Source organism: Streptomyces sp. NPDC046977 (genome assembly GCF_040644455.1).
Lineage (GTDB): Bacteria > Actinomycetota > Actinomycetes > Streptomycetales > Streptomycetaceae > Actinacidiphila.
Map to the genome: position 1 here is coordinate 285263 of NZ_JBEYWO010000001.1, position 230686 is coordinate 515948.

Consider the following 230686-nt stretch of genomic DNA (forward strand, 5'->3'; position numbering starts at 1 on the left):
GCGTCCAGGTAGGCCGTGGTCAGGCCGTCCGGGGCGCCGATCCGGGTGAAGAGGTTGCAGAAGCCGCAGCGCACTTCGCAGAAGGGGATGTGGAAGTAGAGGGAGAGCGCGTCCTTGGGCTCGTCCGCCCACAGCTCGCGCAGCCGGGCGCTCCCGCGGGGCAGCGGACGGTAGGCCGTCTTGTGCGGGTACGCGTAGACGTAGTGCTGGTACGGACGCTCGGGCGCGGGCGCTGTCGCCGCCGCTGCCTCGGGGACGGTCGTGTCGGTGCGGGTCATCGGGCCTCGTCGAGGAAGAAGTGGGCATAGGGCACGGTCCAGACGACCTCGTGGCCGATGCGGTGGCCGGTGTGCCCGTCCTCCCCGTAGGCCGTGCCGTGGTCGGAGCAGACGACCGCGAAGCAGCGCCCGCGGCTCGCGGCGGCGGTGAACAGCCGCTCGATGTGCCGGTCGACGTACTCCAGCGCCGCCGCGTGCGAGGCACGGGTGTCGCCGGACTCGCGGGTGGCGCCGGGCAGATGGAACCAGTTGGGCTGGTGCAGCGCCGAGACGTTCACGAACAGGAAGAGCCGCTGCTCGCGCGGCAGCCCGGCCACCACCTTCTCCACGCGGGCCACCTGCGCCTCGAAGGAGGTGGGGGAGGGCACCCCGAACTCCGGCTCCCAGTGGCTCTCCTGGAACATGCCGGGCAGCACCGAGCCCAGCGGTCCCTGCTTGTTGAAGAAGCCCACCCCGCCGACGCACACCGTCCGGTACCCGGCCGCGGCCAGCCCGGACACGAGGTCGGGCGTGTCGTACACGAAGGTGCCGTCCGCGGTGCTCTCGCTGCCCGCGAACCGCGCGGCGAACAGCCGCGGGTGCGGGCCCGGCTCGGCGGGCGTGGGCAGGAAGCCCGCGAACATCGCCTGGTGGGAGGCGTAGGTGAAGCTGCCGGGCGCGTGCCGGCGCTCCCACCGGCCACCGGGCAGATGGCGGGCCAGGTGCGGGATACGGCCGGCCGCGGCCAACTCCTCGGCCACGTCGTAGCGGAGGGTGTCGAGGGTGACCAGCAGGATGTCGTGGCTGCCCACGACCTCGTTCATGTCAGGCTTCGGCGGTGCCGGCCGGGTTCTCACGGTCTCGCTCCTTGCGTCGTGCTCGCTCGCGCTCCATCACGGCCGGTACGGCGGCGACCTGCGCGGCGTAGGTGTCCAGGCCCTCGGCTGCGCTGCCGGGCAGTCCGGTCAGCCGCGGCAGCAGGTCCCCGAAGGCGTTGACCTCGCCGACGGCGAAACGCCGCCAGCCCGTCGCGGGCAGGACGTCGACGCCGACGCAGAGGGTGCCCGGGAAACAGGCCGCCGCGCGCTCGGCGAGGCGCAGCGCGTCGTCCAGGGCGCCTCCGGCGGCCCGGATGGCCGCACGGGCGGCGCCGAGGTCACCGCGGGTCCCGCCGAGGTGAAGGTTGGTCATCGGGTGCCGGCTCGTGCGGACGACGGCATGCGTGGCCCGGCCCGCGACGACCACCACGCGCAGGTCGGCCGCGCGGCCGCCGAGGGAGGCCTTCGGCAGCCAGCGCTCGACGTGCAGGCCGTCGGGGGCCAGGGCGTCGACCAGGGCGGCGACCTGCGGCTCAGTCGTGTAGTGCCGCACCCGCAGGGAGTTGAACAGCCGCCCGTCGTCGGTGGTCTCCACCGAGGTGGTGGCCCGGACCCGGCCGGGGCCGGCGACGGCGAGCGCCACGACTCCGGAGGCGGACGAGCCGTGCGCGGCCTTGACGAAGGCCCGCCGGACCCCCGCCTCCCGCAAGCCGTCCCGCAGGTCCTCCCAGCCGCCGACCGGGCCGGTCAGGGCGGGCGGCACCGGGACCCCCACGGCGGCGAGGCGGGCGTGGCAGCGCCGCTTGTCGAACATGACGGCGACGTCCTCCGGGTCCGCGGACGGCACCGCGCCGGCCCGGCGCGCCGCGTCCGCGACCTCCCGGACCGCCGCGGTGAAGCGGCGGTACCACCGCGCGGAGCCCTCGACCCGGGCCGGGTCGCCGGCGCCGCGCAGCAGACGGTCCACGTCGGCGTTCTCGCCGGGGGAGTCGATCCGCACGAACTCGCCCGGCTCGAACCCGTACCCGCCGTCCAGCACCTCGCGCCAGGCCAGCACCCGCGGTGCGGGGTGTCCCGCGGCGCGTACGGCATCGGCGAAGAGCGACGTGCGGCGGTTCTCGGGATTGCCGACGACGGCGAAGCGGACCGCCTCCGCGGCCGGCCCGCTCCGTGCGGGCTCATTCGGAGACGGCGACATAGCGCCACTCCTCGTCCCGCCACCGGCGCGCCGTCTGGGCCTCGGAGAGGTCGACCTCGGTCCCCGTGGCCCCGAAGGCGGCGCGCACCCGCTCGGCAACGGCCTGGCTCAGGAAGTGGTGGTGCAGGTCGAGCCGCTTGAGGTGGGTGAGGGGCTGCCCGTTCAGCAGTGCCTCGGCGCCCGTGTCGGTGAGGGTGCCCATGGACAGGCTCAGCGACTCCAGCTGCGCCACCACCGGCGCCGACGCCACGGCGGCGGCGATCTCGTCCTGCAACTCGCTGTCCTGGAGACCGAGGTGACGCAGCGCCGGATACCGACCGCCCGCCAGCAGCGGCGCCAGGTCGGCGACCGTCGCGTCGCCGCCGTAGTTCGACACCCCGAGCCACAGCTCCAGGCGCTCCAGGGCGGGCAGTTCACTGGCGCCGACGGCCCGGACGACCTGCCCCGGCAGTCCGCCGGACTCGAAGCGCAGCACGCGCAGCGCCTCGTGCAGCACCGGGCGCAGGGTCAGGGCCTCCTCGCCCACGCCGTTCGGGTCCCCGCCGCGCACACCCAGCTCCTCCAGCAGCGGGAAGCGTTCCAGGACCGGCGTGACGTCCGTCATCTGCAGCCAGGAGATCTCGCACTCCTCGCCGGTGACGTCGGCGAGGAACAGGGCGCGCAGGGCGGGGAAGCGCGCCGCGTCGGCCAGTATCAGCTCCAGGGCCGGGCGCAGTTCGGCGTACTCGTCGTCCCACCACGGGCCGAGGACGAGGGCGCGCACCTGCCGGGTGTCGACGGCCTGCGTGAAGCCCCGCCACAGTTCGTCGAAGGGCATCTCGTCGGCCGCGAAGCAGTCCAGCCGCCAGGCCACGTCGCCGGCCGCTGGCAGACCGGCCGCGTCGGTCCCGGTCAGGGTGTGCACGGGCAGCCCGTGCAGGGTCCGAAGGTGTTCGGCGAAGGTCATGGCCGCCTCACTCCGCCACGGCGGTGTAGCGGAAGACGGAGCCGTCCTCGTCCTCGTCCTCGTCACCGGGCTCGGACAGGTCGACCTCGACGCCGGAGGGCTCCAGAGCCGCGCGCACCCGTTCGGCGACCGGGTCGCTCACGAAGTTGTGGTGCAGGTCCAGCCAGGACAGATGGGTGAGAGGCTGACCGGCCAGGAGGGCGGCGACGCCCTCGTCAGTGAGCACGCCCAGCGACAGGTCCAGCGACTTGAGCTGGGCCACGACCGGTGCGGAGGCGACGGCGGCGGCGATCTCGTCCTGTATCTCGCTGTTGCGCAGACCGAGGTGGCGCAGCGCCGGCAGGCGGCCCCCGGAGAGGACCGGGGCGAGGTCCGCGACCGTCGCGTCGCCGCCGTACTCGTCGACGCCGAGCCACAGCTCCAGGTACTCCAGCGAGGGCAGTTCGCTCGCCGCGACACCGCGCACCACCTCGCCGGGCAGGCCGCCGGCCTCGAAGCAGAGCGTGCGCAGGCGCTTGTGGCTGACCGCGGGGAAGCGCAGGCCCGTGCCGCCGCGGACGCCGAACTCCTCCAGCAGCGGATAGGCGTCGAGGACCGGGGTGACGTCGGACTGCTCGATCCAGGAGATCTCGGCCTCCTCCATCTCCAGGTCGCCGATGAACACGGCCTGCAGGGCGGTCAGCCGGTCCCGGGCGTCGACGAGCCGCTGCACGACGACCCCGGAGTCGTTGTCGTAGGGCTCGCCCCACTGGCCGATCACGAGGGCGCGGACCGACGCCGTGTCCACCGTGTCGAGGAACCGGTCCCACAACGCCTCGAACGTCTCCGGGGCGTTGTTGCGGTAGGGGTCGACGGCCAGCCGCCAGGCCACGGCCCCGGCCTCCGGCAGTTCCCGCCGGGCGTCGGGTCCGGGGAATGCGAAGGCCGGCAGGCCGTGCAGTTCCTGCAGGTGTTCGACGTGGGACATGTCGCTGGTCTCCTGACGTGACGGGCCGGTGCTCTGCGCTCGCGAAGAGTTGTACCAAGCCCCTCCGACAGCGGTACGCGCGGGCTGTGGACGGCGAAGCCGCGCGGGGCCGTTGTCGGACCCCCCGCGTAGCGTCGTGGACATCGGGTCGGCGAGGCGCGCCGACGGCGAAGGGAGACACGCATGTACCGGCAGGGGGACGTCCTGATCGTGCCCGTCGCGGAGGCCGCCGTGCCACCGGGCACGGACCGGCTGCCGCGGCAGCCGAGGGACGGGCGGGGCAGGCTCGTGCTGGCGCTCGGCGAGGTGACCGGCCACGCCCACGCGGTCGTCGGGCCGGGCACGCTGGTGCGCGAGGCGGGGCCGTTCGGTGTCGCGTACCTCCATCTCCCCGACGGGGGACGGGTGGTGCACGAGGAGCACGCGGCCATACCCCTGCCGAAGGGCTGGTACCGGGTGGTGCGGCAGCGCGAGTACGTGCCCGGCGCGGTGCGCGTCGTGGCGGACTGAGAAGGACCGGGGAGCGGGAGCGATGACGGTGGCAGGGGCAGCAGGGGCAGCGGGGGCAGTGGCGGTGGAAGCGGCGACCGGGGCGGCGGCGACCCCGATGGAGACGGCCGCGGTGTGGCGGGAGGTCGCCGCGGAGACGGGCCCGGCCGACCGCGCGGTGGCCGAGGAGGGGGTGCGGCAGGCCTACCGGCTGGCGGGTCTGCCCGTGCCGGAGCGCATCGTGTGGGCCGGTTCGCCCCGGGAGGGCGTGGCCCTCGCGGCCGGCCTGACGCGGGAGGGGTCCGCGGGCCCGAGCGTCCGCGAGCGGGTGCGCACCCTGCCGTGGGCGGCGGCACGGGAGCGGGTCGCCGAGCGGATGGGCCCGGCCGGATGGGCGGCCCACTGGGCCGTGACCGGGGCCCCGTTGTGGGACGGCACCGTGCTGCTCGCCGAGCGGATACGGACCGGGGTGGCCGAGTCCGCCGCGGACGTGCCCGGCGGGGAGCGGGCGGTCCGCTCGGCCCTGCTCGACGCGGTCCTCGGCCAGCACGACGCGGCCTGGCTCGCCGCGTTCGACGGTCAGGACGGCACCGATGACCTGGCGGGGCTGGCCGCGGTCGCCCGGTCCGCGGGCTGGTGGTGGCCGTACGAGCGGATCGCGGTCGTCGCCGAACGCCCCCTGGAGCTGCACCGGGACGAGGCCGGCCGCCTCGACCGGGGCGACGGCCCCGCGCTCGCCTTCCCCGACGGCTTCGCCCTGCACGCTTGGCGCGGCATGCCGGTGCCGGCCGCGTTCCTCGACGGGCTGTCGGAACTGACCCCGGCCCGGATACGCGAGGAGGAGAACGCGGAGCTGCGCCGGGTGATGCTGGAGTTCTACGGCTACGACCGCTACTTGGAGGAGTCCGGGGCGCAGCCGGTGCAGCGCGACGCGGCCGGTGTGCTGTGGCGGATCGAACTGGCGGGGGACGAACCGCTCGTGATGGTCGAGGTCGTCAACTCCACGCCGGAGCCGGACGGCACCCACCGCACGTACTGGCTGCGGGTGCCGCCGCGGACGCGGACCGCGCGGGAGGGCGTCGCCTGGACCTTCGGTCTGGAGGAGGCGGACTACATACCGGAACGGGAGACCTGAGCGTCCAGGGTCTCCGCGTCGACGAGGGCGGCATTGCCCTCCGTGGCGCAGGCGTGCGCGCCGGCGACCGCGCCGAGCCGGGCACTCTCGGCGAAGTCCAGGCCGCGCGCCCTGCCGTACAGGAAGCCGCAGACGAAGGCGTCGCCGGCGCCGTTGGAGTCCCTGACGGGGCCGGGCGGAGGCACGGCGGGGATGTGCCGCGGGGTCCGTCCGCCGTCGCGTGCCAGGAGGTAGGCGCCCCCGGCGCCGGCGGTGGCGACGACCGCCGTGGCGCGACCGTCGCGCAGGATGCCGCGCATGACGTCCGCGATGCGCTCGCCCGAGCCCGCCGCGCTGAGGAACACCAGGTCGGAGCGGCGGGCGAACTCCCGCTGGTGCCCGGAGAGTCCGTCCCAGTCGTGCAGATCGGTGGAGACGGGCAGGCCCAGCTCCTCGATGTCGTCGTACAGGAAGCGGGTGAAGTGCGAGATCGACAGATGCACGTGCCGGGCGCGTCGCAGGTGCGGGAGGTAGAAGTCGCGGGGCATCCGCAGGTCCGCGGGGTCACGGCCGTCGTAGAAGGACATGCGGCGCCCGGTGGTGTCCACCAGGTTCACCGCCCGGCGGGTGCCTGCCGGGGAGATCAGTGCCTCGAAGTCCACGTCGCCCTTGGTGAGGCGCTCGCGGACCAGGCCGCCGAGCCAGTCGTCGCCGGTGAAGTCGAGGAACTTCACCGTCATCCCGAGCGCGCGGCAGCCGAGCGCCACATTGCCACCGGTCTGCCCCGGCCACTCCAGGATCGGCGGCACACCGAGGGAGTCCGCGGCCGGCACGGGCAGGCTGTCGACCCGCACCACCGTGTCCACTCCGGAACCGCCGACGACGAGGATGTCGTACGGCGCCTCATCCGTGGTCATGTGCACCTCCAATAGACCGCCCGGGGCGCCATGTTACGGCTGTGGCGGCCGTTCGGTCGTGCGCTCGGCGATACGTTCGGACGCCCATTGGGCCCACTCCTCCTGCATGCGGGTGAAGCGCAGTCCCCATTCCAGGGCGAGCCGGCCGTAGAAGGAGAGGTCGCCCTCGTCCCAGTCGACGGAGCGTTCCAGTTCGGCCAGCTCCTGGTGGTACTCGACCGCGGTCGTACCCTCGCGCTCCATGTAGGTCCTGGCCTGCTCCGGGGCGACCTGGTTGAGGAAGAACACGCGCAGCAGTCCGTCGCTGCGGCGGACGCGCTGCGGTTCCACCTCGACGAGCCAGTGCAGCAGTTCCCGGCGGCCCTCGTCGGTGAGGGTGTACTCCTTGCGGCCACGCGGGCCCTCGGCGCTGACGGCGACCAGCCCGGCGTCGGCGAGCCGGTTCAGCTCGGTGTACAGCTGGCTCTGGGTCGCGGGCCAGACGTTGACCAGGGACGTCTGGAACCTTCCGAGCAGGTCGTACCCGCTGGCCGGGCGCTCGGCGAGCAGCCCGAGGACGGCATGGCGAAGGCTCATGCGGCGGATCGTAACAGGTCACCTTTGACAGGTGACGGATGGAAAGTCCATGGCGGACATGTCAGGCGTGGGGTGTCCCCTGCCGTACGGGACGACCACGGGACGACCACGGGACGACCACGGGCCGACCGCGGGCCGACCGCGGGACGGGCGATCGCCCGCCCCGCGGCCCGGCCGCTCAACGTGCCGCGGAGCCGGTGAGCAACTCGGTCCACGCGGCACGGACCTTGTCCAGGCCGAAGGACTCCCGGAGCCAGCCGCGCGCATGCCCGGCCTCGGCCGCCCAGCCGTCCTCGGCCAGGGTGTGGATCGCGTCCGCCATCGCCTCGGGGGATTCATGGATCCACCGGCGGTCGTAGATCGTGTCCGCGCCCGGCCAGGGCAGCAGCGCCGGAACGGCGCCGGAGGCCATTCCCTCGGCCGGGGCCAGGTGGAAGCTCTCGTCGTCGCTCGTGGAGAGCACGAAGCCGATCCGCCGCAGCCAACTGGCCACGTCGGCGCCGAAGCTGTCGAAGACGACCGCGTCCTCCAGCAGCGGAGCGGACTGGACCCGGCGCAGGATCGCGTCGTAGTGCGTGCGCTCCTCCGGCTTGTTCCAGATCCACCAGTAGTCCCACGGCATCTTGGACTTCACCGACAGCTGCCAGCGCGGGTCCCGCGCGCGCAGCGCCTCCAGCACGTCCAGCCCCAGGTCCAGCCGCTTGCGGGCGGGGGCGATGCCGATCATGCCCAGGCGGTAGCGGGCGTCGGCGGACTTGGGGCGGTCGAGCTGGCGGTCGTCGACCCAGTTGGGGATCGTCACGATCTTGTCGGCCGGCCAGCCGGTGCGCTCGCGGGTCAGGTCGCTGTAGTGCGGGCTGACGCAGACGATCCGGTCGACGGCGTCGATGTCGACCTTGTCGGGGTAGCCCGCGTACAGCTCGAAGCGGTGCAGCCGGACCACCAGCCGGGAGCCGCGCCGCTTGTTGTGGCTGTACCAGATGGCCGCCGGGCCGCACCATTCCACGACCACCACATCGGCCCAGGCGGCCAGTTCACGGCTGACCGCCACATCGTGCTTGGCCAGCGCGGGCCACGCGTCGATGCGCACCTCGACCCCGGGCAGTGCCTGGATGTGGTCGAGCAGCCGGGTGAAGAACTTCAGGTCGTGGCTGGCCACCACCACGCGCAGCGGCCGGCTGCGCTTCACGAGTCCCTCCGGCTCCGGGGGGAAGGCCCGGTCGAGGTGACCGCGCAGCCGCTCGGCGGCCCGTTCCAGCGAGAAGTGCGCCGCGGCCTCCTGGCAGCGCTTTGCCGCCAGCCGGTAGGCCTCCTTGGAGCCGGCGGCGAGGGCGACCGCCTCCGCCGCGTCCTCCAGGGTCCCGCGGCCGGGGACGAAGAGCGGGTAGTCGGCACCGAGCAGCGCCTCGTGCGCGGGCGTGCGGTTGAGCACCACCGGCAGCCCCAGGGTGCCGAACTCCAGCACCTTCGTGGACAGTTCGAGGCTCGCATCCAGATCCGGATGGCGCCAGCCGAGCCCCACGTCGCAGCCCGCCGCGATCCGCATCGCCTCCTGGCGGGGCATGCCGCCGTGGTGCACCACACCCGAGGTGGTGCCGAGCGCGCGCTCCATGCGGTCGTGGAACTCCGGGTGCAGCGGGTCCTCGTGGATCTTGTCGCCCACCGTGTGGAGCTCGGCCCGCACACCGCGCGCGGCGAGCGTGCGCGGCAGTTCCGTCATCTCCAGGGTGTTCCAGCGCGGCGCGAACTTGCCCGTGTAGACCATGCGTACGGGTTCCCCCGCCGCCTGGTGCTCCTGGACGTCGAAGTCGGGCAGCGGCACGCTCGGCGGGTAGAGCACGCACTTGCCGCAGGCCTCGGGCACCCACGCCTCGATGAAGCAGCGCAGTTCCTCGGTCTGGCACAGCAACTGCTGCGAGGCCTCGGCGATCCGGGCCAGGTCCTGGGCGGCTTCGGCGGTCATCTCCGCCGCCGACTGCGGGATGTCGGTCAGGTACGCCCAGATCCTCCCGTCGAATTCGCCGTCCGCCACGATCTGCGTGACGGCCCGGCGGCCGCGCAGCACCAGCAGGTCGCAGGGCTGCTCCTCGTCCAGGGCACGCAGCTTCCGCGAGGCCTGGACGGGGGACAGCACCCGGTCGGTCGTCACGACGGTGACACCCGGCAGCGCCGCGAGCGGGTCGACCAGCCGCCCGGTGCGCACCGGCGCCTTGAGGACCAGCCGGACCTCGCACCCCGCCAGCGACAGGGCCTGCACCATCGACTGCGCCCAGACCGCGGAGCCGTCGATGAGATTGAGGTCCACGTCCCCGTAGACCATCGCGCGAATCGTGCGCGGCGCCGTCATCGTGCGTCCTCCTGGCGGATCGTGAACAGCCGAGCCGCGCCCTCCGGGGCGCGCCACAGTGACTTGCGGACGAGTGCGGGCCGGAACCCGTTGACGTGCGGCACGAACCCCGCGCCGTCGGCGCTGTAGCCCACCGCGTCGGCGCCGGAGCACTCCTGGGCGCACATCAGGTCGAGAAGGTGGGCCGCCTCGCGCTCCTCGCCGAGGTCGGTCCAGTCGGCGACCCAGGGCGTGCTCGGCCCGTCGCCGGAGGCCCGTACGGTGACACCGCCGGCGGTGAGTTCCGCCAGCTCCGTGCCGGGCGTGGGGACCAGCACCTCGGCCGGCCGGTGGAGCTGCGCCAGCACCTGCCCGATGAGCCGGGAGATCTCCTCGCCGTCGCGCGGGTCGGCGAGCACGGCGACACGCCGGCCGTCCAGCGGGTCGACGGCGCCGGCGATCCGGGCGAGCTGCGACAGCCGGACCCGGGTGGCCCGGGAGGTGAAGATCTCCCGCAGGTCCGCCCGCTCCGTGCTCGCCGGGTCCAGCCGGGCCGGCTGCACGCCGGTGTCGCCGTCGATGACGGCGTCCCAGGGGAAGCGGGACAGCCCCGGGGCGGCCGACGCGGGAGCGTCGCGCCACAGGACGGTCGGGCGGCCCGCGGCGCGCGCGGTCGAGAGCAGCTCGGCGAGCCGCCGGTCGAGGTCGGGCGCGAGCCCGGTGCCGGTGTGCGTCCACGGGCCGGGGCCCGTGCAGGCGCTGAGCTGCACGACCAGCACGTCGGGGTCGGTGCGCTCCGCGACGAGTGTGGCGTCGTGCGGCAGCGCGCGGTTGACGACCGCGTCGTGGGCGAAGTCGGCCGCCGTCGCCGCGTTGAGCACACCCGCGACGACCAGGCGGTCCCGGGGACCCGCGGAGAAGGCGCGGTGCGCGAGGTGCAGCCGGTCGCCGTCGGCGGCGGCGGCCTCGGCCAGGGCGGAGGCGCCGGCCTTCGGCCGGGCCGCGACCGGCCGGCCGCCCTTGCTGCGCCCGCGCCACATGCCGTACAGCTCGCGCGGCAGCCGTGCCGAGCCGCGCAGCGGGGAGCGGGCCGCCGAGATCAGCACCTGGCCGACCCGCAGCGAGGTGGAGCCCTGGAGCATGGCGACCCGGGCCTCCAGCACGCCGACCCGGTCCCGGGCCTGGCGCAGCGCCGCGGCGATCTGGTCGCGTTCGCGGACCGCGGCGGCCGCCCGGTCCGCGCCGCTCTCGTCGCGCAGCGTCTCCAGGGCCCGGCTGTCCTCCTCGTGGCGCCGTTCCAGGTCAAGCAGCCGGTCCCGCTGGGCGCGGGAGACGAAGTCGGTCAGGACGTACTCGCCGGCGATGCGCAGCGCGGTGGCGTTGGGGTCGCCGTCGCCGGGCACCGGGCGGCCCGCACCGTCGTGGAGCGGCAGCAGGTGGTCGGTGCACGCGAAGACGGCGCCGCCGTGCAGGTGGACGTAGCCCAGCCCGGCGGCGCGCAGCACCTGGCAGCGGTGGGCGACCAGCCCGTCCAGCAGCCGGTGGTAGGGCAGTTCGTTCGTGACGTGGCCGAGGACGACGAGCCCGCGGCCGCCGGGCCGCATCCGGCCGAGTGCGGCCGTGAACGCCGCCTCGTCGCCGTGCCGCGCCGGATCCGGGCCGTACGACAGCAGGAGGAGTTGCCCCTCGCCGACCGGTTCCTTGTCCTCCGGGCCGGAGCGGGTGAGGCCGATGCCCTCGGGCAGGTGCAGATACGGCTCGAGGGGGATGCCGCCGCCGGTCGCGTCGACGATCTCGGTCACGCCGTCCAGGTGCGGGTGGAGCAGATCGAGCAGGCGCATCAGGAGGTCCTCGTGAAGACGTGGAAACCGACCCGGTTCTCCCGGAAACCGTACGGCGTGAAACCCGTGTGGCGCAGGCCGAGTGGTTCCACGACGGCCCGGTAGTCGGCCGTGGGGCGGTGCAGGATGTAGTCCCCCCGGGGCGTGGGGACCGGCGCGTCCTCGTCGGAGACGATGAGACGGCCGGTCAGGCGCACCAGGGAGGCGAGGTTGATCATGGACGACTCCCAGAGCGCGTCGTCCATGACGTGGAAGAGCACGTCGACGCCGAGCACCACGTCGTACAGCCACGGGCTGCGCCACGCGTCGAGCCGTGAGACCGCGTAGCGCGGGCCGCCGCCGAGTTCGCGGGCCTGCCCGACGGCCTCGGGGCTGGCGTCGAAGGCGTCGACGCGGTGGCCGCAGCGGGCCAGGGCACGGGCGAACCACCCCTTGCCGCAGCCGGCGTCGAGCACGAACAGGGGGTCGGTGCCGTTGCCGGCGTCGCCGGTGTGGCGCAGCAGTTCGGCCAGGCGGACGGCGTAGAAGACCTCGTTGGCGGCGCGTTCCAGGCCGATGTGCCCGCTGGAGGCCAACTCGTCGTGGCGCCGGTGGCGGTTCTCCCAGTAGTCCCGGGTCTTCTGCCCCGACGGATCAGACATGGTGCTCCAGCCATTCGGTCATGATCCTGGCGATGCGCTCGCCCGAGCGGCCGTCCCACAGGGGCGGCCCCTCGGGGGCCGCCGACCCGCCGTTCAGCACCTTGAGCAGCGCGGGCACCAGGCTGTCGGGGTCCACCAGCCGGTTGGTGCCGTGGGTGACCGTCACCGGGCGCTCGGTGTTGGGGCGCAGCGTCAGGCACGGCACGCCGAGTACGGTCGTCTCCTCCTGCACGCCGCCGGAGTCGGTGATGACGGCGGCGGCGCCGCGCAGCAGGCCCATGAAATCGAGGTATCCGAGCGGTTCGACGATGCGCACGCCGGGCGCCCCGGCCAGGCCCGCCGCCTCCAGGGCGGCGCGCCCGCGCGGGTGCAGCGGGATCACCAGTTCCAGCTGTTCGGCGGCGCCGCGCAGTGCCCGTACGGCGGCGGCCGCCGCGGCCGGGTCGTCGACGTTGGCCGGACGGTGCAGGGTCACCACGCCGTAGTGCTCGGACAGTCCGTGCGCGGCGCGGGCCGCCGCGGGATCGAAGCGCGGCAGGTGGGACATGAGGGTGTCGATCATGGGGTTGCCCACGAAGTGCACCCGCGCCGGGTCCACACCCTCGTTGGCGAGATGGCCGACGCCCTCGGGACTGGTGACGAAGAGCAGGTCGGACAGCTGGTCGGTCACCCGCCGGTTGACCTCCTCCGGCATGGTCATGTCGAAGCTGCGGAGCCCCGACTCGACGTGGGCGACCGGCAGTCCCAGCTTGGACGCGACGAGCGCCGCGGCGAGCGTGGAGTTGACGTCGCCGTAGACGGTGACGAGCGCGGGGGAGCGGGCTGACAGCTCGTCCTCCAGTGCGACGAGCAGCGCGGCGGTCTGCCGTGCGTGGCTGCCGGAGCCCACACCGAGGTCCACGTCCGGCTCGGGCAGGCCGAGTTCCCGGAAGAAGATGTCCGACATGCGCTCGTCGTAGTGCTGCCCTGTGTGCACGACGGACTGCGGCTGACCCGCCGCCCGCAACGCGGCGACCACGGGGGCGGCCTTGACGAAGTTCGGCCTCGCGCCGACGACATGGACTACCGAGCCGAGCACGGTGACTCCTGATGGGTGGAGGTGCGTAGGGTGGTCGTGTGCGACGTCGTACTGTGCGTGCCTTGATTCTGGCCGCTTCCGTAGCGGCCCGTCATCTTCGTACCGATCCGGTGCGGGCTGCCGGTCTCGCCCTGCGCCTCGCGCCGGGCCCGGCCCGCCGTCCCGCCGGCTGGGCCCTGGCCCGGCTCCCGGCCCGTGATCCGCACCGGGTCCGCGGTACGGGGGGTGACGCCTACGGACCGAGTGCGGTGCCCGCGCCGCGCGGCACTCCGGGGACCCCCGTACCGGGGCGTGTGCTGCACGTGGTCACCAACTCGCTGCCGTACCGGAACGCCGGTTACACCGTACGCACTCACGCGATCGCGCGCGCCCAGCGACAGGCCGGGCTCGACCCGCAGGTGGTCACCCGGCTGGGCTTCCCGGTGGCGCAGGGGGTGTGGGACGGCCGGCCGACGCAGGTGGTGGACGGGGTGCCGTACCACCGGCTGCTGCCCGTGACCATGCCGGCGGCACCCGGTGCGGTCCTGGCCCGCAACGCGGAGCTCGCCGCCCGTCTGGTCGAACAGCTGCGCCCGTCGGTGCTCCACGCGGCCACCGATCACCCGAACGGCCGAGTGGCGCTTGCGTTGCGCGAGTCGTTCGGGCTCCCCGTGGTGTACGAGGTGCGCGGCTTCCTGGAGGAGACCTGGCTGACGCAGGGGCCCGGCCGCAGCCCGGACTCCCCGTCCTTCCGCGAGCGGCGGGCGCTGGAGACGCACTGCATGCGCGAGGCCGACATGGTGTTCACCCTCGGCGAGGCCATGAAGGAGGAGATCGTCTCGCGCGGCGTTCCCGAGGAGCGGGTCCTGGTCGTGCCGAACGCCGTGGACGACGTCTTCCTGGAACCGCTGCCGGACGCGGGCCCGCTGCGTGCGCGGCTGGGCATCGCCCCGGACGAATTCGTCGTCGGCACGGTCTCCACGCTCACCCCGCACGAGGGCATCGGCACCCTGCTGGCGGCGGGAGCCGAACTGCGGGGCCGGGGCGTACCCCTGCGCCTGCTCATCGTCGGTGACGGACCGTTGCGTCCGGCGCTCGAGCGGCAGGCGGCCGCGTTGGGGCTCGGCGACAGTGCGGTGTTCACCGGTCGTGTGCCGTACTCGGAGGTGCGGTCGTATCACGCGGTATTGGACGTTTTCGCTGTTCCGCGGACCCCCGATCGGGTATGTCAATTGGTGACCCCGCTGAAACCGGTCGAGGCGATGGCGAGTGGCATTCCTGTTGCTGCGAGTGATCTCAAGGCCATAGGCGAACTCGTCGATGATGAGGTGAACGGAAAACTAATTTCATCGGACGATCCTCGCGCGTGGGCGGAAACGCTCGAAGTATTGCTCTATAGTGCGAAACTACGACGGATCATGGGTGAAGCTGCCCGCACCCGAGTGGCTCGCGATCGTACCTGGGCACACATCGCCGGGCGGACGCGCGATGCCTACCGGAGGCTGGGGGCCTCATAGCACTCAGGACGGTGCGGCAATGACGGTGGACCTCGCAGTCGTAGGCCTCGGATACGTGGGACTTCCTCTCGCCCGCGAAGCCGCGGCAGTGGGCCTGAGCGTCGTGGGGCACGACCTCGATCCCCGGGTGGTGGCCGGTCTCAACGCCGGCCGTTCCCACGTGGACGACGTCTCCGACCTCGATCTGGAACGGATGCTGTCCGCGGGCTTCACCGCCAGCACCGCGCAGGAGTGCCTGTCGGAGGCCCAGACGGTCATCATCTGCGTGCCGACCCCGCTGTCCGCCGACGGCGGGCCCGACCTCACCGCCGTCACCGGCGCCGCCGAGGCCATCGCGGCCCGCCTGCGTCCCGGGGTGCTGGTCGTCCTGGAGTCAACGACCTACCCGGGGACCACGGACGAGGTCGTGCGGCCCATCCTGGAACGCTCGGGACTGCGCGCGGGACAGGACTTCTCACTCGCCTTCTCCCCCGAGCGGATCGACCCGGGCAACAAGAAGTACGGCCTGCGCGACACCCCCAAGATCGTGGGCGGGCACACCCCGGAGTGCGCGGCGCGCGCGGTCGCCTTCTACAGCAAGGTCGTCGACACCGTCGTCCAGGCCAAGGGCACCCGCGAGGCCGAGATGGCCAAGCTGCTGGAGAACACCTATCGGCACGTCAACATCGCGCTGGTCAACGAGCTGGCCGTGCTCTGCCGCGAACTCGACGTCGACATCTGGAACGCCATCGACTGCGCGGCGACCAAGCCCTTCGGCTTCCAGGCCTTCCGGCCGGGCGCCGGGGTCGGCGGCCACTGCATCCCCATCGACCCGAACTACCTCTCCTACAAGGTCCGCACCCTCGGCTACGAGTTCCGCTTCGTCGAGCTCGCCCGGGAGATCAACCACCGCATGCCCGAGTACGTGGTGCGCCGCGCGCAGGACCTGCTCAACGAGGCGGGCAAGCCCGTGAACGGCTCACGGGTGCTGCTGCTCGGCGTCACCTACAAACCCGATGTCGCCGACCAGCGGGAGACCCCGGCGGTCCCCGTCGCACGGCTGCTGCGCAAGCTCGGCGCCCAGGTGAGTTATGACGACCCGTTCGTGGACAGCTGGACCGTCGACGGCGAGCCGGTGGCGCCGGCCGGGGACCTGCCCACGGCCCTGGGCGAGCACGACCTGACCATCCTTCTCCAGGACCACAGCGCGTACGACCTGCAGGACGTCTCGGATCGGGCGCGCCTGCTGTTCGACACGCGCGGACGCCTGAACCGGCCCGATGTCGAGGTGCTGTGATGCACGTGCTCGTGGTGACCATCGTCCACCACCCCGAGGACGCCCGGATATTGCACCGGCAGATCGCCGCGCTCCTCGACCGCGGGCACACCGTCACGTACGCGGCGCCCTTCAGCGCGCGGGGCGTGACGCCGCGGCCCGACGTGGAGGCGGTTGATCTGCCGCGCGCCATGGGGCGCGACCGGCGCGCCGCGGTCCGGGCCGCGCGCCGGATGCTCGACGCGCGCGGGCCCGCGGCGGACGTCGTCCTGCTGCACGACCCGGAGCTGCTGCTCGCCGTGTCCGGCGCGCTGCGGCACTGGCGGCGCATCGGCGCCCGGCGGCCCGCCGTGGTCTGGGACGTGCACGAGGACACGGCGGCGGCGATCGCGATGAAGGGCTGGGTGCCGAAGCCGCTGCGCCCGCCGGTGCGGCTCGCGGTGCGCGCCGCGGAGCGGATCGCCGAACGCCATCTGCACCTGCTGCTCGCCGAGGACGCCTACCAGGAGAGGTTCCGGCGCATCCACCCCGTCGTACCCAATCTGGTGACGGTGCCGCCGGGCAACCCGGTGCCCCCGGGCGGCGACCGGGTGGTCTACCTCGGACAGCTGTCCCGTGCCCGGGGCACCGAGGAACTCATCGCCATGGCACGGCTGCTGGCCCCCGAGGTCACGGTGGAGGTGATCGGCGCCGCCGACGGCGACGTTCGTGCCTCACTGTCCGCCGCCGACCGCGACGGCGTGCTGCGCTGGCACGGCTTCCTGCCCAACGACGAGGCGCTCGGCCGGCTGCGCGGAGCGCTCGCCGGGATGTCCCTGCTGCGCGACGAGGCCAACTACCGCCATTCCCGGCCGACCAAGGTCGTGGAGTACATGGCGTACGGCATCCCCGTCGTCAGCACCCCCAACCCGCTCGCCGCCGATCTGGTGAAGGAGCACGACTGCGGGATCCTCGTGCCCTACGAGGACCCCGCCGCGGCGGCGGAGGCCGTGCGCCGGCTGCGTACCGACGCGGAGCTGCGCGGCCTGATGGGCGCTCGGGGGCACGCGGCGGCACTGTCGGTCCTCAACTGGCCCGACCGGGCGGGGGAGTTCGTCGCGGGTCTGGAGGACTGGGCGGCGGCGGCCGCTGCCGCCGCCGCCCAGCCGGGTGCCGCGGCGATCACCTCACGGTGAGCGCGGTGTCGTCGATGACGAAGGACGTCGGGATCTGCGAGCCCTCGGTCCCGGTGAACTTGAGCGTCACCGTCCGGCCCGCGAAGCCGGCCAGGCTGAAGCTCTTGAGCGCCCAGCCGGAGCCGGCGTCCAGGTTGGACCAGGTGCCCAGGGTGGTGGAGCCGGCGGCCGCGGTCAGCTTGTCGTAGGCCGTGGTCGTGGTGGTCTCGTCGGTGTCCACGTGCAGGTAGAAGCTGAACGTGGCGGAGGTGCAGGCCGCGGGGATCGTCACCGTCTGGGCGAGGGTGTCGGTGTGCGCGGACCCGTAGCCGTCGAGCCACGCCTTGTAGGAGCCGGTGCGAGCGGCCTGGTCCGCCGAGTTGGTGATGACGCCACTGGACGCCGTCCAGGCGGTGGCGCCCGACTCGAAGCCGGGGTTGCCGAGCAGCTGGGCGGCGGTGCAGGTGCCGCCGCCCCCACCGCCGCCGCCCCCGCTGCCGGTCGCGCCCGAGAGCCACTCGGTGGCGTTCAGGGCGAGCGCGGCGTTGGTGGCGCCGGAGTCGTTCCAGCCGTCGTAGAGGGTGTTGCCGGAGGCGCCGGTGCCGTCGTCGATGGGGGAGCTGTCGCCCCAGAAGGCGACCCGGCCGCTGCCGAAGGTGCTGGTGGCGAAGAAGGCGCCGGTGTTGCCGGAGTAGCCGGTGCGGTACAGCAGACCCTTGACGGAGGAGTTGTCGGCGGGCTTCAGGGTGGCGGTGGTCCCGCTGGCGATCAGGCTCTTGGTGACGGTGCCGAAAGAACCGCGCAGCACGGGGTTGGTGCTGTCGCTGACAGCCTTCGGGTAGTCCGAGCCGATGCTGAGCGTGTCGACGGAGAAGCCGAACGGGTCGGTGCTGTCGACGGAGTTGTTGCTCATCAGGTCGTTGATGACCTCGACCGCGTCCTCGCCGTCGTTGTTGCGGTCGGCGCCGGTGTGGTCGGAGACGAGGAAGAGTCCGCCGCCGGCCTGCACGAACTTCATCACGGCGGTCTTCTCGGCCGTGGTCAGCAGCACGTTCGGCTCGGGCAGCACGAAGGCGTCGAAGTTCTTCAGGTCCGTGGCGCCGGACGTGCCGTAGGTGATGGTGCCGCCCGACGGCAGCGTCTTCAGGGAGTAGGTGCCGGTCCGCTGCAGGGCCACGCCCCAGGAGGACAGGGCGCCGGTCCAATCGGTTTCCGCCGAGGGGGTGGCGTCCTGGCCGAGCGGGTCGGGCTGGCTGGTGCTGATGACCCAGTCGGCGTTGCCGGCCGTCTCGGCGTGGGCGTTGTCGAACAGGACGCGGTGCGGGGTGGCCGCGTGGACGGCGGTGGGGGCGGCCGCCTGTAGGGCGGTGGCCGTGAGCAGCGCGCCGAGGGCCGCGGCGGACGCGGTGAGCCGGCGGGTGCGGGCAGATCGGGGCATCCTGCAGAACCTCCTGTGTGGGGGTGTTCAGAGAGGCGGTGCGGACTGATTCTGCGCGCGTAGATCAAGGGGGGACGTGCGTCGCACATGGCGAACTATTGAACGGTACATGGCAAGTTCCTCGTCCGGGCGGCGGACGACAGGACGTTCGCCCGGCGGCGGAACCGGCGGTTCTTCAGCCGACACGCGGCCCGTTGCGCCGCACACCGTCCAGTTCCAGGACGAAATCGGCGCCCAGGGCGGAGGACGGGGTGTGCGTGCCGCGCGGCAGATCCGGCAGCCGCGGCACGATCCGCAGCACCGAATCCACCGTCAGGGCGTAGCCGTTGGGCGTGGACAGCGCCGCCTGGGCCTCGCCGCCGCGCGGATCGCGGGCGCGCGCCCACACCTGGGACCGGGTACGGGTCAGGGCCCGCTCGCCCGGGCCGCGCACGAAGCGGTCGATCCCCGCGCGGGCGGCACGCCGCACCGGCGCGACGGCCAGCAGCCGGTCCACGAGCGGAGCGGCCGGCAGCCAGGTGTAGGTCGAGATGTTCGGGATGCCCGTCGAGTGGTACGCCGTGCTCACGTCACCCCACGCGACGCTCGCCACCCGGCGGTCGCCGGTGCGGAAGGAGGCTGTGACGCGGTGCCGGCCCAGCGGTACGTCGCGGATCACGCCGTCGATCCTGGCGCGTCCGCCCGCCCCGTTGTCGAGCGCCTCCAGCGCGGAGCGGGCGGTGCCGGGACTGGCCCCGCCCCCGGCGAGGAATGCCAGGTCCAGGTGGGTCGCGCCGGGCAGTGCGGCCGCCACGGTCGCCGCCAGGCAGTCGGTGGGCACCACGTCGAAGCCCGCGCCGGGCAGCAGCGTCACCCCGGCCGCCCGGGCGCGCCCGCCGAGGGCGTGCAGCCGCTCCAGCACGTCGATCTCGCCCGTGATGTCGAGATAGTGGGTCCCGGTGTCGAGGCATGCCTCCACCATCGGCAGCGCCGTCGCCGAGAAGGGGCCGGCGCAGTGCGCGACCGACGTCATCCCGGTCAGGGCCTCGCGCAGACCGGCGGCGTCGCCGAGGCCCACCACCCGGTGCGGCAGCCCGAGTTCCGACGCCAGGGGCTCCAGTGCGGTGGCGTCGCGACCGGCCAGCACGGGGCGTTCCCCTCGGGCCACGGCCTCCCGCGCGATCAGGCGTCCGGTGTACCCGGTGGCTCCGTACAGCATCCACGTCACGCGTGCGGCTCCCCTCGAAACGGCGGTCCGGAGCCGATGTTACCCGCCGGTCACCACGGGGCGCAGCGAGTGGCGCGGGGCCGGGGGAGGAGGGGGAAGGGAGATCATCCGACCAGCCGCTGAAACGACAATGACACGCCCTCGAACGAGGGGGGCGTGCTCACCCGATCCAGTGGCGCGGCGGGGCTGGGACGTACCACCGGCGTATTCGCTGCGTTGCATGGGGACATGGAGAGCACATCCATCGCTGCCCGCGGGTGCCTGATCGCCGGCCACGCCGACCATCACCTCACCTACGCCGAACTCACCGGCGCGTACTGGCTGGACCCGCCGATCTACTCCGAACTCGTCGCCGACTGGCGGGGCGCGGGGCGGACGGTCCCGCGCCGCACGGGCGCGGACGAGCCGGAGCCGGACCCGCTCAGCGGTGGCAGTCGGCCGCGACCGCAGCCTGGAACAGAGCCAGTTCCACCACGGTAGGGGTGTGCAGCGTCCCGTTGCCGTCCGGTGGCACGAGCCACCGCAGCGCCCCCGCCCCCGCCGCGCGGTACGGCGGCGGGACCGCGATCCACGCGCCCGCGCCGGCGTACCGGATGCCCGAGCCCACCCATCTGCTCACCGGATCCGGGGGCAGGAAGAAGCCCACCCGATGGGACGCCGCGTCCGCGAGCGTCGGGCCCGGCTCCGCCCCCGGCATGCGCAAGAGGGCGTCGAGGGCGAGCAGTCCGAGATCCTCGGGGACGCTCAGCACGTCCCAGAACCGTCCCGCGGGCAGCAGTGCGGTGCCGCTCTCCCCGTGCTCCCACTCCCGTTTGCACGCCCGCGGATCCGCCGCGGCGGCCGCCAGCCATTCCGTTGCCTGCTTCGGTGCCGTATTCCTCATGGGCCTTACCTTGGTAGATATTTCTACCTGGCGGAAGGGGTGGCGGGGCATGGCGTTTGAGGGTCGAAAACACTTGTTTTTCGTATACGTGTGCGCCCCCGTGAGCTGCGGCGCAGGGAACACCCGCCCTTCCCACGGGTGATTTCTCGCCAGCAATTCCGAATGGCCCCGACAGGCCCCGACGGCTTTTGTCTCCAGATTTGCGGAGGGCCGCCGGGGCCGGGATCAGAGGGCGGCGGGTGGGGCTCCCTCGAAGGCGGCGGTGAGGACCGCGCGGACGTCGTCCGCGAGGGCGGGGCGGGGGTTGGCGTACGGAGCGGCGGTGGCGATCTCCGCGGCGCGGTTGATGTCCGCCCGGCCGAGGCCGAGTTCGGCCAGGGAGCGGGGGGCGCCGAGCCGGCCGCCGAGGGAGTGCAGGGCGGCGGCCGGGTCGTCGGTGGCCAGGGCGCGACCGAGCGCCGCCGAAGCCGCGGGCGCGGCGGGGGCGTTGAAGGCCAGCACGTACGGCAGCAGCACGGTGTGGGTCTCCGAGTGCGGGAGGCCGAAGGTGCCGCCGAGCACGTGGGCCAGCTTGTGGTGCAGGCCCATGGTCGTCGCGCCGAGGCACGCGCCGCACAGCCACGCCCCGTACAGGGCGTCGCCGCGGGCCCCGGGGCCGGCCGGGTCGGCGACGACACGGGGGAGCGCGGCGGCCAGCGCCCGTACCCCCTCCTCGGCCATGAGCGAGACGATGGGCGTGGCATCGGGCGCGTACAGCGCCTCGACCGCGTGGGCCATCGCGTTGACGCCGCTGGTGACCGAGAGCGCGGGCGGCATCGACACCGTCAGCTCCGGGTCGTAGACGACGCTGCGCGGCAGGACACGGGGGTCGCGGCCGGTGCGCTTGACGGCATCCTCGGTCAGTCCCCACACCGAGGTCATCTCCGAGCCGGAGTACGTCGTCGGCACGGCGATCAGCGGCAGTCCGGTACGCAGCGCGACCGCCTTGCCGAGGCCGACCGCCGAGCCGCCGCCGACCGCGACCAGGCCGTCCGCGTCCACGTCCCGGGCCGCCTCGACGGCCTCGTCGGCCACCTTCACCGGGACGTGCATCACCGCGCCCGGGTGGACGCCCGCGCAGGCCGCGCCGAGCGAGTCGGCGACGGCCCGCGCGGTGTCCAGGCCGTGCCGCCCGGACACCACCAGCACACGGGTCAGCCCGAGCCGGTCGGCCTCGCCGGCGACGGCGGTGGTGGCGGCCCCGGTGCGGAAGACGACCCGCATCGGCAGCGACTCGTGGACGAAGTCCAAGCTTTCAGTGTTCATGACGGCCTTCATGACGGCCGCAGCACGATGTCGAAGCCGGCCAGCCGGAACGGGGCCTTCACCCCGTACTCCGCCGCGAGTGCGGCGTCGTCGACCTCGGTGAACGTCTGCACCAGGCTCTTCTTCACCGCGAACACCGCGTCCGAGTCCAGGTACGCGCTGTCCTCGACGAAGATGTGCGTGGTCACCGGCTGGAAGCCGGTGTGCCCCGCGATGAAGTGGATGTGCGCCGGCCGGTACGGATGGCGCTCGGTGGCGCCGAGCAGTTCGCCGACCGGGCCGTCCGTCGGGATCGGGTAGTGCGCCGGGACGACCGTGCTGAAGCGGAAGCGCCCCTCCTCGTCGGTGGTGAACAGCCCGCGCCCGTTGCCCTGCGGCTGCGCCCCCGGCTGCTGCACGTCGTAGAAGCCGTTGTCGTCGGCCTGCCACACGTCCACCATCGCGCCCGCCAGCGGGGTGCCGTCCACCGACAGCACCCGCCCGGTCACCACGCACGGCTGCCCGGTGCCCATCATGTCGATCGAGTCGCCGAAGGCGCGCTCGGGCGAGTCGACCATGTGGAACGGGCCGAGCACGGTGGAGTCGGTGACCGGCTCACCGGCCGTCCCCGCGGCCTTGCGCTGGTTGATCGTCTCGACCAGCATCGACACGCCGAGGACATCGGAGAGCAGGATGAACTCCTGCCGCGTGTCGTCGCACTTCTGCCCGGTACGGGTCAGGAAGTCGACACCCCACTCCCACTCCTCCATCGTGGGCTCGACCTCGCGGATGAAGTCGTGCAGATGGCGTGTCAGGCTGCCCAGGATCTCGCGCAGCCGCGGATCGGGCGTGCCGGCGAAGCTCTCCACGACCGCCGGGGTCGCGCTCTCTTCGGTGAAGTCCATCGTGGCTCCTTGTCAGTCCCGTCCCAGGATGCGCCGCAGCGCCCCGCCGAGCACGGACCGTGCCTCGGCCTCGTCGCCCGCCCCGCCCGTCTGCCGGAAGGCGACGTACAGGTCGGGGCGGACCAGCAGCACGCCGGTGTCGCCGGTCTCGCGCAGCCGCGCCCAGTCGCCGTAGGGGTCCTCGTAGTCCCGTCCCGGGCCGATCACGGCGGTCCCGATGTCCAGCCCCAGCTCGGCGCCGACGGTGCGGGCGGCCGCCACCCAGGCCTCGCCGCCGATGCCCGTGAGCAGCGTGAAGCGTCCGCCGCCGCCCAGGTCCAGGGTGGACAGGGTGCGGGTGCCCGCGGTCAGCCAGGCGTGCGGCAGCTTGGCGCCGGGGCGGCTGCTGGGCTGGTGGTGGAGTTCGGGGTCCCGGTCGAAACCGGGGTCCGCGGTGCCGTCGGGGACGACCGCCGCCGAGGAGTAGCGCTGGTTGAGCTCGACGCCGTGGGCGTTGAACTCGTAGCGCTTGAAGTCGATCGCCTCGCGCAGCCGCTGCCGGCGCTTCTCGCCGGCCGGCGAGGCCTCCTTGCGCGACTCCATGTTGGCGACGAGCTGCTCAGGGCTCTGCGGGGCGAGCAGGTCCAGCGCCTCGAAGACCGGGGCGGTCTCGCCGATGGACTTGTTGGCGCGGGTGACGATCTGCCGGCCGACCGGGGCGCGTTCGGCGGTGTAGCTGTCGAGCAGCGACGGCGCCGCGGCGCCCTCGAGCACCAGCTTCAGCTTCCACGCCAGGTTGTAGGAGTCCTGGACGGAGGTGTTGGAACCCAGTCCGTTGGACGGCGGGTGCCGGTGCGTGGCGTCGCCCGCGCAGAAGACCCGGCCGCTGGAGTACGTCGTGGCGTACATCTCGTTGACCGTCCAGGACGAGCTGGAGCGGATCGTCACCGGCAGGTCGTCGTCGCCGATCAGCCGGCGGACCACCGACAGGGCGTACTCCTCGGTGAGGTCCGGCGGGGCGGCCTCGACGTCGTAGCCCCACACGATCAGCCACTCGTTCCACGGCTTGACGTTGCGCACCAGGCCCGCGCCGATGCCGCCGACCGTCGCTCCCGGGGTCAGGACCCAGTAGAGGGTGCCGGGCCGGTGGGCGGTCCAGCGGGACAGGTCGGCGTCGAAGAGGATGTTGATGCTGCCCGCCACCCCCATCCTGCCGTCCATCGGCAGGCCCGCGTCCTCGGCGACCTGGCTGCGGCCGCCGTCGGCGCCGATGAGGTACTTGGCGCGGATGGTGTACTCGTCGCCGCGCAGGATGTCCTGCACGGTCACGGTCACGCCGTCCGCGTCCTGCACGAAGGACTTGTAGACGGTGCCGTAGCGCAGCTTGGTCCCGCGGGCGACGGCGGCGTCGACGAGCACCGGCTCCATGAGGTGCTGCGGCATGTCGCACATGCGGGTCGGGCTGGCGAGCTCGTGCGCGGCCTGGACCAGCGGGTCGTTGCCCCAGGAGCGCAGGCGGCCCAGCTCCTCGCCCGCGATGCTGGTGCAGAAGACCGTGTTGTCCATCAGCGGCTGAGGGGTGGCCTTGGCGATCACCTCCTGCTCGACGCCCAGGTCGCGCAGGACCTCCATGGTGCGCTGGTTGGTGATGTGCGCCCGGGGGGTCGCCGACAGGCGGTGGTACCGGGTCACGACGACGTTGGGGACTCCGTACGTGCTGAGGGCGAGCGCGGCGGTCGCCCCAGCGGGCCCGCTCCCCACGATCAGCACATCGGTTTCGATGCTCTCCATCAAAGCGGCTCCCTGACGGATAATTGAAATGGCAACGAAACGAATGGTGATCCCGCGGGAGGTTTCCGGCGTGTCTCAATCCGATACACCGCACGAGGCACTGCTGCTCGGTGCCTACCTGCGCGAGCGGCCGGAGGCGCGTGCGGTCGTCGCCGCCGACGGCAGGTCGCGGCTCGTGAGTGCCGAGGCCGCCAGAAGGCTCTCCGAAGAGGCCCTGGACCTGCTGGAACGGCGGGCCGGCGGCATGGTGAGGGACGGCCGTGCGGAGGGCTGTGAGCTGCCCCTGCCGGGCGGCGGCTGGTCCGCCCGGCTGCGCGCCGTGCAGGACGCCGGCGAGGTCATCGGCGCCGTGGCGGTCCTCACCCCCACCGGCGACGCGGGCACCCCGCAGCCCGTCGTGCCGGACCCGCGGCTGCCGGGGCTCGTCGGCGCCTCGCGGTCCTGGCGCTCCGCGGCGGCCCGTGCCGTGCAGCTCGGGCACTCACCCGGCACGCTGCTGATCGCGGGCGAGCCCGGCACCGGCAAGACCGGCGTGGCGCGCGCCGTGCGCCCGGACGCCGTCGAGCTCGACGCGGCGCAGGCCACCGCGGGGGCCGCGCACGAGTGGGTGGAGCGGCTGGCCGCCATGGACGCCCAGGTGCCGGTGCTCGTCCGGCACCTGGAAGCGCTGGACGCGGGCGCCGCCGCGCTGCTGGTGGCACTGCTGGACCGCTTCCCCCGGATGCCGCTGACCGCCACCTCCACGCCGGGGGACCCGGTCGGCGGCGCCTGTGTGGACCGGCTCCTGGGACGGCTGGCGGCACGCTCCGTGACGCTGCCGCCGCTGCGTGAGCGCCCCGAGGACCTGCCGGGCCTGCTGGCCGCGCTGAGCCCGCGCCCCGCGCCCGGGTACCCGCCGCTGACCTGGACCGTGGAGGCCAGGCGGGTCCTGGAACGGCACAGCTGGCCGGGGAACGTGGCGGAGCTGCGGCTGGTCGTGCGCGAGCTGGCCGACCGGCGCCGGCTGACGGCACCGGTCCGCCCCGACGAACTGCCGGACGCCGTGCGCGGCGCGGCCGGCGGGCGGCGGCTGGGCAGTCTGGAGCGGGCCGAGCGCGACGCGATCCTGGACGCGCTGCGCACCCACGGCGGCAACAAGGCGCGCGCGGCACAGGCGCTCGGTATCGCCCGGGCGACGGTCTACCGCAAACTGCGGAGCTACGGTATCCAGGGAATATAGTTTAGAATTCAACATGTTAGCCCGGTCGTACGCACGCCCCCCGCAGGAGGAGACCCCCATGACCACCCAGCTGGATGTCCGCCGCGCAGGACAGCGGTTCCACACCCGTGCGGGCTGGCTCGACTCGCACCACTGCTTCTCCTTCAGCCACCACTACGACCCGAAGAACACCCACTTCGGCCTGCTGCTGGTCTCCAACGACGACGTCGTCGCGCCCGGCACCGGCTTCGACACCCACCCGCACCGCGACATGGAGATCGTCACCTGGGTGCTCGACGGCGGCCTCGTCCACCAGGACTCCGAGGGCCACAACGGCGTGATCTACCCGGGCCTCGCCCAGCGCATGAGCGCCGGCACCGGCATCCTGCACAGCGAGAAGAACGACTCGTGGAAGATCACCGGCGGCGCCGAGCACAAGGACCCCGTCCACTTCGTGCAGATGTGGGTCTTCCCCGACGAGCAGGGCATCAAGCCCGGCTACGAGCAGCTGGACATCAACGACGAACTCGCCCGCGGCGGCTGGGTCACCGTCGCCTCCGGCATGGACCGCGACCGCGACCAGCGCGCCATCTCCATCGCGCAGAAGCACGCCGCCCTGCGGGCCTCCCGCATGACCGCGGACCAGACCCTCGCGCTGCCGACCGCGCCCTTCGTCCACGTGTACGTCGCCAAGGGCGAGGTCGCACTGGAAGGCGCCGGCCTGCTGTCGAAGGGCGACGCCGTGCGCGTCACCGGGTCCGAGGGCCAGCGGCTGACCGCCGGCGCCGAGGGCGCGGAAGTCCTGGTGTGGGAAATGGACGGCGCCGTCACCTTCGGGTGACGACGTGGTAGACCTGAGGGCCATGACCCGCACTCTCGCCCATGCGCCGATCATGGTCCTCAACGGTCCCAACCTCAACCTGCTCGGGCAGCGGCAGCCGGAGATCTACGGCCCCGAGACGCTCGCCGACGTCGAGGCGCTCTGCGCGGCGACGGCGGCGCGCCACGGCGGCTCCGTCGACTGCCGCCAGAGCAACCACGAGGGGCAGCTCGTGGACTGGATCCACGAGGCGCGCGAAGGGCACTGCGGGATCGTCATCAACGGGGCCGCCTACACGCACACCTCGATCGCGCTGCTCGACGCGCTGAACGTGTGCGAAGGACTGCCCGTGGTGGAGGTGCACATCTCCAACATCCACCAGCGCGAGTCCTTCCGGCACCACAGCTACCTCTCCCAGCGCGCCGACGGCGTCATCGTCGGCTGCGGCATCCAGGGCTACGCCTTCGCCGTGGAACGCGTCGTGTCGCTCCTCGCGGCCGGCTGAGCCGTCGGCGGCTCAGGCCTCGCCCGGCCGCCAGTCCGGCCACTCGCCGGGATGGTCGGCCCAGTGCACCTGCTGGGGATCGGACACATCGATGTCCGGGAACGCGTCGCGCACCCGCAGCTCGAACTCCTCGCGCTCCAGCTGCTGCCAGCCACGGCCGCGCAGGTGCACCCGCCGGTAGCGGTGGTCCTCCGCGAGCGGGGCGACGTCCACCTTGTGGGTTGTCTCCATGCCTCCAGGGTGCACCTGAGCGCGGGGTGCCGCAGGTCTGGCCACCACCACCTCGGCCGGACGCAGCAGATGCCCGCCGACCCGGTAACCCGGGCGCACGACCTCCGCGCACACCGGACCCTCCCCCTCCGCCCCGCCCGCGGTGCCCACCGCCTCGTGCCGCACCGGGTCGAAGGGGTCGCCCGGCGTGCCGAAGGACCGCAGGCCCAGCTCACCGAGCCGGGTCTCCAGTACCTCCACGACCGCACCGAACCCCTGGGTCACCTCGCCCAGTTCCCTGGCCCGGTCCACCGCGTCCAGGACCGGCAGCAGGCCGCGCAGCACATTGGCGACGGCGATCTCGCGCACCGCCAGGCGGTCCCGGTGCACGCGCTTGCGGTAGTTGTCGTACTCCGCCTTCAGCCGCTTGAGGTCCGCCGTGCGCTCGGCCAGGCGCGCGCGCAGCTCACCCGTCCCTTCCGGCGGGGCGGCGCCGTTCATCCCGTGCCTCCCTCCCGCTTGTCGTCGTCGACGATCTCGGCGTCCACCACGTCGCCGTCGCCGTCGTCACCCGCGGCGGACGGCGGCGGTTCGGCCCCCTGGCCGGCGCCCGCGGACTCGGCCTGGGCCCGGGCGTACATCGCCGTGCCGATCTTCTGCGCCGTCGCGCTCAGCCGCTCGGTCGAGGTGCGGATGGCCGCCGTGTCGTCGCCCTCGGCCGCGAGCTTCTCCTTCAGGTCCGCGACCGCCGCCTCCGTCTCGGACCGCAGATCGGCCGGGACCTTGTCGGGGTTGTCGCGCAGCAGCTTCTCGGTCGAGTAGACCAGGCCCTCCGCGGTGTTGCGGGTCTCGGCGGCCTCGCGGCGCCTGTGGTCCTCCTCCGCGTACTGCTCGGCCTCGCGCATCATGCGGTCGATGTCGGTCTTCGGCAGCCCGGAGCCGCCCGTGACGGTCATCTTCTGCGTGGTGCCGGTCCCCAGGTCCTTCGCCGCCACGTGCATGATGCCGTTGGCGTCGATGTCGAAGGTGACCTCGACCTGCGGCACCCCGCGCGGCGCGGGGGGCAGCCCGGTCAGCTCGAACACGCCCAGCTTCTTGTTGTACGCCGCGATCTCCCGCTCACCCTGGAACACCTGGATCTGCACCGACGGCTGGTTGTCCTCGGCCGTGGTGAAGATCTCCGAACGCTTCGTCGGGATCGTGGTGTTGCGCTCGATCAGCTTGGTCATGATGCCGCCCTTGGTCTCGATGCCCAGGGACAGCGGGGTGACGTCGAGCAGCAGCACGTCCTTGACCTCGCCCTTGAGCACACCGGCCTGGAGACTCGCCCCGATGGCCACGACCTCGTCCGGGTTCACACCCTTGTGCGGGTCCTTGCCCGTCAGCGACTTGACCAGGTCCGTCACCGCCGGCATCCGGGTGGAGCCGCCGACGAGGATCACGTGGTCCACGTCGGAGACGTCGATCCGGGCGTCCTGCACCGCCTGGTGGAAGGGCGACTTGCAGCGCTCCAGCAGATCCGCGGTCAGCTGCTGGAACTGGGCGCGGGTCAGCTTCTCGTCCAGGTGCAGCGGGCCCTCGGCGGACGCGGTGATGTAGGGCAGGTTGACGGTCGTCTCGGTCGACGACGACAGCTCGATCTTCGCCCGCTCGGCGGCCTCGCGCAGCCGCTGCAACGCCATCTTGTCCTGGGACAGGTCCAGCCCGTAGCCGTTCTTGAAGCGCTCGACGAGATGGTCCACGATGCGCTGGTCCCAGTCGTCGCCGCCCAGCTGCGTGTCGCCGTTGGTGGCCTTGACCTCCACCACGCCCTCGCCGATGTCGAGCAGGGACACGTCGAAGGTGCCGCCGCCCAGGTCGAAGACGAGGATCGTCTGGTCGTTCTCCTTGTCCAGACCGTAGGCCAGCGCCGCGGCGGTGGGCTCGTTGATGATGCGCAGGACGTTGAGCCCGGCGATCTCGCCGGCCTCCTTGGTCGCGGTGCGCTGCACGTCGTCGAAGTACGCCGGGACGGTGATCACCGCGTCCGTCACGTCCTCGCCGAGGTACGACTCCGCGTCCCGCTTCAGCTTCTGCAGCACCCGCGCCGAGATCTCCTGCGCGGTGAAGCGCTTGCCGTCGATGTCGCCGGAGTCGGGGAACCGCCAGTCGGGGTCACCCATGTGCCGCTTGGCCGAGCGCGCCGTGCGCTCCACATTGGTCACGGCCTGGCGCTTGGCGATCTCGCCGACGAGGACCTCGCCGCCCTTGCCGAAAGCCACCACGGAAGGCGTGGTCCGCGCTCCCTCGGTGTTGGTGATGACGGTGGGCTCACCGCCCTCCAGCGCGCAGACCACCGAATTGGTGGTGCCGAGGTCAATACCGACCGGACGTGTCATGTCAGTCGCCTCCTCCCCTCCAGGGTGCGACGACGCGGGGCCGATCACCAGACGGCGGGGGCCGGGCGGACGAGGCCGCCCCCTTCCGGAATATTCGCGCTGTCGGTGACGGCGGGCGCTGCTAGCGTCGGCCAGATGTCCTCACTGCATGCAGGAGTGATCCTCTTCCACGACCAACACCTCGCCGTGCACGACGACTTGACCCTGCCCCTGGCCCCCGTTCCGCCGCGCGGCAACCCCGCGGAGGCAGCCCGGGAGGCGGCCCGCAGCGCCCTCGGCGTGGACGTGCGCGTCGACGCCTCACCCTGCCTGGAGGTGCGCGCGACCGCGGGCACCGAGCTGTACTTCCGCGCCGCGGCACCGCTCCCGCCCACCCCCGCCCCGCCCCGGTTGCTCACCCGGCAGGAGGCCCTGCACCTGCCGCTCGCACCGTGGACCGCGTGGGAGGCCATCCTGCGCTCCTGGGACGGGCCGCCCTGGTGGCGGGGCCGGCTCGTCCTGGAGGAGCCCGTCGGCCGCCCGCCCAAGCGGACCCGCGCCGGCGCGGTGATCATCCGCGACGGGCACATGCTGCTGATCCGTTACCGGCACCGCCGCGGCGACTACTACGAGATACCCGGCGGCGGCGTCGAGCCCGGGGAGACCCCGCAGGCCGCGGTCGTGCGCGAGCTCGCCGAGGAGACCGGGCTCACCGGCACCGTCGGCCGCGAGATCGCCCGTGTCGACCGGGTCCACCGCGGCTCGCACCCGGGCCACTACTTCCTCGTCGAGGCCAGTGGCACCATCGGCCCGCGGTCCTCCCTCGACCTGGAGAAGGGCGCCGCCCCGGTCTGGGTGCCCGTCGCGGACCTGCGGCACCTGCCCCTGTGGCCCAAACGGCTCGGCTGGCGCATCGCCCACTGGCACGACACGGGCTGGCCGCAGCGTCCCGCCGAGTTCTGCGACTCGCTGCTGGACCTCGAGGTGCCCTGCGACTGGTGATCCGCGCGGCGGAAAACGCGGGGCGCGGGGCTGCGCACGGTGGCAGGATCACCGGCATGACACACATCGTCCTGGTCCAGGGGGACATCACCGAACAGGCCGTGGACGCCGTCGTCAACGCCGCCAACTCCTCCCTCCTGGGCGGTGGCGGCGTCGACGGCGCGATCCACCGCCGCGGCGGCCCGCAGATCCTGGAGGAGTGCCGCGCACTGCGCGCCTCCCACTACGGCCGCGGACTGCCGACCGGGCAGGCCGTCGCCACGACCGCGGGGCGGCTGCCCGCCCGCTGGGTCATCCACACTGTCGGCCCCGTGTGGTCGGCCACGGAGGACCGCTCGGCGCAGCTGGCCTCGTGCTACCGGGAGTCGCTGCGCGTCGCGGACGAGCTGGGCGCCCGCACGGTGGCGTTCCCGGCGGTCTCCACGGGGGTGTACGGCTGGCCGCTGGAGGGTGGGGCGCGGATTGCGCTGGACACGGTGAGGGGGGTGCGGGGGGCGCGGGGCGCCCTGGAGGAGGTGCGGTTCGTGCTCTTCGACGAGCGTGCCTACGCGGTCTTCGAGGCCGCCCTCGCCGCGGGCTGATCCTGCCTGGTTTTTCCCCCGCCCTCCCTCCCGTGTGCCCTGTGAAGTCACGCGCCCCGACGCCAGTTGTTGGGGGGCCGGGTGCGGGCCCTCCGGGGCTGCCATTCTGGACAGCACATTTAGGTGCCTCAGGTACTCGGATTGATCGCTCCGGGTTGTGCACCCAAATATGCTCCACAGTCCAGAACGCCACCCCTACGAGCCCGCCCCCTCCGTGAGCTCTCGCGCCTGATCCCCGGTGGGTGGGTGAAGGGGCGCGGTCCGGGGTTGCCGCAAGTGCTCTCTGAACCCCCACCGGCCGTAAGTCGCCCCAACGAGCCCGGGAGGGGGTGTGGCGGGGTGCGCCCGGAAGCGACGAGCGGTGACGGCGTGGTCGATGCCGAACGATGTGGGGGTAACCCGCGAGCGCTGAGGACGTACCCCGGCGCGGCACCGACCCCACAACGCACGCAGCGGGGCCCGCACTTACCGTGCCGGGCACACGGGCGGGAGGGCGGGGAAAGAACCTGGGCCGGAGAGCGCGCGGCGGAGCCGTGCTACCGGAGGGCCAGGACGGAGTCCACCGTGTCCGCCTCCGCGGCAGACTTGTCCTCGCGATAGCGCAGCACACGGGCGAACCGCAGCGTGACCCCCGCGGGATAGCGGGAGGACCGCTGCAGCCCGTCGAAGGCGATCTCGACGACGAGTTCGGGACGGACGCGGACGAGCCAGCCGTCGTCGCTGACGGCGAGCTCCTGGAGGCGTTCGGTCTGCCACGCGAGCATCGCGTCCGTGAGGCCCTTGAAGGTTTTGCCGAGCATCGCGAACGTCCCGTTGGGGCGACGGGCGCCGAGGTGGAGGTTGGAGAGCTTGCCGGTGCGGCGGCCGTGGCCCCATTCGGCGGCGAGGACCACCAGGTCCAAGGTGTGCACGGGCTTCACCTTGAGCCACGCGGCGCCCCGCCGCCCCGCGCTGTAGGGGGCGTCGAGGGCTTTGACGACGACGCCTTCGTGGCCGCGTTCCAGGACCTGCGTGGCGAACTCCCGTGCCGCCTCGCGCGTGGCGGGGTCGGCCGGGTCGGCGGCGACCAGGCGCCGGACGCGGCGCGGTCCGGGGGCGATGCGGGCCAGTTCGGCGTGTCGTTCCGCGGTGGTCAGGTCCAGCAGGTCGCGGCCGTCGACCGACAGGAGGTCGAAGAAGACCGGCGCCACCGGCAGGGCGGCCCGGGCGGTGGCGACGTCGAGGCGTGAGCCGACGCGGGAGGAGGTCTCCTGGAAGGGGCGCGGGCGGCCGTCGTCGCCGAAGGAGATGACCTCGCCGTCGAGGACGGCCTCCTCCACCGCCAACTCCAGCGCGGCGGTGACGACTTCGGGCAGCCGGTCGGTGATCTCGTCCAGGGTGCGGGTGTAGACGCGGACGCCGCGGCCGGTGCGGTGCACCTGGACGCGGATTCCGTCGAGTTTCTCCTCCAGCGCGCAGGGGCCGAGGCGGTCCAGGGCCTCGTCCACGTCCTTGGCGGTCTGGGCGAGCATCGGCTGCACCGGGCGTCCGACCTCCAGCCCGAACGCGGCGAGGGACTCCGGCCCGTCCGCCAGGAGCGAGCGCGCGACCGCGCCGAGCGAGCCGCCGAGCATGACCGCCCGGCGTACGTCCTCCGCGGGTGCTCCGGCGGCCGCCGCGAGCCCTTCGACGGCCAGGGCGTCGAGTGCGCCCTGCCGCAGTTCGCCGCCGATCAGCCCGAGCAGGAACGCCTGTTCCTCCCGCGTGGCCGCGGCCATCAGCTCCGCGACGAGCCGTTTGCGTTCCGCGGTGGCGCCCTTGCCGGCCACTGCGGCAATCCGGTCCAGGGTGCCGTGCACCTCGGCGACGGTCAGCCGGGGCTCGGCGGCCGGCTCGTGGCGTTCGCGCAGGGTGCTCCAGCCCACGCCTGTACGGCGCTGCGGGAGCCGTCCCGCGATGTACGTGATGACCACGGGCGCCTCGTCGGGCTCGGCGGCCGTCAGCAGGCGGGCGAGCGCCGCGACCTTCTCCGACCGGGCGGACGTGGCCGCGATCTCCTGGGACGTACGCGCGATCTCCGCGAGCAGCATGGCTCCATCGTCGCCCAGAGGCGGCCCCGGCGCAGCGGTCCCCGCGGTTCCCGGTCGGTCACGCGGCCCGGCTGCCGCTCGCCATCTGCCGGCGCTGCACCAGCCGTGTGATGTCGCCGCCGGTGACGATGCCGACCGGGCGGCCGCCGTCCACGACCACCACGCGTACGCCCGCGGCGCCGGACCGCAGGTGCTCCAGCGCGTCGCTGACGAGCTCGTCCGGGGAGCCGGTGGTGACCTGGGACAGCGGGACCGCGACGTCGCGCACCCGTACCTCGGCGCGGCGCTCGGCCGGTACGGAGGTCAGGCGGCGCACCGAGACCAGGCCGGACAGCCGGCCGTCGAAGTCGAGCAGCGGCAGCACCGAGTGCCGGGAGCGCAGCGCGACCTCGTCGATGAAGCGGTCCACGGCCAGCCAGTCGGAGCCGGTGGCCACCGGGGAGGACATCGCGTCCCCGAGGCGTACGCCGCGCAGCGCGGAGCCGATGACGGCGCGCTGCCGCTCGGCGCCCGCGGTGAGGGCCATGAACAGCCCGACGAGCGCCAGCCACAGGCCGCCGGGGACGCCGCGGGCGAACGCCAGCCAGCCGCCGAGGACCAGCAGCACCCCGACGACCTGCCCGCCGCGGCCCGCGGCGCGGTCGGCGCGGTCGCGGTCCCCGGTCCGCCACCACAGCAGCGCCTGGAACACCCGTCCGCCGTCCAGCGGCGCCGCGGGCAGCAGGTTGAAGACGCCGAGGAGCAGGTTGGCCCAGCCCAGCCAGACCAGCAGCGCTCCGGGGACGGAGCGGTGGGCCGCCTCCGCCACGCCGATGCCCGCGCCGAGCGCGACGCCTCCGATGACGAGACTGGCCAGCGGCCCGCTGACCGCGACCAGGAAGGCCGTGCCGGCCGAGGTGGGCCGGTCCATGCGCGTCATGCCGCCCATCGCCCACAAGGTGACGTCCTGCACGGACATGTGCTTGCGCAGGGCCGTCCTCGCGTGGGCGATCTCGTGCACGAGCAGGCTCGCCATCAGCAGGACCGCGCCCACGGCGGCCGCCAGGGTGTAGACGCCGGCGGACAGCCCGGGGATCCACGCGGGCAGGGTGTCACGGCCGAGCCCGTACGCGAGCAGCACGACGAGTACAGGGACGCTCCAGTGCATCCGCAGCGGTACCCCGTAGACCTGTCCCATCCGGATCGAGCCGTTCATGACACATGACCCCTTCGGGAGCCCCTTCCAGTGTCACTCCGTACGGGCCGCGGTGGCGCGGTGTTCCTGGGGGCTGATGCCGCGCACCCGTTTGAAGGCCGCGCTCAGTGCGAAGGGGCTGCCGTAGCCGACCCGGCGGGCGACCGCGCCGAGGGTGGCGTCCGGTTCGCGCAGCAGGTCCGCGGCGAGCGTGAGACGCCAGCCGGTCAGATAGGCCATCGGGGGTTCGCCGACGAGTTCGCCGAAGCGGCGGGCGAGTGCCGCCCGGGACACACCGGCCTCGGCGGCCAGCCCGGCCACCGTCCACGGGTGCGCGGGGTTGTTCTGCAGCAGGCGCAGCGCCCGGCCCACCACGGGGTCGGCGAAGGCCCGGTACCAGGCGGGGGCCGACGGCCCGCGCCGGGCGAACCAGGTGCGCAGCACCGAGATCAGCAGCAGGTCCAGCAGCCGGTCCAGGACCGCTTCCTGCCCCGGCTCCTCCTTGACGATCTCCTCGGACAGCAGCGCCGGCAGCGGGCTCTCCCAGTCCCCGGCGGGAAGCACGAGCAGCGGGGGCAGGGCGTCGAGCAGGCGGCGGCCGACCTCACCGCGCAACTGGTACGTGCCGACGAGCATGACGTCCGCACCGTCGGCCCGGTTGCCCCAGGTCCTGACGCCCAGCGCCATGGCGTCGGCCAGGTCGTGCCCGTCCGCGGTGCGGCACACCTCACCGGGCAGGATCCACGCCAGCGGTTCGGTCGTGGGCCGGTCGGCGACGGTGTACGGGGCCGGGCCGCGGACGACGGCGACATCGCCGGGGCCGAGCCGCACCGGCTCGCCCTGCTCGGGCACGACCCACGCCCCGCCGCGTGCCACCGTCATGACGCACAGCGGGGTGCGGTCCTCGATCCGTACCGACCACGGCGGTTCCATGACCATGCGCAGCAGGAACGCGCCCCGTGCGCGAGGTCCGTCCAGCAGGCCCGTCAGTGCGTCCATACGGGTCAGCGTAGACGCTCGCGTATGGCATGGAGTGGATCAGCCATGGTGCGTCTCACCGGGTGGCGGCTTCACTGAGGACATGACGAAGAATTCCGTATCGGACCCCGCACCCACCGCGCTCGTCCTCGGCGGCGCGGGCAAGACCGGCCGCCACGTCGCCCGGGCGCTCGCCGACCGCGGCCTCGCGGTGCGCACCGCCTCCCGCTCCGGCGAACCGCCCTTCGACTGGGCGGACCGCGCCGGCTGGGAGGCCGTGCTCGACGGCGCGAGCCTTGCCTACTTCGCCTACCACCCCGACATCGGCGACCCGCGAGCCGCCGCCGCGCTCGGCGACTTCGCGGCGCTCGCCGCCGCGAGCGGCGTGCGCCGGATCGTCCTCCTGTCCGCCCGTGGCGAGGACCTCGCCCGGCCGGCCGAGGACGCCGTGCGCGGCGGCGGCGTCGACTGCACGGTGATCCGCGCCAGTTGGTTCTCCCAGAACTTCACGGAGGGCCCGTTCCTCGACGGTGTCCTCGGCGGCGAGATCGCCTTCCCGGCCGGCACAGTCGGCGAACCCTTCGTCGACGCACGGGACATCGCCGACGTTGCGGTGGCCGCGCTCACCGGCGACGGGCATGCCGGCCGCACCTACGAGGTGACCGGCCCGCGCCTGCTCACCTTCGCCGAAGCCGCGGCGGAGATCGGTGCCGCCACCGGCCGCCCCGTCCGCTACACCGCCGTTCCGCTCGGCGCGTACGGTCCGCGACTCGCCGCCCTCGGGCTGCCGGATGAGACCGTCGGCTTCCTCACCGAGCTCTTCGGTGAACTGCTCGACGGGCGCAACGCCCACCTCACCGACGACGTCGCACGGGTACTCGGCCGCGCACCGCGCGACTTCGGGGACTTCGCCCGCGAGGCCGCCGCCGCGGGGGCGTGGGACCGCTGACGTCACGGGGTCGTCCACCGGTCAGGGCCGTACCGCCGCGCCTGGCGTGAAGCGCGCGGCCCGCCCGCCGGCGGGGGAGGGGGCAGGGGCCGGCCCGTGCGGGCGAGTGGTACCGCTTGCTGCGCGGCCGGCCTGGTGCGGTCGTGGCGCGGGGGAGCAGTGGGGCGGCCGTGAACCCGCCCAGAGCCGGGGCGAGTTCCGGCCGCCGGGGCCCGGCTGGATGCGGACGTGTTCCTTCCGGCCAGAGGCACGGGGGCTCGGCCATTCCTGTGGGAATTCCATGGGGATTCTGTACGCGTCCTGTGACGCATGGTGTCGTGTACGCGACACCGGACGGGGAGCAGGACCCGGTGTCGGCCATCCTTCGACGACCGGAAGGAAACCCCTCAATGACGTTACGTGCGATCACCCTCAGCGGTGTCGCCGCCGCATCGCTTCTCAGCCCCCTGGCCTGGGAGCCGGACGGTGCGACACCGCCCCCGCCCGACCGCATCGTCATCGACGTCGCCACCGTGAACGGCTCGGGATGCCCCGCCGGCACGGCCGCCGTGGCCGTCTCGCCGGACAACGAGGCGTTCACCGTCACGTACAGCCAGTACGTGGCCCAGGTGGGCGTCGGCTCCAAGCCGACCGACTTCCGCAAGAACTGCCAGCTCAACCTGAACGTGCACGTACCGCAGGGCTTCACCTACGCGATCGCCTCGGCCGACTACCGGGGCTTCGCACACCTGGAACGGGGCGCCTCCGGAGTGGAGAAGGCCAGCTACTACTTCCAGGGTTCGCCCGACACCAGCGCCATCAGCCACACCTTCCGCGGCTCCCTGGACGACAACTGGCAGGCCACCGACAGCGTCGACGTCGCGGCCCTGGTCTGGGCGCCCTGCGGCGAACTCCGCAACTTCAACATCAACACCGAACTGCGGGTCGCCGCCGGCACGTCCGACCCGTCCCGCACCACGAGCTTCATGACCATGGACTCGACGGACGGCAGCATCAGGACCACCTACCACCTCGCGTGGAAGGAGTGCCCCACCGGCTGACGAACCGGGCCCCGGCGCACTCCCGGCCGGGGCCCGACCCGGCTGCCCGGCTGCCCGGCAGCCGGGTCAGCTCCCGCGGCCCCGGCGGGCCTTGGCCACGAGCGGCGGGGGCAACTCCGGCCCCGCGCACGCGTAGTCGATCAGCAGGTGCCGGTAGGCGGTGTTCGCGAGCTCCGGCGCCAGGGCGATCAGGGTCCTCAGGTCGTCGGACGAGCCGGACAGACGCGTGCGGTAGGCGGCGCCCGCCGCACGCAGGGAGATTTCGTGGGGCGCGTGTTCCAGGCCCCGTTCGACGAGGGCCGCGGCCGCGGCGAAGTCGCCCTGCTCGGCGCGCACGTCCGCCAGGTCGAGGTGGAGCGACCAGTTGGCGGAGTCAAGTGCCAAGGCGCTCTCGAAGGCGGCCGCGGCCCGGTCCAGGTCGCCCATCGCGCGCCAGGTGGCCGCCCGGGCGACCGCGGTCCACATGACCCGCTCGACGGCATCGGCGCGGTCGCACAGGGCGAAGGCCAGGTCGTGGCGGCCGCAGGCCCGGGGCAGCCGGGCCATGGCCGCCAGTGCCTCCGGGACGGGATGCCGTTCGGACACCACGTCGACGGCGTGGAACCAGGGCGCGAACCGCTCCCGCATCGCGTCGGTGTCCAGGTCGGGGCCGTGGTCCAGCGTGCGCAGGCACGCCTCGGCCAGCGCCTCGGCGCTCACCGCGCCGAGGAAACGCGCGTCGCCGAACCAGGGTGCGGCGCCCCAGGCCACGTCGGGCCGCACACCCGTGACCGAGCCGAGGGCCATCACCGCGTCGTCCGTCTCCCCGTCGAGGAAGAAGAAGTACGCCCGCGCCGGCATGGTGCGCAGGGAACTGTCCCTTTCGAGGCGTTCCTTCAACTCCGGGCGCCGGTCCCGCCACAACTCCGCGAGGGCCGCATAGGGCTCCGGCGCCGCCGGTGCCGAGGCCATGGCCCCCACCAGAAGCGCCACGGCGGCGACCGGGTTTCCGCCGCAGTGCGCCATCACACCGGCGAGACCCACTCCCGCCGCCACTGACCGTTCCGACATCGCCCGAGAATATCCATGGCCAAGGCCCCGCGACCCGGGTGGGTGCCCTCCCGGCGCACTCTCGCGGGTGCGGGCTCTGTAGGGCCGGTTGGTGAGTCGGCGAGCCCCGATCCGGAGGCGCAGGGATGAATGTGGTGTGGGCGGCAACGGCGTGGGAATCACGGCGGTTCGACGCGGTGGAGAGGGAATCGCATCCGGCCGATCTGGAGGACCGGTTCGACGCCCTGCGTTCCCGTGGCGAGGGGTACCTCGAAGTCCGCCGTCCGGGCAGCGGATATCCCTTGCTGGCCCTGGGTTTTCGGGGTGGCGACGCGGTCGTTCATCTGTTCCGTGGCGCCGAGGAGACGTTCCTGCTCACCGGGGACGGCACGGTGGGGGCCGATACCGTGGTGGAGGTCCCCGTCATGGACGACCTGGCCGCCTTCGGCGGCGCATTCGTCCTCGCCGTCGATCGCGCGTGGGCCGTCGTGCGTGACTTCGTGCGGACCGGGGCGACGGGTGATCCTGGCGAGTGGCGCGAGCTGTGAGAAGTTCCTTTCAGGCCGCCGTGATCGCTCCCGCCACCAGGGCCGGTTCGTCGATCTGGACGTAGTGGCCGGCCCGCAGGAGGAGCCGCAGTTCGCTGTGCGGGAAGAGGACGGCGAACTGGCGGGCCACGCGCGCGTTCAGCCAGCGGTCCCGGGCGCCGAAGACGACGCGGACGCGCGGCTGGAAGTCCTGGAGTTCGGGGATGCGCCGGCGGCGGCTCAGCACCGCCCGCGGCAGTTCGTCGTTCAGGCGCCAGAAGGCCGGTCGGGCGGCCGGGAACTCCTCGTACAGGAGCGCCACGCTGGCCTCGCGCACCACCGGGTCGCGGATGAACGAGCCGATCTGCCAGGCGAACAGGCGCCGGTCCAGGTCGGGGCGGCGCCGGGCGACGGCGCGGGCCCCGGCGCGCAGCAGCGGCGTCGAGTAGAGCGCGATCGCCGGCGGCCGGCGCAGGGAGGGTGTCCAGTGGTAGTACGTGTTGAGCAGGACGAGCCGGGCGACGCGGCCGGGGTGCGCGAGCGCCCAGTCGATCGCGGGCGGGCCCGAGGCGTCGTGCGCCACGAGAATCAGCCGGCGGTCGCGGAGCCCGGTGGCCGCGGAGTCCGCGACGGCGGCGAGGTCGGCCTCCTGCTCGGCGACGCAGTAGGGGTGGCCGGGCGGCTTGTCGGAGCGTCCCCAGCCGAGGAAGTCGAAGCGGACGACGGGTGCGTGGCCCCGGAGGTGCGGCATGAGCCGGTCGTAGAGACGGCAGTTGTCGGGGAAGCCGTGCATCAGGACGACGGGGGTGCCCGCGCCGCGGGAGACCTCGGCGAACAGCCGGTGGGGGCCGCGGGGGACGGCGGGTGTCTCGGTGCCAGGGGCCATGGCGATCTCCCCTCGGCCGCGTCGGTGGGCCCTGTGTTCAGCCTAGCGCTCCGCGCCGAAGGGGTTGTGGGAGCGCTCCCAAAGGGTCATGATGCCCGCATGACCTCACCGGTGGCCATCCGCCCCTACCGCCCGGAGGACCGGGACGACCTCTACGACATCTGCGTGCGCACCGGCCATGAGGGCGGCGACGCCCGCGCCCTGTACGCGGACCAGGACCTGCTGCCCGACATCTTCGCCGGCCCGTACGCGCACCTGGAGGCGGACCTCGCCTTCGTCGTGGACGACGGGACGCGGGTGGTCGGCTACATCGTCGGCACCGCCGACACCGTGGCCTTCGTACGGCGCTTCCGCGACGCATGGCTGCCCGTCGTCGCCGACCGCCACCCGCGGCCGAAGGGCGTGCCGGTGACCGCGGACGAGGAGATGGCCCGGCTGCTGCACTGGCCCGAGCGGATGGTCGTGCCCGAACTCTCCGAGTACCCGGCGCACCTGCACATCGACCTGCTGCCGGAGTACCAGCGGGCGGGTTTCGGCAGGAAGCTGATGGCGCGTCTGCTCGCCGCGCTCGCGGCACGTGGCGCGGGCGCCGTGCACCTGGGCATGGTCACGGCGAACACCCCGGCGCGCGCCTTCTACGACCGCCTCGGCTTCCACGAGATCCCCGTCGTGGACCCGGGGCCGCTCACCTACCTGGGGCGGAGGACGGACGTCCCGGTGTGCTGAGGTGCGGGGACGTTCCGTACGCGGTCTAGAAAGCGCTTGCACCCGCGGGTAGGGTCCACGACGGCCCCACCAGCGGCCGGAGAGGAGCCACCCCCGTGACGCGTTCCGCGCCCCCGCACCCCTTCGTCCTGCCGCCCGAGGACCGGGACCTGAGCCCGTGCACCGGATGGACCCGGGCCCACTGGGAGGCCGTCGCCGACGGGCTGCTCGCGGCCGTCGCCCCGTACGCCACCCCTGGACGCGCGCTGTACCACCTGCCCGGCGGCCGCCCCAGCAGCTCCGGCGTGCGCTCGGACGGACTGGAGGGCTACGCCCGGACCTTCCTGCTCGCCGCGATCCGCGTCGCGGGAGCCGGCGGCGCCGACCCCGACGGGCTCCTGGACCGCTACGCCGACGGCCTGGCCTCGGGCACCGCCCACCCCGGCGGGGACGGACCCGAGGACTGGCCGGTCGTCACCGACCGCAGCCAGCCCCTGGTCGAGGCCGCGTCGATCGCCCTCGCCCTGCGCCTCACCCGCGGCCTGCTGTGGGACCGCCTCGACGACGCGGTGCGCGAGCGCGCCACCGCGTGGCTGTCCCGCGCGGTCACCGCCGAACCCTGGGCCTGCAACTGGGAGCTGTTCCCCGTCACCGTCGCCGGATTCCTCGGCGACAAGGACGCCGTCACCCGCGGCCTGGACGGCATCGAGCGCTGGTACGTCGGCGACGGCTGGTACACCGACGGCGACCGCAGCGCTTTTGACTACTACAACGGCTGGGCGCTGCACCTGTACCCCGTGCTGGAGGCCTGGCTCTCCGGCGACGCCGACCGCCTCGACCGCTACGGCGAGCGGCTGCGCGTCCACCTCGCCGACTACGCCCGGCTCTTCGGCGCCGACGGCTCGCCCGTGCACCAGGGCCGCTCCCTCACCTACCGCATGGCCACCGCCTGCCCCCTGTGGCTCGGCGCCCTCACCGGCCACACCCCGCTCGCCCCCGGGACCACGCGGCGGCTGGCGTCCGGCGCCCTGCGCCACTTCCTCGACCGCGGCGCGGCCGGACCCGACGGGCTGCTGTCGCTGGGCTGGCACGGCCCGTACACGCCCGTGCTCCAGGGCTACTCCGGCCCGGCGTCCCCGTACTGGGCGAGCAAGGGCTTCCTCGGGCTGCTGCTGCCCGCGGACCACGAGGTGTGGACGGCCGGCGAGGAGCCCGCGCCCGCCGAGCGCTCCGACGCCCTGACCGCGCTGCCCGCGCCCAACTGGCTGCTGCAGTCCACCGTCGCGGACGGCGTCGTGCGCCTGCACAACCACGGCAGCGAGGACGTCCGCTGGGACCCGCACTACACCCGCCTCGCGTACTCCAGCGCCACGGCCCCGGTGTCCTCCGCCGACCCGCCCGACAACCACTTCGGCCTCCTCCGCGCCGACGGCTCGGTCACCGCGCGGACGGGGATCGTCCCGCTCGGCGCGGGCGAGGGCTGGGCCGCCTCGCGCTCCGTCGCCGGTGAGGAGGGCGACGCGCACGGGCGGGTCGTCGCCGTCGTCCTGGCGCGCGGCGCCGCCGAGGTCCGCGTCCACCTGGTCACCGGTGCCGGTCCGGGCACGGCCGTACGGCAGACCGGCTGGGCGGCGGGGGAGGGGCTGCGCTCGGAGCTGATGCCGCTGCACGGTCTCACCGACGCCCCCGCGCTGCCGCCCGCCGCCACCGCGTGCACCCCGCACGCCGTCGTCCCGGCCGCCGCCGGGGTCACCACCGCGGCCGGACGGTCGCGCGGCGACCTGTTCGTGTGCGCCGCGCGGCTGACCGGTGCGCCGGAGCCGGAACCGCTGTCCGCGCTGGTGCGGGCCGAGGTGCGCGCCGGATCCGCGGGGCACGAGGTGGCCGTCGTCTGGGCGGACGGGGCGACCCACCGCGCGCGCCTCACCCCGGACGGCGCGGTCGTGGAATCCTCGCTCCCGGACGGTCGTTGAGGCGGGCATGACCGATACGGAACTGCTGCGACTGCTCTCCGAGACCAACGGGGGCGTCCTGGTGACGATCAAGCGGGACGGCCGCCCCCAGCTGTCCAACGTCAACCACCACTACGACCCGGCCACCCGCGTCCTGCGGGTGTCCCTCACCGACGACCGGGCCAAGACCCGCAACCTGCGGCGCGACGCCCGGGCGAGCTACCACGTGACCACCCCCGACCGCTGGGCGTGGACCGTCGCCGAGGGCACCGCCGAACTCACCCCCGTCGCCGCGGACCGGAATGACGCGACCGTCGAGGAACTCATCGACCTCTTCCGGGCCGTGCAGGGCGAGCACCCCGACTGGGACGACTACCGCCGCGCCATGGTCGAGGACAAACGCCTGGTCCTGAAGCTGCACGTGGAGCGCGCCTACGGCCAGCCGCGCGCCGCGGGATAGCCACACCGGGTCCGCGCCCCGTGACAGGACGTGCACGCAACGGAGAACGGGGCGCGGAACTGGAATGACCGATGTAGGAGTTGTCGCTGTACATACTGGTGCTGCCGGGACCCCCACGGTCACGGCGCGACCGTGACCGCCGACTACAGGGAGGTGCCGTGACCGGCTCCAGTCCGAAGCGTTCTCCGCTCGCCCGTCTCATCCCCGCTTTCGGAGACAATCCCTACGGGGAAAGGATGGAGCGCATCCAGCGGTCGCCCCACTTCGCCGACGGCGTCTTCACGAACCCGGTGAGCGCCAGGACGGCGCCCTCGGGTTCCATGCTGCGTTTCGCCCGTTCGTACTTCCGCAAGGAGGACCGGGTGCGCCGGGCCCCGGCCGGCGACATCCCGCTGTACGGGTCCACCCTGGCGGACCTGGCGGCACCGCCGGCGTCCGGCCTGCGGCTCACCTGGATGGGCCACTCCACGGTCTGGACCGAGATCGACGGGCACCGCGTCCTCTTCGACCCCGTCTGGGGCGAGCGCTGCTCCCCCTTCTCCTTCATCGGGCCGAAGCGCCTGCACCGGCCCCCGGTCGCGCTGCGGGAACTGGGCGAGGCCGACGCCATCGTGATCTCGCACGACCACTACGACCACCTCGACATGCCCACGATCAAAGCACTGGCCGGTACGGGCACGCGCTTCGTGGTCCCGCTCGGCGTCGGGGCGCACCTGGAGCGCTGGGGCGTCCCCGCGGACCGGATGACGGAGCTGGACTGGCACGAGTCCACGCAGGTCGGCGGCCTCACCCTGACCGCGACGCCCGCCCGGCACTTCTGCGGCCGGGCCATCCGCAACACCCAGCACACCCTGTGGGCCTCCTGGGTCGTGGCCGGACCCGAGCACCGGGTCTACCACAGCGGCGACACCGGCTACTTCCCCGGATTCGCCGAGATCGGCGCCTCCTACGGCCCCTTCGACGCCACGATGGTCCAGATCGGCGCGTACAGCGAGTTCTGGCCCGACATCCACATGACGCCGGAGGAGGGGATCCGCGCCCACGGCGATCTGCGCGGCGAGCTCATGCTGCCGATCCACTGGGGCACCTTCAACCTGGCGCCGCACCCGTGGGAGGCGCCCGCGGAGGGCACGGTCGCCGCTGCTCGCGCCGCCGGTGCCCGGGTCGCGGTGCCCCGCCCCGGCGAGCCCTTCGAGCCCGTCGCCGGCCTGCCCCTCGACCCCTGGTGGCGGGCGGTCGCCACGGGCGGCGCGGGCCGTGCCTGGCCCGTGCTCACCGAAGGGTCCGGGACGGCGGCTCCGCACGCGGACACCGCCACGGCGTAGCCGGGGGCGCCTCGACGGCCGCCGTGTCAGTCGTCGAGGCCCCAGAACGGCCCGCGCAGACCCACCTCCGCGAAGTAGGACGCGGCCGCGGCGGGGTCGCGCCGGACGTACCCCGGCTCCATGCGGCCGGCGTACCAGCCGCGGGCGAGCCGCCACAAGGTGGGCAGGTCCATGAGGTAACCGGGTGTCAGCCCGGTGTCCTCCAGCCAGTCGTGGACGCACGCGGCGGAGCAGAAGAGGCGCTGGTGGGCGCAGGCGTGCACCACGTCGTCCCAGATGTGCCGCACCGGCGTGAGGAAGTGGGCCACCTGGTCGCCCGGGGGCGGGGCCTGCCGCCCGACCACCCAGGCGTGCGGAGCGTCGCACGCCGGGCAGCGGGTGGCGACCAGGACGTCCGGCTCGTCGGTGAGCAGGTGCGGGACGGCGAAGGAGTCCCAGGCGCAGCCGCCCCACCACAGCGTGCCGCGGCCCATGACCGAGAAGCCGAGCGGTACGGACGCGAAGGGGTGCGCCATGACGATCCGTTCGGCTTCCCGCGGGTCGAGGACCAGGTCGCGGTGCTCGTGCAGGGCGTGCAGCGCGCTCCGCACGCCGGAGGACGGCAGGCCGGTCCGGGCCGCGAGGTCCGCCACCGTGGGGGCGCCGCCCGTGACGGCGAAATGGGCGTAGACCGCCGTGCGGACGCTCTCGGTCCGTGCCACCTGGGATGCGGTGGCGGGTGCGTTCATCGCTGCTCCTGACGTCGACGGGGCCGGCCCGTCCAGCCTGCACCCGCCGGGGCGCCGCCGGACGGCCCTTCGGTCGTCCGGCGGCGCCCCGGGGCCTTCAGTGGCCGCCGGTGAGCGAGGAGAAGGTGAACGAGAACGACGCGGGGGCGGCGTCCAGGCGGTACCGCGGGAGCACGCCGGGACCGCATGACTGGCTGCCGATGCCCTGCTGGCCGTGGTCGAGGTTGACCCACAAGGTGTCGCCCGGCACGAGGTCGGTCGTGTGCGAGGCGGCGTCCAGCTGCTCGGTCGTCCAGTGCCGGGCGGTGAACCAGAAGGGCGGCGCGCCCTCGACGGCCAGCCCCGTGCCGTCCTCGCGGCGCAACCGCAGCCACCGTACGTCGGCGCGGGCGCCGTTCTCCTGCGGGCGGACGTAGGGCGTCTGCAGTGCGTGGACCGACGCCGTGTGGCGGCCGATGCGGGACGCGGCGCGCGTGTCGGGGTAGGCCTCGCCGGGGCCGCCGCCGTACCACTCGGCCGACGTCAGGGTGGAGCAGAGGCCGAGGCGCACGCCGAGCCGGGGCAGCGGCAGCGGCCACACGCCCTCGGGCGTGACGTCGACCTCCAGGCGCAGCCGGTCGCCGTCGGCGGTCCAGCGGTAGACGGTGCGCAGCGCGAACGCCTTGGCGGCCGGGGCGACCCGGGTCCGCACCGTCAGTCCGCCGTCCTCCACGGCGACCTCGTCCACGCGGTGCCGCATGCGGTGCAGTCCGGCCTCGCGCCACAACTGCCCGTAGCGCTCGTCGGGCTGCCAGGGGGCGCCCTCGTCGTTGTCGGTCGGGGCCCGCCACACGTCGAGCCGGGGACCGGAGACCGCGTAGCCGTCGATCAACCGCAGCTCCCCGTCCGCCGCGTCGAACGTGCCGGGACCGAGCAGTACGACGCCTCCCTCCGCGGCCCGCGGCGCGTGCGGCGCGGAGGGCCGCGCGGCGGCGGGCGCGGTGGACGGGACGAGCGCGGGCCACTGGCCCCAGGCCACCTCGTGCCCGGCCGGCGCCCACGGCATGTCCCGGTCCAGGACCGCCCGTACCTGCCAGAACGCCTCCCCGGCCAGATCGGACGCCGCGGGCTCGGGCAGCTTCAGCTCGGTCGACTCGCCGGGCGCCAGGGGCGGCACGGTCAGGCAGTCCTGCGCGGCGGTGACCCCGTCGACCTCGTACGTCCAGGTGAAGCGGAGATGCGAAAGGTCCGCGACGTCATGGGTGTTGGTGACACGCACGGTGCCCGCGGCGGCGTCGCCCTCGATGCGGACCGGTTCGATCACCTTCTTGTACTCGACGAGGCCGGGGGAGGGCGTGCGGTCGGGGAAGAGCAGCCCGTCGCACACGAAGTTGCCGTCGTGCATCTCCTCGCCGAAGTCGCCCCCGTACGCGTACCACCGGCGGCCGTCGGCGGTGCGGCGGGCGATGCCGTGGTCGATCCACTCCCACACGAAGCCGCCCTGGAGGCGCTCGTGGCTCTCGAACAGCCGCTGGTAGTCGGCGAGTCCGCCCGGTCCGTTGCCCATCGCGTGCGCGTACTCGCACAGGACGAAGGGCATCGCGCGGCGCCTGGCGTCCAGGGCCGGGTCGCCCCAGGGGAGTTCCTCGCGCCGGCCGATCAGCTCGACCTCGGCGTGGTCGGCGTACATCCGCGAGTACAGGTCGGTGTCGGCGCAGGACAGGTCGCCCTCGTAGTGGATCGGCCGGTCCGGGTCGCGCTCGCGGATCCGGCGGGCCATGGCGGACAGGCCCCGGCCGGTGCCGCACTCGTTGCCGAGCGACCAGATCACCACGGAGGGATGGTTCTTGTCGCGCTCGACCATGCGGTCGGCGCGGTCCAGCAGCGCCGGCGTCCAGCGTTCGTCGTCCACGGGGTTGCCGGCCCAGCCGACCTCGCCGAAGCCGTGGGTCTCCAGGTCGCACTCGTCGACGACCCACAGGCCCAGCTCGTCGCACATCTCCAGGAAGGCGGGGTGCGGCGGGTAGTGGCTGGTGCGGACGGCGTTGATGTTGTGACGCTTCATCAGGAGCACGTCCTCGCGCATCGTCGCGAGGTCCAGGGCCCGCCCCTGCGAGGGATGGAACTCGTGCCGGTTGACGCCCCGGAAGAGCACGCGCCGGCCGTTGACCGTGAGCACGCCGTCCTCGACGGCGACGGTGCGGAAGCCGATCCGGAACGGCACGCGCTCGCCCTCGCCGTCCAGTTCGGCCGCGTACAGGCGCGGGACCTCCGCGCTCCACGGCTCGACGGGCAGCGTGACGGACTCGCCGGCGGCGATGTCGACGCCGAGTTCGGGCACGGTGACCCGGCACCCGGACGGGGCGTCGACCCGCAGCGTTCCCGCGCCGCGGGTGTGGTCGTACGCGGCGTGCACGAAGAAGTCGGGCACGCAGCCCTCCGGCCGGTGCAGCAGTGTGACATCACGGAACACGCCCGGCAGCCACCACATGTCCTGGTCCTCCAGGTAACTGCCGGAGGACCACTGGTGGACGCGGACGGCCAGCACATTGCCGACCGGGCGCAGCAGGTGCCCCACCGCGTACTCGGCGGGCAGCCGGCTGCCCTTGAAGACGCCCAGTTCCTCGCCGTTGAGCCAGATCCGCGCGCAGGACTCGATGCCCTCGAAGCGCAGCACGCACTCACCGTCCGCGGGCCAGGTGTCCGGCAGCGCGAAGGCGAGGCGGTGGTCGCCGGTCGGGTTCTCGGTGGGGACGTGCGGCGGGTCGACGGGGAAGGGGTAACGGGCGTTGGTGTACCAGGGCGCGCCGTGGCCGTGCAGCGGCCAGTGCGAGGGCACCGGCAGCGCGTCCCAGCGCGAGGCGTCGAAGTCCTGGCGGGTGAAGGCGGTGTCCTCCGCCTCCGCGGCGGGGGAGAGCCGGAAGCGCCATCTGCCGTTCAGGCTCAGCCGGGCGGCGTCGGATGCGGGCGTCCAGGCGCGCGGCGGCAGGGCGCCGCGGCCGGGGGAGAAGTCCTCGTAGTACGGGAGTTCCTGCGCCCCGGACGTCCGGGCGGACGCCTGCCGGGGCTGGGGCATGCTCATACGGCTCCTCGGTCGGCCCGGCGCGCCGGCCGGCGCACCGGACTCGTGGACGGTGAGGGTGCGGGCCACCCGCTGGTGAAGGTGATCATGGGGAGGGGTGCGGCGCCAGGAGGCGCCCCGGTGTGCCGGGAGGGACGACGCCGTACGCCGTACGCTCGCGGCGCGTGCCGGGGCAGGCCGGAGCGGGCGGGGGCGGGTCGGGAATTCGGCCGGGACGGCACCGGCGGACCCCGAAGACGATGGTGTGCGATGACGGGCGGTGGCGGTCCGCCGTGCGGACGCCCCGGTACGTGCCCTTCATCGCGGCCCGCGGCGCCCCCTCGCGGACCGGCCTTCGCACGGGAAGGCTACGGTGGCGCGCCGCCCTCGCGCAGCCCCTTGCGTCAACCCGGCGGGAACCCGCGGGGCGCGCGGGCGCGTGCCCGCGGCCCTCACGCGCCGGTGATCGCGCGGGCCAGCGCCGGCACGTCCACCGGGCGCGTGGTGTCCACCCGGTGCACCCTGCCGAGAGCCAGTGGCCGCGCGTCCGCCGCCCACGACCGCCAGTCCTCCTCGGAGAAACCCGCCCCGTCGATGTGCACCGGGTGCCGCAGCGACGCCCGTTCACGGAACCTGCGCCGCGCGGTCTCCTCGGGCACCGCGCACCACACTTCGTGCACCTCGCCGATCCCGGCACGGGCGAGGCCGGCGGCCACCAACGGCCGTGTGCGCGCCGGCCACGGGCTCTCCAGGACCGCCCCCGCCGGTGACTCCGCCAGCAGCGTCCACAACGTCTCGGCCGCCGCGGCCCCGAGCGACCGGCTCCACTCGCGCGCCGGCCACTCCGCCGGGCGCAGCGCCCCGAGGTGGTCGGTCAGGGTCTCCTTGACGGAGTCCTTGCTCAGCAGGGGGAGGTGCAGTTCGCGGGCGAGCGCTCGCGCGAGTGTCGTCTTCCCGGCGCCGGGCAGACCGTTGACCAACACGGCTGGCATGCCGCGACCTTAGCCGTGTCCCGTGGACGGTGCCGTGCGACAGGCGGTGCGTGCGCCCGGACTTCGGCCGGACGCCGCCCGCAATTTGGTGTCACGTCGATTGACACGAAATCACGCCGGTGGTCCACTGGAAGCCGTATGGACAACAAGCGGACCTATGAGATGAAGGCCCGGGCCGAGACCACGGCGCAGACGCGCCGCCGGATCATGCGGTCGGCCTTCGAGCTGGCGAACGAGACCAAGTCGCTCGAGATCGTCGTCGCCGACGTCGCGGCCCGCGCCGGCGTCAGCGTGCGCACCGTGCTACGGCACTTCGGCAGCCGGGACGGGCTGTTCGAAGCCGTCACGGCGTATGTCAAGGACGAGGTCCGCGAGGAGCGGGCGGCGCCCGTGGGGGACGTCGCGACCGCGGTCGAGGTCCTCTTCGACCACTACGAGGCGCGCGGGGAGATGGTGCTGCGGCTGCTCGGCGAGGAGGCGGCGGATCCACGGGTCCGGTCGGTGACCGACCAGGGCCGCCTGCTCCACCGGGCCTGGGTGGAGCAGGTCTTCGCCCCCCAGCTCGCCGGCCGCGGCGACGCGGACCGCGAACTGGTGACGGACCTGCTGGCCGTCGCCACCGATGTCTACACATGGAAGCTGCTGTTCCGCGACCGGGGACTGGACCGGCAACAGGCGCAGCAGCGGGTCAGGTTCATGATCGACGCGGTCCTGGGGACCGTGGGGGAGGAGCGTTGAGATGGCCCGCATCCTGTTCGTCACCTGGGAGGGCGGGGGCAATGTCCCGCCGGCCCTGGGCATCGCCGCCGAGCTCGCCCGGCGCGGCGACACCGTCCGTTTCCTCGGCCACCCGCAGCAGCGGGAGCAGATCGAGGCGGCGGGGTTCCGCTTCGAGGCCTTCACCTCGGCCCGGCCCTGGTCGGCCACGGCGCGCACCGGCCCCGTGGGGTACCTGGCCATGTTCACCGACGCCGGACCCGGCCGGGACCTGACCGCGTCCGTGGCGCGTGAGCCGGTCGACCTGGCGGTGATCGACTGCCTGAGCCTCTCCCCGCTGCGGGCCGCCCAGGAGGCCGGTCTCCGTCGTGTGGTGCTGGCGCACACCTTCTACGCGTACCTGGTCAGATGCTGGAGCCGCGGACCGCTCGCCCTGGCCGCCGCGTTCAGGGGGTACCGCCCGGTGCGCCTGTGGGAGTCCGCGGAGGAGGTGCTCGTGACCACCCTGCCCGAACTCGACCCGGCCCGGCAGCGCCCGCTGCCGCCGAACGTCCACTGGACCGGGCCGGTCCTCCCCACCGGGGCGCGGCCCGCCTCGCCCGAGGAGCCGCGGATCCTGGTGAGTCTGAGCACCATCCACTACCCGCCGCAGGCCCGCGCCCTCCAGGCGATCCTGGACGCCGTCGCCGAGCTGCCCGTCCATGCCGTGGTGGCCACCGGTCACGCCGTCGATCCGGCGACGCTGCGCGCACCGGGCAACGCCGAACTCCACCGGTTCCTCCCGCACGCCGAGGTGATGCCCGGGGTCTCGCTCGTGGTCGGCCACGGCGGGCACGGCACCACCCTGCAGGCGCTCGCCCACGACCTGCCGCTGGTGGTCATGCCGATGCACCCCATGCTCGACCAGCCGGTGATCGGGAAGGTGGTCGAGGAGCGGGGCGCCGCCCGCGTCGTCCGGGCGAACGCCTCGCCCGGGACGATCCGCGCCGCCGTCACGGATCTGCTCACCTCCGCGTCGCACCGGGAGGCCGCCGCGAAGCTCGGCGACCGCATCCGGTCCGGCAACGGAGCCGAGGCCGCCGCCGACCGGATCGTGGCGCTCGCCGCGACGCCGGTCTGACGAACCCTCCGCCCGGCCGCCGCACCGCGGGCGGCCGGGCGGTCGGCGGCCGGTTGTCAGCAGTCGGTTGTCAGGCCGGCGGTGCCACCAGCGTCGCCGACTGCCCCGCGGCACGCAGCGCTTCGGCGACAAAGCCGCCGGCCTTCAGCTCCTCCACCACCTCGCGCAGGAACCTGACCGTCTCCGGCCGCCGGGTTCTGGTCGTGCCCACCGCCTGGCGGATCTCCATGAAGCGCTCGTCGACCAGCCGTATGCCGGGACGGTCCGCCACGAACGCGGTCATCGGCTGCCGGATGCCCGCCGCGACCTCCAGCTCCTGGGCCAGGAACACCTCCACGCCCTCGTCACCGGGAACCACGGTCGCGTGGCGCAGGGTGCGGGAGAGGAACAGGTCGTACGCGGAGCCGCGCTTGACGCCGACGCGCACACCCGGGCGGTCCACGTCGGCGGGTGCGGCGATCGTGGAGTCCCGCGGTACCGCGTAGACGCCCTCGATCACCACGTACGGAGCGGTGAACGCCACGTCGGCCTCGCGCGCCGGCTCGACGGCCAGGAAGCACAGGTCGGCCCGGCCGGTCGCCATCGCCTCGTAGGACTTGCGCGCCGCGTCGAAGCACAGGAGCTCCACCGGCACGCCCAGCCGTGCCGCGACCTCCCGCGCGATGTCCACCGTCACACCGCCCGGCTCGCGCCCGGTGCCGTGCGCCAGCACGGGATTGCCCAGGTTGATCGAGGCCCGCAGGACTCCGCCGGGGGCCAGGTCCTCGATGACGGAGGCTGTCGCGATGGTCATGTGACGGAGTCTAGGGGGGCCCACCGACAGCCCGCCCGGCAATCGCCTGTGCGGTGCACATACTCCGGGAGGGCGCTGGCCGGCCCGCACGGCAGCGGTCCGCGCGGGCCCGATTCCCGCTGTCCACAGCGTTGCGAGGGCGTTGTCAGTGGCCCCGCCTACAGTTCCGGTCACTTGATCAACCCGGTGCAGGGAGGCACACGATGGGGTGGGTGACGGCGGGCGACTACGAGGTCTCCCTCGACGACGGAAAGGTCGTGTGCCGCAACGCGGCGGGCCGCCGGCTGAAGTCCGTGCCGGGAAAACTGGCCGACGACCCGGTGGTGGTGGGGCTGCGTCAGCTCACCGAGTGGCTGGAGCGGCACGAACGGCAGTGCCTGGCCGACGTGGAGCGGTGGATGGTGCGCTCACTGCCGGTGCCGATCGCGGTCGTCGCGGCCGTGTGGCCGGACCCGGCCTGGCAGGCGGCCCTGCGGGACGTCGTCGTGACCGGCGCCGACGGGGAGGTCGCCGGCTTCCTGCGGGACGCCGGGGAGGAGCGCGGGCTCGGCCTGGTCGACCTGGACGGGGACACGGTGCGCATCGCCCCCGAGCTCGTCCGCATCCCGCACCCCGTCCTGCTGGACGACCTGGAGGACCTGCGCGAGTTCGCGGTCGAACTGGGCGTGGAGCAGCGGGCGCAGCAGCTCTTCCGCGAGGTCTGGCACCGCCCCGCGGACCTGGACCCCGAAGGCACCGCCGTCCAGGACTACGCGGGCGGCACGTTCAAGGAGCTGCGCTTCCTGCACGGCCGTGCCACCTCGCTCGGCTACCGCGTCCGCGGAGGACACGCGGTCTGCCCGGTCCTCGAGGACGGACGGGCCGTCGAGGCCCGGATCTGGATCGGCGACTACGACGGCTGGAGCGAGACCGAGACCGGCCCCCTGTCCTGGACCGACGGTGCGGGACGCGCCCTGAGGCTCGGTCAGGTCGGCCCCGTCGCCTGGTCGGAGGGCATGCGCATGGCGGCCGCGCTGTACGCGGGCCGCGACATCGAGGACGAGGAGCAGGCGGCATGAGCACCGACAACCGGAACACCGTCACCGCGCTGCTGGACGCCGGCGCGATCCTGCCCCTCGGCAGCACCGCGGGCGAGGACGCCGACACCCTCACCGTGCGCGGCTACACGCATCCCGTGCTCGATGGACGCCTCGTCGTCCGCCTCGTCCCGGGCACCCTCGGCGCGGCGGAGGACCTGGCGCTGGACTTCCTCGGCCTGACCCGCGAGCCGGAGACGCCGGAGGTCGGCCAGGTGCGCCGCGAGACGCTCGGCTTCCCCGCCTGGGCCCTGGTCAACGACCCGGCCAACGGCCACCACGCGCTGGCCCTGGTCAAGGACATCGAAAGGCTCGCCCGGACGGCCAAGTCCCGTGCCGGCGCCGCCAAGGACGGCTTCGAGGCCCTGGCCGAACGCCTCGGCCGCGCCGTGCCGCACTTCCTGCCCACCTTCTACGAGCAGGCCGCGCGGGTCTTCCTCCAGCACGAGAACACCACCTATGCCGCGGCCTTCTTCGGCAAGGCCCGTGCGGCCGAGCGCGTCCACGGCCTCGCCGTCGACGAGGACCGCCAGCGCGCCGTGTTCCTGGAGTTCGCCTTCGCGGGCGCCCTCACCGTCAAGGCGCTCAAGGAGCACGTCAAGGACCTCGCGCGGCGACTCGACCCGGCCGAGGCCTGGCGGCAGTTCCGCCAGCTCACCGTCGAGCGCTGCGCGGCCGGGATGCCACCGTACGCCTCACTGCCGCAGGACGCCCGCGGACTGCTCAAGGCGGCCGGGCTCAACCGGGTCACCGAGGAGTGCGCCCTCGTCGCCGACCTCCTGGCCTCGCCCGCCGTCGTCCGCGCGCCCGGCTCCTTCTGGACCGCCTACCGGCCCACCCTCGTCGTGCTCGCCGAACGGCAACCGTCCGTACGGGCACGGCTGCTGGAGATCATGCCGACCGGGCTCGGCCGCGACCCCGAGCACGACGAGTTCTGGCTCGCGCTGCTCGCCGAGACCGGTGCCGACACCCTGCTGACCGGTGAGGCGGGTAGGGCGGGTGAGACCGGTGATGCCGCAGCGGACGTCGACGCGGCCGACTGGCTGACCCGCTGGGCCACGCACCGCAAGCACGGCTCGCCCAGCTCCGAACGCTCCGCGTCCACCCTCGCCCTCGTCGCCCGGATGGCACCGAGGCTGCGCGCCGACGGCCGTCCCGTCGACCTCTTCGCGGCGCGCTGGCGCGCCGGCGCCGAACTCGACCTGCTGGACCTGTGCGTGGCGGAGGGCGTCCCGCTGACCGTCCCCGGCGACCCGGCCGACGTCCACCTGCCGCTCGGCCCGTGGCTGCTCGACCGCGGAACCGGACGCCGCGACCTCGTGGCCACCGGCGCCGACCCGCGCCTGCGGCTCCTGCTGCACCACGGGATCGGCCAACTCGGCAACAACCGCACGCAGACAGCGGTGCTGGAGGCCCTGGCCGCGCACCCCGTGCTCAGCACCGTCCTGCACGACTGGCTGGACGAGGCGGCCGAGCAGTTCACCCGCGCCCCCGGCCTGCCCGCCTCCCGGACCGCCCTCACCCGCATGCGGCCCTTCCGTTCCGTCGCGGAACGCGTCAACCCCGGCGCCGTCGCCCGCGTCGCCGGTCACGACATCGCGCCGCTGCTCGGCCGCACCCTGCGCGAGGGCGTCCTCGACGAACTGGGCTGGCCCGCCATGGAGGAGGCCATGGCACTCCTCGACGCCGCTGCCGCCAAGTCCCCCGGCGAGCACTCCCTCTCGATCACCGAGGCCTGGCCCGCCCTCGTCCTCGCCCGCAAGCACAAGGTCGTGGTGGTCGGACCCGAGAAGATCCTCCTCGAACACGACCTGCGGATCCCCGTCCGGCTCGACCGCTGGCAGAAGCCGTCCTTCCGCTACACCGACGGCGAACTCCTCGTCATGTGGCGGGAGGGCGAACAGCAGCGCGGCTACTGGTCCGCCCGGCCGGCCGACGTCCTCGTCCTGGGCGGGGACACCGCTGCGACGTGGGGGGACGCGAGCGTCGGCGCACCCTCGATCCCCCTCCCCGGCGGCGGCCGCGCCACCGGCGGCCGGACCCTGCGCGCCGGTGACACGGTGGTGCCGGCGAGCCGGCCCGTCCTCGGTGACGGCACCTCCTTCTGGCGCCAGGGCAAGCAGGGCCGCGAGCAGGTCTGGGTGGAGTACGACCCGGCCACCGGCACCCACGGCCGTGCCTCCCTGCCCGCCTTCCTGCGCTCCGGCATCCGCGAGGACGCCCGGCTGCGGCAGGAGGAATGCGAGGTGCTGCCGCTTCAACCCGGCCTGGAGAACACGCCGTTCGGCACCGACGGCACCGTCCTCGGCCGATGGGTCCGCGTCGAGGGCACCGGCACGGAGGCACGCTGCACCGCCGGCACGCCCGACGGACGCACTGTCGGTTTCCCCGTGCGGAAGACGAACAGCTGGTCCCGGACCGTCCCGCTCGGCGCGCTGCGGCTTCCCGGCGGAGCCGAGCCGATCGTGGCGCTGACCCACCAGACGGTGTCGCTCCACGCGGCCGGCGACACGACCGGCACCGACGAACTCGCCGGCTTCTCGGTCTGCGGCAACGGCGCCGAGTTCGCCGCCGGCACCCGCCTCGTCCCACCGCTCCCTTTCTGGCACGCCCTGCGCCCGCGCGACGAGAAGGGCTCGCTCGCGCTGCGCGCCTTCACCGACGAGCGGGCCGCCGAGGTGCTGACGGCCACCGCGACCGCGCTGGCCGAACGGCGCGCGGCGGCGGCCCGCACCAAGGAGTACACCGGCCCCTCCGCGACCGCCGTGGCCCGCGCCGCCGTGGCACAGGCCCTTCCGGCTCTCACCGACGGCCCGCTCCTCACCGGCGTGACCGCACTCGTGCAGAACGTCGTGCGCCACCTGGAGGGGGTGGTCGGCTTCGTCACCCCGCAGGAGAAACCGACGCCGCGGTCCCGCAACCGCACGGAGGGCATGTTCGCCGACCACAGCCCCGAGCACGGCGACGAACAGACCCTGCGCGGCGCCCTCGCCGGCATCGCCGACCAGGCCTACTCCTGGTGGTCCGGCGAGGTGCAGTGGAGCACGCTCCGGCAGATCCGCTCCGTCAACCACGTCCTGTCCGGCAAGCCGGCCGACGGCAAGCCGCTGCCCGGCCGGGACAGGATCGGCACACCCGGCGGCGGCTGGGTCAGCGACGAGTACACCGTCCCCGCCATGGGTCTGGCGTGGCCGGCCGTTCTCGGCGCTCTGCGCCCGCTGGCCCTCCGCGCGGCGTCCCCCGCCGTCCCGGCGACGGAGCGCGAGGCGCTGTGCCTGCTGTTCGACGCGATCGGCGAGGGACGGCTGGCCGCGCCCGGCGGCGGGCTGCGCGAGGTCGTCCTCGGCGAGAAGCACGACAAGCAGCAGCGAGCGGGACAGGTCCTGCGCCGCGGCGACCGCACCGTGGTGATTCTGGCCTGCAAGAACGTCGACGGCCAGCGCAAGCACGTCCGTTGGCTCGCCCTGGACCACGACCCCTCCGGAGCGTTCGGAGCCGTCGCCCACTTCACCCTGGAGGAGGAGACCGGCCGCGTCCCGGACCTCCCCGCCGGGCGCCTGGACCAACTCACCCGGCTCCTGCGGGACAAGGGCGCGGCGCCCTGGCGCGAGGACGGCCCGGAGGCGCTCGTCGCGGCGACCGGCGGCGGCCTCGGCCCCGCGCAGGCGGCGATGCTGCTCGCCGGACTGCCGAAGGACCCGGACGGCGCGGCGCTCGCCGCCATCGGGCTGAAGCCGCGTCAGGGGGACTTCGCCGAGGCGCTGCTGTCCTCCCTCGCCCGGGACGACCGGGCGGCCCTGACCGCTGCCCTGCTGCCGGAGGACCCGGCCGCACTGTGGACCACCGGGCCCGACGCCGCGGCGGCCGGCCGCGTCTGGGCGGAACGGCTCGGCCACGTCGTCCGACTGCCGGAAGAGGTGGCGGGCGAGCTCACCGGCGTTCCCACCCCGGCGGCCGAGGCGGTCCTCAACCCCGCGCGGACCCCGTGGCTCAGCCGCACCACCGTGCAACGGCCCGACAAGGACGGCGACATCGTTCCCGAGGACCCCTCCGCGCTGCCCCGGCGGCACGACATCGCGCACTCCGTCGCCGCGCTGGCGGGGCTCGCCTACGGCCTGCCGTACGGGCATCCGCTGCGCGCCGCCCTCCCCGGCGGCCTGGCCGCGCTGCGCCGCCGGCTCACCGACCCCGGACTGCTCATCGACGCCGACATCGAGTGGACGGACAAGGGCGGCCCCACCGCCGTGCCGCTCCGCAAGGCGTACGGACTGCCCGCCACCGGCGGCGCCGACGCCCATGGGACGACCCGCGTCGGCGAGGCCCTGGTGCTGCGCCCCTGGTACGGCGACACCGAGACCGTGCTCGTCCGACCGGCCGGGCTGACGGGCCCCGACGACTCCGTCTTCGGCCTCGTCGAGGGTCTGGTCGGACCGCGGCACGGCGGCATGAGCGGCCTGCGTGCCGTGCTCGGGGACGGACTGGAGCGCGCGCTCGCCGCGGGCGCCGGCCCGGACGCCCCGGCCGGTTACGCCCAGGACCCCGCCCTCAGCGTGCCGGACCTCGTCGCCGAGGTCGCCGCCGCCCACGGCCTCGGCGAGGACGCCGCCGCGCTCTACCTGCAACTGCTCGCCCTGCCCGATCCCACGGACCGCAACTGCGCCCGCTGGACCGGCTGGAAGCCCGCCCGCACGAAGAAGGCCCGCACCGAACTCGCCGCGAGCGGCCTGGTCGTCGAGGCCCGCCGCCCGCGCGCCGGGCGCACCCTCTTCCTGCCGTGCGGCTGGCGCGACCTCAAGGCACCCGCCCTGCCGGTGGAGACCTGGAAGGAACGCCTCTACCCCGTCCGCGACCAGGTCCGCACCGTGCCCCTGGTCCCGGTGCCCGAACTGTTCACCGCCGCCTGGGAGCGTGTCCGCGACGGCGACGCCCCCGCCTTCGAAGAACTCACCACCCGCGCCACCCGGAAGGGCCGCCGCCGATGACCACCACCGCCCCCCTCGCCGCCTCCACCGCACCCGCGGCCGCCCGGCGGCAGATCACCCCGCCCGAGGACCGGTACGCCACCGAGCTGGCCTTCCTCGCCGCCCACGACACCGGCCCCCGGCCGCCTGCCTGGCGGCTCACCCCGCGGGCCGTCGTCACCTTCGTCATGGGCAGCGACGGACAGCCGCTGAAGCTGCCGGAGGACACCGACGCCCCCGAGGACGTCCCGCGCCGACTCGTCGTCGAGGGGAAGTTCGTCGGCGACCGCGCCCTGGTCGAACGCTGCGTCGTGACGCTCGCCGGGGAACGGGGCCTGCTGCTGGTCGGCGAGCCCGGCACTGCCAAGTCCATGCTCTCCGAGCTGCTGTCCGCCGCCGTCTGCGGCACCAGCGGGCTGGTCGTCCAGGGCACCGCCGGCACGACGGAGGACCAGCTCAAGTACGGCTGGAACTACGCCCTGCTGCTCGCCCAGGGCCCCAGCCGGCAGGCGCTCGTGCCCTCGCCGGTCCTCACCGCCATGTCGCGCGGCGCCGTCGCCCGCGTCGAGGAGGTCACGCGCTGCCTGCCCGAGGTGCAGGACTCCCTGGTCTCGCTGCTGTCCGAGCGGCGCATCGCCATCCCCGAACTCGCGGGCGGCGAGGACGCCTTGGCGCACGCCGCACCCGGCTTCACCCTCATCGCCACCGCCAACCTCCGCGACAAGGGCGTCTCCGAGATGTCCGCCGCCCTCAAGCGCCGCTTCAACTTCGAGACCGTCGGCCCCATCGGCGACCTCGACGCCGAGACCGCGCTCGTGCGCAGCCAGTCCCGTGCCGCCGTGGAACGCGCGGGGGCGCCCTACCAGGTCGACGACGCCGTCCTGGAAGCCCTCGTCACCGCCTTCCGCGACCTGCGCGAGGGGCGTTCGGCGGAGGGCTGGGAGGTCGAGCGCCCCTCCACGGTCATGAGCACCGCCGAGGCCGTCTCGGTGGCGGGCGCGCTCGCCCTCGCGGCCGCGTACTTCCCCGGCGACCGCGACGTGCTCGGCCTGCTGCCCGGGCATCTGCTCGGCGTCGTGCGCAAGGACGACCCGGCCGACGCGGCACGGCTGCTCGGCTACTGGGACGGACCCGTCCGGCGCCGTGCCGAGCAGGGCTCCCCGACCTGGCGCACCCTCTGGGAACTGCGCACCGTGCTGGAGGGCTGACGACCGTGTCCCGCACCCCCGACGCCGCTCTCGCGGCGCTCACGGACGCGGCGGCGCCGTACCTCATCGGCGTGCGCCACCACGCGCCGTCGCTCGCCGCCGCCCTGCCCGCCCTGCTGGACGCCGCCGAGCCGGACGTCGTGCTCGTCGAACTCCCCGGCGAGATGCAGGAATGGCTGCCGTGGCTCGCCCACGAGGAGACCCGGGCCCCCGTCGCCCTCGCCGCCGCCCCCGGCGACGCGGCGGGCGGCGGCCCCGCCTTCTACCCGTTCGCCGACTTCTCGCCCGAACTCGCCGCCGTACGCTGGGCGTCCCGGCACGGCGTCCCGGCCCTCGCCTGCGACCTGCCACTGGCGGACCGCGCGTGGGCCGAGGGCAGGCAGGCGCCGGCATCGGCGACGGGCGAGCGGGGGCCCGGCCTCCACGCGGCCCTGCGCGACCGCGTCACCGGACGTCCCGGCGACGACCTGTGGGACCGCCTCGTCGAGGCCACCGCCCCCGGGTCGCCGCCCGAGGCCCTGCGGCGCGCCGCGCTGCTGACGGGATGGGCCCTGCGCGAGGACGCGGCCGCCTCGGGCGGTGTTCCCGCACTCGACCTGCGGCGCGAGGCGTGGATGCGGTCACGCATCGCCGACGCCACGGCCGGCGGGGCCCGCGCGGCCGTGGTCGTCGGCGCCTTCCACGCCCCGGCGCTGGTGCCGGGCGCGGCACCCGACGTCGTGTCCGCGGCGGGTGAGGACACCGGGACCGCGGCCCGCGAGGACGCCCGCCCCTGGACGACCTCCCTCATCCCGTACACCTATGCGCTGCTGGACGAGCGGTCCGGCTATCCCGCGGGCATCCGCGACCCGGAGTGGCAGCACCTCGTCCTCGACGCGGCGGGCGACCCCGACGTGCTCGAGGCCGCGCTGATCCGCACCGCCGTCCGCGTGTGCGCCGAACTGCGGGCGCTGGGCCACCCGTCGGGCCCGGCCGACGCCCGGGAGATCAGCCGTCTCGCGGGCGACCTCGCCCGGCTCCGCGGACTGCCGGCCGCCGGACGGGGCGAACTCGTCGAGGCCGTGCAGACCGTGCTCGCCCAGGGCGAGCCGTACGGGCGGGGCCGGGCGGTCGCGCGGGCCATGGAACACGTCCTCGTAGGGACCCGGAGCGGGCGGCCCGCCCCAGGGGCCCCGCGCAGCGGCCTCGCCCCCGCGGTGGAGGCCGAGACCGCCGCGCTCGGACTGCCGGGGCCGGAGCCGGGAACGGCGACGACCGACGCCCGGGACCTGCGGCTCGACCCGCTGCGCTCGGACCTCGACCGCCGCCGCGAACTGCTCCTGCGGCGGCTGGCGGTGTGCGGTGTGCCGTACGCCGAGCCGAGGGACGTCACCGGCGCAGGAGGGGCCGACGCCCTCACCACCCGCTGGGAGGTGCGCTGGACACCCGCGACCGCCGCGATGCTCACCGCCGCGGGCACCCGCGGGGTCACCGCCGCCCAGGCCGCCGAGGGCGTGCTCCGTGAACGCCGCAGGTCGGAGACGGACGACGGCGGTCCCACCGCGGCCCAGACGCTGCGCGGGCTCGCCGAGGCCGCCGAGTGCGGTCTGCCCGCGCTCGCCGACGAACGCCTCGCCGAAACGGCGGACGTGCTGCCCGGCAGCGGCTCCCTGCCCGAACTCCTGGGCGGCTTGGCGCTGCTGGACCGCGTACGGGCCGGTCACATCGCCGGCCTCGGGGCGGACGACGACCGCACGGCCCGCGCGGAGGCCGTCGCCGGGCTGCTGACGTCGGCCGCCGTGCGCCAGGTCGACGGACTCACCGGCTCCGAGGACCCCGCCGACGCCCACGCCCTGCTCGAACTCACCCACCGCGCCGACCGGTTCGGCGGCATCCGGCTCGCCGACGCCCTCACCCGCCTCGCGGCCGACGGGTCGCCGCTGATGCGCGGCGCCGCCGGTGCCGTCCGCGTCCTGCTGGGCCACGAGCCCGCGCAGGACCTCGGCGCCCGCGTCGCCTCCTGGGTCGACGCCGCGACCGACCCGCCCTCGCGCGCCGCCCTCGGCGCCCGCCTCACCGGCCTGCTCACCGCGGCGGGCCCGCTCCTCGAAGCCGCCGCCCCGGCGCTGGAACCCCTGCTCGACCGGGTCGCCGGCCTCTCCGACCGCGCTTTCCTCGACCGGCTCCCCGCGCTCCGCGGCGGCTTCGACACCCTGAGCCCCGCCGCGCGGGACCGGCTCCTCACAACGGTCGAGGAACGTCTCGACGTCAGCGGCATCGCCGACACCGCGGGAGCCGACCCCCTGGCCCTCGCGGCGTGGACCCGCGCCGACCTCACCGCGCGCACCGCGCTCCACCGGCTCGGTCTGCTGCTCCCGGACCACACGTCGGCGCCGGAGGAGGCGCACGACGCGGTGCCGGACGAACACTGGTCCCCGCCCCGCGCGGCGGACGGCCCGCCCGGTCGCACCCTGGCTGCCGCGGACCGCTGGCGGCTCGTGCTCGGCCGCCGAACGGAGCAACTGCCGCGTTCCGCCACGGCCTTGGCCGCCGCGCTCGACGAGCTGTACGGCCGCGGCCGCGGCGAGGGCAGCCGCGGCGACATGGCGGGTGGCAACGGCGGGGGCCGCGAGGCGGCGTACCCCGGGGTGCGCGAGTGGTCGGAGGAACTGGCGGCGCTGTTCGGGCCCGGCATCCGCGAGGAAGTCCTCGCCGCGGCGGCCGCCTCGGGCCGCGACGACGCCCTCACGGAACTCGACCCGGACAGCGTCCGCCCCTCGGTCGACCTGCTGCGCACGGTGCTCGCGCACGCCGGAGGCCTGCCCGAGGCACGGTTGGCGGCCCTCCGGCCCCTGGTACGCCGCCTCGTCGAAGCCCTGACGCGACAGCTCGCCACCCGCCTGCGCCCCGCGCTGCACGGCAGCGTCGTCCCCCGCCCCAGCCGGCGGCCCGGTGGTGGCCTCGACCTGCCGCGCACGCTCCGGGCGAACCTCGCCACCGCCCGCCGCACTCCCGACGGCACCGTCCAGGTCGTCCCCGAGCGCCCGGTGTTCCGCACCCGCGCGCAACGCGCCGCCGACTGGCGGCTGATCCTCGTCACCGACGTGTCCGGCTCAATGGAGGCGTCCACGATCTGGGCGGCGCTGACGGCGTCCGTGCTGGCCGGGGTGCGAACCCTGTCGACGTACTTCCTGGCGTTCTCCACCGAGGTCATCGACCTCACCGACCACGTCACCGACCCGCTGTCGCTGCTCCTGGAGGTCAGCGTCGGCGGCGGCACCCACATCGCGGCCGGCCTGCGCCACGCGCGCGAGCTCGTGACCGTCCCGTCGCGCACGCTCGTCGTGGTCGTCAGCGACTTCGAGGAGGGCTACCCGGTGGGCGGACTCCTCGCCGAGGTCCGCGCGCTCGTCGGCGCCGGCTGCCATGTCCTGGGCTGCGCCAGCCTCGACGACGCCGGACGCCCCCGCTACTCCACCGGCGTGGCCGGACAGCTCGTCGCCGCGGGCATGCCCGTGGCCGCCCTCAGCCCCCTCGAACTCGCCCGCTGGGTGGGGGAGAAGATCGCATGAACACGAACCTGCCCCCGGTCGCGCCCGCCGTCACCGCCGAACTGGTCGCGGCCCTCTCGCCCCGGCTGCGCAAACGTCTCGACGCGGGCGCCGCCAAGCTGGCCGGCCGCCCGGTCGTCCGCGACGGCGACGGCGACACACTGCGCATCGCGATCGACGACGACACCGACCTCGAACTGCACGCCCCCGGCGGCACGGTGACGAGCGCCGAGGCGATCCGCTGCGGATGCCTGCTCGCCCCGGACTGCCTCCACCGCGCCGCCGCGGCCTCGGCCGCGCCGGTCGCCGAACCCGGAGCCGGCGACACGCGGCCGGAGGATGCGGCGGTGGCCGGGGACGCCACTCCGCCGGAGGCACCGGACACCGCCACGCCGGAGCAGTGCGCCGCCGCCGACGCCGTGCGCGGCGCGGCCGCCGCCGTCCTGGAGGCGGGCATCGACGGCGCCGGCGCCGTGCCCCAGGCGGAACTGCTGCGCGCGGCACATACCGCCCGCATCGCCGGACTGCCCCGGATCGCCGCGGCCGCCGTCTCCGTCGTCACCAGGTTGCGCGCCGCCCGCTCAGGCGACCCGGCCCACCGTCTGGCCGAACTCGTGGAGGCGTTGCGCGACCTGCTCGGCCCCGCGCACCGCGTGCCGCACGCCACGGGCCCCGAACTGGCTGCCGTGCGCGGCACCGCACGGCAGCCCTACACCCCGGACGGCTCGCTGCGGCTCTACGGCCTGTTCTCCGAACCCGTGCTCACCGCGAGCGGCCACGCGGGCGCCGTCACGTGGACCGCCGACGCCGAGGGCCGTCTGTACACGGTCTCCGACGTCCTCCCGGGCGGTCCCGGAAGAGCCATCGGCGCCGCCGACCGCAGCGTCCGCATCGGCGACACCGCGCTGACCCACCGCGAGCTGTCCCGCGCGGGGCTCGCCGTCTCCGGTGCCACCGTCTCGCCCACCGGCCGGCTCGGCGCGGGCGCGGGGGTCCGGGCGGTACGGGCCTCCGGCGCATCCTGGACCGCCGAGCCCCTGGCACGCCTGTGGGCCGTGCCACCGGCCGAGCAGGCCGCCCGCGCCCTGGCCACGGGCGACGGGCTGCTCTTCCTCGACGTCACCCTCACCGGCACCGTGCGCGAGACCGGCGGCGACTGCCTGCTCGCCGACTGCGGCGGCCTGACGCTCCGTCTGACCTCCGCCCACGACCACCCGGCCCTCCCGTACCGGGACAACCTGCGGCTCCTCGCGGCCGCCCCCGGCCTGCGCCTGCGGGTCGTCGCCCGCCTCGACCCGGCGCCGCACGCCCGCGCCCGGCTCCTCGCCCTGAGCCATCCCTCGGACCCCGGGGCACGGCTCGACGCCGGACTCGACCGCCTCCAACGGGCCGACCTCCCCGCGTCGTCCACCGCTCCGGCCCCGGTCGTCGCCGCGGCCCTCGACGACGCGCCCCTCCACCTGCTGCAGCGTCGTGTCCACCAGGCCGTGTCCGGCGGCCGCCGCGTTCTCGCCCTTCCCTCCACCGCCCCGACCGACGCCCAGCGCCTGCGCCGTGCCGGCCTGGCCACCGGAGCCGGCCTGCTCACCCACCTCCACGACCGCGCGGCGACCCGCGACCGCGACGCCTTCGGCCGCCTCCTCCCCACCGACCCCACGCACTTCGCCGACGCCTGGCTCGCCGCCGCCACCTACACCGCCGAAGTCGACCGCGCCCTCTGCGCCGCGGCGTGGGGTGCCGATCCCGCGGAGCTCTCCGCGGGAGTCGCCGGTTGATCGGCGCCCGCACGTCGCGGGCACCTGGGCAAGGCCCCTTCCGTCGAGTGGCCTTCCGCAGCTACGTGCCGGGCCGGCCGCCCGGTGCTGCCTCCGGACCCCTGACGGCCGCGGCAGTCGGCCTTCCGCGCCGGGCCGTACCGCCCCCTATCGCCCCGCGCATTCCGGCCGTCTTCTCCGCCGCGCGTGGGCGGGGCGGCCCCCAGCGCCGGCGTGGGCGGACGGGGCAGTTCCGCGGCCGTCGCCGTGTGCCGGTGCGGACCGTCCGGGCGTCCACGGGCCGTACCGCCGACCCTCCGTGCCTGCCCCGGGTCCGCGCACAGCACTCCTCCGCGGTCACGGAACCCCGTTTGGCGCGATCCGTTCGCCCGCACGTGTGGTTCACGTGAGCATCGGGGGCTCGGCGTTGACAGGTATTCAGGCGAGGCGTTTCACTCATGCCCGCTGGCAACGTTGTCAGGATCCGGACAACGTTGTCGTGCGGTAGTGCGACGCACGTTCAGTCATCCGTGAAGGCGATCCGGTTGTGGAGGCACGTGATGGCAAGACCCTGGCGCGACCTGTTGACTCGCAGGCCTCACCTTCCCCAGCTCCCTCAGCTTCCCCATCTCCCGCGCGCACGGCGCCTGCGCGTCCCGCTGGCGGCGGTCGCCGTCCTGAGTCTCGCGGCCGGACCGCTGCAGGCGGCCGCCGCGGCGCCCGCCGCCGACGTCCCCTGGGTCGACGACCCGGCCTCGTTGGTCAATCCGATCATCGGAACGTCAGGTGCTGTGGACACCTTCCCCGGCCCCGACGTGCCGTTCGGGATGCTCCAGTGGGGACCCGACACCACCCCCAACCGCCCCTCCGGCGGCGGTTACGAGTACAACGACAAGAAGATCTCGGGCTACAGCCTCACGCACATCTCGGGCCCCGGCTGCCCCGCCGCCGGCGATGTGCCCGTGCTGCCCGTCGCCGGATCCCTCACCGGAGACCTGAGCGCCACCTCGACCGGCTTCAGCCACGCCAACGAGCGGTCGGAGGCGGGCTACTACCGGCTGACCGACGACGCGGGCATCACCACGGAGCTGACCAGCACCACCCGTGCCGGTCTCGCCACCTTCACCTTCCCGGGCAGCACCGACTCGCACCTGCTGCTCAAACTCAGCGGCGGCGCCACGCAGATCGACAACACCCGCGCCCAGGTCGTCAACGACCACGAGGTGTCGGGCGCGGTGACCAGCGGCCACTTCTGCGGCGCCGACAACACCTACACGCTGCACTTCCGCATGACCTTCGACCGCCCCTTCACCAGCAGCGGCACCTGGGTCGGCGGCACGGTCAACCCCCAGGCGAAGTCGCTGCGCCTCGGCGCCCCGGAGCAGTCGCCGACCTCCCCGGCGACGCGCGGCCCGCAGAAGGAGCGGCACTTCACCGTGCCGGCCCGCCCCGGCCCCCGCGCCGGCCACGGCCCCGCCGCCTCGGCCGCGAAGGGCTCGGAGAGCGCCGCCCCGAGTGCCGCCCCCGGCTCCGGCACCCGTGCGAAGCCGCCCGTCACCGGCGCCAACGGCATGTACCTGACCTTCGACACCACCACGCGGAAGGCCGTGACGGCCAAGGTCGCCATCTCGTACACCAGTGACGCTAACGCCGCCAAGAACCTGACCTCCGAGATCCCGGGCTGGAACTTCGCGAAGGTCCGGCAGGCCGGTCACGACGCATGGAACAAGGTCCTGGGCCGCGTGCGGATCGGCGGCGGCAGCCACGACCAGCAGGTGCAGTTCTACACCGCGCTGTACCACTCCCTGCTGCACCCCAACGTCTTCTCGGACGCCAACGGCGAGTACGCCGGCATGGACGGCGAGATCCACACCGTCCGCAAGGGCCACGCCCAGTACGCCAACTACTCCGGCTGGGACACCTACCGCTCCCAGACGCAGCTGATGGCCGTGGTCGCGCCCGACGTCACCAGCGATGTCGTCACCTCCATGGTCAACGGCTTCGACCAGACCGGCCTGTTCCCCAAGTGGGCGCAGAACAACGGCGAGAGCTACGTCATGGTCGGCGACCCGGCGGCCGGGATCATCGCGGGCGCGTACGCCTTCGGGGCCCGCGACTTCGACGCCAAGGACGCGCTGGACGACCTCGTCCACCAGGCCACCACCCCCAACAACGACCGGCCGGGCCAGGCGGTCCGCGACGCCAAGGGCTACCTGCCGATCGACGGCGCGAACTGGGGCTGCTGCAACTTCTACGGCCCGGTGTCGACGCAGCTGGAGTACGACAGCGCCGACTACGCCATCGCCGCGCTCGCCAAGTCCCTCGGCAAGGACGGCGTCCACCGCACCTTCGCCACCCGCGCCCAGGACTGGCAGAACGTCTTCAACGTGCGCACCGGCTACGTCCAGGCCCGCAACGCCTCCGGCGCCTACGCCACCGGCTTCTCGCCGGGCACCTCCAACGGCTTCGTCGAGGGCACCTCGGCGCAGTACACCCCGATGATCCCGTTCAACCTCAAGGCGCTGATCGCCGCCCGCGGCGGCGCGGACGCCTACGACGCCTACCTCGACAGCCTCCTGTCGGACATCGCCCACCCCGGCGGCACCAACGCCGACCTCAGCAACGAGCCGAGCGTGGAGATCCCCTGGGAGTACTCCTACCTCGGCAAGCCCTGGAAGACGCAGGCCGCCGTCCGCGAGGCCCAGCAGAAGTTGTACTTCAACGCTCCCGTCGGGCAGTTCGGCAATGACGACCTGGGTGCCATGAGCTCCTGGTACGTCTGGTCCGAGCTGGGGATGTACCCGCAGACGCCGGGCACCGACACCCTGGTGCTGGGCAGCCCGGTCTTCCCCAAGGCCCAGATCCGCCTCGGTGGTGGCAGGACGGTGCGGATCAACGCGCCGCAGGCCGCCACGGACGCGCCGTACGTGCAGTCGCTGCGTGTCGACGGCAGCGCGCACGACGACGCCTGGCTGCCCTTCTCCGACCTGAGCGACGGGGCGACCCTGGACTTCACCCTGGGCACCAGCCCCAACACCGCGTGGGCCTCGGCGCCCTCGGCTGCCCCGCCGTCCGACGCGACCGGTCAGCGCACCGTGCTCGCGGGCTCCGGCCCGTCCGGCGCGGGACTGGTGCTCGCTCCCGGCGGCAGCGGCAGCGGCACGCTCGACCTGGTGAACATCGGTGCCAAGGAGGAGGTCGTGCGCTGGACCGCCCAGGTCCCGTCCGGGGTCTCCATGGACACCACGTCCGGCTCGCTCACCCTGGGCGCGGGCGCGAAGACGGCCCACCCGGTGACGGTGACCGGCGGCGGTGCGGAGGGCACGTACGACATCGTCTTCTCGCTGAGCACCGCGTCCGGCACCGACCTGGGCACCACCGTGCTGCACGTCGCCGTCGCGGAACCGGGCGCCCTGTGGCCGTACTACACCAACGAGGGCGTCCACCCCGACGGCAGCCAGTACAACGGCGGCTTCGACGGCGGCGGCTGGGCGTACTCGAAGGAGGCGCTGGCCGCGGCCGGGGTCCAGGGCGGCAGCACGGTGACCGCAGACGGCATCACGTACACCTGGCCGCGCACCACGGCCGGGCAGCCGGACAACATCGAGACCTCGGGGCAGACCGTCCCGCTGGCCGCGCCCGCGGGGACGGCGTCCGTCGGCCTCCTGGGTTCGGCGACCAACGCCTCGTCGGCCGGCGCGACCGGCACCTTCACCGTCACCTACGCCGACGGCAGCACGGCGCAGATCCGCTCCGGCTTCTCCGACTGGACGCTGGGCGGTGGCGGAGGCAAGCCCATCCCGGGCAACACCACGGCCGTCACGACGGCCTACCGCAACACCGGGAGCGGCAAGCAGGACAAGGTGGCCACCTATGTGTTCGCCGTGAAGCTGCCCGTGGACGCCGCCAAGCGCGTCGCGAGCATCACCCTGCCGGCGACGGCCGACGGCACGGCGCACGTGTTCGCCTTCGGGTACGGGAGCTGACGCCGCGGCCGGGTGGCGGCGCCTCGCACGGCGCCGCCACCCGGCCGCGTGTCCCGGACGCGGACGCTCAGGACACGATGTCCTTGCCCCGGAACCCCCGGTAGGCCAGGGCGCAGAAGACCACCGCGAACGACACCGACACCGACACTCCCTTGACCATCCCGGCCCACTCCAGCCGGGGCTGCAGCGCGTCGAACCAGGCGTACTGCCAGTGCGTCGGCAGGACGCTGCGCAGCGAGCCCAGGGCCGTGATGGCGTCCAGGATGTTCGACAGGATCGCGACCCCGACCGCCCCGCCGACCGCCCCCAGCGGGGCGTCGGTGACCGTGGACAGCCAGAAGGCGAAGCCCGCGACGGCCAGTTGGCAGGCGAAGACGTACAGCGCCGCGATCGCCAGCCGTCCGGCCGCGGTGCCCGGCGGCAGCGAGCCGGCCGAGGTGAGCTCCATGTCGTGCCAGCCGTAGGCGAGGGTGCCCACGCCCAGCGAGACCGCCGGCAGGGAGAGCACCGCGACCGCGCTGAAGACCAGTGAGACCAGCAGCTTGCTGGTGAGCAGCCGGGCCCGCGGCACGGGCGCCGCCAGCAGGTAGCGCAGCGAGGACCAGCTCGCCTCGGAGGCGATGGTGTCCCCGAAGAAGAGCGCGACGGGGATCGTCACCAGGAAGCCGGACGAGACGAAGAGCACCGCCAGCGCGAAGTTGACGCCGGAGGCCGTGGCGACGTCGATCATCGTCGGCACCGAGTCCCGGCCGCTGGGCGTGCCGCCGATGGCGAACGCGGCCCACACGACGACGGGCAGGCCCAGGACGACGGCGAGCGCGACGAGCGTGCGCCGCCGCAGGAGCTGCCGCACCGCCTCGACCCGGAAGGGCAGGGTGCGGCCCGGCCGGTACCCCGGCGCGACCTCCGCCGGGGCCTCCGTGTTCGTGGTGTCCACAGTCTCCAAGGGGCCGGTCATGCGGACTCTCCGATCAGGGTCAGGAACGCGTCCTCCAGGCGCCGGTGCGGCCCGACCCGCTCCACCGGCACGTCCAGCCGCAGCAGTTCGGTCAGCAGCTCGGGCACCGTCATCGTGCCGGGCCGCACCAGCAGCCCGTCCTCCGCGGACTCGGCCGCCGCGATCCCCGGCAGCGCCGCCAGCTTCGCGGCGACGGCCTCGCGCGCGTCGTCCGGCATCCCGGGGGCGCCGACGAGCAGTGCCTCCCCGCCGCCGGAGATCTCGCCGACCGGGCCGGCCGCGATCAGCCGTCCCTTGTCCATCACGACGAGGTGCGTGCAGCTCTGCTCGACCTCCGACAGCAGGTGGCTGGAGACGATGACGGTGCGCCCGGCGGCCGCGTAGCGCCGGACGACATCGCGCATCTCGCGGATCTGCGGCGGGTCCAGGCCGTTGGTCGGTTCGTCGAGGATCAGCAGGTCGGGCAGGCCCAGCATGGCCTGCGCGATGGCGAGCCGCTGCCGCATGCCCTGCGAGTACGTCCGTACGGCGCGCTCCAGTGCCTCGCCGAGGCCGGCGATCTCCAGCGCCTCCTCCACGTGGGCGTCGGCGGCCGGGCGGCCGGTGGCCCGCCAGTACAGCTCCAGGTTGGCCCGCCCGGTCAGGTGCGGCAGGAAGCCCGCGCCCTCCACGAACGCGCCGACCCGCGACAGGACCGGCGCGCCGGGCCGGACCGCCTGCCCGAAGACGCGGATGCCGCCCTCGTCGGGCCGGATCAGGCCCATCATCATGCGCATCGTGGTGGTCTTGCCCGCGCCGTTGGGGCCGAGCAGGCCCAGCACCTGGCCGCGCTCCACGCGGAACGACAGCTCGCGCACCGCGTAGCGGTCCGCCGCGCCCTTGTACCGCTTGGACAGCCCGGAGATCTCCAACGGCACGTCCGCGAGCGCGGGTTCGGGGGCCTGCCGCACGGTGCCCGCCCGCCGCCGCCCGGTCAGCAGCAGGGCCGCGGCCAGCGCGGCCGCCGCCAGGGGCAGCACCCACACCCAGGCCGGCAGCCCGCCCTGGTCGGTGGTCAGCGCGGGGTCCACGGGCACGGTGAGCGCCGCGCCCGCGGGCAGCGACACGCGGTAGGTGGCGGGCGGGGCGGGGGAGGAGTAGCCGAGGTCGGTGCTGGACAGGACGAGCCGCAGCCGGTGCCCCGAGGCGAACTCGTGGTCCACGGCGGGCAGCGTGACCGGCACGGTGCCCTTCCCGTCCGCGCGCAGCGGCGCGACGAGCTGGTGTGGCAGCGACTCCGATCCGCCCGGCGCCACGTCGTACAGCTTCGCGAAGAGCACCGCGCCGTCCGGGGCGTCGGTGCGCACGTCCACCCGTACGCGCGCCGCGCCGGTCAGCCGCAGCGGTGAGCGCAGTGGCGCGGAGTCGAACGCGGCGCGCTGGCCGGGGAAGTCCAGCGACAGGGACAGCCCCTGGCCGAGGTCGGAGAGCTGCGACAGCGCGCCGACACCGGGCACCGCCGAGATGGCGGGCGGGTTGCCGCCGGCCGGGTTGGCCACCGGCTGGGCGCCCCCGGTCAGGGCGATCTCGCGCGTCCCCGTGCCGCCGAGCCCGGGATAGGCGGGCGCGTCGGCGCCGCGCTTGATCGCCCGGCCGTCGGTGGTGTCGACGCCTCCGGCGCGGGTGACGCGGAAGGCCGGGCCGGTGTCGGCGCCCTTGTCCTTCTTCAGGTAGCGGTCGAACCAGGCCGTGATCCGGCCCTGCACCCGGTCGGTCTCCTGGTCGCCGCCGTCGTGTCCGCCGGAGAACCAGTCGACGGCGACGGGCGCGCCGCCCGACTGGACCGCGCGGGCGATGGCGTCGCCCTGGTCGAGCGGGAAGAGGGAGTCGTTCTGGCCCTGGACGACCAGGGTGGGCACCTTGATGCGCGCGGCGACCGACGAGGGGCTGGAGCGCTCCAGCAGCTGCCGGGTCGCGGCGTCCTCGCGCCCCGAGACCGCCGAACGGTCGTACATCGCGCACAGTTGGGCCGTGAAGCCGCACGACGCCCCGTCAGCGCCCGTGGAGAAGAAGATCCCGGCCCACAGCTTCTTGAACACGCCGCCCGGGAACAGGGCGTCGGACAGGTTCCACCAGGTGATGGCGGGCGCGATCGCGTCGACCCGCCGGTCGTGGCCCGCGGCGAGCAGCGAGATCGCACCGCCGTACGAGGCGCCGGTGACGCCGACCCGCGGGTCGTCGGGACCGTCGCGCAGCACCTCCGGCCGCTTGCCCAGCCAGTCGATCAGCCGGGAGACGTCGGCGACCTCCGCGTCCGGGGAGTTGAGCCCGATCCGGCCGCCGGACCGGCCGAAGCCGCGCGCCGACCAGGTCAGCACCGCGTAGCCGTGCCGGGCCAGGTCCTCGGCCTGCGGCCGGACGTCGGCCTTGCTGCCGCCGAAGCCGTGCGCGAGCAGCACGGCGGGCCGCGGCGCGCCGCTCCCGGAGGTGAAGTACGACGCGTCGATCCGCACCGTCCGGGTGCTGCCGGGGGACTCCGGCACGGAGAAGACCCGGTCCTGGCGGTGGACGGACGCCGGACCGTCCGCCGCAGCCAGGGTCACCGCCCCTCCGCCGGCCAGCAGGGCGAGCGCGGCCACCCCGGCGGCGAGACGCCGCCGGGTACGCAGGGGCCTGGGCAGGGCCAATCGCATGCGGTGATCCTCGGGTGGGAAGGGCACGTGCGCCGGCGGAGTTCCGGTGCCTCCCACTATGCATTCCGGTGATCACTCACGACGTCCGTCTCAGGCACCGGATCGCCGTACTGCACCGGGAGTACGGTGGCGACCGTGCCCTTCGACCGCCTCGCCGCCGCCCCCTTGCCCCGCCTCGGACTCGGCCTCGCCGCCGTCGGCCGCCCCGGCTACATCAACCTGCACCGGGACGCCGACCTGCCCGCCGACCGCACCGTCGACGCGATGCGCGACCGGGCCCACCATGTGCTCGACACCGCGTACGCCGCCGGGATGCGCTACTTCGACGCGGCCCGCTCCTACGGCCGCGCGGAGGAGTTCCTCGCCGGGTGGCTGGCCGCCCGACCCGCGGCCACCGACGTCGTGATCGGCAGCAAGTGGGGCTACACCTACACCGCCGACTGGCGCGCCGACGCGAAGGTGCACGAGGTCAAGGACCACACAGCGGCCACCTACGACCGGCAGATCGGCGAGACCCGGGCCCTGCTCGGCGACCGGCTCGGCCTCTACCAGATCCACTCCGTCACCCCGGACAGCCCGGCGCTCACCGACCGCGCCCTGCACGCGCGCCTGGCCGCCCTCGCCGCCGAGGGCGTCGCCGTCGGCTTCTCGACCAGCGGCGCGCTGCAGGCGGAGGCCATCCGCGCCGCCATGGGGGTGACGGTCGACGGGCAGCGCCTGTTCACCGCCGTCCAGGCGACGTACAACCTCCTCGAACCCTCCGCGGGGGCCGCCCTCGCCGAGGCCCATGCCGCGGGGATGGCCGTCATCGTCAAGGAGGGCATGGCCAACGGGCGTCTGGCGCAGGCCGCGCCCGGCTCGGTCCTCGCCGAGATCGCCGCCGCGACGGGCGCCGCCCCGGACGCCGTCGCCCTCGCCGCGATCCTGCACCGGCCCTGGGCCGGCGTCGTCCTGTCAGGTGCCGCGACCACCGCCCAGGTGGAGGCCAACGCGGCCGCCGCCGGCCTCCACCTGAGCGCGGAACGCCTCGCCCGCCTCACCGCCCTTGCCGAACCGGCCCCGCTCTACTGGCGGGAGCGTTCCGCCCTGCCCTGGACCTGATCCCGCCGGGGGCCGCTCAGCGCACCCCGGCCGTCGCGGCGCCCGTCCGCGCCGCCGCGAGGAAGGACCCGATGCGGCGCCGCAGGCCCGCCGCGTCCAGGCCGTGCGCCCGCGCGTGCTCACGCGAGGTGCCGTAGCGGCGCAGTTCCTCCCTGGCGGTGCCCAGTGCCAGGACGCGGTGCGGCAGATCCATGAGCGCGTCGTTCGCGAACGGCGCGGAGGTGCCGGTCAGATACGGCTCGACCAGGACGACGTCCGCGCGTTCCGCGGCCCCGGCGGCTGCGCGCAGCCCGGCCGCGTCGAACGGCCGCACCGTCGAGGCGTACAGCACGGTGACGTCGAGACCGGCCACCGCCTCCAGCGTTGCGTCCAGCAGCGGTCCCACGGCCACCACGACCCCGGAGCGGCCCTGCCGGACGGTGCGGAACCGCCCTGGCGGGACGGGCAGCGGGGCGCGGTTGGACTGCTCGCTGAGCCGGACGTACACCCGGTGGTCCCCGTCGGCGGCCGCGTGCCGGACCAGCGCCTCGGCCTCGTCGGGGTGGCCGGGGACGTGGACGGTCCACCCCGGGAGGGTGTCGAGCAGCGCCACGTCGCCGGGCGACTGGTGGGTACGCCCGCCGGCCGAGATGTCGTAGGAAGCGCCGGCAGTGACCAGCACCGCTCCCACCTCCTGGTGCACCAGGTCCAGCTTGACCTGCTCGAACGGCCGCTCCACCAGGAAGCTGCCGAAGGTGTGAACGATGGGCCGCAGCCCGGTCAGCGCCAGCCCGCCCGCCGCCCCGACGAGCAACTGCTCGCGGATGCCGACGTCGATCACGCGGTCGGGATGGGCCCGGGCCGCGTCCGTGAAGCGGTCGGCGGAGATGACGGCCAGCACCACGGCCAGCCGCGGGTCCTCGTCGAGCAGGGCGGTGGCGACGGCGGTGAAGCGCTCGCGCATGGTGTCCATCGTGGGGAGACTCCTCGGTCCGTGCGGTCTTCGGTGACGGGCGGTCTTCGGTGACGTGGGGACGGCGGTCAGTACTTGGACTCGACGCGTGCGACGACCGCGCGCGGCACACCCGGGTGCGGCGCGGTGAACGCCTCGTACAGCGCCTCGTGGTCGCGGCCGTCGACGGTCTCCGCGAACCAGCCCTCGGCGGCGAAGCGCGAGGCGAGCCCGCCCCGCCAGCCGTACGTGGCGGAGGAGTTGTCGATCGCCACGACGTGCAGGGACTCCAGGCCGATCGCGCCGGCGAAGGCGATCGCCTCGTGGTTGCTGCCCTCGTCCATCTCGGCGTCGCCGACCAGTGCCCACACCTTGGCGCGGGTCAGCCCCTGGGCCCGCAGCCCCAGGGCGCTGCCCACCGCGAGCGCCAGCCCGTGCCCGAGGGATCCGGAGCCGATCTCCACGCCGGGCACCAGCGTCCGGTCCGGGTGGTGGCCGAGCCGTGAGTCCCAGGAACCGAAGGACGGCAGCCACTCCTCCGGGATGAAGCCCTTCGCCGCGAGCACGGCGTAGTACGCCATCGGGCCGTGCCCCTTGGACAGCAGGAAGCGGTCGCGGTCCTCGTCGTCCGCGGTGTCCCGGCGCACGCGCAGCACGCGGTCGTAGAGCACCCAGAGCACGTCGAGGGTGGAGGTGGCGGCCGGCCCGTGCTTCTCGTCGCCCGTCATCAGCGACATCAGGCGCGGCAGGTCCCGGTAGCCGTACGCGGGGGTGATGCTTGTCGGGGTCATGAATCGAGGGTGCAACTTCAAGCCGACTTGAGGTCAAGCGTAGGCTCGGAGGACATGAGCCCGCATGTACCGCAGCCCCCGAACCCGGTCCGTCGCGCGCCCCAGGACCGCATCGCCATCGGCGAGCTCGCCGCCCGCAGCGGCCTGGCCGCCTCGTGCCTGCGCTACTACGAGGAGATCGGCCTCATCCGCTCCGAACGCACCGCCGGCGGCCAACGCCGCTACCCCAGGTCCACGCTGCGCCGTGTCGCCTTCATCCGCGCCGCGCAGCGCGTCGGCCTCTCTCTCGACGAGGCGCGCGGCGCCCTGGACCGGCTGCCCGCGGACCGTGCGCCCAGCGCCACCGAATGGAACCGCGTCGCCCGGACCTGGACCCGCCGAATCGACGAGCAGATCGCCGAGCTGGAACGCCTCAAGCGCCGGCTCACCAGCTGCATCGGCTGCGGCTGCCTGTCCCTGCGCAAATGCGGTCTGTACAACCCCGGCGACACCGCGGCCTCCGGCGGCGCGGGCGCCCGCTACCTGCTCGGCGACGCGCCCGCGGGCCAGGAGGCCGGTGCCGCAGTCACAGACCGTCGACCTTGAACGGATCGTGTTCGGCCAGGAGCTTGTCCAGCCGTGCCTGGTCCACCCGGCTGGTGACTTGGCCCTCTTCCTGCCGGTCCCGTACGACCTTGGCCAGGGTGAACGCCGAGGTCACCACGTAGAGCAGTCCCACCGCCAGGAAGCCCCGCACCCACGGGCCCACGGGCAGGTAGGCGATGCCCACCACCATCGCCGTCAGGGCGAGGGCGAACGAGAGCGCGGCCTGCGCGGAGTAGGCCGCCGTCGTCTGCTGTTTTATCGGATTCGCCATGGCAGCAGTGTCGGTCCCGTGTGACGCCGGCCACATGAGTACGGCTACTCATCTCCGCCCGGCGGCCGGCACCCGCTCCGGGGGCGGCGCGGCGGGCCGGGACATACCTGCGAGCGAGCACCGGTCGACGTGCGGTATTGTTCTCGTGCGCGGTCAGCCCGGGAATCCCCGGGGGATCCGGCACCGGGACGTGGCGCAGCTTGGTAGCGCACTTGACTGGGGGTCAAGGGGTCGCAGGTTCAAATCCTGTCGTCCCGACGGTGTGGAAGGGCTCGTTGGACTGGACTTTTTCCAGTTCCGCGGGCCCTTTTGCGTGCGCGAGGACCGCGTTCGCCCGGTGCGGCCGGACTCCGCCCCGGCCGCGGGTGGTTGGGGGCCGGCGCCCCGGTGGGGCGTCAGCGCGGGTCCGGGAGTCCGTCCGCCGTGCGCCGCCACTCGCTCGGGCTCATCCCGTACGCAGCCCGGAAGGCGCGGCTGAAATGGGCCGCGGTCCCGAACCCCCAGCGGTGGGAGATCGCGTCGATCGTCACGTACCGGCTCGCCGGGGTGGCGAGCTCCCGCTTGCACTCCTCCAGCCGCTCGGTCTTGATCCACTCGCCGAGCGAGATGCCGGCGCGGGACAGCGTCAGGTAGAGGTGGCGCACCGAAACGTGGTGCGCGGCGGCGATGCGCGCGGCGCTCAGGTCGTGCTCGGCCAGGTGGAGGCGCGCGTACGCCAGAACGCGCTGCGGGAGGGTGAGGTGCAACGGCTCCCTGGCCAGGTCCTCGCGTCCGAGGCCGGTCGTGACCAGGGCCCGGACGAGTTCGACGGAGGGCTGTGCCAGGAGGTCGGCCTCGTCGGCACCCAGGGCCTCCTGCCCGCGGATCAGCCGGGAGAAGAACGCCGTCACGGCGTCCACGACCGGCAGGTCGGGGCGGAGCGGCACGGCGGTGACTCGGTCGAGCAGCGGGGAGGGGAGCCCGAGCGTCCGGGTGGGGATCCGCACCGCGGCGGTGCGGATCGAGCCGTGGAAGGAGATGGAGTACGACTTCGCGGTCTCCAGCAGGACGAGCCCGCCCGGTCGCAGTTCCGCCTCCCGGCTCCCCTGGCTGACGCGCGACACCCCTGACTCCTGGATCGCGAGGAACACCTGCGGCTCGACGTCGTCGGTCAGCGGGCCGGTCGAGCGCCGCAGGCCGGTCAGGTTCCAGCTGATGTCGGCCACCTCGACCGAGCGCAGCGCCGTCGTCACGGCGACGGCCCTGAGCTGCGCGGGGTCCGGTGGAAGGTCCACCTCGATGTGGCCGTTCAGCGATCGTGACTGTTCACGTATGGCGTCCGCACGATCACCCGGAGCGAACGACCTGAGGTCGAATCGATGGGGCACGGGGTCCTCCTGCGGCGGCGTCGAGCGCCGCGAGCACGTTCGGGTTGTGCGACGAGTATCCCTCGGCGGGTGTGGCACAGGAGGACAAGGATGCGGCGCCTCGTAGCACTGCCGGACAAGCCGGCACCCGGGACCTTGCATACGGTCGCTTTCGGGGCGGCCCGGTCACCGCCTGTGTGCGGGACCGGGCCTCATTCCGGATGTCCGGACGTGCCCCGTGAAGTCCTCGTTCAATCGACAGGTGGAATGCAGCAATGAAGATCGGCGTAATACTCGGCAGTACGCGTCCCGGGCGTCTGGGGGCCTCCGTCGCCTCCTGGGTCATGGAGCATGCCGAGAAGAGGACGGACGCGGAGTTCGGACTCGTGGATGTCGACGCGTACCGGCTCCCCCTCCTGGACGAGCCCCTGCCCCCCATACTGCAGCAGGTCACCCACCAGCACACGAAGGACTGGGCTGCCGCGATCGCCGGGTACGACGCGTTCGTCTTCATCGTGGCCGAATACAATCGCTCGGTGCCGGGTGCGCTGAAGAACGCCCTCGACTATCTCTTCCACGAGTGGCACAACAAGGCCGCCGGAATCGTCAGTTACGGCGGCGTGGTGGGCGGCGCCCGGGCCGCCGAGAGCCTCCGTCTGGTGCTGGGCGAGCTCAAGGTGGCCACCACGCGTGAGGGCGTTTTCATCAACACCCGCACGGATTTCGAGAACTGGACCGTCTTCACCCCCACGGACCAGCACGTGGCCGCGCTGAACACGGTGTTCGACGAGGTCGTCGCCTGGGGGAGCGCGCTGAAGCCGCTCCGCGAGGCCTGAGCGGGGGAGTTCGGCCCGGCAGCGCTCCGATAAGGTGATGATCTCCGGTCAACTTGCTGCTGTGGAAGGTCTGTTATGGCGATGTTCGGTAACGCGCACGCGGTCGATGTGACGGCAGCGCAGGAGGAGTTCGCGCGACTGCTGGGGGAGGACGAGCAGCTGCACGCCGCGTTCGAGCTGGTGCGCGACAGCATCCTCTTCACCGACCGCCGGCTGATCTTCGTGGACAAGGAGGGGGTGACCGGCAAGAAGGTCGAGTACCTCTCCGTGCTCTACAGGAGCATCACGCGCTTCTCGGTCGAGACCGCGGGCCCCTTCGACCTGGACGCCGACCTCAAGATCTGGATCTCCGGCAGCGACGAGCCGATCGAGAAGAGCTTCACCCGGGGTGTCAACGTCTACGAGATGCAGGGCATCCTCGCGAAGTTCGCGGCGCGGTAGCCGCCTCTCCCCCTTCGGGATCCACCGGGGGGTCACGGCTACGCGTACGACACGACGTGCAGGAAGGTACCAGCGGATGAACGACATGGTCGGGGAGATCCTCGAGGAAGTCGTCGAGGGTGTGGTGGAAGAGCTCGCCGAGGAGATCGGCGGCGACGCTCTGGAGGATGTCGTGGAGAAACTCATCGACTGACCGGGTTTTGCCGGCCGTCGGTCGGCCCGCCCGGGCCGGTCCACCGGCGACACCGCAGGCGGAAGGCCGTTCCCCCGTGACGGGGGAGCGGCCTTTCGCGTGCCCGGGGCACCGGGGCCGGATTCCACCACGGACGCCGCCGGGCTGCGGGGCGGAGCTCGCCGGGCTCCGGCCCGCGCCGGGTGTCCGTTTCACCCGGTCGGGCAGTGCTCAGGGAGCTTGGGTGACGTGCACCGTTCCGGCGTCCGTGCGGACCGCGTAGGCCCAGGTGGACGTGGTGCCCGCGGTGTAGGTGAACGCGGTGGGGTCGGTGGCCGAGACTTCGGCTCCGGCCTGCGTCGATGCCTGCCAGGTGCTGTAGGTCCCTCGCGTGGATTCGTGAGTGTGGCGGATGGTGCCGTCCGCCGCGCGGGCCACGACCTGGGTGTAGCCAGTGGCGCTGTCGAGTACGGCCGAAGGGGCGCCTGTGGCGGTCAGGTCGGCGACCTGCGTCCAGGCGGGGAAGGCGGAGCCCTCGGCGGTCTGGACCGTGGACACGACGTGGCCATCGGTCCCGCGGGCGAACACGCCGAGCCTGCGGTCCGGGTGGACGACGACGGACGGTGCGCCGGTGATCTTCTGAGTGCCGATGGTGGTCCAGGCGGTGAGAGTGCCCGCCTGGAACGTGGCGGTCCGCAGTTGTCCGTCGGCGCCGGTGCCGAAGAGCTGGATGCCGTTGCGGACGGTGACCGCGGTGAGCGGGCCGGCGAAGCCGTTGCCCGGCAGTTGGATCCAGCCGAGGTAGTCGACGTTGGCCCGGGCCTGGAGGGCGTACCAGGGGGTGCCGTCGCTGTCGATGACGAACTGTCCGAAGAGCCCGTCGGGGGTCTTGCTGACGGCCGGGTGTCCCTTCATGGCGCCGGCGAGGTCTGTCCAGGCTCCCCAGGCCGGGCTGGTGGCGGTGTGACGGCGCCACCACATGCTCCCCGTGGTGGTCTGGGCGGCCACGGCCACCTTGCCGTCGGGCTGTTCGGCGATCTGGGGCTGTCCGGCGAACAGTTCGGTGTCCGGGCCGGTGGTCCACTGGAGCGTGGAGAAGTCGGCCGGGTTGGGCTGCAGGCCGTACAGCAGCCGTCCGTTCGAGTCGGTCGTGGCGTACTCGATCGCGCCGGTCGAGGTCTGCAGGACGTCGGGCCCGCTGCTCCGGTCGATGTCGACGGCCGGAAGGGCGGGGGTGTGGTCGGCCCGCAGGCGGCAGTTGTCGGGGGCAGCGGTGATGCTGGTGTACAGGGGCCAGTTGGTACCGGAGCCGATGAGCTTGTTCCAGCTGTCGAAGACGCCGGTCGCCTCGTTGTAGCGGTAGTGCCGGATCTCGCCGCCGGTCTTGATACGGACGATGGTGTCACCGCCGAACGAGGTGATTTCCTTGGTGTCCCGCCAGTCGGCGGTGTTCACGGTCGCCTGGTGCTGGATCCAGCGCTGGCTGGTGAAGTCGTAGCGTGAGCGCACCAGGTGGCCGTTGGACGGGTCGATGGCGTAGAGGACGCCGTTGTCGGCGCCGAAGATGTGGGTGTAGGCGCCCCAGCCGGTGTCGACGATCTTCGTACCCAGCCAGGTGCCGGTGGCCTGGTCGTACTGCGACCAGCGCAGGCCGCCGGTGTCGTCGATGTACCAGAGGTGCCCGCCCCGGTCCGTCGTGATCCTGTTGTGGTTCGCCGGCGTGTTGTACGTGGTGTAGGAACTGCTGATCTTCCGGTGGTGGATGTCCCACGTGGCGGTGGCGGCAACCCGGTGGCTGAGGTACATGCCGTCGGACTTGATGCCGTAGAACGTGGCCGAGGTCCCCGCCAGTACCCGGCCGTAGTCCTGCCAGCCGGTGTCGATGACGGAGGACGCCGGCACCGTTCCTGTGCCGTTCATGGGGTCGTCGACGTTGCGGCGCAAGAGGGATCCGTCGCCCACCATGGAGTACAGGGCGCCCTGGCTGTTGCAGACGGGCCCGGCGTTCGAGGTGATCCAGGTACGGAGTGTGTCGATACGGGTGTCGATCGCACCGGTGCGGGTTTCGGTGCTGTCCACCCCGAAGCATCCTCCCTGCCAGGAACGGCTGTTCACGCCGACCAGCTGGGGTGTCCCGGTCACATCGCTCAGGAGGGGGCCGCCGGTGTCACCCGCGCAGACGGCCACGCCGTCCTTGCCGGTGACGGCGACGTCCGTGGCGTTCACCGTGTTCACCGTGAAGGCTCCGGTGTGCAGCTTCAGCGGGGCCCACTCGTCCTTGGTGCGACCGTAGCCGGCGACCCGCAGCTCCTCCCCGGCTGCGGGCGGCGACGCGCTGAGGCCGACGGGGGTGATGCCGGTGACCGGGCTCGCGAGCTTGGCGAGCACCAGATCCTGGTCGGGGTGGGGAATGAGCTCGACGACGGTGCGGACCTGGCCGGTCGTAGCCGTCAGGTCAGTGCGGCCGATGGTGGCGGTTGTCGCCCATGCCGGTGGGCCGGAAGGCACCGCAAGGCTCACGGCAGGGTCCGCGGCGAAGCAACTGGCCGCCGTCAGGAGCCAGTCGGTGTAGATCAGGGTCGCCGAGCAGGCTCGCTCGGTGTCGCCGTCGCCGATGTCCAGCTTCGCGGTGAACGCGTAGGCGCTGTCAGCGGCGGCGGTACCGGTGACCGAGTGGGCGGGGGTGGTGAGTGCCAGTGGCGCCGCTATCAGGGCCACGGCCAGCGCGGAGACGCGCAGGGGTCCGATGTGTGGCATGACCTTGGTTTCCTGGGCGGGTTCTGCGTCCGGTGGTCACCGAAGCGCTGAACGACGGATACAGGGACACTGATGGTGCGTGAGTGGGCGCGTCCGGGCTCGGCTGACCTCGCGCCGCGTGATCCGCGTCGACCGGTCGCCCGGCGCGGCCGTTCCACCAGGGGTGCCGGCGAGCCGCCGGCCCGCACGGACGCGCGGACTGGTCGCCTCGTGGGTGCGAGACCGGGGAGGCGGTGGAGGCATGGTCAATTTCTCGAGCGCGCTGTGTTACCGCGATGCCCGTGTTCTGGTCTGCTTGCCGCACGCTGCACGGAGGTGCCCCTCCTGAGGCGTGAGGACGGTCGACCGTATATCGGTTCGGAAATTCCGGGCAATCGGTCCACGAGAAAAATCCTGAACGGCGTCCTGCTCACGGCGAATTTGAGTCACGGTCGGCGATGCCGGCGCGAAGAGGGGGCGAAAACAGGTGGGACGGTTGCCTTCACCGTTCGCGGAAGAAGGTTTGAACGAGCGACGACCGTGAGCGCCGGGCCGCTGCTGCGCAATGACGCTGACAAAGTGTTCATCCTCCCGATCGACCATAAGGGATTCGGCCGGTAAACACGGACATGCCCGTCAACTCTCTGTGTCAGAGGGGAGTTGGGAGCACGCCGGACGACGATACGGATGACTCTTTGTCGCGTCAACGTCAAAAAATCTCCACTCCGCGACCCCCTGAAACCACCGGGCACAGCGTGGCAAATTACGGCGCAACACCCCAAATCGAAGGTGCTTCCTTTTCTGAACGTTTACGATTCGTGCTACAACCATTCTTCTTGTGGTGTGGGTCACAGGCCTTCTGTCGGGTCTGACCAGATTGCGAGATTCTTACCCGTGGACAAGCCGCGGTGGATTCGGGTTGCATGCCTGAGGCTGCGGATGTGAACAGGGGGTGATTCCGTCGGCATGCACATTTCGCGTTGTGCTGAAAATCCCTGAAATGATCGCGGAACCCCTGGTCCGCCGCAGCTTTCACGCCCGTTTCTGAACGCGCTCCGGCCTTCGGCCGGAACGGACGACAAGGACTGTGATGAAGGCACTTGGCACCACTGCGTCAAGAACCCGACGGTTCCTGGTGCGCACCCTGACCGCCTGCGCGGCCGCGGGTGCCCTGGCGTGGCTCGTGACGGCGGGGGCTCAGGCAGGAACGCCTGCCGGCAAGGGCGCCGCCCCGGTCGAGGCCGCCGCTGACGAGGCCCCGGGCTACGCGGTCGAGGACTTCGACTACCCGCAGGCCGACAAGATCCTCGCGGAGGAGGGCATCACCCTCAAGCGGGGCGACGGACACATCGTCCTCGCGGACTGCGGCAGCCAGAGCGGGCTGCTGGAGATCTACTCCCGCAGTACGGACAAGGTCTGCTTCCGCGTCACCGGCACCAGCGGCCGGCTGACTCTGGAGATCCCCGCGGTGTTCGGCGTCAAGGGCAACGACTACGCGACCGAGGTCGACATGACCACCGGTGACGAGCAGAAGTCGTTCGACGTCGACCCGAACACCTTCACCGCGGTGGGCGAGAGCGCGGACGACGAGGGCCGCGACTTCATGCTCGTGGAGATCAGCAGCTCCAAGTAGTCCTCAGGCTCCGAACAGCACCCTTCCTGCGGCTCTCCTCGCCAATCCGCCGTCCTGCCGGACCTGCGGAACTCGCCCCAAGGGGATCATGTTCATGAGACACCCGAAATCCGCGTGGCTCGTCACGCTGAGCGCCACGCTGCTCACCGCATCCCTCGCCTCGACCGCCACGCCGGCGCGTGCCGTCAGCGGCAGCGCCGTGAACGACACCAGCTACGGCTACACCGCGCGCCTGGACATCGGCGACGGCACGCGCGCCTGCTCCGGCACGCTCGTCGCCGCGGAATGGCTGCTCACGGCAGCCAGTTGCTTCGTCGACAACCCGGCCGCCGGCCTCACCGTGCCCGGCGGCGCCCCGCGGCTGAAGACGACCGCCACCATCGGCCGCAGCGACCTGACCACCACCGCCGGTCAGGTCGTCAACGTCGTCGAACTGGTCCCGCGTACCGACCGGGACCTGGTTCTGGCCCGTCTGTCCCGGCCGGTCACCGCCACGCCCGCGACGCTCGCCTCCGGCGCACCCACCGCCGGCGAGCATGTGACCGTCGCCGGGTACGGCCGGACGAAGGACGAATGGGCCCCGCTGGAACTGCACAGCGGCGCCTTCTCCGCGGACTCCTCCGACGGGACCACCGTGACGGTCGCCGGCACGGACGGCGCGGCGATCTGCGCGGGCGACGCCGGTGGCCCGGTGGTCCGGGTGACGAACGGGCAGGGCGCCGTCGCGGCGATCAGCAGCCGCTCCTGGCAGGCCGGCTGCTTCGGATCGGATGCCACGGAGACCCGCACCGGAGGCGTTGCGACCCGTGTCGACGACCTGGGCGACTGGGTCGCCGCCAAGACCGCGGCCGCACCGGTGACCGACTTCAACTGCGACGCCGCGGAGGACATCGCGGTCGGTGACCCGACGGCGTCCGTGAACGGGCAGTCGGGCGCCGGCCTGGTGCGCGTCGTCTACGGGGCCGGCAGGGGGAGCCTGGCACTCCATCAGGACCTGGACTACGTACCGGGCACGGCGGCTGCGGGTGACGGGTACGGCACCGAGCTGGCCGTGGTCGACTACGACGAGGACGGATGTACCGACCTCGTGGTGGGCGCTCCCTCCCAGGACGTCGGCACAGAGGCGGACGCCGGCGTGGTGAACGTCGTCTACGGCTCCCCGGACGGTCTGGGCCAGGGGAAGGCGGCACTCAACCTTCAGCAGGGCACGGGCACGGGTGCCATCAAGGAGCGGGCCTCGGAAGCCGGCGACCGGATGGGTGCCGCGCTGGCGGCCGGCCGGACCGCCACCGGCGAGCCGTACTTGCTGATCGGTGTGCCCGGCAAGAACCTCAAGGGTTCCGTGCACGCCGGACTCGCCTACTATCTGCGCGGGTCCGTCAGCGTCTCGATCCACCAGGACTCCCCGGGGGTCGTGGGCGTCATCAGTTCTGGTGACGAGTTCGGAGCCGCCGTCGCGGGTTCGCCGAACCACATCGCCATCGGCTCGCCCGGCGAGACCGTCGGCACCAGTGCCGACGCAGGCATGGTGTCGATCATGAAGCACGAGCTGAGCGCGGACGGCATCCCCACTCCGGTGGCCGGCGTGAACCAGGACAGCACCGGCATCAGCGACGCGGCCGAGGGCGGGGACCGGTTCGGTGCGTCGCTCTCCCTCATCCCCTACCGCCCGTCCGGTGCGGCCGCCGCGACCGACTCGATCCTCGCCGTCGGCACGCCCGGGGAGACGCTCTGGGTCGGTACGAACTCCTTCCCGCAGGCCGGACAGGTGACCACGGTCCGGGTGAGCGCGGCCGGCACGATCAGCGAACTGGCCACCGTCCACCAGGGTGTCGCCGGTGTCAACGGCGCCTCCGCCGCCGGTGACGGCTTCGGCACGCAGGTGGCCGCGGTGAACACCGCCCCCAAGGAGGTGGGCACCGCCTCGACCCTGCTGCTGGCGGTGGGCGTCCCCGGCAAGGACATCGGAACGGCCACGGACGCGGGCGTCGTCCAGACCTTCTCGCTGCTGGGCGCGCCGGGGGATTCCGACCACTGGATCGAGGCGGGCAACGAGCGCGGTCTGCCCGGTACCCCGGGCGCCTCGCAGTTCGTGGGCAAGTATCTGAACGCCACGGCCACCCACTTGTGGATCGGCATGCCGTACGGCCCCGCGGAGCGCGGTGCTGTCCACGGCCTGCCGTGGACGAACGCCATGGGCGGGACGGGCGCGCCGGTGACGACCTATCAGCCCGGCCTCAACGGACTCGCCCTGACGGGCAAGGCCTTCGGCATGGCGATCCGCTGAACCACCGGCCCGGCCTCATCGGCCGGGCCTGTCCGGACCAGTTGATCCGCCGATCTCAGGGACCCCGAGGCCCCGCTCATGCGGGGCCCGACTCCGGCAAAGCGACATCGACCTCCCGACGCGCCCCCACGGCCGGCGTGCGACCGCTCCCGTCCGTACGGGGGCGCGCCCGGGTGTCACCTCACCATGCCCTGCGACCGTGCCATCCCCGCCGGGCACCGATCACCAAGGAGCTGTGTGAACACCGACCATTGGAGCAGGCGTCGCGTCCTGACCGCCGCCGCGGCCACCACCGTGGCCGCAGCGCTGCCTCTCACCGCGACCGCCCGGGTCTTCGCCGCCACCGCTGACAACGGCGACGTTCCCGACCTCCCCTCCCTCCCGGACACCGCCCGGGGCAGAACCATCTCCGCGTGGAAGGCGGGCGGCTCGGCCGTGCGCAAGGCGGCCGCCGCCGCGCTCGTCGGCAGTGAAGCGGACGCCCAGACATTCATAGCCGCCGGGCTTCCCGCCGGGATCGCCGAGGACAACCGTGTCGCCCTCTACAAGGCTCTCGCCGGCTCGGGCAAGGGGACCGCTGCCGAGATCTCCCGCGTGCTGGGCGCGGGGGACGGCGACGTGGCGGCCTTCCTCGCCGGCGGCTACCAGGCGGCGCAGACGGAGGACCTCCAGGTCCTCAGTTTCACCCTGCTGAACCAGGGCGACAAGAGCGTGCGGGCCGCCGCGAACACCGCACTCGCCGACGGTTCGAGCGACGCGCTGATGAAGTTCGTCACGGACACCCAGTTCACCGCGCGGTTCCGGGACGAGCAGGCCGAGGTGTTCAAGATCCTCGCCGGTGCCTCGCCCGAGGTGAACACGTACGCTCAACGTGCCCTGGACGACGGCAGCGCGGGCGCCATCCACTGGTTCCTGGAGATCGGGCAGCACATCGCCCGGGCGCGCGACCAGGAGACCGCCACGATCGACCAACTCGTCGCCATCGTCGAACGCCAGGGCAAGCGCGCGCAGTTGACGACGGAGCAGGCGAAGGCGGAGTCGGACAAGGCGAAGGCCGCGGCCGCCGCGGCCAAGAAGGCGGCAGAGGAGGCCGCCGCCGAGGCGCAGGCGGCGAAGGACGACGTCGCCAAGTCCGCGGCCGCCGCCCGAAAGGCGGCCGGCGCGGCCACGGGCGCGGCGAAGGCCGCGTCCACCGCCATCTCGGCGTCCAACGCGGCCCAGTCCGCGGCCCGTCGCGCGGCCTGGGCCGCCCACGCGGCAGCGGCCTCCGCCGCCACCGCGGCGCGCGCGTCGTCCGCCGCTTATCAGGCCGCCATCGACGCCTCCAAGGACGCGTCCAAGACGAAGGCGGCGAAGGACGCGGCGGTCGGCGCCCGCAACGCCGCCAAGAAGGCGCGCACGGCGGCCGCCGCCGCGGATTTCGCGGCGACCGCCGCCGCGCAGGCTTCCTCGGCCGGTGTCTCGGCCGCTGCCGCCGCCCGGGACGCCGCCGCGGCGGCGAACTCGGCGGCCACCGCGGCGGGTGCCGCCGGCGCCGCGCAGTCGGAGGCCGCCGCCGCCCGCGCGGCCGCCGTCGAAGCCGACGCGCAGGCCGCCCGTGCCACGCGTGCCGCCGACGCGGCGCAGTCCCTCGCCAACACCGCGGCAACCGCCGCAAGGGCGGCGAGGGACGCCGCGAACTCCGCTGCCGACCACGCCGACAATGCGGCCGCCGCGGCCGACGAAGCGGTGAAGTACGCGGGGCAGGCCATCGACTTCGCCAACAAGTCGACCCAGTACGCCGGCGAGGCCCAGAAGGCCGCCGACGCCGCGGTGAAGGCCGTCCAGGACGCGCAGGCCGTGGAGCAGCAGGCACGGGACGCGGAACAGGCGAAGATCGACGAGCACACCGAGCAGGGTCGCGACGAGGCCCGCCGCCTGGCCGCCATCGAGGCGCAGGACGTGGAGGCGGCGCGCTACCAGCTCACCGAGAAGCAGTCCGAGGACTCGGCCACCCGCGACCTGATCGCCGCGGCGGAGAACGCGCTCGGGACGGGCGACACGGCCGCCGCCGTCGACAACGGCCGCAAGGCCTGCGTCAGACTGCTCTCGTCGCACGGTACGTGGACCCGCGAAGCCGCGGAGTACGCCCTCGCCGCCGATGACGAGGCGATCCTGGCGTGGGTCGACACCGACCGGGTCATCGCGCAGAACCAGGACGACCGCGAGACCGTTCTCTACATCGGCCAGGTCTCCACCCCCGATGTCGCGGACGCCGCACGCCGGGCCCTGGAGTCCACGGACGAGAGCTCCCCCGGAGCCTTTCTCAGCGGCGGCATGATCGAAGCGGCCAGGACCGACAACACGGCCGCGATCTTCCGTGTTCTCGGGCAGAACCCCGGCAGGGCGGTCGAAGAGGCCGCCGGCGCGGCCCTCGACGACGGTTCGGCCAAGGCCGTCCACGAGTTCTTCACCACCGGGTTCGCACCGGCGCAGTCGGAGGACGACAACGAGGCGATCTTCGAGATCCTCAACACCGCGGGCCCGTACACGAAGATGGCGGCCAACCTGGCGCTGGAGGGCCCCGGCTGGATGCGCCGGGACTTCATTGCCACGGTCCACCCCAACGTGGTGCAGCTCGACGCGGATGCCGCCGCTCACATCGCGGCCGTCCGCGCCACCCTCTCGCACGCCGCGAAGATCGCACAGGACGCGCAGACGGACGCGGCGTACGCGAACAAGGTGGCGGCGGAGGCCCGGAAGGCGGCGGACGAGGCGAAGAAGTGGGCCGACGCCGCGACGAAATCCGCGGCACAGGCCGAGACCTACAAGCAGGAGGCGGATGCGAACGCCGACTCCGCGGAGCAGTACGCCCAGGACGCCGCGGCCTCCGCCGTGACGGCCAAGAACGCCGCACTGGCCGCCCGCGGCGCCGCCCGGCGCGCCAACTACTCGGCCAACCAGGCGACGGCATCCGCGAGCGCGGCGGTGAGGTCCGCCACCAGCGCGCAGGTGTCGGCGACCGCCGCCCGTGCTTCGGCCGCACAGGCGGGCCTGGACGCCAAGGAGGCGGCGCAGGCCGCCTCGGACGCGCGCAGGATCGCCGTCGAGAAGCGCAAGCAGGAGCTGGCGGCCGCTGCCAAGGCGGCGGCGGAGGCGGCGCTCAAGAACAAGCAGGACGGCATTGACCCCTCGGACAATGCGGAAAACGACAAAGCGAACCATCCCGGGGGTGAATTCCTCGGCGGTGACACCGAGGACTGGCAGCAGATCGCCCAGCTCCTGTCCGCGGTGTCCACCGTCTCGGGTACCGTGGCGGCTCTTTCGCTGCTGATTCCCCCGCCCGTGGGGGAGGCCATATCAGGAGTGGCCGGCTCGGTCTCCCTCGTCACGGGTGTCGCGGGTGCGGCCATCACCCTCTTCACCGACGGCTGGAAATCCTCCGCCTTCCTGACCTCCACCCTCGGTGTCGCCCTGAGCGTCGCCACGGGCGGCATTCCGTTCACCAAGTTCGGTGGCGTCTCCGGTCTCATCAAGACTTCCTTCGAGGAGGCCTACGAGGCGGGCGTGCGTTCCGCTCCCGTCATCGCGGCCCGTCTGCAGCAGGAAGTCATCTCGCCCGCCCTCGGTGCCTTCACCACAGGATGGAAGGACGCCTCCGACGCGGCAGAGAGCGCTGTCAGTGACACCTGGCACGCGCTGACGCCCTGGTAGGAACGGCGGGTGATACCCTCCGGGGCGGAATTCCTGCATTTCACGAACGCAGTAGTCCCGCCCCGGAAGGGCCGCCGATGTTTTTGAACCTGTCCGTGTATGCCTGGGTTGTCATAGCCGTCGTGGTCACTGCTTTTCATGTGGTGATGATGCGCTGGTCCATGCCGACGCCGAGGGCGAAGAAAAGCGTCTCCTTCATTCCTGTGGCCGCGGTACCCGTCGTGTTGATACGGGCGATATTCGCCAGTGCTCCGCTCTCTGTCACGCTCTACTTGTACAGTGCGACCATGCTCATATTCGTCATCGTGATCGCACCGGTGAGAAAGAGGGTCGCGGCTGACATTCTCAAGCAGGAGCAGAACCCGGGTGTCAAGGTGAAGGCGGACACGCTGTCCCTGGTGTGGATCACCTTTTCCCTGGTCGTTTCCGTTGTCGTCGTCGCGGCTGTGTGGGTGTCCCAGGCGTAGGGGACAGCGGTGGTCCGGGGCGCGATGTCAGTGGCGGTGTCTACGGTAGGTCCATGCCCGACTCCCAAGACGTCCGCCGTATCGCCCTCTCGCTGCCGGAGACGGCCGAGAAGGAAGCCTGGAGCATGCCCACGTTCCGGGTCGCGGGGAAGATGTTCGTGACGGTCCCGGACGACGAGACCTCGTTCGCCGTGCGCTGCCCGATGCACGAGCGGGAGGAGTTGATCGCGGCGGAGCCGGAGAAGTTCTGGGTCCCGCCGCACGAGGTCGGCTCGCACTGGGTGCGGGTACGGCTGTCCGCGCTGGAGGATCTGGACGAACTGCGGGACATCCTGCTGGACTCCTGGCGGCAGGCCGCGCCGCCCGCGCTCCTGGAGTCGCAGGACCCCGCCGGTCCCTGAGCCCGCCACGGCCCCTTCCCCCACGAACCGCCGCCAGCCCGACCGGAGCCCCGCCGCGTGACCACCGCACCCTTGAAGACCGACGTCACCTTCACCGGACCGATCGAGCGGGCCGCCGCCGCGGCGGAACGGGCCGAGGCACGCGGCGCCGACGGCTTCCTGGTGAACGAGCTCAAGCACGACGCCTTCCTGCAACTGGCCGTGGCCGCCGGCGGCACCCGGCGGATCGAACTGGCCACCGGGGTCGCCATCGCCTTCGCCCGCAGCCCGATGACCGTGGCGACGGCCGCCTGGGACGTCCAGCGGCTGTCCGGCGGCCGGGCCGTCGTCGGACTCGGCTCGCAGGTCAAGCCGCACATCACCCGCCGCCACAGCATGCCGTGGACCCAACCGGCCGCCCGCATGCGCGAGTTCACCCAGGCGCTGCGCGCCGTCTGGCACAGCTGGCAGACCGGCGGCCGGCTCGCCTTCCGCGGCGACTTCTACACCCACACCCTCATGACCCCGATGTTCGACCCGGGGCCGCTGCCGTCCGGGCCGCCCCCGGTGTGGCTGGCCGCCGTCGGCCCGCGCATGACGGCCGTCGCGGGCGAGGTGGCCGACGGGCTGATCTGCCATCCCCTCACCTCCCCCGAGTACCTGCGCCGGGTGAGCCTCCCGGCCGTGCACGCCGCCCGGGAGTCGGCAGGGCGGGCCGCGCTGCCCTTCGACGTCGCCGGGACCGTGCTGGCCGCCACCGGCCGCACCGAGGAGGAGTACGCCGCCGCGCTGACCGCCACGCGTGAGCGGATCGCGTTCTACGCCTCCACCCCCGCCTACCTCCCCGTCCTCGAACTGCACGGCTGGGGCGAGCTCCACCGGGAGTTGCACCGGCTGTCCCTGCGCGGCCGCTGGCAGGAGATGGGACGCCTGGTGGACGACAGCGTCCTGGACGCCTTCGCCCTGCACGGCGAACCCCGGGCGGTGGGCCGGGCGGTGCGCGAGCGCTTCGGCGGCCTGTACACCCGCGTCGGCGTCTCCTTCTCCCACGACGCGGACGACACCCTCGCGCTCGACGTGCTCGACGCCGTCAAGCAGTGAGTCCGGCCCCCGCGGGGGGCGGGTCGGGAACGATGCTGCGGTGTCGGGCCCTTGCCACCGCAGGGGCCTGGCTGGCGCGCCGACGCGATGTCCCGCCGACCGCGATCCATGCCGCGCCGCCTAGCCCGGCACCGTGACCGAGCGGCGTGCCCGGCTGGCCTGTTGGCGGCGCTGCCGTGAGCGGGCGCTGGGGACTTGGGCCCGAGGCTGTGCCTGAACAGAAGCTCGACCATCGGGTAGCCGCACACCTGCGAAGCTTGGCCCATGCTCAGAAGCCTGGAGATCACCGCGTCGGTTTCAGGGGTGCGACCGGACCACCTGCTCTATTGGGTACCTCGCATGGACCTCAACCTCGACTGCTTCATATGCGAGCGCTCAGACCGGACGACCGTCCTTTCGCGTGGTGCGGAGCGGGCCGGCTGCACCGGCGATCGTGACCGTGAGCACTTCACGGCGGCTCGCATTTCGGCGTTCGACAGCACGGGTCCGGCCCTGCGCAGCATCGTCGACTTCTGGTGGGCCCCGTTTCGCGACACCAAGCGGGACGTGGCAGCCGAGGCGCCTGCCCGGCATCCCTGGGTCCGCCTCTATCTGGGCTATTGGTGCCCAACTCCAGAAGCGGCGGCAGAAACAACGACGCAGACGAATCTCGTGCGTCCGCACATCGGCAGGTGCAAGCACTGCGAGACGGAGCTGTACGAAGACAGCAGCTCACCAGCTATCCGGCTCCTGGGCTGACGGGCGTTGGGGGCCTTCCAAGCGACCGGGGCCGTCTTCGGGCGAGCCGCACCGAGCACGAGGCCCCGAGGTGTACTCGGTGCGGTCCCGGCAGCGGAGTTCGCTCCGGCAACGAGCATCGGGTGCGGCTCGTCGCTTCGCGCCTACATCACACCGTCTCTCAGAACACGATCGAGGGCTGCCCGGCCTGCGGGTCCCCATGCCGGCTTGCCGCCGGGAAGGCCCCGGTCTCCGTTCTGACCCATAAGCATGAGGAACAGGCTTTTCAGAGCAGCCAGTCCCCGGGCGCGCCGGATCGTCGCCCCGTCCGCCTGCGCGTACACGTCGAAGAAGCGTGAGGCGGCGTCGGCGGGAAGGACGACCCATGCGGCCGCGAGGTCCCACGCCGGATCGCCGGCGAACATGGCATCGAAGTCGATCACGCCCGAGAGCGTCCCGTCCGAGACGACGACGTTCGCGGGATGAAGGTCGCCGTGCACCCAGAGCGGTGGGCCCTCCCACTCGGGCGCCGCGACGGCGTCGTCCCAGACGGTCCGGACATCGTCGGCGAGGTCGTCGGGGACGACGGCGTGAAAGAAGTGGTCGAATCCGTCCGTGCACTTCTTGGGGTGGTCGCCGCGGTCATCACTGATCGGCGCGTCTTCGGGCGCCTCCACGTGGAGTGCCTTGAGGAAGCCCGCCAGAGTGTCGGCCGCGTGGTCGCCGCGGCTGATGGAGGTGTAGTCAAGTGGCTCGCCGGGGACCCACGTCATGATGGTCCAGGGCTTCGGGAAGCGCGCAGACGGTTCACCGACCCGCACAGGGTTCGGGACCGGAAGCGGCAGGCTGGGAGCCAGGACGGGCAGCCACCGGCACTCCTTGCGCAGGAAATCCGGGGCACCTTCTTTACGCGGCATGCGCACAGCCAGGTCGTCCCCAAGGCGCCACATGTGGTTGCCCCACCCGCCCGGTACCTCGCGGATGGCCAGGCCTGCAAGGTCCGGATGCTGCTCCTGCAGCAGGTCATGGACCAGGTCTGCGGTGATCTCGATCTCGGAATCGGTCATACGAAGCCACGCTACTGGGGCGGGCGCATCCCCTCTCGCGCGCGCTCCTGCCTTCGTCCCGCTCCGGCCCGGCCGCCGGCCGCCCGCCAAACGGCGAAGGGGTGCTGAGGAGAAACCCGCTATGGCTGGGGCGGTCGGCTCCGTGGCTTTACGCAGCTACCATGGGGCGAGCCTCGAAGATCGGGGCCCACATCGGGCTATTGCGGGCAGATCTCTGAGGGCACTGAGCCGCCGATTCTGGCATCTGCACGCGACATCAACGACGGTGGACAGCGGTAACTGCCACCGCCTCCAGGCAGCCTCATGTCTTGGGTGTTCCGGGACCACCAGACGCCCTGCCTCGAACTTACAAGGCTGTGTTCCGCGTGGTGGCCGTCGAAGGCTCCGCGCTCGCCGTCACCACGGCTCCTGCGACCGCAGGAGTGCCGGGGCGTTGAGCTGTTCCGGCACGGTCGGCCATGGCCTCGCCCCGTGCGGGCGGTCTTCCCGTTGCCGGGCCCTTGGCGGTCGGGACGGCGGACCGAGAAGCGGGCCGCGCCGCGGCAGTTGGCACCGTACTGTCGCCCGCTGGGGCAACACCCGGACCGGCGTGTCCGGTTCGGGCTGCGGGGTGCGTCACCGTGAACGCTTGCCCTGGACGCGTGCCGGCGGCCGTGCCCGGACGAGGCCGGGTCTGCCCGGCCGGGGCGCTGACCTGCGAAGGCCTCTATACCCCTCCGCCTCGAATCGCGCAAGCTTACGAACGAGCCATCGCCCGCGCGGACCTGGGAGGGGATCATTGGCGACATGAGATCGCGCCCGTATGTACTGCTGTCGGTCGCCTCCTCGTTGGACGGGTGCCTGGACGACACGAGCACGACCCGCCTCCTGCTCTCCAACGACGAGGACTTCGACCGCATCGACCAGGTCAGGGCCGGGGTGGACGCCATCCTGGTGGGGGCCAACACCATCCGTTCGGACGATCCCCGGCTGCTGGTGTGCCCGGAGCGGCAGAACGAGCGGCTGCGGGCGGGACGGCCGGCGACGCCGGTCAAGGTCACGCTGACCGAGAGCGGCAAACTGGACCCGGAGGCGCGGTTCTTCACGACCGGCGACTGCGCCAAGCTCGTCTACACGACGACCGGCGTCGCGCCCGCGCTGGGCGAGCGGCTGGACGGGCTGGCCACGGTGGTCGGCGCGGGCGACCCGCTGGACGTCCGCGAGGTGCTGGAGGACCTTGCCGGGCGCGGGGTGGAGCGTCTGATGGTCGAGGGCGGGGGCGTGGTCCACACGCTCTTCCTGTCGGCCGGGCTCGTCGACGAGCTGCAGCTCGTGTACGCCCCGTTCTTCGTGGGCCAGGCCGACGCGCCGCGCCTGGTCCAGCCGGCCGACTTCCCTCAGGGGCCGGGCCACCGCATGCGGCTCGCGGAGACCCGGCAGATCGGGGACGTTGTGCTGCTGCGCTATCACCCCCGCCAGGACGACTGACCGGAGCCCGATGCCACGGGCGCCACCGGCGCCGGCAGCGCCTCGTGGTCGCCCCCCGGCGCCGCGACCGGCCGGGTCCGCCACAGCCAGGCGATGTCGCGGCCGAAGGACCACACCAGCGCGCCCAGCGCGAGCGCGGCCACCCCGGCGGCGGCCGCCCCCGGGAGGATCCCCGAGCAGGCCGCGACGAGCGCGATCCCCTGGCACGCCGCCACCGTCTTGCGGGCGAAGCTCGGCGGGAGCGGCGCGTTCAGCCAGGGCAGCACCCACGACGCCGCGACGAACGCGTACCGCATGGCGCCGATCGCCAGCACCCACGGCCCCTGCACCATGGCCAGCTGCACGCTGAGCACCATGATGAGGAAGGCGTCGACCTCCATGTCGAAACGGGCGCCCAGCCGCGAGCAGGTCCCGGTGCGCCGGGCGACCTTGCCGTCGACCGCGTCCAGCACCAGCGCCACCGACGCCACGAGGGTGAAGACCGGGCCGTGGGCGGCGCCCACCACCGCCAGCGCCGTGACCCCGCCGACCAGCACCGCCCGCCCCAGGGTCACCCGGTCGGCGGGACCCAGGGCGGTGACCCCCGAACGCCGCAGCGCGCCCGCCAGCAGCGCCCACATGGCGGCTCCGTAGGCGGTCCCCGCGATCCAGCCCGCCTCGCGCAGGCCCACCGAGGCCCAGAGCGCGACGAGCAGCCCGAACTGGGCCAGCGCGGCGACGGCTTGTTCCCGTCCCGCCGACCCCTTGTCGAGCCGGGTTCCCACGGTCATCACGGTCATCTTTGTTCCCCCGGTTACGGGATTCGCGGGAGCGCCGCGTACGGTACGGCCTCATCTGTCGTGGAGGGATACGGAGAAAACCCATGAAGCGTTCGGCACGGGCCTTCTGGCTTCGCACACCAGGCGAGGGCGAGATCCGCGCCGCGACCCTGCCGGAGCCGGCTCCGGACGACGTGGTCGTGCGCACGCTCCACTCCGGCATCAGCCGCGGCACGGAGACCCTGGTCTTCCGCGGCGGTGTGCCGGACAGCCAGCGCACGATCATGCGGGCGCCCTTCCAGGAGGGCGACTTCCCGGGCCCGGTGAAGTACGGCTACCTGAACGTCGGCGTGGTGGAGCACGGGCCGCGGGAGCTGCTGGACCGCACCGTCTTCTGCCTGTACCCGCACCAGACCCGCTATGTCGTCCCGGCCACGGCGGTCACCCCCGTCCCCGACGACGTGCCCGCCGCGCGGGCCGTTCTCGCCGGCACGGTCGAGACCGCCGTGAACGCCCTGTGGGACGCCGCGCCCCTGGTCGGCGACCGGATCGCCGTCATCGGCGCCGGCATGGTCGGGTGCAGTGTCGCGGCGGTCGCCGCCGGCATCCCCGGGGCGCGGGTGCAGCTCGTCGACGTCGACCCGGCGCGGGCCGCGGTCGCCGCGGCCCTCGGTGTCGGATTCGCCCTGCCCGGCGAGGCCGAGGGGGGCTGCGACCTCGTCGTCCACGCCAGCGCCACCGAGTCCGGGCTCGCCCGCGGCCTGGAACTGCTGGAGCCGGAGGGCACCTTGCTGGAGATGAGCTGGTACGGCGACCGGAAGGTCTCGCTGCCGCTCGGCGAGGCCTTCCACTCCCGCCGCCTGGTCGTCCGCAGCAGCCAGGTCGGCACGGTGTCGCCCAACCGCCGCACCCGGCGCGGTTACGCCGACCGGATGGCGGTGGCCCTGCGTCTGCTGGCCGATCCCGCCTTCGACACACTGATCACCGGACAGAGCCCGTTCGACCAGCTGCCCGAGGTGATGAACCGTGTCGCCGGCGGTGAACGATCCGTGCTCTGCCACCGTATTGACTACCGACCGGCATAGCTCAGCCCTGGAAGGTTCCACCGTGTTCAGTATCACCGTTCGCGACCACATCATGATCGCCCACAGCTTCCGCGGCGAGGTCTTCGGACCCGCGCAGCGGCTGCACGGCGCGACGTTCCTGGTGGACGCCACCTTCCGCCGTCCCGAGCTCGACGACGACAACATCGTCGTCGACATCGGCCTGGCCACCCAGGAGCTCGGCAAGGTCGTCGCCGGCCTCAACTACCGCAACCTGGACGACGAGCCCGAGTTCGCCGGAATCAACACCTCGACGGAGTTCCTGGCCCGGTACATCGCCGACCGGCTCGCCGACCGGGTGGCCGAGGGCGCCCTCGGCGAGGGCGCGCGCGGACTCACCGGCATCGGCGTCTCCCTGCACGAGTCCCACGTCGCCTGGGCGAGCTACGAGCGGACCCTGTGAGCGCCGCGGGCGCCGTCGCACCGGACGTGCGCACCGTCCACGTCGTCCTGCCGGGCGACGTGGACGACACGGCCGTGCCGAGCGGCGGCAACGTCTACGACCGCCGGCTGAACCAGTCACTGGCGGCGGGCGGGCGCACCGTCCACGAGATCGCCGTGCCGGGGGACTGGCCGCGGCCCGACGACGCCGCCCGCGAACGCCTGGCCCGGTCGCTCGCGGACCTGCCCGACGGCGCCTGCGTCCTCCTCGACGGCCTGGTGGCCTGCGGCGTGCCCGACATCGTCGTCCCGCAGTCGGGCCGGCTGCGGCTGGCGGTCCTGGTCCACCTGCCGCTCGCCGACGAGACGGGGCTGCCGCCCGAGGTCGCCGCAGAACTCGACTCCCGGGAACGGGAGACCCTGCACGGCGCGGGCGCGGTCGTCGCCACCAGCCCCTGGGCCGGACGGCGGCTCGTGGAGCACCACGAACTGCCCGCGAGCCGCGTGCACGTCGTGCCCCCGGGCACGGACGCGGCGCCCCTCGCGCCGGGCACCGACGGGTCGTCACATCTGCTGTGCGTCGCGTCCGTGACACCCCGCAAGGGGCAGGACGTACTCATCGAGGCGCTGGCGGACCTCGCCGACCTGCCCTGGAGCTGCGAGCTCGTCGGGCCCCTCGATCGCGACGGCGCGTACACCGAGCTCATGCGCGAACTCCTCACGGCCACCGGCCTCACCGGCCGGGTCCGGCTCACCGGCCCGCTCACCGGCCCGGATCTGGCCGGCGCGTACGCCGCCGCCGACCTGCTGGTCCTGCCGTCCCGCGCCGAGACGTTCGGGATGGTCGTGACCGAGGCGCTGATGCGCGGCATCCCCGTGCTCGCCTCGGACGTCGGCGGCGTGCCGGACGCCCTCGGGCAGGCCCCCGACGGCAGCCTCCCCGGCATCCTCGTGCCCCCCGGCGACCGGGCGGCGCTGGCCGCCGGACTGCGCCGCTGGTTCGCCGAGGACGCGCTGCGACGCCGCCTGCGGACGTCGGCACGGGACCGGCGCGACACCCTGCGGGGCTGGGAGGAGACATCGCGGCGCATGGACGCGGTGCTCCGGAAGATGGTGCGGGAGGGGTCATGACGAACAGTTCCGGGTCCGGGACAACGGCGGGCGCGGCGGAGGCGGCCGCCTTCACCCCGCAGTGGCTGTCGCTGCGCGAGGGCGCCGACGCCGCCGCGCGCTCGGCCGCGCTGATCCCGCCGCTGCTGGACCGGCTGGCCGCGGCGCCGCCCCCGGACGGCACGCTCGTCGTGCGTGACCTGGGCTGCGGCACCGGGTCGCTGGGCCGCTGGCTGGCCGACCGGCTGCCCGGCCCCCAGCACTGGATGCTCCACGACCGCGACCCGAGGCTGCTCGCCCTCGCCCGGGCGAGCCTGGACGGCCGGACCACCCCGGCAGGCGCCGCCGTCACCGCCGCGGTCCACGAGGGCGACCTGACCCGGCTGCGCGCCGCCGACCTCGCCGGCACCTCGCTCGTCACCGCTTCCGCCCTGCTCGACCTGCTCACCGCCGCCGAGCTGGACGCCCTCGCCGCCGCCTGCACCGGCGCGGGCTGCCCCGCGCTGCTGACCCTGTCCGTCGTCGGCCGTGTGACGCTCGACCCCGCCGATCCCCTCGACCACGAGATCGCCGAGGCCTTCGACGAGCACCAGCGGCGCGAGAGCGACGGCCGGAGCCTGCTCGGGCCCGACGCCGTCGCCGCCGCCACCGAGGCCTTCGAACGGCACGGCGCCACCGTGCTCAGCCGCCCGAGCCCCTGGCGCCTGGGCCCCGACGAGTCCGCCCTGACCGCGGAATGGCTGCGCGGCTGGGTCGGCGCGGCGGTCGAGCAGCGCCCCGGGCTCACCGCCCGCGCCGACGGCTACCTCCGCCGCCGGCTCGACACCTGCGCGGCCGGCGGACTGCGGGCCGAGATCGGCCACACCGATCTGCTCGTGCTCCCCGGGGCACCGGGCGGTGACGTGCGATGACGCTCCTGAAGCGCGCATGGCCCTGGCTCCGGCTGCTCCTCGGCGCCGGCATCCTGGCGGCCCTGGTGGCCCGGCTCGGCACGAGCGCGTTCCTCGACGGGCTGCACATGGTCAACGGCGTGTCCGTACTCGCCGCGCTCGGCATCGGCCTGCTCACCACCGTCTTCAGCGCCTGGCGCTGGTGCATCGTGGCCCGCCGCCTCGGCCTGCGGCTGCGCATCGGGCGGGCCGTCGCCGACTACTACCGCGCGCTACTGCTCAACGCGGTGCTCCCGGCGGGCGTGCTCGGGGACGTCCACCGGGCGGTCCAGCACGGGCGCACCGAGGGCGACGTCGGCCGCGGAGTGCGGGCGGTCGTCCTGGAACGGACCGGCGGACAGATCGTCGTCCTCGCGCTCGGCGCGGCCGTGCTGCTCAGCCGGCCCGCGCTGCTGGCCGACATGACACGCGAACTCCTCCCGGGCGGCGGCGCCCTGGCACTCACCGCGGCGGTCCTCGGCACGGCCGCGGTCGCCGGACTGCTCACGGTGTGGGCGCTGCGGCGCCGCCGCCGGGCCGGCAAGGGGGCCGGCGCCCTCGCGGGCGGTCTCGCCGACCTGCGCCGCGGCCTGCTGGCCCGGTCCACCTGGCCGGGCGTGGTCCTGCTCTCCGCGGCGGGCCTGGTCGGGCACGTCGCCCTCTTCGTTGTCGCCGCCCGCGCCGCCGGGTCGGCCGCCCCGGTCGTCCAGCTCGTCCCGCCGCTCACCCTCGCCCTGCTCGTGATGGGCCTGCCGGTCAACATCGGCGGCTGGGGCCCCCGCGAGGCCGTCTCCACACTCGCCTTCGGCGCGGCCGGCCTCGGCGCCGCCCAAGGCCTGTCCACCGCCGTCGTCTACGGCGTCCTCACCCTCGTCGCGAGCCTGCCGGGCGTCGCCGTCCTCCTCCTCTCCCGCCCCGGCACCGCGCCGGCCCGCCCCGCCCTCGCCGCCCGCATCCGCGGCCTGCGCCGCGACCACGGGCCCGTCGCGGTGGCCGTCGCACCGGAGAGCTGATCCGCTGCGCGGCAGCAGGCCGGGCGGTTGTGCCGCGCGGGGTCCTATCGTTCGGTGAGTTGGGCGGCCGGGGCGGGCCGCGGTCGCCCCTGGTCGTAGCCGCGGGGACGGCGTGGACCGCCGTCGTGCACGGGGTCCGCCCTGGTCGCAGGCGTGCCGGTTCCGCCTTTGGCGCCCGTATGCGTGGCATGGGCCGTGAGGGCGGGCCGGAGGGCTGATCCGCTGCGCGGCGGCAGGCCACGCGGTTGTGCCGCGCGGGGTCCTACCGTTCGGTGCGGACAGCGGTTGCGGCGTTGGGCTCCGGCCCGTTCCGCCCGCGGCGCCCGTGTCCGCGGCGCACCCCCTCCCGGGGTCGTTGGGGCGGCTTACGGCCGGTGGGGGTGACTGTTGGGCGGCCTCAGGCACGGTGCGGCTTCAGACCACCCACTGGGGATCAGGCGCGGGACGAGACCTGAGGGGGCGGGGTCGTAGGGGTGGCGTTCTGGACTGTGGAGCATATTTGGGTGCATGACCCGGCGCGCTCAAACCGGGTACCTGAGGCACCTAAATGTGCTGTCCAGAATGGCAGCCCCGGAGGCCCCGAACCCGGCCCCACACAACGCGCGTCGGGGCGCCCAGACTTCACGGGGCACACGGGCGGGAGGGCGGGTGAAAAGCCAGGGCCGCGACGGCGGGCCCGTCGTGGGTCGGCGGGAACCGCCGTCACGCGGGAGGCGGCAGCGGCTGTTCCGTCCAGATGGTCTTGCCGCGCGGGGTGTGGCGGGTGCCCCACCGCTCCGTGAGCTGCGCGACCAGCAGCAGGCCGCGGCCGCCCTCGTCGTACACGCGGGCGCGGCGCAGATGGGGAGCGGTGCTGCTGGCGTCGGAGACCTCGCAGATGAGGCTCGTGTCGTTGATCAGCCGCAGCTGGATGGGCGCGCGGGCGTAGCGGATGGCGTTGGTGACGAGCTCGCTCACCACGAGTTCGGTGACGAACGCCATCTCCTCCAGCCCCCACCCCGCGAGCTGTTCCGTGGTGAGCCTGCGCGCATGGGCCACCATGGCCGGGTCGGGCGGCAGGTCCCAGGTCGACACGCGGGACGCGTCGAGGCCGTTGGCGTGGGCGAGGAGCAGCGCGACGTCGTCGGCCGGGGTGTCGGGCAGCAGGGTGCGCATCACGTGGTCGCACATGTCGTCCAGGGACGCCGACGGGCCGTCGGCGATCGCCGCGGCCAGCCGTGCGGCGCCCGCGGCGAGGCCCGCCTCGGGCACGCGGTCGCGCCTGCCGGCGCCGATGAGCCCGTCGGTGAACAGGGCGATCATGCTGCCGTCGGGCAGATCGAGCTCGGTGGACTCGAAGGGCAGACCGCCGAGGCCCAGCGGCGGCCCGGCGCGGACCTCGGGCACCTCGACGGCGCCGTCCGGACGCATGACGACGGGTGCCGGGTGCCCGGCGCGGGCGACGGTGCAGTGCTGGGTGACCGGGTCGTACACGGCGTAGACGCAGGTGGCACCGATGTTCCCGGCATCGACGTGCTCGGCGTGCCCGACGTGCTCGGCGTTCTCGGCGTTCTCGGCGTGCTCGCCGGTCTCGCCGGGCCCGTCCGGGTGCTCCTCGCGGTTGAGCCGCAGGACGAGGTCGTCCAGGTGCGTGAGCAGTTCGTCGGGCGGCATGTCGACATCGGCGAGGGTGCGCACCGCCGTCCGCAGCCGGCCCATGGTGGCGGACGCCTGGATGCCGTGCCCGACCACGTCGCCCACCACCAGAGCGACGCGCGTCCCGGACAGCGGGATCACGTCGAACCAGTCGCCGCCGACGCCCACCCGCGCGTCGGCCGGCAGGTAGCGGGAGGCGACGGTGACCGCGGCCTGCCGGGGTGTGCGCTGCGGCAGCATGGTGCGCTGGAGGGTCAGCGCGGTGTTGCGCTCACGGGTGTAGCGCAGCGCGTTGTCGATGGACAGCGCCGCCCGGGCGGTGATCTCCTCGGCCAGGATCAGGTCGTCGGGGTCGAAAGGGTCGGGCGTGCGGTGCCGGACGAACTGGGCGATGCCCAGCGTCGTGCCGCGGGCGCGCAGCGGGACGACGATGAGCGAGTGGATGCCGAAGGCGTGCGCGGTACGCGCGTGGAGCGGGTCCGCGCGCAGCCAGTCCTGGGCGTCCTGGTCCTCGATCCACAGGTGCGACGCCTTCCCGGTGACCAGCGCCCGCACCATGGGCGACTCCTCGGGATAGCGGTCCGGCTCCCCGGGGCGCACGGAGGTCTCCGGCGCCCCGGCCAGTACGGAACTCTGGGCCGCCCGGCGCAGGACCACCGGACCCGGCGCCCGCGGGCCGCCGTCGTCGGCCGCCTCGTCGAGGACCGCGTCCAGCAGGTCCACGCTGGCGAAGTCGGCGAACTGCCCGAGGACGACCTCGGTCAGCTCCTCGGCCGTCCGTACGACGTCGAGGGTGGTCCCGATCCGCACGCTGGTCGTGTTGACCAGGCTCAGCCGCTTGCGCGCCTTGTACTGCGACGTCGTGTCGAGCGCCGCCACGGACACGCCGCGCACCTGGCCGTCCGGGTCCTTGAGCGGGTAGAGGTAGACCGACCACGCGTGGGCGCGGCTCTCGCCGGGGGCCTGGGTGAACGTCTCGGCGGTCATCCGCTCGCCGGTCTCCATGACCCGGTCCATCAGTTCCTCGAGCTTCTCCGACCGGCGGCCGGGGGAGAACTCGACCACCCGCAGCCCGATGACCTCCTGCTCCGGGACCCCCATCACCCGGCGGCCCTCCGCGCTGCTGCCGATCAGCCGCTTCTCGTGGTCGTACACCCCGAAGACCGCGGGCATCTGGTCCAGGGCCCACTCCGCGAGCGGTGTCCCGGGCTCCTCCGCCCGCACCGCCCACCCGCCGCCCATCGGCGCCGCCTCGACCTTCGCCCCCACGTCGTGGCCCTGGCGGTGGCGGAGCAGCAGCCATCCGCGCCACTCCTCCTGGTGCCTCAGGCTCCGCAGCGCGGAACCGGGGAGCCGGCCGGCGAGCAGCGTCCGCGCCTCCCGCCCGACCACCTCGTCCCGCCGGTACCCCAGCAGCCGCGCGGCACCGGGCGTCCAGCCGGTGACGACGCCGTCGGTGCCCACGGCGGCCATCGCGGCCCCGGCAACGGACTGCCCGTCGTCCATCGGATCGTGTACCGGCATCGCCGATGTCCTCGCCTGGTCGGTTCCGAGGCCCGGACCCCGCGCCATCCACCCCAGCATCCCACCCGGGCCAGAACGTCTCAAACAGACGCCGCGGCCGGGGACCGTCAGGACGACGCGGGTGTCGCCGCCTCCGCGGGGCCGGGCCGGGCGGGCCGCTCCGCGTCGAACCGTTCCACCCCGAGGGCGTCCTGGTCGGAGACGAACAGGGCGGCGGCGGCGGAGATCAGCGCGAGGCCTGCGCACAGGACGAAGCCCGCGTGATAGGCGGTCAGGTTGGCGGCCGTCGTGCCGTCGGCGGTCAGCGCGGTCGTGCCGACGGCCGCGAGCAGGGTGGCGATCACGGCGGTGCCGAAGGCGCCGCCGAGCTGCCGCTGCATGTTGAAGACGGTGGCGGCCCGCCCGGTCGAGGGGGCCGGGACGGTCGCGAACGCGGCGTTCTGCGCGGACATCATCACGTGCCCGATGCAGTAGCCCAGGACGAACAGCACGCCCCGCAGCGTCCACGCCGACGTGGTGGTGGTGAAGCCCGCCATGACGGCCACGCAGACGGCCATGCCCGCCGAGCCGCCCACCATCAGCCAGCGCGGCCCGATCCGCCGGTACAGGCGGGGCGCCACCTGCGCGGCCGCCATCACGCCCAGGGCCTCGGGGAAGGTGGCCATCCCGCTCTGCAGGGCGTTGAAGCCCAGCGCCTCCTGGAGGAACAGCGGGTAGAGCCAGACCGTGCCGAGGAACACCGCGCTCAGCGGGAACATCACGATCGTGTTGGCCCGGAACAGCCGGTCCCGGAAGAGCTCCAGGTCCAGCATCGGCTTCGGGATCCGCCGTTCCACCGCCACCATGGCGAGCAGCGCGGCGATGCCGGCCACGAGCGGCACGACGATGCCGGCCGTGCCCCAGCCCCGGTCGGGGCCCTCGGTCAGTGCGTAGAGCGTCAGCGACAGACCGCCGCCCGCCAGCAGGAACCCGGTGAGGTCGAAGCGGCCCGGGGACTCCACCCGGTAGTCCGGCAGGAACAGCAGGCCGAAGACGACGGCCGCGGCGCCGATGGGCAGGTTGACCAGGAACACCCAGTGCCAGGACACCGCGTCGGACAGCCAGCCGCCGAGCACCGGGCCCACGGCCGGCGCGACCGCGGTGGGCACCATCAGCGCCCGCTGCGCCTTGATCCGCTTGGCCGGGGGATAGGCCCGGAACAGCATCGTCTGGCCGACCGGCACGAGCAGACCGCCGCCCGCGCCCTGCAGGATCCGGTACGCGGTGAGCTGGTCCATGGTGGTGGCCGTGGCGCACAGCGCGGACGCGCCGGTGAAGACGACCAGCGCCGCCAGGAAGGTCCGCCGGGTGCCGTAGCGGTCGCCGAGCCAGCCGGCGACCGGGATGAAGACCGCGAGGCTGACCAGGTAGCCGATGTTGATGGCGCCGAGGCCGGAGGCCGGGACGCCGAAGTCGTGGCCGATCGCGGGGACCGCCACATTGACGATGGTCGTGTCCATGATCGCCATGAAGAGCGCGGAGACGAACACGACGGCGACCGCGATCGTCGGCGGAATCCTGCGGGCCACGGGGGATCTCCTCGCTCTCGCCGCCGTCCCCGCGCGGTCGCCCGCGCCCGGACGGCGCCTGCCGGCGGAGCCGCCCTCACGGACGGTGCCCGGCCGGTCACAGCCTCCAGCTAAACCCGTGCCGCCGCCGTCCGCACCCCGGGGGCACCCGGATGCGCGTCCTTGCGCCGTGACGCACTGGTACAAAAGAACAGGCGACACGAACCCCGTCCGAGGAGGCCGTCTTGGAAGCGACGCACGACGGCCCGGGCGGCGGCGCGGCCCGATGGGTGGAACTGGCCGAGGTCGACAACATCCGCGACCTCGGCGGGCTGCCCGTCCTCGGCGGCGGCAGGACCCGGCACGGCGTGGTGTTCCGGGCGAGCACGCTCCAGGACGCCACGGCCGGCGACGTCGAACTGCTGCTGGGGCGCTACCGGCTGCGGACCGTGGTCGACCTGCGCGGCCCCGACGAGGCGGCCCGCGAGGGGCACGGCCTGCTCGCCGACACCGCCGTACGCCGGGTCAGCCTGCCCGTGCGCCGCGTGCAGGCGCTCGTGACCGACGCCGTGCCGGCGGTGCGCGGCGAAGGCGGGGAAGCCGGGGAAGCCGGGGACGCCGGGGAAGCTGCCGACGACACGGCGGGCTTCTACGAGGGCCTGCTCGACGGCAGCGGCGCGTCCCTGGTCGACGCGGCGCGGATCGTCGCGGACACCGAGCAGCACGCCGTGGTATTCCACTGCGCCGTCGGCAAGGACCGCACCGGTGTCCTGGCGGCCCTGCTGCTCGACGCGGTCGGGGTGCCGGCCGACGCCATCGCCGCCGACTACGCCCTGACCGCCCAGCGCGTCGTCCGGATCCGCGAGCGCCTCGCCCGGCTCCCCTCGTACCGCGACCTGCCCGCCGTCGAGCACCACTACATGGCCTCGAAGCCCCAGGTCATGCACCACTTCCTCGACACCCTGCGCACGCGGCACGGCGGCGCCGGCCGGTGGCTGCGCGAACGCGGCCTGACCGGCGCCGAACTCGGCCGTCTCAAGGACGTGCTGGTGGCCGGGCCCGAGAGCTGAGGCCGCCCGCGCGGGCCGCCGTCATCCGAGACCCTTCAGGGCCGCGGCCTCCTTCTCGGGCGGCAGCCCCACCGCCGGACGGTCCGGGCGCTGCGGCGCGACTCCGCCCAGGGAGAGCAGCCACGACCAGGTGTCGGCGACCGTCTCGGCGACCGGGCGGCAGCGCAGCCCGGCGGCGACGGCACGGGAGACGTCGCCGGCGTGCAGGGTGTCGTACAGCTCGCCCGGCGGCAGCCAGACGGGCAGCTCGGTCCACGGCTCGATGCCGGCGTCGAGCACCGCGGCGGGCTCGGCCCACCGCAGGTCCGCCGCACCGCCCGTCACCTCGGCGCAGAGGCCGAGCAGTTCGCCCGTCGTGGTGTGCCCGGACGGGCTGACGATGTTGTACGCACCGCCCCGTCCCGCCGCGGCGGCGTCCAGCGCGAAGGCGGCGAGGTCGCGCGCGTCGACGTACTGCAGCGGCAGTTCGCGCGGTCCGGGGGCCAGCACGGGGCCGCCGCGGGCCATGCGGGTGAGCCACCACGGCAGGCGGCCGATGTTCTCGTACGGGCCGAGGATCAGCCCCGCCCGGAGCAGCAGCGCGCGGTCGCCGAAGGCCGCGGTGGCGGCCAGTTCGCCGCCCCGCTTGGCCCGTGCGTAGTCGACGTCCGCGCCGTCGTCGGGCGACGCGTCGACGACCGGTCCCTCCTCGTCGAGGCCGGCGGGCGCGGGGTAGGTGTACACCGAGCGGCTGGACACGTAGACGTAGCTCCCGGCCCGGCCCGCCAGCAGGGCGGCGCTGTCCCGGACCGCCGACGGCGCACCGGACCACGTGTCGACCACCACGTCCCACTCGCCCCGCGCGAGCTCCGCGAGACCGCCTTCGGCGACCCGGTCCCCGTGCAGCACGGCGGCCCCCGGCGGCGGCGAGTGCCGTCCCCGGTGGAACACGGTGACCTTCTCACCGCGCGTCAGGGCCTCCTCCGCCACCGCGCGCCCCACGAACTCCGTACCGCCCAGGATCAGCACATTCATGCGGCCACTGTGCCGTGCCGGAGGCCGCCGCGGGGCCGGTCACGCTCTGAGCGCAACCGCGGGGCCGGCGAGGAGTTCGCTCGTGAGGGCCGCGAGGCGGCGCCGGAACTCCGGGTCGTACGCCTCGGCCGATGCCCGAGCCTCCTTGTCGCCGTCGAAGTACCGGCCGGTGACACCGGCCAGTTCGGGGGCGTCGACCAGCCGCCGGGTGGCGGCCACTCCCTGCTCCAGCGAGTCCACGACGTCCATCCCGGACGCGCGGGACATGGCCGTCGGCATGAAGGACGCGGGGTGGAGGCTGTTGACGGTGACGCCGCTGCCGGACAACTCCTCGGCGAGGTCCAGCCCGTGGCCGATCAGGGCCAGCTTGGAGCGGCAGTAGGCCTCGGCTTCGGTGTGGCCGCGGGTGAGTTGGGGGTCGGAGAAGTCGACCGGCCGCTGCCCGACCGAGGCGACGTTGACAACCCGGGCGGGGGCCGAACGGCGCAGCAGGGGGAGCAGTTCGCGGGTCAGGAGGACGGGTGCCAGGTAGTTCACGGCCAGGCGGAGTTCGTGCCCGTCGTGGGAGGTGAGCCGCTGGGTGCCGGTGGCGTGGAAGCCGACGCCGGCGTTGTTGACGAGCACGTCGAGCCGGTCGTGCCCGGCGGCGACCTCGGCGGCGAGTCCCCGGACCGCGGCGAGCGAGGAGAGGTCGGCACGGTAGGTCCGGGCGCCGGTGGCCTCGGCGACCTCGGCGAGACGCCGCGGGTCGCGGCCGTGCAGCAGCAGGGTGTGGCGGCCGTCGACGGCCAGGTCCTCCGCGAGGGCGCGGCCGAGGCCGTCGGAGGCGCCGGTGATGAGGATGGTTGCCATGGTGCGTGCCTTTCGGGGCGGGGCGGCAGCGCGGCTGCCGCAGGGGGAGCGGGTCAGTGCAGGGTCTTCAGCAGGGCGGCGGCCAACTGTGCCGAGGAGGCGGGGTTCTGCCCCGTGTGAAGGGCGCGGTCGACGACGACGTGCGGCTCCCAGGGCTCGCCCGCCGTGTACGTGCCGCCGAGGGCGGCCAGCCGGTCCTCCAGCAGCCAGGGCAGCCGGTCGGCCAGCCCGCTCTGCCGCTCCTCCTCCGCGCTGAAGCCGGTCAGCCGGTAGCCGGCGAACGGCGAGCGGCCCTCCGCGTCCTGCGCGGCGAGCAGCGCGGCCACCCCGTGGCAGACCGCGGCGAGCGGCGTCCCCTGCTCCAGCACCGCGTGCAGCAGCCGGGCGGAGTCGGCGTCGTCGGCCAGGTCCTCCAGGGGGCCGAGGCCGCCGACGTAGAAGACGGCTGCGTACCGCGCGGGGTCGACGTCGGCCAGGGCGAGCGGGTGGCGCAGTTCGGCGATCGCGTCGAGGGCGGCGGCGGTCGTGGCGTCCGCCCGGCCCTCGTTGAACTCCGGCCGCAGGCTCACGGGGTCGACGGTCGGGACGACGCCGCCCGGGGTGGCGACGGTCACGCGGTGGCCGGCCTCGGTGAAGGCCCGGTAGGGGGTGGCGAACTCCTCGGCCCAGTAGCCCGTGGGGTGCTCGGTGCCGTCCGTGAGGGTGAGGCGGTCGGTGCCGGTCAGCACGAGAAGGATCTCTGACATGTCGGTGGTGCTCCTGGTCGGCTCCCGGGTGATCCCGGGGGCGGGGTCGCGGCCGCCGGCGGTCCGGCGGCGGAACGCTGTCGACCCTAGGCCGCAGGTTCATCGGTAAACCAATAGGATCGATGCCATGGAACATCAGGATTCCGATGGGATCGGAGAGGGTGCCGAGACGGTCCCGGAGCCCGGCGGGCCCCTGGACCTGGGGTTGCTCAGGACCTTTCTCGCCGTTCACCGGGCGGGCTCCCTCACCACCGCCGCACGGATGCTGGGGATCTCGCAGCCCACGGTGACGGCGCAGGTGCGGACCCTGGAGCAGCAGCTCGGGCGCCAGCTCTTCGAGCGGCTCCCCCGGGGCGTGGCCGCCACGGGCGTGGCCGACGAGCTCGCCGGGCAGGTCGCCGGGCCGCTGGACGCCCTCGCCGGGATCACGCGACGGGGTCGAGCGGGACTCGAAGCCCCGCCGGAGCCCGTGCACTTGGGCGGTCCTGCCGAGATGGTGGCCGCCCGGGTGCTGCCCGCCCTGGCGCCGCTGGTGGCCCGGGGCCTGCCGCTGCGGGTGACCACGGGTCTCGCCGAGGACCTGCTCGACGGACTGCACGCCGGGCGGTTCGACCTCGTGCTGTCGGCCGTGCGGCCGCGGGGTCGCACTCTGGCAGCCGTCCCGCTGATGGACGAGGAGTTCGTCCTGGTGGCGGCCCCGGACTGGGCGGAGCGGATCGGCCCGCTCCGGTGCGAGGACCCGGCTCCGCTGCGTGACGTCCCGGTGGTGGCGTACGCCGAGGACCTCCCGATCCTGCGGCGGTACTGGCGCCATGTCTTCCGCACCCGCCTCACCGTCCGGCCGGCCCTCGTGGTGGCGGACCTGCGCGGGGTCGTGGCGGCCGTCGTCTCCGGCGCGGGGATCAGTGTCGTGCCCCGCTACCTCTGCGAGGCCGAGCTGGCGTCCGGAGCGCTCGTCGCCCTGCTCGCCCCGGAGGACCCGCCCATCAACACCGGCTACCTGGCCGAGCGCGCCGGTGCCCCCGACCGTCCGGCGGTCCGGGAGGTGCGCGAGCGGCTGCTCCGGGCGGCACGCTCCTGGTGACCGAGGGCGCAGGCGGTACGTGCGCGTCGCCGGGCGTGGTCCGTTCGGTGCTGGTGGGTGTGTGGCGGTCGGTCCGCGTCCGCGCGGGACCCGGTCGGTGGCAGCCGCTGTCCGGGCGCGGGCCGGGCCCGGTGGGATGTCCCGGACCAGCGTGTCCGCCCTGCGGCGCATGGCGTGTTCGGCGGGGCGGGTGTACAACGGCTGGTCCATGCCCGCCCCGAGCCCCGATGTGGAGCGCGCCCATGTCCCGACCCCCTGCCGACCTGGTGTTCACCGGCGGCCCGGTGCACACCGTCGACGCCGCCCTCGGCCGTGCCTCAGGTGTCGCCGTGACGGACGGCCGGATCACCGCCGTCGGGCACGACGAGGTCCGCGAGCTCATCGGCCCCCGCACCGAGGTGGTGGACCTGGCCGGACGGCTGCTGCTGCCCGGATTCCAGGACGCCCACGTCCATCCGCTCGGCGCGGGCCTCGAACTCGGGCAGTGCCATCTCGCCGATGCCCGCGACGCGGGGGAGTACGTACGCCTGGTCCGCGCCTACGCCGACGCGCACCCCCAGGCGGAGTGGATCACCGGCGGCGGCTGGTCGCTGGAGGCGTTCCCCGGCGGCAACCCCACGGCCGCGCTCCTGGACGCGGTCGTGCCCGACCGCCCGGTCTTCCTGCCCAACCGGGACCACCACGGCGCCTGGGTCAACTCCCGTGCCCTGGAACTCGCCGGGGTCACCCGGGACACCCCGGACCCGGCGGACGGCCGCATCGAGCGGGACGCCGGCGGCCACCCCACCGGCATGCTGCAGGAGGGCGCCCAGCACCTGGTCGGCCGTCTGCTGCCCGCGGTCACTCTCGCCGAGCAGAAGGCCGCCCTGCTGCGTGCCCAGGCGGTGCTGCACGCGTTCGGTGTCACCGCGTGGCAGGACGCGATCGTCGGCACGTACGCCAACATGACCGACCCCGTGCCCGCCTACCACGCCGTCATCGACGACGGGCTGCTCACCGCCCGTGTCGTCGGCGCCCTGTGGTGGGACCGGGACCGGGGCGCGGAGCAGATCCCCGAACTCCTCGCACGGCGGGCCGAGGTGAGCCGCGGGCGGTTCCGTGCCACCACCGTCAAGGTCATGCAGGACGGCATCGCGGAGAACGGGACCGCCGCCCTGCTGGACCCCTACCTCACCGCCTGCGGCTGCGCTTCGGGCAACAGCGGCATCAGCTTCGTCGACCCGGCCGGCCTCGCCGCGTACGTCGTCCAACTCGACGCCCACGACTTCCAGGTGCACTTCCACGCCCTCGGGGACCGCGCCGTGCGCGAGGCCCTGGACGCGGTGGAGGCCGCACGCGCGGCCAACGGCTTCCGCGACACCCGGCACCACCTGGCGCATCTCCAGGTCGTCCACCCCGACGACGTCCCCCGCTTCCGCGCGCTCGGCGCCACCGCCAACATCCAGGCCCTGTGGGCCGCCCACGAGCCGCAGATGGACGAGCTCACCCTGCCCTTCCTCGGCCCCGAACGGGGCGCCTGGCAGTACCCGTTCGGCGACCTCCTGCGTGCGGGGGCGACCCTCGCAGCCGGCAGCGACTGGCCCGTCAGCAGCCCCGATCCGCTGCAGGCGCTCCACGTCGCCGTCAACCGCCGCCTCCCCCGGGCCCCCGAGGGCACCCCCGTCTTCCTGCCCGGGCAGTGCCTCGGCCTCGACGCGGCCGTCGCCGCCTGCACCGCGGGCTCCGCGCACGTGAACCACCTGGACGACACGGGGACCGTCACCCCGGGCAAACTCGCCGACCTCGTCGTCCTCGACCGCGACCCGTTCGCCGGACCCCCGGAGGCCGTCGCGGAGACCCGCGTGCTGCAGACGTTCGTCGACGGCCGCCGCGTGTACGCCGCGGCGGACGCCTGAGGCGCGCCGCTGCCGGACTGCGCCGGGGTCGGAGGGCGCGCCTTGCCCGTCGTGGAGTGTTACGTATAACGTTGGCCCATGTCCCGCATAGCCCTGGTCACCCTCGTCGTGCCCGACCACGACGAGGCCATCGCCTTCTACACCGGCCCGCTCGCCTTCGACCTGGTCGAGGACGAGCCGCGCCCCGGCGGCGGCCGGTGGGTGGTCGTGCGCCCGCGCGGCGCGGACGAGGGCAGCGGGCTGCTGCTCGCACGGGCGAAGAACGAGGCGGAACTCGCCCGGGTCGGCGACCAGACCGGGGGACGGGTCGCCTTCTTCCTGCACACCGAGGACTTCGCCGGCGACTACGCGCGGATGCGCGCCGCCGGGGTGACCTTCCTGGAGGAGCCCCGCCACGAGACGTACGGCTCGGTCGTCGTCTTCCAGGACCCCTGGGGGAACCGCTGGGACCTCCTCCAGCCCGCCGCCCCCGCAGACCCCGCCACCCCCGCCGACCAGGAGCCCACCGCGTGACCACGGCCGCCGCCCCCGACACCGATCTCCTCCGCCGGCTGCCCAAGGCCGTGCTCCACGACCACCTCGACGGCGGCCTGCGCCCGGCGACCCTCGTGGAACTGGCCGGGCGGATCGGGCACACGCTGCCCGCCACCGACCCCGCCGCGCTGGCGGCCTGGTACTACGACGCCGCGAACTCCGGCGACCTCGTCCGCTACATCGCCACCTTCGAGCACACCATCGCCGTGATGGGCACCCGCGAGGGCCTGCTGCGCGTCGCCGAGGAGTACGTCCTCGACCTGGCGGCCGACGGCGTCGTCTACGGCGAGGTCCGCTACGCCCCCGAACTGCTCGTTCACAGCGGGCTGGCGCTCGCCGAGGTCGTGGAGACCGTGCAGGAGGGCCTGGCCGCGGGCATGGCCAAGGCCGCCGCGGCGGGCACCCCGGTCCGGGTGGGCACGCTGCTGTGCGCGATGCGGATGGCCGACCGCAGCCGCGAGGTGGCCGGTCTGGCCGTCGCCTACCGCGACGCGGGCGTCGTCGGCTTCGACATCGCGGGCGCCGAGGACGGCTTCCCGCCCGCCGACCACCTGGCCGCCTTCGCCTACCTGCGCGAGGAGAACGTGCCGTTCACCATCCACGCCGGCGAGGCCCACGGCCTGCCCAGCATCCACCAGGCCGTGCAGGTCTGCGGGGCGCTGCGGATCGGCCACGGCGTCCGCCTGGCCGACGACATCGTGGACGGCAAACTGGGCCGCCTCGCCCACTGGATACGCGACCGGCGCATCGCCCTGGAGGTCTGCCCCACCTCCAACCTGCAGACGGGCGCCGCGACTTCGGTGGCCGAGCATCCCATCACCCTCCTGCGCGACCTGGGCTTCCGGGTGACCGTCAACACCGACAACCGCCTGGTGTCCGGCACGACGATGACCCGCGAGATGGAGCGCCTGGTCACCGAGGCCGGCTGGACCGTGGCGGACCTGCGGACGGCGACGGTGGATGCCCTGAAGAGCGCGTTCATCCCCTTCGACGAGCGCAACGCGCTCATCCGCGACGTGGTCCTGCCGGGCTACGAGGCCGCGCTCGCCGACGGCTTCTGACCGGGGCCGGGGGCTGTCCCCTTCGCCGGGTTCGTGCGTCCTTGACTTCGCCCGGCGGCCCGCGAAGGATGGCGGTCGCTCGCCTTGTCCGCCTGCCCGCCCCGGCCTCAGGACGGTCCCCTCGTGCAGCCTGCCCCCCGTACCGTCCTGGCGATGAGCGCGCGCACCCGCGACGCCGTGTTCGACGCGGGCGCCCTGGAACGGCTGGCGCGCGTCGCGCGCTTCGAACCCGGCCTCCTCGTCGAGGACTTCGCCGCGCCGGGCGCGCGGGAGGCGCTGGCCGCGGCGGAGGTGCTGCTCACCGGGTGGGGCTGCCCGCCGCTGGACGAGGCGGCCCTCGCCCGGATGCCCCGGCTGCGGCTGGTCGCGCACGCGGCCGGTACCGTCAAGCAGCACGTCACCGACGCCGTGTGGCGGCGCGGCGTGCTCGTCTCGACCGCGGCCGCGGCCAACGCGCTGCCGGTCGCGGAGTACACCGTCGCGGCGGTGCTCCTGTCCAACAAGCGGGTGCTGGACACGGCGGGCGCCTTCCGCCGGGCGCGGGGCGACATCGGGGCGTTCGAGGCACTCGCCGGGGCGGGCAACTACCGTCGCACGGTGGGCGTGGTCGGCGCCTCCCGGGTCGGCCGGCGGGTCCTGGAACTGCTGCGCCCGTACGACCTGCGACTGCTGCTCCACGACCCGTACCTGGATCCGGCCGCGGCGGCGGGGCTGGGCGCGGAGTGGGCCGGTCTCGACCATCTGTGCCGCGCCAGCGACGTGGTGAGCATCCACGCCCCCGAACTGCCCGCGACACGGCACCTGTTCGACGCCGCGCGGCTCGCGCTGCTCCGGGACGGCGCGACCCTGGTGAACACCGCGCGCGGTTCGCTGGTCGACACCGCCGCGCTGACCGCCGAGCTGGTCGCCGGGCGCCTGCACGCCGTCCTCGACGTCACCGACCCCGAGCCGCTGCCGGCCGATTCCCCGCTGTGGGACCTGCCCAATGTGCTGCTCACCCCGCACGTCGCGGGCTCGCTCGGCACCGAGCTGACCCGGCTGGCCGACACGGCGACCGCCGAGATCGAGCGTTTCGCCCGCGGTCTGCCCCTGGCCCACCCCGTACGGGCCGAGGACCTCGACCGCTCGGCGTGACCCGCCGGGGCCCGTGGGTCAGGAGCGGCCGGTGCCGCGGTACAGGTCGAGTTCGCCGTCGAGTTCGACCGCCAGCACCGTGGCGTGGCGGTCCACGTCCCCGGCGGGCGGGGCGTCGATCCAGGTGACGCCGGGCACCTCGTGCAGCCCGCCGGTGACGTCGTGGCCCAGCTCGGTGCCGGTGCCGACCACCGAGACGCGGCGGACGCGGTTGCGCAGGCCCCGCACCGACACGGCTTCCCGAGGGGCGTCGAAGCAGACCAGGTAGAGGGTGCGGCGGTCCGCGGACAGGGTGCTGGGGCCGTAGTGGTGGCCGGGCGGCAGTCCGGCCACCGTGCCGTGGACGGCGTCGGAGTGCGCGCGGATCCAGGCCCCGAGGCCCTCCAGGCGTGCGGTCTGCTCGGGCGTGATGGTGCCGTCCTCGCGGGGGCCGACGTCCAGCAGCAGGTTGCCGCCCGCGCCGATGGTCTCGGTGAAGTAGCGGACCAGCCGGGACACCGACTTGTGGTGGTGGTCCCCGTGCTGGAACCCCCAGGAGTCGTTCACCGTCAGGCACAGCTCCCACGGCCCCGGCGGCGGCTCGACCGGGATGCCCTGCTCGGGGGTGGCGTAGTCGCCGTGGCTCAGCATCCGGGCGTTGAGCACGGTCTCCGGGTTCCCGGCCAGGATCGCGGCGGCGAGCGCGTCCAGGCCCCACTGCTCCTCGCTGCGCTCCCACTCGCCGTCGAACCACAGCAGGTCGGGGCGGAACCGGGTGACGAGCTCGGCCACTTGGGCGTCCCGGTAGGCGAGGTAGCGCTGCCAGGCCGCCGGGTCCTGCCGGCCGTCCGCGGGGACGACCCAGCGGCTGGTGGACACGTCCGGCATCGGGGGTTGCGGATGCACCACGCTGGCGTAGTCGGGGTGGTTCCAGTCGGAGTGCGAGTAGTACAGGCCGACCTTCAGCCCCTCCTCGCGCAGTGCCTGCGCGTACGGGCCGATCAGGTCGCGTCCGGCCGGGGTGCGGCGTGCCACCGACAGGTCGCCCTGGGCCGTGTCCCACAGGGCCACACCGTCGTGGTGGCGGGCGGTGAGGACGGCGTACCGGGCGCCCGCGCGGGCGAACAGCCGGGCCCAGGACCGGGGGGCGTAGCGGGCGGCGGTGAAGCCGTCGAGCTGGCGCATGTACTGCTCGTGGCTGACCTGCCCGGTGTAGAACGACCACGACTCGGGGACGCCGTCGACCGCGTAGATCCCGTAGTGGACGAAGATGCCGAGCTTGGCGTCGGCGAACCAGGGCTGCATGGGCATGGGGCGGGTCCTTGCCGGTCGGGGACGCACGGGAGGGCCGGGGCGGCGCAGACGTCGGAGGGATCCGGCCTGCCGGGCCGACTCTAAAGTGGTATGGACCACCTGGCAAGCAAGTCCTCCGATGTCTGCGCCGCCCCGGCCCCTCGGCCGTGTTCGCGCGCGGCGTCACTTCACCGAACCGGCCATGACCCCCTCCACGAAGTGCCGTTGGAAGGCGAAGAAGACCGCCAGCGGCACGATCAGCGACAGGAAGGCGCCCGGCGCCAGCACGTCGATGTTGGAGCCGAACTGCCGCATCTGCGACTGGAGGGCGACGGTGAGCGGCTGTGCACCGCTGTCCGCGAAGATCAGCGCGACGAGCATGTCGTTCCAGACCCAGAGGAACTGGAAGATGGCCAGGCTCGCGATCGCCGGACGCCCCACCGGCAGCACGAGTCTGCGGAAGATCGTCCACTCGGTGCCGCCGTCCATCCGCGCCGCCTCCAGCATCTCGCGCGGGATCTCGGCGAAGTAGTTGCGCAGCAGGAAGATCGCGAACGGCAGTCCGTACGCCACGTGGAAGAGGACCACGCCGGCGGTCGTCCCGAACAGGCCGACCGCCCCGAAGAGCCGGGCGACCGGCACCAGGCCGATCTGCACCGGCACGACGAGCATGCCGACGACGACCAGGAACACCCAGTCCCGCCCCGGGAACTCCAGCCAGGCGAAGGCGTATCCGGCGAGCGCGGCGAGCACCACGACCGCCGCGGTCGCGGGCACCGAGATCAGCACGGTGTTCCAGAACGCCTGGGTGATGCTGCTGTCGCCGAGGATGGCCGTGTAGTTGCCGAACCCGAGCGACCCCGGGTGCAGCAGTCCGGTCCACCAGCCGGACGCGGAGGTGTCGTCGGTGTCGCGCAGCGAGGAGACGAACAGCCCGGCGGTCGGGGTGAGCCAGATCAGGGCGACGACGGTCAGCAGCGCCTGGACCAGCCCGCCGCGCAGCCAGGACGCGATCCGGCGGGCGGCGGAGGTCCGGCCGGGGCCGCCGCCGGACCGGGCGGCAGGGGTGCGGGGCGGGGCGGGCCGCGGCGCGGCGCTCTGCACGGTCATCGCGAACTCCTGCGGAAGCGTCGGATGTTGAGGGCCATCGCGGGGAGCACGAGCAGCAGCAGGACGACGCCGATCGCGCTGCCCAGGCCCTGGTTGTTGCCGCCGCCGAAGGAGACCAGCCACATCTGGAGGGCGAGCACGTTGGCGTCCTCCTGCACCGGGCCCGGGGCGATGATGTAGACGAGGTCGAAGACCTTCATCACGTTGATCACGAGCGTCACGAAGACCACGCCCAGCACGGGGGCGAGCAGCGGGACCGTGATGCGGCGGAAGATCTGCCACTCGTTCGCGCCGTCCATCCGCGCCGCCTCCAGGGTCTCGCGGGGCAGCGAGGACAGGCCGGCGCCGATCAGCACCATCGAGAAGCCGGTCCAGATCCACAGGTAGGCGCCGATGATCGCCGGGGTGATCAGCGTCGGGCCGAGCCAGGAGACGCCGTCGTACGGGGGCGCGAAGTTGCGCGCCGGGAGGCGCACCTCGCCGCCGCCGGCCGCGTCGGTGAAGCGGAAGGAGCCGTCGTCGGCGGTGGTGGTCGTGGCGACGACCCCGCCGTCCTTCATCAGCTCGACCGCCATGTGCGGCAGGCCCTTCTCCTGCGGGTCGACCTTGCCCGGTGTGCCGCCGCCGCCCGGGACGAAGTCCAGGTAGACCACGCCGGTCACCTCGCCGTCGCGCGCGGGCGCCGGGGCGGCCGGACGGGCCCCGCCGGGCAGCGACTGCGGCGGCAGGCCGACCAGGCCGAGCGTGACGGTCGTGCCGGCCTCCGCGGGCCGCACGGTCCGGAAACCGCCGTCGGAGGCCGTGAGCACGTCGTTGCCGCGCGGCCGGGCGCCGGGGTACGCCGAGGCGTCCGTGAAGGAGTCGTGGATCGCCACCGCCGCGGCGTTGAGGACGCCGCGCTGCGGGTCCTGGTCGTACACGAGGCGGAAGGTGATGCCGGCGGCGAGGAAGGAGACCGCCATCGGCATGAAGATCAGCAGCTTGAACGCGGTGGCCCAGCGGATCCGCTCGGTGAGCACGGCCAGGACCAGGCCCACGCCGGTGAGCAGCGCCGGGGCGACCACGACCCAGATCGCGGTGTTGCGGATCGCCTTGAGCGTGGCCGGATCGGTGAACATCTCCTGGTAGTTGGAGAGTCCCACGAAGCGGTCGCCGCTCGCGTCGAAGAGGCTGCGGCCGACCGAGAAGAGGATGGGGTAGCCGACGAGGGCGCCGAGCAGCGCCAGCGCCGGCAGCGCGAAGACGACCGCGACGGCCTTGGCCCGGCGCGAGCGGCGCCGTACGGCCGGCGGGGGGGTGCCGCCCGCCGGGGCGGACGGCACCTTGCGGGTGAGCGCGGTGGACATGACGGGACCTCAGCCCTGGTAGGCCTTGGCGGCCGCGGCCTCGAGCTTCGCCGCGGTGGCCTTGGGGTCCTTCGGGTCGGCCAGGAAGTCCTGGAGGATCTTCCACTCGCCCTTGCCGGGCGTGCCGCCGAAGGCGGGAGGGGTCTGGTCCGACATGTCGAAGCGCACCGTGTCCCCGGCGCCGACGAGGGACTTGGCCGTCTCGCGCGTGGTGTCGTCGGCGTAGGCGGCCGGATCGAGCTTCTGGTTGGGCGACAGGTAGCCGCCCGCCTTGGCCCAGATCGCCGCGGCCTCGGGGGTCGCCAGGTACTCCAGCAGCTTCATCCCGGCCTTGGTGTTCTTGCCCGACTTCAGCGCCACCGCGGCGTCGCCGCCGCCGACCACCGGCGCGGGACCGCCGTCGACGGAGGGGAACGGGAAGAACTTGGCGTCCTCGCCGACCGTGCGGCCGAGGTCGCCGGAGACGACGCCGCCGACGAAGTCGCCCTCGTAGACCATGCCCGCCTTCTGGGTCTTGCCGAAGACCTGGGCGACGGAGTCGGGGAAGCTGGTGGCCAGGGCGCCCTTGCGGCCGCCCGCGATGAGGTCGTCCTTGCCGAACACCTTCGCCAGGGTGCCGAGCGCCTTGACCACGGTCGGGTCGGTCCACGGGATCTGATGCTGAGTCAGCTTGTCGTAGTTCTCCGGGCCCGCCTGCGAGAGGTAGACGTTCTCGAACCAGTCGGTGAGCGTCCAGCCGTCCGAGCCGCCCACGGCGAAGGCCGGCAGGCCCGAGTCGGAGATCGCGCCGGCGGCGTCCAGCAGCTCCTGGAAGGTCTTCGGCGGCTGCACGCCGGCGGTGTCGAGCGCCTGCGGGCTGTACCAGACGGTCGACTTGTCGGAGGCCTTGAAGTACAGGCCGTAGTAGGTGCCGTCGACGGTGCCGAACGTCTGCCAGACCTTGGCGAAGTTCTGCTCCGCGGCGCTCTTCACGGCCGGGGACAGCGGCAGCAGCCAGCCCTTGCCCGCGAACTGCTGGACCACGCCGGGCTGCGGGGCCATGGCGACGTCGGGCGAGTCGCCGCCCTCGATCTTGCTGCCCAGCACCGTGGCGAAGTTGTCGCCGGTGGACACGTAGGCGGTCTTCGCCCCGGTCTTCGCGGTGAAGCCGTCCAGGACCTTCTGGAAGTTCTCCTGCTCGGTGCCGGTCCAGACGGCGGCGACGGTCACCGTCTGGCCCTTGAGCTCCTGACCGCCCGAACCCTTGCCGGCGGCGGAGTCGGAGGCGGCCTTTGTGTCGCCGCCGCAGGCGGTGGTCGCGAGGGCCAGACCGCACAGGGCGGTGGCCGCGACGAGCGTGCGCTTCATCGGGACGGTGTCCTCTCCTCGGTGGAACGGCGCGTGAACGGACACGGCACGCCGCGTCAACAGGCCGGTTATGCATTCATGTTAGGTATCTGTTTCCGGGAGGTGTCAATGGAGCTGCCGAAAGCGGCGTGCACTGAGCGGGTTTGTCAGGGAAGATGCCGGGCGTGCAGCAGGAGTGGCTACGCCTCACTACCTAACATGTAACTATGGAGAGGGGGTTCAGCCGCCCCGAACGATCTCCCGCAGCTCGCGGTCCAGCCGCGCCACCGCCTGCCCCGGCGTCGTGTGCTGCGCCAGCGCGTCCCGGCTCACCGCCGCGACCGCCAGGCTCACCTGCTCGTAACGCGCGCTCTTCGGGCGCGGCTTGGCCGCCCGCACGCTCTGCTCCAGCACCGGCAGGTACGGATAGCGGCGCACCAGCACCGGGTCCCGGTACAGGTCCGCCCACACCGGCGGCAGCGAACCCTCGGTGAGCACCTGGCGCTGCACGGACTCACCCGTCATGTACGCCATCAGATCGGCCGCCGTGCGCGGATGCCGCGCGTGGGTGCTCACCGCGAGATTGGACCCGCCGAGCACACTGGAGCCCGGACCGCCGGGGCCCGGCAGCGGCACCGCGCCGAACCGGCCGGCCACCTTCGAGTCCGGGCCCGACGCCAGGTCGTACACGTACGGCCAGTTGCGCAGGAAGAGCAACTCGCCGTCCTGGAAGGCCCGCCGGGACTCCTCCTCCTTGAACCACAGGGCCGCGCGCGGGATCCAGCCCTCGCGCACCCCCCGTACGAGGAAGTCCAGCCCCTCACGCGCCGCCGCCGAGTCGACGGTGACACGGGTGCCCTCGCCGCCGAGGATGCCGCCGCCCGCCGACTGCACGGCCTCGGTGACATTGACCGTCAGCCCCTCGTACGGCAGGAACTGCCCGGCGTAGCCGCCGATCCGGTACTTCGGCGCGAGCGTTTTTGCCTCTTCCTCCAACTGCGCCCAGGTGCGCGGCGGGGCCAGGTGCTCCCGGTCGAGGATGTCCTTGCGGTAGTACAGCAGTCCGGCGTTGGTCACGTACGGCACCGCGTAGAGCCTGCCGTGGAAGGTCGCGGTGTCCACGACCGAGGGCAGCAGCCGGTCCAGCGGCAGCCCCCGCGGGTCGACCGGCGCGATCCAGCCCGCCCCCGCGAACTCCGAGGTCCACGCCACGTCGATGTTGAGCACGTCGAAGCGGTCGCTGCCGGACCGCAGGCTGTCCGCCATCTGCGCGTGCACCTCGTCGGCGGCCTCCGGCAGCTCCACCAGGGTGGCCCGCTCCAGCGGGTGGGCGCGGTTCCAGCCGTCCAGGACGTGCTGCAGGTACCCGGTCAGGTCCCGGCCGGTGGCCAGCGTCACCGGCCCGCGGCCGCCCTCGCCGGGCGGCCCGTCGGCGGCACGCGCGCCCGCGCCCCCGTACCCGGTCGCCAGCAGCGCGGCGACGAGCAGCGTTCTTCCCGCGGCCCGCGCCCAGCGCATCCGATCCTCCAGGTCCCGCCCCGGTGCGACGTCGTCGTCGTCCGAAGGGCCATGTATACCTGTTGGACATGCGCGATACTAGCCATTGCGGCAATATGGCCTGCTCGACGACGGGCCGGGGCAACTGCGGCCCCTAACAGGCAGGTAGCCGGGGAGGAGGCGGGACGAGCGTGCGCCTTCCCCTCATGGCACTGCTCGCCAAGGGGCCCGCCCACGGCTACGAGCTCAAGACCGAGCTCGAGAAGGTCTTCGGCGCCGCCTATCCCCAGCCGAACATCGGCCAGATCTACGTGACACTGGCCCGCCTGGAGAAGTCGGGACTGATCCGTGGCGAGGACGTCACGCAGTCCGGCCGGCCCAACAAGCGGATCTACGAACTCACCGACGCCGGGCGGGAGGCGGTCTCCGCCTGGTTCGAGGAGCCGTCCAGCGAGCCCCGGGTGCGCGACGAGTTCTTCATGAAGCTCGCCCTCGCCCCCGCCACGGGAATGGCCGACCAGGTCTCCCTGATCAACAAGCAGCGCCGCCACTACCTCAACCTGATGCGGGCCATGTCGCGGCTCGCCTCGGCGGAGGACCGGGACAACCGCATCGCGCAACTGCTCATCGAGGGCGCGACCCTGCATTTGCAGGCCGACCTCGACTGGCTGGAGCGCTGCCAGGAGGAGCTGGAATGAGACGGGCCGAACCGCCCCTCCCGCGGGCGTCCCACATGCTGCGGGTCGAGGGACTGGTCAAGACGCACCGCGTGGACGGCAACGAGGTCAGGGCGGTGCGCGGGGTGGACCTGGAGGTCCGGCCGGGCGAGTTCGTCGCCGTCACCGGGCCGTCGGGCGCGGGCAAGTCGACCCTGCTGCATCTGCTCGGCGGGCTGGAGCGGCCCGACCGCGGGCGGATATGGCTGGACGGGCAGCGGGTCGACCAGCTCAGCGAGGCGCGCTGGGCGGTGCTGCGGCGGCGCGGCGTCGGCATCGTCTTCCAGTTCTTCAACCTCGTCTCCACCCTCACCGTGGCCGACAACATCGAACTGCCCGCCCTGCTGGCCGGCCGCTCGCCGCGCCAGGTACGCGCCGCCCGGCAGGAGCTGCTGGCCGAACTCGGCCTGGAGGGCAAGGAGGACAGCACCCCCGCCGACCTCTCCGGCGGCGAGCAGCAGCGCGTCGCCCTCGCCCGTGCCCTGGTCAACCGCCCGGCGCTGCTGCTGGCCGACGAGCCCACCGGCAGCCTGGACAGCAGGGGCAGCCGGGAGGTGCTGCGGCTGCTCGCCCGCTGCCACGAACGCGGCCAGACCATCCTGCTGGTCACGCACGACGCCAAGGTGGCCAGCGCCGCGGACCGGGTGATCAGCCTCTTCGACGGCCGGATCGCCGACGACGTCGTCCTCGACGCCCCGTCGGCCGCCGCCCGTCCCTCCCGCGCCGCCGCCGACGTCGTGAAGCTGCAGGGCTGACCGCCGTGCGCGCCACCGTCCGCTGGGCCCTCGCCGATCTGCGCACGCACCGCGGGCAGGCCCTGTCCATCGTCCTGGCCACCACGGGGATCACCGTGGCGCTGCTGCTGTCGGTCGCGCTGCTGGTCTACGCGGCCAACCCCTGGCAGCGGATGTTCGCCGCCACGCAGGGCGCGCACGTGTGGCTGCGCACCGACGGCACGGCCACCGGCACCGCCGCGCTGTCCCGGCTGGACGGCGTGACCGGCGTCTCCGGCCCCTATCGCACGCTCACCGTCACCGCCCAGCACGGCCGGGAGAAGGCCGCCCTGGACCTGCGTGCCGCCGGCCCGACCCCGCCGGAGGTGGGCCGGCCGCTGCTGGACCGCGGCCGCTGGCTCGACGGCGGCGCCGGCGACGGCGTGGTGCTGGAACAGTCGGTGGCCACCGCGCTGTGGGCCGAGCCCGGGGACGAGATCACCGTCACCGGCGGCGGGCGGCGCGGGACCGTACGGGTGGTGGGCGTCGCGGAGACCGCCGAGCCGCACTACACGCCGGGCGACGGGCCGGGCACCGGCTGGGCCTCCTCCGCGCTGGTCGGCGCGCTCGGCCCGGGGGCCGGCCGCCCGGGGGAGACGGTCGGGCTGCGTCTCGCGGACCCCGCCGACACGGCCTTCGTCGTGCAACGGGCCGTCACCGCCGTGGGCTCGGACCATGTGCTGACAGTCTCCACCTGGCGCGAGGCGCGGGCCGACGCCGAGGGCGACAACCATCTTCTCGGGCTGCTGCTCGGGCTGTTCGGCCTCGCCGCGCTGCTGGCCGCGGCGATCGCGGTGACCGGCGGCATCGGCACCCGTGTGCTGGCCTACGTGCGCGACATCGCGGTGCTCAAGGCCGTCGGCTTCACCCCGGCGCAGGTCGTGCGGATGTTCCTGGTCCAGCACGCCGTGCTCGCCACGGCCGGGGTGCTGCTCGGCGCGGTGGCGGCGGAGACCCTGGCACCGGGCATGCCCGGCCCGATGGGCGAGGCGGTGGCCCTGTGGCAGGGGCTGCCGCAGCACACCTGGGCGCTGCCCGGCACGGCCGCGGCGACCGTGCTGGTCATCGCCCTGGCCACCGTGCTCGCCGCGTGGCGGGCCGGCCAGGTGCCGCCGATTCCCGCCGCGCGCGGAGCCGTTCCCGGGCGGCGGCGGATGTCGGGCGCGGCCAGGGCCGCGCTGCGGCTGCGCACCCCGCCCGCCCTCGTCCTGGGCTGCCGCGGGGTGCTGCACCGTCCGCTGCGCTCCGCGGTCGCGGTCGCCCGGCTCGCGCTGCCCGTACTGATGATCACCGTCGCGCTGGGCACCTGGGCCACCCTGGACCGCTTCGAACGCCACCCCGAACAGGTCGGCCAGGCCGGGGCGTTGACCGCCCGGCCGAACGGGCTGACCGACGCGGCCGCGCGCCGGCTGCTGGCCGCGGACCCGGCGGTCGGCGCCGTCCACCCGGGCGCCGAACTCACCGCGCTGGCGCCCGGCCAGTCGCAGTCCGTCACCCTGCGCGGCATCGGCACCGCCGCGGACCCCTACCCGTTCGCCGTCGTCGAGGGCCGCCGCCCCACCGGGCCGGACGAGGCCGTCGCCGGGCAGGGACTGCTCGACGCGCTCCACGCGGGCGTCGGCCAGTGGGTGCGGGTGACGGTCGGCGGGACCCCGCACATCCTGCACATCGTCGGGCGCAGCATCGAGACCGCGCACGGCGGACGGGTGATCTCGGCGCCGCTGGACGTGCTGCGCGCCCAGGACGACACGATCCGCCCGGAGTACTACAGCCTGGCCCTGCGGCCGGGCGCGGACCGGGCGTCGGTGCGCACCCGGCTGTCGGAGGTCTCGGGCGGCGCGCTGGAGGTCCGCGAGGTCGCCGGCCCCGGCGCCGAACTCTCCCCGGTGCGCGGGGTCGTCATCGGCCTGGTGACCGTGCTGGCGCTGATCGCGCTGGCCGAGCTCTCCACGGCGGTCGGCACCGGCATCCGCGACCACGCCCGCGACATGCGCGCCTACCGCGCGGTGGGCCTGACGCCCCAGCAGACCGTGGCGACGGTGGTGACGGGCATCGGGCTGACCGCGCTGACGGCCGCGGTCGTCGGCGTCACCGCCGGGGTGTACGCGTCGGACTGGCTGATCGACCTCCAGGGCCGCTCCAGCGGCGTCGGCGCGGGCATCGCCCAGTCGCCGCCGTGGACGGCGCTCCTGCTGGTCGGCTTCGTGTGCGTGACGGTCGCCGTGACGGCCGCGCTCCTCCCGGCCGCCCGCGCGGCGGGGGACCGGAGTGCGCGGCTGCTGCTGCACACCGGCTGAGGGGTGAACACCCCGCCGTGCGGGACCCGCCGGGAAGATCCCTGGTAAGAATGGACGCGGCCGGCCGGGCTGTGCGGTCCTTGACCGCCCTGTCCGCGGTCGCCGATGCTTGCGGTGCGATATGCGCGTTGTGTGCCGCGACGAGAAACGTCCGTCCCAGGATCAGCAGCAGCCGAGGAGTGCCCCATGGCCCACCAGGTCCGTGCCGTCGTCGCCCGGGAGAAGGGTTCCCCCGTCAGCCTGGAAACGATCGTCGTGCCCGACCCGGGGCCGGGCGAGGCGCTGGTCCGCGTCCAGGCGTGCGGGGTGTGCCACACCGACCTGCACTACCGCGAGGGCGGCATCAACGACGACTTCCCCTTCCTCCTCGGCCACGAGGCGGCCGGTGTCGTGGAGTCCGTCGGCGAGGGCGTGACCGACGTGGCGCCCGGCGACTTCGTCGTCCTCAACTGGCGCGCGGTGTGCGGCCAGTGCCGCGCCTGTCTGCGCGGCCGCCCCTGGTACTGCTTCAACACCCACAACGCGAAGCAGAAGATGACCCTGCTGGACGGCACCGAGCTGTCCCCGGCCCTGGGCATCGGCGCCTTCGCCGAGAAGACCCTGGTCCACGCGGGTCAGTGCACCAAGGTCGACCCGGCCGCCAGTCCGGCCGTCGCCGGACTGCTCGGCTGCGGGGTCATGGCCGGCTTCGGCGCCGCGATCAACACCGGCGCCGTCGGCCGCGGGGACAGCGTCGCCGTCATCGGCTGCGGCGGTGTCGGCGGTTCGGCCGTCATGGGCGCGCGGCTGGCGGGCGCGTCGAAGATCATCGCCGTCGACATCGACGCGCGGAAGCTGGAGACGGCCAGGAAGCTCGGGGCCACCCACACCGTCAACTCCCGGGAGACCGACCCGGTCGAGGCGATCCGCGAGCTGACCGGCGGCTTCGGCGCGGACGTCGTCATCGAGGCGGTCGGCCGCCCCGAGACGTACCAGCAGGCGTTCTACGCCCGCGACCTGGCCGGCACCGTCGTGCTGGTCGGCGTCCCCACCCCGGAGATGAAGCTGGAACTGCCGCTGCTCGACGTCTTCGGCCGCGGCGGCGCCCTGAAGTCGTCCTGGTACGGCGACTGCCTGCCCTCCCGCGACTTCCCCATGCTCATCGACCTGTACCAGCAGGGCCGGCTCGACCTGGCGGCCTTCGTCACCGAGACCATCGCCCTGGACGAGGTGGAGAAGGCGTTCGAGCGCATGCACGGCGGCGACGTCCTGCGTTCGGTGGTGGTCCTCTGATGGCCGCCCGCGTGGACCACCTCGTCACCTCCGGCACGTTCTCCCTCGACGGCGGCACCTGGGACGTCGACAACAACGTCTGGATCGTCGGCGACGACAGCGAGGCCATCGTCATCGACGCCGCCCACGACGCCGAGGCCATCGCCCGCGCGCTCGGCGGCCGGCGCCTGCTCGCCATCGTCAGCACCCATGCGCACAACGACCACATCGACGCGGCACCCGCCCTCGCGTCGCTGACCGGGGCACCGGTCCTGCTGCACGGCGACGACCTGCCGCTGTGGAAGCACACCCACCCCGACCGCGCCCCCGACGGCGAGTTGACGGACGGTCAGGAGATCGCGGTGGCCGGCACGAGCCTCACCGTCCTGCACACCCCGGGCCACGCCCCGGGCGCCGTCTGCCTGTACGCGCCCGCGCTCGGCACGGTCTTCACCGGTGACACCCTCTTCCAGGGCGGGCCGGGCGCCACCGGGCGGTCCTTCTCGGACTTCCCCACCATCGTCGACTCGATCCGCGACCGCCTGCTGACACTGCCGCCGGAGACGGTCGTCCGCACCGGGCACGGGGACAGCACGACGATCGGCGCCGAGGCACCGCATCTCGACGAGTGGATCGCCCGCGGGCACTGACCCGCACACGGCGGGGGAGGACCGGCCGCCGGTCCTCCCCCGAGCCGTGTCCCGCCGGACGTCAGGACGTCAGCACCCGCAGCGGCGCCCCGTCGCGGAAGGCCGCGATGTTCTCGGCGGCCTGCCGGTAGAAGACGTCGTACGTGGCCTCCGTGACATAGCCGAGGTGCGGGGTGAGCAGGGTGTTGCGCAGGGTGCGCAGCTCGTCCCGCGGGGGCAGCGGCTCGGTGTCGTAGACGTCCAGTGCCGCGCCCGCGATCCGGCCCTCGCGCAGCGCGGCGACCAGCGCGGCGGTGTCGACGAGCGGACCGCGGGAGGTGTTCACCAGCAGCGCGGACGGCTTCATCCGGGCCAGCTCCGCGGCACCGACCAGGCCCGTGCTGCGCTCGCTCAGCTTGTAGTGGACGGTGACGACGTCGGACGCCGAGAACAGCTCCGCCTTGTCCACCGCCACGGCGCCGTGCTCGGCCGCCCGGTCCGGGTCCAGGTGGGTGCTCCACGCCAGCACCCGCATGCCGAAGGCGCTGCCGATCGCCGCGACGCGCGCCCCGAGCCGGCCGAGGCCCACGACGCCGAGGGTGCGCCCGTACAGGTCCCCGCCGATGCTGTGCTGCCACTCGCCGCGCCGCATTCCGGCCGCCTCCTGGTGGATGTGCCGGGTGAGCGACAGGATCAGCCCCCACGTCAGCTCCGCCGTGGCGTGCGGGGGGCTGTCGGTGCCGCAGACCGTCACCCCGTGCCGCCGGGCCGCCTCCAGGTCGATGGACGCGTTGGCCATGCCCGTCGTCACCAGCAGCCGCAGCGCGGGCAGCGCCGCGAAGCGCTCGGCGGTGAACGGGGTGCGCTCCCGCATGGCCACCACGACGTCGAACCCGTCGAGCGCCGCGGCCAGCGCCTCGGTGGTGTCGAGGTGGTCCTGGCGGAAGACGACCTCCGCGCCCAGGGCCTTCCAGTCGGCGAAGCGGTGGGCCGCCCGCTGGTAGTCGTCCAGTACTGCGATGCGCATCGCTCGGCTCCTTGGCTCGGGACCGGTGCTGCGCCGGCCGGTTCTTGATCGCTGCCGCCGAGGGTAATCCGCCCGGTCGTGCCACCCGCCGACACCCCTGGCGGAGCGGGCACCGCAGAGCGCGGCTCACGGTTCGCGCAGCGCGTCCGGCCCCGGGATCGCCTGCTCGGTCCAGATGCTCTTCCCGTACGGGGTGTAGCGGGTGCCCCACCGCAGGCAGAGCGCGGCGACCAGCTGCAGCCCGCGGCCGCCCTCGTCGCTGGGGGCGGCGTGCCGGATGCGCGGGGTGGTGAGGCTGCCGTCCGACACCTCGCACACCAGGGACCGGCTGCGGATCAGCCGCAGCACCACCGGCCCGCGCGCGTGCCGGACGACGTTGCCGACCAGCTCGCTGGCGATCAGTTCCGTGGTGGTGACCAGGTCGTCCAGGCCCCACTGCTCCAGCTGCCGCCGTACGTGGTCGCGCGCCTCGCCGGCGGCGACCGGATCCTCGGGCAGCGACCACGAGGCCATGTCGCCGGGCGCCAGCGCGTGGGTGCAGGCGATCAGCAGCGCCGCGTCGTCGCCGGCGTGCTCCTTGCCGATGTCGAGCGCCGCGCAGACCTCCTCGCACAGCCGCTCCAGACGACCCACCTCCTCCCGCCGCTCGTCGTGCCGGCCGCCGCCGGAAGCGGCGGGCGCCCGGGCGAGGGCCCCGGTCAGGGCAGCGGCGAGCTCGGCCATGCCGGTGTCGATGTCCCGCCGCGAGGACTCGACCAAGCCGTCGGAGTACAGGGCGAGCACACTGCGGTCCGGTACCTCGAACTCCACGAGCGCGAAAGGCGGGGTGGCCGCCCCCAGCGGGGGGTCGGGCGGGCCGCCGACGAAGTGGACGGTGCCGTCGGGACGGACCAGCGCGGGCGGCGGATGGCCCGCCCGCGTCATGGCGCAGCGCCCCGCGGCGGGGTCGTACACGGCGTACAGGCAGGTTGCGTAGAAGTCGTCGCCGAGATCGCTGACCAGGTCGTTGAGGTGCGCCATCAGCTCGTCCGGCGGCAGTTCGAGACCCGCCAGGGTGTGCACGGCGGTACGCAGCCGGCCCATCGTGACGGCCTCGGAGATCCCGTGGCCCATGACGTCGCCGATGACCAGCGCGGCGCGGTCGGCGGAGAGCGGGATGACGTCGTACCAGTCGCCGCCGGCCGTCGTCCCCTCGGTGGCCGGCAGGTAGCGCGCGGCGGCGGTGACCGCGGGCAGCACCGGCAGCGTACGGGGGAGCAGGCCGCGCTGCAGTTCCTGGGCCCTGCCGTGCTCGGCGTCGTACAGCCGGGCGCGCTCCAGCGCCTGGGCGATCAGCCCGGCGAGCGCGGTGAGCAGGGTCCGTTCCTCCTCGGCGAAGGGACGCGGCTCGGAGAAGGAGACGACGCAGCAGCCGACCGGCTTGCCGGAGACGATCAGCGGCAGGAACGCCCAGGCGTGCTTCTGCGCCCACTCGCGCAGTTCGGCACGGGCCGGGTAGAGGGAGACGTACTCGCGGGCCGAGGTGATGTAGAGCGGCATCCGGCAGCGGAGGGCGTCGGCGCCGGGGGTTCCGGGGGCGAGCCGCTCCCGTCCGGTGCGCCGCAGGAGGTCCGGGGGGTAGCCCACGAAGCCGACGGCGTGCAGGAGGTCGCCCTCCAGGGTCTGCACGATCAGCCCGGTCGCGTCGAACAGCGGCAGCACGCGCTCGGCGACGGCGTGCACGACGTCGTTCACGGTCACCGCCTCGGCGAGCGCCGTGGTCAGCCGTCCGATGTGCGCGGCGCGGTCGGCGGCGGCCTGCGCGGCCTTGGCCCGCGCCTCCTCGGCCCGGCGCTGCTCGGACACGTCGGTGAGGTAGACGGTCAGGCCGTCGGGCACGGGCATCACCCGCACCCGGTACCTGCGGTGCGCGCCGTCCCAGGCGATGTCGCCGCTGACCGGGTGCCCGGACTCGGCGGCCTCCCGGCAGCGGGCCTCCAGTCCCGAGGGGCCGACCCCGGGCAGGTCCCACAGGATCCGGCCGCCGGTCCTGCCGTTGGCGCCGAGCAGGCGCTCGGCCTGGGCGTTGGCGAAGACGATCCGCCCGTCCGGGGCGAGGGCGAGGAAGCCGTCGCTCATGTGCCGCAGCGCGCGTCCCACGGTGTCCATCGCGACCCGGGTCTCGGTGCTGTCCCACAGCACCCCGCGCAGCAGCAGCGGCCTGCCGTCGTCGCCGTGCACGCTGCGCCCGCGCGCCTGGACCCAGCGGAAGCCGCCGTCGGGGCGCCGCACCCGGTACTCGGAGGCGTAGCCGCCGACCTCGCGGGCGGCGTCCTCGGCGTCGGCGATCACCCAGGGCAGGTCCTCGGGGTGGACGAGTTCCACCCAGGTCTCTATGCGCCCGTCGTACATGTCGGGGGACATCCCGAAGACGTGCTGGGCGGTGTCGTCGAGGAAGGCCTCGCCGGTGCGGACGTTCCACTCCCAGGTGCCCACGCCCACATCGGTGGCGGTGCCGGGGAGGCGGGTGCCGGGCCTGCGCTCGGCGAGTCGCCAGCGCTCGCGGGACTCGGCCGGTTCGGGACGTCCGAGCCGGTCGGCCACCCAGGCGGCGATCCGTTCGAGCAGTTCCCACTGGCCGTCGGTGGGCGGCTGATCGCCGGCCGTCACCACGGACAGCGCGCCGAGCGGGCCCTCGGGGCCGGGCAGCGGTACGGCCGCGACGCCGGAGCGGGGCGGGAGGGGGCCGGGGGTCACGGCGGTCGTGGGCAGCCACAGCCGGGTGTTCTCCGCGGTGGCCCGGCCGGGTGCGGTGCGGTCGTGGTCGGCGAGGTAGACCCAGCCGCGGGTCAGATTGCGGGGGAGCCCGATGCTGGTGGCCAGCCGCAGCGGGATCCCGCCGCGGGCCTTCCGCCCGCGCAGGTGCACCAGCCCGCCCAGCCCTGCCAGGGCGCCCACCGCCTGTTGCAGCCCCAGCCGCAGCGCATCGCGTTCGCCCTGATCGTCGCCCGTGGACAGGAGCAGCCGCAGCCTGTCCTCTCCGGGCTGCTCCGATGGCGCTCGCGGTTCCTGGGCGGAGGCTTCGTTCGGGATCATGCCCTCATTCCGTCGGATATTCCTCCGGAGGCCAACATAGCGCCGAGCGCGCGCGCCGTCAGTGCGAGGCCGCCGTGCGCGGCGGGGCTCGTGTGACGTGGGCCGCAGCAGGCCCGGTCTAACTTGAATCTCAGATGCGCATTATCTAGCCTCGACGTATGCGCCTCACCAAGTCCACCGACCTCGCGCTCCGCGCGGTGATGGCCCTCTCCGTCAAGGGTGAGCCGTCGACCGCGCGGGACGTCGCCGACGCGGTACGGGTCCCGTACTCGCACCTGGCCAAGGTCGTGGCCCGGCTCCAGCACCTCGGGATGGTCGAGACCCGGCGCGGCCGCGGCGGGGGCCTGACCCTCACCGCGGCCGGGCGTACGGCCTCGATCGGCGCCCTGGTGCGGGAGCTGGAGGGGGTCGGGGACGTGGTGGACTGCGAGGGGGAGGTGCCGTGCCCGCTGGCCGGCGCCTGCCGGCTGCGCGGGGCGCTGCGCCGCGCACAGGAGGCCTTCTACGCCTCCCTCGACCCGCTCACCGTCGAGGACCTGACGGCCGCGCCGACCGGGCCGCTCCTGGTCGGGCTGGTCGGGCGGGGTCCGTCCGGCCCCGGCGCCTGAGGCGGTCCGTTCCGCGATCCCTTCACCACCGCACCGAGGGCGGGCCTTCGCGCGCCCTTTAATGCGAATTTCAGATGCCTATTAAGGAGCCGTCCATGCTCAGCGAGAAGTCCGCCACGATTGTCCGCGCCACCCTGCCCGCCGTCGGCGCGGCGATCAACGAGATCTCCGAGCGCTTCTACGACCGGCTCTTCACCGCCCACCCCGAGCTGCTGCGCGACCTGTTCAACCGCGGCAACCAGGCCGACGGCACCCAGCGGCAGGCGCTCGCGGCGGCCATCGCCCACTTCGCCACCGCCCTCGTCGAGCACCCCGAGCAGCGGCCGGACGCCATGCTGGCCCGCATCGCGCACAAGCACGCCTCCCTCGGGATCAGCCCCGGCCAGTACGAGGTCGTCCACACGCACCTGTTCGCCGGCATCGCCGAGGTCCTGGGCGACGCCGTCACCGACGAGGTCGCGGCCGCCTGGGGCGAGGTCTACTGGCTCATGGCGAACGCCCTCATCGCCATCGAGGGGCGCCTGTACGCCGAGAAGGGCGTCCTCCTCGGCGACACCTGGCGGCCGTGGGACGTCGTCGAGCGCGTCCGCGAGACCGAGGACGTCGTCACCTTCCGGGTGCGCCCGGCCGACGGCCGCCCGCTGCCCGACTTCGGGCCCGGCCAGTACGTGTCCGTGCGCGTCGAACTCCCTGACGGCGCCCGCCAGATCCGCCAGTACAGCCTGTCCGGGGCCCCGGGCGAGGCCACCCGCCAGTTCAGCGTCAAGCGGGTGCGCGGAGACGCCGGCGACCCGGCGGGCGAGGTCTCCGGGCACCTCCACGACCACGTGGCCGAGGGCGCGCGGCTCGAACTGTCCGCCCCCTACGGCGATGTGGTCCTGCGCGACGAGGGCGCCCCGCTGCTGCTGGCGTCCGCCGGCATCGGCTGCACCCCGATGCTCGCGATGCTCCACCGGCTCGCCGGATCCGGCTACGAGGCGCCCGTCGCCGTCGTCCACGGCGACCGCTCGCCGGCCGACCACGCACTGGCCGACGACCACCGCGCCCTGACCGGCAAGCTGCCCCGGGGCAGCGCCCACTTCTGGTACGAGGACCTCCAGGGGGCCCCGTCCGGCGACCGGAGCGGCCGGGTGGACCTCGGCGACGTCCCGCTGCCCGACGGGCTCCAGGCATACCTCTGCGGCCCGCTGCCGTTCCTGCGCGCCGTCCGCACCCAGCTGCTGGAGCGCGGCGTGCCCGCCTCCGCCGTGCACTACGAGGTCTTCGGCCCCGACCTGTGGCTGGGCCGGGACTGACCGGCCAGACTGGTCGGATGACAGCAGCGGGGAAGGCCGGCGGCAAGGCGGTCAAACGCAGCGCGGGAATCCTGCTCTTCCGCGGCACCCCGGGCCCCGGGCCCGAGGTGCTGCTGGGGCACATGGGCGGCCCCTTCTGGGCGTCGAAGGACGCCGGGGGATGGACGATCCCCAAGGGCGAGTACGAGCCGGACGAGACCGCCGAGGCGGCCGCCCGGCGCGAGTTCCTGGAGGAGCTGGGCCTGCCCGTCCCGGACGGCGAGCTGCTGCCGCTGGGGGAGACCACCCAGCCCAACGGCAAGATCGTCACCATCTGGGCCCTGGAGGGCGACCTCGACACCGCCCTCGTCGTGCCCGGCACCTTCACCATGGAGTGGCCCCGGGGCTCGGGCAACGTCCGGGAGTTCCCCGAGGTCGACCGCGCCGAGTGGTTCCCCCTCGACGTGGCCGCCGACCGCATCATGCCCGCGCAGCGCACCTTCCTCGACCGGCTCCGCCGGCTCCTGCCGGGGGACGACGGCGCCGTCGCCACCTGAGCTCTGCCGGAGCGGTGTGCCGCGGGGCGGACAGCAGCCTCCCGGCAGGGATGCCGGGTCTTGACCGGCGTCGTCGGTTCCTCCCGGGGGACGGCCGGGCCGTCGTCATCTGAGCTCTGTCGGCCGCGGTGCGGCGACGCGGCGTGGGGGCGCCCGGGTCCGGGCGGTGCCGCGGGGAGGTGCCCTGCCGCCCGGAGGGCGGGTCCCGCGGGGTGGAGAGTCGTCCCCGTGGTCGGCGCGGTCGGGTTGCCCGGACGATGCGGCCGTGTCCCCCCAGCGCGGCCGGGGGCACTGCCCGGCAGGGGTGCCGGGTCTCGACCGGCGCCGCCGGTTCCTCACGGGGGACGGCCGGGCTGTCGTCACCTGAGCCCCGTCGGCCGCGGTGCGGCGCGGGGCGGACAGTCGTCGATGCGCCGACGCCGTGTCCCCCCGGCGCGGCCGGAGGAGGCGCGGGCCGGGGGCACTGCCCGGCAGGGGTGCCGGGTTTCGACCGGCGTCGCCGGTTCCTCACGGGGCGGACGCGCCTCCCGGCGGCGGCGCCGGGTCCGGGGGCGTCAAAGGTCCGCGCCCGGGCCGCCGTTGCCGCGCTGGGAGGAGTAGATCGACTCGATCTGCGCCGCGTACTCGCGCAGGATCGCCGCCCGGCGCAGCTTCAAGGACGGCGTCAGCAGTCCGTTGGGCACGGAGAACTCCTGCGGCAGTACCCGGAACGCCCGGATCGACTCGGCGCGCGAGACGGCGGCGTTGGCGACCGACACCGCGCGCTGGAGCTCGGCCCGCAGGTCGCGCTCGGCCATGTTCGCCCCGAATTGCGCGGCGTCCGGGTCGAGCGTGATCAGCGCGGCGATGAACGGGCGGTTGTCGCCGATGACGACGCACTGCGAGACGAACGGGTGCGCCCGCAGCCGCTCCTCCAGCACCAGCGGGGCGACGCTCTTGCCGCTGCTGGTGATGATGATGTCCTTCTTGCGCCCGGTGATCGTGAGGTAGCCGTCAGGGTCGAGCCGCCCCACGTCGCCGGTGGCCATCCAGCCGCCCAGCCGCCAGACGGCCTGGTTCGCCGCGGGGTTGGCGTGGTAGCCGGCGAAGACGGTGCTTCCGCGCACCAGCACCTCGCCGTCCGGGGCGATCCGCACGGCGCAGCCCGGCAGCGCGCGGCCCACCGTGCCGAAGCGCACCCGGCCCAGCGGCTGGGCGGTGACGGCCGCCGTCGTCTCGGTCAGCCCGTAGCCGTCGTAGATCGTCAGCCCCGCGCCCGCGAACAGCAGGGCCAGTTCGCGGCTGAGCGGGGAGCCGCCGGAGACGGTGTAGTGCACCCGGCCGCCCAGGATCTCGCGGATGCGGCCGTAGACCATGCGCTCGAAGGCCGAGTGCGCGGCCCGCAGCAGCGGACCGGGGCCGGGCCCGCCGTCCACGGCGTGCCGCTCCACGGCCTCGGCCCAGCGCACGGCGACGTCCGCGGCCCGGTCGAACAGCTGGGCCTTGCCGGCCCTCTCCGCGGCCCGGCGGGCCCCCTGGAGGACCTTCTCGAAGATGTACGGGACGGCCAGGACGATCGTCGGCCGGAAGGTCGCGAACGCCGGCAGCAAAGCACCCGGGGACAGGTCCGGCTGATGGCCCAGCAGCACCCCGCCGCGCAGCGCGCAGACCGAGATCATCAGGCCGTAGATGTGCGACATGGGGAGGAAGGCCAGGACCGACGGCCGCCGTCCGGGCGGCGCGAACAGGGAGCCGTAGCCCGCCAGCAGGGTGTCGCACTCGGCGGCCAGGTTGGCGTGCGTGATCAGGCAGCCCTTGGGCGGCCCGGTGGTGCCCGAGGTGTACGCCACGACCGCGACCGACTGCGGCTCCACCTCCCAGCGGCGCTGCTCCACCAGCACCGCGGGAACCGCCCCGCCCAGTTCCCCGAGCCGGCGCACGCAGTCGTCGTCGAGCTGCCAGATGCGGCGCAGCGTGGGCAGGGTGCCGATGACGGCGCCCACGGTCATGGCGTGGTCCTCGTGCTCCACCACGACGGCCACGGCCCCGGAGTCGGCGAGGATCCAGCGGACCTGCTCGGCCGACGACGTCGGGTAGACCGGCACGATCCGTGCGCCCACCGACCAGAGGGCGTAGGCGAACAGCGTCCACTCGTACCGGGTCCTGGCCATCACCGCGACCGGGTCGCCGAACCTGATCCCCTCGGCGAGCAGCCCCTTCGCCAGGTCGACCACCTCGTCGCGGAAGGCGGCCGCGGAGACCTCGTGCCAGACCTCGCCGTCCGGTTCGCCGCGCCGGGCGAGGGCGGACGCGCCGGGCCGCTTCCAGGCCGCCTCGTACACCGATTCCGCGAGTCCCCCCGACCGCAGCGGCTCCGCGAGGGGCGGAAGGCCGAATTCGCGCAAGGTGCCCCCTTCCCCGAGCCCGTGCCACGCCGCACCCGGATCCGGCGTGGACGGAAGATATCCGGCCAATGGGCCACCTGCCTAGAGGTGGGGCGGAAGCGGCGGTCCCGGTGCGAAGGGGAACCTCCGGTCGGCGCGGACGTCCGGCCGGGGGGCCACCCGGCGGGGGCCGGGGACCCCGGCCCCCGCGCCCCCGACGCCGTCTCAGGCGGGCAGCCCGGCCAGCCAGTCGACGAGGATCCGGTTGACCTCGTCCGGCCGTTCCTGCTGGACCCAGTGGCCGCAGTCGTCGAGGAGGTGGGAGGCGGCCAGGCCGGGCAGGGTGTCGGGGAAGGCGCCGATGGCGTCGGCGAGCCACGCGACGGAGGCGTCCTGGGCACCGGCGACGAACAGCGACGGCTGGACGAGGGGAGCGCCGTCGAAGGCGGCGAGGTCCTCCCAGTCGCGGTCCATGTTCCGGTAGCGGTTCAGCGCTCCGGTCGTTCCGGTCCGCTCGAACTCCCCGGCGCAGACGTCGAGCCCGTCCTCGCCGAGCCACGCCGGAGGCGGTCCGGCGGGAAACCGGTCGCGGAGCGTGCCGCCGCCGCCGACGAAGTACGGGCTCGCGGCGCCCGGCGGCGGCATGGTGCCGGCGGCCAGCGCCGCGTAGAAACCGGCCAGCCAGCCCCGTACGTCGGGTTCGATCTCGGCCTCCGCGCGGCCCGGCTCCTGGAAGTACGCGACGTAGAACTCCTCCTGCCCGGCGTCCCCGCCCATCCGCGCGAAGACCTCGGCGGGCCGCGGTCCGCCGCGGGGGGTGTAGGGGACGCCGAGCATGCCCACCGCGCGGAAGACGTCCGGTTCGGCCAGCGCGGAGTTGGCGGCGATGGCCGAACCCCAGTCGTGGCCGACCACCACGGCACTTTCCTCGCCCAAGGCCCGTACCACCGCGACGTTGTCGGCCACCAGGTCGAGCATCCGGTAGGCCGCCACGGCGTCCGGCCGGGAGGACCGGCCGTAGCCGCGGACGTCGACGGCGACCGCGCGGTACCCGGCCGCCGCGAGTGCGGGCAACTGGTGGCGCCAGGAGTACCAGCCCTCCGGGAAGCCGTGCACGAGCAGCACCAGCGGCCCGTCGCCCTGCTCCACGAGATGGATCCGGCCCGCCGGCGACGGGACCAGCCGATGCCTTGCGGAACTGCCCTGTTGCGTCATACATCCTCCACGACCACTGACCCGGAATGTCCTGGCACGCGGCCCTTCGGCCGTTCCGTGCCCCGGGTCGATCATGTGCGGAGTCCCGTGCGGCGGGCGAGTTTTCTTGCCGTTCCCGCAAGAGAAGGGGCGCCGGGGGCGCCCGCTGCCCGGTGCCCGCTCCGGCGTACGATGGGGGCGCCCTTGACCTGCAATCACGCGGGCAGGGAGCCGAGTCCGGGAGTACCACGATGCTGCGCACCATGTTCAAGTCCAAGATCCACCGTGCCACGGTGACCGAGGCCGACCTCCACTATGTCGGATCCGTCACCATTGACGCCGAGTTGATGGAGGCCGCGGACCTTCTCCCCGGTGAGCTCGTCCACATCGTCGATGTCACCAACGGTGCACGGCTGGAGACCTACGTCATCGAGGGCCGGCGCGGTTCCGGGGTCATCGGGATCAACGGCGCCGCGGCCCATCTGGTGCACCCCGGCGATCTGGTGATCCTCATCAGCTACGCGCAGGTGGACGACGCGGAGGCCCGTGACCTGCGGCCCAAGGTCGTTCATGTCGACACGGGCAACCGCGTCGTGGGCCTCGGCGACGACCTCGCGGAGCCCGTTCCGGGGGGCGGCACCGTGGCGAGCCCGCACGTGGCGTATGGGGCCTGAGGGGGTCATGTGAAGGCTGTGCTATTGTCCGCTCAACTTCGAGGTATCCGTTTCGGTACAGCCCGTGACCACGGGCGGTACACCGGTGGGGGAGCACGGCCCGCGGCCGTACCCGCACAGCACGCCTCGGGCCTGACGTACCAGCAGCTGTCCGCGCCCCGGTGAACCGGCTGGGCGGACACGGAATCCTCGTGCCCGGGCCCGGACGCCACCATCCGCGTGAGCGGGTGGCGGAGCACCGTTTTGTTCGGCCCGAAAGGAACTGAGTCCCATGCACGCTGGCAGAGCTGCCAGACTGCGCACCGCGATATTCGTGGTCCTCACTCTCACCGCGTCGACCGCCGTCAGCGCCTGCGGCGGCGGGTCGGGGAGCGACGGGGGCCCTGTCACGGTGGGCATCGCCCTTCCCACCAAGAAGCAGACGCGGTGGATCGCCGACGGCCAGAACATGGTCAAGCTGTTCAAGGACAAGGGGTACAACACCGACCTCCAGTTCGCCGATGACAACGTCGACACGCAGGTCGAGCAGATCCAGAAGATGGTCGACGCGGGCGACAAGGTCCTCGTCATCGGCGCGGTCGACGGTTTCGAGCTGGGCGAGGTCCTGCAGAAGGCCCACCGGGCCGGAGTCAAGGTCATCGCCTACGACCGGCTCCTGCTGGGTACCGGCAGCGTCGACTACTACGCCAGCTTCAACAACGACAAGGTCGGCCAGCTCCAGGCCAACTACATCGTCGACAAGCTCGGTCTCAAGAAGCACCCGGACAAGACGTACAATCTCGAGATCTTCGCCGGTGACACCGACGACAACAACGCGCAGTTCTTCTTCAACGGCGCGATGAACGTTCTCGATCCCTACATCAAGAGCGGCCAGCTGGAGATCAAGAGCCAGCAGTCCCGGCTCAGCCAGGTCGCCACGCTCAAGTGGGACGCCGAGATCGCCACCGAAACGATGACGACCCGGCTGGCGAACGCTTACAAGACCGGCACCGTCGACGCCGTCCTCGCCCCCAACGACGGTCTCGCGCGCGGTATCATCAAGGCCCTGAAGGCGGACGGCTACGGGACCGACTCCAAGCCGATGCCGGTCATCACCGGCCAGGACGCCGAGGTGGAGTCCGTTCAGGCGATCATCGACGGCGACCAGTCGATGACCGTCTACAAGGACACCCGCGAGCTCGCGGCCCGTGCTGTCGAGATGGCCGGCGCGGTCCTCTCCGGCGCGAAGCCGGAGATCAACAACGACACGAGCTACGACAACGGCAACAAGGTCGTGCCCGCGTACCTGCTCTCCCCGGTCAGCGTCGACAAGTCCAACTACGAGAAGGTGCTTGTCAAGAGCGGCTACATCAAGTCCTCCCAGTTGAAGTGATTTACGACGCGGGGCCGGGCGGAACACAATGTTCCGCCCGGCCCTCGTTGTTTTTGTCGTGGACGAGTGTCAGAAGATCACGTTGAGCAGACCGAAGTTGGAGAAGCCGCGGCCGTAGCCGAAGCCACCGCCGTAGCCGCCGCCACCGTGGCCGCCGAACTTGTGGCCCTTGCCGCCACCGTGGCCGCCGCGGCCGCCACGGCCGCCTTCGCCGAAGCCGCCGCCGAAGCCGCGGCCGCCTTCACCGAAGCCGAGGCCGCCGAGGCCGTAACCGCCCAGGCCGTAGCCGCCGAAGCCGAAGCCGCGGCCCAGGCCGTAGCCACCGAGGCCGTAACCGCCGAGGCCGTAGCCGCCGAAGCCGAAGCCGCGGCCCAGGCCGTAGCCACCGAAGCCGAACCCGCGGCCGAAGCCGCCGCCAAAGCCATAGTCGTCAATTCGGATCACGCTGTACCCGAAGCCGTTGTTCCGGCCGCCGTGCCCGTTCCGCCCGTGGCCACCGCCCTTTCCGAAGCCGCCGCCGAAGCCGCCGCCGAAGTTGCCGCTGCCGATGTTGCCGCGACCGAAGTTGCCGCTGCCGAGGTTGCCACGGCCGAAGTTGCCGCTGCCGATGTTGCCGCGACCGAAGTTGCCGCTGCCGATGTTGCCGCCGCCGAAGCCGCCTTCGCCGCCGAAGCCACCGCCGAAGCCGCCGCCACCGAAGCCGCCACCACCGAAGCCGCCACCACCGAAGCCGCCGCCGTTGCCACGGCCGCCTTCGCCGCCGCCGAAGCCGCCGCCACCGAAGCCACCTTCGCCGCCGCCGAAGCCGCCACCGTTGCCACGGCCGCCTTCGCCGCCGCCGAAGCCGCCGCCGAAGCCGCCGCTGTTGCCGCCGAAGCCCTCGCCGCCTTCGCCGCCGAGGTCGCCGCCGTCACGGGCGCCGAGGTCGTCGCCGCCGTTGTCGCCGAAGTTGTCGTCGGCGCCGTTGTCGGCCGGGTCGTCCGCGGGGTCGAGAGCCGCGTTGTCCGCGGGGTCGGCGGCCGGGTCGAGAGCCGCGTTGTCCGCGGGGTCCGCGGCCACGTTGCCGGCCGGGTCCGCGGCGGGGTCGACGGCCGCGTTGTCCGCGGGGTCGAGGTTGCCGCCGTTGTCGGCCGCGTCGTCGGCCGGGTCGAGGTTGCCGCCGTTGCCGGCCGGGTCGGCGGCCGGGTCGATGTTCCCGCCGTTGTCGGCCGCGTTCTCGGCGGCGTTGTCGTTCCCGCCGTTGTTGTCATCCTCGTCGAGCAGCCGCGTCTGGCTGCTGCTGTCGCGGAGCACCGTGTGGCCGGCGGCGGCGGCCGAGCCGGCGCTCGCGGCGATCAGGCCGGTGGCCAGGAGTCCGGTGGCGACACCGAGAGCGGTGCGGCGCGTCAGACTGGTTCGCATGAGGGTCCTCTCCTCGGACGCGTGGTCGGCGGCGGTCGCCGCCTCTGCGATCAGTCGTACGTCCCCCCGCCGGAGCCCGCCCGTCGAGCGAAGCGTCCGGGCGACAACGTGGCCAAGGAAGTGACGCGCTGCCACGAAACGATCAGGGCGTTCCTGACTCGGCGACAGGCCGTCCCGATGCCTCACCTGCCCCCGTCGGGTGACCGCCACGACGGACCCAACAACCGTGTGCAACAAGGGAACTGGCGCTCCGTGAACCGGTCGCGGGGCTCGGTGCCCGTGACGACGGCGCCCGGTCCGCGGGTCGTCCCAAAGGTGCGCCCGCCTCCCCCGTCCAGCCGTACGAGGGACCGTCCCACACGATCAGCCCCGTCCCCGGGCGCCGCGCCGCAGCCGTCCGCCGATGGCCCGGGCCCGCCGGTGGAGCCGGGCCGGCATCCCCTTCGAGGACGGCGCGGCGGCGACCAACTGCTCGGACAGCCAACGGGAGCGCTGTTCGAGGTCCAGCTCGTTCAGCAACCGGTCGATGTTGGCCAGCAGCGCCCCGTACAGGTCCCAGTTCTCCCAGCGCCGCTCGGTCTCCGCCCGGAGCAGCACCGCGATCCGGTCGCGCTCCTCCCGGCCGCGCCGCAGGGCGTCCGCGAGCCGTGCCTCCGCCTGCTCGGCGCCCGCGGTCACCTGCGCCGCGATCAGCCGGCCGTAGCTGTCGACGGCATCGGCCATGTCGGCGAAGAGCTCGTCCATCCCGTCCGCGAGCTCCCTGGAGAAGAGCGGTTCCAGCGGCCCGCGCTCGCGTTCCATCTCCGTCAGGGAGCGGCAGAGCGTACGCAGCAGGACGGTGGAGACCTCCAGGGTGTCCAGGCCGCTGCGCAGGATCAGCCGGGCCATCGCCCCCTCCGCCGGCCTCACCCGCGGATTGAGCCGGGTGCCCTCCTCCGCCCGGCGCAACGACGCGTCGAAGCGGGCGATCTCGTTGTCCAGCCGCCGGGCCTCCATCAGCCAGGCGCGGGCCCGTTCGGCGGTCGCGCCGGCGCGCAGCTCGCCACCCATACGGATCATCAGCAGCCGCATGTGCTCGGCCAGCTCCCGCACGGCCTCACCCGCCGGCTCGACGAACGCCGGCGGGGGCACGACCACGTTCAGCAGCACGCCCACGGCCGCGCCGACCAGCGTCTCCATGACACGGTCCACGGCCTCCCCGGACGGCGCCGGGACCGCCAGGATGAGCATCGCGCTGATCGCCACCTCGGCGACGAACTCGTCCACCCGGATGAAATGCCCCGTCACCAGCGAGGCCAGGATGATGAGCCCGAGGCTCCACCACGTGAGCCCGATCAGCTCGCTGAACCCCACCGCGATGAGTACGCCCGCCACCACGCTGAGCACCCGGCGGATGCCCGTCGTCACCGTGGTGAAGAGGGTGACCTGGACGACCAGCAACGCCGTCAGCGGGGCCGTCAGGGGCGCCGGGTTGGGCAGCACCCAGACGGCGACGGCGTAGGACAGGACCGCGGCCACCGTCGAGCGCACCGTCTGCACGGCGATCGGGTCGCTGTTGAGCCGCACGAGATCGGCGAGGCGTGGGGGGAGGCCACCGGACACACAGTCACTATCCCCGGCCGCGCGGCCGGCGGAGCGGACCGTAGGCGGTGTGCCAGGCGTGTTGCCGAACCGGCCCGGCCGCGGGGCACCGCGCTGCGGTGGCGTGGCTAGCCCGCCGGTGTGAATCCCTCCCCGACACGCCTCGGGAGCCGGGTCGCCCGCCCCGGCCCGGCGCTTCATGGTGCGGCGCGGAAGTTGTCCTGTCCTGGCGAGCGAGGTGCCCATGGCGCGAGCGGTACAGCCCGTGCGCGGGAGCGGAGTCCCCGGCGCTGAGCGGGAGTTGGGCGCCGCGCGGGCCCGATGCGGGACCAGGGCGGCCGGCCGCGCCGCCGGGCGGTGAGGATGGGCGGGCCGCCTCCGCTGCCCGGGCCACTGGCCGGGCTGGCGCCGCTCCTGGACGACTACGGCTACCTGGCGGTCGGCGTGCTCGTGCTGCTCGACAACTGCGGCATCCCCGTGCCGGGCCAGACGGTGCTGGTCGTTGCCGCCGCCTACGCCGGCACCGGCCGCATGGACCTCGCCGGTGTCGTCGCGGTCGCCCTGGCCGCCGCCGTGCTGGGCAACAGCCTCGGCTACCTCATCGGGCGCAGCGGCGGGCGGGCCTTCGTGCACCGCTGGGGCCGCTACGTGCTGCTCACCCCGGCACGCTTCGCGCGCGGGGAGGCGTTCTTCGCCCGCCGCGCCGACCTCGTGATCGTCTTCGCGCGCTTCGTGGACGTCCTGCGGCAGACGAACGGCATCATCGCCGGCACCGCCCGCATGCCCTGGTGGCGGTTCCTCGCCTGCACGACGCTGGGGGCGCTGCTGTGGGTCGGTGCCTGGGCCGCCGTCGGCTACGCGGCGGGCACCCGGCTGGGTTCGGTCTACTCCTGGGTCACCCGTTCGCAGGTGTATCTGCTGATCGCCCTCGGCGTGCTGGTCGCGGCACTCGTGGCCCGTCATCTTTGGCGCCGCCGTCGCGACGGCGGCGCCCGGTGAACTCCGCTCCACCACGCGGAAGTCGAGCACGGCGCCCCGGCCGGATCAGGCGACGCAGAACTCGTTGCCCTCGGGGTCCCGCAGCACCACCGCGTAGTGGTCGATGCCCGGCGTGGAGAGCACCCGCAGCCGGGAGGCACCCGCGGCAAGCAGCCGTTCCACCTCCGCGTCGACGCGCTCCCTGCGGACCGGCAGCGGTACGTCCTCCCGCCGGCCGCCCACCTTCACGTCCAGATGCAGGCGGTTCTTGACCGACTTGCCCTCGGGCACCTGCTGGAACCAGATCCGCGGGCCCGCCCCCTCCGGGTCCACGATGGAGTCGCAGCAGTCGGAATCGCCCAACTCCTCCACGGGAACACCGATGCTCAGCCAGTACTCCCGCCAGGTGGGGAAGCCGGCGGGGGCCTCCTCCGGCGCGTACCGCAGCGCCGCGGCCCAGAAGCGCACCTGCGCCGCCGGATCCGCGCAGTCGATCGTCAGCTGGAACGCGACCACGGACAGTCCCTCCCTGGGATACGGCCGGCCCGAGGAGGTGCCGGTGACCGCCATGCTCCCCCACGGCACTGACAACGGCCGCCGCCGGCCGCCCGCTGTGGTGCGTCCGCCGCCGGAATCAGCCGGCGGACTCCAGGCGGAAACCGACCTTCAGCCCGACCTGGTAGTGGCCGACCTGCCCGTTCTCGAAGTGGCCGCGGACCTGGGTGACCTCGAACCAGTCCAGATTGCGCAGGGTCTCCGACGCACGGGCGAGCCCGTTGCGAATGGCCGCGTCGATGCTCTCCTCCGACGAGCCGACGATCTCGGTCACCCGGTAGGTGTGGTCGGTCATGGCGGTCTCCTTGGGCCGTGGGGCGGATCGTCCCTCCACCGTGCCTCACGGCCCGTCCCCCCCGCGAGGGGAAGCGACCGCCGCCGCGCGTTAGCGGTCCGCGGTCGCCGGGAAGGCGTCCTTCGTGGCCAGGGCCAACGACGAGGTCGAAGCCCTGCTCCAGGAGTACGCCGACCTCATCCGGATCACCGGGGGCGACGCCTTCAAGGCGCGCGCCTACGAGAAGGCCGCCCGCGCCATCGGCGGCCACCACCAGGACGTCTCACGGCTCGACGGCAAGGCGCTGCGCGAGATCCCCGGCGTCGGCAGGTCCGTCGCCGAGAAGGTCGCCGAGTACCTGGGCACCGGCGCGGTCTCGGCCGTCGAGGAGCTGCGGGCCAGGATCCCGGCGGGCGTCCGGGAGATGACCGCGATCCCCAGCCTCGGTCCCAGACGCGCGATGACGCTCTACAAGGAGCTGCACATCGCCTCCGTGCGCGAACTCGCCGTCGCCATCGAGCAGGAGCGGCTGCGGGACCTGCCCGGCTTCGGCCCCAGGACCGAGGAGAACATCCTGCACGGCATCGGCCTGATGCGGTCCTCCGGCGGCCGGGTCCCCCTGAACGTGGCCACCGAGGTCGCCGAGGAGGTCGTCGCCGCGATGTCGGAGGTCACCGGCTGCCGGCGCTGCGCCTGGGCGGGGTCCCTGCGCCGGATGCGCGAGACGATCGGCGACGTCGACGTCCTCGTCGCCGCCGCGCGGTCCGCCCCGTTCATGGAGGCGTTCACCCGTCTGCCGTACGCCGCCGAGACCGTCGTGCGCGGCGGGAAGAAGACCTCGATCCGTACGAGCAAGGGCCTCCAGGTGGACCTGCGGGTGGTGCCGCCGGACTCCTGGGGCGCCGCGCTGCAGTACTTCACCGGCTCCAAGGCGCACAACATCCGCACCCGCGAACTGGCCGTCCACCACAAGCTCAAGCTCTCCGAGTACGGGCTCTTCGACGCCGGGACCGGGGAGCTGATCGTCTCCCGCACCGAGGAGGAGGTGTACGCGCGGCTCGGCCTGCCGTGGATACCGCCGACGCTGCGCGAGGACCGCGGGGAGATCCAGGAAGGGCTGGCGGGCGGGCTCCCGGAGCCGGTGGACATCCGCGACGTCCGGGGCGACCTGCACACCCACACCGACCTCACCGACGGTCTCGCCGGCCTGGAGGAGATGGCCGAGGCCGCCGCGGACCGCGGCTACGCCTACTACGCCGTCACCGACCACGCGCCCGACCTGGCCATGCAGCGGATGACGGACGAGAAGGCCCTCGCCCAGCGCGAACGCGTCCGGGCCCTGGACCGCGCCTACCGCGGCATGCGCGTCCTGCACGGCACCGAGCTCAACATCGGCCCGGACGGCGGCCTGGACTGGCCCGACGACTTCCTGGCGGGCTTCGACCTGTGCGTCGCCTCGATCCACTCGCACTTCGGGCAGAGCCGCGAAGCGCTCACCCGGCGCCTGGTGCGGGCCGCCGAGAACCCGCACGTCAACATCATCGGCCACCCCACCACCCGGCTCCTCGGCAGGCGCCCCGCCGTCGACGCGGACTTCGACGAGGTCTTCGCCGCCTGTGCCCGCACCGGCACCGCGCTGGAGGTGAACGCCCAGCCCGACCGGCTGGACCTCGGTGACGAGCTGATTCTGCGCGCCCGCCGGCACGGCGTACGGTTCGCCGTGGACAGCGACGCGCACTCCACGCTCCACCTGGACTTCATGCGCTACGGCGTCGGCACCGCCCAGCGCGGCCGGCTCACCAAGGACGACGTGATCAACACCTGGCCCCTCACCCGGCTGCGCCGTTTCCTGCGCAAGGACGGCGGTACGCATCCGTGACCCCGCTCGGGGTAGGCGAGCGACAACGGACCAGAACCACGGCCAGGACATCGAGGAGAGCACGATGCTGCTGCTGGGACTTCTGCTCATGGGCGCGACAGCCGCCTTCACCGGGCTCCTGATCTCGGACAACCTCTCCGGAGGGCCCGACTACACGGTGACGATGTTCGGAACCGACATCGCCACCCTCAACACCCTCGGCGTCTTCCTCGCCGGTATCGCCCTCGGCCTGGTGTTCTGCCTGGCCGCGGGCATGGCGATGGCGGGCGCCGGGCGCTCGCGCAGCCGCCATGCCGAGCTGCGCGCCCTGCGCCGGCGGGCACGGGCACACGAGGCCGCCACCGCCGCCACCACGGCCCCGGCCGACACCACCACCACCGGCGACGGGACCGCCGACACCACGACCACCACCGGGAAGACCACCGCCACCGTCCCCTCGCGCCGCAGTCGCATGCACCTGTTCGGACACTGAGCCGGCGGTGCCGCCCGCGCGGCCGCTTCGGCCGTCGCCGTGCGGCGGACCCGTCGAAGATGCCCACCTGACCCGCTGCCCCCATCCTTGGAACGGGCGAGGATCAAGGAGGCCAGGACGTGTCCACCACGAAGATCTGCTGCGTGGCCGGCGCACCCTGCTGGGTCAGTCTGATGGCGCGCGACCTGGACGTCGCGAAAGCGTTCTACGGGCCGCTGCTCGGCTGGACCTTCGAACCGGGCCCGTCGCGCTGGGGCCCGTACGAACGGGCGATGATCAACGGCACCGAGGTCGCGGGCATCGGTGCCATCGCCCGCGACTGGGAGACCTCCGTCGCCTGGACGACCTACTTCGGCGTGGAGAGCGCCGACGCGACCGCCTCCGACATCCGCGACCGCGGCGGCACGGTCGCCGTCGGCCCGCTGGACTTCGACGCCGGGCGGCTCGCGCTCGTCGCCGACTCCATGGGCGCGGCCTTCGGCATCTGGGAGGGCGAGCAGGGCCCGCCGCGCAAACTGCGCATGCACGGGGCGCCCACCTGGATCGAGCTGCGCACCCGTGACGCCTTCGCCGCCGCCCTGTTCTACGGCGAGGTCTTCCACTGGGACCGGCGCGGCCCCCGCTACATGGTGGAGTGGGAGAACGACCGGGTCGTGCTGTATGTGGACGGGCACAGCGTGGCGGGGATCCGGGGCGGCGGGGTCGAGGCCGCGGCCGACCCGAGGGTGCGGCCGCGCTGGCATGTCTTCTTCGCCGTCGACGACGTCGACGCGGCCGTCACCCGTGCCAAGGAACTGGGCGCCGAGATCACCGGCGAGCCCATCGACAGCGCCTACGGGCGCGTCGCCGGCATCCGCGATCCCGAGGGCGGGCTGCTGTCGCTGGTCAGCGATCACCCCTGACCGGCCGGGAGCGCCATGGAGTGGTTCACGGCCCCCGAGTACTGGCTGAGCCGCGTCGTCATCCAGCGCGGCCTCGCGGTGCTGTACTTCGTCGCCTTCATCGGCGCCGCGCACCAGTTCCGCGCCCTCATCGGGGAGCACGGGCTGCTGCCCGTGCCCCGGTTCACCGCCCGCGTCCCCTTCTCGCAGGCGCCCAGCCTCTTCCACTGGCGCTACTCCGACCGCCTCTTCGCGTCCGTCGCCTGGGGCGGCGCCGCGCTGTCCGCCGCCGTCGCCGCGGGGGCGGCCGACCTGGTGCCGCTGTGGGCGGCGATGCTGATGTGGACGGTGCTGTGGCTGCTCTACCTGTCCGTCGTCAACGTCGGCCAGACCTGGTACGCGTTCGGCTGGGAGTCCCTGCTGCTGGAGGCCGGCTTCCTCGCCGTCTTCCTCGGCAACGACGACACCGGGCCCCCGGTGCTCGTCCTGTGGCTGATGCGCTGGCTGCTGTTCCGTGTGGAGTTCGGCGCGGGCCTGATCAAGATGCGCGGCGACGCCTGCTGGCGCGACCTGACCTGCCTGGACTACCACCACGAGACGCAGCCCATGCCCGGCCCGCTCAGCTGGTTCTTCCACCGGCTGCCCCGGCCGGTGCACCGCGTGGAGACGGCGGCCAACCACTTCGCGCAACTCGTCGTCCCCATCGCACTGTTCACACCGCAGCCGGTCGCGAGCATCGCCGCCGCGATCGTCATCGTCACCCAGCTGTGGCTCGTCCTGTCCGGCAACTTCGCCTGGCTGAACTGGCTCACCATCGTGCTCGCGGTCTCCGCGTTCGACGGGTCCCTGCTCGCCGCGCCCCCGGCGCGGGCGGCCGCCCCGGCGCCCGGCTGGTACGAGGGCCTGGTGCTCGCCGCCACCGCGCTGGTCGTCGTGCTCAGCTGGTGGCCCGCACGCAACCTGTTCTCCCGTGGCCAGATGATGAACGTCTCCTTCAACCGGCTGCACCTGGTGAACTCCTACGGCGCCTTCGGCAGCGTCAACCGCGTGCGTATGGAGGTCGTCGTCGAGGGCACCGACGCCGCCGAACCCGGGCCCGGCGCCGTCTGGAAGGAGTACGGCTTCAAGGGCAAACCCACCGACCTCCGCCGGCTGCCCCGCCAGTTCGCCCCGTTCCACCTGCGCCTGGACTGGCTCATGTGGTTCGCCGCCATCTCCTCCTCCTACGCCCGGCCCTGGTTCCTGCCGTTCGTCGGCAAGCTCCTCGACAACGACCCGGCGACGCTGAGGCTGCTGCGGGGCAATCCGTTCCCGCATGCGCCGCCCACGCATGTGCGGGCGCGGTTGTACCGCTACCGGTTCACCGACTGGCACACGCTGCGCACTACCGGTGCCTGGTGGGAGCGCACCTTGGTGCGCGATTTCCTCCCGCCGGTCGATCGCGACAGTCTGGGCCGCCACGGTTAGGGCAGCCCCATGGTCGGCGTCAGCGGATCCGTATGCCCGCGCGGAAGACGGCGCGTACGTCGCGGAGCGCGGTGAGCCCGGCGAGCGGGTCGCCGCCGATCACGAGGAAGTCCGCGTCCGCACCGGCGCGGACGCGCCCCTTGCGGCCCCCGGCCCCACAGAGGGCCGCCGCCTGGCTGGTGACGGCTTTCAGAGCCGTCAGCGGGGGCACACCGAGTGCCGCCAGCTCCAGCGTGACGTCCGGCAGGGTGCCGTGCGGACGGTCGGGCGCCGCGCCCGCGTCCGATCCCACCGCGATCCGGGCGCCGAGCCGGGCCAGGGCCCGGTAGGCGGCGTGGACGCCGTCGGCGTACGCACCCGCCTCCCGGACCGGCGTCATGCCGACGAAGGTGCCGCTGCCCGCGATCAGGGCCTGGAGCCTGAGTTCCTCGACCGTTCCCACGCCGCCGAGGAACGACGCGTGCTCCAGGCTGTCCACCCCCGCGGCCAGCGCGTCCGCGATCGCCGTGGTGGCGTGGGCATGGGCCGCCACCGGGAGGCCGAGGCGATGGGCCTCGGCGACCACGGTCCGCAGCTCGTCACGCGTGTACTGGGCCAGGGACGGGTCCGAGCCCGGCGTGCGGGCGTCGCCGCTCGCCATGATCGTCACCAGCGCGCAGCCCCGGGCGTGCCGCTCCCGCACGGCCTCGACCAGCGCGCGCGTACCGGCCGCCACGCCGCCCAGGAGATGACCGTGCCCTCCGGGAGTGGTGATCGGCGGCCCCGCAGCCAGGATCTCCGGCCCCAGACCGGGGTCGGCGGCGGTCTCGCGCGCCAGGGCCGCGGCGAGGAAGCCGCGGTCCCCGGCGTCCCTGACCGTGGTGATCCCCGCGCCCAGGGCCGTACGGGCGGCGACGCGCATACGCGCGAGCAGCCGTTTGTCGTCCGCCGCGGGGAGCGCGCCCGCGTCGAGGGCCAGATGGGCGCGGACGTCCACCAGCCCGGGCAGCAGGCACGCGTCGTCGCCCAGATCGGTCAGCGGTACGCCCGGCGGGACCGCCCCCGTCCGGTCCACGGCGACGACCCGGCCGCGCCGGACGTGCACGGTCGCCGCGCCGGACAGGGTGAAGCCGTCGAACATCCGGCCCGCGCGCAGCGCGCAGGTGCCGTCGTCCGTGCCGGTTCCGGCGGCGGACCGGGGCCGCGCGGGGGAGAGGGTCATCTCGCCCCCTGCGTGCGGTCGTTCATCGGGAGGGGGCCTCGCTTGCCTCGTGCGGGTGCGGATCGTGGTCGCCTGCCCTGCCGATGCTGACAGGGGAACGGACCGGCGGGCATCGGGAGGATGCCCGATCTTCTCCGGGACGCCGGGGTCCGGCGGACCGCGGCTCGGGAGAAGTACCGAGCACCGCGCGGAAATCCCCTGGAGCGCGCCGCCCGCATCACCGAGGATGGCCCGCGAGCGGCCACGACCGGACGACCGAGGAGGCCATGGTGACCACGCGTCCCGTCCTGGAGATCGCCTGCGACGAGTCCGGGTCGGACGGCGAGAACCTCATCGGCGGCAACACCGACGTGTTCGCCCACGCGGGCGTGCGGACGGACCCCGCCGACGCGGACGCCTGCCTGCGCGAGATGCGCGACCGGATCCGCTCACCGGCCCAGGAGTACAAGGCCAACCACCTGCTCCGCGAGAAGCACCGGCCGGTCCTGGAATGGTTCCTCGGCCCGTCCGGGCCGCTCCCGCCCGACGCCCGGGTCCACCTCACCGACAAGGCGTTCTTCGTCGTGCGCCGCGTCGCCGACGTGCTGCTGGACGACCCGGCCGAGGCCGCGACGCTCTACCGCGAGGGCCGGACCCTCCCGGCCGCGCCGTGGCGGCGCTTCCTGGAGTCGGCCAACGACCTCGTCCGCACCCGCAACCGCGACGCCGGACCGGCACCCGTCGACGGCTTCTTCCGCACGCTCGACACCCTGCCCGGCACCGCTCTCGCGGCGCGCCTGCGGCACACCCGGCCCCGCGCCGAGTCGTTCCGCGCCCGCGTCGCGGACGGGCCGCCGCTGCCCGAACTCGACCCGCTGCTCCCGTCGCTGGCCCGCACCATCGGCCACTTCGGCCGCGACGGACACCCGGTCTCCGTCGTCCACGACCGGCAGAACACCCTCACCGAAGAACGCGTCAACCGGCTGCGGACGATCCTGCCGCCGCCGTCCCGCCTCGCGTCGCTCACCCTCGTCGAGTCCCGGTCCGATCCCCGGGTGCAGCTCGCGGACTTCCTCGCCGGGGTGGCCCGCAAGATCGCCTCGGACGCCCTGGGCGGCCGCGCCGACGCCCCGCTCGCCGCCCTGCTCCGCCCGCACGTGGACCGGCACTCCCTGTGGGCCGACGAGCCCAGCCGGAAGCTGCTGCTCAGCCGCGCCACGGAGTCGGGCGGATCTCGAAACCCGTGAGGCCCTCGGGCTCCTCCTCGCGGACGGTGACCTGGTCCACGATCGACAGGGGAGACCCCTCGTGCGCCCACTCCACCATCCGCCCGACCGCCTCGGCGGGGCCCTCGAAGACCGATTCCACCGTGCCGTCCGGCAGGTTGCGGACCCAGCCGCACACCCCTTCCCCCAGCGCCGTCTGCCGGCAGGTGTCGCGGAAGTACACGCCCTGCACGTCACCGGAGACGACCACACTGCGCCGGATCACGACGGCCTCCCCCCGCGGACCGCCGCGGTGAAGGCGTCGGCGTCCAGGACGGCCGCGCCGCCCGGGTCGTTGTTGAAGTAGACGAACACGTCGGAGTCCTTCGGCCAGGTGTCCGCGATGCGGTGGGCCCAGGTGGTGAGCGCCCGCGCACCGTACCGCGGCCAGGGACGGGCGATGCCCTCATGGAACCGTACGTAGCCCCAGTCCGCCGTGCGCCACAGCGGGGTCGCGGGACGGGCCCGCCAGTCGGCCCAGCACAGCGCGACACCGCGCCGCTCCAGCAGGGCCCGGATCTCCGGCGTCCACCACGAGGGGTGCCGGGGCTCCACCGCCACCCGCACCTCGCGCGGGAAACACCGCAGGCACCCGTCGAGCACGCGCCCGTCCGCGCGCAGGTTGGGCGGCAGCTGCAGCAGCACCGGACCGAGCCGGTCGCCCAGCCCCTCGGCGTGCGTCAGCAGCCGGCGCACCGGCTCCTCGGGATCGCGCAGTCGCTTCATGTGCGTCAGGTACCGGCTGGCCTTGACCGCCACGACGAACCCGTCGGGGGTGTGCTCGCGCCACGCGGCGAAGGTGTCCCGCGACGGGAGGCGGTAGAAGGCGTTGTTGCTCTCCACCGTCGGGAAGTGCCGGGCGTACTCCTCCAGCCACAGCCGCTGCGGGACCTCCGGCGGGTACAGGACCTCCCGCCAGTCCTTGTACTGCCACCCGGACGTTCCGACGAGCACGGGCATCGCACGGTCCCTGCCGTTTGCTTGCTGGACATATTCAGGGTAGGCCGTAAGGAGTCCCGCATGTCCCGCCCGCGGGGGTGAACCATGCACTTCACAGATCGCGCGGATGCCGGACGGCAGCTGGCCGGGAGGCTGCGGCATCTGGAGGACCACAACCCCGTCGTGCTCGGCCTGCCACGCGGCGGCGTCGTCGTCGCCTACGAGGTGGCCCAGGCCCTGCACGCCCCCCTGGACGTCATCGTCGTCCGCAAACTCGGCGTCCCCTACCACCGCGAACTCGGCTTCGGCGCCATCGGCGAGGGCGGCGCCCGGGTGCTCAGTGACGACATCGTGCAGATGAGCCATGTCTCCCCGGACGACATCGACACCGTCGAGCGGCACGAGGAGGCCGAGCTGTCCCGGCAGGCGCACCGCTTCCGCGACGGGCGGCCGGGCACCGAACTGGCCGGCCGCACGGTCCTCGTCGTGGACGACGGCGTCGCCACGGGCGCCACCGCGCTCGCCGCCTGCGCGGTGGCGCGCACCCGCGGCGCCGCCCGCGTCGTGCTGGCCGTGCCGGTGGCCGCGCCGCAGGCCATGCCCGCGCTGCGCACCGCGGCCGACGACGTGGTGTGCCTGTCGGTGCCGCCCGTGTTCTTCGCGGTGGGGGAGTGGTACCACGACTTCTCCCAGACCCAGGACGACGAGGTCTCGGGCCTGCTGAAGCAGGCCGTGGCCCGCAGCCCCCGGACCACCGACGTCGAGGTGGAGACCGCCGGGGTGCGGCTGGCCGGCACGCTCACCATGCCCGCCGACGCGCGTGCCGTGGTGGTTTTCGCCCACGGAACGGGCAGCGGCCGGCACAGCCCCCGCAACCGCGCCGTGGCCGCCGCCCTGAACCAGACCGGGCTCGGCACGCTCCTGTTCGACCTGCTGACCCCCGCGGAGGAGACCGACCGGGCCAACGTCTTCGACGTGGAACTGCTGGCCGAACGCCTCACCGGCGTCACCCGCTGGGCCCGCCGGGAGAACCTGCCCGTCGCCTACTTCGGCGCGAGCACCGGCGCCGCCGCCGCGCTGCGGGCCGCCGCCGACCCCGAGGCGGAGGTCTCCTCCGTGGTCTCCCGCGGCGGCCGCCCGGATCTCACCGGCCCCGGGCTCCGCACGGTGCGCGCGCCCACCCTGCTCATCGTGGGCGGCCGCGACGACGCTGTCCTGGAGCTGAACCGCCGCGCGCAGGCGGAGCTCACCTGCCCCAGCCTGCTGCACGTGGTCCCGGGAGCCACGCATCTGTTCGAGGAACCCGGCGCACTCGACGAGGTCGCACACCTGGCGCGTGACTGGTTCTCCGGTCACCTTCCTGCGACGCCCGGCCCGTGACCGTACCCTGAGGTCAAGGGCTCGGACGGCACGGGAGGACGTTCATGAGCAGTACGGTGACCATGCTGGACTCATTGCCGCTGCACCACCGCCGGGTCTTCCTGGAGCACGCCAAGCGGGTGAGCTTTCCGCAGAACTGGCGGATCTTCGACGAGGGCAGGTTCGCCGACCGCTTCTGGGTCGTGGAGTCCGGCGCCGTCTCCCTCGACATGGACGTGCCCGGCCGCGGCCCGGTCTCCGTCGACACCCTCGGCCCCGGCGAACTGGTCGGCTGGTCCTGGCTGTTCCCGCCCTACCGCTGGCAGCTCGCCGCGCACGCGCTGGGCACGGTGGGCGCGTACGAGTTCGTCGCGGCCGAGGTCCGCGAGCTGTTCAAGGACGACCCGGTGCTCGGCCAGGCCGTGGTGCTCGCCGCCGCCCAGACCATCGCGCAGCGGCTCGGCGCGGCGCGCGCCCGGATGGTCGACCTGTACGGTCCCCGTCTGCAGGAGCACTCCTAGCCTCCGCGGGCCAGCGCAAAGGGGGTATTCCGGACGGGCGGGCCGCGCCGGGGCTGCATAGCCTGACAGCGTGAGCCGCCACGAGCCCCCCGTACCCCGCCCCGTTCTCGGGCCGGCACGGGGCTGGCTGCACGCCCTCGGCGTCGTCGTCGCCGGTTTCGCCGTCATGCTGGTCGTCGCCGCCCTCGGGCTCTGGCTCGCGGGCGCCTCGGAACTGCCGCAGGGCGCCTTCGTCCCCGTCATAGCCGCGACCGTGGTCATGGCGGTCAGCGGACGGGTCGCGCTCGACGGCGGCGCGGGCTTCATCGCCGAGACGCAGGCGGGCATCACCGCCGTCCCGCTCTCGGTGGCGCTGGCGGGGGCCCTGGTGACCGCCTACGTGTTCCTGCGGCCCCTGCGGACCCATGCCGCGCTCTCGGGCGGCCACCTGCTGCGGCTCGTCCTGCGAACCGCCCTGCTGTGGATCCTCGCCCTCCTGCTGATCGCCTTCGGCGCCCGGCACAGCTTCGCCCTCACCGCGGGCAACGAGTACCTCGACGAGATCGCCCAATTGCTGGGCACCACCCCGACCGTCGGCTTCCACGCCCTGGTCGGTACCACCGTGGGACTCGGCCTGCTGTGGCTGGTCGTCGTCCTCCTGCTCGCGCTCGCCGTCTCACGGCGCGTCCCGCTCCCGCCCCGGCTCGGGCCGCCCCACGCCGCGGTACGGCCCGCCGCCCGCGCGATGACCGCGGTCCTCCTGGCGTACGTCGTCGCGGCGCTGATCGCCGCCCTCGTCACGGCCGACACCCGGACGGACGCGGGCGACACCCTCGCCGTCGTCTTCCTCGGACTGCCCAACCTCGCCTGGCTCGCCTTCGGACTGGGCCTCGGCGCGAGCTGGCACGGCCATGTGAAGGGCGCCCTCGGACTACCGGTGCCCGAGCCGCTCGCCCGGGTCCTGCGCACCGGCGGCGACGGCGACGTCACCCTCGACCTCGCCTCCCTCACCCGGCAGGACGGCCGCGCCTGGTGGCTCCTCGTGGCCGCCACCGTCGCCATGCTCGCCGCCGGATGGGCCTCCGCCCGCCACGCCCCTCCGGGCGCCGGGCACCTCCGCAACGCCGTCCGCCTGGCGCTGGCCGCCGCGGCCGCCATGCTGCTGGTCGGCCTCCTCACCTGGATCGACGCCCACTACGGCCTCTCCCTCTTCGGTATCGGCGACCCCTCGGACACCGGCGGCCTCGGCGGCTCCGTCGTCCTCGTCCCCGACCTGGCCGCCGCGGTCGGCCTCGCCGCGGCGTGGGGTGCGGTGACCGGTTTCCTCGGCAGCCTCGCCGCGCGGGCGCGGCACGGCCGGGGGCCCCGCCCGCCGCGGTGACGGGTTTGCGTGCGCCTGGCGGCGGTCTTCTCTTGCCGCTGCGGCGTGGCGTCCCGTTGGGCACTGGCGGTTCGGTCGTGCGCGGTCGGTCTTGCCGCGGCGTGGGGTGCGGTGACCGGTTTCCTCGGCAGCCTTGCCGTGCGGGCGTGGCGCGACCGGGGGTCGGGCCCGCCGCGGTGACGGGTTTGCGTGCGCCTGGCGGCGGTTTTCTCTTGTCGCTGCGGCGTGGCGTCTCGTTGGGCACTGGCGGTTCGGTCGTGCGCGGTCGGTCTTGCCGCGGCGTGGTGCGGGTGACCGGCCTCGGCGGCCTTGCCGTGCGGGCGTGGCGCGGCCGGGGGTCGGGCCCGCCGCGGTGATGAGCGGACGGGCGCCGGCGTGACACCGGCAGGCCTCGGCGGCTCTGTCGCTCGTGTTTGGTCTTGCCGCGGGGCGGGATCGCAGGGGCCTGCCCGCCGCGGTGAGGGGGCGACGGTTCCACTTGGGCCTGGCGGTCGGCTGCTGTTGCCTCGGCGTCGGCGACGCCTCGGGCACCGGCAGCTCCGCCGTCCGTGGTCGGCCCTGCTGTGGCTGGGGTGCCGTCACCGCCGTGCGAGCGCGGCGCCGCCGAGGCGGATCGAGGCCCGGTGGAGACCCCCGCCGCGGTGACGGGACGACGGGCCCACCCGCGTATGACGTGCTGGCCTGGCGTCCGGCGACCCTGCGGCACCGGCGTCCTCGGCGGCTTCGCGCCGAGGGGCCCGTCCACGGCGGTGGCGGGCCCCCAGGCCCATGTGCGCCTGGCGGCCGGATCCTGCCGGCGCCCGCAGACACCGGCGGCGTCGGCGGTCGGCGTTGCCGCGGCAGAAGTCCCGTGACCGGCCTTCGCGGCAGCCTTGCCGCGCGGGCGGATCAGGGGGCACTCCTGGGGACGCGCCCGCCGCGGTGCCTAGCGGCGCATGACAGCCGGCTCCTGGCGGCGCAGGAGGCGGGCGACGACGAAGGCCATGACGACCGACAGGGCGGCCATCGCGCCCATGTCCAGGGCCCACACCCAGGGGTCGGGCCGGAACAGCGGGTCGGAGGTGATGCGGCCCGGGACGAGGGCGCCGAGATCGAGTGTCGCGGCCATCGCCGCGAGCCCCCAGCGCGCGGGCACCAGCCAGGAGAACTGCTCCAGCCCCGGCACCCCGTGCAGTTTCAGCAGCGCGCCGCAGAAGACGACCTGCACGAGGGCGACCAGCACCAGCAGCGGCATGGTCACCTCCTCCTTGCGCACCAGCGCCGAGACGACCAGGCCGAGCATCATCGAGGTGAAGGCCAGCAGTGCCGCGGCCGCCGTGATCTCCAGCAGCGGGCTGGTGAGCACCCCGCTGCCGCCGCCGGGTCTGAGCCGGGCCCCGACGAGCGCGACCATCGTCAGGACGACCGCCTGGACGACCGTGATCAGGCCCAGCACCGCGATCTTGGAGCAGAGATAGGCGGACCGGGACAGGCCGACCGCCCGCTCCCGCCGGTAGATCACCCGTTCCTTGACCAGTTCGCGCACCGCGTTGGCGGCGCCCGTGAGCACCGCGCCGACACACAGGATCAGCAGCACGTTGAGCGTGTTCTGCTGCGTCAGCGCGTCACCGGCCAAGGCGCGCGCCATGCCTCCCATGACGAACGGGAGCGCGATCATGATCGCCAGGAACGTGCGGTCGGCCGCCAGCGACGCGGTGTAGCGGCGCACCAGCGTCCACCACTGGCCGCCCCAGTGCTGGGGCTTGGGCGGTGCCACGGCCGGGCGGGAGGTGGGGCCGGGCGGCTCCATCTGCTCCATCGCGTCGGTGACGTACTCGTCGTGCAGCGTGGAGGACTCGTACTGGCCCGCCCAGTCCCGCCGCCGTTCGTTCTCGAACGCCTCGAAAGCCTCCGGCCACTGCCGGAAGCCGAAGAACGGCAGTGTCTCGTCCGGCGGGCCGTAGTACGCCATGCGTCCGCCCGGCGCCATGACCAGCAGCCGGTCGCAGACCTCCAGGCTGAGCACGCTGTGGGTCACGACGACCACCGTGCGGCCGTCGTCGGCGAGCCCGCGCAGCATTGTCATGACCGAGCGGTCCATTCCCGGGTCCAGGCCCGAGGTGGGCTCGTCCAGGAAGAGCAGGGACGGCTTGGTCAGCAGTTCCAGCGCCACGCTGACGCGCTTGCGCTGGCCGCCGGAGAGGGTGTGGACGGGCTGGTCGACGCGGGCCCGCAAGCCGAGTTCGGCGATCACCTCGTCGACCCGGGCCTCCCGTTCCTCCCGCGCGGTGTCGCCGGGGAAGCGCAGCTCGGCGGCGTACAACAGGGCGCGGCGGACGGGAAGTTGGAGATGAAGGATGTCGTCCTGCGGGACGAGGCCGATGCGCTGGCGCAGATCGGCGTACTCGCGGTAGAGATCCCGGCCGTCGTAGAGCACCGTGCCGCGATCCGCCGGGCGCAGCCCCGTCAGCGCGTTGAGCAGTGTCGACTTGCCGGAACCGCTCGGGCCCACGACGGCCAGCAGGCTCTTCTCGCCGACGGGGAAGGAGATGTCGTCCAGCAGCGTCCTGCTGCCGCCCTCCACCGTCACCGACAGGTCGCGGACGCACAGCGACACCTCGCCGGTGTCGGTGAACTGCTGGAGTTTGTCGCCGACCAGCCGGAAGACCGCGTGGCCGACGTCGATGATGTCGCCCTGGTGCACCGTCGCCCGCTCCACGGGCTGGCCGTCCAGATAGGTGCCGTTGTGGCTGCGCAGGTCGACGATCTCGTAGCCGCCGCCGGCCAGCGCCCGCAGTTCCGCGTGGTGCTGGGAGACCAGCAGGTCCTCGACGACCAGGTCGTTGTCGGGCGCACGCCCGATGTGGATCGTGTCGTCGGGCAGCGGCCGCACCGACGTCGGCTGCCGGAACGTGCCGGTCGCCAGTGGCGAGGCAATCGGGGGCGGACGGTAGACCGGTGCGGCCGAGGCCCGGGTCAGCCGGGCCCACGGCCCGGTCAGCGGATGTCCGAAGCGGACGACGCTGCCCGCGCCCACACCCCACTGGCGGACGTACCTGCCGTCCGCGAAGGTGCCGTTGGAACTCCCGGCGTCCTCCAGGACCCACTGCCCGGCGACCGTGCGGAGGACGGCGTGGTGCCAGGAGACACGGGGGTCGTCGAGGACGATCTCGCTGTCCGGGTCACGGCCGACGCGGTACCTCCTGCCCGGGACCAGGACCAGGGTGTCCCCGGCGGTCTCCAGCACGAGTTCGGGCGCGGACGGCGCGAGTCGGCGCTCAGCCACACCGTCGATCGTAGTCGCGCGCCGCCCGTCCCGCCCGGCCGCGCGGCCTCACCACTCGGTCGGCGCGTAGTCCTTGAGGAAGACCCCGTGCAGGTCCTCGCCGAGTTCGCCGCGGACGATCGGGTCGTAGACCCGGGCCGCGCCGTCGATGAGGTCGAGCGGGGCGTGGAAGCCCTCGTCGGCGAGCCGGGACTTCTCCGGGTGCGGCCGCTCGTCGGTGATCCAGCCGGTGTCGACGCTGGTCATCAGGATGCCGTCGGTCTCCAGCATCTCCCGCGCGCTGGTGCGGGTCAGCATGTTGAGGGACGCCTTGGCCATGTTGGTGTGCGGGTGGCCGGCGCCCTTGTAACCGCGGCTGAACTTGCCCTCCATGGCGGAGACGTTCACCACGTAGGTGCGGCGCGCGGGCGAGGCGGCCATGGCCGGGCGCAACCGGCTGACCAGGATGAACGGGGCGGTCTCGTTGCACAGCTGCACTTCGAGCATCTCGACCGGGTCGACCTCGCCGACCGCGCGGCTCCAGCTGTTCTCCGCGTCCAGGTCGGGGATCAGGCCGCCGGCGTCGATCGCGGTGCCCGCCTCGATCCGGGCGAGCGAGGCCGAACCGCTGACGAGTGCCAGCTCCGTGACCTCCTGGGCGCGCGCCGCGCCGTCCCGGCGCGGGCCGGGCAGGGCCGGCTGGGCGCCGCTCCCGAACGTGCCGAGGACCTCGGAGACGGGCAGTTCGCCGGCGGGCAGCGGCGCCGACTCGGCGGCCACCAGCTCGGCGTACGCCTGCGGGGAACGGCGCACGGTCTGCGCCGCGTTGTTGATCAGGACGTCGAGCGGGCCCTCGGCGGCGACGGAGTCGGCCAGCGCCACGACCTGGGCCGGGTCGCGCAGGTCGATGCCGACGATCTTCAGCCGGCTGATCCACTCGTCGCTGTCGGGCATCGCCTTGAAGCGGCGGATCGCGTCGGCCGGGAAGCGCGTGGTGATCGTCGTGTGCGCGCCGTCGCGCAGCAGGCGCAGCGCGATGTACATGCCGATCTTCGCCCGGCCGCCGGTCAGCAGCGCGCGCCGGCCGGTCAGGTCGGTGCGGGCGTCGCGCCGGGCGCGGTTGAAGGCGGCGCACGACTGGCACAGCTGGTGGTAGAAGGCGTCCACCTCGACGTAGCGCTGCTTGCACACGTAGCAGGAGCGCGGCCGCTGCAGCACGCCCGCGATCTCGCCCAGCGTCGACGAGGAGGGCAGCAGCCCCTGGGTCTCGTCGTCGATGCGCTCCGCCGAGCCGGTCGCGGTGGCCTCGGTGACGAACTTGTCGTGGGCGGTCTTGGACGCCCGCCGCTCCTGGCGGCGGCGCTGCTTCACGGTCCGGTAGATGCCCGCCGTGGCCTTGCGGACGGTGATCGCGTCCGGGTGGTCCACCGGCAGGTCGTCCAGCTCCCGCAGGACGCTGAGGCACAGCTCCAGACGCTCCGGGTCGATGCCGGGGACGCCCTCCCACGCCGTTGCCGTGCCCTGCTCGTTCTCGGTCGCCGTCATGCCCGCCGTCGTCCCTGGTTCGTGTGTTCCCGCTGCTTCCTGGGGAACTGTACGAAACGCGGAGGCGGACGGCCAAAAACTCGGCGGTCCTGAGGACTTTGGTCCCGTGCTCCCACGCCGCGCGGTCGCTCCGCGTGACCACGAACGTGACGTGACAGCCTTGGGGCGCGGGATCACTCGAGGGGCGCGGTGGCCTCGCTCTCGTACGCGTAGTCCCAGGGCTCGTCGGCCATGTGCTCCAGGCGCTTGTAGAAGGCCGCACTGTCGGGCCACGCCTGGTGCAGCCCGGCGTCCTGCACGGTGATCGCCATCGGGTCGTACAGGATGCCCTCGGGGGGCGGGCCCCCGGCTACCAGGGCGATGCCGAGTGTGAGACCGTCCCCGGGGCCGCCGTGGAGTCGGATCCTGGTGGTCATGGAGTCACCTCCTGATCCCATGATCTCTCGGGATCGCCCGTGGGGGGAGGTTTGGTGAAGAAGCCCCGTTCCGCCCGGCCCCGGCCGGACAGTGCGTGAGAGATCGGTTACGTTACGCTCCCGGCCCGCTCCAACCCCACGAGGAGCACGCGTGCGCGCCTTCAGTCTGCCCGCACTGGTCCCCGCGACCCATGTCGGCGGGCTCGCCGACATCGTGTTCGAGGACGCGGCGCGGGTGCCGGACGAGGTGCGGATGGGCCGCAAGGAGGACGGCCGGTGGCAGGACGTGACCGCCGCCACGTTCCGTGACGAGGTCATGGCGCTGGCGCGGGGACTGCTCGCGCACGGCGTGCGCTTCGGCGACCGGGTCGCGATCATGTCGCGGACCCGGTACGAGTGGACCCTCTTCGACTTCGCCCTGTGGACGATCGGGGCGCAGCCGGTGCCGGTCTACCCCACCTCCTCGGCCGGGCAGCTGCGCTGGATCCTGCACGACACCGGTGCGGTCGGCTGCGTGCTGGAGCACGAGGACCACGCCATGACCCTCGGCTCGGTGATCGAGCACCTGCCCGCCGTGACGCGGGTCTGGCAGCTGGACAACGGGGCCGTCAAGCAGCTCATGGCCGACGGCGAGCGGGTCGGCGAGGACGTGGTCCACCGGCACCGGCTGGCGGTCACCCCCGACGCGGTAGCCACCGTGATCTACACCTCGGGGACCACCGGCCGCCCGCGCGGCTGCGTGCTCACCCACGGCAACTTCATGGCCGAGTGCGACAACGTCATCGCCCACTGGCGGCCGATCTTCGAGACCGGCACCGCGGAGCCGCCCTCGGTGCTGCTCTTCCTGCCGCTGTCGCACGTCTTCGGCCGCATGATCCAGATCTGCGCGGTCCGGGCCGGGGTGCGGCTGGGCCACCAGCCGGACATGTCGGCGGCAGCCCTGCTGCCAGATCTCGCCGACTTCCGGCCGACGTTCATGCTCGCCGTCCCGTACGTCTTCGAGAAGGTCTTCAACGCCGCGCGGTCCAAGGCCGAGGAGGGCGGCAACCTCGGCGTCTTCGACCGGGCCGCCGACGTCGCGGTGCGCTTCGCCGAGGCCCGCGAGCGGCGCGCCTTCGGCACCGGCCCCGGGCCGAGCGCGGCGCTGCGCGTCCTGCACCGGATCTACGACCGGCTGGTGTACGCCAGGGTGCGCGAGGCCCTGGGCGGCCGGGTCCGCAACGCGGTCAGCGGCGGCTCGACGATGGGGCGCCGGCTGGGGCTGTTCTTCGAGGGCGCGGGCGTGACGGTCTACGAGGGGTACGGGCTGACCGAGTCCACCTCCGCCGCCACCGCCAACCCGCCCGGCAAGGTGCGCTACGGCACGGTCGGGCACCCCGTGCCCGGCACCTCGGTGCTGATCTCCGAGCAGGACGAGATCCTGCTGCGCGGCCCGACGGTCTTCTCCGGCTACCTCGGCGACCCGCAGGGCACCGCCGAGGCGCTGCGCGAGGGCTGGCTCGCCACCGGCGACCTCGGTTTCCTGGACGAGCAGGGCTATCTGACGATCACCGGCCGCAAGAAGGAGATCATCGTCACGACCAGCGGCAAGAACCTCTCGCCCGCGGTCCTGGAGGAACGCGTCCGCGAGCACCCCTTGATCGAGCACTGCCTGGTCATAGGCAACGACCGGCCCTTCGTCACCGCGCTGGTGACCCTCGACGGCGAGGCCGCCGCACGCTGGCTGCGGCTGCGCGGCAGGCCACCGGCCGGACTGCGCGAGCTGGTGCGCGACCCGGAGGTGGAGGCGGAGGTGCGGCGCGCGGTGTCGGCGGCCAACACGCGGGTGTCGAAGGCGGAGTCGATCCGTGCCTTCCGCGTGCTGGCCGCCTCCTTCACCGAGGAGGAGGGTCTGGTCACCCCGTCGCGCAAGCTCGTCCGGCGGGCCGTCGAGGAGGCCTACGCCGCCGAGATCGACGCGATGTACGGGCGCTGAGCGGCGCCGGGGGCGTCACGGCTTGGGGAGCGTGCACCCCGCCAGGCCGAGGTTGAACTGGTTCCCGGTGGTCACGCACGCGCCGATCCCGTAGGTCTCCTCGGCGTAGTTGATGCCCTGGCGGACCGTGACGGTGCCGTTCTGGTCCACCTCGCAGGGATTGTTGAGGGTGCAGCGGCCGCCGTCCTCGTTGCCCGTGTTGTTGATCGCCACGACCTTGCCGGTCGAGGTGTCGATCACCGGTGAACCGGAGGTGCCGCCGATGGTGTTGCACGCGGAGGTGTAGCGGACCGAGTCCTTCCAGGTCCAGTCGCCCTCCTTGAGCCGGTGGACGAAGCCGTCGATGTTGCAGGTGTAGATGGTCTTCCAGTAGCCGGAGACCACTTTGATCGCGGCGCCCTGCACGGGATGGGCGGCCGAGAGCTCCAGCGCGGAGATGCCGTAGGAGGACTGGATCTGCGCGTAGGTGCGGTTGAGTTGGTACACCGAGATGTCGGTGTCGGTCATCGTCGCGTAGGCGAGTTTGGTGGCCCGCAGTGTGGCGACGTTGCGGCCCGAGGCGTTGAGCAGCCCGAAGGTGCGGGTCGAGGACTGGTTGAGCAGCACCTCGCCGGGGTCCAGGAAGCCGCTGGTGAGGCAGTGGCCGTTGGAGAGCACCAGGGCGGGGTCGGTGGACGCCGAGGCCGGGAAGCGGATGAGCGAGCCGGAGCAGTTGCTGAGCGACACCGTGCCGGCGAAGTTCACGGTGACCGCGGCGGGCGCGGCGGGTGTGACGGGCACAGCGGTCCGTACACCGGTGGCGTCCCGGCTCGTGGCCGAGGCGGGCGCGGTGGACAACCCGAGGCAGGCGACTGCCGCGAGGGCGGTCAGAACGGCCGCCAAGGCACCTCTGAGAGGTCGTTTCATGTGGGGGGTCCTCTCGAGACCGAAGTTCTTTCGGTTTTGGCATGCACATTGTCATGACTGGAGAGGGCCCCGACAAGAGGGCATGGCGCGGCCCCAACGCGGGGGCCGGCGGCGGTCGTTGCGCGCGACGCGACGGTGCCCGCCCCCGCGGAGGCGGGGACGGGCACCGGGGGAGTCGCAGGCGCTGGGTGTTACGGGAGACTCGCGGCCGGCTCGGCCGGTTGCACGACGGGGGACGGGATGACGACCGGCGGCGCCACCTCGACGACCTCGATCACCTCGGCCGACGCCGGTACCGGCAGTGGCACCGGCTGCCGCGCCGCGGGCACCTCGACCTGGTGCGCCGCCCGGTCCGCCGCGAGGGCGAGGGCCCGGCGGTCGGCCCACGTGCCCGCGGGGATCGCCGGGAGCACCGACACCTCGGCGTTCAGCCCGCGGCCCGCCACCACCCGGTGCACCGAGTCCATCAGCGTGTCCTCCCCGACGAACGCCGGGGCCATGCTGCGCGTCCCGTCCGCCAGCCGGTAGTGGATCCGGATGGGCTGCACGTCGGCACCCGCGTCCACTGCCGCCTGGAACAGCGCACGGCGGTAGCGGCCCTCCTCACGGCCGCACCAGGTGCTGCCCTCCGGGAAGGCGACGACCGTGGCCCCGCCGCGCAGCGCCTCCCGCACCTCGCCGACGGTGTCCGGCAGGGTCCGGAACCGTTCGCGGTCGATGAAGATCGTCCGGCCGAGCACGCACAGCGGGCCGAGTACCGGCCAGCCCCGGATCTCCGACTTGGCGACGTTGCGTCCCGGGAAGACGGAGGCGATCAGCAGGATGTCCATCCAGGACACGTGGTTGGCGACCACCAGCAGCCCCCGGCCGCGCTCGCGCGCCGCCGGCGGGACCGGCACCCGGACCTCCATGCCGAAGGCCGTCACCACCGACCGCATCCACGTGCGGACCAGGGAGTCGCGCAACGCCGGAGGGCAGAGCACGGCCACCGGCACGGCAAGGACGATCCCGATCAGCAGGACCACGGCCACGGTGACGTAGCGCAGCGTCCGGCGCAGCCGGCCCACCAGGGGACCTTCGCCGGTCACGCACGCCTGCGGGGTGCAGGGCGAGACCGGCGACCACCACGTCGCGGCCATCAGGAGCTTCCGAGGGAGCCGAGCGAACCGATTGCGCCGAAGTGGCGCAGGTAGCGCTCGTCCGTGCGCTCCAGCGACAGCAGGATGAACAGGTCGGCGACACCGAACTCCGGGTCGTAGGCGGGCTCGCCGCAGATCCAGGCGCCCAGCCGCAGGTAGCCGCGGAGCAGCGCGGGCAGCGTGGTGCGGGCCGGGCGGGCCAGGCCCGTCGGGTCCCAGGGGCGGTGCGGGGTGACCCGGTACTCCTCGGGCGCCATGTACTTCGCCGAGACCCGGTCCCAGACACCGGCAGCGGCCGAGCCGCCGTCGGCGAGCGGCACCGAGCAGCAGCCGGCCAGCCAGTTGTGGCCGGTGGTCGCCATGTAGCGGGTGATGCCGCCCCACATCAGCGCGACGACGGCACCGTCGCGGTGGTCGGGGTGCACGCAGGAGCGGCCGACCTCGACGAGGTCGTGCTGGATCGGGGCGAGCCGGGCGAGGTCGAACTCGCTCTCGGAGTACGTGCGCCCCGCGCGGCGGGCGTTGGCGGGGGTCAGCAGCCGGTAGGTGCCCACCACGTCGCCGGTGTGGTCGTCCTTCACCAGCAGGTGGTCGCAGAAGGCGTCGAGGGCGTCGACGTCCAGGCCCGGTTCGGGCGTGTCCAGCACGGCCCCCATTTCCCCGGCGAACACCTGGTGCCGCAGACGCTGCGCGGCCCGCACCTCGGCCTCGTCCTGGGCGAGGCTCACCGAATAGCGGGGGCGTTCGCCTACGTTGTCGACAACGGGAGCGAGTTCGTACGAAGCGGTCATGGCGCGATTCCCTGGTCAGGGGGACGGGGACACCCCTATCTGTCCCGTCGGCGTCTTGCCTTGGCATGTCCTTTGCGGAGCGTGGAGATGTGCGCTCGCTGAATCACTGGGGGCGCCGTGCCGTTCGGTGCCGCTTCACCCGGAAAGCGCGCCCAAGCGGCCTTCGAGCAGCAGCAGCAGTTCGCCGAGGATTTCGGCCAGCTCGTGACGCCGTCCGTCCGGCAGCCCGGACAGCAGTCCCTCCTCGTACGCGAGCTGTTCCGGGAGCAGGCGGTCCACCAGCGCCAGGCCGGTGGGGGTCAGCCGCAGGTGCGAGACCCGGCGGTCGCGGTCGTCCGGGCGGCGCCCGATCAGGCCGCGCTCCTCCAGCACCTTGATCCGCTTGGTGACCGCCGCCCCCGACGCGAAGGTTTCACGTGCCAGACGTCCGGGCGTCAATTCGCCGCCGACGCGGCGCAGCGCGCAGAGGATGTCGTACTCCGGTCGGGTGAGGCCCTCGCGGTTCAGTGGCGCGTCGACGGCGAGTTGCAGGAGCGCGGTGCTCCGGTTCAGGCGCCCGATCACGGCGACGGGCGCGAAGTCCAGCTCCGGGTGCACGTCCTGCCACTGGCGCAGCACCGTCGCGACGGCGTCCTCCACGCGCGATGTCCTTCCCTCGTACGCCGGCGGCTCCGGCGGCGTCCGCATGATCGTACGCGTCGTCAAGCAGCGGTGACGGACCGGCCACCGCGGCGGACCGCCAGTGCGAGGTGCCCGCGCCGTTCCGCGTCGGTGATCCGCTCCTCGGGCAGGGGGCCGCTCCACCACTCGCCGGAGGCGGTGTCGGCGGCCTCGCGCAGTTCCAGCAGGGCCGCGGTGAGCCGGGGCTCCCTGGGCAGCGGGGCGGCGAGCTCGTCCTCCAGGAGGTCCAGGGCGGTGCCGACCCGCCGTCCGGCACGCCGGTTCGGAACCGCGAAGCACACCACGAGCCCGGCGGCCGCGCCCACGACGGTGTCCAGCCAGCGGTCGGCGACCAGCCGGCCCGCGGGCTGCAGGCCGGCGAACTCGGTCATGATCATGGCCATCGGCGTCACGAAGGCGCTGGCCAGCCAGTAGTTGCGGGCGATGGTGGCCTCCGCCGCGAAGTTGCACGCCAGCGCGGTCACGATCAGGGCACCCGCGCCGGTGGCCGTGAAGGGCACGAGCGCGGTGAACAGCAGCACACCCAGCAGGTTGCCCAGGACGCGCTGGAGCGCCCGCTGCCAGGACAGGGTGGTGTTGGCGGCCAGCACGGCGGCGGCGGTCACGACGGCCCAGTACGGACGGTCCACGCCGAGCGCCGTCGACACCCAGCCCGCCGCCGCGCTGCCGAGGCCGACCCGCAGGCCGATCGGGGCCAGGTGCCGCATCGAGGGGCCCCGGAACGGTGCCGTCAACGGCCCGGTGGGGGCTTCCGTGACCGGCGCGGCGCCCGTGTCCTCCGGCAGGGCCCGCGCCGTGCGCAGTTCCCGGGCCCAGGCGGAGAGTCGTCGCGCGCCCGCGGGGCCGGTGGCATCGGCGCGGGCCAGCAGTCGCTCCAGCCCCGCGCGGTGGGCGCCCGGCCCGGCGGCCCGCAGCGTGTGCCACGCGGCGTTCACGGCCGCGGTCGCCTCGTGCCGGGCGCGCGCCGTGGTCCCGTCGCTGGCCAGGACCCGCGCCCGTGCCTCCAGCGCCCGCACCACGGCGGCGCGCTCGGGGCCGTGCGGGCGCACCAGCGCCGGCGCCATGCCCACCAGCCAGGCGACGGCCCCGCCCAGCACCATCAGCCCCACGTGCGCGGGCACCTGTGCCGGGGTCTGCGGGACGAACGCGGCGCTCGCCGCGACGAAGGTGAAGATCACGTTCCCGGGGGGCCCGATCCGCGTCGCGTCGCACACCACCTTGTGCGCCGCGGCAAGCGCCGACGCGACGGCGACCCGTACCGCCGTCGCGTCGGTCAGCGCGGCGGTCGTCAGCGCGACCGCGCCGCCGGCCGCCATGCCCAGCACGACCAGCGCGAGCGTGCGCGCCCGCGCGGCGTACGGCAGCCCGTGCCCGTACAGCGCGCACAGCCCGCCGCCCGCCGCGTAGAGCACCAGGTCCAGCCGCCCCAGGGCCAGCAGCACCCCCTCCACGATCCCCACGGCGACGACCACGCTGACGGCCCGCTGGTGCCAGAGGTCCTTGACCGCGCGCAGCCGCAGGGCGTCGCGGAGGGGGTGGAGGAGGTTCGGCATGCCCACAAGCTTAACAGGTGTTTTACTCGTGAAATAAATCGCGGCCCGGAGGCTCCAGGCGAACGGCCCTTCAGCCGAGCAGCCCTCGAATGACCACCTCGGCCAGGGCCGCGGTCTTTTGCCGCCACTCGTCGGCCGATGAATCCGCCGCTTCATTCATCCGGTGCACGAGTTGCCTTTGGGTCATGACGACCGCGGGCCCGGTGAGTGCGCTGAACAGGACGTCCATACTCATGGCCGGCATCCGGCCCGAAGCGATGAGCCGCTGGGCGAGTGGTTCGAGCCTCTCCACGAATCGGCCGGTGTACTCGCTGTAGAGATAGTTCAGCCGGTCGGACGCGAAAACGGACTCGTCGGAGACGATGCGGTTGGCGTGGGGCATGTTCGCGGCCAGGGAATGGAAGGTCCTGACCACGCATGTGAACTTCTCGACGTCCTCGAGGTCGCCGTCGAGGATGGTGATGAGCTGCTGGATCGGTGCCCTGAGGGCATGGTCGAGCGCCGCGCGCCAGAACTTCTCCTTCGATCCGAAGCGGTCGTTGATGAAGTTGTGGTTGACCCCCAGGCGCTTGGCCAGTTCGCGCACGGACGCGCCCGAGTAGCCCAATTCGGCGAATGCTTCGAGTCCGCGCCGAAGGATCTCGGAATCGTCGAGGTCGACCTGCGGCGCTCTCGTCCGGCGGGTGTGGTCCGACCTGTCGTCCGTCGCGCCTTGTTGCGCCATTGACACCCCAACTCATCCTTCTGATTTCTTACGGGCCGAGCGGCGGAATGCCGGCGGGCGCCGTAAGTTCCTTCACTTTCCTCACGGTTCGCGACAAGCCTCTTCTCGGCGACGAGATGCGGCGTCCGATCGGAAGATTACCGTCGCCCCTTGACGGGGGCGGGCAGCGGTCCGGCCGGGTGTGCTGCGGCTCGGGGTGGGACCCCCGGTCCTGACAGCTGTCAGGGGCGGCTAATCTGACAACTGTCAGGCGCCGGGGTCGACCGCGCCTGCTTCCCTGTGAGGAGTCCTGGGTGAGCCTTCCCATGCCGCAAATAGACACCGACGACCCTCGCTGGACGAAACGTGGAGCCATCCATGTGCCCGCCGGCGAAGGCATCACCAAGTGGGTGTCCGACAACGTCTACTCCGTCAAGGTCCACACCGACATCACCGACGGGCACCTGGGCTTCGTCGAGGCGGATGTACCGCCCGGCGCGGGGCCGGTGGCACATGTCCACAACCGCAACAGCGAAGCCTTCTACCTGCTGGACGGTGAACTGGAGTTCCTCAACGGCGACGAGAAGATCATCGCGCGGTCGGGGGACTTCCTCTACGTCCCGCCGGGCATCCGGCACCGCTTCCTGAACAAGAGCACCCGTCACGCCAAGATGCTCTTCCTGTTCACCCCCGGTGGCCCCGAGGTCCTCTTCATGCGGGGCGACGAGCCCGTTCCCGGCGTGCCGGCCCCCCTGTGGGACGGCGAGCGGTTCGCCGCGTACGGCGCATCACTCGCCGACCTGGACGTCGACTCACCTGTGATGCCGGAGAGCTGACCTGGTGTCCGCGACGGCTGCATCTCCGTGACGTCCTGTAGGCGACCAGTCGCCTACAGGTCGTATCGATGTCGCGCCCCGCAAGAGCGAGTGGTAGCAGCGTTACCGCGGCTCACGCGCGGACGCGGAGCGGATCAGCCGGCCCCAGGGCCGCGATCCGCTCCGCGTCCGCGCGTTCAGTGTTGGGGGACGTCGGGGATCCCCAAGAGTTCGGGCACCGTAAACCCGCCGATGATCTTGTGCTCGCCGGTGTGTTGTGTTTGGTGAAAAAATGGGCGAACCATTGAGGTTGGATTGCGATCCGGCCGTCGCGGTCATCGCGGCCTTCCCAGAGATCCCCGGATTCGCGCTCTCGACCCCCTGATGTCCAGGTCCACTGATCTACCGAAACCTCCTATGCGATTTCCAGGACGAAAGCCCCGCCTGCAACTGCCGCGGCAGTTCTACGGCGTGTGGGCCGCGGTGACCGTCTCCAGTCTGGGGGACGGCATGCGGCAGGTTGCCCTTCCCCTGCTCACCGCCGACCTCACCGACGACGCCCGGCTGGTTGCCCTGGTGGCTTTCGCCGGACAACTTCCGTGGCTTCTGGTCAGTTTGCTGTCCGGTGTCCTCGCCGACAGGCTCGAGCGCCGTCGTGTGCTGTGGCTCGTCGACATGGCGCGGGCAGCGACCATGGCCGGTGTCGCGCTCCTCACGGTGTTCGACGCCCTCTCGATCCCCTTGCTGGCCGCGATCGCCTTTCTGCTGGGCTGCGGCCACACGCTCTACAGCGGCTCCTGGGCCGGCCTCGTGCCCTCATTGGTTGCGCCCGAATCGCTGACCAAGGCGAACGCCCGCCTCCAGGCGAGCTGGTTGATTGCCGGGAGCCTGCTGGGCGCCCCGGTAGGAGCGGTCCTTTACGAGATCACACCGGCACTCCCGCTCGGAATCGACACCCTGTCATTCATGGCCTCCGCGGGATTCATTCTCCTGATGACGGGCGGCCGTCCGGCCGGGTCCGGTGAGGCTCCTTCCGAGCGGCGGTCCCTGCGTGAGGACGCCCTGAACGGGCTCGGCTGGTTGTGGCGGCACGCTCTGCTGCGTCGTGTGTGCGCCATGTCCGCTCTGGTCAATCTCGTGGTGGCCGGCCTGATGTCCGTTCTGGTGCTGTACGCGCGGCACACGCTGGAACTGGGAAGCTCCGGCTACGCCCTGCTGGTGTCGGTGTTCGCGGTCGGCGGGATCGCCGGTGTGCCGCTCGCGTCCTACCTGGGAATCCGGCTCGGCCCGGTCCGCGTGCTGTGGCTCGGCTCACTGATCATGGGGGGCATCTGCGCAGGCCTCGGCCTGGCCGGGTCCGCCACGGCAGCGGTGCTGTTCGTCGCCTGCTACGGAGCGGTGAGCCTGGTGTGGAACGTCACCGCGGCCACACTCCGCCAGTCGCAGGTCCCGGCCGGTCTGCTCGGCCGGGTCTCCATGACCTTCCAGATGGTCAACGTGGGCTCCGGCGCCCTGGGAGTCCTGCTGACAGGACTGGTCTACTACGGCATCGGCCCTCGGGCTTCGTTCCTCGCCGGAGCGATCCTGCTGTGCCTGGCCAGCGTGTTTCTCATCGGCTCCCGTGTCGAGGTCCCTGTTGACGAGCCCGCCGGGGTGCCCGCCGGCTGAGAACGCGCTGAGAAGCGCGGCCTCCGGCAGCCAGTGCCCATGGCGCGGATTCCGCCCGGCAGGCCAATCCGCGCGCTTGTCGGCCCTCGTGGACACGGCTCGGTCGTTCCTGGGCGGTGTGGGGCACGGTCAGCGCCTGCGATGCCACCATGCCGATTCCGGGTCCGCCGTCGGCTCGTTGTGCGTTCGTGCGAGCAGCACGACGTCCAAGCGCTCCACGTGCGCCCGGAGTTCGGCGGCGGCCCTTGGCGGAAGCATGAACAAGGCCTCTTGCAACTTGTCCCGCGCCCAGCCCTGGCCGCAACACCGGCAGAGGAACTCAGCCTCCCAAGGCCTCCACCGCCGACTGGTGCCGTGCACGCGCACGGACCACACGCTCAGCGCCACTGCCACGATGCCAGGAGACAACCGCTCCCGCTCGAGTACGCGGATGGCGGCGTTCGACGCTCCGGACAGGCCAGAAACGTCGCGATACCGCATCCAGGGTCTTCGCCGGCCGCGTTCCCGCGACCGCAGCTCAGCTGGTGTTCTGCGCGGCACGGCCCCTTCGGATGCACGTCATGGACGGCATCCTCCCACGACTGACGTGGAGCGGTTCGCAGTCGATCGGTGCCTTCGGCGGACAGGCCATGGGACGCGTGGGCCCACGCGCGAGATCGCGCGTGGGCCCCCCGCGTTCACTGTGGACGCTTCGCCAAGGCGGCGGCCAGCACGGTCCCCACCTGACGCAGGGGCTCGGGCTTGGTCATGTCGTTGTGCGCGGCGGCGACGGGATGGATGTGCAGACGCCCGGTGAAGTACGGTGCCCACCGCCGGAGGACCTCCTCCTGCGGGTAGCCGGTCTCGGTCGCGGGGAAGTGGAGGATGTCGCCGGTGAAGTGTCCCGGCGTTGTCTGCCGGACCATGCGCCAGTTGTCACGGGTGTTCTGGACGACCCCTCGGACGTGGTCCTCGGTCAGCTCCTCCAGGTCGGCGATCTCCTCCTTGATGATCCTCAGTGTCCCGGGCACGGTGAGCGGGTGGTCCGTCGTGTCCACCGGCCGCCCCAGGGCATGGAGGAGCTGGACCAGGACGGTGTGGTCGTCGGCCTCCTCATGGACGGTGCCCGCTTCCGGCGGGTAGGCGTCCATCATGGCCAGCAGGGCCACCTGGTGCCCGGACTGCTGGAGCCGTACCGCGACGGCGTGGGCGAGGTTGCCGCCCATGGACCAGCCGAGCAGGTGGTACGGGCCGCTCGGCTGGACGCCCGTGATGTGGTCGACGTACCAGGTGACCAGCGCGTCGAGGTCGGACGGGGCCGACTCCGCCAGGGTGACGCCCGGAGCCTGCAGTCCGTACACGGGTCGGTCGGCGTCCAGGTGCCGCACCAGACCGACATAGGGCAGGCCGAAACCGCTGGCGGGCGGCAGGCAGAACAGCGGCGGCCGGTCTCCGTGCCCGCGCAGCGCGACCACCGGCTGGAAGAGGTCCTCCTCGGTGCCGGTCCCGAGCAGCGACGCCAGGCCCGCCACGGTCGGGGTCTGGAACACGCTCACGAGCGACAGTTGGGTGCCCGTGGCGTTGCGGATCTCGCCCAACAGCCGCACGGCGAGGAGCGAGTGCCCGCCGAGTTCGAAGAAATTGTCCTCAACGCCGACCGCGGGAAGGCCGAGGACGTCGGCGAATATCTGGCGGAGCAGGTGCTCTTCGGTGGTGCGCGGTTGCCAGCTCGTGTGTCCGGTGGTGTGGTCCGGGGCAGGCAGTGCCGTGCGGTCGAGCTTGCCGTTCACCGTGACCGGCAGTTCGTCCAGGACGACGAACGCGGAGGGGACCATGTAGTCCGGCAGCACGGCTGACAGGCCTGCGCGGACCTCCGCGGTGTCCACATCGCCGTCCGTGCCGCTCGTCGGTACGAGGTAGGCGGTGAGGCGTTGGTCGCCGGGTTGGTCTTCGCGGACGATGACGGTGGTGTGGGCGACGGCGGGGTGGGTGAGGAGTGCGGTTTCGATTTCGCCGAGTTCGATGCGGAAGCCGCGGATTTTGACTTGGTGGTCGGTGCGGCCGAGGTATTCGAGCTCTCCGTTGGTGTTCCAGCGGGCGAGGTCGCCGGTGCGGTACATGCGTTCGCCGTGCTGGCTGTGGGGGTTGGCGATGAAGCGTTCGGCGGTGAGGCTCGGTCGGTTGAGGTAGCCGCGGGCGAGTTGGGTGCCGGCGAGGTAGAGCTCGCCTGTGACGCCGGGGGGTACGGGTTGGAGTGCGGTGTCCAGGACGTAGGTGTGGGTGTTCCAGATGGGGCGGCCGATGGGCACCACAGCGGTGGTGTGGGGTTCGCAGGTGTGGGCGGTGACGTCGATGGACGCCTCGGTCGGCCCGTACAGGTTGTGGAGGGGGATCGGCAGCACCGCCTGGAACTGGTCGCGCAGTGAGGCTGACAGCGCCTCGCCGCTGCAGACCACGGCGCGCAGAGATGTGCACTCGTGGGCCGCGGGTTCGGCGATGAACACCTGGAGCATGGACGGGACGAAGTGGGCGATGGTGACGTGTTCGCGCTGGATCAGCTCGGCCAGATACTCCGGATCCCGGTGGCCGCCGGGGCGGGCGACGACGAGGGTGGCGCCTTCCAGGAGGGGCCAGAAGAACTCCCACACGGATACGTCGAATCCGAAGGGGGTCTTCTGCACGACGCGGTCGCCCGGGGTGAGTTGGTAGGCGTGCTGCATCCAGGCGAGCCGGTTGACCACGCCGGCGTGGGGGACCGTGGCGCCCTTGGGTCGTCCGGTGGAGCCTGAGGTGTAGATGACGTAGGCGGGGTGGGCCGACAGCGTCACCTGGTCGGGGTCGGTGTCGGCCTGACTGTGCAGTTCGGTCGCGGGGTCGTCCAGCACCACCCGCGTCACGCCCTCGGGCAGGACGCTCTCGAACTGGCGGGTCGTCACCACCAGCGCCGGCGTGGCGTCGCCCAGCACATAGGCCACGCGTTCCGCCGGGTACTCCGGGTCGATCGGCACGTACGCCGCGCCGGACTTGAGGACGGCGAGCAGCGTGACGACGAGATCCGGGGAGCGGTCCATCATCACCGCCACCCGCTGCTCCGGGCCCGCACCACGCGCCGCCAGCAACCCGGCCAACCGGTTCGCCCGCGCGTTCAGCTCCGCGTAGGACAGCTCGGTGTCCTCGAACAGCACCGCGGTCGCGTCCGGGGTGCGGGCCACCTGCGCCTGGAACAACTCGGGAAGCGTCGCCGCGGGAACAGCACGCGCGGTGTCGTTCCACTCGGTCAGGATCCGGTCCCGCTCACCGGATTCCAGCACCCCGACCTGGCTGAGCGCGGTCGACGGTGCCGTCTCCAGTGCCGTCACGATGGCCTCGGCGGCCGTGGTCACCATCGCGGCAAGGGCGCCCGGATCGATCAGGGACACGGCCTGCGCCTTCACGACGAAGCCCTCACCGGTGTCGTCGATGCTGACGGCGACGGGGAAGTTGGTGCGCTCGCGCGCCTGGAGCAGAGCGACACCGTCAAGTCCGGCGCCGGTGGCGGCAGCCTCGCTGTGGCGGTAGTTGAAGAGCGAGGTGAACAGCGGCGTCTGGGCGGGCACCTTGCTGGCCTGCTGGGCCACCGCCAGCGGGGCGTGCTCGTGCACCAGCAGCTCCGCGAGCTGCCGCTGCATCCCCCGGACCGCCTCCAGGACACCCCCGGCACTCGCGTCCATCCGGACGGGAAGGGTGTTCATGAACAGACCCGGCACCCGGTCCGAGCCGGCCCCCGCGTTCATCCGGCCGAACAGCACCGTGCCGAACACCACGTCGTCACGGCCCGAGGTGGCCGACACAACGCGCGCCCACGCGACGTGGAACAGCGTCGCCGGGCTGACACCCAGGCGCCGCGCCTGCTCCCGCAGCCGCACCGCGAGGCCCGCGTCCAGTGGCGCCCGCGCCTCCGTCACGTCACGGCCGTCCCCGAACACGTCCAGCACGCCGTACGGAGCGGTCGGCTCGCTCACGTCACCGAGCAGCGCCGCGAAGAACGTCGCGTGTTCCTGGGTGGACGCTCCCAGCCTGGCCTGCCCGACGAACTCCCGGAACGGCAGCGGTTCGGGCAGCGTGTCCTGCCGCCCGTCGAGGAACGCGGCCACCTCACCCATGACCACGTCCAGCGCGGTGTGGTCCTGGATCAGGTGATGGACCTGGAGGACCACCGCCCAGTGCTCTCCGCCCGGTTGCCGGGTCACATGGGCGCGCAGCAACGGGCCACGCGAGAGGTCCATGCTCGGCGGGCACGCTGCGAGGAGCCGTTCCGCCGTGTCCGGGCCGCCGTCGTCCGTCCCTGCGGCGAGGTCCGCTTCCCGTACGGTGAGCGTCGCCCGGCGCGCCACCACCTGGACCGGCTCACGCAGCCCCTCCCAGGCGAAGGAGGTACGCAGGATGTCGTGTCTGTCGACGACGCGCTGCACCGCGGCGAGGAACGCGTCCACCCGTGCCCGGGAGTCGAAGCGCAGCGCGATCGGCAGGACGTAGGGGTCGTTGTCGTTGTCGCCCTCCATCAGGGAGTGGAAGAAGATGCCCTCCTGCAGCGGGGCCAGCGGGTAGATGTCGGCGACGTTGCCCGCCCCTCCGGGAACGGCGCTGACGATCCGGTCGATCTCCTCAGCGGTGAGGTCGATCAGCGTCACCATCTCCGGCGTGATCGCCGTGGCGCCGTCGGGGATGCCGTTCGGCGGGACGGCTGTGTGTCCGGCCGTCCCTTCGACGGCCGCGGCCAGTGCCGCCACCGTCGGGCTGACGAACAGCGAGCGGACATCCACGGGGATACCCCGCTCGCGCGCCCGCTCCACCAGCGTCACGGCGAGGAGGGAGTGCCCGCCGAGCTCGAAGAAGTTGTCGTCGACCCCGACCCGGGGCAGGTTGAGCACGTCGGCGAACACCGCGCACAGGATCTCCTCCCGGACGTTCGCCGGGCCCCGGCCGGTGGATGCGGCACCGTAATCGGGGGCGGGGAGGGCCTTGCGGTCCAGTTTGCGGTTCGCCGTGAGCGGGAGCGCGTCGAGTGCGACGATCGCCGCCGGCACCATGTAGTCCGGTAGCAAGTCGGCGACGTGGGCGCGCAGTTCCGCGCTGTCCACGGTTGCTCCCGGGACGACGTAGCCGACGAGGCGCTTGTCGCCGGGCTGGTCCTCGCGGACGATGACGGCGGCCTGGGCGACGGCCGGGTGGGCGGCAAGGGCGGCCTCGACCTCGCCGAGTTCGATGCGGAAGCCGCGGATCTTGACCTGGTGGTCGGTGCGGCCGAGGTATTCGAGCTGCCCGTCGGCGGTCCACCGGGCGAGGTCTCCGGTGCGGTACATGCGCTCGCCGGGCTGACCGTACGGGTTGGCGACGAACCGCTCGGCGGTCAGCGCGGGCCGGTTGACGTAGCCCCGGGCCAACTGCACGCCGGCCAGGTACAACTCGCCCGCGACGCCGGGGGGTACCGGCCGCAGAGCGGAGTCCAGTACGTAAGCGCTCATGTTCCACAGGGGCGCGCCGATGGGAGGAACGCCGGCACCGGACAGGGGGGTGCTGGCCAGCGAGGCGACCGTCGCTTCCGTCGGCCCGTAGATGTTCAGCATGAGCCGGTCGCGAGACCACCGCTCCGCGGTCTCAGGCGGGCACACGTCACCTGCGACCACCAGCGTCATCCCCTCCGGGAGACCGCCCGCGGAGGCGAGCAGCGGCAGCGTCGCGGGCGGCAGGGTCGCGTGGGTGACGTGCTGCCGGGCGACCAGCTGCGCCAGCGGCGCGCCGGGGGACATGTCGTCCGCCGAAGCCAGCACCACGGCCGCACCCGCCAGCCACGCGGGCCACATGTCGGCCACCGAGGCGTCGAAGCTGGGCGAGGCGAACTGGAGCAGCCGGCTGTCCGGGCCGATCCGGAGGCGGTCGATGTGGTCGGCGGCCAGGTTCGGCACCCCTCGGTGGGTGACGAGGACACCCTTGGGGGTGCCGGTCGAGCCGGAGGTGTAGATGACGTAGGCGGGGTGGCCGAGCAGCAGCGGGCCGTGGCGTTCGGTGTCGGTCACGTCGTGGCCGGGTCGGGACACCAGGTCGTCCCGCAGGTGCGCGTCCTCCAGGGACAGGTGCGCAACGTGGGTGGGCGGCAGTTCGCCCTGTGTGGTCCGGCCGGTGACGAGGACCGCCGGTCGGGCGTCGGTGAGCATGTGGGCGATCCGGTCCGTGGGATAGCGCGGATCGATCGGCAGGTAGGCACCCCCGGCCTTCATCACCGCCAGGATGGCGACAACGAGATCGATCGACCGTGGCAGCGCCAGAGCGACGACGTCCTCAGGCCGCACGCCGCGGTCGATGAGAACGCGGGCGAGCCGGTTGGCCCGGGTGTTGAGTTCCGCGTAGGACAGTGCCGTGTCCTCGAACACCACCGCTGTCGCGTCCGGGGTGCGGGCGACCTGCGACTGGAACAGCTCGGGAAGCGTCGCGAGGGGAACGTCGCGCGCGGTGTCGTTCCATCGGACCAGGATCCGGTCCCGCTCGGCGGCGTCCAGGACCTCCGCGCGGTTGACCGGCATCGACGGATGCGCGGTGACGGTGTGCAGGACCCGTGTGAAGCGTTCGGCGAGGGCGGCGGCGGTGTGGTGGTCGAACAGGTCGGTGGCGTAGGTGATCGCGCCGCGGAGGCCGGCGGGCTTGCCGTCGTGGGTGAGGTGTTCGTTGAGCTGGACGTCCAGATCGAACTTGGCGGGACCGCTGCCGGTGGGCAGGGCCCCGATGGTCAGGCCGGGCAGTTCCAGCGTGGCTTGGGTGAGGTTCTGCAGGGTGAGCATGACCTGGAACAGGGGGTGGCGGGCCATGGACCGGGCGGGGGTGAGCTCTTCCACCAGGCGTTCGAATGGCACGTCCTGATGGGCGTAGGCGTTGAGCGCGCGTTCCCGCGTGCGTTCGAGGAGCTGGGTGAAGTCGGGGTTGCCTGAGAGGTCGGTGCGCAGGATGAGGGTGTTGACGAAGAATCCGACGAGGTCATCGAGTGCCTGGTCGGTGCGTCCGGCGATGGGGGTGCCGATGGGGATGTCGTCCCCGGCGCCGAGGCGGTTCAGGAGGGTGGCCAGTGCCGCCTGGACGACCATGAAGACGGTGACGCCGTGTGCGCGGGCGAGGTCCACGACCGCCTGGTGGATGTCGGCGTCGATGTGGAGGTCGACGGTGGCGCCGCGGTGGGAGGCCACGGGCGGACGGGGCCGGTCGACCGGCAGCGCTAGTTCTTCGGGTGCTCCGTCGAGTGCGTTGCGCCAGTAGGTGAGTTGCTCGGTCAGGAGGCTGCCGGGGTCGGAGGCTTCGCCCAGCAACTCCCGCTGCCAGAGGCTGTAGTCGGAGTATTGGACGGGCAGTGGCTCCCAGTCCGGTGCGTTGCCGGTGGTGCGGGCGGTGTAGGCGGTCGAGACGTCGTGTGCCAGGGGGCCGAGGGACCAGCCGTCGCCTGCGATGTGGTGGAGGACCACGACCAGCACATGCGCATCGGGACCGATCTCGGCCAGCGACATGCGTACGGGGATGTCGGTGGCCAGGTCGAACCGGTGCCCGGCGGCCTCGGTCACCCACGCTCGCAGAGCGTCTTCCGCCACCGGGGTGACGGTGAGAAGGTCGCCGACCTCGTCGGTGTCGATGATGCGCTGGTGGGGCCGGCCGTCGGCGGTGGTGATGACGGTGCGCAGGACTTCGTGGCGGGCCACGACGTCGTGGAGTGCGGCGTGCAGGGCTTCGGTGTCGAGCGGGCCGGTCAGCCGGAGGGCCATGGGGATGTTGTAGGTGGGGGAGGGGCCTTCGAGTTCGCTGAGGAACCACAAGCGTTGCTGGGCGAACGACAACGGCAGGAGCTCCGGCCGCTGTGCCGGAACCAGGGCAGGCCGGGACGCGCTGGTGGTGGTCAGGCGGTCCGCGAGTTCGCGGAGGGTGGGTGCCTCGAACAGGGTCCGGATGGGGAGCTCGACGGCGAACGTCGATCGGATACGGCTGATCAGGCGTGTGGCGAGGAGGGAGTGTCCGCCGAGTTCGAAGAAGTTGTCGTCGATTCCGACGGACGGCAGGCCGAGCACTTCGGCGGCCAGGGCGCACAGGATTTCTTCCTGGGCGTTGGCCGGGCCCCGGCTGGTGGCCGTGGTGGTGTAGTCGGGGGCGGGGAGGGCCTTGCGGTCGAGTTTGCGGTTCGCGGTGAGCGGAAGGGCGTCGAGTGCGACGATCGCCGCCGGCACCATGTAGTCGGGCAGCAGGCCGGCGACGTAGGCGCGTAGTTCGGGGCTGTCCACGGTTGTTTCCGGGACGATGTAGCCGACGAGGCGCTTGTCGCCGGGCTGGTCCTCGCGCACGACCACTGCCGCCTGGGCGACGGCCGGGTGGGAGGCCAAGGCGGCCTCGATCTCGCCGAGTTCGATGCGGAACCCGCGGATCTTGACCTGGTCGTCGGTGCGCCCGAGGTATTCCAGCTGCCCCTCGGCGTTCCAGCGGACCAGGTCGCCGGTGCGGTACATGCGCTCGCCGTCCCCGCCGTAGGGGTTGGCCACGAACCGTTCCGCGGTCAGCCCCGGCCGGTCGAGGTATCCCCGGGCCAGGCCGGCCCCGGATATGTACAGCTCCCCGGCCACGCCGGCCGGCACCGGCCGAAGGGCCGCGTCCAGCACGAACACCCGGGTGTTGGCGATCGGCTCCCCGATGTACGGGACCGCGCTGTCGTCGGTCAGCACCGCCATCGTCGTGCAGACCGTGGACTCCGTCGGACCGTACGCGTTGACGAGGCGCCGCCCTGCCGCCCACCGGCCGACCAGGTCCGGCCGCAGTGCCTCGCCGGCGGTCACCAACGTCGTCACCGTGGGCAGGCTGTCCGCCGCGAGCCCCGCCAGCATGACGGGCGGCAGGGTCACATGCGTCACCTTGGCGGCGGCGAGGAGGCGGGTCAGCGCACGCTCGTCCACCAGGTCGTCCTGGGCCGCGAGGACGAGGCCGGCTCCACTGCCGAGGGTGACGGCGATCTCGGCGATGGCGGCGTCGAAGCTGGGTGAGGCGAATTGCAGGACGCGGCTCGTGGGCGTGATGGCGAAGGCGTCCGTTTGGGCGGTGATCAGGCTTGAGAGGCCGTGGTGGGTGACGGTGACGCCCTTGGGGCGGCCGGTGGAGCCGGAGGTGTAGATGACGTAGGCGGGGTGGGCGTTGAGCAGAGGACCGTGCCGTTCGGTGTCCGTCAGGTCGTGGTCGGGCAGGGCCGCCAGGGTTTGCCCCAACCGGGAGTCCAGAGAAAGGTGCGTGGCGGTGACTGCGGGCAGCTTTTCCCGGGTTGCTTCGTCGGTGAGGACGAGTGCGGGCCGGGCGTCGCTGAGGAGGTAGGCGATGCGGTCGGCGGGGTAGGCCGGGTCGATGGGCAGGTAGGCGGCACCGGCCTTGGTCACGGCCAGGAGGGCGACGACGAGGTCGACGGATCGCGGCAGTGCCACGGCGACCAGTCGTTCGGGTCCGGCGCCGTGTTCGGCCAGGTGGCGGGCGAGGCGGTTGGCGCGGGCGTTGAGGTCGGCGTAGGTCACCTCGACGTCCTCGAACACGACCGCGGTCGCGTCCGGGGTGCCGGCGGCCTGCGCCTCGAACAGCTCGGGCAGCGTCGCCGCCCGCACGTCCCGCGCTGTGCCGTTCCACTCCACCAGGACGCGCCGGCGCTCATCCGCACCCAGCACATCGAGGCGGTCAACAGGAAGGTCCGGATCGGCCGTTGCCGCGTCCAGCACCTGGACGAGTCGTGCGACGAGCACGTCGACGGTCGCCTGGTCGAAGAGGTCGGCCGCGTAGGTGACGATCCCGTTCACGCCGGCGGCGTCGCCCACGGTGTCGAAGGCCTCCGCGACGACGAAGGACAGGTCGAAGACGGGGTTGTCGCCGACCTCGATCCGCTCGATGTCCAGTCCGGGCACGTCGAGCGTGGCCGGTGCGACGTTCTGCAGCACGAGCATCGTCTGGAAGAGCGGGTGGCGGCCCGTGGACCGCGCGGGCGCGAGGTCCTCCACCAGGCGTTCGAACGGCAGGTCCTGGTGGGCGAGGGCGCCCAGGCTCTCGTCGCGGACGCGGTGGAGCACATCGCGGAAGCCGGGGTCGCCGGACAGGTCGGTGCGGACGACGAGGGTGTTGATGAAGAAGCCGACGAGCTGGTCGAGGTTCTCGTCGGTGCGTCCGGCGACGGGGGTGCCGATGGGGATGTCGGTGCCCGCGCCGAGGCGGGAGAACAGGGTCGCCAGTGCGGCGTTGAGCACCATGAACATGGTGACGCCCTCGGCCCGGGCCAGGGCGGTCATCCGCTGGTGCAGGGCGGCGTCGATGCGCAGGGCGGCGGTGCCGCCCCGGTGGGTGGCCGTACGCGGGCGGGGGCGGTCGACGGGCAGGGCGAGTTCTTCCGGCAGCCCGGCCAGCCTCTCCCGCCAGTGGGCCAGTTGGGCACTGTGCAGGCTCTCGGGGTCGTCGGGGTCTCCGAGGAGGTCGCGCTGCCAGAGGGTGTAGTCCGCGTACTGCACGGGCAGCGGCGCCCAGGTGGGGACCTGGCCGGCGGAGCGGGCGGCGTAGGCGGCCGACACGTCCCTCGCCAGGGGGCCCAACGACCAGGCGTCGGCGGCGATGTGGTGCACCACGATCACCAGCACGTGTTCCTGCGGGCGCAGCCTGAACAGCCGGGCGCGCAGCGGGATGTCGGTGCGCAGCTCGAACGCGGAGCGCGAGACCCGCTCGATCTCGTCCCGCAGGTCCTCCTCGGCGATGTCGGCGAGCGGCGTGTCGAAGGCCAAGGACTCCGACGCGAGGACCGACTGCCGCGGTGTGCCGTCGGGGGCCGGGAACACGGTCCGCAGCACTTCGTGCCGTACGAGGACGTCGCGCAGGGCGTCACGCATCGCCTCGGCGTCCAGGGCGCCCGTCAGGCGCAGGACCACCGGGATGTTGTAGTTGGCGTTCCCGCCCTCCAGTTGACGCAGGAACCACAGCCGGGTCTGGGCGAAGGACGGCGGCAGGACGTCCGGCCGCGGCCTGGGCGTGACCCGGGGCCGTGCCTCGCCCGCGTCGCCCAGCCGGGCCGCGAGTCCGGCGACCGTGGGGCTCTCGAACAGGGCCCGGATGGGGACCTCCACCCCGAGCACCGTGCGGATGCGGCTGACCAGCCGTACGGCGAGCAGCGAGTGGCCGCCGAGCACGAAGAAGTCGTCGTCCACCCCGACGTGCGGCAGGCCGAGGATGCCCGCGAACACCTGGCACAGCAGCTGTTCCTGGAGGGTCCGCGGCTCCCGGCTCCCCTCGGTCGTCCCGTACGCGGGCGCGGGGAGCGCGCGGCGGTCGAGCTTGCCGTTCGAGGTGAGCGGGAGCGCGTCCAGGACCACGATCGCCGACGGCACCATGTAGTCGGGCAGCATTCCGGCGACGTGGGCGCGCAGTTCGGCGGCGTCCGTGTGGGTGTCGGTGACGACGTAGCCGACGAGGCGCTTGTCCCCGGGCTGGTCCTCGCGGACGACCAGGGCGGCCTGGGCGACGGCGGGGTGGGAGGTGAAGGCGGCCTCGATCTCGCCGGGTTCGATGCGGAAGCCGCGGATCTTGACCTGGTCGTCGGCGCGGCCGAGGTATTCGAGGTGCCCGTCGGCGTTCCAGCGGGCGAGGTCGCCGGTGCGGTACATGCGCTCGCCGGGCGTGCCGTGGGGGTTGGCGACGAAGCGCTCGGCGGTGAGCGCGGGGCGGTGCAGGTATCCGCGGGCGAGCTGGGCGCCGGCGACGTACAGCTCGCCGGGGACGCCGGGGGGAACCGGCCGCAAGGCCGCGTCGAGCACGTAGGTCCGGGTGTTCCACATCGGGCGGCCGATGGGCGTGATCCCCCGGCCGGCGTCGCCTGCGGCGAGGTGCACGGGGTGGTCGGTGCAGCCGACGGTGGTCTCGGTCGGTCCGTAGTGATTGACGACGGGCACGTCCGGGTGGTCCCGGTGCCACTGCTGGAGTTGCGCCGAGCGCAGCGGTTCCCCGCCGAGCATGAGCTGCCCCGTGGGCGCCCAGTTGCCGGGGAGGGTCTGGAGGAACGCGAGGTGACTGGGGGTGGCCTTGAGGAAGGTGATCTCGTGGCTGGCGAGGGTGGCGGGGAGCGTCTCGTCCCAGGTGGCGATGTGGAGGCGTCCGCCGCTGGTGAGCGCGCCGTACAGGGCTGTGACGCCGAGGTCGAAGGCGATGGACGCGTGCAGCAGGGTGCTTCCGCCGAGGTGCGGATAGGCGTCCCAGGTGCGGGCGATGTAGTTGACCACGCCCTGGTGGGTGATGGTCACGCCCTTCGGCCGTCCCGTGGAGCCGGAGGTGTAGATGACGTACGCCGGGTGCGCGGGCCGCAGCGGGTCGTGCCGCTCGGCGTCGTCGAGGTCGCCGGCGGGCAGGCCGTCGAGGGCGGTCGCCGTGTCCGCGTCGTCGAGGACGACCTGCGGCACGTTCCCCTGCGGGTTGACGGCCCCCGTGGTGACCAGGAGCGCCGGACGTGCGTCGGTGAGCAGGTGGGCGATGCGGTCGGCCGGGTGGTCGGGGTCGACGGGCAGGTAGGCGGCGCCCGTTTTCAGTACGGCCAGGAGCGCGACGACGAGCTCGGTCGAGCGGGGGAGCGCCAGGGCGACGAGCTGTTCGGGGCCGGCGCCCTGGGCGGCCAGGAGGCGGGCGAGCCGGTTGGCGCGCGCGTTGAGGTCGGCGTAGGACACCTCCGTGTCCTCGAACACGACGGCGGTGGCGTCAGGCGTGCGGGCCACCTGTGCCTGGAACAGCTCCGGGAGCGTGGACGCGGGTACTTCGTGTGCGGTGTCGTTCCACTCCACGAGGACCTGGCGGCGTTCGGCCGCGCTGAGCAGGTCGATGCCGGTGACGGGCTGTTCGGCGTCGGCGGCCACGGCGTCGAGGAGCCGGACGAGCCGCTCGGTGAGCGTGACGACCGTGCTGTGGTCGAACAGGTCGGCGGCGTAGGTGATGACGCCGGTCAGGCCGTTCGGCCCGCCGTGGGGAGCGAAGGTCTCCTGGAGCTGGACGTCGAGGTCGAACTTGGCCGGCTGCTCGCCGGCCGGCAGCGGGGCGGTGCCCAGCCCCGGCAGGTCGAGGACGGGTGCGGCGGTGTTCTGCAGGCCCAGCATGACCTGGAACAGCGGGTGGCGGGCCATGGACCGGGCGGGGGCGAGGTCTTCCACCAGCCGCTCGAACGGCACGTCCTGGCGGGCGAGGGCACCCAGGTTCTGCTCGCGGACGCGGCGCAGCATCTCCCGGAAGGACGGGTCGCCCGACACGTCGGTACGGAGCACCAGGGTGTTCACGAAGAACCCGACGAGCTCGTCCAGGCTCTCGTCGGTGCGGCCGGCCACCGACGTGCCGATCGGGATGTCGGTGCCCGCGCCGAGGCGGGACAGCAGGGTCGCCAGCGCGGCGTTGAGCACCATGAACATGGTGACGCCCTCGGCACGGGCCAGGGCCCCGAGCCGCTGGTGCAGGTCGGCGCCGATGCGCAGGTGCGCGGTGCCGCCGCGGTGGGTGGCCACGGCGGGCCGGGAGCGGTCGCCGGGCAGGGCCAGCTCCTCCGGCAGACCGGCCAGTGCCTCGCGCCAGTAGCCGAGTTGGGCACTGTGCAGGCTCTCGGGGTCGTCGGGGTCTCCGAGGAGCCGGCGCTGCCAGAGGGTGTAGTCGGCGTACTGGACCGGGAGCGGTTCCCAGGTGGGGGCGTGGCCGCCAGAGCGGGCCGAGTACGCGGTGGAGATGTCGCGCGCCAGAGGGGCGAGCGACCAGCCGTCGCCGGCGACGTGGTGCAGGACCAGGAGCAGGACGTGGTCCTGCGGTGCCACCGCGAACAGACGTGCCCGCACCGGGATGTCACGGGCGAGGTCGAAGGCGCGGTGGGACTCGTCGGCCACCGCCCGCTCCAGCTCGCCTTCCTTCACCTCGGCCGTGGACAGCGGGAGTTCGATCTCGTCCGGGCCGAGGATGCGCTGCTCCGGCGAGCCGTCGACGCTCGGGAAGACGGTACGGAGTGCTTCGTGCCGCGCGATGACGTCGGTGAGGGCGGCCCGAAGGGCGTCGCGGTCGAGGTCGCCGGTGAGGCGGAGGGCGATGGGGATGTTGTAGAGGCCGGAGGGTCCTTCGAGTTCGCCGAGGAACCACAGGCGCTGCTGGGCGAAGGACAGCGGCACCGTCGCGGGGCGCGGCCCGGCGGTCAGCCCCTGGCATGCCGTCCCGGTGTCCGTCACGCGCTGCGCGAGCCCGGCCACGGTGGGGGTCTCGAACAGGGCCCGGATCGGGATCTCGGCGCCGAGGGCGGCGCGGATGCGGCTGACCAGCCGGGTGGCGAGGAGCGAGTGGCCGCCGAGGTCGAAGAAGTTGTCGTCCACCCCGACGTGCGGGAGGCCGAGGATGTCGGCGAACGCCTGGCTGAGCAGCTGTTCCTGGAGGGTGCGGGGTTCCCGGCCGGGGCTCGTGGCGGTGTGGTCGGGGGCGGGCAGGGCCTTGCGGTCCAGTTTGCCGTTCACCGTGAGGGGGAGCGCGTCCAGGACGACCACGGCCGAGGGCACCATGTAGTCGGGCAGCAGCCGGGACATGTACTCCCGGGCCTCCCCGCCGTCGACGTCGGTCCTCGGGACGACGTAGCCGACGAGGCGCTTGTCGCCGGGGTGGTCCTCGCGGACGACCACGGTGGCGTGGGCGACGGCCGGGTGGGAGGTCAGGACGGTTTCGACCTCGCCGAGCTCGATGCGGAAGCCGCGGATCTTGACCTGGTGGTCGGTGCGGGCGAGGTATTCGAGCTGTCCGCCGGCGGTCCAGCGGACCAGGTCCCCTGTGCGGTACATCCGCTCGCCCGGCCCGTCGTAGGGGTTGGCGACGAACCGCTCCGCGGTCAGCTCCGGGCGGTTGACGTACCCCTGGGCCAGGCCGGTCCCGGACACGTACAACTCGCCGGCCACGCCCGGCGGTACCGGCCGCAGGGCGGCGTCCAGGACGTACAGCCGGCTGCCGGAGACGGGTCCACCGATCGGCACGGAACCGCCCTCGACCCGCTCCACCGGCTGCCAGGTCGCGAACGTCGTGGTCTCCGTCGGCCCGTACACGTGCAGCAGGCGCTTCGGCGCGCCGAGCTCCAGGAGCCGCCGCACGCTCACGGGGTCGACCGCCTCGCCGCCGAACAGCAGGTACCGCAGGCGGCCGAGCCCCTCGGGGGACTCCGCCACCAGGCGGTTGAAGAGCGCGGTGGTGACGAACATCGCGGTGACCCCGTCGCGTTCGATCTGCGCGGTGAGCCGTTCGGGAGCCAGCAGCACCTCCCGGTCGACGCCCACCAGCGTCGCGCCGTTGACCAGCGCACCCCAGATCTCGAACGTGGCCGCGTCGAACGACACCGACGACGCCTGGGCGACGACGTCGTCCGTGCCCAACGCCACGTAGTTCGCCTGCCGGACGAGACGGACGACCGCCTGCTGCGCGACGAGGACGCCCTTGGGACGCCCCGTCGACCCGGAGGTGTAGATCACGTACGCCGGGTGGGAGGACAGCAGGCGCCCGCCGCGCTCCGCGTCCGACAGGTCCTCCCCGCCGAGCTCCTCCAGCACGGAGGCCGTGGCGGGATCGTCCACCACCACGTGCTCGCCGGGGATGTCCGCACGGACCTGGGCCTGCTGCGTGACCAGCAGGGACGGCCCGGCGTCCGCCAGCATGAAGGCGATCCGGTCCGCCGGATAGGCCGGGTCGACCGGGACGTACGCCGCCCCCGCCTTGACCGTCGCCAGCAGCGCGACCACCAGATCGGCCGAGCGGTCCATCATCACTGCCACCCGGTCCCCCGGCCTGACGCCCCGGGAGACCAGGAGCCGCGCCAGGCGGTTCGCCCGCGCGTTCAGCTCCCCGTAGGACAACGTGACGCCGTCGAACTCGACCGCCGTGGCGTCCTGCCGACGGGCCACCTGGGCCTCGAACAGCTCCGCCAGCGTGGCCTGCGGCGCCTCGCGGCCGGTGTCGTTCCACTCGGTGAGCAGCCGCTTGCGCTCGACGTCACCGAGGAGGTCGACGCGGGTGACCGGAAGGGCCGGGTCCGTGGTCACGGCGTCGAGCACCCGGACGAACCGCTCGACGAGCGCCTCCACGGTGGCGTGGTCGTACAGGTCGGCCGCGTAGGTGAGGGTGCCGGACAGGCCCGCGGGCCGGCCGTCGGCGTGGGTCTCGCGGAGCTGGAGGTCGAGGTCGAACTTGGCGGGCAGGTCCCCGTTGCCCAGCAGACGGCTGTCCAGGCCCGGCAGGTCGAGTGCCGGGTCGGCGGTGTTCTGCAGGGCGAGCATGACCTGGAACAGGGGGTGCCGGGCCATGGACCGGGCGGGGGCCAGGTCCTCCACCAGCCGTTCGAACGGCACGTCCTGGTGGGCGAGCGCGCCCACACTCTGCTCGCGGACGCGCTGCAGCAGCTCCCGGAAGGACGGGTCGCGCGACAGGTCGGTGCGGATCACCAGGGTGTTCACGAAGAACCCGACGAGGTCGTTCAGGCTCTCGTCGGTACGGCCGGCGACGGGGGTGCCGATGGGGATGTCGGTGCCCGCGCCGAGGCGGCTCAGGAGAGTGGCCAGCGCGGCGTTGAGCACCATGAACGTGGTGACGCCCTCGGCGCGGGCCAGCGCGGTCAGCCGTCCGTGCAGGTCCGCGTCGATGCGGACGGCGGCCGTGGCGCCGCGGTGGGACGCCACCGGCGGCCGGGGGCGGTCGACGGGCAGGGTGAGCTCTTCCGGCAGGCCGGCGAGGACCTCACGCCAGTGGGCCAGCTGCGTGCTGTGCAGGCTCGCGGGGTCGTCCTCGCCGCCGAGGAGGTCGCGCTGCCAGAGCGTGTAGTCGGCGTACTGGACCGGCAGGGCTTCCCAGGAGGGGATCCGGTTGTCGACCCGGGCGGCGTACGCGGTGGAGATGTCCCGCGCCAGGGGTGCGAGTGACCATCCGTCACCGGCGATGTGGTGGACGACCACCACCAGGACGTGGTCCTGCGGCGCCACGGCGAACAGCCGTGCCCGCAAGGGGATCTCGCGGCCGAGGTCGAAGGCGCGGGCGGCTTCCTCCGTGACCGCCTGGGCGATCCCGCCCTCGGGTACGTCGATCACGGGCAGTCGGAGATCGATCGCATCGTGGCCGAGGACGCGCTGGCCGGGCGAGCCGTCGACGCTCGGGAAGACGGTGCGCAGGACTTCGTGCCGGGCGACGACGTCGTGCACGGCGGCACGAAGGGCCGCACGGTCGAGGTCGCCGGTGAGCCGGAGGGCGACGGGAATGTTGTACAGCCCGGAGGAGCCGTCGAGTTCACTGAGGAACCACAGCCGTTGCTGGGCGAACGACAGGGGGACGACCTCGGGGCGCGTCCCGGCGGTCAGCCTGCGGCGGGCCGTCCCGGCATCGGCCAGTCGGCCGGCGAGCCCGGCGACGGTGGGCGTCTCGAACAGGGCCCGGATCGGGAGTTCCGTCCCGAGGGCGGAGCGGACCCGGCCGACGAGCCGCGTTGCGAGCAGCGAGTGCCCGCCGAGTGCGAAGAAGTTGTCGTCCACCCCGACCTTCGGCAGGCCGAGGACATCGGCGAACATCTCGCACAGGAACTCTTCCTGCGGGGTTCGCGGTTCCCGGCCCACTTCGGTCGTCGCGTAGGCGGGCGCGGGGAGGGCCTTGCGGTCGAGCTTGCCGTTCACGCTCAGCGGGAGCGCGTCCAGGACGACCACGGCCGAGGGCACCATGTAGTCGGGCAGCAGGCCGGCGACGTGGGCGCGCAGTTCGGGGCTGTCCGCGTCGGTGTGCGTGACGACGTAGCCGACGAGGCGTTTGTCGCCGGGCTGGTCCTCGCGGACGATGACGGCGGCCTGGGCGACGGTCGGGTGGGTGGCCAGGGCGGCCTCGATCTCGCCGGGCTCGATGCGGAAGCCGCGGATCTTGACCTGGTGGTCGGTGCGGCCGAGGTATTCGAGCTGCCCGTCGGTGTTCCAGCGGGCGAGGTCGCCGGTGCGGTACATGCGCTCGCCGGGCGTGCCGTAGGGGTTGGCGACGAACCGCTCGGCGGTCAGCTCGGGCCGGTTGACGTATCCGCGGGCCAGGCCGACGCCGGAGACGTAGAGCTCCCCGGGCACGCCGATCGGCGCCGGCCGAAGCGATGCGTCCAGCACGAACACTTGGGTGTTGGTGATGGGAGCGCCGATGTGGACGTCAGCCTGAGGGGCGAGCCGGGCGATGGTGGCGCAGACCGTGGTTTCGGTGGGTCCGTAGGCGTTGACGAGGGTGCGGTCGGACCCCCAGCGGACGACCTGGTGGGCGGGGAGGGCCTCGCCCGCGGTGATGAGGGTGGTGAGGCGGGGGAGTTCGTGGGGGTCGAGGTGGGGGAGGACGGCCGGCGGGAGGGTGGCGTGGGTGACGTTACGGCCGTTGACCAGACGGGTCAGCGCCGGGCCGGGGACCAGGTCGTCCTGGGCTGCCAGGACGAGGCCGGCTCCGCTGCCGAGGGTGACGGCGATCTCGGCGATGGCCGCGTCGAAGCTGGCTGAGGCGAATTGGAGGACGCGGCTCGTGGGTGTGATGGCGAAGGCGTCCCTTTGCGCGGTGATCAGGCTGGCCAGGCCGTGGTGGGTGACGGCGACGCCCTTGGGGCGGCCGGTGGAGCCGGAGGTGTAGATGGCGTAGGCGGGGTGCGCGGTCAGCAGCGGACCGTGCCGTTCGGTGTCCGTCAGGTCGTGGTCGGGAAGGGCAGCCAGGGCCTGACCCAACTGGGCGTAATCCAGCATCAGTTGTACGGCGTCGGCTGCGGGCAGCTTGCCGTGCGTTGCTTCGTCGGTGAGGACGAGTGCGGGCCGGGCGTCGGCGAGCACGTAGGCGATGCGGTCGGCGGGGTAGGCCGGGTCGATGGGCAGGTAGGCGCCTCCGGCCTTCGTCACGGCCAGGAGGGCGACGACGAGGTCGACGGATCGCGGCAGTGCCACGGCGACCAGCCGCTCCGGTCCGGTGCCGTGCTCGGCCAAGTGGCGGGCAAGCTGGTTGGCGCGTGCGTTGAGCTCGGCGTACGAGAGCTCGGTGTCCCCGAAGACGACCGCGGTCGCGTCCGGCGTACGGGCGGCCTGCGCCTCGAACAGCTCCGGCAGCGTCACCGCCTGCACGTCCCGTGCCGTGTCGTTCCACTCCACCATGACACGCCGGCGCTCATCCGCGCCCAGCACATCGATGTCGCCGAGCGGGGCGTCCGGCGCCGTCTCCAGCGCGGCGACCACCCCTTCGCCGACGGTCTCCATCATGGCGCACAGGACGTCGGGCGACCCGGGCGCGACGACCTGGGCGGTGAGCACGAACTCGTCCCCCGTGTCGTCGACGATCATGCCGACGGGGTAGTTCGTCCGCTCCTGCATGAACAGCACGTCCACGCCCGGGAGCCCGTCACGCGCCTGCTCGGAATCCGGCCTGCTGTGGCGGTAGTTCAGGAGCGAGGTGAACAGCGGGGCGTCCCCGCGGATGCCGCTCGTCCGCTGGGCCAGCGCCAGCGGCGCGTGCTCGTGCAGCAGCAACTCGGCCAGCTGGGCCTGTACGGCGCGCAGGACGTCGCGCGTGCCCGCGCCGCCGGTGCGGACGCGGACCGGGAGGGTGTTGATGAACAGGCCCACGACCCGTTCGGCCCCCGTGCCCATGCGGCCGAACAGGATGGTCCCGAAGACCACGTCGTCGCGGCCCGAGGTCGCGGCCAGCACACGGGCCCAGATGACGTGGAACAACGTCGCCGGGCTCACACCGAGGCGCCGCGCCTGCTCACGGAGCCTTCCCGCGAGCCGTGGGTCCATCCGGGCGGTGGACTCGGTGGCCCCCGTGCCGTCCCCGTGGACGTCCACCAGCCCGAACGGGGCGGTCGGCTCGGTGACGTCGCCGAGCAGGCGGCCGAAGTACGCCTCGTGCTCCTGCCGGGACACCTGGCCCCGTGCCTGGGCGACGACGTCGCGGTACGTCGCGGGCGCGGGCAGTTCGTCGTCGCGCCCCTCGATGAACGCGTGCACCTCGCCCAGAATGACGTCGAGCGCGGTGTGGTCCTGGATCAGGTGGTGGACCTGAATCAGCGCGAGCCACTGCTCGCCGCCCGCCTGCGCGGCCACGTGCACACGGATCAGGGGGGCGCTGCTGACGGCCATGGACGCCGGGCACGCGGCCAGCAGGCGGGCGGCCCAGTCGTGGTCGTCCGCCGGGGCGTCGGTGTCGTCGGTCAGCGCGACTTCGTCCACCGGCAGCTCGGCGTGCCGGAGCACCACCTGCACCGGTTCGGGCAGCCCTTCCCAGAGGAAGGCCGTTCTCAAGTTGTCGTGCCGGTCCACCACCTTCCGCAGGGCGGACACGAACGCGTCGAGCCTGCCGCGGGAGTCGAAGCGGAGGACGGTGGGCAGGACGTACACGTCCTCGTCCGCGGTCCCGCCGCCCATGAGGTGGTGGAAGAGGATGCCCTCCTGCAGCGGGGCGAGCGGGTACACGTCCGCCACATTCGCGGCGCCGCCGGGGACGCGGGCGGTGATCTCCGCGATGTGCCCGGCGTCCAGGTCGACCAGCGGAAGCATGTCCGGTGTGATCACCTGCGCACCGGCCGGGATGCGGTTCGCGGGAACCTCCGCCTCGGTCCGGCCGGTGGTCGCCGCGAGACCGGCCACGGTGGGCGTCGTGAACAGGGACCGTACGTCGATCGACAGGCCACGGGCGCGCAGCCGCTCCACCAGCGTCACCGCCAGCAGCGAGTGCCCGCCGAGGTCGAAGAAGTTGTCGTCGACCCCGGCGTGCGGCCGGCCGAGGATCTCGGCGAAGGCGTCGCACAGGATCTCCTCGCGGGGGGTGCGCGGCCCTCGGCCGGCCTGCCCGGAGGTGTATTCGGGCGCGGGCAGGGCCTTGCGGTCCAGCTTTCCGTTGACCGTGACGGGGAGGGCGTCCAGGACGACCACGGCCGAGGGCACCATGTGGTCGGGCAGCAGGCCGCCGACGTGGGCGCGGACCTCGGTGCCGTCGACGTCCGTCTTCGGGACGACGTAGCCGACGAGGCGCTTGTCGCCGGGCTGGTCCTCGCGCACCACCACTGCCGCCTGGGCGACGGACGGGTGAGCGGCCAACGTGGCCTCGACCTCGCCGAGTTCGATGCGGAAGCCGCGGATCTTGACCTGGTCGTCGGTGCGGCCCAGGTACTCCAGCTCTCCGTCCCTGGTCCAGCGGACGAGGTCGCCGGTGCGGTACATGCGCTCGCCGGGCTGACCGTACGGGTCGGCGACGAAGCGCTCGGCGGTGAGGCCGGGGCGCCGGAGGTAGCCGCGGGCGAGCTGCGCGCCGGCGAGGTACAACTCGCCGGGGACGCCGGGCGGAACGGGCCGCAAGGAGGCGTCGAGGACATAGGTGCGGGTGTTCCACACCGGTCGGCCGATCGGGACGGTCGGGTCGTCGGCGGTGAGGTGCGAGGCGTGCGTGACGTCGATGGACGCCTCAGTGGGGCCGTACAGGTTGTGCAGGGGAGCGGCCAGCGTGCGGAGGAACTGGTCGCGCAGCTCGGCGGTGAGCGCCTCGCCGCTGCAGAGGACCGCGCGCAGGGTGGTGCACTCGGCCGCCGAGGGTTCGGTGAGGAAGGCCTTCAGCATGGAGGGCACGAAGTGGCTCACGGTGACCTGCCGGGCCCGGATGAGGCCGGCCAGGTAGCCGGGGTCACGGTGCCCGCCGGGGCGGGCCACGACGAGGGTGGCGCCTTCCAGGAGGGGCCAGAAGAACTCCCAGACGGACACGTCGAATCCGAACGGGGTCTTCTGCAGCACCCGGTCCGAGGCCCCGATCTGGTACTGGTGCTGCATCCACTCCAGGCGGTTGACCACGCCCTGGTGCGGTACGGCGACGCCCTTTGGCCGTCCGGTGGAGCCGGAGGTGTAGATCACGTACGCCGGGTGCGCGGGCAGCAGCACACCGCCGCGGTCACCGTCGCCGAGGTCGGCCGGGGACAGGCCGTCGAGGGCGAGCGCCGTGTCCGGGTCGTCGAGGACGAGGTGCCGCACCTCCCCGCCGTCGGGAAGACGCGGGTGGAGCGCGGCGGTGGTGACGACGACGGCGGGCCGGGCGTCGGAGAGCACGTGCGCGACCCGGTCGGCGGGGTGGTCGGGGTCGATCGGGAGGTAGGCGCCGCCGGCCTTCACCACCGCGAGGAGGGTGGCGACCAGATCGGCGGAGCGTTCGAGATGCACCCCGACGAGGCTTTCCGGTCCGACGCCCTGACCGGCCAGGTGGCGCGCGAGCCGGTTGGCACGGGCGTTGAGGTCGGCGTACGACACCTCGACGTCCTCGAACACCACGGCCGTCGCGTCGGGGGTGCGGACCACCTGCGCCTCGAACAGTTCGGGCAGCGTCGCCACCGGGACGTCGTGCGCGGTGTCGTTCCAGCCGGCCAGGACCTGCCGGCGTTCGTCGTCGCCGAGCAGGTCGATGGCGTCGACGGGCCGTGCCGGGTCGGCGGTCACCGCGTCGAGCACCCGGACGAGCCGCTCGGCCAGCGCCTCCACGGTGCCGTGGTCGAACAGGTCAGCCGCGTAGCCGATCCCGCCCCTGAGACCGGCCGGGACGCCGCCGGGGCCGAAGGTCTCCCTGATGGAGACGGCGAGGTCGGCCCTGGCCGGGGCCTCCCTGCTCGCGAGCACGGTGACGTCGAGGCCGGGCAGCGCGAGGGCCGGTTCGACGTTGTCCTGCAACGCCAGCATGACCTGGAACAACGGCTGGCGGGCCAGCGACCGGGCGGGCGCGAGGTCCTCCACCAGCCGCTCGAAGGGCAGTTCCTGATGGGTGAGCGCGTCCAGGTTCCGCTCGTGCACCCGGGCCAGTACGTCACGGAACGACGGGCGTCCCGACAGGTCGCCGCGGATCACCAGGGTGTTCACGAAGAAGCCGATGAGCTCGTTCAGATCGACTTCGGTACGCCCGGCCACCGGAGTGCCGATGGGGATGTCCGTGCCGGCGCCGAGACGGGAGAGCGTGGTGGCGAGCGCGGCATGGAGCACCGCGAACAGGGTGACGCCCTCGGCCCGGGCGAGGGCGGTGATCCGCCGGTGCAGGTCGGCGGTGATGTCGAGGTCCGCGCTGCCGTCGCGGTGGCTCGGCACGGACGGGCGCGGACGGTCGAACGGCAGGGGCAGTTCCTCCGGCAGGTCGGCCAGTGCCTCGCGCCAGTACGCCAGTTCCCCGTTCAGGAAGCTCGCCGGGTCGTCCTCGCCGCCGAGGAGGTCACGCTGCCAGAGCGCGTAGTCGGCGTACTGGACCGGCAGCGGCTCCCAGTCGGGGGCCCGGTCGCCGACCCGGGCGGTGTACGCCGTGGAGACGTCCCGCGCCAGAGGTGCCAGGGACCATCCGTCGCTGGCGATGTGATGGGCCACCAGGACCAGCACATGGTCCCGCGGGGCCACCGCGAGAAGGCACGCCCGCAAGGGGATCTCGCGGGAGAGGTCGAAGGGACGGACGGACTCCTCGGCCACCACCCGAGCGATCTCGTCCTCCGTCACCTCGATCACCGGCAGGCGCAGCCCGGCGTCCTCCGGCGTGAGGATCCGCTGCTGGGGGACGCCGTCGTCCGTCGCGATCAGCGTGCGCAGCGCTTCGTGCCGCTCGATCAGGTCCACCAGTGCCGCGTGCAGGGCATCGTGGTTCAGGTCACCGGCAAGCCGCAGAGTGATCGGGATGTTGTACATCCCGTTGGGTCCTTGCAGTTCGCCGAGGAACCACAACCGCTGCTGAGCAAAGGACAGAGGAATCATCGGGGGCTCTCTACGACAGATGACGGACTGAACAGGTGGAACCGCGTGGGGACGCGAGGGGTGGGGCCCTAGCGCTGCCGGGGACGCAGCGCGGGCCGGCTGTGCTTCTGCGGTCCCAGCCGCTTGGCCAGTCCGGCGGGGGTGGGCGTTTCGAAGATCGCGCGGATCGGGACGTCCCTGTTGAGGGCGGCGCGGATGTGGCCGGCGAGCTGGGTGGCGAGGAGGGAATGCCCGCCGAGATCGAAGAAGTTGTCGTCCACTCCGAAGTCGGGCAGGCCCAGCACCTTCGCGAAGATGCCGCAGAGAGCGGCCTCTTCGGGTGTGGCGGGTTCCCTGCTCTCGCCCTGACCGGCGTAGTCGGGTGCCGGGAGGGCGGACCGGTTCAGCTTGCCGTTCACCGTGACCGGCAGTTCGTCAAGGACGACGATCGCGGAGGGGACCATGTAGTCCGGGAGGAGGGTGGCGACATGGGTCCGCAGCACGCCGCCCGCCGCCGCCCGGAAGGCGCCGATGTCCTCGGCGGACACTTCGGGGGACGGCACGAGGTAGGCGGTGAGGCGTTGGTCGCCGGGTTGGTCCTCGCGGACGATGACGGTGGCGTGGGCGACGGCGGGGTGGGTGAGGAGTGCGGTTTCGATTTCGCCGAGTTCGATGCGGAAGCCGCGGATTTTGACTTGGTGGTCGGTGCGGCCGAGGTATTCGAGCTCTCCGTTGGTGTTCCAGCGGGCGAGGTCGCCGGTGCGGTACATGCGTTCGCCGTGCTGGCTGTGGGGGTTGGCGACGAAGCGTTCGGCGGTGAGGCTCGGTCGGTTGAGGTAGCCGCGGGCGAGTTGGGTGCCGGCGAGGTAGAGCTCGCCTGTGACGCCGGGGGGTACGGGTTGGAGTGCGGTGTCCAGGACGTAGGTGTGGGTGTTCCAGATGGGGCGGCCGATGGGCACCACAGCGGTGGTGTGGGGTTCGCAGGTGTGGGCGGTGACGTCGATGGATGCTTCGGTCGGCCCGTAGAGGTTGTGCAGCGGGATGCCGAAGGATGCGGCGAATCGGTCGCGCAGTTCGGCGGGGAGGGCTTCGCCGCTGGCCATGACGGCGCGCAGGGATGGCATCGTCCACTGTGATGTTTCGGCCGCCGCCGTGAACACCTGGAGCATGGAGGGGACGAAGTGGGCGATGGTGACGTGCCGGCGCTGGATGAGTTCGGCGAGGTAGTCGGGGTCGCGATGGCCGCCGGGGCGGGCGACGACGAGGGTGGCGCCTTCCAGGAGGGGCCAGAAGAACTCCCAGACGGATACGTCGAAGCCGAAGGGAGTCTTCTGTACGACGCGGTCGTCGGCGGTGAGCTGGTAGGCGTGCTGCATCCACGCCAGCCGGTTCACGACACCCGCGTGCGGGAGGGCGACGCCCTTGGGGCGTCCGGTGGAGCCTGAGGTGTAGATGACGTAGGCGGGGTGGGCCGGCAGCGGCATCTGGTCGGGGTCGGTGTCGGCCTGTGACTCCAGATTGGTGGTGGGGTCGTCCAGCACCACCCGCGTCACGCCCTCGGGCAGGGCGCCCTCGAACTGACGGGCCGTCACCACCAGCGCCGGCGTGGCGTCGCCCAGCACGTAGGCCACGCGCTCGGCCGGGTACTCCGGGTCGATCGGCACGTACGCCGCGCCGGACTTGAGGACGGCGAGCAGCGTGACGACGAGATCCGGGGAGCGGTCCATCATCACCGCCACCCGCTGCTCCGGGCCCGCACCACGCGCCATCAGCAGTCGTGCCAGCCGGTTCGCCCGCACGTTCAGCTCCGCGTAGGACAGCTCGGTGTCCTCGAACACCACCGCGGTCGCGTCCGGGGTACGGGCCACCTGCGCCTGGAACAACTCGGGAAGCGTCGCCGCGGGAACAGCACGCGCGGTGTCGTTCCACTCGATCAGCAGCCGGCGTTCCTTGTCGTCCAGGACGTGGATCGCACGCAACGGCCGCTCGGGTTCGTCCTCCAGCGCCGTGACGAGGTCCGCGACCGCGGTGTGCATGAAGGCGCCCAGCGACCGCGGATCGACCGGGGCCACCGCCTGGACGGTGAAGGTGAAGTGGGGGTCCTGGTCGTTGACGGCGAATTCCAGCGGGTAGTTGGTGCGCTCGTGCCCGTGCAGCAGTTCCATCCCGTCGGGGCCCGGTGCCGTCGTGTCCTCGGCGTGCCGGTAGTTGAACAGCGACGTGAACAGCGGTGTCCGGGCGGGAAGGGCGCTGGCCCGCTGGGCCAGGATGAGCGGCGCGTGCTCGTGCACCAGCAGGTCCGCGAGCTGTTGCCGCATGGCGTACACGGCCTCGCGCACGCTCACGGAGCCGACGTCGAGGCGGGCGGGCAGCGTGTTGACGAACAGTCCGGGTACCCGGTCGGCTCCGGCGCCCGCGTTCATCCGGCCGAACAGCACGGTGCCGAACACCACGTCGTCCCGGCCCGAGGTGGCCGCCACCACCCGCGCCCAGGCGACGTGGAACAGCGTCGCCGGGGTGACACCCAGGCTCCGCGCCTGCTCTCTGAGCCGCTGCGCCACATCGGGACCGAGGGGCATGCGCACCTCGGACACGCCGCGGCCGTCGCCGTGCACGTCCAGCAGCCCGTAGGGCGCGGTCGGCTCGCTCACGTCCCCCACAAGCCCCGCGAAGAACCGCTCGTGTTCCTGCGCCGGGATCGTGAGCCGTGCCCGCGCGACGAACTCGCGGAACGGCAGCGGCGCCGGCAGCGTGTCCGCGCCTCCGGAGAGGATCGCGCGGATCTCGTCGAAGACCAGGGCGAGGGACGTACGGTCCTGCACGAGGTGGTGCACCTCGAGCAGTACGACCCACCGCCCGTCGCCGGGGTCCTGCGCCACGGCGGCCTGGAGCAGGGGCGCTCGCCGGACGTCCATCGGCTCCGTGCGGGTGGCCAGCAGGCCGCCGACGACGTCCGCGCCCTCCAGCCGGAGCGTCCTGACCGCGACGGGCGCCGCACGCAGGACGACCTGGACGGGCTCCCGGAGCCCTTCCCACAGGAAGGCGGTACGCAGGATGTCGTGCCGGTCGACCACCTGCTGCACGGCGGCGAGAACGGCGTCCACCCGCTCCCGGGAGTCGAAGCGGAGGACGTACGGCAGCGTGTACAGGTCGCTGCCGTTCTCGCCCTCCAGCAGGTGGTGGAAGAGGATGCCCTCCTGGAGCGGGGCCAGCGGATAGATGTCGGCGATGTTGGCCGCGCCGCCGGGCACCTCCGCGGTGACGACGGCGATCTCGTCCGCCGTGAGGTCGGCCAGCGTCACCATCTCCGGCGTGATCGCCGTGGCACCCGCGGGGATGCCGTTGTCGGGCAGCACCACCTTCGGAGCGCCCTCCAGCGCCGCCAGACCGGACACGGTCGGGCTGGTGAACAGCGTCCGCACGTCGACCGCGACACCCGCCGCCCGGGCCCGCTCCACCAGCGTCACCGCCAGCAGGGAGTGCCCGCCCAGCTCGAAGAAGTCGTCGTCGACACCGACCGAGGGCAGGCCGAGCACCTCGGCGAACAGCGCGCACAGGATCTCCTCCTGCACCGTCGACGGCCCGCGTCCCGTGGCCGCGGCAGCGTAGTCCGGAGCCGGCAGCGCCCTGCGGTCGAGCTTGCCGTTGACCGTCAACGGCAGTGCGTCGAGCACCAGGATCGCGGCCGGGACCATGTACTCGGGCAGCACCTGCGCCAGGCGTGCGCGCAACTGCGCGACGTCCGCGTCACCGGCCGCCACCACGTACCCGGCCAGGCGCTTGTCGCCCGGCCGGTCCTCGCGGACCACCACGGCCGCCTGCGTGACGGACGGGTGGGCGAGCAGGGCGGCCTCGATCTCGCCGAGTTCGATGCGGAACCCGCGGATTTTCACCTGGTCGTCGGTACGGCCCAGGTACTCCAGCTGTCCGCCGGTGTTCCAGCGGGCCAGGTCGCCCGTGCGGTACATCCGTTCGCCCGGCTGACCGTACGGGTTGGCGACGAAGCGCTCCGCGGTCAGGCCCGGCCGGTCCAGATACCCCCGGGCCAGCTGCACACCGGCCAGGTACAGTTCGCCGGCCACGCCGGGCGGTACCGGCCGCAACGCCGCGTCCAGCACGAACACCCGGGTGTTCCACACCGGGCGCCCGATCGGCACCCCACCACCTGCGTCCGCCCCCGGCTCGCACGTGAAGGCGGTGACGTCGATGGCCGCCTCGGTCGGGCCGTACAGGTTGTGCAGCGGGATCGGCAGCACGGCGTGGAACTGGTCGCGCAACGAGGCCGGCAACGCCTCGCCGCTGCAGACCACGGCCCGCAGGGAGGCGCACTCCCGGGCGGCGGGTTCGGCGACGAACACCTGCAGCATCGACGGGACGAAGTGGGCGACGGTGACCTGCTCGCGCCGGATCAGTCCGGCCAGGTATCCCGGGTCGCGGTGACCGCCCGGACGGGCCGCCACCAGCGTCGCGCCCTCGACCAGCGGCCAGAAGAACTCCCACACCGACACGTCGAACCCGAACGGGGTCTTCTGCACGACGCGGTCGCCGGAGGTCAGCCGGTAGGCGTCCTGCATCCACGCCAATCGGTTGACCAGGCCCCGGTGGGTGATCGTCACGCCCTTGGGACGCCCGGTGGAGCCGGAGGTGTAGATGACGTACGCCGGGTGATCGACCAGAAGGCCACGGGTGCGCTCGGCGTCGTGGAGGTCGGTCGGGGACAGGGCGTCGAGGGAGAGCGCCGTTTCCGGGTCGTCGAGGACGAGGCGGGGGAGCTGCCCGCCGTCCGCCGGGTTCAGGGCAGCGGTGGTGACCAGGAGTACGGGACCGGCGTCGGCGAGGACACGGGCGATGCGGTCGGCCGGGTGGTCGGGGTCGACCGGGAGGTAGGCGGCGCCCGTTTTCAGGACGGCCAGCAGGGTGGCGACGAGATCGGCGGAGCGCTCCAGGTGGACCGCGACAAGGGTTTCGGGTCCGGCACCCCGTCCGGCCATGAGCCGGGCGAGCCGGTTGGCACGCGCGTTGAGGTCGGCGTAGGACAGCCGCTCGTCCTCGAAGACCACGGCGGTGGCGTCGGGCGTGCTTGCGGCCTGGGCCTGGAAGAGGTCGGGAATTGTCGCCGCCGGCACTTCGTGCGCGGTGTCGTTCCACGTCGTCAGCACGGTGTGACGCTCGTCCGGGTCGAGCAGGTCGATGTCGGTGACGGGGCGTGCGGGATCGGCGGTCGCGATGTCGAGGACGCGGACGAACCGCTCGGCCAGTGATTCCACCGTGCCGTGGTCGAACAGGTCGGTGGCGTACGTGACGGAGCCGGTCAGGCCGCCGGAGCCGGTCTCGCGGAGCTGGACGTCAAGGTCGAACTTGGCAGGCAGATCGCCTGCGTTCAGGACGTGGGTCTCGACGCCAGGTATGGCGAGGTCGGCCGGAGCGGCGTTCTGCAGCGCCAGCATGACCTGGAAGAGCGGATGGCGGGCCATGGACCGGGCGGGAGCCAGGTCCTCCACCAGCCGTTCGAACGGCACGTCCTGGTGGGCGAAGGCGTCCAGACCCCGTTCGCGCACGCGCTGCAGCAGTTCCCGGAAGGACGGTTCCCCCGAGACGTCGGTGCGAATGACCAGGGTGTTGACGAAGAAGCCGACCAGCTCGTCCAGGTTCTCGTCGGTGCGGCCCGCCAGCGAGGTCCCGATGGGGATGTCGGCACCCGCGCCGAGGCGGAAGAGCAGCGTGGCCAGGGCGGCTTGCAGCACCATGAACACGGTGACGCCCTCGGCACGGGCCAGGCCGGTGATCCGCTCGTGGAGTTCGCCGTCGATGCGCAGACCGACGGTCCCGCCGCGGTGGGAGGCCACCGGCGGCCGGGGCCGGTCGGTGGGCAGGGCGAGTTCCTCCGGCAGGCCGGCGAGGGCCTCGCGCCAGTGGTCCAACTGGTGGGTGAGGACGCTCGCCGCGTCGTGGTCCTCGCCCAGGAGGTCGCGCTGCCAGAGCGTGTAGTCCGTGTACTGGACCGGGAGCGGTTCCCATTCCGGCGCCCGGCCGCCTGCGCGGGCGGCGCAGGCGGTGGAGAGGTCGCGGGCGAGAGGCGCGAGGGACCAGCCGTCGCCGGCGATGTGGTGCAGTACCAGGACCAGCACGTGTTCCTGCGGGGCGACGGCGAACAGCCGTGCCCGCAGGGGGAGTTCCTCGGAGAGGTGGAAGGGGCGGCCTGCTTCTTCGGCCACGGCCCGCGCCACCTCGCCCGCCGGCATCTCCTCCGAAGAGAACGGCAGGTCGAGCGCCTGAGGGGCGAGGACGCGCTGCTCGGGTGCGCCGTCGACCTGCGCGAAGACGGTGCGGAGCACTTCGTGGCGGGCGACGACGTCGGAGAGAGCGGCCCGGAGGACGTCGGGATCGAGGTCGCCGGTGAGGCGGAGGGCGATGGGGATGTTGTAGAGCGCGGACGGCCCTTCCAGCTGCTCCAGGAACCACAGGCGCTGCTGGGCGTACGACAGCGGCACCGTCGCGGGCCGCGTCCGGACGGTCAGCGGCAGACGTGCGGCGTCGGCGCCGCTCGTGGCGAGACGGAGGGCGAGCCCGGCGACCGTGGGGGTCTCGAACAGGGCCCGGACCGGTACCTCGGCCCCGAGGGCGGTGCGGATACGGCTGACCAGACGGGTGGCCAGGAGCGAATGGCCGCCGAGGTCGAAGAAGTTGTCGTCCACCCCGACGTGCGGGAGGCCGAGCACGTTGGCGAACGCCTGGCTGAGCAGCTGCTCCTGGAGGGTCCGCGGTTCCCGGCCCGGGCTCGCGGCGCTGTAGTCGGGGGCGGGCAGGGCCTTGCGGTCCAGCTTGCGATTCACCGTGAGCGGGAGCGCGTCCAGCTCGACGATCGCCGACGGCAGCATGTAGTCCGGCAGCACGGCCGACAGGCCGGCACGGACGTCCGCGACGTCCGTGCCGCTCGCCGGGACGACGTAGCCGACCAGGCGCTTGTCGCCCGGCTGGTCCTCGCGGACGACGACAGCCGCCTGGGCGACGGACGGTTGGGCGAGCAGAGCTGCCTGGATCTCGCCGAGCTCGATGCGGAAGCCGCGGATCTTCACCTGGTCGTCGGTGCGGCCGAGGTATTCCAGTAGCCCGTCGGAGTTCCACCGGACCAGGTCGCCGGTCCGGTACATCCGCTCGCCGGGCTGACCGTACGGGTTGGCGACGAACCGCTCCGCCGTCAGGCCGGGCCGGTTGACGTACCCCCGCGCCACCTGCACACCGGCGAGGTACAACTCCCCGGCCACCCCCGGAGCCACCGGCCGCAACGCCGCGTCCAGCACAAAGGCCCGGACGTTCGGCAGCGGACGGCCGATGGGCGGAGTGCGGTCCCACGACCGCGCGCCGCACCGCATCAGGGTGGCGCCGATGGTCGTCTCCGTCGGCCCGTAGCTGTTGTAGAACTCCCGGTCGGCAGTGACCCACCGGTTGACGAGACCCGCGTCCGGCGCCTCACCGCCCACGATGAGCGTCCGCAGCTCCGGGAGGCGCGCCGGGTCCAGCTGCCGCGCGACCCCCGGTGTCACGTGCGCCACGGACACGTTCTGCGCGCGCATCAAGTCCTGGAGGCGCTCGAGGTCGACCCGGTCCTCATCGGCGGCCAGCACGAAGGCCGCACCGGAGACCATGGTGACGAAGAGGTCCTGCACCGACACGTCGAAGCTGAACGCCGTCGCCCCCAGCATCCGCGTACCCTCGCCGATCCCGTACTCGGGTGCGGCGGCGGTGATGTTGTTGGCGAGCGAACGATGCGTGACCGCGACGCCCTTCGGACGCCCCGTGGAGCCCGAGGTGTAGATGACGTACGCGCGGTGGTCGGGCAGCAGCGGGCTGCGTCGGTCCGCGTCGGACAGATCGTGCGCGGCGCGGCTCGACAGGTTGTCGAGGGGCAGACGAGTGACGTCGACGCCCGGCAGGCTCTCCCACGTGGCGTCGCCGCCGATGAGGACCGAGGGCCGCGCCTCGGCGAGCAGATACGCGATGCGATCGACCGGGTGACCGGGATCGACGGGGAGGTAGGCGGCCCCTGTCTTGAGCACGGCCAGGACGGCGACGACGAGGTCGACGGACCGGGGAAGGGCCAGTGCGACCAGCTGCTCGGGCTCTGCGCCGTGTTCGATCAGCAGCCGGGCAAGCTGGTTGGCGCGGGTGTTGAGTTCGGCGTAGGACATGTCCACGCCTTCGAACACCACGGCCGGAGCCGAGGGAGTGCGCGCGACCTGGGCCTCGAACAACTCGGTGACCGTGGTCTGCGGCAGCTGCCGGGTGGTGTCGTTCCACTCCACCAGGACGCGGTGGTGCTCGGCCGGGCCGAGAACGTCGATCCGGTCCACGAGGACGGACGGGTCTGCGGTGACGGTGTGCAGGACCCGTGTGAAGCGCTCGGCGAGGGCGGCGGCGGTGTGGTGGTCGAACAGGTCGGTGGCGTAGGTGATCGCGCCGCGGAGGCCGGCGGGCGTGCCGTCGCCGGTGAGGCGTTCGTTGAGCTGGACGTCCAGGTCGAACTTGGCGGGACCGCTGCCGGTGGGCAGGGCCTCGGCGGTCAGGCCGGGCAGGTCCAGAGTCGCCTGCGCGTTGTTCTGCAGAGTGAGCATGACCTGGAACAGCGGGTGGCGGGCCATCGACCGGGTCGGCGAGAGCTCTTCCACCAGGCGCTCGAACGGGATGTCCTGGTGCGCGTAGGCATTGAGCGCCCGCTCACGGACGCCTGCGAGGAGCTGGGTGAAGTCGGGGTTGCCTGAGAGGTCGGTGCGCAGGACGAGGGTGTTGACGAAGAATCCGACGAGGCCGTCGACTGCCTGGTCGGTGCGTCCGGCGATGGGGGTGCCGATGGGGATGTCCTCCCCGGCGCCGACGCGGTTCAGCAGTACGGCCAGTGCGGCCTCCATCACCATGAACACGGTCACACCCTGCGCCCGTGCCAGGTTCACGACCGCCTGGTGCACGTCGGCGTCGATGTGGAGGTCGACGGTGGCGCCTCGGTGGGTGGCCACGGGGGGCCGGGGCCGGTCGACCGGCAGTGCCAGTTCTTCGGGTGCTCCGTCGAGTGCGTTGCGCCAGTGGGTGAGTTGCTCGGTCAGGAGGCTGCCGGGGTCGGAGGCGTCTCCCAGCAACTCCCGCTGCCAGAGGCTGTAGTCGGCGTACTGGACGGGCAGTGGCTCCCAGGTGGGTGCGGTGCCGGTGGTGCGGGCGGTGTAGGCGGTCGACACGTCGTGCGCCAAGGGGCCGAGCGACCATCCGTCGCCCGCGATGTGGTGGAGGACCACGACCAGCACATGCGCATCGGGACCGGTCCGGATCAGGCGGGCTCGCAGCGGGATCTCGTGGGCCAGATCGAAGGGGTGCGCCGCCGACTCGGCTGCGGCGTGTTGGGCCTGTTCGGCGTCGATGACGGTCAGAAGGTCGCCGACTTCGTCGGTGTCGATGATGCGCTGGTAGGGCCGGCCGTCAACGCTGGTGATGACGGTGCGCAGGACTTCGTGGCGGGCCACCACATCGCGGAGTGCGGCGTGCAGGGCATCGGTGTCGAGTGCGCCGGTCAGCCGCAGCGTCATGGGGATGTTGTAGGTGGGGGAGGGGCCTTCGAGTTCGCTGAGGAACCACAGGCGTTGCTGGGCGAACGACAACGGCACCAGTTCCGGCCGGTCAGCGGGCAGCAGCGGGGGCCGCGAGGCGCTGGTGTTGGTCAGCCGGTCCGCGAGTTCGCGGAGCGTGCGTGCCTCGAACAGCGTACGAATCGGGACCTCTACCCCGAACGCCGATCGGATACGGCTGATCAGGCGTGTGGCGAGGAGGGAGTGTCCGCCGAGTTCGAAGAAGTTGTCGTCGATGCCGACGGACAGCAGGCCGAGTGTCTCCGCGGCCAGGGCGCAGAGGATTTCTTCCTGGGCGTTGGCCGGGCCCCGGCCGCCGGTACCGGCGGCGTAATCGGGGGCGGGCAGGGCCCTGCGGTCCAGTTTGCGGTTTGCCGTGAGCGGGAGCGCGTCGAGTGCGACGATCGCCGCCGGCACCATGTAGTCGGGCAGCAGGCCGGCGACGTGGGCGCGCAGTTCGGCGCTGTCCACGGTTGCTCCCGGGACGATGTAGCCGACGAGGCGTTTGTCGCCGGGCTGGTCCTCGCGGACGATCACGGAGGCCTGGGTGACGGACGGGTGGGCGGCCAGGGCGGCCTCGATCTCCCCGAGTTCGATGCGGAACCCGCGGATCTTGACCTGGTCGTCGGTGCGCCCGAGGTATTCCAGCTGCCCCTCGGCGTTCCAGCGGACCAGGTCGCCAGTGCGGTACATGCGCTCGCCCGCCCCGCCATAAGGGTTGGCGACGAATCGTTCCGAGGTCACTCCCGGCCGGTCGAGGTATCCCCGGGCCAGGCCGGCCCCGGAGATGTACAACTCCCCGGCCACGCCGAGCGGCACCGGCCGAAGGGCCGCGTCCAGCACGAAGACCTGGGTGTTCCAAATGGGTCGCCCGATGGGTACACGGGTGCCGTGTGCAGGATGCAGGGGTGCCAGCGTCGACCACACGGTGGTCTCCGTCGGGCCGTAGAGGTTGGTCACCGACACTGCTGCTGCCGTCAACTGCTCGGCGAACGCCGGGGGCAGTGCCTCGCCGCCGACCAGTGCCCGCAGCCCGCCGATCGCGTCCGGTGCCTCCGCGGCTAGGGCCTGCCACACCGCGGGCGTCGCCTGCAGCACTGTGGCGCCCGACTGGCGGATCAGTTCGGCCAGGGCCTGCGGGTCCCGGGCGGTGTCGCGGTCGGCGAGCACCATGCGGGCGCCGGACACCAGGGGTACGTAGACCTCCAGTGTGTGGATGTCGAACGCCACCGTGGTCACCGCGACGAGGGCGTCGTCGGTGCCCAGGGTCAGGTGCTCGCGCAGGGCGGCCACGAAGTTGCCGAGCGCGTGGTGGGAGACCACCGTCCCCTTCGGCCGGCCCGTGGAGCCCGAGGTGTAGATCACGTACGCGGGATGAGAGGGCAGCAGCGCCACGCCACGTTCGGCGTCGGTCAGGTCCCCGCCCTCACGGCGTGAGATCGCCTCGGCGGTCTCCGGGGCGTCCACGACCAGCCGCACCGCGCTCTCCGGCAGTACCGGCTCCACCGCACGGGTCGTCACCACCAGCGCGGGCCGGGCGTCAGCCATCACATAGGCGAGGCGATCGGCCGGGTGGCCGGGATCGATCGGGAGGTAGGCGGCACCTGCCTTGAGGACGGCCAGGATGGCGACGACGAGGTCGACGGACCGGGGAAGGGCCAGCGCGACCAGTCGTTCGGGCCGTGCCCCGTGCTCGGCCAGCAGCCGCGCGAGCCGGTTGGCGCGGGCGTCGAGTTCCGCGTAGGACACGTCGACGCCCTCGAACACCACGGCGGTGGCGTCCGGGGTGCGTGCGGCCTGCGCCTGGAACAACTCCGCGACCGTGGCCCGCGGCACCTCCCGGCCGGTGTCGTTCCACTCCTCCAGGACGCGGTGGTGCTCGGCCGGGCCGAGGACGTCGATCCGGCGCACGCGGACCGACGGATCGGCGGCCACCGTTTCCAGGACCCGGACGAGGCGTTCGCCGATGCCGGCGGCGGTGCGGTGGTCGAACAGGTCGGTGGCGTAGGTGATCGCGCCGTGCAGGCCCGCGGGCTCGCCCGCGTCGGTGAGGTGTTCGCCGAGCTGGACGTCGAGGTCGAACTTGGCGGGCACCTCGCCGGTGGGCAGGATCTCGACGTCCAGGCCGGGCAGTTCGAGATCCGGGGTGGTGTTGTTCTGGAGGGTGAGCATGACCTGGAACAGGGGGTGGCGGGCCATCGACCGGGCCGGGGTGAGCTGTTCCACCAGCCGTTCGAACGGCACGTCCTGATGCGCGTACGCGCCCAGAGCCGTCTCACGCGCCTGACCCAGCAGGTCCAGGAACGTCGGATCGCCGGACACGTCGGAGCGCAGGACGAGGGTGTTGACGAAGAATCCGACGAGGTCCTCCACCGCCTCGTCGGTGCGTCCGGCGACGGGGGTACCGATGGTGATGTCGTCCCCGGCGCCGAGGCGGTGCAGGAGGACGGCCAGTGCCGCCTGCGTCACCATGAACACGGTGACACCGTGTGCGCGGGCCAACTCGACCAGTGCCTGGTGGACCTCGGCGCCGATGTGGAGGTCGACGGAACCGCCGCGGTGGGTGGCCACCGGGGGCCGGGGCCGGTCGGTGGGCAGGACCAGCTCCTCGGGCGCCCCGTCCAGCGCGTGGCGCCAGTAGGCGAGTTGCTCCGACAGCAGGCTGGCGGAGTCGGTCGCGTCCCCCAGCAGCTCCCGCTGCCACAGGCCGTAGTCGGCGTACTGCACCGGCAACGCGGCCCATGCGGGGAGTTCACCGGCGGAGCGGGCGGCGTAGGCGGCCGACAGGTCACGTGCCAGCGGGCCCAGCGACCAGCCGTCGCCCGCGATGTGGTGCAGCACCATGACCAGCACGTGCTCGTCCGGCCCCACCTCGGCCAGCGACGTGCGGACGGGAATGTCGGTGGCCAGGTCGAAGCGGTGCCCCGCGGCCCCGGTCAGCCAGGACTGCAGTGCGCCTTCCGCCACCGGTACGACCGGCAGCACGACATGGGCTTCCTCGGACGGAAGGATCCGCTGGTAGGGCAGACCGTCCACGGTGGTGAAGACCGTGCGCAGCACTTCGTGCCGGCCCACGACGTCGTGCAGCGCGGCGCGCAGGGCGTCGGTGTCCAGCGTGCCGGTCAACCGCAGTGCCATGGGGATGTTGTAGGTGGCCGAGGGGCCTTCCAGTTCGCTGAGGAACCACAACCGCTGCTGGGCGAACGACAGCGGCACCAACTCCGGACGTCGCGCCGGCGCCAACGGCGGCCGGGACGCGCCGGAGGCGGTCAGCCGGCCCGCCAGTTCACCGAGCGTGGGCGCCTCGAACAGCGTCCGGATGGGCACCTCCACCCCGAACACCGACCGGATGCGGCTGACCAGCCGGGTCGCGAGCAGGGAGTGCCCGCCCACCTCGAAGAAGTTGTCGTCCACCCCGACGGAGGGCAGGTTGAGCACATCGGCGGCCAGCGCGCACAGGATCTCCTCCTGTGCCGTCGCCGGACGCCGGCCGCCGCTGTCCGCTTCGTGATGCGGAGCGGGCAGTGCCTTGCGGTCCAGCTTGCCGTTCACCGTCAGTGGCAGTGCGTCGAGTGCGACGATCGCCGCCGGCAGCAGGTAGCCGGGCAGTACGGCTGACAGACCGGCACGGACATCCGCGATGTCGACGCCGTCCGCACCACTCGCGGGGACGACGTAGCCGACGAGGCGCCGGTCGCCGGGCCGGTCCTCACGGACGACCACCGCGGCCCGCCCCACGGACGGATGCGCCGTCAGCGCGGCCTCGACCTCGCCCGGCTCGATCCGGAAGCCGCGGATCTTCACCTGGTCGTCCGCCCGGCCCAGGTACTCCAGTTGACCGTCGGCGCCCCATCGTGCCAGGTCACCGGTACGGTACATCCGCTCGCCCGACGCGAACGGGCTGGCCACGAACCGCTGCGCGCTCAGGGCGGGGCGGTCCAGGTAGCCCCGCGCCAGCTGCACGCCGGCGATGTACAGCTCGCCCGGGACACCCGGAGGCACCGGCCGCAGCGCACCGTCGAGCACGTACGCCCGGGTGTTCCACACGGGGCGGCCGATGGGCACGGTGGAGTGCCCGCGGTCCGCCGCGCTCCATCGTCCGTACGTGACCTGGATGGTGGTCTCGGTCGGCCCGTACAGATTGATGAACGGCACCCCCCACGCCTCGGCGACGCGTGCCGCCAGAGGAGCGGGAAGCGCCTCGCCACCGGACAGGACGAGCCGGAGGCGACCCGCGTCCTCCAGGGGGAGGGTGTCCAGGATCGAGGGAACGAGCTGCGCCACCGTGACGCCGTGGCCCACGATGTGCGCCATCAACCTCTGCGGGTCCCCGGCCTCCTCGGAGGACACCAGGGACATCGCGGCACCGCTGACCAGCGGCAGCCACACCTCGCACCCGGCCGCGTCGAAGCTGGCGGACGTACGGGCCAGCACGACGTCACCGGTCTTGGTGCCGCTTGCCTCGCGCAGGCACAGCAACTGGTTCACCAGACCCGCGTGCGGCACCGCCACGCCCTTGGGCCGGCCGGTGGACCCGGAGGTGTAGATCAGGTACGCCGGGTGTGCGGGCCGCAGCACCGCGCACCGCTCGGCGTCGGCCAGGTCGGCGTCAGTCAGGTCCCCCAGCGCCGCGACGGTACCCGGAGCATCGATCACCAGAGGAGTCACCTCGTCCGGCAGCCCCTCCCGCACCGCCTCGGTGGTGAGTACGAGGCCGGGCCGGGCGTCCCGGAGCATGTAAGCGATCCGGTCGGCGGGGTAGGCGGGGTCCACGGGCACGTACGCCGCCCCCGCCTTCACCACCGCCAGCAGGGCGGCCACCAGGTCGGCCGAGCGGTCCATCAGCACGGCCACCCGGTCCTCCGGCCCCACACGCCTGGTGACCAGCAGTCGCGCCAGACGGTTGGCCCGGGCGTTCAGCTCCGCGTACGTCAGCCGCGTGTCCCCGAACACCACCGCGGTCGCGTCCGGGGTGCGGGCGACCTGCGACTGGAACAGCTCGGGAAGCGTCGTGAGGGGAACCTCCCGGGTGGTGTCGTTCCACTCCACCAGCATCCGGTGGTGTTCGGCGGGGGTGGCCAGGTCCAGCCGGGCGATCGGCGCATCGGGCTGCAGGCCGGCCAGAGCCGTGAGCAGATGCAGGAACCGGGCCTGGTGGGCGGCGTTCTCCTCCTCGGTGTAGAGCGCGGGGTTGGCCAGGAAGTCCAGCCGCAGACCCGCGTCCCGCTCGTAGATGAGGATCGTCAGGTCGTCCACCGCGCCGTTCGCCAGGTAGGTGCGCGCGGTGGTCTCGCACTGCCCGAACCGGGGCATCGTCCGGTCGTCGGGGAGGAAGTTGATCGCGGGACCGAACATGCGGCCGCCCGTGCGGGCGAGTTTGAGGTCGCGGTACAGATCCTCGTACCGGTAGCGCTGGTGCTGCAGAACCCCCCGGCTCCGCGCGGACGCCTCCCTGGCCAGGTCACGTACGCTCATGTCCGCCGCGACCCGCATACGCAGCGGCAGCACCTGGGCCATGCTCGCCACCGACCCCTGCACCCGCGATCCCTTGCGCGCCGTGACGGTCAGGCCCAGCACGACGTCCTGCGCCTGCGCCACCCGGTGCACGTACAGCCCGGCGGCCCCGATCAGCAGGGCGGGCAGGGCGACGCCCGACGCGCGGGCCACCTGCCGAAGCGACTGCGCGACCTCGGCCGAGACCTCGGCGGAGCGGCGGTGAGCACGGTGGGACGCCGACACCGACGCCGTCCCCGAGGCCAGGGTCACGGCCTCGGGCGCGTCCTCCATCCGCTCCGCCCAGTACGCGCGGTCCCGCGTGAACTGCTCGCTCCCGCGGTACGACTCGTCGTCGGCCAGGATCTCCTCGAGGGTCGCGAACGGCGTGAACGGGCAGTCGCGCCCCTCTTCGAGGGCGGCGTAGATCTCCGTCACCCGGTTCAGCCACACCGCGTAGCCGACGGCGTCCACCGCGATGTGATGGGCCCGCAGATACACCACGGTCCTGTCCTCGCCGACCGTGAGCGCGGTGAAGGTGATGATCCGGCCGTGTTCGAGATCGGCGGGGCGGGCCGCGTCGGCCCGCATCCATGCCTCCGCGGCCGCCACAGGGTCGGGGTCCGCCCGCAGGTCGACCACGGGCAACCGGTAGTCGGCCAGGGGTTCGACCACCTGCCACGGGCCGTCGTCGTCCTGCCCGAACCGCCGGTGCGACACCTCGGCCTCAGCCAGCGCCTGGCCGAACGCCGCCTCCAGCAGGCCGAGTTGCAGGGGGCCGACGATGTCCAGGTACTCCACCATGTTCTGGGCCGGGCTCTCCGGATCCAGTGCCTGGGCGTACCAAATGCCCTTCTGAGCCGCGGTCAGGGCCTTTTTGGCATGGTTAGGCATATTGAATACCCCGTGTGCTTGATATCCGTCGAGAAGTCAGCGCAAAATCCTGTGCCACGCGGACTCGTCATCTGTCGGCGACAGATTTCCTGCCTGTCGAGGTCCGGCCGCGAGCGCGGTGCAATCCTGGACTCCCCGGGGTGGCGACCGGCGAAGCCCTTTAATGTTCTTTGAAGGTGTGGCGTGTTCTCGCTGATATCAGAAGAACGAAGTGGCCGACGTAAATGCGGCCGGGGTAGGTACTTCGGCGCCTGTCAGGTCGTGTGCGCTTCGTGTTTGTTCCCCGGGTGGCGGGCCGGGGGAGCGGCTTCGGGGTCAGCGGCGGCGGGGACGCGCGGCGCGTACGACGGCCGCTGCCCGCCTTTCCGTCTCCGAGTACGGTCCGCTGCGACGCAACGGACCGCAGGTCCGAGCGCGTTCAGTTGTCGCCCATGGCGTCGGCCAGGCTCTTGGGTCGCATGTCGGTCCATGTACGTTCAACGTAGTCGAGGCAGTCCTGTCGCGAAGCCTCGCCGAATGCGATCTCCCAGCCCTCGGGGACATCGACAAAAGTCGGCCACAGGGAATGCTGCTTCTCTGCGTTGACCAGCACCAGATAGGTGGCGTCCTGGTCCTCAAACGGGTTCGTCATGTCCGGTGCCTTCTGATATTCGCTCAAATTACTCGTGCTTTACCAACTTTACGCAAACGGAACCTATTCATCGCAAGCAAACGCGGAGTTACCTCCGGCTGGCACCCGCATGATCTTGCGGTGGCAGTGGGGTCGCGTCGGATCCCCTCGATTGCCCGGGTGCGGCAGGTTTATTGCTTTTGTGCGCGGATCCCGGGTGCCGTGAGGGCCAGGCACGCGACGTGCGGCAGACGCCGCTGCCGGTCAGGAGGCGCTTCGACGGTCACTGCTCGGGGGCGGACCAAGTCGCCACGAGTGCCTGCCAATCCGGAAAGCGCGGGCCGGAGACCGTCTCCCGCACGGGTGCACCGTTGAGCCAGCACACCTGCTCGGGGGCGCCGTCGCCGGTGTCGAACAGGCAGCACACTCCTCCGCTGTCCGCGGTGAGGTCGGTGAACGCCTTTCTGACGTTGGCCGATTGCGCGAACAAGCGGCTCATCCCCGACGACGCGGCCCAGCACTCCACCGACGTGTAGCCAGGGTGCAGTACGGACGTGAACCGGAACGTCGCGTAGATGTACCCGATGCGGATGCGCCCGTTTGCGTCGGGTTCGGAGCCTCTCGCCTGCGCGTACTGAAGCAGTGCGTCATCGACGTCGAACAGGAGGGACATGTCGAGTTCGAGCGTGCTGCTCGTGGAGCAGTCGACCGGCTCGCTCGCCAAATGCGACGTGAACGGGAGAAGGAGCCGGTCACCGCCGGGCAAGGTGACCTCGAGCGGCGGCACGGCAGGCGCCCGTGGTGCCGCCAGCGCGGCCAGACGGGTCAACGCCCTGGCGACGTTCCCAGGACGCAGATAGATGTCGTACCCATAGATCAGGCCCACTTCTCCCCCTGCCCCGGATCGAACCGCACCCTCTCACGACCCGCCCCTCGGGCGCTTGCCGGTTTCCTGGGCACCGGTTTCGGCACCGGCAACCCGCCGGAGGCGGGCACGCGTGAGGCGGCGGCCCGGTGCTCGGCGCAGCGGGCCGCCGCCTCAGGACGCGGGGATGCCGATGGTCGTCGTGGTGCTCAGCGCACCAGTCTTCACCCCAGGGACGGATAGTCGCCGGCGGCGAGGTCGTCGATCAGGCTCGGGTGGGTGGGCTTCCAGCCGAACCTTTCCTGGGTCAGTGCACCCGACGATGCCATGTCGAGGGCGAAGATGCGCCCGATGACGCCGAAGCGCTCCTGCGGCACCGACTCGACGGGTACCGACAGAACGCCGCCGATGGTCTCGGCAAGCGTCTTCATGGTGTCGCCCTCGTCCGCCACCGCGTGCAGGGCCGTGCCGGGCGCGGCGTCCTCGAGTGCGATGCGGAACAGTGGGGCGGCGTCGAGCAGGTTGACCGCGGGCCATCGCTGCGTGCCGTCGCCGACGTACGCGGACACGCCCGTCTTCTGCGCGGCGGCGATCAGCACCGAGCAGAAGCCGTATGCCGAGGCGCGCTGGTGCACGGAGCGGGGCAGCCGTACGACGGAGGAGCGGATGCCTTGGTCGGCCAGGGCCAGAATCTCCTGTGATGTGCGGCCGCGGCCGCCGGTCGGACCCTCGGTGGTGTCGGGGTCCTCCTCGGTGGAGGTGTGGCCGGGCATCATCGGTGTGAGGCCGGCGTGCACGAACGGTTTGCCGGTGCCGGTGAGGGCGGTGGCAAGCGTTTTCACGGCGCGGGCTTCTTCCTCGATGCCCTGGTCCATGTTGTTCCAGTCGTTGCTGAAGGCGAGGTTGACGACACCGTCAGCTTGCGTGGCTCCGGTGCGGAGGCTGTCGAGGTCGGTGAGGCCGCCGCGGAGCGGCGTCCCCCCGGCGGCCGTGACGGCCTTGGCCGCGGCGTCGGACCGGACGAGGCCGATGACTTCGTGACCAGCGGCGATGAGGTCGGGAACGACAACTGAACCGATGCTGCCGCTGGCGCCGGTGACGAATACACGCATGGGAGGCTCCAGATGACTGCTGCGACGCTGCGTCGCAGGACGGGCATGTCGGGGGTCAGACCTGGCGGTCGAAGATGTGCGGATCCACGGGTCGCCTGGACTTGGGAAGCCCGGCGACCACGAGACGGTAGGAGTCGGTCACGAGTTCCTCCACCAACTTGTCGTCGATGGCGTCCCCGCCCTGAACCGTGATCCAGTGTGTTTTGTTCATGTGGTAGCCGGGGGTGATGTCCGTGTAGCGCTCCCGCAGGGCTGTGGCGTCGCCCGGATCGGCTTTCAGGATCAGGACGGGACGGCCAGGCATATCCGTCATGAGCATGAAGACCTTGCCGCCCACCTTGTGGAGCTCCCAGTCGGGGTCCGCACGATGCTCCTGGTCGGTGCCGGGCAGTTCCGCGGTGACATCGCGGGCGATCTTCTGCAGTTCCTCTCCGTCCAAGGTGATCAACTCCATTGTCGTTCGAGTCCCTGGCGTATGCCGGGCCGTCCACCGCCTACGGGAGGACGCGGATGACTGTCTTCCCGAGGCGTCGCGTGGTCGGGTTGAGGGCTCCGACGGCATCGTCGAGACTCGCGACGTCACCAATGTTGGTCCGCAGCCGCCCGTCCCGCACCCGCTGCACGATCTCACCGAGTCCGAGGCGATCGGCCTCGACGACGAAGTCCATGGCCAGGCCGTCGGCGGGCCGTGCTTCGACCGGGCCGACGACGGACACCAGCGCTCCTCCGGCCCTGATCAGGGCGGCGGACTGCTTCTGAATGTCGCCACCGATGACGTCGAAGACCAGGTCGACGCCGCCGACGTCCTTCAGCATGTCGCTGCCGAGGTCGACGAACTCGTGCGCCCCGAAGTCGAGCGCCTTCGCGCGGTCCGCTGCGCGTCCGGTGCCGATGACGTAAGCGCCCGCTTCCCGTGCGAGCTGGGTCACCATCGTCCCGACCGCCCCGGCCGCGCCATGGGCGAGGACGGTCTGACCGGCCTGGAGGCGGCCGTACTGGAACAGGCCCTGCCACGCGGTCAGGCCTGAGATCGGCAGGGACGCGGCCACCGTGAAGTCGACGTCGCCCGGCAGCGGTGCGAGGTTGCGTGCCTCGATCGCCACGTACTCCGCGAGGGTGCCGTCGCGGTGCCAGTCGGCGAGGCCGAACACCCGCTGGCCGACCGAGAGCCCCGCCGTGCCGTAGCCGAGCGCGGTGACCACTCCGGCCAGCTCGTGGCCGGGGATCGACGGGGTCTTGTCACGGCCGGCGCGATCGGTCCAGGTGGACGGCCACTCCATCTCCGTGGGGACGAAGCCTGAGGCATGGATCCGAACAATGACGTCGTTGATCGCCGCGAGGGGCTCGGGCCGCTCCGTCAGCGTCATTCCGGCCGTTCCCGCGGCCTGGTCGGTGACCACAATCGCTTTCATTGGTATGGCTCTTCCTTGGTAGGTACGGAGAGTTCTGGCTTCCGGATGGGTGCTCAGACGAAGGTGAACAGCTCGTCCGCGTCGAAGCGCGAGATCGGGGTGGGGTACACCCGCTCCGGGTCGGGATAGCCGAGGGCCAGCAGCACCGTCGTGGTGTGACCGCCCTCCCGGATCTTGAAGGCCTTGTCGACACTGGTCGGGTCGAAGCCCTCCAGCGGAGTGGCCTCCACGCCGAGCTCGGCGGCCGCCATCATGGTCAGGCCCACCGCCATGTAGGTCTGCTTCTCCATCCAGTGGTTCAGGTCCTTGTACCCGTAGGTGCGAAGGTCGAGGAAGTTCCTGGTCATGGATTCCCACAGCTCCTGCTTTGCCAGGTCGGGGAACCGGCCGTCGGCCCTCTCCTTCGCGAACACCGCCTCCAGGTGGGCGTCGGGCAGATCCGCCCGGGTGGTGAGAATGATCGTGTGCGACGCGTTGAGGACCTTCTCGGCGTTGTCCCGGAACCGTTCGCCCAGGTTGTCGGCGAGCCGCTCCTTGCCCTCCGTCGTGGCGAGGACGTAGAAGTGGTTGGGCTGCACGTTCACCGATGTCGGCGTGGAGCGCAGGAACCGCAGCAGCTGCTGGAGGGTTTCTCCCGGAATGGTCCTGCTGGGATCGAAATACCTGGTGAGATGCTTGTTCATGAGCTTTTCAAGATTCACGTGAATCTGCCTCTCTCGTGCGACGAATGGGTTGGGGTTATGTCGTTCGGCGGGCGATCAGCTCGTTGATGCGTTCGAAGCTGGTTCCTGTCGTCGCGGTGCTGAGGTCACCCGCGACGAGTGCCTTGATGGCCTCGTCGAGTGCCTGCATCGCGTGGGTGTAGAGCGCCGGACCCACGCTGATGCGCTTGACCCCGGCCTTCTGCAGTTCGGCGACGGTCAGCACCTCGTCCGCCGGCGAGACGAGGACGTTCACCGGTGTCGGCGCCACGGCGGTGACGATCGCGACGAGTGCGTCGAGGTCCGGCGGGAAAGGGGCGTAGAGCACATCCGCGCCGGCCTCCGCGAAGGCCGTCAGACGCCGGATGGTGTCGTCGAGATCGGGCCGCCCCTGGAGGAAGTTGTCGGTGCGGCCGGTGACGACGATGCGCCCCTTGGCCGCCTTCACGGCGCCGCGTATGCGGTCGACCGCCTCGTCGAAGTCGCGGATCGGGTGATCGGGACGGCCCGAGGTGTCCTCGATCCCGATACCGGCCAGGCCGGACTCGACGGCGGCTTCCACGGTCGCGGCGACGTCCTCGGGTGTGTCGCCGTAGCCGTCCTCGAAGTCCCCGTTGACGGGCAGCCCGGTGAGACGGCCGAGCAGTCGCGCGTGCTCGAGGTGTTCGGCACGGGTGACTTCGTGACGTCCGTCGGGCCGGCCGAGTGTGGTGGCGAGTGCCGCCGACGACGTTGCGATCGCCTCGAAGCCGGCATCGGCCAGCATCAGAGCCGAGAGGCCGTCCCATGCGTTCGGCATGACGAGGCCGCCGTCGCGGGTGTGCAGCGCCATGAATTTCTCGTAGAGCTCGGAGCCCGGCATGGCGAACCCTTCCCTGGTGATTGTTTTTGGGCGGTCCGGAGGGAGTTCGGTCCCGCACGGGGGCCGCAACGGAACCCGCGCTACGCCAAGTCGTGCTCAACGAAGGCGCCGGCACCGGGATGGACCGCGTCGATGAGGTCGGCGTACTCCGGGTTGCGGTCGATGAACTCACCCACCACCGGGCACATGACGGTGATTTTCTTCCCGCTCTCGCGGATTGCGTCCAGCACTCGGGAGATGAGCTCGGTGGCCACCCGGTTCTTGCGGAAAGCGGGGTCGACCCAGGTCGTCAACAGCACGACGCGGCCGCCCACGAACCGGTACGAGAGTTCGGCGATCCCGTCATCACCGAGAGCGGCGATCCAGCGACCGCGTTCCGCGTCGTGGACGACATCGAGCACCCACCTCGACTCCGCCTCGCCAAGGATCGGCTCGTCCAAGGCGGCGATGAGCGCAGCGTTGTTCTCTTCACGGGCCGATGCCTCCGCCCCGAAATCGAACGTCATGGTCACACTTTCTGTTGAGGGACCCGATGAGTGGGTCCGGCTGAACGGGCGTGGTCAGGTGCCAGGGGCGATCGCGCAGGCCGAGACGCAGACCCAATTGCCGTCACGCTTCTGGTAGGTGTCCGTGTAGAGGGCTTCCTGATGCGCGCCGTCGGCGAGCAGGGTGTAGGTGGCACGGGCGTGGATCAGGGCGACGTCACTGAGGATGCGGATTTTGACGTCGTGCACAGCGAGATCCTTGAAGGGCCGCGGCTCGGCGATGTATTCGAGGAACTCGGAACGGTTGCGTGTGACGCCCGGAGTCTGAACGACGAAGTCCTCGGCGAGGAACTCGCTGAAGCGCTGCACGTCGTTGAACTGGTCGGAGTGGACATAGTCGTTGTTGAGCTGGTCGAGGATCGCCAGGTCTTCGGTGGTCTGCTTGGTGTGGTTCATGTGTCTGTTCCTTCTCTGCGTGGTGTGGCGTTCACTGCAGGTCGGATCGACGCGGCGAATGTGGCCGTAAGGGGGGAGGCCCGCAATGGGGAATGCCTCACGTTCGCTGTGGAATGCGGCCGTCGCGCTATGGAGGGCTCCGGACAAAAGCCACTGCTTGGGACGAACTCTCTTCAGCGTCTCAAAGGCAAAACGGGACTGTCAAGTCCTCTTCGATTTGCTATTGCTGATCAATGTCCCGGAAACGTACAGGTCAATGGCGTAATGCCTCAGATTGACGCCGTGGCGTATGGACTGCGTAACTCTTTGTGGCGGCGTGCCAGCGGTCGCCGTATCAGACCTGCAAATGCAGCGGTTTGCCGGTCAGCGCGAGAGTCGCCTCACCGAGCGCCTCGCCCTGCGTCGGATAGGCGTGGATGAGGCCGGCGACGTCCTGGGGACGCGCTTCCCAGTTGTAGATGAGCTGCGCTTCGCCGATCTGCTCACTGATCCGGTCGCCGATCATGTGGACCCCGACGACTGCCCCGTCCTTCCTCCGGACGACCTTGACGTGGCCTTCCGTTCTCAGCGTCCGGCTGCGGGCGTTGGTCGCGAGATCGTGGACGACGGAGTCGATGTTCTCGGCCCCGTACACCTGCTCGGCCTTGGCTTCCGTCAGGCCCACCGACGCGATCTCGGGGCGGGAGAACGTGACGCGCGGGACGCCGTCGTAGTCGATCGGTACGGCACGCTGTCCGGCCACGCGCTCGGCGACGAGGATGCCCTCGGCGAAGCCGACGTGTGCGAGCTGCGGAGTGGGGACCAGGTCCCCGATGGCCGAGATGGTGGGGACACTCGTGCGCATGTACTCGTCCACCAGCACGTGCCCCCTGTGCATGGCGACGCCCGCCTCCTCGAATCCCAGGCCCTGGGAGACCGGGCCTCGTCCGACGGCCACGAGCAGGAGGTCCGCTTCCAGCGTCCTGCCGTCGGCCAGCCGGACGCGGATACCGTCCTCCGTGTACTCGCTCCCGGCGAAGGGGACGCCGAGGTGAAGGGTGATGCCGCGCTTGAGGAACTCGGCCTCCAAGCGGCCGGAGACGGTCTCGTCCTCCGCCGGGACAAGGTGCGGCAGGGCTTCGACAACAGCGACCCGGGCTCCGAACGACGACCACGCGGAGGCGAACTCGACGCCGATGACGCCGCCGCCGAGCACGATCACGGACGTGGGGACGTGGTCGAGGGTGAGAGCGTGGTCCGACGAGATCACGCGCCGTCCGTCGATCTCGAGTCCGGGCAGGGTCCTCGGAACGGACCCGGTGGCGAGCACGACGTGGCGGCCCGTGAGCCGTCGGCCGCCGACATCGACCGAGGTCGCCGACGACAGCCGGCCCTCTCCCTCCACGTAGGTGATGCCGCGTGCGTCGACGAGGCCGGTGAGCCCCTTGCAGAGGCTCGAGACCACGCTGTCCTTGTAGGCGTGCAGGGCCTCCATGTCGATGCCTCGAAAGGACGAGTGCACTCCCACGTCACGGCCATGGCGCGCCTGATCGGCCAGTTCCGCCGCGTGCAGCATGGCTTTGGTGGGGATGCAGCCGTTGTGGAGGCATGTGCCGCCGAGCTTGTGGCGTTCGACCAGGGCGACGCTGAGCCCGAGCTGGGCCCCGCGCAATGCGGCCGCGTACCCGGCGCTGCCGGCCCCGAAAACGACTATGTCGTAGGGCTCTTCGTTGTCGCTCATGTCCTTGTTCCTTCGGGGTCTGCCGCGCGGTTTTCCGGTCGGCGCGTGTGTTGTCCGTGGGGGTCGCGAGATGCGGCGCGCAGGGGCCTCGCGCGCCGCGTATCAGTCCACGGTGTAGGTCTTCACGTGTGCCAGCGCCATGTCCATGGCGACGCGCATCGGTTCGACGTCACGTGCCACCTGGGCCAGCACGTAACTTCCCTGCAGCGCGGCCATCACGGACACGGCGAGCTTCGCGGGATCGACGTGCTTCTTGAGCGAGCCGTTCTCCTGCATCCGGCGCAGGCCGGCCGCGATCAACTCCTGCCATTCGCCGAACTTCTCGGCGAGCAGATTCCGGGCCACGGGATCGTGAGGCGCGCGGGATCCGGCGAGTGCACCCAGAGCGCACCCGTAGGCCCCGTCCCGGAGCGAGTTGAGGCGGATGATCGACTCGTTCCAGCGTTCCAGGGCGCCAAAGGAACTCATCCGCTCCAGGTGCTGCTGGTCGCGTTCGAGAATCTGCTGGGCACGCAGCTCGATGACACTGTGCACAAGCTCGTCCTTGTCCGCGAAACAGCGGTTGAACTGGGACTCGGTGAGCCCGCTCGCTGCCCGCACGTCCTCCAGGGTCACCGAGTCGACACCCTTGACGTAGAAGAGGTCCGCGGCGGCCCGGATCAGGCGGGCACGCGCTGTGGCTCCGCCGGCGATCGCCATTCTCTGCCCTTCTGAACCATTCGCCTCAGTTGCGGGCGTCGTCGACGGTCTGCGGCCCGAGGTCGAGGTCCTCGCGGAACCGGGGGTACCTCTCGATGAAGCGGTCGATGACGGGGCACCGGTTGGTGACCGCCGCCTGTTCCTGCACCAGATCGAACAGCGCTTCGCGGATCAACGCGGTCCCCAGACCGCGGCCGCGGAAACCGTCCTGGACGTAGGTGTGCGTCAGGCTGTACTGGGTGCCCTTGCGCTCGTAGGCGAGCAGGCCCGCGTAGTTGCCGTCCTCTTGAACCTCGTAGAACCTGTTGTCCTCGTCCTTGAGGACCCTGATCGAGCCGCTCGTGTCAGTCCACAGCACCTTGGTCATGGCCGTTCCTGTATCTGTGCCGGCCCCGCCTGGATGACGGGGCACCCCTGTCGATCACCGGGCGGAGCGGATCGCTCGGCCGGGAACGTGGATGAGCCCTCAGCGGACGCGGATGATGGTCTTTCCCTTGACCCGCTCGGCCGGATTGAAGGCCGCGACGGCGTCATCGAGCGTCGCGACATTGCCGATGGCCGTGCGGAGCCGTCCGTCCCGCACCCGCTGGACCACCTCGCGCAGTTGGGCGCGATCGGACTCGACGACGAAGTCGACGGCCAGACCGTCCGCGGGTCGCGCCTCCGGCGGTCCGGCGATGGTCACCAGCGTTCCTCCGGCGCGAATCAGGCCCGTGGACCGCTTCCCGATGTCGCCACCGATGACGTCGAACACCAGGTCAACTCCGCCGGCGTCCTCCAGCGTGTCGTTGTCCAGGTCGACGAACTCCGTCGCGCCGAAGTCGAGCGCCGTCCGGCGATCGGCGGCACGTCCGGTGCCGATGACGTAGGCACCCGCTTCGCGTGCGAGCTGCGTCACCATCGATCCGACCCCGCCGGCGGCGCCGTGCACGAGGACGGTCTGACCGGGCTGAAGCCGACCGTGCTGGAACAGCCCCTGCCACGCCGTCAGGCCCGAGATCGGCAGGCTCGCCCCGACCGTGAAGTCGACATCGCCGGGCAGCGGCGCGAGGTTGCGTGCTTCGACCGCCGCGTACTCCGCCAGTGTGCCGTCGCGCGTCCAGTCCGTGAGGCCGAAGACGCGCTGTCCCACGGACAGGCCCGTCGTGCCGTAGCCGAGGGCGCTGACCACGCCGGCGAGCTCATGGCCGGGGATCGACGGTGTGCGGTCGCGGCCGAGACGGTCCGTCCAGTTCGAGGGCCACGTCAGCTCCCCAGGGGTGAATCCGGACGCGTGAACCTCAACAAGCACATCGTTCCCCGCAGCCTCAGGCGTGGGGCGCTCCGCCAGCCTCATTCCGGCCGTCCCCGCGGCCTGATCGGTCACCACTATCGCCTTCATCGGGTACCTCCCTGGATCCCGTCGCCGTCTGCGCGCTGCGCACGGCCGGCCGCAGAGTCCTCTGAAGTGAACCAAAAGGTCCACAAATATGATCCGACCTGCACTCTAGCAGGTCGCTTAAGTTTGTGACTGGTCGAGATGGTCCTGTTTGAAGATGCACCGCGCTCCGTCTCGAGACCCCGCGACGCGCGGGCGACCGGGCACCGGGGCCGGCGGCTACCGGAAACCCTGTGGGGACCGACTCGCAGCAGGTGGGGTGCGGACGCGCCACACGCACCAGTCTCCGGGCTCAGGCCTTGATGGGCACCTTGAGGCTCCCGCGCTCCGCCCTCGGCACCGCCGAAGGGACCGTGTCGTCCAAGGGACTCCGCTGCACATTCAGTGAGAGACGGAAGTGGTCCGCGCGGCGGGCCTGTCACGCGCACCTGCGAAGAGTCGCACCCCATGCGCTCGCCCCTGTCCGGGGGCGGAGGGGCACTCGGCACCGCTCTCGGGCTCTTCCGTGGACCGGTGATCGCGCGTAGTAATATCGGGCACATGTCCGTCGACGATGCTCCCAGGCAGGAGCGGCGCCTGACCTCACGCGGGGCTGTCACCCGCGACCGAATTGTTCAGGCCGCTGCCGAGCTTTTCCATGTCAGGGGCGTCAACGCGGTCTCACTCGACGACGTACGAGCGACGAGCGGGACGAGTAAATCCCAGCTCTACCGCCACTTCGCGGACAAGGACGAGCTGGTCCACAGTGTCATCGAACTGCGGACCGATCAGGTCCTCAACCGTGATCGGCAAATGCTGGAGCGGATGAATTCCCTTCGCGCGCTCGAACGGTGGAGCGACAAGCTCATCCAACTCAACTCTTTGCAGAACGGTGCCTACGGGTGCGCGCTGGGCTCGCTCGTCAGCGCGCGGGCGGCGCAGGACCCCACGTCGAGGAGCAAGCTCGCCGACACGTTCGCGGAGTGGCAGCAACTCATCTCGGCAGGCTTGAAGCGCATGCGGGCCAACGGCTCGCTGCGTGAGGAGGCGGACCCGGAACAGCTCGCCACCGCCGTCATGGCTGCCCTGCAGGGCGGCTACTTGCTGGCCCAGACCGCCCAGGACGTCGAGCCGATGCGCGTCTCCATGCAGATGGCGTTGGCCTACGTACGCTCCTACGTCGTGGACTGAGCCGGATTCTCAGCTCGAAGTCGAGATCCAGGTGCCTGAATGCTTGGCGTCGATCAGGCTGATGTACTCGGGATTCTTGCGTATGAACCGCTCGACCACTGGGCAGTAGTTCGAAATGGTGTTTCCGTGGACGCGAAGAAAATCCAGGATGCCCTTGATGAGGACATTGGAGAGACCGCGCCCCCGGTATGCGTCGTAGATGACCGTGTGCATCAGTACGCGTCGGTCGCCAATTGCCCGGTACCCCATGTGGCCGGCCGTCCCACCGGCCACGGATATCTCGTAGCGATGCTCTTTCTCGTTGTTGCTCACTGTCACAGCCGATTCCGCGTCTGAATACAGGACGTCAGGCATCCCGGTCCTCCCGTTCCTCGTGCGCGTCGCAGCCTAGGTGAAGAGGACTAAAAGGTCCAGTCTGTGTCGGGGTCACACCCTTCCGGATCCCGCACGGGGAGGCGCGACCTGCTCGGCGGCAGATAGGATTATGAGGTCTATCGGGGTCATATCGCTCGATGACGGTCAGGGAGCGGCAGATGGACGCCTCGGACGAACTCCTGGAGCGGGACACACCCTCGGCTCTTCTGACCCTGAACGGTGTCGTCCGCCGTCTCAACGCCGCCATGGCCACGACGCTGGGCAGGCCCGGGGAGCAGTGCGTGGGCCGCCGCTTCACCGAGCTGCTGTCCGAAGACCAGCGCAGGTCGGCCAAGAGCCTGCTGGCGCACGGCGCCACGACGAAGCGGCTCGCCATGCGGGTGCTGGAATTCCCCGGGTCGGGGGAGGCGTCCGTGCTTTGCCTGGTCGAGGCGCGGCCGGTGACGGACCCCGCGGGCGGCGAGCGGCTTGTGTGGGTGCATTCGTTGGACGCCCGCCATGACCTGGGCGCCCTGCTGATCCCGTTCGACCTGGCGGCCAAGGCCGCCGGCCTCGGCCTCTACATGTGTTCACCCGATGAGCACCGGATCGAGTGGCTGGGGGGCGAGCCCGCGCTGGCCACACTCTTCCCACAGGCGTCGATGCCCCTGCCCATGGTGATCCGGCGTGTGCACCCCGAGGACCGGAAGGACGTGCAGCGGCTTGTGCGCTCGTCCGTCGCCCAGTCTTCGTGGATCAGGGCGCGGTTCCACACCGAGCACGACGGCTGGCGCACGCTGGTCAGTCAGTCCCGTCGCATCAGGCTGGGATACGGCGGTCCCGAACGGGTCTTCGGGGTGATCCGCGACGAGTCCACGACGGACACGCACCGCAAGGACTTGCTGGCCGCGCTGACTGCGGAGCGGCAGCGCGCCGACGAGATCGCCGCGTTCTCCTCAGCCCTGTTCACCGCCGCCGACGAGCAGGATCTCCAGCAGGTCGTCCTGACCCGGCTCTCCGCGGCGTTCGGCGGTTTCGGCGCTCTCTTCGCGCTCGTCGACGGCGGACGTCTGCGGGTCTCCTCGGATGCCGGGATCCCCACCTGGCAGGCCGACGCTCTGCTCGGTCCGTCGCTGGGTGAGGACCGGCCGTTGCCCTGTGCCATCCGTACCGGTCAGCCGCAGTTCATCGCCAACCAGGAGGAATTCGCGCGGTGCTGGCCGGGCGATGCCGCCGAGGCGCAGGCACCGCCCGGCCCCGACGTCGCGATGTCGATCACTCCGCTCAGCCCGCCGGGCGACCGGCCCCTCGGCGCCTGGGCGGTGACGCACGACTGCGAGGACCCCCCGTCCCCGGAGAAGCTCGCGTTCATGACCACGCTGGCCGATCTGGCGGGCCAGGCCCTGAGGCGCATCCGTCTGCAGCAGGCCCACGTCGAGCTGTCCACGGCGGTCCAGCAGAGCATGCTGCCCACGCTGCCCGAACATCTCCCGGGCCTGGAGGTCGCCGTGCGCTATCAGCCCAGCCGCGACGGGCTGGACATCGGCGGCGACTGGTACGACGCGTTCTTCCTGCCCGACGGTGCGGTGGCGCTGGAGATCGGCGACGCCCAGGGGCACGATGTGGACGCCGCGGTCTTCATGGGTCAGGTGCGCTCGTCGATGCGCGCGATCGCCGCCCACGAGCCTGAGCCGGCAACGGTGTTGACGCGCACCAATGAGTTGCTCACCACGATGGACGCTCCACGCTTCGCCAGTTGCACCATGCTGCACGTCGATCCGCGCGACGGTCGGGTCATCGGCACCAGCGCCGGCCACGTCCCCCTGCTCCACGCACGCGACGACGGCAGCCACCGCATCCGCACCCTTCCCGGTGGGCCCGTCCTGGGTGTCCTGCCCGACATCGACTACCGGGAGGAGACCTTCACCCTGGAACGGGGCACCGCGCTGGTCATGGTCACCGACGGCCTGGTCGAGGGGCCGGGCCTGACGCTGGAGGCCGGGCTGGAACGAGCGGGAACGCTGGCCGGCCAGGCCCTCCACGACCGGCTCGACGTCCAGGCGACAGCGGATCTCCTCCTCGACGCCGTCGTCGCCGCGGACCACCTCGACGACGTGGCCGTCCTGGTCATCCGCCGCACCTGAGGGCTGTCCCGTAACCCGTTCATGGGGAGAGGCACTGGCCTTGTTATCGTGCGCCAATGTCAACGATCAAGCAGTTCCAAGTGACCTTCGACTGCGCGGAACCTGCGCGCCTCGCCGCCTTCTGGTGCGAGGTGCTGGGGTACGTCGTGCCGACAGTCCCGGAAGGCTTTGCCACGTGGGAGGAGTACCACCGCTCGCTGCCTCCTGAGGACGAGGTCTACTTCGGGTGCACCGATCCCTCAGGTGCGGGCCCGCGCGTGCTCTTCCAGCGGGTTCCTGAAGGCAAGGTCGTCAAGAACCGGGTGCATCTTGATGTGCGGGTCGGCGCCGGGCTCGTGGGTGACGAGCGCCTGGCCACACTGGAGGCCGAATGCGCACGGCTGATGGCGCTCGGCGCGAAGCACGTGCTGACGCAGCGCGCCGACGGCGTCAACGAGTCGTGCATCACGATGCAGGACATCGAGGGAAACGAGTTCTGCCTCGCGTGAATCTCCTCCGGGACGACGAGGGGGGTAGCCAAGGACTCATGAGGTCGGCGTGTCATGATCCCAAAGGTCGCGGGGCAGCATCGTCAGGCAGGCCGTCCAGGATCATCGCGACCGTTGCTGCCGCACCGTCCACCTCCTGGACCCGGCCGTCCGCGAAGGCCACCTCGAACCGGCCGTTGCCGAGCGGTCTGGTCCGCGGGAGGTCGCGACAGATGGGCGGCGCGGCCCGACGGCTGAAGGTCAGCCAGAACATGGAGCGTCCGGGCGACAGGACCCGCAGGCGCGGCTGTTCAAAGGCGGACTCGATGAGGTCCTGCCAGTCGGCGTCCTGCCTGCGCGCGGCGGACTCGCGCATCATCTGCCACCGTGCCGGCACGGCCTCACCTCGCTCATGGGCCTCGGCCGGTTCCCAGGTCCTCAGGAAGGCCCACCGCGCGACCAGGTCGCGCACCCCGGCCCCCTGAATCCAGGTGTGCAGTGCGCCGGCCACCTGGGCCAGGTTCTGCGTGCTGCCCGAGGCCATGTGGACTCCGTCGGCCCAGCAGTCGACCATGAACGTGCGCGCGCCGTCGGCCATCAGGACATTCGCCGAGCGGTCGTCGGCTTCCGTCATCGCGGCGACGTAGCGCCAGCCCGGTGAGGACGTCAGCTCGACCGCAAGCGCAAGCCCCTCACGATCGACCGCCGTCTGGATCGCGCTCTGCAGCGAACCTGCCTCCACCACCTCGGGATAGAGCTCGGCGTACTCGGACAGGGGATCATGAAACGGGTCGGCGACTCCGGCCGGTGTCACACCTGGAAGCTGCTCGGACATACGGCCGAGTCTGCCACCACAGCCCCCTGACTCGTGTGACGAGCCCTGAGGAAGCTCTTCCGGCGCGAGTTCACGGCTTCGCCGGGTTGTTGTGCGTCGATGAGGAACGCAGCGGTCGGAAGAACACGTGCGAGCGGTGCACGACCGGAATCCCCGACGTGCCGCCTGCTCCAGCTCCGGGTTCGTTGCCGACACCGCGCTCGACCACCCGACCGCGCTCGCGCCGGCGACCTGTCCCGCTTGGTGTCCGTCGTACACGAGGCAGCGCCGTCTCTTGAGGCCTGGGTCGTGCCGGTGCGGCGTACGTCGGAGCCGCTGATGCGCGCGCCGCGCCGCGTAAGCCGGTGGGCCAGGCGCATGCCGGCCTCACGGAACCACCCCCCGGCGTTGCCTCACGCAGGAGGCTGTCAGTCCCTGTTCGTAGGATCACGGCATGTCTGATGCCTTCACCGTCCTGTGGACCCATGACACGTGCCGAGCGCTGCGCAAGGCAGGGCGCGTGGGTGAGCGACCGCCGGTCGCATTCAACGGCGTTCACTCCTCCCTGCCCGCATGGTCGGGCGCTCGCCCAGGGGACCAGGTGTACGCGCTGCACGTCAAGCAACGCGAAGTGTTCGTGGTGAGTCAGATGCGAGTGATCGAAGCGGGCCGTCGCGATTGCTGCGGCACAGCCCCCACCACCTGGGAGGAGCCTGCGTATCCCGGCCATGACGACTGGTCGATGCTCGGCGCCGGCGGATGCGGGGCTCAGGCGGTGCACGTGGACGCCACGCCCGTGCGCTTCGATGCATCTGTCTCCGGTGAAGTGCTCACCAAGCTTGCCTGGCGCAACCGGCGAGGACAGACCCGCGGCCTGAAGTACGTGGTGGACGGTCGCCTCGAAAAATCGAACAGCCTTCAGGGGTTCTACCGCCTGACGCCCGAGGCCGCTGATGAACTGGCGGAGGTCGTCAGCGGTTCTGCCCCTTGATATTGACCGGTGGGTGAGGCATCAGTGCTCATCTCACCGCTATCGGCGGCAGTTGTAGAAAGTCGAACACGAGCGAACTCCGCCCCCGCCGCCTCCCGAAGCGGTGAGCATTCACTGTCCGTTCGTTCTCATGAGTGCGACGGGGCCGTAGTCCCGTCAGGTGCGCGGACCGGACGGCGTTGTGCTTCCGGTCGTAGTTCCGGCAGTACTCGCACAGGGCGGTCGATGACGAGCGTGCATGATCAGACCGGTGCCGGTCCGTCCCCCAGGGGATGAGCCGGTGCGGTCCGGTGGCGGGTCCTTTGGGCGCGGAAGTGGGCCCGCGCGGCCCGCCGCTCCGCGGCGGCGGCGAGCACGGCGGCCCTCGCTTCCTCCCCGGCGTCGAACGGCGTGGGGGAGAAGCGCCCGCCGACCCTGATGTGCTGTTCCCAGTCGTCCTGCCAGAACACCACCCTCCAGCCGGGCCACAAGTCCGGTACCCGGTACGCCTGCGGGGAGGAGGGGAGGGACCACCAGCCCAGACGGCGGCGCTGCGGGTCGATGTGGATGCCGGAGTTGACGTGCAGGCGGCAGACTCCGTGCCCGGGGTCGTCCACCAGGCGGTCGAGCAGGGACACGCCCTCGAGGACGGGGTGGGCGATCCCGTCGGAGGCGACGTGGCAGCCGTCGGTTCCGACCGTGATCACGACACCGCCCGGGTCGGGCCAGGCCAGGTCCTCGTCGTCGGGGGCGAGGAGCGGGGCTTGAGAGCGGTGCTGGTCGCGACAGCGGACGTACTCCGGGTCCAGTCCGACGTACTCGCGCAGTTCGGCCGGCCCGTCGTACAGCCAACGGACATCCCAGCCGGGCCACGCCGCTCGGATCAATCCGAACACGGCAGCGCGGTAGCGAAGTTCGGTGCTCGGGCCCTCCCAGGCGAAGAACATCAGCACCTTCCGGCCGAGGTCGAGCAGCACCCCGCCCTCGGCCATGATGTCGCCCAACCACCAGCCGTCCTGGCGGAGTTCGGGAAGCATCGCGAGGAACGCCGAAGGCCCGTCCAGCAAGTCGAGGTCGATTCCGACCGCCCAGCCCGTTCGGTACAGCTCATGCGTGCCGTTCTCGCGGACCACGACGATATTGGCTCTGTTTCCCATGAGGTCAGGATGACCTGGGCCGAGTGCCGCCTGCCATCCGAATTCGGCGGCTCGATACGACCAGGCCGTGCGGGCCGAACGCCTCACGTCGGTCTTCGCTGTACCCGTGCTGGTCCGAGTGCGAGGTCGGAAGCGTCCTCTACGGTGCGCGGCCAGACACCAACCGTCAGAGGAGGGACCACTTCCGGGACCTACGACAACCTCTTTGAGTCGGGTCTTTGGCTTGACAGTTGCTGATCATGAGCAGCGCAATAATTTGGACCCAACAGTTCGACTCGGCCGCAAGACCGGACACAGGCGCGCCTCACCGACCGCCCACGGCCGCAGGGCGACGCCACCGGAGCAGGGACGGTCTCGCGGCCGCTCAAGGAGCGGCGACGAGACCATCCCTGCAGTTGGGGTGATCAACGCGGCGGGAAGATCATCCCTCGGTCTTGTGGTGGGCCGGCTTTTCGACGACTGCGACGGTGTACGTCTCCAGGGTGACGTTCCCTTGGAGGCCGTAGGAGGCGACCGCGCCCGCGACGGTGTTGGCAGCGGGCAGATTGGGATAGCCCAGGGCTCTCATCTGGTTGCGCAGCGAACTGGCCACCTCGATCTGGAGCGTGTTGGTGCCAGGCTTCAACGCGGAGCTCACGTCGATGCGGCCGGCGATGAAGTCGTAGCCGTGGATCTTCTGCCCGTTGACCCGGACGTGCGCCAGGGCGCCGCCTGTGGAGCCGATGTTCAGGCAGGCGCCGTTGGAGGCGGCGTTCCATGTGCTGGGCAAACGGAACGTAGTGCTGTACGTGCCGACACCCGATACCGACGCCGGCTCCTGGGCGGTGAAGGACATGTCCTTCCACGGGACGAGCGGGGTGGTGCCGACGCTTATGTCGGTCTTGTCGGTGGTGTAGTAGACCTCCTTGGTGGTGTAGCCCTTGCGTGCCTCGGCCAGGGTCTCCTTGTGCCCGGGCGTCCAGCTGGTGAGGACCAGGTTCCACCGTGAGCCGGTCAGGTCGATGTCGTCCGGGACGGAGATCTTCTTCGTCACGGTGGAGCCGTCGGCCAGCTTGGCGGTGTAGGTGCCCGAGTCGGTGGCGAGGATGGCCGCGCCGCCGGCGGTCACCACACCCCGCGGCGCGTTCGTGCTCCGCAGCGGTGCGGCAGTCCTGTTCCTCAGGTCGATGGCGATCACCGTGGTCTCACCGGGCGCGAGAGTCACGTCGAACGAGGTCCGCCCGCCGGAGATCTTGTACATGGCCAACGCCTCGACACTGCTCGACCACGTGCTGATGCGGTACGGCCTACCGACCGCATCGACACTGATGGATGTGGTGGCGGTCTCGGCTTCGATCGGCGTGTTCTTGTAGTCGCCTCGCTTCTCCATGAAGTTGTAGGCGAACAGGTAGACCGTGTCCTCGGTCCTGCGCAGGGTTGTCAGGACGGTCTGGTTCGGTGCGGCGTACTCGGCCCTCGGCCGCACCCTCAGCTGCCGCAAGGCGTCGTACACCCCGGTCTTGCCGTAGTAGTACGTCTCCTCGTAGTCCGCGGCTCCCGGGTCGGGGGTGGTCGCACTCTGGGGCACGTTCGCGTTGACCAGCTTGACGTTCGGGAGCTTCTCCATGCGGGCCATGACCTTGGCCAGATCGGCGTCGGTTCCCTCGTTCCCGAGGGTGTGGACCGCCGCCTTGGCGTTCAGGTGATTCGTGGTCGAGCCCAGCGTTTCGACGAGGCCGTTGACGATGACCACGGGCAGGCCCTTGCGGGCGAGCTCGTAGATGGCCTGGGCGCTCTTCAGCCGGATGGAGTCCTGGTAGATCACGAGCGCCTGGTATCCCACATTTTCGGGGATGAGGCCGTCGGTCCCGCTGTAGCGGACACTCCGGCCCTCGAGGATCTCGGGCGCGAAGTAGTCGTAGGTGTACCCGTTGTCCTGCAGCTCCAGATCCTTGAAGTACGCCGCCTTGCCGTGCCGCATGTTGTCGATGGGAGGCTGCCCGTTGTTGAAGGCGTAGTCGGTGCGCAGTACCGCAAGGTCGATCTGCGGCTTGCCCTGCTGCAGGACGGCCTGGGTGCGGGCGATCATCGGCATGTAGTCGGTGTACTGCGTGGACTCGGGCTGACGCGGCCCCCACCGTTCCGCGAACCGGGCGTACATGCCTTCGTGGCCGGGCCAGTACGTACCGTCCCAGGGGTTCGACGGGTCGCTGGAGTCGGCGCCCGAGATGCTGGAGTAGCCGTGGAACACCGTGTGGCTGATGCCGGAGGCGAACTGGGTGTTCATGATCTGCATGAACCGGTCCTGGCCCCAGGTGTAGTTCTCGCTGCTGATGGCCCCGGTCTCGCTGGAGTAGCGCAACCCGTGGGTGTGAGCCGCACCGGCAAGTGACCGGTGCGCGTCCAGTTGGTTCCCGTACTCGAGTGATTCGGTCTCGACGTAGTCCACGCCCTGGGCCGGCGTCGTGATCTCGTAGTTCACGCCGTAGGAGATCTCGGCCCGGAGCTTCATGTTCATCTCGTCGTGCAGGTAGGCCCGCAGCGGCTTGAGGACGTTGTCGGTGTACATTTCGGTGATCGTCTCGAAGAAGTCGTTGCGGACCTTCTTGACCGTCACCTTGTCGGCCCCGATGACTGGGAACGCGGTGTCGCGCGCCCGACCGCCGATCCTGATGACGTACGGCAGATAGGGCTCGAGGCTGTACCCGCGGCGCTTCCGGAACTCGCTCATGAGCGTGGAGCCCCAGAATTCGCCGCCGTTGGAGTTGCTGGTCGAGATCTCCAGCGAGTCCATGTACATCTCGCCGCGGCCGTTCTCGATGATGGCCTTCTTCAACTCAGGGTCGCTGAAGATGTGGTTCCTGTAGTAGTCGATGAAGTCCTGCATGCCGGCGGGGTCGATGTAGTTGATCGTGACGTTCGTCGTCGAAGAGGGTGTCGGCGCCTGGCCGGTCGCCTGCATCCAGAACGCGTAGATGTCCCACGTTCCACTGCCGGCCGGCGGCGTCCAGTCCAGGGAGAACGCCGCCTTACCGGTGGGGTCCTTCATCGTGCTCGGCGTCACCGGGGCGCCGTTGAGGGTGACCTTGCCGGTCAGCACGACCGACGTGTCGGTGTAGCTCATCGTGCCGGAGATGCTGCCGTTGCCGGTGACGGATCCGGTGTTGTCGGCTGCCCGCTGGATCGCGACCACGGAGATCAGGTCCTGGCGCACCGGACCGGCCACCGTCATCACGGACCGCTTCAGTGCGCCGCTGAACGCGGTACCGCCGGCCGTGGTCTGGATGGCGTAGCCCAGCGCCTTGCCCGCCCCGTCGTCGTCGAACTTCAGGTTCTCGATCGGCAGGTTCGCGTTCGCCCAGTGCGTGCCGCTGGTCATGGAGAAGCCCATGCCGTACTTGTTGGCCTGCTGAATGATGAGCTTGGTGTCGTTCTTCCACTCATCAGAGCCCCAGCTGTAGATCTGCTGGGGGGTCTTGCCCGTGGTGTTCTTGACGAAGACCGTGTCACTCAGGTTGCTGTCCACGTTGGGTTCGGGCATGCAGACGATCTCCACCGAGCCGATGCCCATGTCGTGGAGGGTCTTCATGTCGGCCTTGATGGTGGCGTCGGTGTGCAGCCCCTCGGCCAGCCACCACCGCGTGCCCGGCCGGTACTTGCTCTCCGGGTTGTCCAAGAGCGCATGCTGGGCGCGGATGAACGTGTCGGTGATGCCCCTCGACGATGCCTCGGCGGAGCCGGCGCCGACCCAGCCCGAGAGCGTCATCGCCATGCCGACGCCGCCGCTGATCTTGAGGAGATCTCTACGGCCGAGACCGTGCTTGTTCTCTTCCATCAGTCCTCCTGGGACAGGTGGTAACGGTTCTTGAGCTGACGAATGGATCGCCGAGAGCCGCGATGCCGCACGGCCGGACAACCGTTGGCGGTCGTGGGTGCATCGCGCGTGGGCCCGCAGAGCGACAGGGGAGCGTTTCGCCGGGCGGAGAGGGGTACGTCAGGGTGCGGGCGTCCGGCCAGTGGTCCTTGTTCGCCGGCGGCCGCGGCCCCGGGCGTCGGACATCGCATGGTTCATCGGGCCGAACCACGGCGGGCCGCAGCCGACCACGAGTCCGGCAGGCATGCGGTCGCCGGCTTCGAGGAGTGCCACTGAGTGTGGGGCCTGGCTGAGGCGGGCGGTGCACCGAACAGGTCCGCAGTGGAGGTGAGGTTGGCCGCTGCAGGCCATTGAATCGATATTGTCGGAGGCGGTCAATGCTGTGGAGACGCCATCGGCTGTCCCGAGGATGCATCTGCGACTCAGTTCCACTGCGCCCCCCTTCAGGGCGCTGTCGGCGCCTGATTGGCTCACTGAAGCGGCGATTTGCCCCGTTGGGGCGGGGGGCTGACCAGTAAGCGGGCAGCCC

The 230686-nt window shown here is 72.7% G+C and carries 161 protein-coding genes and 1 tRNA gene (1 of these 162 only partly in view); 76 read left to right on the forward strand and 86 right to left on the reverse strand.

Annotated elements, in window-relative coordinates:
* The 5 genes in view from ABZ883_RS01160 to ABZ883_RS01180 are tightly spaced (at most 7 nt apart) and all read right to left on the reverse strand, a layout consistent with a single transcriptional unit that may run on beyond the window.
* Nucleotides 1–278, reverse strand: the 5' portion of a protein-coding gene (locus ABZ883_RS01160; RefSeq protein WP_360899425.1) for an STM4012 family radical SAM protein. Its footprint begins 1111 nt before the window's first position; the window shows 278 of its 1389 coding nt (coding positions 1–278); its start codon is at nt 276–278; its stop codon lies off the left edge, out of view.
* A complete protein-coding gene (locus tag ABZ883_RS01165) occupies nt 275–1081 on the reverse strand; it encodes an STM4013/SEN3800 family hydrolase (protein WP_360899428.1) in 807 nt (268 codons plus the stop codon). The genes ABZ883_RS01160 and ABZ883_RS01165 overlap by 4 nt, the downstream gene beginning before the upstream one ends.
* A 1-nt stretch (nt 1082) precedes the next feature.
* Nucleotides 1083–2273: an STM4014 family protein gene (locus tag ABZ883_RS01170; RefSeq protein WP_360899431.1), complete on the reverse strand. Its 1191-nt coding sequence runs from the start codon at nt 2271–2273 to the stop codon at nt 1083–1085.
* Nucleotides 2254–3219, reverse strand: coding sequence for an STM4015 family protein (locus tag ABZ883_RS01175; protein WP_360899434.1), 966 nt, complete (start codon nt 3217–3219; stop codon nt 2254–2256). Before ABZ883_RS01175 ends, ABZ883_RS01170 begins: the two co-directional genes overlap by 20 nt.
* A gap of 7 nt (nt 3220–3226) precedes the next feature.
* The gene (locus tag ABZ883_RS01180) at nt 3227–4186 is read right to left on the reverse strand and encodes an STM4015 family protein (protein WP_360899437.1); all 960 of its coding nucleotides are present in this window, start codon (nt 4184–4186) and stop codon (nt 3227–3229) included.
* Between the two features lie 183 nt (nt 4187–4369).
* Between ABZ883_RS01180 and ABZ883_RS01185 the strand changes: the two genes are divergently transcribed.
* Complete coding sequence (locus tag ABZ883_RS01185; RefSeq protein ID WP_360899440.1) at nt 4370–4696, forward strand: hypothetical protein; 327 nt, start codon at nt 4370–4372, stop codon at nt 4694–4696.
* Nucleotides 4697–4793: 97 nt separating this feature from the next.
* Nucleotides 4794–5810: a DUF6745 domain-containing protein gene (locus ABZ883_RS01190; protein WP_360900203.1), complete on the forward strand. Its 1017-nt coding sequence runs from the start codon at nt 4794–4796 to the stop codon at nt 5808–5810.
* Here ABZ883_RS01190 and ABZ883_RS01195 read toward each other — a convergent pair.
* The 6 genes from ABZ883_RS01195 to wecB form a co-directional block, all read right to left on the reverse strand.
* Complete coding sequence (locus ABZ883_RS01195) at nt 5786–6706, reverse strand: carbohydrate kinase family protein (RefSeq protein WP_360899443.1); 921 nt, start codon at nt 6704–6706, stop codon at nt 5786–5788. The two genes, ABZ883_RS01190 and ABZ883_RS01195, sit on opposite strands and share 25 nt — an antisense overlap.
* Before the next feature lie 33 nt (nt 6707–6739).
* On the reverse strand, nt 6740–7282 hold the full coding sequence (locus tag ABZ883_RS01200) for a PadR family transcriptional regulator (protein ID WP_360899446.1): 543 nt from the start codon (nt 7280–7282) through the stop codon (nt 6740–6742).
* A 178-nt stretch (nt 7283–7460) separates the two neighbouring features.
* The gene (locus ABZ883_RS01205) at nt 7461–9629 is read right to left on the reverse strand and encodes a glycosyltransferase (protein WP_360899449.1); all 2169 of its coding nucleotides are present in this window, start codon (nt 9627–9629) and stop codon (nt 7461–7463) included.
* Complete coding sequence (locus ABZ883_RS01210; RefSeq protein WP_360899452.1) at nt 9626–11449, reverse strand: hypothetical protein; 1824 nt, start codon at nt 11447–11449, stop codon at nt 9626–9628. The genes ABZ883_RS01205 and ABZ883_RS01210 overlap by 4 nt, the downstream gene beginning before the upstream one ends.
* Entirely contained in the window at nt 11449–12090 is a 642-nt protein-coding gene (locus ABZ883_RS01215) for a methyltransferase domain-containing protein (RefSeq protein WP_360899455.1), read from the reverse strand. Before ABZ883_RS01215 ends, ABZ883_RS01210 begins: the two co-directional genes overlap by 1 nt.
* Nucleotides 12083–13168, reverse strand: coding sequence for a UDP-N-acetylglucosamine 2-epimerase (non-hydrolyzing) (wecB, locus tag ABZ883_RS01220; RefSeq protein WP_360899458.1), 1086 nt, complete (start codon nt 13166–13168; stop codon nt 12083–12085). The genes ABZ883_RS01215 and wecB overlap by 8 nt, the downstream gene beginning before the upstream one ends.
* A gap of 302 nt (nt 13169–13470) precedes the next feature.
* Here wecB and ABZ883_RS01225 point away from each other — a divergent pair, with 302 nt between their 5' ends.
* The 3 genes from ABZ883_RS01225 to ABZ883_RS01235 are packed head-to-tail and all read left to right on the forward strand — an operon-like array spanning nt 13471 to nt 17094.
* Nucleotides 13471–14664: a glycosyltransferase gene (locus ABZ883_RS01225; RefSeq protein WP_360899461.1), complete on the forward strand. Its 1194-nt coding sequence runs from the start codon at nt 13471–13473 to the stop codon at nt 14662–14664.
* A 19-nt stretch (nt 14665–14683) separates the two neighbouring features.
* A complete protein-coding gene (locus ABZ883_RS01230; protein WP_360899464.1) occupies nt 14684–15940 on the forward strand; it encodes a nucleotide sugar dehydrogenase in 1257 nt (418 codons plus the stop codon).
* Complete coding sequence (locus ABZ883_RS01235; protein WP_360899467.1) at nt 15940–17094, forward strand: glycosyltransferase; 1155 nt, start codon at nt 15940–15942, stop codon at nt 17092–17094. The genes ABZ883_RS01230 and ABZ883_RS01235 overlap by 1 nt, the downstream gene beginning before the upstream one ends.
* On the opposite strand, the gene ABZ883_RS01240 is transcribed toward ABZ883_RS01235, so the two are convergent.
* Together ABZ883_RS01240 and ABZ883_RS01245 are read right to left on the reverse strand one after the other, a co-directional pair.
* Complete coding sequence (locus tag ABZ883_RS01240) at nt 17081–18511, reverse strand: hydrolase (protein WP_360899470.1); 1431 nt, start codon at nt 18509–18511, stop codon at nt 17081–17083. The two genes, ABZ883_RS01235 and ABZ883_RS01240, sit on opposite strands and share 14 nt — an antisense overlap.
* Nucleotides 18512–18686: 175 nt before the next feature.
* Nucleotides 18687–19709 (reverse strand): saccharopine dehydrogenase NADP-binding domain-containing protein, encoded by a 1023-nt coding sequence (locus tag ABZ883_RS01245; RefSeq protein ID WP_360900206.1) that lies wholly within the window; start codon nt 19707–19709, stop codon nt 18687–18689.
* Nucleotides 19710–19946: 237 nt separating this feature from the next.
* Between ABZ883_RS01245 and ABZ883_RS01250 the strand changes: the two genes are divergently transcribed.
* Complete coding sequence (locus tag ABZ883_RS01250; RefSeq protein ID WP_360899473.1) at nt 19947–20198, forward strand: hypothetical protein; 252 nt, start codon at nt 19947–19949, stop codon at nt 20196–20198.
* Here the strand turns inward: ABZ883_RS01250 and ABZ883_RS01255 are convergent.
* From ABZ883_RS01255 to ABZ883_RS01270, 4 genes are all read right to left on the reverse strand, one after another.
* Nucleotides 20140–20601: a hypothetical protein gene (locus tag ABZ883_RS01255; protein WP_360899476.1), complete on the reverse strand. Its 462-nt coding sequence runs from the start codon at nt 20599–20601 to the stop codon at nt 20140–20142. The genes ABZ883_RS01250 and ABZ883_RS01255 overlap by 59 nt on opposite strands.
* Nucleotides 20602–20826: 225 nt before the next feature.
* A complete protein-coding gene (locus ABZ883_RS01260; protein ID WP_360899479.1) occupies nt 20827–21906 on the reverse strand; it encodes a maleylacetate reductase in 1080 nt (359 codons plus the stop codon).
* 8 nt (nt 21907–21914) lie between these two features.
* Nucleotides 21915–22790: an intradiol ring-cleavage dioxygenase gene (locus tag ABZ883_RS01265; RefSeq protein ID WP_360899482.1), complete on the reverse strand. Its 876-nt coding sequence runs from the start codon at nt 22788–22790 to the stop codon at nt 21915–21917.
* A gap of 12 nt (nt 22791–22802) precedes the next feature.
* On the reverse strand, nt 22803–24560 hold the full coding sequence (locus ABZ883_RS01270; protein ID WP_360899485.1) for an FAD-dependent monooxygenase: 1758 nt from the start codon (nt 24558–24560) through the stop codon (nt 22803–22805).
* Nucleotides 24561–24630: 70 nt separating this feature from the next.
* Here ABZ883_RS01270 and ABZ883_RS01275 point away from each other — a divergent pair, with 70 nt between their 5' ends.
* The 3 genes from ABZ883_RS01275 to aroQ are packed head-to-tail and all read left to right on the forward strand — an operon-like array spanning nt 24631 to nt 27083.
* A complete protein-coding gene (locus ABZ883_RS01275; protein ID WP_360899488.1) occupies nt 24631–25779 on the forward strand; it encodes a helix-turn-helix domain-containing protein in 1149 nt (382 codons plus the stop codon).
* Between the two features lie 58 nt (nt 25780–25837).
* Nucleotides 25838–26599: a pirin family protein gene (locus ABZ883_RS01280; protein WP_360899491.1), complete on the forward strand. Its 762-nt coding sequence runs from the start codon at nt 25838–25840 to the stop codon at nt 26597–26599.
* 22 nt (nt 26600–26621) lie between these two features.
* Nucleotides 26622–27083, forward strand: coding sequence for a type II 3-dehydroquinate dehydratase (gene aroQ / locus ABZ883_RS01285; protein ID WP_360899494.1), 462 nt, complete (start codon nt 26622–26624; stop codon nt 27081–27083).
* Between the two features lie 12 nt (nt 27084–27095).
* Here aroQ and grpE read toward each other — a convergent pair whose 3' ends face one another.
* A complete protein-coding gene (gene grpE, locus ABZ883_RS01290) occupies nt 27096–27794 on the reverse strand; it encodes a nucleotide exchange factor GrpE (RefSeq protein WP_360899497.1) in 699 nt (232 codons plus the stop codon).
* A complete protein-coding gene (gene dnaK / locus ABZ883_RS01295) occupies nt 27791–29671 on the reverse strand; it encodes a molecular chaperone DnaK (protein ID WP_360899500.1) in 1881 nt (626 codons plus the stop codon). Before dnaK ends, grpE begins: the two co-directional genes overlap by 4 nt.
* Before the next feature lie 135 nt (nt 29672–29806).
* Here dnaK and ABZ883_RS01300 point away from each other — a divergent pair, with 135 nt between their 5' ends.
* Both ABZ883_RS01300 and ABZ883_RS01305 read left to right on the forward strand, forming a co-directional pair.
* Nucleotides 29807–30652, forward strand: a complete 846-nt coding sequence (locus ABZ883_RS01300; RefSeq protein ID WP_360899503.1) for an NUDIX hydrolase — start codon at nt 29807–29809, stop codon at nt 30650–30652.
* 56 nt (nt 30653–30708) lie between these two features.
* Entirely contained in the window at nt 30709–31233 is a 525-nt protein-coding gene (locus ABZ883_RS01305) for an O-acetyl-ADP-ribose deacetylase (RefSeq protein ID WP_360899506.1), read from the forward strand.
* Nucleotides 31234–31769: 536 nt separating this feature from the next.
* On the opposite strand, the gene ABZ883_RS01310 is transcribed toward ABZ883_RS01305, so the two are convergent.
* The 3 genes from ABZ883_RS01310 to ABZ883_RS01320 are packed head-to-tail and all read right to left on the reverse strand — an operon-like array spanning nt 31770 to nt 35475.
* Nucleotides 31770–33302 (reverse strand): ATP-dependent DNA ligase, encoded by a 1533-nt coding sequence (locus tag ABZ883_RS01310; RefSeq protein WP_360899509.1) that lies wholly within the window; start codon nt 33300–33302, stop codon nt 31770–31772.
* Between the two features lie 58 nt (nt 33303–33360).
* The gene (locus tag ABZ883_RS01315; protein ID WP_360899512.1) at nt 33361–34497 is read right to left on the reverse strand and encodes a site-2 protease family protein; all 1137 of its coding nucleotides are present in this window, start codon (nt 34495–34497) and stop codon (nt 33361–33363) included.
* Between the two features lie 33 nt (nt 34498–34530).
* Nucleotides 34531–35475 carry an AraC family transcriptional regulator gene (locus ABZ883_RS01320; protein WP_360899515.1) on the reverse strand — a complete coding sequence of 315 codons (945 nt, stop codon included), beginning with the start codon at nt 35473–35475 and terminating at the stop codon, nt 34531–34533.
* A gap of 82 nt (nt 35476–35557) precedes the next feature.
* Here ABZ883_RS01320 and ABZ883_RS01325 point away from each other — a divergent pair, with 82 nt between their 5' ends.
* Both ABZ883_RS01325 and ABZ883_RS01330 read left to right on the forward strand, forming a co-directional pair.
* Nucleotides 35558–36403 (forward strand): NmrA family transcriptional regulator, encoded by an 846-nt coding sequence (locus tag ABZ883_RS01325; RefSeq protein ID WP_360899518.1) that lies wholly within the window; start codon nt 35558–35560, stop codon nt 36401–36403.
* A 389-nt stretch (nt 36404–36792) separates the two neighbouring features.
* Nucleotides 36793–37443, forward strand: a complete 651-nt coding sequence (locus tag ABZ883_RS01330; protein WP_360899521.1) for a DUF4360 domain-containing protein — start codon at nt 36793–36795, stop codon at nt 37441–37443.
* Between the two features lie 66 nt (nt 37444–37509).
* On the opposite strand, the gene ABZ883_RS01335 is transcribed toward ABZ883_RS01330, so the two are convergent.
* Nucleotides 37510–38493 carry a tetratricopeptide repeat protein gene (locus ABZ883_RS01335; RefSeq protein WP_360899524.1) on the reverse strand — a complete coding sequence of 328 codons (984 nt, stop codon included), beginning with the start codon at nt 38491–38493 and terminating at the stop codon, nt 37510–37512.
* Nucleotides 38494–38618: 125 nt separating this feature from the next.
* Between ABZ883_RS01335 and ABZ883_RS01340 the strand changes: the two genes are divergently transcribed.
* Entirely contained in the window at nt 38619–39020 is a 402-nt protein-coding gene (locus ABZ883_RS01340) for a hypothetical protein (protein WP_360899527.1), read from the forward strand.
* A gap of 10 nt (nt 39021–39030) precedes the next feature.
* Here the strand turns inward: ABZ883_RS01340 and ABZ883_RS01345 are convergent, their stop codons facing one another.
* On the reverse strand, nt 39031–39885 hold the full coding sequence (locus ABZ883_RS01345; RefSeq protein WP_360899530.1) for an alpha/beta fold hydrolase: 855 nt from the start codon (nt 39883–39885) through the stop codon (nt 39031–39033).
* Nucleotides 39886–39984: 99 nt separating this feature from the next.
* On the opposite strand from ABZ883_RS01345, the gene ABZ883_RS01350 reads away from it, so the two are divergent.
* The 4 genes from ABZ883_RS01350 (at nt 39985) to ABZ883_RS01365 (ending at nt 44327) form a co-directional block, all read left to right on the forward strand.
* Entirely contained in the window at nt 39985–40611 is a 627-nt protein-coding gene (locus tag ABZ883_RS01350; protein ID WP_360899533.1) for a GNAT family N-acetyltransferase, read from the forward strand.
* A 95-nt stretch (nt 40612–40706) separates the two neighbouring features.
* Complete coding sequence (locus ABZ883_RS01355) at nt 40707–42563, forward strand: DUF2264 domain-containing protein (RefSeq protein ID WP_360899536.1); 1857 nt, start codon at nt 40707–40709, stop codon at nt 42561–42563.
* 7 nt (nt 42564–42570) lie between these two features.
* Nucleotides 42571–43002 carry a PPOX class F420-dependent oxidoreductase gene (locus ABZ883_RS01360; RefSeq protein ID WP_360899539.1) on the forward strand — a complete coding sequence of 144 codons (432 nt, stop codon included), beginning with the start codon at nt 42571–42573 and terminating at the stop codon, nt 43000–43002.
* A gap of 158 nt (nt 43003–43160) precedes the next feature.
* Nucleotides 43161–44327, forward strand: coding sequence for an MBL fold metallo-hydrolase (locus ABZ883_RS01365; RefSeq protein WP_360899542.1), 1167 nt, complete (start codon nt 43161–43163; stop codon nt 44325–44327).
* 26 nt (nt 44328–44353) lie between these two features.
* On the opposite strand, the gene merB is transcribed toward ABZ883_RS01365, so the two are convergent.
* The 3 genes from merB to ABZ883_RS01380 all read right to left on the reverse strand — a co-directional run bounded on the left by merB (nt 44354) and on the right by ABZ883_RS01380 (nt 49087).
* On the reverse strand, nt 44354–45055 hold the full coding sequence (merB, locus tag ABZ883_RS01370; RefSeq protein WP_360899545.1) for an organomercurial lyase: 702 nt from the start codon (nt 45053–45055) through the stop codon (nt 44354–44356).
* A gap of 97 nt (nt 45056–45152) precedes the next feature.
* A complete protein-coding gene (locus ABZ883_RS01375) occupies nt 45153–48116 on the reverse strand; it encodes a glycoside hydrolase family 2 TIM barrel-domain containing protein (protein ID WP_360899548.1) in 2964 nt (987 codons plus the stop codon).
* A gap of 431 nt (nt 48117–48547) precedes the next feature.
* Nucleotides 48548–49087, reverse strand: coding sequence for an AAA family ATPase (locus ABZ883_RS01380; RefSeq protein ID WP_360899550.1), 540 nt, complete (start codon nt 49085–49087; stop codon nt 48548–48550).
* A gap of 138 nt (nt 49088–49225) precedes the next feature.
* Between ABZ883_RS01380 and ABZ883_RS01385 the strand changes: the two genes are divergently transcribed.
* Both ABZ883_RS01385 and ABZ883_RS01390 read left to right on the forward strand, forming a co-directional pair.
* Nucleotides 49226–49825, forward strand: a complete 600-nt coding sequence (locus tag ABZ883_RS01385) for a TetR/AcrR family transcriptional regulator (RefSeq protein WP_360899552.1) — start codon at nt 49226–49228, stop codon at nt 49823–49825.
* 1 nt (nt 49826) lies between these two features.
* Nucleotides 49827–50924 carry a glycosyltransferase gene (locus ABZ883_RS01390; protein WP_360899555.1) on the forward strand — a complete coding sequence of 366 codons (1098 nt, stop codon included), beginning with the start codon at nt 49827–49829 and terminating at the stop codon, nt 50922–50924.
* A 70-nt stretch (nt 50925–50994) separates the two neighbouring features.
* On the opposite strand, the gene ABZ883_RS01395 is transcribed toward ABZ883_RS01390, so the two are convergent.
* Nucleotides 50995–51717, reverse strand: coding sequence for a transporter substrate-binding domain-containing protein (locus ABZ883_RS01395; protein WP_360899558.1), 723 nt, complete (start codon nt 51715–51717; stop codon nt 50995–50997).
* A 203-nt stretch (nt 51718–51920) separates the two neighbouring features.
* On the opposite strand from ABZ883_RS01395, the gene ABZ883_RS01400 reads away from it, so the two are divergent.
* From ABZ883_RS01400 to ABZ883_RS01425, 6 genes are all read left to right on the forward strand, one after another.
* Nucleotides 51921–52775 (forward strand): DUF4132 domain-containing protein, encoded by an 855-nt coding sequence (locus ABZ883_RS01400; protein ID WP_360899561.1) that lies wholly within the window; start codon nt 51921–51923, stop codon nt 52773–52775.
* A complete protein-coding gene (locus ABZ883_RS01405) occupies nt 52772–57775 on the forward strand; it encodes a hypothetical protein (RefSeq protein WP_360899564.1) in 5004 nt (1667 codons plus the stop codon). Before ABZ883_RS01400 ends, ABZ883_RS01405 begins: the two co-directional genes overlap by 4 nt.
* A complete protein-coding gene (locus tag ABZ883_RS01410; protein ID WP_360899567.1) occupies nt 57772–58962 on the forward strand; it encodes an AAA family ATPase in 1191 nt (396 codons plus the stop codon). Before ABZ883_RS01405 ends, ABZ883_RS01410 begins: the two co-directional genes overlap by 4 nt.
* 5 nt (nt 58963–58967) lie before the next feature.
* On the forward strand, nt 58968–62513 hold the full coding sequence (locus ABZ883_RS01415) for a DUF5682 family protein (protein ID WP_360899570.1): 3546 nt from the start codon (nt 58968–58970) through the stop codon (nt 62511–62513).
* Nucleotides 62510–64267, forward strand: coding sequence for a hypothetical protein (locus ABZ883_RS01420; RefSeq protein ID WP_360899573.1), 1758 nt, complete (start codon nt 62510–62512; stop codon nt 64265–64267). The genes ABZ883_RS01415 and ABZ883_RS01420 overlap by 4 nt, the downstream gene beginning before the upstream one ends.
* Nucleotides 64268–64806: 539 nt before the next feature.
* A complete protein-coding gene (locus ABZ883_RS01425; protein WP_360899576.1) occupies nt 64807–68232 on the forward strand; it encodes a lectin in 3426 nt (1141 codons plus the stop codon).
* 67 nt (nt 68233–68299) lie between these two features.
* Here ABZ883_RS01425 and ABZ883_RS01430 read toward each other — a convergent pair whose 3' ends face one another.
* Nucleotides 68300–69190, reverse strand: coding sequence for an ABC transporter permease (locus tag ABZ883_RS01430; protein ID WP_360899579.1), 891 nt, complete (start codon nt 69188–69190; stop codon nt 68300–68302).
* Nucleotides 69187–71862, reverse strand: a complete 2676-nt coding sequence (locus tag ABZ883_RS01435; protein ID WP_360899582.1) for an alpha/beta fold hydrolase — start codon at nt 71860–71862, stop codon at nt 69187–69189. Before ABZ883_RS01435 ends, ABZ883_RS01430 begins: the two co-directional genes overlap by 4 nt.
* Nucleotides 71863–71997: 135 nt before the next feature.
* Here ABZ883_RS01435 and ABZ883_RS01440 point away from each other — a divergent pair, with 135 nt between their 5' ends.
* Entirely contained in the window at nt 71998–72963 is a 966-nt protein-coding gene (locus ABZ883_RS01440) for an aldo/keto reductase (RefSeq protein ID WP_360899585.1), read from the forward strand.
* Between the two features lie 16 nt (nt 72964–72979).
* Here the strand turns inward: ABZ883_RS01440 and ABZ883_RS01445 are convergent, their stop codons facing one another.
* The gene (locus ABZ883_RS01445) at nt 72980–73915 is read right to left on the reverse strand and encodes a transketolase (RefSeq protein ID WP_360899588.1); all 936 of its coding nucleotides are present in this window, start codon (nt 73913–73915) and stop codon (nt 72980–72982) included.
* A 68-nt stretch (nt 73916–73983) separates the two neighbouring features.
* Nucleotides 73984–74685, reverse strand: coding sequence for a transketolase (locus tag ABZ883_RS01450; protein WP_360899591.1), 702 nt, complete (start codon nt 74683–74685; stop codon nt 73984–73986).
* A 54-nt stretch (nt 74686–74739) separates the two neighbouring features.
* On the opposite strand from ABZ883_RS01450, the gene soxR reads away from it, so the two are divergent.
* The gene (gene soxR / locus ABZ883_RS01455; RefSeq protein WP_360899594.1) at nt 74740–75270 is read left to right on the forward strand and encodes a redox-sensitive transcriptional activator SoxR; all 531 of its coding nucleotides are present in this window, start codon (nt 74740–74742) and stop codon (nt 75268–75270) included.
* On the opposite strand, the gene ABZ883_RS01460 is transcribed toward soxR, so the two are convergent.
* A complete protein-coding gene (locus ABZ883_RS01460; RefSeq protein WP_360899597.1) occupies nt 75251–75541 on the reverse strand; it encodes a YiaA/YiaB family inner membrane protein in 291 nt (96 codons plus the stop codon). The two genes, soxR and ABZ883_RS01460, sit on opposite strands and share 20 nt — an antisense overlap.
* 184 nt (nt 75542–75725) lie before the next feature.
* Between ABZ883_RS01460 and ABZ883_RS01465 the strand changes: the two genes are divergently transcribed.
* Nucleotides 75726–75799, forward strand: a tRNA-Pro gene (locus tag ABZ883_RS01465).
* A gap of 137 nt (nt 75800–75936) precedes the next feature.
* Here ABZ883_RS01465 and ABZ883_RS01470 read toward each other — a convergent pair.
* Nucleotides 75937–76908: a helix-turn-helix domain-containing protein gene (locus tag ABZ883_RS01470; RefSeq protein ID WP_360899600.1), complete on the reverse strand. Its 972-nt coding sequence runs from the start codon at nt 76906–76908 to the stop codon at nt 75937–75939.
* 254 nt (nt 76909–77162) lie between these two features.
* On the opposite strand from ABZ883_RS01470, the gene ABZ883_RS01475 reads away from it, so the two are divergent.
* Both ABZ883_RS01475 and ABZ883_RS01480 read left to right on the forward strand, forming a co-directional pair.
* Nucleotides 77163–77723: an NAD(P)H-dependent oxidoreductase gene (locus tag ABZ883_RS01475; protein WP_360899603.1), complete on the forward strand. Its 561-nt coding sequence runs from the start codon at nt 77163–77165 to the stop codon at nt 77721–77723.
* 75 nt (nt 77724–77798) lie between these two features.
* Nucleotides 77799–78164, forward strand: a complete 366-nt coding sequence (locus ABZ883_RS01480; RefSeq protein ID WP_360899606.1) for a PH domain-containing protein — start codon at nt 77799–77801, stop codon at nt 78162–78164.
* Nucleotides 78165–78567: 403 nt separating this feature from the next.
* Here ABZ883_RS01480 and ABZ883_RS01485 read toward each other — a convergent pair whose 3' ends face one another.
* Nucleotides 78568–81093, reverse strand: a complete 2526-nt coding sequence (locus tag ABZ883_RS01485; RefSeq protein WP_360899609.1) for a tachylectin-related carbohydrate-binding protein — start codon at nt 81091–81093, stop codon at nt 78568–78570.
* A 1114-nt stretch (nt 81094–82207) separates the two neighbouring features.
* Here ABZ883_RS01485 and ABZ883_RS01490 point away from each other — a divergent pair.
* From ABZ883_RS01490 to ABZ883_RS01520, 7 genes are all read left to right on the forward strand, one after another.
* Complete coding sequence (locus tag ABZ883_RS01490) at nt 82208–82705, forward strand: hypothetical protein (protein ID WP_360899612.1); 498 nt, start codon at nt 82208–82210, stop codon at nt 82703–82705.
* 94 nt (nt 82706–82799) lie between these two features.
* Nucleotides 82800–84992 (forward strand): S1 family peptidase, encoded by a 2193-nt coding sequence (locus ABZ883_RS01495; protein ID WP_360899615.1) that lies wholly within the window; start codon nt 82800–82802, stop codon nt 84990–84992.
* A gap of 237 nt (nt 84993–85229) precedes the next feature.
* Entirely contained in the window at nt 85230–88685 is a 3456-nt protein-coding gene (locus ABZ883_RS01500; protein WP_360899618.1) for a hypothetical protein, read from the forward strand.
* 77 nt (nt 88686–88762) lie between these two features.
* Nucleotides 88763–89152 carry a hypothetical protein gene (locus tag ABZ883_RS01505; protein ID WP_360899621.1) on the forward strand — a complete coding sequence of 130 codons (390 nt, stop codon included), beginning with the start codon at nt 88763–88765 and terminating at the stop codon, nt 89150–89152.
* A gap of 53 nt (nt 89153–89205) precedes the next feature.
* Nucleotides 89206–89553: an MmcQ/YjbR family DNA-binding protein gene (locus tag ABZ883_RS01510; protein WP_360899624.1), complete on the forward strand. Its 348-nt coding sequence runs from the start codon at nt 89206–89208 to the stop codon at nt 89551–89553.
* A 57-nt stretch (nt 89554–89610) separates the two neighbouring features.
* Nucleotides 89611–90633, forward strand: a complete 1023-nt coding sequence (locus ABZ883_RS01515) for a TIGR03617 family F420-dependent LLM class oxidoreductase (protein ID WP_360899627.1) — start codon at nt 89611–89613, stop codon at nt 90631–90633.
* A gap of 264 nt (nt 90634–90897) precedes the next feature.
* Complete coding sequence (locus ABZ883_RS01520) at nt 90898–91371, forward strand: hypothetical protein (protein ID WP_360899630.1); 474 nt, start codon at nt 90898–90900, stop codon at nt 91369–91371.
* 143 nt (nt 91372–91514) lie between these two features.
* Here the strand turns inward: ABZ883_RS01520 and ABZ883_RS01525 are convergent, their stop codons facing one another.
* The gene (locus ABZ883_RS01525; RefSeq protein WP_360899633.1) at nt 91515–92417 is read right to left on the reverse strand and encodes an aminoglycoside phosphotransferase family protein; all 903 of its coding nucleotides are present in this window, start codon (nt 92415–92417) and stop codon (nt 91515–91517) included.
* A 786-nt stretch (nt 92418–93203) separates the two neighbouring features.
* Between ABZ883_RS01525 and ABZ883_RS01530 the strand changes: the two genes are divergently transcribed.
* Nucleotides 93204–93884 carry a dihydrofolate reductase family protein gene (locus ABZ883_RS01530; protein WP_360899636.1) on the forward strand — a complete coding sequence of 227 codons (681 nt, stop codon included), beginning with the start codon at nt 93204–93206 and terminating at the stop codon, nt 93882–93884.
* Here ABZ883_RS01530 and ABZ883_RS01535 read toward each other — a convergent pair.
* Nucleotides 93863–94654 carry a CDP-alcohol phosphatidyltransferase family protein gene (locus ABZ883_RS01535; RefSeq protein WP_360899639.1) on the reverse strand — a complete coding sequence of 264 codons (792 nt, stop codon included), beginning with the start codon at nt 94652–94654 and terminating at the stop codon, nt 93863–93865. The genes ABZ883_RS01530 and ABZ883_RS01535 overlap by 22 nt on opposite strands.
* A gap of 92 nt (nt 94655–94746) precedes the next feature.
* Here ABZ883_RS01535 and ABZ883_RS01540 point away from each other — a divergent pair, with 92 nt between their 5' ends.
* The 5 genes from ABZ883_RS01540 to ABZ883_RS01560 are packed head-to-tail and all read left to right on the forward strand — an operon-like array spanning nt 94747 to nt 99178.
* Nucleotides 94747–95727 carry a zinc-binding alcohol dehydrogenase gene (locus tag ABZ883_RS01540; RefSeq protein WP_360899642.1) on the forward strand — a complete coding sequence of 327 codons (981 nt, stop codon included), beginning with the start codon at nt 94747–94749 and terminating at the stop codon, nt 95725–95727.
* 22 nt (nt 95728–95749) lie between these two features.
* Nucleotides 95750–96148 (forward strand): 6-carboxytetrahydropterin synthase, encoded by a 399-nt coding sequence (locus ABZ883_RS01545; protein WP_360899645.1) that lies wholly within the window; start codon nt 95750–95752, stop codon nt 96146–96148.
* Nucleotides 96145–97257: a glycosyltransferase family 4 protein gene (locus ABZ883_RS01550; protein WP_360899648.1), complete on the forward strand. Its 1113-nt coding sequence runs from the start codon at nt 96145–96147 to the stop codon at nt 97255–97257. Before ABZ883_RS01545 ends, ABZ883_RS01550 begins: the two co-directional genes overlap by 4 nt.
* Nucleotides 97254–98147: a class I SAM-dependent methyltransferase gene (locus ABZ883_RS01555; RefSeq protein WP_360899651.1), complete on the forward strand. Its 894-nt coding sequence runs from the start codon at nt 97254–97256 to the stop codon at nt 98145–98147. Before ABZ883_RS01550 ends, ABZ883_RS01555 begins: the two co-directional genes overlap by 4 nt.
* Nucleotides 98144–99178 (forward strand): lysylphosphatidylglycerol synthase transmembrane domain-containing protein, encoded by a 1035-nt coding sequence (locus ABZ883_RS01560; protein WP_360899654.1) that lies wholly within the window; start codon nt 98144–98146, stop codon nt 99176–99178. The genes ABZ883_RS01555 and ABZ883_RS01560 overlap by 4 nt, the downstream gene beginning before the upstream one ends.
* Before the next feature lie 702 nt (nt 99179–99880).
* Here the strand turns inward: ABZ883_RS01560 and ABZ883_RS01565 are convergent.
* Nucleotides 99881–102337 (reverse strand): SpoIIE family protein phosphatase, encoded by a 2457-nt coding sequence (locus ABZ883_RS01565; RefSeq protein WP_360899658.1) that lies wholly within the window; start codon nt 102335–102337, stop codon nt 99881–99883.
* A 107-nt stretch (nt 102338–102444) separates the two neighbouring features.
* On the reverse strand, nt 102445–103905 hold the full coding sequence (locus tag ABZ883_RS01570; RefSeq protein ID WP_360899662.1) for an MDR family MFS transporter: 1461 nt from the start codon (nt 103903–103905) through the stop codon (nt 102445–102447).
* A 224-nt stretch (nt 103906–104129) separates the two neighbouring features.
* Here ABZ883_RS01570 and ABZ883_RS01575 point away from each other — a divergent pair, with 224 nt between their 5' ends.
* Nucleotides 104130–104954: a tyrosine-protein phosphatase gene (locus tag ABZ883_RS01575; protein ID WP_360899665.1), complete on the forward strand. Its 825-nt coding sequence runs from the start codon at nt 104130–104132 to the stop codon at nt 104952–104954.
* Nucleotides 104955–104975: 21 nt separating this feature from the next.
* Here ABZ883_RS01575 and ABZ883_RS01580 read toward each other — a convergent pair whose 3' ends face one another.
* The 3 genes from ABZ883_RS01580 to ABZ883_RS01590 are packed head-to-tail and all read right to left on the reverse strand — an operon-like array spanning nt 104976 to nt 107566.
* Nucleotides 104976–105968: an NAD-dependent epimerase/dehydratase family protein gene (locus ABZ883_RS01580; protein ID WP_360899668.1), complete on the reverse strand. Its 993-nt coding sequence runs from the start codon at nt 105966–105968 to the stop codon at nt 104976–104978.
* A 39-nt stretch (nt 105969–106007) separates the two neighbouring features.
* The gene (locus ABZ883_RS01585) at nt 106008–106820 is read right to left on the reverse strand and encodes an SDR family NAD(P)-dependent oxidoreductase (protein WP_360899671.1); all 813 of its coding nucleotides are present in this window, start codon (nt 106818–106820) and stop codon (nt 106008–106010) included.
* A gap of 53 nt (nt 106821–106873) precedes the next feature.
* Nucleotides 106874–107566: a type 1 glutamine amidotransferase domain-containing protein gene (locus ABZ883_RS01590; protein WP_360899674.1), complete on the reverse strand. Its 693-nt coding sequence runs from the start codon at nt 107564–107566 to the stop codon at nt 106874–106876.
* A 127-nt stretch (nt 107567–107693) separates the two neighbouring features.
* Here ABZ883_RS01590 and ABZ883_RS01595 point away from each other — a divergent pair, with 127 nt between their 5' ends.
* The 5 genes from ABZ883_RS01595 to ABZ883_RS01615 all read left to right on the forward strand — a co-directional run bounded on the left by ABZ883_RS01595 (nt 107694) and on the right by ABZ883_RS01615 (nt 113274).
* Nucleotides 107694–108650 carry a LysR family transcriptional regulator gene (locus ABZ883_RS01595; RefSeq protein WP_360899677.1) on the forward strand — a complete coding sequence of 319 codons (957 nt, stop codon included), beginning with the start codon at nt 107694–107696 and terminating at the stop codon, nt 108648–108650.
* 242 nt (nt 108651–108892) lie between these two features.
* Nucleotides 108893–110545, forward strand: a complete 1653-nt coding sequence (locus ABZ883_RS01600) for an amidohydrolase family protein (RefSeq protein ID WP_360899680.1) — start codon at nt 108893–108895, stop codon at nt 110543–110545.
* A gap of 78 nt (nt 110546–110623) precedes the next feature.
* Nucleotides 110624–111058 carry a VOC family protein gene (locus ABZ883_RS01605; RefSeq protein WP_360899683.1) on the forward strand — a complete coding sequence of 145 codons (435 nt, stop codon included), beginning with the start codon at nt 110624–110626 and terminating at the stop codon, nt 111056–111058.
* Nucleotides 111055–112140, forward strand: coding sequence for an adenosine deaminase (locus ABZ883_RS01610; protein ID WP_360899686.1), 1086 nt, complete (start codon nt 111055–111057; stop codon nt 112138–112140). Before ABZ883_RS01605 ends, ABZ883_RS01610 begins: the two co-directional genes overlap by 4 nt.
* A gap of 153 nt (nt 112141–112293) precedes the next feature.
* The gene (locus ABZ883_RS01615; protein WP_360899689.1) at nt 112294–113274 is read left to right on the forward strand and encodes a hydroxyacid dehydrogenase; all 981 of its coding nucleotides are present in this window, start codon (nt 112294–112296) and stop codon (nt 113272–113274) included.
* 18 nt (nt 113275–113292) lie between these two features.
* Here the strand turns inward: ABZ883_RS01615 and ABZ883_RS01620 are convergent, their stop codons facing one another.
* From ABZ883_RS01620 to ABZ883_RS01640, 5 genes are all read right to left on the reverse strand, one after another.
* Nucleotides 113293–114594, reverse strand: coding sequence for an alpha-L-fucosidase (locus ABZ883_RS01620; RefSeq protein WP_360899692.1), 1302 nt, complete (start codon nt 114592–114594; stop codon nt 113293–113295).
* 135 nt (nt 114595–114729) lie between these two features.
* A complete protein-coding gene (locus tag ABZ883_RS01625) occupies nt 114730–115656 on the reverse strand; it encodes a carbohydrate ABC transporter permease (protein ID WP_360899695.1) in 927 nt (308 codons plus the stop codon).
* Nucleotides 115653–117002 carry an ABC transporter permease subunit gene (locus tag ABZ883_RS01630; protein ID WP_360899698.1) on the reverse strand — a complete coding sequence of 450 codons (1350 nt, stop codon included), beginning with the start codon at nt 117000–117002 and terminating at the stop codon, nt 115653–115655. The genes ABZ883_RS01625 and ABZ883_RS01630 overlap by 4 nt, the downstream gene beginning before the upstream one ends.
* Before the next feature lie 9 nt (nt 117003–117011).
* Complete coding sequence (locus ABZ883_RS01635; protein ID WP_360899701.1) at nt 117012–118349, reverse strand: ABC transporter substrate-binding protein; 1338 nt, start codon at nt 118347–118349, stop codon at nt 117012–117014.
* A gap of 219 nt (nt 118350–118568) precedes the next feature.
* A complete protein-coding gene (locus ABZ883_RS01640) occupies nt 118569–119846 on the reverse strand; it encodes an ABC transporter substrate-binding protein (protein ID WP_360899704.1) in 1278 nt (425 codons plus the stop codon).
* Between the two features lie 170 nt (nt 119847–120016).
* Here ABZ883_RS01640 and ABZ883_RS01645 point away from each other — a divergent pair, with 170 nt between their 5' ends.
* From ABZ883_RS01645 to ABZ883_RS01665, 5 genes are all read left to right on the forward strand, one after another.
* Entirely contained in the window at nt 120017–120523 is a 507-nt protein-coding gene (locus tag ABZ883_RS01645) for a PadR family transcriptional regulator (protein WP_360899707.1), read from the forward strand.
* Nucleotides 120520–121296: an ABC transporter ATP-binding protein gene (locus tag ABZ883_RS01650; protein WP_360899710.1), complete on the forward strand. Its 777-nt coding sequence runs from the start codon at nt 120520–120522 to the stop codon at nt 121294–121296. The genes ABZ883_RS01645 and ABZ883_RS01650 overlap by 4 nt, the downstream gene beginning before the upstream one ends.
* A 5-nt stretch (nt 121297–121301) precedes the next feature.
* A complete protein-coding gene (locus ABZ883_RS01655) occupies nt 121302–123611 on the forward strand; it encodes an FtsX-like permease family protein (RefSeq protein ID WP_360899713.1) in 2310 nt (769 codons plus the stop codon).
* Between the two features lie 186 nt (nt 123612–123797).
* On the forward strand, nt 123798–124883 hold the full coding sequence (locus tag ABZ883_RS01660; RefSeq protein WP_360899716.1) for an S-(hydroxymethyl)mycothiol dehydrogenase: 1086 nt from the start codon (nt 123798–123800) through the stop codon (nt 124881–124883).
* On the forward strand, nt 124883–125512 hold the full coding sequence (locus ABZ883_RS01665; protein WP_360899719.1) for an MBL fold metallo-hydrolase: 630 nt from the start codon (nt 124883–124885) through the stop codon (nt 125510–125512). Before ABZ883_RS01660 ends, ABZ883_RS01665 begins: the two co-directional genes overlap by 1 nt.
* 61 nt (nt 125513–125573) lie before the next feature.
* Here ABZ883_RS01665 and ABZ883_RS01670 read toward each other — a convergent pair whose 3' ends face one another.
* Nucleotides 125574–126518 carry a D-2-hydroxyacid dehydrogenase family protein gene (locus ABZ883_RS01670; RefSeq protein WP_360899722.1) on the reverse strand — a complete coding sequence of 315 codons (945 nt, stop codon included), beginning with the start codon at nt 126516–126518 and terminating at the stop codon, nt 125574–125576.
* Nucleotides 126519–126644: 126 nt separating this feature from the next.
* Complete coding sequence (locus tag ABZ883_RS01675; protein WP_360899725.1) at nt 126645–129593, reverse strand: SpoIIE family protein phosphatase; 2949 nt, start codon at nt 129591–129593, stop codon at nt 126645–126647.
* 158 nt (nt 129594–129751) lie between these two features.
* Between ABZ883_RS01675 and ABZ883_RS01680 the strand changes: the two genes are divergently transcribed.
* The 3 genes from ABZ883_RS01680 (at nt 129752) to ABZ883_RS01690 (ending at nt 132032) form a co-directional block, all read left to right on the forward strand.
* Entirely contained in the window at nt 129752–130201 is a 450-nt protein-coding gene (locus tag ABZ883_RS01680) for an Rrf2 family transcriptional regulator (RefSeq protein ID WP_360899728.1), read from the forward strand.
* Between the two features lie 95 nt (nt 130202–130296).
* Nucleotides 130297–131496, forward strand: coding sequence for a globin domain-containing protein (locus tag ABZ883_RS01685; RefSeq protein ID WP_360899731.1), 1200 nt, complete (start codon nt 130297–130299; stop codon nt 131494–131496).
* A gap of 17 nt (nt 131497–131513) precedes the next feature.
* Complete coding sequence (locus tag ABZ883_RS01690; RefSeq protein ID WP_360899734.1) at nt 131514–132032, forward strand: NUDIX domain-containing protein; 519 nt, start codon at nt 131514–131516, stop codon at nt 132030–132032.
* A 554-nt stretch (nt 132033–132586) separates the two neighbouring features.
* On the opposite strand, the gene ABZ883_RS01695 is transcribed toward ABZ883_RS01690, so the two are convergent.
* Both ABZ883_RS01695 and ABZ883_RS01700 read right to left on the reverse strand, forming a co-directional pair.
* On the reverse strand, nt 132587–134416 hold the full coding sequence (locus ABZ883_RS01695) for an AMP-dependent synthetase/ligase (protein WP_360899737.1): 1830 nt from the start codon (nt 134414–134416) through the stop codon (nt 132587–132589).
* Nucleotides 134417–134620: 204 nt separating this feature from the next.
* The gene (locus ABZ883_RS01700) at nt 134621–135610 is read right to left on the reverse strand and encodes an alpha/beta hydrolase (RefSeq protein WP_360899740.1); all 990 of its coding nucleotides are present in this window, start codon (nt 135608–135610) and stop codon (nt 134621–134623) included.
* A gap of 230 nt (nt 135611–135840) precedes the next feature.
* Here ABZ883_RS01700 and panD point away from each other — a divergent pair, with 230 nt between their 5' ends.
* Nucleotides 135841–136263 carry an aspartate 1-decarboxylase gene (panD, locus tag ABZ883_RS01705; RefSeq protein WP_360899743.1) on the forward strand — a complete coding sequence of 141 codons (423 nt, stop codon included), beginning with the start codon at nt 135841–135843 and terminating at the stop codon, nt 136261–136263.
* A 271-nt stretch (nt 136264–136534) separates the two neighbouring features.
* Nucleotides 136535–137635: a multiple monosaccharide ABC transporter substrate-binding protein gene (gene chvE, locus ABZ883_RS01710; RefSeq protein WP_360899746.1), complete on the forward strand. Its 1101-nt coding sequence runs from the start codon at nt 136535–136537 to the stop codon at nt 137633–137635.
* A 69-nt stretch (nt 137636–137704) separates the two neighbouring features.
* On the opposite strand, the gene ABZ883_RS01715 is transcribed toward chvE, so the two are convergent.
* Both ABZ883_RS01715 and ABZ883_RS01720 read right to left on the reverse strand, forming a co-directional pair.
* Entirely contained in the window at nt 137705–139036 is a 1332-nt protein-coding gene (locus ABZ883_RS01715; RefSeq protein WP_360899749.1) for a hypothetical protein, read from the reverse strand.
* Nucleotides 139037–139399: 363 nt separating this feature from the next.
* On the reverse strand, nt 139400–140638 hold the full coding sequence (locus ABZ883_RS01720; protein ID WP_360899752.1) for an aromatic acid exporter family protein: 1239 nt from the start codon (nt 140636–140638) through the stop codon (nt 139400–139402).
* A gap of 342 nt (nt 140639–140980) precedes the next feature.
* On the opposite strand from ABZ883_RS01720, the gene ABZ883_RS01725 reads away from it, so the two are divergent.
* On the forward strand, nt 140981–141616 hold the full coding sequence (locus ABZ883_RS01725) for a DedA family protein (RefSeq protein WP_360899755.1): 636 nt from the start codon (nt 140981–140983) through the stop codon (nt 141614–141616).
* Between the two features lie 45 nt (nt 141617–141661).
* Here ABZ883_RS01725 and ABZ883_RS01730 read toward each other — a convergent pair whose 3' ends face one another.
* Together ABZ883_RS01730 and ABZ883_RS01735 are read right to left on the reverse strand one after the other, a co-directional pair.
* Nucleotides 141662–142165, reverse strand: a complete 504-nt coding sequence (locus ABZ883_RS01730) for a VOC family protein (protein ID WP_360899758.1) — start codon at nt 142163–142165, stop codon at nt 141662–141664.
* A 64-nt stretch (nt 142166–142229) separates the two neighbouring features.
* On the reverse strand, nt 142230–142445 hold the full coding sequence (locus ABZ883_RS01735) for a dodecin (RefSeq protein WP_360899761.1): 216 nt from the start codon (nt 142443–142445) through the stop codon (nt 142230–142232).
* Between the two features lie 124 nt (nt 142446–142569).
* Here ABZ883_RS01735 and polX point away from each other — a divergent pair, with 124 nt between their 5' ends.
* The 4 genes from polX to ABZ883_RS01755 all read left to right on the forward strand — a co-directional run bounded on the left by polX (nt 142570) and on the right by ABZ883_RS01755 (nt 147123).
* The gene (gene polX, locus ABZ883_RS01740) at nt 142570–144303 is read left to right on the forward strand and encodes a DNA polymerase/3'-5' exonuclease PolX (protein ID WP_360899764.1); all 1734 of its coding nucleotides are present in this window, start codon (nt 142570–142572) and stop codon (nt 144301–144303) included.
* Nucleotides 144304–144367: 64 nt separating this feature from the next.
* The gene (locus ABZ883_RS01745; protein ID WP_360899767.1) at nt 144368–144775 is read left to right on the forward strand and encodes a hypothetical protein; all 408 of its coding nucleotides are present in this window, start codon (nt 144368–144370) and stop codon (nt 144773–144775) included.
* 119 nt (nt 144776–144894) lie between these two features.
* On the forward strand, nt 144895–145677 hold the full coding sequence (locus ABZ883_RS01750) for a VOC family protein (protein ID WP_360899770.1): 783 nt from the start codon (nt 144895–144897) through the stop codon (nt 145675–145677).
* Between the two features lie 15 nt (nt 145678–145692).
* Complete coding sequence (locus ABZ883_RS01755; protein WP_360899773.1) at nt 145693–147123, forward strand: lipase maturation factor family protein; 1431 nt, start codon at nt 145693–145695, stop codon at nt 147121–147123.
* 19 nt (nt 147124–147142) lie between these two features.
* On the opposite strand, the gene ABZ883_RS01760 is transcribed toward ABZ883_RS01755, so the two are convergent.
* On the reverse strand, nt 147143–148324 hold the full coding sequence (locus tag ABZ883_RS01760; RefSeq protein ID WP_360899776.1) for an amidohydrolase family protein: 1182 nt from the start codon (nt 148322–148324) through the stop codon (nt 147143–147145).
* A gap of 266 nt (nt 148325–148590) precedes the next feature.
* Here ABZ883_RS01760 and ABZ883_RS01765 point away from each other — a divergent pair, with 266 nt between their 5' ends.
* Nucleotides 148591–149550 carry a DUF3800 domain-containing protein gene (locus tag ABZ883_RS01765; RefSeq protein WP_360899779.1) on the forward strand — a complete coding sequence of 320 codons (960 nt, stop codon included), beginning with the start codon at nt 148591–148593 and terminating at the stop codon, nt 149548–149550.
* On the opposite strand, the gene ABZ883_RS01770 is transcribed toward ABZ883_RS01765, so the two are convergent.
* Both ABZ883_RS01770 and ABZ883_RS01775 read right to left on the reverse strand, forming a co-directional pair.
* Entirely contained in the window at nt 149510–149794 is a 285-nt protein-coding gene (locus tag ABZ883_RS01770; RefSeq protein ID WP_360899782.1) for an acylphosphatase, read from the reverse strand. The two genes, ABZ883_RS01765 and ABZ883_RS01770, sit on opposite strands and share 41 nt — an antisense overlap.
* Nucleotides 149791–150528: a DUF72 domain-containing protein gene (locus ABZ883_RS01775; protein WP_360899785.1), complete on the reverse strand. Its 738-nt coding sequence runs from the start codon at nt 150526–150528 to the stop codon at nt 149791–149793. Before ABZ883_RS01775 ends, ABZ883_RS01770 begins: the two co-directional genes overlap by 4 nt.
* Before the next feature lie 84 nt (nt 150529–150612).
* Between ABZ883_RS01775 and ABZ883_RS01780 the strand changes: the two genes are divergently transcribed.
* The 3 genes from ABZ883_RS01780 to ABZ883_RS01790 all read left to right on the forward strand — a co-directional run bounded on the left by ABZ883_RS01780 (nt 150613) and on the right by ABZ883_RS01790 (nt 153747).
* Nucleotides 150613–151887, forward strand: a complete 1275-nt coding sequence (locus ABZ883_RS01780) for a phosphoribosyltransferase (protein ID WP_360899788.1) — start codon at nt 150613–150615, stop codon at nt 151885–151887.
* A gap of 44 nt (nt 151888–151931) precedes the next feature.
* Complete coding sequence (locus ABZ883_RS01785; protein ID WP_360899791.1) at nt 151932–152387, forward strand: cyclic nucleotide-binding domain-containing protein; 456 nt, start codon at nt 151932–151934, stop codon at nt 152385–152387.
* Between the two features lie 70 nt (nt 152388–152457).
* Complete coding sequence (locus ABZ883_RS01790) at nt 152458–153747, forward strand: streptophobe family protein (RefSeq protein WP_360899794.1); 1290 nt, start codon at nt 152458–152460, stop codon at nt 153745–153747.
* A 925-nt stretch (nt 153748–154672) separates the two neighbouring features.
* Here the strand turns inward: ABZ883_RS01790 and ABZ883_RS01795 are convergent.
* The 3 genes from ABZ883_RS01795 to ABZ883_RS01805 all read right to left on the reverse strand — a co-directional run bounded on the left by ABZ883_RS01795 (nt 154673) and on the right by ABZ883_RS01805 (nt 158952).
* On the reverse strand, nt 154673–157012 hold the full coding sequence (locus ABZ883_RS01795; protein ID WP_360899797.1) for an FHA domain-containing protein: 2340 nt from the start codon (nt 157010–157012) through the stop codon (nt 154673–154675).
* A gap of 48 nt (nt 157013–157060) precedes the next feature.
* A complete protein-coding gene (locus ABZ883_RS01800; RefSeq protein ID WP_360899800.1) occupies nt 157061–158536 on the reverse strand; it encodes an SDR family NAD(P)-dependent oxidoreductase in 1476 nt (491 codons plus the stop codon).
* Between the two features lie 173 nt (nt 158537–158709).
* Entirely contained in the window at nt 158710–158952 is a 243-nt protein-coding gene (locus ABZ883_RS01805; protein WP_360899803.1) for a hypothetical protein, read from the reverse strand.
* 151 nt (nt 158953–159103) lie between these two features.
* Between ABZ883_RS01805 and ABZ883_RS01810 the strand changes: the two genes are divergently transcribed.
* Nucleotides 159104–160927 carry an AMP-dependent synthetase/ligase gene (locus tag ABZ883_RS01810; RefSeq protein WP_360899807.1) on the forward strand — a complete coding sequence of 608 codons (1824 nt, stop codon included), beginning with the start codon at nt 159104–159106 and terminating at the stop codon, nt 160925–160927.
* A 15-nt stretch (nt 160928–160942) separates the two neighbouring features.
* Here ABZ883_RS01810 and ABZ883_RS01815 read toward each other — a convergent pair whose 3' ends face one another.
* The 6 genes from ABZ883_RS01815 to ABZ883_RS01840 form a co-directional block, all read right to left on the reverse strand.
* Entirely contained in the window at nt 160943–161833 is an 891-nt protein-coding gene (locus ABZ883_RS01815; RefSeq protein ID WP_360899810.1) for a serine protease, read from the reverse strand.
* Nucleotides 161834–162024: 191 nt separating this feature from the next.
* A complete protein-coding gene (locus ABZ883_RS01820; protein ID WP_360899813.1) occupies nt 162025–162972 on the reverse strand; it encodes a lysophospholipid acyltransferase family protein in 948 nt (315 codons plus the stop codon).
* Nucleotides 162972–163763 (reverse strand): GNAT family N-acyltransferase, encoded by a 792-nt coding sequence (locus ABZ883_RS01825; RefSeq protein WP_360899816.1) that lies wholly within the window; start codon nt 163761–163763, stop codon nt 162972–162974. Before ABZ883_RS01825 ends, ABZ883_RS01820 begins: the two co-directional genes overlap by 1 nt.
* Before the next feature lie 135 nt (nt 163764–163898).
* Entirely contained in the window at nt 163899–164450 is a 552-nt protein-coding gene (locus ABZ883_RS01830) for a MarR family winged helix-turn-helix transcriptional regulator (RefSeq protein ID WP_360899819.1), read from the reverse strand.
* Nucleotides 164451–164464: 14 nt separating this feature from the next.
* Nucleotides 164465–165997, reverse strand: a complete 1533-nt coding sequence (locus tag ABZ883_RS01835; protein WP_360899822.1) for an FUSC family protein — start codon at nt 165995–165997, stop codon at nt 164465–164467.
* 70 nt (nt 165998–166067) lie between these two features.
* Nucleotides 166068–166721: a TetR/AcrR family transcriptional regulator gene (locus ABZ883_RS01840; RefSeq protein ID WP_360899825.1), complete on the reverse strand. Its 654-nt coding sequence runs from the start codon at nt 166719–166721 to the stop codon at nt 166068–166070.
* 359 nt (nt 166722–167080) lie between these two features.
* Between ABZ883_RS01840 and ABZ883_RS01845 the strand changes: the two genes are divergently transcribed.
* Together ABZ883_RS01845 and ABZ883_RS01850 are read left to right on the forward strand one after the other, a co-directional pair.
* Nucleotides 167081–167536 (forward strand): cupin domain-containing protein, encoded by a 456-nt coding sequence (locus ABZ883_RS01845; protein ID WP_360899828.1) that lies wholly within the window; start codon nt 167081–167083, stop codon nt 167534–167536.
* A 396-nt stretch (nt 167537–167932) separates the two neighbouring features.
* The gene (locus ABZ883_RS01850; RefSeq protein WP_360899831.1) at nt 167933–169183 is read left to right on the forward strand and encodes an MFS transporter; all 1251 of its coding nucleotides are present in this window, start codon (nt 167933–167935) and stop codon (nt 169181–169183) included.
* 677 nt (nt 169184–169860) lie between these two features.
* On the opposite strand, the gene ABZ883_RS01855 is transcribed toward ABZ883_RS01850, so the two are convergent.
* The 15 genes from ABZ883_RS01855 to ABZ883_RS01925 form a co-directional block, all read right to left on the reverse strand.
* Entirely contained in the window at nt 169861–192951 is a 23091-nt protein-coding gene (locus ABZ883_RS01855) for a non-ribosomal peptide synthase/polyketide synthase (RefSeq protein WP_360899834.1), read from the reverse strand.
* Nucleotides 192952–193019: 68 nt separating this feature from the next.
* The gene (locus tag ABZ883_RS01860; protein WP_360899837.1) at nt 193020–208928 is read right to left on the reverse strand and encodes a non-ribosomal peptide synthase/polyketide synthase; all 15909 of its coding nucleotides are present in this window, start codon (nt 208926–208928) and stop codon (nt 193020–193022) included.
* Nucleotides 208929–209346: 418 nt separating this feature from the next.
* A complete protein-coding gene (locus ABZ883_RS01865) occupies nt 209347–209559 on the reverse strand; it encodes an MbtH family protein (protein ID WP_360900209.1) in 213 nt (70 codons plus the stop codon).
* A gap of 262 nt (nt 209560–209821) precedes the next feature.
* Nucleotides 209822–210424, reverse strand: a complete 603-nt coding sequence (locus ABZ883_RS01870; RefSeq protein ID WP_360899840.1) for a hypothetical protein — start codon at nt 210422–210424, stop codon at nt 209822–209824.
* Nucleotides 210425–210627: 203 nt separating this feature from the next.
* Complete coding sequence (locus tag ABZ883_RS01875; RefSeq protein ID WP_360899843.1) at nt 210628–211515, reverse strand: SDR family oxidoreductase; 888 nt, start codon at nt 211513–211515, stop codon at nt 210628–210630.
* Nucleotides 211516–211570: 55 nt separating this feature from the next.
* Nucleotides 211571–211969 carry an MmcQ/YjbR family DNA-binding protein gene (locus ABZ883_RS01880; RefSeq protein ID WP_360899846.1) on the reverse strand — a complete coding sequence of 133 codons (399 nt, stop codon included), beginning with the start codon at nt 211967–211969 and terminating at the stop codon, nt 211571–211573.
* A gap of 40 nt (nt 211970–212009) precedes the next feature.
* A complete protein-coding gene (locus tag ABZ883_RS01885) occupies nt 212010–212927 on the reverse strand; it encodes an NADP-dependent oxidoreductase (protein WP_360899849.1) in 918 nt (305 codons plus the stop codon).
* A gap of 53 nt (nt 212928–212980) precedes the next feature.
* A complete protein-coding gene (locus ABZ883_RS01890; RefSeq protein WP_360899852.1) occupies nt 212981–213610 on the reverse strand; it encodes a nitroreductase family protein in 630 nt (209 codons plus the stop codon).
* Nucleotides 213611–213665: 55 nt separating this feature from the next.
* Nucleotides 213666–214490 carry an isocitrate lyase/phosphoenolpyruvate mutase family protein gene (locus ABZ883_RS01895; protein ID WP_360899855.1) on the reverse strand — a complete coding sequence of 275 codons (825 nt, stop codon included), beginning with the start codon at nt 214488–214490 and terminating at the stop codon, nt 213666–213668.
* 80 nt (nt 214491–214570) lie between these two features.
* Complete coding sequence (locus ABZ883_RS01900; protein WP_360900212.1) at nt 214571–214996, reverse strand: GNAT family N-acetyltransferase; 426 nt, start codon at nt 214994–214996, stop codon at nt 214571–214573.
* Nucleotides 214997–215050: 54 nt separating this feature from the next.
* Entirely contained in the window at nt 215051–215431 is a 381-nt protein-coding gene (locus ABZ883_RS01905; protein ID WP_360899858.1) for a nuclear transport factor 2 family protein, read from the reverse strand.
* 334 nt (nt 215432–215765) lie between these two features.
* A complete protein-coding gene (lpdA, locus tag ABZ883_RS01910; protein ID WP_360899861.1) occupies nt 215766–217151 on the reverse strand; it encodes a dihydrolipoyl dehydrogenase in 1386 nt (461 codons plus the stop codon).
* 102 nt (nt 217152–217253) lie between these two features.
* The gene (locus ABZ883_RS01915; RefSeq protein ID WP_360899864.1) at nt 217254–217850 is read right to left on the reverse strand and encodes a TetR/AcrR family transcriptional regulator; all 597 of its coding nucleotides are present in this window, start codon (nt 217848–217850) and stop codon (nt 217254–217256) included.
* Nucleotides 217851–217875: 25 nt separating this feature from the next.
* Nucleotides 217876–218217, reverse strand: coding sequence for a GNAT family N-acetyltransferase (locus tag ABZ883_RS01920; RefSeq protein WP_360899867.1), 342 nt, complete (start codon nt 218215–218217; stop codon nt 217876–217878).
* A 99-nt stretch (nt 218218–218316) separates the two neighbouring features.
* The gene (locus tag ABZ883_RS01925; RefSeq protein ID WP_360899870.1) at nt 218317–219231 is read right to left on the reverse strand and encodes an NADP-dependent oxidoreductase; all 915 of its coding nucleotides are present in this window, start codon (nt 219229–219231) and stop codon (nt 218317–218319) included.
* Nucleotides 219232–219768: 537 nt separating this feature from the next.
* Between ABZ883_RS01925 and ABZ883_RS01930 the strand changes: the two genes are divergently transcribed.
* Nucleotides 219769–220398: a TetR/AcrR family transcriptional regulator gene (locus ABZ883_RS01930; protein WP_360899873.1), complete on the forward strand. Its 630-nt coding sequence runs from the start codon at nt 219769–219771 to the stop codon at nt 220396–220398.
* A gap of 9 nt (nt 220399–220407) precedes the next feature.
* On the opposite strand, the gene ABZ883_RS01935 is transcribed toward ABZ883_RS01930, so the two are convergent.
* On the reverse strand, nt 220408–220710 hold the full coding sequence (locus tag ABZ883_RS01935; protein WP_360899876.1) for a GNAT family N-acetyltransferase: 303 nt from the start codon (nt 220708–220710) through the stop codon (nt 220408–220410).
* Nucleotides 220711–220931: 221 nt separating this feature from the next.
* Between ABZ883_RS01935 and ABZ883_RS01940 the strand changes: the two genes are divergently transcribed.
* Both ABZ883_RS01940 and ABZ883_RS01945 read left to right on the forward strand, forming a co-directional pair.
* Nucleotides 220932–222896, forward strand: coding sequence for a SpoIIE family protein phosphatase (locus tag ABZ883_RS01940; RefSeq protein ID WP_360899879.1), 1965 nt, complete (start codon nt 220932–220934; stop codon nt 222894–222896).
* Between the two features lie 56 nt (nt 222897–222952).
* Nucleotides 222953–223384 carry a VOC family protein gene (locus tag ABZ883_RS01945; protein ID WP_360899882.1) on the forward strand — a complete coding sequence of 144 codons (432 nt, stop codon included), beginning with the start codon at nt 222953–222955 and terminating at the stop codon, nt 223382–223384.
* A 52-nt stretch (nt 223385–223436) separates the two neighbouring features.
* Here the strand turns inward: ABZ883_RS01945 and ABZ883_RS01950 are convergent, their stop codons facing one another.
* The gene (locus tag ABZ883_RS01950) at nt 223437–224198 is read right to left on the reverse strand and encodes a DUF6193 family natural product biosynthesis protein (RefSeq protein ID WP_360899885.1); all 762 of its coding nucleotides are present in this window, start codon (nt 224196–224198) and stop codon (nt 223437–223439) included.
* 433 nt (nt 224199–224631) lie between these two features.
* On the opposite strand from ABZ883_RS01950, the gene ABZ883_RS01955 reads away from it, so the two are divergent.
* The gene (locus tag ABZ883_RS01955; RefSeq protein WP_360899888.1) at nt 224632–225168 is read left to right on the forward strand and encodes a hypothetical protein; all 537 of its coding nucleotides are present in this window, start codon (nt 224632–224634) and stop codon (nt 225166–225168) included.
* 242 nt (nt 225169–225410) lie between these two features.
* Here the strand turns inward: ABZ883_RS01955 and ABZ883_RS01960 are convergent, their stop codons facing one another.
* Together ABZ883_RS01960 and ABZ883_RS01965 are read right to left on the reverse strand one after the other, a co-directional pair.
* Complete coding sequence (locus tag ABZ883_RS01960) at nt 225411–226304, reverse strand: hypothetical protein (RefSeq protein WP_360899891.1); 894 nt, start codon at nt 226302–226304, stop codon at nt 225411–225413.
* 421 nt (nt 226305–226725) lie between these two features.
* A complete protein-coding gene (locus ABZ883_RS01965; protein WP_360899894.1) occupies nt 226726–230118 on the reverse strand; it encodes a glycosyl hydrolase in 3393 nt (1130 codons plus the stop codon).
* Between the last annotated feature and the right edge of the window lie 568 nt (nt 230119–230686).

What these genes read in the sequence shown, in the direction of transcription:
- ABZ883_RS01165 (WP_360899428.1), bottom strand. Translation starts at nt 1,081, where the DNA reads ATGAACGAGGTCGTGGGCAGCCACGACATCCTGCTGGTCACCCTCGAC.
- ABZ883_RS01170 (WP_360899431.1), bottom strand. Translation starts at nt 2,273, where the DNA reads ATGTCGCCGTCTCCGAATGAGCCCGCACGGAGCGGGCCGGCCGCGGAG.
- ABZ883_RS01175 (WP_360899434.1), bottom strand. Translation starts at nt 3,219, where the DNA reads ATGACCTTCGCCGAACACCTTCGGACCCTGCACGGGCTGCCCGTGCAC.
- ABZ883_RS01180 (WP_360899437.1), bottom strand. Translation starts at nt 4,186, where the DNA reads ATGTCCCACGTCGAACACCTGCAGGAACTGCACGGCCTGCCGGCCTTC.
- ABZ883_RS01185 (WP_360899440.1), top strand. Translation starts at nt 4,370, where the DNA reads ATGTACCGGCAGGGGGACGTCCTGATCGTGCCCGTCGCGGAGGCCGCC.
- ABZ883_RS01190 (WP_360900203.1), top strand. Translation starts at nt 4,794, where the DNA reads ATGGAGACGGCCGCGGTGTGGCGGGAGGTCGCCGCGGAGACGGGCCCG.
- ABZ883_RS01195 (WP_360899443.1), bottom strand. Translation starts at nt 6,706, where the DNA reads ATGACCACGGATGAGGCGCCGTACGACATCCTCGTCGTCGGCGGTTCC.
- ABZ883_RS01200 (WP_360899446.1), bottom strand. Translation starts at nt 7,282, where the DNA reads ATGAGCCTTCGCCATGCCGTCCTCGGGCTGCTCGCCGAGCGCCCGGCC.
- ABZ883_RS01205 (WP_360899449.1), bottom strand. Translation starts at nt 9,629, where the DNA reads ATGACGGCGCCGCGCACGATTCGCGCGATGGTCTACGGGGACGTGGAC.
- ABZ883_RS01210 (WP_360899452.1), bottom strand. Translation starts at nt 11,449, where the DNA reads ATGCGCCTGCTCGATCTGCTCCACCCGCACCTGGACGGCGTGACCGAG.
- ABZ883_RS01215 (WP_360899455.1), bottom strand. Translation starts at nt 12,090, where the DNA reads ATGTCTGATCCGTCGGGGCAGAAGACCCGGGACTACTGGGAGAACCGC.
- ABZ883_RS01230 (WP_360899464.1), top strand. Translation starts at nt 14,684, where the DNA reads ATGACGGTGGACCTCGCAGTCGTAGGCCTCGGATACGTGGGACTTCCT.
- ABZ883_RS01235 (WP_360899467.1), top strand. Translation starts at nt 15,940, where the DNA reads ATGCACGTGCTCGTGGTGACCATCGTCCACCACCCCGAGGACGCCCGG.
- ABZ883_RS01240 (WP_360899470.1), bottom strand. Translation starts at nt 18,511, where the DNA reads ATGCCCCGATCTGCCCGCACCCGCCGGCTCACCGCGTCCGCCGCGGCC.
- ABZ883_RS01245 (WP_360900206.1), bottom strand. Translation starts at nt 19,709, where the DNA reads ATGCTGTACGGAGCCACCGGGTACACCGGACGCCTGATCGCGCGGGAG.
- ABZ883_RS01250 (WP_360899473.1), top strand. Translation starts at nt 19,947, where the DNA reads ATGGAGAGCACATCCATCGCTGCCCGCGGGTGCCTGATCGCCGGCCAC.
- ABZ883_RS01255 (WP_360899476.1), bottom strand. Translation starts at nt 20,601, where the DNA reads ATGAGGAATACGGCACCGAAGCAGGCAACGGAATGGCTGGCGGCCGCC.
- ABZ883_RS01260 (WP_360899479.1), bottom strand. Translation starts at nt 21,906, where the DNA reads ATGAACACTGAAAGCTTGGACTTCGTCCACGAGTCGCTGCCGATGCGG.
- ABZ883_RS01265 (WP_360899482.1), bottom strand. Translation starts at nt 22,790, where the DNA reads ATGGACTTCACCGAAGAGAGCGCGACCCCGGCGGTCGTGGAGAGCTTC.
- ABZ883_RS01270 (WP_360899485.1), bottom strand. Translation starts at nt 24,560, where the DNA reads ATGGAGAGCATCGAAACCGATGTGCTGATCGTGGGGAGCGGGCCCGCT.
- ABZ883_RS01280 (WP_360899491.1), top strand. Translation starts at nt 25,838, where the DNA reads ATGACCACCCAGCTGGATGTCCGCCGCGCAGGACAGCGGTTCCACACC.
- aroQ (WP_360899494.1), top strand. Translation starts at nt 26,622, where the DNA reads ATGACCCGCACTCTCGCCCATGCGCCGATCATGGTCCTCAACGGTCCC.
- grpE (WP_360899497.1), bottom strand. Translation starts at nt 27,794, where the DNA reads ATGAACGGCGCCGCCCCGCCGGAAGGGACGGGTGAGCTGCGCGCGCGC.
- dnaK (WP_360899500.1), bottom strand. Translation starts at nt 29,671, where the DNA reads ATGACACGTCCGGTCGGTATTGACCTCGGCACCACCAATTCGGTGGTC.
- ABZ883_RS01300 (WP_360899503.1), top strand. Translation starts at nt 29,807, where the DNA reads ATGTCCTCACTGCATGCAGGAGTGATCCTCTTCCACGACCAACACCTC.
- ABZ883_RS01305 (WP_360899506.1), top strand. Translation starts at nt 30,709, where the DNA reads ATGACACACATCGTCCTGGTCCAGGGGGACATCACCGAACAGGCCGTG.
- ABZ883_RS01310 (WP_360899509.1), bottom strand. Translation starts at nt 33,302, where the DNA reads ATGCTGCTCGCGGAGATCGCGCGTACGTCCCAGGAGATCGCGGCCACG.
- ABZ883_RS01315 (WP_360899512.1), bottom strand. Translation starts at nt 34,497, where the DNA reads ATGAACGGCTCGATCCGGATGGGACAGGTCTACGGGGTACCGCTGCGG.
- ABZ883_RS01320 (WP_360899515.1), bottom strand. Translation starts at nt 35,475, where the DNA reads ATGGACGCACTGACGGGCCTGCTGGACGGACCTCGCGCACGGGGCGCG.
- ABZ883_RS01325 (WP_360899518.1), top strand. Translation starts at nt 35,558, where the DNA reads ATGACGAAGAATTCCGTATCGGACCCCGCACCCACCGCGCTCGTCCTC.
- ABZ883_RS01330 (WP_360899521.1), top strand. Translation starts at nt 36,793, where the DNA reads ATGACGTTACGTGCGATCACCCTCAGCGGTGTCGCCGCCGCATCGCTT.
- ABZ883_RS01335 (WP_360899524.1), bottom strand. Translation starts at nt 38,493, where the DNA reads ATGTCGGAACGGTCAGTGGCGGCGGGAGTGGGTCTCGCCGGTGTGATG.
- ABZ883_RS01340 (WP_360899527.1), top strand. Translation starts at nt 38,619, where the DNA reads ATGAATGTGGTGTGGGCGGCAACGGCGTGGGAATCACGGCGGTTCGAC.
- ABZ883_RS01345 (WP_360899530.1), bottom strand. Translation starts at nt 39,885, where the DNA reads ATGGCCCCTGGCACCGAGACACCCGCCGTCCCCCGCGGCCCCCACCGG.
- ABZ883_RS01350 (WP_360899533.1), top strand. Translation starts at nt 39,985, where the DNA reads ATGACCTCACCGGTGGCCATCCGCCCCTACCGCCCGGAGGACCGGGAC.
- ABZ883_RS01360 (WP_360899539.1), top strand. Translation starts at nt 42,571, where the DNA reads ATGACCGATACGGAACTGCTGCGACTGCTCTCCGAGACCAACGGGGGC.
- merB (WP_360899545.1), bottom strand. Translation starts at nt 45,055, where the DNA reads ATGAACGCACCCGCCACCGCATCCCAGGTGGCACGGACCGAGAGCGTC.
- ABZ883_RS01375 (WP_360899548.1), bottom strand. Translation starts at nt 48,116, where the DNA reads ATGAGCATGCCCCAGCCCCGGCAGGCGTCCGCCCGGACGTCCGGGGCG.
- ABZ883_RS01380 (WP_360899550.1), bottom strand. Translation starts at nt 49,087, where the DNA reads ATGCCAGCCGTGTTGGTCAACGGTCTGCCCGGCGCCGGGAAGACGACA.
- ABZ883_RS01385 (WP_360899552.1), top strand. Translation starts at nt 49,226, where the DNA reads ATGGACAACAAGCGGACCTATGAGATGAAGGCCCGGGCCGAGACCACG.
- ABZ883_RS01390 (WP_360899555.1), top strand. Translation starts at nt 49,827, where the DNA reads ATGGCCCGCATCCTGTTCGTCACCTGGGAGGGCGGGGGCAATGTCCCG.
- ABZ883_RS01395 (WP_360899558.1), bottom strand. Translation starts at nt 51,717, where the DNA reads ATGACCATCGCGACAGCCTCCGTCATCGAGGACCTGGCCCCCGGCGGA.
- ABZ883_RS01400 (WP_360899561.1), top strand. Translation starts at nt 51,921, where the DNA reads ATGGGGTGGGTGACGGCGGGCGACTACGAGGTCTCCCTCGACGACGGA.
- ABZ883_RS01405 (WP_360899564.1), top strand. Translation starts at nt 52,772, where the DNA reads ATGAGCACCGACAACCGGAACACCGTCACCGCGCTGCTGGACGCCGGC.
- ABZ883_RS01410 (WP_360899567.1), top strand. Translation starts at nt 57,772, where the DNA reads ATGACCACCACCGCCCCCCTCGCCGCCTCCACCGCACCCGCGGCCGCC.
- ABZ883_RS01420 (WP_360899573.1), top strand. Translation starts at nt 62,510, where the DNA reads ATGAACACGAACCTGCCCCCGGTCGCGCCCGCCGTCACCGCCGAACTG.
- ABZ883_RS01425 (WP_360899576.1), top strand. Translation starts at nt 64,807, where the DNA reads ATGGCAAGACCCTGGCGCGACCTGTTGACTCGCAGGCCTCACCTTCCC.
- ABZ883_RS01430 (WP_360899579.1), bottom strand. Translation starts at nt 69,190, where the DNA reads ATGACCGGCCCCTTGGAGACTGTGGACACCACGAACACGGAGGCCCCG.
- ABZ883_RS01435 (WP_360899582.1), bottom strand. Translation starts at nt 71,862, where the DNA reads ATGCGATTGGCCCTGCCCAGGCCCCTGCGTACCCGGCGGCGTCTCGCC.
- ABZ883_RS01445 (WP_360899588.1), bottom strand. Translation starts at nt 73,915, where the DNA reads ATGGACACCATGCGCGAGCGCTTCACCGCCGTCGCCACCGCCCTGCTC.
- ABZ883_RS01450 (WP_360899591.1), bottom strand. Translation starts at nt 74,685, where the DNA reads ATGACCCCGACAAGCATCACCCCCGCGTACGGCTACCGGGACCTGCCG.
- soxR (WP_360899594.1), top strand. Translation starts at nt 74,740, where the DNA reads ATGAGCCCGCATGTACCGCAGCCCCCGAACCCGGTCCGTCGCGCGCCC.
- ABZ883_RS01460 (WP_360899597.1), bottom strand. Translation starts at nt 75,541, where the DNA reads ATGGCGAATCCGATAAAACAGCAGACGACGGCGGCCTACTCCGCGCAG.
- ABZ883_RS01475 (WP_360899603.1), top strand. Translation starts at nt 77,163, where the DNA reads ATGAAGATCGGCGTAATACTCGGCAGTACGCGTCCCGGGCGTCTGGGG.
- ABZ883_RS01480 (WP_360899606.1), top strand. Translation starts at nt 77,799, where the DNA reads ATGGCGATGTTCGGTAACGCGCACGCGGTCGATGTGACGGCAGCGCAG.
- ABZ883_RS01485 (WP_360899609.1), bottom strand. Translation starts at nt 81,093, where the DNA reads ATGCCACACATCGGACCCCTGCGCGTCTCCGCGCTGGCCGTGGCCCTG.
- ABZ883_RS01495 (WP_360899615.1), top strand. Translation starts at nt 82,800, where the DNA reads ATGAGACACCCGAAATCCGCGTGGCTCGTCACGCTGAGCGCCACGCTG.
- ABZ883_RS01505 (WP_360899621.1), top strand. Translation starts at nt 88,763, where the DNA reads ATGTTTTTGAACCTGTCCGTGTATGCCTGGGTTGTCATAGCCGTCGTG.
- ABZ883_RS01510 (WP_360899624.1), top strand. Translation starts at nt 89,206, where the DNA reads ATGCCCGACTCCCAAGACGTCCGCCGTATCGCCCTCTCGCTGCCGGAG.
- ABZ883_RS01520 (WP_360899630.1), top strand. Translation starts at nt 90,898, where the DNA reads ATGCTCAGAAGCCTGGAGATCACCGCGTCGGTTTCAGGGGTGCGACCG.
- ABZ883_RS01525 (WP_360899633.1), bottom strand. Translation starts at nt 92,417, where the DNA reads ATGACCGATTCCGAGATCGAGATCACCGCAGACCTGGTCCATGACCTG.
- ABZ883_RS01530 (WP_360899636.1), top strand. Translation starts at nt 93,204, where the DNA reads ATGAGATCGCGCCCGTATGTACTGCTGTCGGTCGCCTCCTCGTTGGAC.
- ABZ883_RS01535 (WP_360899639.1), bottom strand. Translation starts at nt 94,654, where the DNA reads ATGACCGTGGGAACCCGGCTCGACAAGGGGTCGGCGGGACGGGAACAA.
- ABZ883_RS01540 (WP_360899642.1), top strand. Translation starts at nt 94,747, where the DNA reads ATGAAGCGTTCGGCACGGGCCTTCTGGCTTCGCACACCAGGCGAGGGC.
- ABZ883_RS01555 (WP_360899651.1), top strand. Translation starts at nt 97,254, where the DNA reads ATGACGAACAGTTCCGGGTCCGGGACAACGGCGGGCGCGGCGGAGGCG.
- ABZ883_RS01560 (WP_360899654.1), top strand. Translation starts at nt 98,144, where the DNA reads ATGACGCTCCTGAAGCGCGCATGGCCCTGGCTCCGGCTGCTCCTCGGC.
- ABZ883_RS01565 (WP_360899658.1), bottom strand. Translation starts at nt 102,337, where the DNA reads ATGCCGGTACACGATCCGATGGACGACGGGCAGTCCGTTGCCGGGGCC.
- ABZ883_RS01580 (WP_360899668.1), bottom strand. Translation starts at nt 105,968, where the DNA reads ATGAATGTGCTGATCCTGGGCGGTACGGAGTTCGTGGGGCGCGCGGTG.
- ABZ883_RS01585 (WP_360899671.1), bottom strand. Translation starts at nt 106,820, where the DNA reads ATGGCAACCATCCTCATCACCGGCGCCTCCGACGGCCTCGGCCGCGCC.
- ABZ883_RS01590 (WP_360899674.1), bottom strand. Translation starts at nt 107,566, where the DNA reads ATGTCAGAGATCCTTCTCGTGCTGACCGGCACCGACCGCCTCACCCTC.
- ABZ883_RS01595 (WP_360899677.1), top strand. Translation starts at nt 107,694, where the DNA reads ATGGAACATCAGGATTCCGATGGGATCGGAGAGGGTGCCGAGACGGTC.
- ABZ883_RS01600 (WP_360899680.1), top strand. Translation starts at nt 108,893, where the DNA reads ATGTCCCGACCCCCTGCCGACCTGGTGTTCACCGGCGGCCCGGTGCAC.
- ABZ883_RS01605 (WP_360899683.1), top strand. Translation starts at nt 110,624, where the DNA reads ATGTCCCGCATAGCCCTGGTCACCCTCGTCGTGCCCGACCACGACGAG.
- ABZ883_RS01615 (WP_360899689.1), top strand. Translation starts at nt 112,294, where the DNA reads ATGAGCGCGCGCACCCGCGACGCCGTGTTCGACGCGGGCGCCCTGGAA.
- ABZ883_RS01625 (WP_360899695.1), bottom strand. Translation starts at nt 115,656, where the DNA reads ATGACCGTGCAGAGCGCCGCGCCGCGGCCCGCCCCGCCCCGCACCCCT.
- ABZ883_RS01630 (WP_360899698.1), bottom strand. Translation starts at nt 117,002, where the DNA reads ATGTCCACCGCGCTCACCCGCAAGGTGCCGTCCGCCCCGGCGGGCGGC.
- ABZ883_RS01635 (WP_360899701.1), bottom strand. Translation starts at nt 118,349, where the DNA reads ATGAAGCGCACGCTCGTCGCGGCCACCGCCCTGTGCGGTCTGGCCCTC.
- ABZ883_RS01640 (WP_360899704.1), bottom strand. Translation starts at nt 119,846, where the DNA reads ATGCGCTGGGCGCGGGCCGCGGGAAGAACGCTGCTCGTCGCCGCGCTG.
- ABZ883_RS01650 (WP_360899710.1), top strand. Translation starts at nt 120,520, where the DNA reads ATGAGACGGGCCGAACCGCCCCTCCCGCGGGCGTCCCACATGCTGCGG.
- ABZ883_RS01660 (WP_360899716.1), top strand. Translation starts at nt 123,798, where the DNA reads ATGGCCCACCAGGTCCGTGCCGTCGTCGCCCGGGAGAAGGGTTCCCCC.
- ABZ883_RS01665 (WP_360899719.1), top strand. Translation starts at nt 124,883, where the DNA reads ATGGCCGCCCGCGTGGACCACCTCGTCACCTCCGGCACGTTCTCCCTC.
- ABZ883_RS01670 (WP_360899722.1), bottom strand. Translation starts at nt 126,518, where the DNA reads ATGCGCATCGCAGTACTGGACGACTACCAGCGGGCGGCCCACCGCTTC.
- ABZ883_RS01675 (WP_360899725.1), bottom strand. Translation starts at nt 129,593, where the DNA reads ATGATCCCGAACGAAGCCTCCGCCCAGGAACCGCGAGCGCCATCGGAG.
- ABZ883_RS01680 (WP_360899728.1), top strand. Translation starts at nt 129,752, where the DNA reads ATGCGCCTCACCAAGTCCACCGACCTCGCGCTCCGCGCGGTGATGGCC.
- ABZ883_RS01685 (WP_360899731.1), top strand. Translation starts at nt 130,297, where the DNA reads ATGCTCAGCGAGAAGTCCGCCACGATTGTCCGCGCCACCCTGCCCGCC.
- ABZ883_RS01690 (WP_360899734.1), top strand. Translation starts at nt 131,514, where the DNA reads ATGACAGCAGCGGGGAAGGCCGGCGGCAAGGCGGTCAAACGCAGCGCG.
- ABZ883_RS01700 (WP_360899740.1), bottom strand. Translation starts at nt 135,610, where the DNA reads ATGACGCAACAGGGCAGTTCCGCAAGGCATCGGCTGGTCCCGTCGCCG.
- panD (WP_360899743.1), top strand. Translation starts at nt 135,841, where the DNA reads ATGCTGCGCACCATGTTCAAGTCCAAGATCCACCGTGCCACGGTGACC.
- chvE (WP_360899746.1), top strand. Translation starts at nt 136,535, where the DNA reads ATGCACGCTGGCAGAGCTGCCAGACTGCGCACCGCGATATTCGTGGTC.
- ABZ883_RS01715 (WP_360899749.1), bottom strand. Translation starts at nt 139,036, where the DNA reads ATGCGAACCAGTCTGACGCGCCGCACCGCTCTCGGTGTCGCCACCGGA.
- ABZ883_RS01725 (WP_360899755.1), top strand. Translation starts at nt 140,981, where the DNA reads ATGGGCGGGCCGCCTCCGCTGCCCGGGCCACTGGCCGGGCTGGCGCCG.
- ABZ883_RS01730 (WP_360899758.1), bottom strand. Translation starts at nt 142,165, where the DNA reads ATGGCGGTCACCGGCACCTCCTCGGGCCGGCCGTATCCCAGGGAGGGA.
- ABZ883_RS01735 (WP_360899761.1), bottom strand. Translation starts at nt 142,445, where the DNA reads ATGACCGACCACACCTACCGGGTGACCGAGATCGTCGGCTCGTCGGAG.
- ABZ883_RS01745 (WP_360899767.1), top strand. Translation starts at nt 144,368, where the DNA reads ATGCTGCTGCTGGGACTTCTGCTCATGGGCGCGACAGCCGCCTTCACC.
- ABZ883_RS01755 (WP_360899773.1), top strand. Translation starts at nt 145,693, where the DNA reads ATGGAGTGGTTCACGGCCCCCGAGTACTGGCTGAGCCGCGTCGTCATC.
- ABZ883_RS01760 (WP_360899776.1), bottom strand. Translation starts at nt 148,324, where the DNA reads ATGACCCTCTCCCCCGCGCGGCCCCGGTCCGCCGCCGGAACCGGCACG.
- ABZ883_RS01765 (WP_360899779.1), top strand. Translation starts at nt 148,591, where the DNA reads ATGGTGACCACGCGTCCCGTCCTGGAGATCGCCTGCGACGAGTCCGGG.
- ABZ883_RS01775 (WP_360899785.1), bottom strand. Translation starts at nt 150,528, where the DNA reads ATGCCCGTGCTCGTCGGAACGTCCGGGTGGCAGTACAAGGACTGGCGG.
- ABZ883_RS01780 (WP_360899788.1), top strand. Translation starts at nt 150,613, where the DNA reads ATGCACTTCACAGATCGCGCGGATGCCGGACGGCAGCTGGCCGGGAGG.
- ABZ883_RS01785 (WP_360899791.1), top strand. Translation starts at nt 151,932, where the DNA reads ATGAGCAGTACGGTGACCATGCTGGACTCATTGCCGCTGCACCACCGC.
- ABZ883_RS01800 (WP_360899800.1), bottom strand. Translation starts at nt 158,536, where the DNA reads ATGACGGCGACCGAGAACGAGCAGGGCACGGCAACGGCGTGGGAGGGC.
- ABZ883_RS01805 (WP_360899803.1), bottom strand. Translation starts at nt 158,952, where the DNA reads ATGACCACCAGGATCCGACTCCACGGCGGCCCCGGGGACGGTCTCACA.
- ABZ883_RS01815 (WP_360899810.1), bottom strand. Translation starts at nt 161,833, where the DNA reads ATGAAACGACCTCTCAGAGGTGCCTTGGCGGCCGTTCTGACCGCCCTC.
- ABZ883_RS01820 (WP_360899813.1), bottom strand. Translation starts at nt 162,972, where the DNA reads ATGGCCGCGACGTGGTGGTCGCCGGTCTCGCCCTGCACCCCGCAGGCG.
- ABZ883_RS01825 (WP_360899816.1), bottom strand. Translation starts at nt 163,763, where the DNA reads ATGACCGCTTCGTACGAACTCGCTCCCGTTGTCGACAACGTAGGCGAA.
- ABZ883_RS01830 (WP_360899819.1), bottom strand. Translation starts at nt 164,450, where the DNA reads ATGCGGACGCCGCCGGAGCCGCCGGCGTACGAGGGAAGGACATCGCGC.
- ABZ883_RS01835 (WP_360899822.1), bottom strand. Translation starts at nt 165,997, where the DNA reads ATGCCGAACCTCCTCCACCCCCTCCGCGACGCCCTGCGGCTGCGCGCG.
- ABZ883_RS01840 (WP_360899825.1), bottom strand. Translation starts at nt 166,721, where the DNA reads ATGGCGCAACAAGGCGCGACGGACGACAGGTCGGACCACACCCGCCGG.
- ABZ883_RS01850 (WP_360899831.1), top strand. Translation starts at nt 167,933, where the DNA reads ATGCGATTTCCAGGACGAAAGCCCCGCCTGCAACTGCCGCGGCAGTTC.
- ABZ883_RS01855 (WP_360899834.1), bottom strand. Translation starts at nt 192,951, where the DNA reads ATGATTCCTCTGTCCTTTGCTCAGCAGCGGTTGTGGTTCCTCGGCGAA.
- ABZ883_RS01860 (WP_360899837.1), bottom strand. Translation starts at nt 208,928, where the DNA reads ATGCCTAACCATGCCAAAAAGGCCCTGACCGCGGCTCAGAAGGGCATT.
- ABZ883_RS01865 (WP_360900209.1), bottom strand. Translation starts at nt 209,559, where the DNA reads ATGACGAACCCGTTTGAGGACCAGGACGCCACCTATCTGGTGCTGGTC.
- ABZ883_RS01875 (WP_360899843.1), bottom strand. Translation starts at nt 211,515, where the DNA reads ATGCGTGTATTCGTCACCGGCGCCAGCGGCAGCATCGGTTCAGTTGTC.
- ABZ883_RS01880 (WP_360899846.1), bottom strand. Translation starts at nt 211,969, where the DNA reads ATGGAGTTGATCACCTTGGACGGAGAGGAACTGCAGAAGATCGCCCGC.
- ABZ883_RS01885 (WP_360899849.1), bottom strand. Translation starts at nt 212,927, where the DNA reads ATGAAAGCGATTGTGGTCACCGACCAGGCCGCGGGAACGGCCGGAATG.
- ABZ883_RS01890 (WP_360899852.1), bottom strand. Translation starts at nt 213,610, where the DNA reads ATGAACAAGCATCTCACCAGGTATTTCGATCCCAGCAGGACCATTCCG.
- ABZ883_RS01895 (WP_360899855.1), bottom strand. Translation starts at nt 214,490, where the DNA reads ATGCCGGGCTCCGAGCTCTACGAGAAATTCATGGCGCTGCACACCCGC.
- ABZ883_RS01900 (WP_360900212.1), bottom strand. Translation starts at nt 214,996, where the DNA reads ATGACGTTCGATTTCGGGGCGGAGGCATCGGCCCGTGAAGAGAACAAC.
- ABZ883_RS01905 (WP_360899858.1), bottom strand. Translation starts at nt 215,431, where the DNA reads ATGAACCACACCAAGCAGACCACCGAAGACCTGGCGATCCTCGACCAG.
- lpdA (WP_360899861.1), bottom strand. Translation starts at nt 217,151, where the DNA reads ATGAGCGACAACGAAGAGCCCTACGACATAGTCGTTTTCGGGGCCGGC.
- ABZ883_RS01915 (WP_360899864.1), bottom strand. Translation starts at nt 217,850, where the DNA reads ATGGCGATCGCCGGCGGAGCCACAGCGCGTGCCCGCCTGATCCGGGCC.
- ABZ883_RS01920 (WP_360899867.1), bottom strand. Translation starts at nt 218,217, where the DNA reads ATGACCAAGGTGCTGTGGACTGACACGAGCGGCTCGATCAGGGTCCTC.
- ABZ883_RS01925 (WP_360899870.1), bottom strand. Translation starts at nt 219,231, where the DNA reads ATGAAGGCGATAGTGGTGACCGATCAGGCCGCGGGGACGGCCGGAATG.
- ABZ883_RS01930 (WP_360899873.1), top strand. Translation starts at nt 219,769, where the DNA reads ATGTCCGTCGACGATGCTCCCAGGCAGGAGCGGCGCCTGACCTCACGC.
- ABZ883_RS01940 (WP_360899879.1), top strand. Translation starts at nt 220,932, where the DNA reads ATGGACGCCTCGGACGAACTCCTGGAGCGGGACACACCCTCGGCTCTT.
- ABZ883_RS01945 (WP_360899882.1), top strand. Translation starts at nt 222,953, where the DNA reads ATGTCAACGATCAAGCAGTTCCAAGTGACCTTCGACTGCGCGGAACCT.
- ABZ883_RS01950 (WP_360899885.1), bottom strand. Translation starts at nt 224,198, where the DNA reads ATGTCCGAGCAGCTTCCAGGTGTGACACCGGCCGGAGTCGCCGACCCG.
- ABZ883_RS01955 (WP_360899888.1), top strand. Translation starts at nt 224,632, where the DNA reads ATGTCTGATGCCTTCACCGTCCTGTGGACCCATGACACGTGCCGAGCG.
- ABZ883_RS01960 (WP_360899891.1), bottom strand. Translation starts at nt 226,304, where the DNA reads ATGGGAAACAGAGCCAATATCGTCGTGGTCCGCGAGAACGGCACGCAT.
- ABZ883_RS01965 (WP_360899894.1), bottom strand. Translation starts at nt 230,118, where the DNA reads ATGGAAGAGAACAAGCACGGTCTCGGCCGTAGAGATCTCCTCAAGATC.